Source organism: Paraburkholderia graminis (assembly GCF_003330785.1).
GTDB classification, from domain to species: Bacteria; Pseudomonadota; Gammaproteobacteria; order Burkholderiales; family Burkholderiaceae; genus Paraburkholderia; species Paraburkholderia graminis.
The window spans coordinates 1262236-1492921 of record NZ_CP024934.1 but is presented as its reverse complement, the minus strand read 5'-3'; the positions used below and the strand labels follow the sequence as shown (position 1 = coordinate 1492921).

Below are 230686 nucleotides of genomic sequence, written 5' to 3'. Positions count from 1 at the left end.
CGAGGTAGCCATTGGCCGCGTGAATCTCGACACCGTCGAAGCCCGCACGCAGCGCGTTCTGCGCTGCCTTTGCGTAGTGCCCGACTAACTCGCCGATCTCGGCGACGCTCAACTCGCGTGGCACCGAAGGCTCGACCAGCGTGCCGGTGCCGGGACCGGTCTCGATGAACGCCTTGACCTTCTGTGCCGCGATCGCCGAAGGTGCAACCGGCGCTGCGCCGTAGGGCTGCAACGCGGTATGCGAGACGCGGCCCACATGCCACAACTGCGCGAAGATCACGCCGCCTTCGGCGTGCACCGCGTCGGTCACGCGAGCCCAGCCTTCGACCTGTTCGTCGCTGTAGATGCCGGGCGTCCACGCGTAGCCCTGACCGCGCGGTTCGATCTGCGTTCCCTCGCTGACCATGAAGCCCGCGCCCGCGCGCTGGCCGTAATAGAGCGCGCTCGATGCGGCCGGTATGTCGCCGGGCTGGGCGGCTCTCTGGCGCGTCAGCGGCGGCAGCACGATACGGTTGCGCAAGATGTGCCGCCCGAGCTTGAGCGGCGTGAAGAGTGAAGGATATTCCATGTTCTTTTCGCTCCCGAATGGACCCAGGTCGCACGTTGCGACGGGCTCGATCGAGCCGGCTGCGCGCGATCATGGCGATCCTGCGCGATCAGCTAACTGGCTCTCTGGTGAAAACGCCGCGCGCTTGCCCGAAGGCAACGCGCGTCGGCAGACAGGCGGCTTTTATTGCGCGGCGAGCGCCGGGTGCTGCATCAGAACGGCGGCAGCGGAGGACGACGAAGCCGGGTTTTGTCCGGTAATGAGCAGGCCGTCGGTGACTACATACGGAGCCCAGTCGACGGTCTTCGAATAAATGCCGCCCTTGGCCTTCAGTTCGTCTTCAACGAGGAACGGCACGATCTCGGTGAGGCCCACCGCGGCTTCTTCCGAATTCGTGAAGCCCGTCACCTTCTTGCCTTCGACCAGCGGCTTGCCGTCCGCCGTGGTGACGTGGCGCAGTACGCCCGGTGCATGACACACGAGTGCAACGGGTTTGCCGGCGGCGATGAACGACTGGATCAGCGCGATCGAATGCGAGTCTTCGGCCAGGTCCCACAACGGGCCGTGGCCGCCGGGATAGAACACCGTGTCGAAGTCCGCCTGCGAGACGCTGTCGAGGCGCACGGTTGCCGCGAGTTGCGCTTTGGCCGCCGCGTCGTTTTCAAAGCGGTGTGTCTGGTCGGTCTGATTGGCCGGCTCGTTGCTTTTCGGATCGAGCGGCGGCTGGCCGCCCTGCGGCGAGGCCAGCACGATCTCGGCGCCCGCGTCCTTGAACGTGTAGTAAGGCGCCGCGAGTTCTTCCAGCCAGAAGCCGGTCTTGCGGCCGGTGTTGCCCAATTGATCGTGCGAGGTCAAAACCATCAGTACTTTCATGTCGTTCTCCAATGCGTGATAGGTGAGTTGCGAATTTGAGTTGCGAATTGCCGGCAACGCTGTCATGACGACACGGCTATGTAGTCAGTGCTTCGCCTCTGCAATCGGTTAGGGCGCAGCAAGGTCCGTTCATTTCGTCGTGACATCGTTCGCAGCGTTGAATCAACGGCCGGAATACAGAGAGCGGACGCCGTTGGTCGCCGGTGCGCCACTGGCGGAGGAACCGCTGTTTGCACCGCCGAAGCCGCTCGCGGACTTTTCCTCCGCAGCCACACGTGCGGTGGCGGCCTCGATTTGAGCCGGATAGAACGCTTGATCGCCTTGGCCAGCACGGTATCCAGCCTTCTGGAGTTGCGCCAGTTCATGGCGAACCTGCGCGCGGGTGACCTGATCGTTCGACTGAGCGAACGATGCTGCGGGGATGGCAAGGGCGGCGGCGACTGCAACAGCATTGATGAGCGATTTCATGATTTCTTCCAAAGGTTGTCGTTGAATAAAGTGGCGAAGTAACTGTGCTTGCAGCAGTGGGACAGAAGGAAAGCTGCTGCAGTGGTGTCACTTTAAGCAAACGAAACCGAGGCAAGAAGGCGTCTTGTGATCCTATGAGTGAGGGTCACAGGCAGGAGCATCGTGGAGTTGGAAGGCACACGAAGTCTGGGTCGTCGCACCCGTACACGACCAGAGCGGAACGTCGCATTCCATAAGCCTGCATTCGCCGCTGCGCATTTCGCGTCACGGGCAGCGGCGCTTCGGCGTGCAACGCACGCCCGGCGATTGCATCGTGATGCTCGTGAGCAGGTGCGGACCGAAACGACAAACAAGAATGTGTATCGCTTTCAATCGTTACAAAAAATTCCCGCAACGTCCGTTGCCGCGACCTAAAGTCCAATCCACGCATCTGACAAAAGACGGTCTTCGCAAAGCGTCCGCTCATACCGTGACGACGTTTTCCGATGCGTGAGAAAACCACTTGATCTTGCGTAGTGAAACTGTGACCGACGCGCTGGCGGTGATCAGCGCTCGCGGTCTGTGGCAGTTGAAGCGGTAGTGAGTATGGCGAGCGAATAATGGCGGAAACAAGGCGCGCCGACGATGCCATCGTTAAGACTTCCGGCGAAGGTGCAACGCCACTCCACTTCTTTCGCAACTGCCGGCGCGCTACCGTGGGCTGCTACAGGTCGCAATGGAGAAGGAGCCTTCCATGCGTTGCAACAAGCCCCGTGCATTTCTGAGCAGCGTTCCGCTCGCTCTTGTACTCGCCGCAATCATTCCGACCAGTCGGGCCGCGCCCGTCCTCGTGTCCGGCCCCAGCCTTTTTGCCACTTGCACCATCGGCGGCCCCGGCACGAACTATGTGAATGCCGAAGTCGAGCCGTGGGTCGCCACGAACCCGAAAAATCCGTCGAACCTGATCGGCGTATGGCAGCAGGACCGATGGGACAACGGCGGCGCACACGGCCTGGTTGCCCGCCCATCATTCGATGGCGGTTTGACATGGGCCACGCCGGCTGCACTGCCTTTCACCGCATGCGCGGGCGGGACTGATTACGAGCGCGCGTCCGATCCGTGGGTGTCGATCGGCCCCGATGGAACCGCGTACGCCGTGTCGATCTCCTTCAACCAATCCAACAACAGCAACGCGGTGCTCGCTTCGGTTTCGAAGGACGGCGGCCTGACCTGGGCAAACCCGCGCACCATCATCGCCAACAACGAACCGACCTTGCAATTCTTCAACGACAAGGAATCGGTGACGGCCAATCCGATCAAGGCAGGCGTCGCCTATGCCGTGTGGGACCGGCTCGAATTGCCGAACGGCAATCCGTACGCCAACACGCACACGGCCGCCTTCCGGGGACCATCGATGTTCTCGAAGACATCCGATGGCGGCCTGACATGGAGTCCGCCATCCGTGATCGTGACGGTGCCTTCCCGGCAACAGACGATCGGCAACCAGATCGTCGTCAACTCGCAGAACGGAACGCTCTATGACTTCTTCGACCTTATCTCTCCGCCGTTTTCGAAAGCGGCCGGCAAGGTGGCGTTCATCAAATCGACCGACGACGGCGCAACGTGGACGAAGCCGAAAATCATCTCGGGTTTGCAGACCGTATCGGTGTTCGATCCGAACACCGGCGAAGCGGTGCGTTCGGGAGACATCATTCCCGAGCCCGCGATCGATCCGAAGACAGGGCAACTGTATGTCGTCTGGCAGGATTCCCGCTTCAATGGCGGGCTCTACGATGAGATCGCGCTGTCTACTTCAAAAGACGGCGGCAGCACCTGGAGCGCACCAATCCGCGTTAATACGCCCACGGGACGGCCGGCATTCAATCCGAGCATCAACGTCAATTCGTCGGGGACCGTTGCAGTGACGTACTACGATTTCCGCAATCTGGCGGATGGCAACACCACGACGTTACCGACGGATATCTGGCAGACGACATCGACGGACAAGGGAGCGACGTTCGCCAATGAAACACACGTGGCGGGCGCATTCGATCTCAAGACCGCGCCCGATGCCGAGGGCTTCTTCGTCGGGGATTATCAGGGGTTGGCCGCGATCGGCTCGAGCTTCGTGCCGTTCTTCGTGCAGACGAACTCGGGGAACCTCGGCAATCGCACTGATGTGTTTGCTCAGCCTCAGCCGTAACGGTTTTGCGTGGGAGTGGTTGGCTCGCAGTGCGGACTTCGCGCTGCGAGCCAAGAAGGACAAACGCGGGTACTGCGAGCGAGACGCTTAGCTTCTCATTGCTCTTACTGCCCGTTCCAGATTGGCCCGCACAATCGCGCGATGAAACGGCGCGATCGTCGCAAGATAGATTCGCCCGAGTCTGTTGTGGCAATGCACCACCGTGGCCGCGAGCAGTTCTCGCCCGTTTGCCGCGTCGCCGCGTAGTTGGATGGTCGCGCGGAAGTCCAGATGCCGGTCATCCGCGCCGACTACCAGCTCCGACGCGCTCTTCGACAGCAGCGGCAAGTAGCCGATAACCGGCCCACGCGCCGCTGCGGCAAGACCGACGTCGAGAGACGATTTGACGCCGACCGTCGCCATCGTCAGATCGCGGACACGCGTGAGCGCACGAATCCACCACGCCTGCCGCTCGAACGCGGCGCGTGCCAACACCTCAAGATCATCGCTGGCCCCCGCGGGCAGTCGGATTGCAAAGGCGTCCAAAAGATCCGCGCCCGCGTAGAGCGGCGCGAGTACGCTGTTGCCAGGCATGGGTACGGCGCGCGCTTTGGTCAAGGTCGTACTCCGGGGTTGGTTCATGGTGTGCAGCAGTCGAGCCGCTGCCGGTTAGCAAAATAGAAGCACGATCTCGAGACAAAGAGCCGTTTAAACCCTCACCGACTCCCCTGCACCGCCGCCAACCCATCCAGCAGCGCCTTATGAAACGCATCCGGGTCCTGCATCTGCGGCGCGTGGCCCAGGTCAGCGAACTCAACCAGCGTCGCATGCGGAATCGCTTTCGCCGCGGCCTTCCCCAACTCCGGATAATGACCGATCTTCGCGCGCACTTCGGGTGAAGCCGCGTCCTTGCCAATCGCGGTCGTGTCCTTCTGCCCGATCAGCAACAGCGTCGGCATGCTCAACTGCCCGAACTCGTAGACCACCGGCTGCGTATAAATCATGTCGTATAGCAACGCCGAATTCCACGCGACGATCTGCTTGCCCGGCCCCCGGTACATGCCCGCGAGCATCTGCACCCACGGTTCGTAATCGGCGCGCCATTGGCCGGCATAGTACGTCGACTGCTCGTAGCGGCGAATGCCGTCCGCGCTGGTCTTCAGTTCGCGCCGATACCAGTCGTCCACCGACAGCGACGGCACGCCCTTCGCCTTCCAGTCCTCGAGCCCGATCGGATTGACGAGCACCAGTTGCTGCGTCTCACGCGGATACATCAGCGCATAGCGAACGGCGAGCATGCCGCCCGTCGAATGTCCGACGACGGTCGCGTCTTTCACACCGAGCGACTCGAGCAGCGCATGAGTATTGCGCGCGAGCTGCTGGAAACTGTACTGATAGTGCTCCGGTTTGCTCGACTTGCAAAAGCCGATCTGATCCGGCGCGATCACGCGATAACCCGCTTCGCTCAGACGATGCATCGTCGCCTCCCACGTCGCCCCGCAAAAGTTCTTGCCGTGCAGAAGGACGACAGTGCGGCCGTTCGCGTGCGCCGGTTTGACGTCCATGTAGGCCATGTGCAGCGCGACGCCCTGCGAAGTGAAGCCGTATTGGCCGACAGGTTCGGGATAGGTGAAGCCCTGCAACTCGGGGCCGTAGGCCGGGCCGGCATTGCCGCCGGCTGCAGTGGTTTCGGATGCGCCGCTGGTTGAAGCGGCTGTGGATACGGTCGACGACGCGCCGACCGAGCCCGTCGCCAGCGTTTCGGCAGAAGCCGCAGATGCGGCACAAACCGTGACCGGCGCGGCGCCGAATGCGGCGGCGCTCAACGTTGCAAGCAATGAAAGACGGCGAAAGCTGATGGACATTTTTCTATCGAAGAAGCCGGGAAAAGGATGCGGATGGAGGCGGCTGCCAGCGCACATTAAAAGTTCGCCGCAAGCGGCCGCCGACATGCCGCGCAATCGCGGACGATTCTACGACGCCCACCGCGACCGCGCAGCGTCACGCACACAGCCCGCTTCTCCACGAGGCGCTGTGATACGCCGCGCCGTGCGGCACATCGCGTGGCACGCATATTGCGCACGGAACCTCGCTCGCTATGTGCCGTGGCGCACGGAGCGTCGGCGCGCCTCGGCCGAAGGTTCGCAGTTGGGCGCGTCGGCGGCTCGCAGCCGAGAAACGTCGCCCGCGCGAGGCCATTCAGTGCTAGAACTACAGGACGGGCTCGCCAGCGCAGCAGCCGCAATACGCGAATCAAAAGCGAATCAAACGCGAATCAAACGCGAATCAATGTAGAAGCGATCGACCAGCCGCATCGGGGAAGTAAGCGAGGCATTCATTGCATGGCACAACGGAACGATTACATGGGACCGCAGTAAGCGCTAAAGCGCTAACTGCGGTCGACAAAGGAGACAGACATGGATACGCCGGCACGGTTGAACGATCTGCAACGCACCACTCTCGCCATCGTACTGGCCGGCGGACGCGGCACCCGGCTCGGTCCGCTCACCAACAAACGCGTCAAGCCTGCGGTGCATTTCGGCGGCAAATTCCGCATCATCGACTTCGCGCTGTCCAATTGCCTGAACTCCGGCATCCGGCGCATCGCCGTCGTCACGCAGTACAAGGCGCACTCGCTGCTGCGTCATCTGCAGCGCGGCTGGGGTTTTCTGCGCGGCGAGTTCGGCGAGTTCATCGATCTGTGGCCCGCGCAACAGCGCGTCGAAGGCGCGCACTGGTATCGCGGCACGGCCGACGCGGTGTTCCAGAACCTCGACATCATCCGCTCGATTCGTCCAAAGTATGTCGTCGTGCTGGCGGGCGATCACATCTACAAGATGGACTACACGCGTATGATCGCGGACCACGCGGAGAGCGGCGCCGATTGCACGGTCGGCTGCATCGAAGTGCCGCGCATGGACGCGGTGGCCTTCGGCGTGATGGCCGTCGACGAAAACCGCCGCGTCACCGGCTTCGTCGAAAAACCGGCCGACCCGCCGGCGATTCCCGGCCGGCCCGACACCGCCCTCGCAAGCATGGGCATCTACGTGTTCAACGCCGACTACCTGTACGCGTTGCTCGAACAAAACATCTCGAGCGTCGATACCGATCACGACTTCGGCAAGGACATTCTGCCGCGCGTCGTCACGCAAGGCACCGCGATCGCGCATCCGTTCAGCATGTCGTGCGTGTCCTCGGACCCGAACGTCGAGCCGTACTGGCGCGACGTCGGCACCATCGACGCCTATTGGGCCGCCAATCTCGACCTCGCCTCCACGATCCCGACGCTCGACCTCTATGACCGCAGTTGGCCGATCTGGACTTACCAGGAGCAACTGCCGCCCGCCAAGTTCGTGCGCGACCTGAAGGGACTGCAAGGCTCGGGCAACAATCTGATCGTGTGCGGCGGTTGCGTGATCTCGGGTTCGCAGATTTCGCGCTCGGTGTTGTCGTCGAACGTCAAGGTGAGTTCGTTCTGTAATATCAATGAGGCAGTCTTGTTGCCGCAGGTCACCGTCGGCGCGAGTTGCCGCTTGCAGAAGGTGGTCGTGGACCGCGGCTGCACGATCCCGGACGGCACGGTGATCGGCGAAGATCCGGTGCGCGACGCCGAACGTTTCTATCGTACCGACGACGGCGTCGTGCTCGTCACGCCCGAGGCGCTGCGGCAGGACGTGAACTAATGAGCGCTGGTGCGGCCGTCCGCAGCGGCCCAGCGCAGCCCGCAAGCATCGACCGTCCACATCTTTAAAGGAACGAGACCGAGCCTATGACGATTCGCGCCCTACACGTCGCCAGCGAGCTGTATCCCCTCCTGAAAACGGGCGGTCTCGCCGACGTCGCGGGCGCGCTGCCGTCCGCGCTGGTCGAGCGCGGCGCCGACGTGCGCGTGCTGCTGCCCGGCTTTCCCGCGGTCGCGGCCGGCCTGCACGATCTGCGTCCGGTCGCCCAACTGGGCCGCCGCTTCGATGCGCCGGGCGTGACGCTCGAACAGGGCACGTTGCCGTCGAACGGACTCGTCGTCTACATGATTCGGGCGGCCACGTTGTACGACCGGCCAGGCAATCCGTATCTGAACGACGAGCACGTACCCTACGGCGATAACGCACAGCGTTTCGCGCTGCTCGGCTGGGTCGCCGCGCAACTCGCGCAGCAGCTCGACCCGGCGTGGTCGCCGCAGATCGTCCACGCGCACGACTGGCACGCGGGGCTCGCCGCCGCCTATCTGAAAGCGGCCGAACGGCAGCACGGCCGGCCGCCCGCGCGCAGCGTCTTTACCGTGCACAACCTCGCGTATCAGGGCGTATTTCCCGCGCATCAGTTCGGCCAGCTCGGCCTGCCGGACGATTTCTTCAACATGCGCGGCGTCGAGTTCTATGGACAACTGTCGTTTCTGAAGGCCGGGCTCTATTACAGCGACCGCATCACGACCGTGAGCCCGACGTACGCGCGCGAAATTCAAACGCTCGCGCAAGGCGGCGGACTCGACGGCCTGCTGCGCAGCCGCGCGCATGACCTGTGCGGCATCCTGAACGGCGTCGACTATACGGTCTGGAACCCCGCGAACGACGCGCTCCTCGAGCACCGCTACACCGCGACGCGGCTCGCCGGCAAACTCGCGTGCAAGGAGGCGTTGCAAAAACGCTTCGGCCTCGCGCAGAAAAGCGATGCGCTGCTGTTCGGCGTGGTGAGCCGCCTGACCGAGCAGAAGGGTCTCGACCTGCTGCTCGAAACCGTGCCGGAGATCGTCAAGCGCGGCGGTCAGCTCGTCGTGTTCGGCACTGGCGACCCAGCGCTCGAAAACGGCCTGAAGCGCGTCGCGCAGACGCACCCGGAATCGGTCGCGGTGGAACTCGGCTTCGACGAGAAACTCGCGCACACGATCATCGCCGGCAGCGACGTGATCGCGGTGCCGTCGCGCTTCGAGCCGTGCGGTCTCACGCAGCTTTACGCGCTGGCTTACGGATCGCTGCCGCTCGTGCATCGCGTGGGCGGTCTCGCGGACACCGTGGCGGACGCATCGCTTGAAAATCTCGCCGAGGATCTCGCGACCGGCTTCGTGTTCGACGACTTCACGCCGCGCAGCCTGACCGCCGCGATCCGCCGTGCATTCGCGCTGCACGGCCGGCGCACCGAATGGAAGGCGGCGCAGCGCCGCGCGATGCGCCAGGATTTCGGCTGGGGCGCGTCGGCGGACCGCTATCTCGCGCTCTATCGCGAGCTTGCCTGATCCTGCCCGAGCCGTCGCCGGTGATGGTTCGGCGCAACAGCACGGGGACGGATCAACTGGCTTGCGGCAAACTCCTGTATTGTTTCCCTACGATGCAGACCGTGCATTGTTCTTGCAATACATGAAGCAGTCCTGCGCGCGGCGTAGCGGGTTCATGCCCGAACAGCGCCGCCGCGCATCCCTCCCGTTTTCACCGATCGCGCACGTCCGCCTGCGCGAGCCATACCATGACGAAGAACGTTCTCAGCATTCAGTCACATGTCGTTTTCGGGCACGCGGGCAATAGCGCGGCCGTGTTTCCGATGCGTCGGCTTGGCGTGAACGTGTGGCCGCTGAACACCGTGCAGTTCTCGAACCACACGCAATACGGCCACTGGACCGGCACCGCCATCAACGCCGCGCAGATGGAAGAACTCGCCGAAGGCATCGGCGCAATCGGCATGCTGCCGCGCTGCGACGCGGTGCTCTCGGGCTATCTCGGCACGCCGGAGCAGGCGCAGTCGGTGCTGGAAATCGTCAAGGCCGTGAAGGCCGCCAATCCGCGCGCCTGGTACTTCTGCGATCCGGTGATGGGCGCGGCAAGCGGCTGCAAGGTCGAGCCCGGCATCCAGCAGTTTCTCGTCGACACCATGCCGGAAGTGGCCGACGCGATGGCGCCGAATCACACGGAATTGCAGCGGCTCGTGGGCCGCGAGATCGAGACGCTCGAGGAAGCCGTCGCCGCGTGCCGCGAGATCATCGCGCGCGGACCGAAGCTCGTGCTGGTCAAGCATCTGCTCGATCGCAACAGTCCCGCGGATCGTTTCAACATGCTCGTCGTCACCGAACGCGAGGCGTGGATGGGCCAGCGCCCGCTCTATCCGTTCGCGCGGCAGCCGGTCGGCGTCGGCGATCTGACGAGTGCGGTGTTCGTCGCGCGCACGCTGCTCGGCGACACGATTCGCGGCGCGTTCGAGCACACGCTCGCCGCGGTCAACGCGGTCGTCAAGGCGACGTGGCAAGCCGGGCGCTACGAACTGGAACTGGTGCCCGCGCAAAACGAAATCGCGCAGCCGCGCGAATGGTTCGACGCGTGGGTGGCAGAGACCGCGTAGCTTGCGCATCGTGCGGCGCGGGCCGCAGCGTTGCCGGCGTTGCGCCGCCAGGAACCTTGTCAGCCGGCCGGTCGTCCTATAATGCGTGCCGCACGCGCGAGCCGATAATGGCTTTGCGGCTTTGCGGCTTCGCGCGGCGACTTTCTCAGGCATCCGGCATTCAGCAGACGAGGCATCGATGGACGGTTATATCCGCAGCGAGCGGGAAGAGTATTTTGAGCAGTTGTGCATCAGCGTCGACGCCGACGAGGTGCATGAACAGGAAGCCATCGAGTTCTTCGAGAACCAGTTCGATCAGCCCGACTTCGACCCCGCGCAGTGGCTCGACATCGCGCTTTACTACTCGCCGGCCGTGGCGCGCGGCATCATCGACATGGTGACGCCCGACGACAAGGCGCGCAGCAACATCGCCGAAGTGATCGCGGACAACCTCGACATTTCGTACGGCGAGGACGACTGCCAGCAGTTCGCCGAGACGATCGAATTCGCGCTGAACAACGGCGTGCCGGTGGACCTCGACCTCGTGCTCGACGGCTGCCAGCGCGCGATCGACGATCTCGACACGTGGGCCGACGACGAAACCAAAGCGCCGCTGCTGCGTCTGCGCGAAGAAGTGCTGCGTCAGCAAGGCGAGCGGTAAGGCTGGTTACTTAGGCGAGCGCGCGGGCATGGGCTCGCGCGTCCTGTTGCTCGCTTCTCTCGCATTCCTCTTGCACCCCGCGGCCATCGTGTTCGCGCGCATCTTCGTGCTGTGTGTTGAACACATAGCTTCGACACCTGCAACCAGTTAAGCCCACCACTTCGCCACATGTCTCCATGCATGTGTGCGCCAATCCGCACTCCCGCTTCCGCACCCATCAACGCTCGCGGCCCCCCTCGCGAGCTTATGCCGAAATCCTCATTCAAAGCGCCGCGAACTGCCAAGACGGCCGCATATTGGCTTCCTATATTCGCGCCACATGACCGGCGTGCGAATACAACCACACGTACTCCGCACGGTGCATCGCGAGCCTTCGTGCCCGCGGGAACCCGCTCGCTTTGTCAGCGCCGAGCCGCGTCATCGCTTTGCCGCTTTCATCACTCGAACTGTCGAAGTAAGGAGAGACCATGAGTCACCACACCACGCTCAAACCGCTTGCCCTGTTCGTCGGCGCCCTCTTTGCGGTCGCGCCGCTCGCCGGTTTCGCCGACGACATGCCCGTGAAAATCGGCTTCGCCGCGCCGATGACGGGCGCGAACGCCGGCTACGGCAAGGACCTCGAAAACGGCGTGCGGCTCGCCATCGAGGAAGCCAACGCGCAGAAGATCAGGATCGGCGACAAGGTTGCGCAGTTCCAGATCGTCTCGCAGGACGACCAGGCGGACCCGCGCATCGGCGTGCAGGTCGCGCAGAAACTGGTGGACTCGGGCGTCTCGGTGGTGGTCGGCCACTTCAATTCGGGCACGACGATTCCCGCCTCGCAGATCTACGAGCAGGCCGGCATTCCCGTGATCGATCCGGCGGCGACCAACCCGATCATCACCGGACGCGGCTTCGCGAACACGTTCATGGTGATTTCGACAGACGCGCAAAACGCCGGCAACGCAGGCGTCTATGCGGTCGAAGTGAGCAAGGCGAAGCGCATCGCGATCATCGACGACCGCACCGCTTTTGGTCAGGGCGAAGCCGACGAGTTCGAGAAGGCGGTGAAGGCGCATGGCGGCACGATCGTCGCGCGCGAGTACACCGACAATCACGCGGTCGACTTCAGCACGCAGATCACCAAGATCAAGGCGGCGAACGCGGACCTGGTCTTCTTCGGCGGGCTCGATACGCAGGCCGCCGGTTTCGCGCGGCGCATGAAGCAGCTCGGCGTGACGGCGCAACTGGTGGGCGGCGGCGGCGTGGAAGACCCCGAGTTCATCAAGCTCGCCGGCGACGCGGCGGAAGGCGTGATGGCCTGGGAATACGGCCGCCCGCTCGCGCAACTGCCCGGCGGCAAGGACTTCTCCGCGAAGTTCAAGAAGCGCTTCGGCGGCGAGATTCTGTCGTATGCGCCGTTCGGTTACGACGGCGCGTGGGCCGCGATCAAGGCGATGCAGCAGGCGAAATCGACGTCGCCGAACGACTACCGTCCGATGCTCAAGACGATCGACTTCGAAGGCGTGACCGGCAAGATTTCGTTCGACAACACCGGCGCGCTGAAAAGCGGCGCGTCGACGTTGTATCAGGTGAAGAACGGCGCGTGGGTTCCGGTCGTGACGAAGAGCGGGAGCTGAGCGGCCTTAGTTTCCGTTAGCGGTTCAACGCAGGCCGCGCGGCCTTGACGACGATCTGTGCGTCGAGGTCGCGCTCGATCCGCACGAGGTCGTCCTTCATCGCGGCAAACTCTTCTGCCGAACACATCTGGTGTCCGAAGGCGGCGCGAAGCTGCCGCCTGATCTGCAACACGCGCGCCGCCGGGTCGAATACATAGCGCGACGAGAACGTGACGAACTTGTCGTGGACATCGGTATCGACGGGCATGTCCGTTATCTTCGCGAAGCGCGGCAGCGTGATTTCGAGCGTCTCGTCGAACGCGCCGCCGATGCAGGTCCACGGCTGCGTGCGAGCCGGCTCCGCGAGCCATGCCTGCACCTGCGAACCCATGCCGCCGGAGAAGCTCGTCAGCGACGGCACGGCGGTCGTGCCGTCGCTCCAGATGAAGTGCTCGAGCTTGCCCTCTATCGACGTCGCGAACGGCCCGTCCGTCGCGGCGACGTCGCCCGTGCGCAATTGCGCGCTGCCATGCAGGCCGGTTTGCAACAGACGATTGCCGGCGATCTGCTGCGTGCGCTGCCGCGACGCGCGTCGAAAGATATTGCGCTCGATCTCCGCGGTGAATCCCGCATCTTCCACGCGATAGGCGTAATTCGCGGTGCCGTTTTCATCGACGTCGATCTGCACGCGCGCCGTGCGCTCGCGCGTTTGAGTGGCGGGCGTGCGCGACAGCGTTCCTTCGCCGACCAGCAAGACGGGCCGGTCCATCACGGCGGCGGGCAGATAAGCGAAGCCCACGCCGCCCGCGGTCGTGTCCGCGTACAGCGATAGTTCAGGAATCCAGATAATCGCGTGATTGATCGCGCTTGAGCCGTAGCCGGGTACGTTCGGCAGACTATAGTACGGCCCGAGATTGAGCAGCACCGCCTCGCTGCGAATGCCGACCGCGGCCAGCAGCGCGCTGTACAGCGCGACGTGGTCCTTGCAGTCGCCATAGCGATTGCGCAGGATGTCGGCCGCCTTGTGCGGAATCGCCGCTGTCTCGCCGAGAAAAAGCGCGACGTAGCGGATATTCATGCGCAACCAGTCGTACAGTATCCGCGCCTTCTCGCGCGGGTCCGCGGCGCGCGCGGTGAGCGACTGCGCTAGCCGCACGATGGCGGGATCGTCGAAGGTGGCGTCGGTTGCGGGACCGCGATAACGCGCGGCGAAGCTCGCGAAGTCCGGCACGGTCGACACCATCAGACGATCGCCCCAATTCGCATAGCCGACCGCGCCCGCTTCGAGCCGCGCATACGGTCCATGCTGGTAGCGGAATTCGTAACGCGTGCGGCCATTCTCGCTGACCGGCGGCAATGCCGTGTAGCCGCGCGCGTCGGCATACAGCGGCACATCGGCGGGAAGATCGAAGATCAGGCGTTGATCCTCGACCGGTTCGCGCGTCGGCTCGACGAGATACGCGAACGTGCCCGCCTGCAACGGCTTCGCGCGCGTCTTGCGAAACGCCAGATGGACGCGCGAGCCGGGCTCGACGCCCGGAAAAATCACCGTGCGCAACACACCGTCCTGGAAGCTCGGCGCGCCCGCCGAGCGCGGCTCCTGAATGTCGCGGATCGCTTCGGGACCGACCGTGTGCGTCGCGCCGTCCGGATCGATCGTCTCGGCGGCGAGCAACTGCACCTGTTCGATGTCCTTGTTGAACCACACGTAGCGTTGCGCGATGTCGTCGACGCCGCTCGCCGTGTTCGCGCGCAACACGCTGTCGTCGTGTTCCTCGATGGAACCGTCTTTCTGGATCACGAAGAGATGAACGTCGCGCTCGGTTGTGTAGGGCGCGCGGTCGTCGCTGGAGGGATCGGGGGTTGCGCCGCCGGCGAAAGCGGCAGACGCTGCCGCGCCTAGTGCGAGCGCGGTGGCTATCCGCAGGCACCGCAGCAGCTTCATGCAACTCAGGACGCTCACGCACCGCGTCATGACCGCTCTTTCCCGCGTAATGCCCCCGTGAGCAGGCCACCGGCCGCGCCGCTCATCCGTCGCCCTCGCCGAGTTGCGCGAGCAACGCCTGCAGGCTCTCCACATGCCGCAACAGCAAATGCCGATGCTTCTCGATCTGTTCGAGCCGCCCGGCAAGATCGGCCTGTATCGGACCGTCGGGATCGGCGGCGGCAATCACCTCTTCGACCTTGGCGCGCAACGACGGCAGTTCGACAGGCGCATGCGCGAGATGCCGCTCGAAACGCCGGACCTCCTGAAGCGCAAGCTCGCGGACCTTGCGAAAGTACGCCTGACGCCGATGCGCTTCGGCGTCCAGCGCTTCGTCCTCGATACGTTTGGCAGGCGCGCTCTGGCCGAAAATCGGCTCGGGCGGCCGCAGCACAGTCTTTTTTCGCGCGGGATGCGCGGTGCCGCGAAAGCGCGCCTGCGGCTCTTCGTTGTCGATCGCGGCGCGCGCGTTGGGCGGAATCTCTTCCTCGGTATGCGGCGCGTTCATCCAGCCATTCGGCAAGCCGGTCACCGCTTCGATGCCGCGCACGAACTCCTCGCTGAATTCGCGCTGGCCCGACAACATCAACTTCAGATAGCTCGCGGAAAACGTCATCATGCGCGCGAGCCGACTCGCCGCGCCGACCTCGCGCGTGAGCAGCACGAGATTCGCGCGCCAGACGGGAAGCAGCAATTCGTCGGAATCTTCCATTGCGGGGTCTTCCATCTTTTTGCCCGATGTCAAGACGACGCCGTGACGAGCGTCATCATTCTGAAAGGGTAGCCGTTGCCCGGCCTCGCTTGCAAGCGGCACGCCGCACATCACGCGAACTTTGTGCGGAGACCGGCTCGCCTTGCTCCACGTCAACGCGGACGGCCTTTTGCGCCATCCGCCGTGAGGATTGACACTGACGGAGCGGCGGCGTTCCTCCGCAGCAGCCGTCGATGTGGCATGCTTGCGTGCCGTGCGGCATACGTCCTGCTGCACCGCCAACTCCACAACACTGATTAAGGGTTTTGTAATGAAGAAGATCGTCCTGGCTCTTGCCGCAGCCGCTGCTGCTTTCAGCGCAATCGCTCCCGCACAGGCCGCTGGGCACCATCACGAAGTTTGCAAGAAGGTGCGCGTGCATCACCACTGGGAACGCCACTGCCGTTAAGCTTGCCTCGCATAGAGGGTAACGGCGGCGGACGCTCACGCCAAGCGTCGCGCGAATGAAAATGGCCTCGCATTTTTTGCGAGGCCATTCTTTTTGGTTGTCTATCTCGCGCGCGAGAGGTCCGCGCCCGCGATCACGCCGTCTTCACGCGCTCCAACGCGGTCGCGACGAGTTGCTCGAGCAAAGGCTCGATCTTCGCGGCAAGCGTTTCATCGTACGCGTACGGCAACTGTTCCTGCATATACGTGATTTGCGACAACTCGAGTTGCACCGCATGCACGCCTTGTGAAGGCTGACCATACTCGCGCGTGATGTAGCCGCCCTTGAAGCGCCCATTCGCGACAGCCGAATAAACGCCATGCCGTTCGACGATCGCAGCCAATTCCTCGGCGAGACCCGCCATCGCACTCGCGCCGTTCGACGTGCCGAAGTTGAAGTCCGGCAAGCGCCCTTCGAAGAAACGCGGCACGCGCGAGCGGATCGAATGCGCTTCCCATAGCAGCACTTTGCCGTGCTGCGCCTTGAGCGCGGCGAGTTCGCCTGCGAGCGCGCTGTGATACGGCATCCAGTAAGCGTCGCGACGACGGGCCACCTCAGTATCGTCCGGCAGATGACCTTCGCGGTACAACGGCTCCTTGTCGAACGTATCGACGGGCAGCAAGCCCGTGGTGTCCTGCCCCGGATACAGGTTCGCGCCGTCGGGCGGACGGTTCAGGTCGATCACGTAACGCGCGTAAGTCGGCGCGATGATCGACGCGCCCATGCGCTTCGCAAATGCGTAGAGCCGGTCGAGATGCCAGTCGCAATCGTCGGTGCGAAGCGCCGTGGGCGTCATCGTCGCGGCGATGTCCGCGGGGATCTGCGTGCCCAGATGCGGGATCGAGATCAGCATCGGCAGGTTGCCGCGATGCAGCGTGAAAACCGGTGGAGTGTTCGAAGCAGTCATGTCAGTCCTGAATCGGAAGAACGTTGCGGTGACGCGGGCACGCCGCGCGTGCGGTTGCGTGCATCGCGTCAACTCATTTGAGCAGTTCCGCGAGCGCGATGCGATAGCGCGCGTAAGCGCCCTCTTCGTCGCGATGCCGGCGATTCTCGACCAGCTTGTCGCCGCCTGCGTACACGTCGCGGATCGGCGTCTCGCCATGCTCGCAGAAAACGACGCCCGAGAGCCAGTTATTCGGCGCGTGCCCGGCAATGCTCGCGTGATCCGGGTCCAGCACGAGCCAATCCGCGCGATGGCCGGCTTGCAATGCACCCGTCGCGCGTCTCGTGGCGCGCGCGCCGCCTTCGAGCGCCGCGTCGAACAGACGATCGGCCACATAAGGCCTGTGTACCGATGCCAGCACGTTGCGTTGCCGGCGCGTCAGACGCTGCCCGTATTCGAGCAGGCGCAATTCCGCGCGCCAGTCGACGCCGATGTGACTATCCGAGCCGACGCCGATGCGCCCTTGCGCGTCGAGATACTCGTGCGCCGGAAAAATACCGTCGCCGAGATTCGCTTCCGTGGTCAGACACAGGCCCGCAACGGCACCGCTCTTCGCGAGCGCGAGCGTCTCGTTTGCATCGACATGCGTGGCGTGCACGAGGCACCATCTTCCGTCGACGTCGAAGCGATCCAGCAGCCACTGCACCGGACGCGCGCCTTCCGTTTCGATGCACGCGTCGACTTCGGCGGTCTGTTCGGCGATATGGATATGAACCGGCGCGCTGCGGTCCAGGCCGTCGAGCAAGGCACGCAGCGATTGCTCCGACACCGCGCGCAACGAATGCGGCGCCACGCCATAGCGCAACGCCGCGTTTTCAGGGCGAGCGGCGCGCAACGCGGCGAGCAGTTCGTGCAAACTTTCCGGCGTGTTGATGAAGCGCCGCTGATCGTCGCGCGGCGCGCGCGCGCCGAAACCACTGTACTGATAGAGCACCGGCAGCATCGTCATGCCGATGCCGGCCGCCGACGCCGCATCCACGACACGTTGTGCAAGTTCCGCCTGGTTCGTGTAGCGCTTGCCGTCCGGCGTGTGATGCACGTAATGAAACTCGCACACCGACGTATAGCCCGCCTTCAGCATTTCGATGTAGAGCCATTGCGCGACGCTCGCCAATCCTTCGGGCGTGATGCGCGCGGCAAAGCGATACATCAGATCGCGCCAGCTCCAGAAGTTGTCGGTGGCGCCGTTGCCGGAAGCGGCGCGATATTCGGTGAGGCCCGCCATCGCGCGCTGGAACGCATGCGAGTGAAGGTTCGGCATGCCAGGTAATATCGGACCCGCGGCTTTCTGCACGTCTGCGGGAATTTCCGCAGTGTCCGGCGTGACTGCCGTCAACGTGCCGTCAGCGTCCCATTCGAGCAGCACGTTGCGGCGCCAGCCGTCCGGCAGATACGCGTGTTCGGCGAATAGCGACTGTTTTTCTGGTGTCATCTCTCAGGTCCTGACTCAGTTCGCGTCGCGTGTAGAAGAACTCGAAGCACTAGAAGCACGCGAAGGCGCGGCATAAACCGTCTCGCCTGCACGCACGACCCGCGAGCACAGCGGACGCCCGATCCAGTAAGCAAGCTCCGCGAGCGAGTCGACCGACCACACCGCGAAGTCGGCAGCGCGCCCTGCTTCGAGCGAACCATGACGGTCCGCCTTGCCGAGCGCGCGCGCCGCATTCGATGTCACGCCCTTCAGCACTTCGGGCACGGTCATGCGGAATAGCGTCGTCGCCATGTTCATCATCAGCAGCAACGACGTGGCGGGCGATGTGCCCGGATTGCTGTCGGTCGAAATCGCAATCGGCACTTCATAACGCCGCAGCAGATCGAGCGGCGGCAGTTGCGTCTCGCGAATGAAGTAGTACGCGCCGGGCAGCAACACGGCGACGGTGCCGGCCTCTTTCATCGCGGCGACGCCGGCTTCATCGAGAAACTCGAGATGATCCGCGGACAACGCGCGATGGCGCGCGGCAAGCGCGGTGCCGCCGCCATTCGACAACTGCTCAGCGTGCATTTTCACGGGCAGCTTGTAGCGCGCCGCCGCGTTGAACACGCGCTCGCTTTGTTCGAGCGAAAAGCCGATGCGCTCGCAGAACACATCGACGGCGTCGACGAGACCTTCGTCCGCGAGCGCGGGCAGCATGGTGTTGCAGACTTCGTCGATATACGCATCGGCGCGGCCCGCGAATTCGGGCGGCAATGCGTGCGCGCCGAGGAACGTCGTGTAGACGGTGACCGGATAGCGTTCGCCCAACTGGCGCGCGACGCGCAGCATCTTGCGCTCGCTGTCGAGGTCGAGCCCGTAACCGGATTTGATTTCGATTGCGGTCAAGCCTTCGGCAAGCAAGGGCTCGAGCCGCGCGGCCGACTGATTAAACAACGCATCTTCGCTCGCAGCACGTGTCGCGCGCACTGTCGACACGATGCCGCCGCCCTGACGCGCGATCTCTTCATAGCTGACGCCCGCGAGGCGCTGCGCGAATTCATCGGCGCGTTGCCCGCCGTATACCAGATGCGTATGGCAATCGACGAGACCCGGCGTCACCCACGCGCCGTGCAACTCTTCGCGCGGCCACGCGGCGTATTGCGCAGGCAGATCGGCGGACGCGCCGAGCCACGCGATCGTGCCGTGTTCTACGGCGATCGCCGCGTCGGGCAGCGTATGGTCGGGGTCGCCCTGAGGGCACAGTTTCAGTTGATGCCAGACAGTTTGCTTCATCGGATGCTCGCTGCTGCTGGTTGCGTGGCTGGTTGCGTGTAGCGAATGCGGATTGCCAGCAACGCGCCTTCGCCTTCTATCCTGCATGAGAGATTGTTCGGGGCGTCGATGCGCAAGGTGTCGCCTGGTTCGAGCCGTTGCGCTTGTGAATCTGCTTGTGAATCTGCTTCTGCATCGCCCAATGCGACTGCAATGGCGCCGCTCGCGCAATACAGCAGCGCGACATCCGCGGATAACGTGTGTTCGGTTTGCGCCTGCTGCTGCGTCGTGTGCCACACGTCCAGCTCGCCTTGCGCGCGGTCACGGCGCACCATCAGATTGAAGTCGCGCGTCGGACCGTCGACGAGACGTGCGTCGATGTGCGCCTCGCCGGCAAAGCGCGCGGTATCGAACGGTTGCGTCAACGCATGCGTGGTCACAGCTTCGCCGCTTTGCGCTTCATCGAGCAGCATGCCCGCGCCGGACAACAGCACCAGCGTGCGATCGATTCCGGCGAAGCGCGAAAACGGCCCGGCTTGCGCAACGTCCGCCACGCTCACGCGCCATACGAACGTGTCGAGCCCGGCATCCGCGGGAAACGCTGCGACCTCGCGCGTCACGCCGCCGCCGTTCTTCCACGGCGACGCCACGAGCTCGGCGCCGCGGATCAACGTGAGCGTCGCCATGCTGCCCGCGAGCGTCATGCTCAACGGCCCAGCATCGGCAGATTGAGACCCGCCTCGCGCGCGGTTTGCTGCGCGAGTTCATAGCCCGCATCCGCGTGACGCATCACGCCCGTTGCCGGATCGTTGAACAGCACGCGGCCGAGGCGTTCCTTCGCGGCGTCCGTGCCGTCCGCGACGATCACGACGCCCGAGTGCTGGCTAAAGCCCATGCCGACACCGCCGCCGTGATGCAGCGACACCCACGACGCGCCGCCAGCCGTATTCAGCAGAGCGTTGAGCAACGGCCAGTCGCTGACCGCGTCCGAGCCGTCTTTCATCGATTCGGTTTCGCGATTCGGGCTCGCGACGGAACCGGTATCGAGGTGATCGCGGCCGATCACGATCGGCGCCTTCAGTTCGCCGTTCTTCACCATTTCGTTGAATGCCTGGCCGAGACGATAGCGATCCTTCACGCCGACCCAGCAGATACGCGCCGGCAAGCCCTGGAACGCGATGCGTTCGCGCGCCATGTCGAGCCAGTTATGCAGATGCGGATCGTCGGGAATCAGTTCCTTGACCTTCGCATCCGTCTTGTAGATGTCCTCGGGATCGCCCGACAGCGCGACCCAGCGGAACGGCCCCTTGCCTTCGCAGAACAGCGGGCGGATATACGCCGGCACGAAGCCCGGAAAATCGAACGCGTTTTCAACGCCCATTTCGAGCGCCATCTGACGAATGTTGTTGCCGTAGTCGAGCGTGGCCGCGCCGCGCTGCTGCAACGTCAACATGGCCTGCACCTGTTTCGCCATCGACTGCTTCGCCGGCACGACGATCGAATCCGGCGCGGTCTTCATGCGCTCGCGCCAGTCTTCCACGCTCCAGCCTTGCGGCAGGTAGCCGTGAATCGGATCGTGCGCGCTCGTCTGATCGGTCACGCAGTCCGGCGTGATGCCGCGCGTTACGCACTCGGCGAACACGTCGGCGGCATTGCCGAGCAGACCGATCGACACCGGCTTGCCCGCCTGCTTCGCTTCGTCGAGCATGGCAAGCGCTTCGTCGAGCGTCTTCGCTTTTTTGTCGACATAGCGCGTCTTCAGACGGAAGTCGATGCGCGTCTCGTCGCACTCCACCGCGATCATCGAGAAGCCGGCCATCGTGGCCGCGAGCGGCTGCGCGCCGCCCATGCCGCCGAGACCGCCGGTGAGAATCCAGCGGCCCTTCGGATCGCCGTTGAAATGCTGGTTCGCCACCGAGAAGAACGTTTCGTACGTGCCCTGCACGATGCCCTGGCTGCCGATGTAGATCCAGCTACCCGCCGTCATCTGCCCGTACATCATCAGGCCCTTGCGATCGAGTTCGTGGAAATGTTCCCACGTCGCCCAATGCGGCACCAGGTTCGAGTTCGCGAGCAGCACGCGCGGCGCGTCGGCATGCGTGCGGAACACGCCGACCGGCTTGCCCGATTGAATCAGCAGAGTCTCGTCTTCGTTCAGGTCCTTCAGCGATGCGAGAATCTGATCGAAGCAATCCCAGTTGCGCGCCGCGCGGCCAATGCCGCCATACACGACGAGCGCATGCGGATGCTCGGCTACTTCGGGGTCCAGATTATTCTGGATCATCCGATACGCGGCTTCCGCGATCCAGGTCTTGCAGGTCTTTTCGGCGCCGCGCGGCGCGCGGATCGTGCGAGTGGGATCGAGACGCGGGTCGATGTGTTTCGGGTTGTTCATGGTGGCCCTCGGAATGCGTAAAGATGATCAGAATGTGTCGGGGAAAATCGCTCGGAAAGCGGATCAAAAATGTCCGGTGAAACGGTAGCGGCTGCCTGGATGCCATAAATTCGCGATCGACGCGACCTGGCTTTGCGACCACGTTCGCCGATGCAGCACGAGACAGGGTTCGAGTTCGTCCATGGTCAAAAGCTCGCGCGTGTCGCCGTCCGCCGCCAATGCCTCGATCCGGTATTCGACGCGCTGCAGCGGCGCGACGCGAACGAGGTACTGATTCGGCGTGGTGTTCGTGAAGTCCTGCAATGCATACTCGGGCGCGACGGCCGGATTGACCCAGCGCTCCTCGAGCTGCACCGGTTCGTCGTTTTCGAAGTGCAGCACACGCGAGAAAAACACCGGACTGCCCGCGCTAACCTGCATTTCCTCGGCGAGCGCGGCGTCCGCAATGCTCGCGCCGATGTGCAGCACCTTCGCCTGATAGCGATGCCCGCGCGCGACGATTTCGTCGGAAATACTGCGGATCGCCACCAGCGTCGACTCGTACTTGGGGCGCGCGACGAACGTGCCCGAGCCCTGCACGCGCGTGAGAACCTGCTCCGAGGTCAACTCGCGCAACGCGCGGTTGACCGTCATGCGCGCGACGTTGAATTCGCGTGCGAGCTCGTTTTCGGACGGCACCTGGTCGCCTTCACCCCATTCGCCCGCATGAATGCGCGCGAGGATGAAGTCCTTGATGCCCTGGTAGGCCGGTGCGTTCATTGGCTGCCGCTCGCTGTCCGCTTACTGTTCGGAGACGAAGGAGAACGGGCTCAGCTTCGCGATCGTGCCGTTCTGCACGAGACGCGTCACCGCCGCGATGTCCGGCGCGAAGTAATGATCGAGCTCGTAATGCGCGACGTCGTTGCGCACCGCGTCCATCACTTTTTGCAGGCTCGGGCTGGTCTTGTGCGGCGCGCGCAGATCGACACCTTGAGCGGCGGCGAGCAATTCGATAGAGAGAATATTCGCCGTGTTTTCGGCGATGTCGCCGAGCTTGCGCGCGGCGAACGTCGCCATCGAAACGTGATCTTCCTGGTTGGCCGACGTGGGCAGCGAATCGACGGAAGCCGGATGCGCGAGCGTCTTGTTTTCCGACGCTAGCGCGGCGGCCGTCACGTGAGCGATCATGAAGCCGGAGTTCACGCCGCCGTCGCGTACGAGGAACGGCGGCAGACCCGACAGCGTGGCGTCGATCAGCAACGCGATGCGGCGCTCGGCCAACGCGCCGATTTCCGCGGCCGCGAGCGCGAGATTATCCGCGGCGAAAGCAACCGGCTCGGCGTGGAAGTTGCCGCCCGACAGCACTTCGCCGGTGTCGGGGAAAATCAGCGGATTGTCGGAGACGGCGTTCGCTTCGAGCAGCAGCACGTCGGCGGCATGACGCATCTGATCGAGACAGGCGCCCATGACTTGCGGCTGGCAGCGCAGGCTATACGGGTCCTGCACCTTGTCGCAATCGGCGTGCGATACGTTGATGCCCGAGCCTTGCAGCAGCGAGCGATACGCCGCGGCGGCGTCGATCTGTCCTTGATGGCCGCGCAGGTCGTGAATGCGCGCGTCGAACGGCTTCACCGAGCCGGCTGCTGCATCCACCGACAACGCGCCCGCCACGAGCGCGGTGCGGTACAGGTCTTCGATCGCGAACATGTTGTAGAGCGCGAGCGCCGTGGATGCCTGCGTGCCGTTCAGCAGCGCGAGACCTTCCTTCGCTTGCAGCGTGAGCGGCTTGAGGCCGACGAGCGCGAGGCCTTCGGTGGCCGGCAGGCGTTCGCCCTTCGCGAACACTTCGCCGACGCCCAGCAGCACCGCCGACATATGCGCGAGCGGCGCGAGGTCGCCCGATGCGCCGACCGAACCCTTGACCGGAATCACCGGCAGCACGTCGGCGTTGTACAGCGTGATCAGCGCTTCCATGACTTCGCGGCGAATGCCCGAATGACCGCGGCCGAGGCTCGACAGCTTCAGCGCGATCAACAGACGCACGACGGGACGCGACATCGGCTCACCCACGCCGACCGCGTGCGACAACACGAGATTGCGTTGCAGCAGTTCGAGCTGATCGTGCGGAATGTGCGTGCTCGCGAGACGCCCGAAACCCGTGTTGATGCCGTAGGCCGGCTCGCCTTTCGCGGCGATGTCCGCGACGGCTTTCGCGCAGGCGTCGATGGCGGCGTGGCTGGCGGGATCGAGCTTCAGCGGCACATGGGCACGCGCGATCTGGCGCAGTTGCGGGAGGGTCAGGTGGCCGGGCTTCAGAGTCATCATGGTTGTTGTCCTGTCTATACAATTTCAGAAAGTCTAGCGGCCGCGGCTTGTATATACAACTTGTTTTTAAGATTCGAGGCCCAGGGCTTTCCACTAAGGCAATGCTGGTAGTTGATGTAGGCGTGCAGGCCCGCCGTACCGCGGGCGAAGCGACTAAGAGCGCAGCGCGCTCAATCGCGCATAGCTTGTATATACACCTTCATAATTTACGCCGCCACATGGACAAAACACCCACGTAAAAAAGCCCGCGCGCTCGTCAGAGCCGCAGGCTTTGTTTAGGGCGGTGGCGTCGAACGCGCCGCTACAGGCGCACGCGCGCCGCGATGAAATCCAGAAAACACTGCACGCGCCCGGCAAGCGACGCGCTCTGGTAATAGACGGCGCTGACCGGCTGACGCTCGTCGAGCAGCACATGGCCGAGGATCGGCACGAGCCGTCCATCGCGGATGTCGGCGGCGGTCATGAAATCGGCGAGACAGGCGATGCCCCAGCCGGAGAGCGCGAGTTGGCGCAGCGTCTCGCCGCTCGACGCCGTTATCGACGGCTGGATTTTCAGCGGCTCGGGCTTGCCGCCGGCACGATCAGTACGACTCGTGCTTTTGCTCGTGCCTTTGCCCGCCCGCTTGCCGCGCTCGCGCAACGGCCAGCGGTTCAGATGCTCGGGCGCGGTAAATCCGATCAGCCGATGTTCGCGCAACGCGTCGACCGTTTTCGGCTCGCCGTGCTCGGCGAGATACGCGGGACTCGCGACCACACGCAGCTTGCTGCTGCCGAGCGCGCGCGCATGCAGCGTCGAATCCTGCAACGCGCCGATGCGGATCGCGATGTCCACCTTCTGCTCGAGCAAATCGACGATGCGCTCGCTACTGGTCAACTCCAGCCGGATCTCCGGGTACAGCGCGGAAAACGCCGTCATATGCGGCGCGATGCAGTGGAGCATGAAGGGCGACGCGGCATCGACACGCAGACGCCCCGACGGCCGCCGACGCTTGCGCGCGACCGATTCCTCGGCTTCTTCCATCGCGTCGAGAATCGCGCGGGCGCGCTGCAGAAAGCCTTCGCCCTCCTCTGTCAATTGCAGACGGCGCGTGGTGCGCCGCACGAGCGCGGTGTCGAGCTTCTTTTCGAGGCGCGTGAGCGCGCGGCTCACGCCGGAAACCGTCTGCCCGAGTTTCTCGGCGGCCGCCGTGATCGAGCCGCTGTCGATCACGCTGACGAACACCAGCAACTCGTCCGTGGAAGTTTTCATTATTGATTTCAAGTCAAGATTGATTTGAGACTAACACGCTTTTTGCGAGAATCAAGACGGCGGATACTGCATGCCTGTCATCGTGTTTCCACTCAGGCACTCAGGAGAACGTCTTGAAGATTTTCATTACAGGCGCAAGCGGTTTTATCGGCGGTTCGATTGCGGCGCATCTGGTGCGCGCCGGTCATCAGGTGCGCGGTCTGATCCGCAAGCCCGAACATCGCGACGAGTTGAAGCGGCTCGGCATCGAACCGGTTATCGGCACGCTCGACGACCGCGCGTTGCTGATCGCCGAAGCGCAAGCCGCCGACGCCGTCATCAATGCCGCCAGCAGCGATCACGAAGGCGCGGTGAGCGCGCTGATCGAAGGACTCGCCGGCTCCGGCAAACCGTTTCTGCATACGAGCGGCTCGAGCATCGTCGGCGATGCGTCCGGCGGCGAAGCGGCGCAGGCGCGCATCTATCACGAAGACGCGCTGCCCGAGCCGACCGCGGACAAAGCGGCACGCGTCGCGATCGACCGTCAGGTGCTCGAAGCGGCACAGCGCAATATCCGCTCGGCGGTGCTTTGCAATACGCTGATCTACGGACACGGCGCGGTGGCGGGCAGCGCGAGCGTGCAGTTGCCGCGCCTCGTGCGGCAGGCGCAAAAGAGCGGCGTGGTGCGCCATGTCGGCAGCGGCGGCAACACGTGGTCGAACGTGCATATCGACGACGTCGCGGAACTCTATCGGCTCGCGTTGGAGAAAAGCCCTGCCGGCATGTTCTATTTCGTCGAAAGCGGTGAAGCGTCGTTCCGCGAGATGAGCGCCGCGATTGCCCGCGCGATGAACCTCGGCGAGCCGCAAGACTGGCCGCTCGACGAAGCGCAAAAAGAATGGGGCTACGAAATGGCGTCGTACGGGCTCGGTTCAAACAGCCGCGTGCGCGGCGAGCGCGCGCGCGAACTGCTGGGTTGGCAGCCGAAGCGCACGTCGGTGATCGAGTGGATCGAGCGCGACATGATGGCCGGGCTCGCGGCTCAAGCGGCTTAAGCGGCTTAAGCGGTGTATTAAGCGATGTAAGTTGTGTAAGCGCCGGCGTTGCTAATCCGTAAGCTCAACTCGATAGAATCGCGCTCAGCTAAACCACGCAGTTTTGCGCGTGAAGCTGAGCCCCGCGGTTCGACATTCGAGCCGCCCATGAGCCCGGATTGGATCGATGACTTTGGCGCTGAATTTCGACTGGCTGACGAATCTGCTGGCGATTCTGTTCGTCGTCGCGTGCCTTTACGATGCACGCTACGACGAGTACGGCACGTTGACCTTGTCGGCGGCCCTGATGAGTCTCGCCGTGATGGCGATCGAACTGTTTCTCAAGCCTGCATTCGACATGGCGTTGTGAGCGCGGCGCGCGGCATTCGTTAGCACGGGCCGCACGCGCGCGCTGCATCAACTATCACATCATGCGATCAGATCAGATCGCCCAGCCGCCCAGATAAAACCCCACCAGCACGAGCGCAATCGCCACTGTTCCCACGTTCAGCTTGCGATATTCGCCGCTCACCACGCGACCGATCACGAGCGTCGCGAAGCCGAGCATGATGCCGGTCACGATGTTCGCCGTGAGCACGATAAAGACCGCGCACATGAGACCCGACATCGCGTCGACCATATCGTCCATATGCAGCTTGCTCACGTTCGAGAGCATCAGGAGTCCGACATACATGAGCGCGGGCGCCGTCGCGTACGAAGGCACGAGGCCCGCGAGCGGCGAGAAGAACATCACGCCGAGAAACAGCAGGCCGACCACCGCCGCCGCCATGCCGGTCTTCGCGCCGGCCGCCACGCCGACCGTCGATTCGATGTACGCCGCAGCCGGCGCGCCGCCGAGCAGGCCCGAGAAAATCGAACTGACCGAATCCGCCGTCAGCGCGCGGCCGCCGTTGATGATGCGGCCGTTTTCATCGAGTTGACCCGCTTGTCCGGCGACCGCGCGGATCGTGCCGGTCGCGTCGAACACCGCGGTCATCACGAGCGCGAGGACGCTCGGCAGCACCGCCATCGAGAGCGCGCCCTTGATGTCCATTGCGCCGATCAGCGACTCGTGTCCCGGCGCGCTCAGCGACGGCACCGCGAACACGCCATGAAACGACACGGCCGGATCGACGAGCAGCGCGATCGCCGAAATGGCGACGATGACGATCAGGATCGAGCCCGGCACGCGACGGCGCACCAGCCCGAAAATCGCCGCGAGTCCCGCGACCGACATCAGCGCCGGCAACGCAGTGATGTTGCCGAGCGCGACCGGCAAACCGGCGCCCGGATTCTTGACGACGAGACCGACTTCGTTGGCGGCGATCAGCAGCAGAAAAAGACCGATGCCGATGCCCGTGCCGTGCGCGATGCCCGTCGGCAGATTGCGAAGAATCCACGAACGCACGCCGGTCACGGAAATGCCCGTGAACACGACGCCCATCAGAAACACCGCGCCGAGCGCGACCGTCGGATGCAAACCTTTGCCGAGCACGAGGCCGAACGCCGTGAACGCGGTCAGCGAAATGGCGCAGCCGATCGCGATCGGCAGACGCGCCCACACGCCCATCAGCAGCGAGCCGAACGCGGTCGTGAGGCACACGGCGACGAACACCGCGCTCGTGTCGAAGCCCGCCTTGCCGAACATGCCCGGCACCACGAACACGGAATAGACCATCGCGAGAAAAGTCGTAATTCCCGCGACGATTTCCTGGCGCTGCGAACTGCCGCGCGCGGAAATCTGGAAGTAGCGGTCGAGAAAGCCCTTGGTGTCGAATGACTCGGCGCCGGCTTCGGAAAGCGGCTGGGCGTGGGGTTCCATCATGATGAGTGCCTCCTTTATCAGCATGCTGAAACGGCCGTCGAAGTGGCCGTCATCAGGTTCGTCTCGTTGCGTTGGTTTAATTGATGTGTGCGTGCGATGAAGCGCGTTGTCCGCGTTTGTCTGCGTCGGCCCGCTTTGTGTTTTTTTGTGTCTCGTTTTGTGTCTCGAAATGTAGGCCAATGCAGATATATCTCCCATCGCATGGATGGCATGCCCGGCATGTCGCGATGCTTATATCGTTTAAGCGACGGCGAAGGTCGTCGTGGATCCGCGTGTTTACACCTACCGCCTGGCTGTCTGTCTTCGCAGCTGAGATAGGACAGATGAAAGCCTTTTGAGAGCTTTGGACTCTGCAATGTCCGCAAAGCAGGAACGCGTGGGCGAACATTCAGCCTTGCATTCAGCCGCGTACCTTTGCAGCGCGCTGCGGCACGAAGCGTGCTTGCCGCGGCGCGCTCGCCACGCCCCGAAAACGGGCCCCGCCGACGTCGCGGGTTAAACTCTTGGCCGTACTGTCCAACCGCGGCCCCTCGAAAGCCGCACCGGTCCATGGAGTTTTCCCCGATGAGTGGCGGCTTTTCGCTTCCCGCATGGCGTCAAACCCTTCTCGCCGCGTTCGCGCTGCTGGCGCTGCTTGCGCTGTCCGGTTGCAGCAGCCTGCTGTGGGGCACGCAGCAGGCGCCGATCGTCGAAGCCACGGTGATGCCGGTCGAAGCCGCGAGCGCGCCGGTGGCCGCATCGGCGCCGGAGCCCGTCGAAACCGAAGCCGCCGAGCCCGAGCAGCCGAAGAAGCCGAAGAAGCCGGTCGTCAAGCCGCACAAGGTCGAGCCGCCGCCGCCCGTCGTTGCGCCGCCTCCCCCGCCGCCGCCTCCTCCGCCGCTGATCCTCGTGCGCACGATCGAGCGCAACGACGCGCATACGCTGCTCGACAGCCAGGTGCAGAAGCCGGACGGCAAGGTCGTCGGACGGGCGGTCGACATGATCGCGGACGCGAGCGGCAAGCCGCGTGAAGTCGTCGTGAATCTGCAAGGCTTCTTGGGTGTCGGCGACCGCAAGGTCAATTTCGCGTGGAACGCGTTCCGCTTCACGCCGGCCGCGAAGACCGCGCCGATCACGCTGAATCCGTCGGCGGTGCCGGTGAATCCGGCGAAGTCGAATGCGGCGATGCAGTTGCCGCTGATCGACGCGACCGTCGAGCGTTCGAACGGCGCCAAGGTGGGCCGCGTGATCGACGTGCTGATCGACGCCAGCGCGCAGCCGCAGGCGGTCGTGCTCGACGTCAACGGCATGGTCAGCACCGAGCGGCGCACGATTGCCGCGAACTGGTCGGCGCTGCGCTTCGTCACGAAAGACAAGGAGCTGCATCCGCTAATCGATTTGAGCGATGCGCAGATCAACGCGGCGCCACCCTACGCGAGCGATAAGCCGATCCGCGCGGTGTCGCCCGCGCCGCCCGCCGCTGCTGCTGCGCCTGCGTCCACAGCGACCGCGCCTGCGGCTGCTGCGGCGCCCACTTCCGCTCCTGCTTCCGCGGCAACCTCCGCGGCCGGTTCAAACGCACGGGCGGTCCGATGACAGGCCGCACTATGGTTACCGCGCGAAGTCTGCGCGCACTCGACTGGCTGAACTTCTTCGTTGCAAACGTGCAGACGGGCTTCGGTCCGTTCATCGCGTCGTATCTCGCGTCGCATAAGTGGACCCAGGGCGAGATCGGCATGGCGCTTTCCGTGGGCACGATCAGCGCGATGGTGAGCCAGGTGCCGGGCGGCGCCGCCGTCGACGCGTTGCGCAACAAGAAAGGCGCGGCCGCCTGGGCGATCTTCGCGATCATCGTGAGCGCGGTGCTGCTCGCCACGAGTCCGACGGTGCTGCCGGTGATCGCCGCCGAAGTCTTCCACGGATTCGCGAGCTGCATGCTGACGCCGGCGCTCGCCGCGATTTCGTTCGCGCTCGTCGGGCGCGCGAATCTCGGCGACCGGCTCGGACGCAACGCGCGCTGGGCGTCGATCGGCAGCGCGGTCGCGGCCGGCCTGATGGGCGTGTTCGGCGAGTACTACTCGCCGCGCGCGGTGTTCTGGCTGACCGCGGGGCTCGCCGTGCCCGCGCTGGTCGCGCTCTCGATGATCCAGCGCACCGACACAATCCAGTTGCCGAAAGCCGCGCCGACGCCGGAGCAGATTGAGCGCCGCGAAAGTCTGCGCGAGCTGCTGCGCGACAGGCGCATGCTGCTGTTCGCGGCCTGCATCGTGCTGTTTCACTTGTCCAACGCGGCGATGCTCAATCTCGCCGCCGGCGAAGTCACTGCGGGCATGGGCGACAACGTGCAGCTCGTGATCGCGGCGTGCATCATCGTGCCGCAAGCGATCGTCGCGATGATGTCGCCGTGGGTCGGCCGTTCGGCGGAACGCTGGGGACGCCGGCCAATCCTGCTGCTGGGCTTTTCCGCGTTGCCGATCCGCGCGCTGCTGTTCGCTGGAATCAGCAGCCCGTATCTGCTCGTACCGGTGCAACTGCTCGACGGTCTGAGCGCTGCGGTGTTCGGCGTGATGCTGCCTCTGATTGCCGCCGACGTCGCCGGCGGCAAGGGGCGCTACAACCTGTGCATTGGCCTCTTCGGGCTGGCGGCGGGCATCGGCGCGACGTTGAGCACGACGGCGGCCGGTTTCATCGCCGATCATTTCGGCAATGCGGTCGCGTTCTTCGGACTCGCGGCCGCGGGCGCGCTGGCCGTGCTGCTGGTGTGGGCGGCGATGCCCGAGACGCGCGATGCCGCCGCGGAGGAAGATGGCGAAGCGGTAGCGGGCGGCGGCGGCTCGGCGGTCAGATAAAGCGAAGCCGCGAACGAACGCGGCTGAACGCGGCTGAAGAAAACCACCCGGTCTGCGGCGCGCGATGCGCCGCAGACATCACGCTCAACATCAATCTATCGCCCGCCCCGCCGTTTCGCGCATGAACGGCAGCGGCACCAACGACACCAGTCCGCAGCCAATCAGATACCACGCGGGCGCAAGGTTGCTGCCGGAAAGCTGAATCAGCCACGTCGCGAAAAACTGCGCGAATCCGCCGAAAATCGACACGCCGAGACAATAGACAATCGACATCCCCGTCGCGCGGATTTCGCGTGGAAACAGCTCCGGCAGCATCACGATATTGGGCACCGCCGTGAACGCGACCAGCACGGCCAGCGCGGCGACCACGGCGAGCAGCACCGGCACTGTCGGCGACGCGTTGATCGCGATGAACGCCGGATAGACGGCTGCAATCAGCAACACGCGCGAGACCAACAGAACGGGTTTGCGTCCGACGCGGTCCGACAACGCGCCCGCGAACGGCGAGCACACCACCGTCACCGCCGCGGCGGTCCATGCCGCCCACAGCGCCGACGACATCGGCAAATGCAGAATGCGGATCGCGTAGGTGGACAGATAGAAGAGCACGATGTAATTCGCCGCGGTCCCGCCGATGGTCGTGACGACGCCCGCGGCGATCGAGCGCGAATGGTCGCGAAACAGCTTGCGCACCGGCTGCGTGGCCGCGTCAGCGTTCACGGGCGCGTTGCCGTCTTCGACGCCGGGCAGCGTCTCGTTCAGATGACGCCGGATATAGATGCCGATCGGCCCCATCGCCATGCCGATCACGAACGGCACGCGCCAGCCCCAGCTTTCGAGCGCCGCGGTCGACAGGGCGGCGGCGAGCGCAACGCCCAGCAGCGAACCGCAGACCGTGTTCATGCCCTGGCTCACGAACTGCCAGCTTCCGTAGAAGCCGCGCGTTTTATCGCTGCCGTACTCCATCAGCAGCGACGTCGAGGCGCCGACCTCACCGCCCAACGCAAAGCCCTGAACCAGACGCGCGACGATCACCAGCACCGGCGCGGCCACGCCGATCGCCGCATAGGTCGGCGCGAACGCGATGATCGCCGAGCCGAGCGTCATCAGCCACAGCGTGAGGCTCATCGCCGCCTTGCGGCCGGCGCGGTCCGCGTAAGCGCCCAGCACCACGCCGCCCACCGGACGCATGATGAAGCCCACGCCGAACGTGCCCACCGCGAGCATCAACTGCGCGAGCTGTCCTTCGACCGGAAAATACAGCTTGCCGATGATCGTCGCGAAGAAGCTGTAAATCGTGAAGTCGAAAAACTCGAGCCCGTTGCCGAGCGTGATCGCGGCAATCGCCTTCGCGCGGCTCGCGCGCTGCGTGTCGTGGGCAGGTTCGTCGCTGGACGCGTCGTGCGCGGCGGGGTGCTGTGCGGCTGAATAGTCCATCCGTGTCTCCATGATTTCTTTACGTCGATGCCGATGCGCGGCAAGCTGGCCTCAGCGCCTCAGCGCCTCAGCGCCTCAGCGCGTCAGGCGAGGAACGTCTGCGCAAGCCGAACCCAATAAGCCGCGCCTGTCGCGAGGCATGCGTCGTTGAAGTCGTAGCCCGGGTTATGGACCATGCAACCGCCCTCGCCGTCGCCATTGCCGATGATCAGATAGCTGCCCGCACAGCGCTCGAGCAGGAACGCGAAGTCCTCGCTGCCGGTGAGCGGCTGCATGCCGTCGATCAACCCTTCTTCGCCCAGCCAGTCGAGCGCGACCTGGCGCGCGAGATGCGTCATTTCCGTATCGTTGACGAGCACCGGATAGCGGCGCTGATAGTCGACCCGCGCCCGCGCGCCGTAGACGGCCGCCTGTCCGCAGGCCACCGCCGTGATCCGCTCCTGCAGATGGTCGCGGACCTCGGGCCTGAGCGCGCGCACCGACAGGCGCATCTCCGCGGTTTCGGGAATCACGTTCGGCGCGTCGCCGGCGTGAATCGCGCCGACGGTGATGATCGCCATATCGAGCGGCGCGATGTTGCGCGACACGATGGACTGCAACGCCAGCACGATCTGCGCGCAGACGACGACCGGATCGACCGCCTTGTGCGGCATCGCGCCGTGCCCGCCGCGCCCGGTCACGGTAATGATCACCGTATCCGATGAAGCCATGAATGAACCCGGCAGGAATCCGAACTTTCCGGTCGGAAAACCCGGCATGTTGTGCATCGCGAAGACGCCGTCGCAGGGAAATTTCTCAAAGAGACCGTCTTCGAGCATTTTGCGTGCGCCGGCGAGGCCCTCTTCGGCCGGCTGAAAAATCAGATTCAACGTACCGTCGAAGCACTTCTCGCGCGCCAGATGCTTCGCGGCGGCGAGCAGCATGGCCGTGTGGCCGTCGTGACCGCATGCGTGCATCTTGCCCGGCACCTTGCTCGCGTACGGCAGACCCGTCGTTTCGTGGATAGGCAGCGCGTCCATGTCGGCGCGCAGACCCAGCCGGCGCGTCCCGTTGCCGACTTTCAACTGGCCGACAACGCCGGTCTGTCCCAGTCCGCGATGCACGGTGTAGCCCCACTCCTGCAAGCGTTCGGCGACGAGATCGCCGGTCGCGAATTCCTCGTACGCAAGCTCCGGCTGCGCGTGGATGCGATGCCGCAGCGCGATCATCTCGTCTTCGAGTTCGGCAATGCCCGCTGGAATGGCCATGGTGTTCACGGTGCGTCTCCTTTATCAATGCGTGAACCCAGCATAGCGACGCGCTTTTTTGACAGGCAGGCGTAGAATCGTTGCGGCGGCAACTTCCGGTTGCCGCCTCACTCGACGTCTCTTAGATGAAACTCCATCAGCTCAGCACCTTGGCGGCAATCGCGGATACCGGAAGTATCCGGGCGGCCGCGCGTTCACTCGGACTGTCGCCGGCCGCGGTGACCAAGGCGATGCGCGAACTGGAAGCGGATCTGCACGCGCCGCTCGTCGTGCGCAGCGCGAGCGGCGTCGCCTTCACCGAGTTCGGCCGCGCGCTCGTCGTACACGCGCGCGTCGTGCTCGGGCAATTGCAGCGGGCGGAGGCGGAAATCGAAGCGATGCGCGGCGCGGCGGCCGGCAAGCTGTCGATCGGCGTCACGCCGTGGGTCGCGTTGACGTTCCTGCCGCCCGCCGTGCAGCGCTTCCGCCAACGCATGCCTGAAGTGCAACTTGAGTTCTTCGAAGGCTTGCTCGCGGTCGTGCAACCACGGCTGCGCGACGGCAGCCTCGATTTCTCGATCGGCCGTCCGCCGCCCGCGTCGCCGGTATCGGAATTTCACAACACGCCGCTGTTCTCGACGCATTCGGCGGTGGTCGCGCGGCGCGATCATCCGAAAGCCGGTTGCCGCAGCCTGCTCGAACTCGAGGACGCCGAATGGGTGCTGAACTGGGACCCGGCGAGCCGCGAGTCGATCTCCGATAACCTGTTCCGCAAGCGCGGCATGCGCGTGCCGCACACGATCCATCTCGCGCATTCGCTCGCGGTCGTGCTGGGGCTGCTCGCGCATACCGACATGCTGAGCATCTTTCCGTGGCCGCTCGTCGAAGTGACGCTCGCGAAAGAAAATCTGTGGGCGCTGCCGCTGCGCGAAACGGTCGATGAAACGATGGTCAGCATCACCGCGCGCCGCGGTGCGCCGGAAAGTCCGGCGGCGACCTGTTTCCTGGGCTGCCTGCGTGAAGTCATCGACGAGGGCGCGCGCTCGCAAGATCCCGAGCAGCGCCGTCTCTTTCACTCGATCGAGTTGCTGCTGTAACGCGGCCTGCGCAACTAATCGAGAAACTCGGCGGCGCGCTTGCGCAACACTGCGCTGAAATCGTCGAGCCAGCCAATCGACAGACGCCAGCTCTGCCAATAAAGATCGACGTCGATATGCTTGCCGGGCGCCATCTCCACAAGTTCGCCGCTCGCGAGATGCGCGGCGATCATGCGCTCGGGACACATGCCCCAGCCGAGCCCGGTCACGCAGGCACGCAAAAATCCCGCGACGTGCGGAATCCAGTGCAACGGCGGGTCCACTTCCGCCCGCGTGATACGGCGCATGAAGCGCTTTTGCAACTGGTCCTTCGGATTGAAATCGACGCACGGCGCGCGGCGCAGACTGTCGCGCGTGACGCCGTCCGCGAAATGACGCGCGAAAAGCGCGGGCGAGCAGACCGCGAGATAACGCATGCGCCCAAGACGCGTGGAACGGCAGCCTTGCACCGGCTCGGCTTGCGTGGTCACCGCGCCCTGCACGCTGCCGTCGCGGATGCGCTGCGCGGTGTGATCCTGATCGTCGATCACGAGGTCGAGCAGCATTTGACGCTCGGCGCAAAACGGCGCGACGGCATCGATGAACCAGGTGCCGACGCTGTCGTCGTTGACCGCGACGCGCAGTGTCGGCCATGCTTCGACGAGACCGCCCGGCAACGCGGGCACGCGGCCGGTCAGTTCGGCTTCGAGCAATTGCACGCGCTCGGTATGACGGCACAGCAACGCGCCGGAGGTCGTCGCGACACACGGCTGGCCGCGCTTGACGAGCACGCTGCCCACGCGCTCCTCGAGCAGCTTGACGCGCTGCGAGACCGCCGAGGGCGTGACGTTCAACGCGCTCGCCGCGCGGTCGAACGAACCGTGCCGCACCACGGCGGCGAGCGCATCGAGCAGCGCATAGTCGAGCATTAGCATTCCTTAATCGGCGTTAGTTAAATTAGCTTCTCTTATCGGATCGGAATCCGCAGACTAGCCACATTCGCTTCTCCCGTCTACTGGATCGACTATGAACTGGCTGTCTTTTTCTCATGGCGCGGCGTTATGCGCGTCGCTGATCGTGACCATCGGCGCACAGAACGCCTTCGTGCTGCGGCAAGGCATCATGCGCTCGCATGTCGGCAAGATCGTCGCGCTGTGCGCGCTGTCGGACTGCATTCTGATTAGCGCGGGCGTCGGTGGCGCGTCGGTGCTCGTCGAGCGCTATCCAGTCTTCGTGCACGTCATGCTGTATGTCGGGCTCGCCTATCTCGTGTGGTTCGGCATTAACGCGCTGCGCCGCGCGGTGCGGCCCGGGCATGCGGTCATGGACGCCGGCACCGGCGACGGCGCGCCGCCCGCGCAACGCGCACTGCCGATCGTGCTGATGACGCTCGCCTTTACGTGGCTCAATCCGCACGTGTATCTCGACACGTTCCTGCTGATCGGCACCGCGGGCGCGCGCGAACCGGACGGCGCACGCGTGGCGTTCGCGGTCGGCGCGATGGCGGTGAGCTGCGTGTGGTTCATCGGACTGGGCTGGGGCGCGCGTGCGCTCGCGCCGCTGTTTCGCCGCGCCACTGCGTGGCGCGTGCTGGACGGCGCGATCGGCAGCATGATTTTGTTGCTGGCGGTTACGCAGTTCCGTTGAATCAGGTGCGTTGAATCAGTTGCGTGAAGCCATCGCGTCGAAGCGGTCACAGCCTGGCGCAACGCGCACCAGCGCCGTTAACTCCGCGGACGCTCGACAGCCAGCAACTCTTGCACAAGCTGAGCGGACACATAATGCGGACCGTCGAACAGATAGACCCGATGGCCGCGATACGCAAACAGTTGCGGCGCGAGTTCCGCCGCGCTCGCCGGGCGGAACTCGCCGCCCGTGCCCGGACGAAACGCCTCGGCGATGATCCTCACGCGGCGCTCGCCTAGCCGCGTCGCCAGCGCGTCCGCATAAGCGCGCGCGGCGGCCGGGCCGCGCGTATAGACGCCGCAACCGTCCTGGAAAAACACGCCGACGTCGTGCGGCAGCCAGCCGTCGAGCCACGCGGCAAGCGCTTCGCCGCCGCGGTTCGAATTGTCGTAGACGCTGATCCACAAAGGCCGGGGCAACCGGTCGAGCAAAGGCCCGAGCGCCCTCGCGCCTTCCCACGTCGGATCGACTTCGACCGGAAAGTAATAGCCCGCGACGCGAACCGGCGGCCGCGCCGCGAGCAGCCTGCGCGATTGCTCGATCAACTGCGCCGCTTGCGCGCGCGCGGACGTCTCGTCAAAGCGGCCCGCAAGACCGACGATCACATTGCGCGCCCAGGGCTCGTCGGCGATGCGCGTCCAGTCGGGCAAACGGCGGGCGGCTTTCAGGCCGTCCGACGCATCCACGCCTGACAGATAAGCGGTGCCGTCCACCGCCGTCCACTGCACGAGCAACTCGCTTACGCCAAGACGCTGCCAGTCTCCACGCGGATCGAGATGGTCCGAGTCCGGCTGCCACACCACCCCTTGCGCGAGGCTGTCCGCACCGCCGGGACGGTTCGTTGCACAGCCGCCGAACACCGCCGTCAACGCACCCGCGGCGAGCAGCGTGCGACGGCGCGGCGAGCGCGGACCCGCGGCCCGCGCACTGCCCTCGCGTGAATCGGATGCGTGTTTGTCGTCAGCCTTCGACATGCAACTCCATGACACTGGAACGGAACTGTGCTGGTTCAATACGCGAACACAGCCCCAAAGAACACGCCGCGAGCGCGATCGTCGCCGGAAATTTTCAGCCGGTACTGCACCGATAGATCGACATACGAGCGCGGCGCGTCGTACTGACTGTCGCGGAACCAGTAGCGCGTCGAGATGCCGACCCCGGCGCCGAGCGGAATGCTGTGATCGACGCTCGAATCGTAGTCGGCCCCCACCACCAGATACGGGAACACGGTCCACTTCGGACTATAGCGGTCCATCCGGAACGTGCGGCCCACTTGCACGTTGGTGGTTGCATACACGGAGCCGGCGTTCAGATACGCGCCCGTTTCCGCGTAAATGCGCGTGGTCCACCACGCAGGCACGTCCACGCGACGCTCGGTGCCGAAGCCGCCCGAATATGCGAGCCGCGCGAGCCAGTCCGGATTCACGCGCGAGCCGATCGGAATGATGCGCTCGAACGCGACGATCGCGTCGATCTGCGTGAACGGTTTGGCGCGCGCGCCGACCGTCGCCTGCAACGTATCGACGCCGCTCGCGCCGCCGTTCTTCACGCCGAAGCTTTCATAGCCGCGCGCATAGACTTCGAACATCCGCTCGCCGAGACTGCCGAACGGCCGCCAGTACGCTTCGACACCGCCTTGCCAGTTGTTCGACGTACCCGGCGTCGGCGACGATGCATAGCCGGGCTGCATGCCCGCGCCGCGATAATTGAGCGACGCGTTAAAGCCCCAGTTGCGCGTGACGTCCGCGTGTGCGCTGCGTATGTCGTTCAGTTGCGCGGGCGTCGAAGTGGACGTCAGCGTGGGCGTCGGCGTCGCGACGCTTTCCGTGTCCGGCGACGGCGCCGCACTCGCGTCGACGGCCCGCTCGAAGTACCGCGCGGCCTCGCGATTTTGATGCGCGTGCATCGCCGCGTAGCCGGCATCCGCGGCCGCGCCTGGCGGCAATGCGCCGGCCTTGTCGGCCATCGTAAAGCGCTCGTACGCAACGCGCCCATTGCCCGCGCGTTGCGCGACGTAGGCAGCCGTCATGTCGGGCAGCGCGTCGAGCATGCCCGCGTTCACCATGTAACGGGCTTGGTCGTTTGCCTCGCGCGCATCGCCCTTGTCGCCCGTGGCGGCCAGCGCGTTGATCAATCGCACGCGATGCTGCGGATCGTCCGGCGCGGCTTGCACTGCGTCGCGGGCATCGCGCAGCGCGGCGGCTTTATCGTTCGCCGCCGATGCTTTCTGCGCTGCGCGCGCCGCGGCAAAGCCCGGATCGGCAGCATAGACATAGCAACTGGAGCCGTACTCATCGAGCAGACATTCGATGATCGGCCGCCGCAGCGGATCGAGCGAACTCGCGACCGGATGGCTCAACGAAGCTCGCGCCCGCGCGCGACGCAGCGCGATCGCGGCATCGGTATCGTCGCTTTTCGTCAGCAACGGCGCGAGCAGATCGAGCGCGCGTTGCGGCTCGGCGGCGGCGATCCATACATCGGCGATGATCGTGCGCGCCACGCGCCGGTCTCGCTCGCTTGCGTGGTTGGCCTTCAACGCAAGGGCGAAGTCTGTGTCGGCATCCGACGCGCGGCCTTGCGCGGCGAGTGCGTAGCCGCGCAACGTGAGCGGCATGAGCGACGCGGCATCGGCCGGAAAATCGGCAATTGCAGCGCTTGCGGCGGCCTCGACAGCCGGCAGATCGTTCGCGGCAAAGAGCGCGTCGATCAACTGCATCCGGTAGCCGAGGCGATCCGGCGCATACGACACCGCGTCGCGTGCGAGCAACGCGGCGCGTGCGTCATCGTGCTGCCGGCGCGCTTCATACGAGGCGGCCGCGGACTTCGGCGCGAGCCTGCTGCCGATAAAGCCACGACGCAAGCGCAACTCGTCGTTATCGCCGAAACGCTTCATCGCATCGAGGTCGGCGGCCCACGCATTCGCATCGTCGCCGGCCGCGCTGGACGCGTCGATCAGCAGCAAGTGCAGACGCAGCAGATCGGGACGCAGCGCGAGCGCGTCGTTGGCATACCTGACCGTGGCCGCGAAGTCCTTCGACGCATACGCCTTGTACGCATGCTGAGCGGCGTTCAGCGCCGCGCCGCTCAACGCATTCGGATCGCCCGCCTGCTGACGGCTGCCGTGTGCGACCGCGCGGGTCGACACACTCAAAGCGTCGATCTGCTTGCGCCGCGAGGTCAATGCGGGGTCGGCGCCGAGTTGCGCGATCGCGTCGCCGAGCGAGCGGCTCGCTTCGCCATAACGACGCTGCGCGGCGAGCGAATTGGCCAACAGCACGCGCAGCGAAACGAGATCGGGCCGCTGGCGAATGGCCTCGCGAGTTCGCGCGACGGCGCCCGCATAATCGCCGCGAGCGTAAGCGGCATAGGCTTCCTGCGCGACACGATAGGCGGCGCCGCTTAGCGGCAGCGCGTTCGGTGCGTTCTGCGCGCTTTGCGCGTTCGGTGCCGAAGCGGCTCCGCTCTGCGCATACGCATTCGACGCCGCGCCTGATGCACCGACAAGCACCACCGCAGCAATCGCGTGCAACACGAATGGCGTGGCGCATGCGCTGAGCCGACGCTCGCGCACATCGCGCGTTGCCGCAAAAAGTCCCCGAAAACGCAGCGAAACAGCAGCCGCGTCCACGCACAGCGCGTCTGCGCGCCGCATAAAAATCGAGTCGATCATTGTGTTGCCGCCAACGCGGCCTGCAGGCGGCGCTGTTCCTGGATGACGTTATCGAGTGCGGCAAGCGAGATCACCTCGCGCGCCACCATATAGTCGCCGATACGGCCGTGGCGGTCCGGACGATAGTGCTGCATCGCGGCTTCGAAAGCCTCGCGGCGCACGTGTCCATGTTCGATCAGCAGATCGCCGATCAGCGGCACGCTGCGCGCGGGCGGCGCGCCCGCGCCCGCGTCCACGTCTGCCAAAGCGGCCACATCGACGCCGCGCAGCAGGCGCAAACCCGCCGCAACCTCGCCCTCGCGAACGATTTCCTGAACCATCGGCCCATCGATCAGCGCGCCCAACTCGGCGAGCACATCGTCGGCGAGCGGACTCGCGCTCAGCAGCTTCGTGCGTCCCTGTGCCGCGTCGATCTGCGGCAGCACGCGATGCCGCACGATCGTCTCGAGCGGCAGACACGCGGCATCGTCGTGAAGCTGGACGGGGTTCAGTCGACCGCGCGGCAGATCCGTCTGAAACGCGATCGCCTCGGCAAGCGTCTCCTCGTCGAGCCAGCCCTTCGCCATCAGCACGCGGCCAAGCGGCGCCTCGCGCGCATGACTCTCGCCGAGCGCCTGCTCGAGCCGGTCGGGATCGATCGCCTGCCACGACAGCAGCAGCTCGCCAAGACGTTGACGGCGATTGTTAAAACCATCCGCCGACGGAAAATCGTGCATGGTCTTGTCCCATGCGAGCCGCTTGCCCGTCACGAGATGCACGATGAACATCTTCCACGCCCGCGCAACGGCCATGAAATTGATGAAGTTGCCGACCACCATGCGCGGCACCGCCAGCACGCCGTGCTCCCAGCCATACAGACGCGTGACGAAGTAGATGCGCTGCACGACGCGCAACACGAGCGCCACCGCGTTGGCCCACAGCAACGCGCGCAGCCACGGCGAGTCGGCGAACGGCGAGGCGATCAGGCCGGGCATCAGGCCGAGCAGATCGGCGCCCGCGAACAGCAGGAACTGGATCACGAGCCCATACGCGATCATGCCGACGAACGCGGTGACGATTCCCTTGCGGTCGCGAAACAGCAGATAGCGATTCGCGAGCGACCCGCTCCAGCCCGTCTGCTTCCACCCTTGCAAGCCGATGCCGAGCGTCCAGCGCGCGCGTTGCCGATAAGCGGTGCGAAACGTATCGGGGAAAAACTCGCGCACACATAAAGGCATCGTTACAGTGATGTCGCGTTCGCGGCCAAAGCCGAACCATGCCTTGCGGCGTGCCGCGAACTGCACGGGAAAGCGCGCGAAGATGGATTGCATGCCCATCTTCGCGAGACGCGCGCCGACGTCGTAGTCTTCGGTGAGACTCTCGGTGTTGAAGGGCTGGTTGTCGGTCTCGGCAATCAGCGACAGCAGCGCGCGCCGCGAAAAGCAGGTGCCCACGCCGGCCGACGGCACCGAGCCCACCAGGCTCTCGCGCACCACAAGGTCTTTGGCGTGCCACTCGGCGAATTCATCCATATAAGTGCCGGCCACGAGCTCGAACCAGTTGCGTTCGAGCGATGCGACCGGCAACTGGATCATGTCCTTGCGCGGCAACAGGTAATTGAAAAAGCGCAGCTCGACCGGATGCAGCACGTCTTCGCTATCGTGCAACACGACGCCCGCGAATTCGATGTCCGCTTCCTGCTCGTAAGCGAAGATCGCCTGAATCACCCAGTTCAGGCAATCGGCCTTGCACGTCGGCCCGTCATGCGGCACTTCCACGCGGCGCAACTGCTTGTAGCGGCGGCGCATGCGCTCGACTTCGGCGATGGTCTGCGGATCGTTCTGATACGTGCCCACGAACACGACATAGTTGCGGTAGTCCATCACGCGCACGAGATCTTCGATCATCGCCGCGACCACGTCGTACTCGTGCCACGCGGGCACCATGATCGCGAGCGGCTGCTCTTCGCGCTGGTAGAGTTGCGCGGCGGTCAGCGGCTTATAGGTGCGCTCCACCGTCACGCGGCGGTAGATCATGCGGCTCCAGTACCAGAGATCGATGAAGAGATCGTCGATGCTCGAGAGCACGATCAGGAACGCCACCAGCGCCGCGAAGTATTCCAGGCCGTGGTAGTAGTGAGCGACCGCGTAGCCCGCATACCATTTGATTAGCGCGATGCTCACGGCTTGTTCCGCGAGTTGTCGCGGCTTCTGCGGCGCGCGCCGTTGGCGATCAGCACGAGCAAGATCAGCAATCCGATCAGCGCGGCGGGCAAGCCCCAGCGCACCCAGCCTCGCATGAACCACGGACCTTCGATGTCGCTCGCGTCGACCACCTGCCCCGGATGACGCGCATCGAACTGGCGCAGCGTGCCGCTGCCGTCGACGATCGCCACGTCGCCGCGCGACAGTTGCAGCGAAGCCGGCAGCACGGCCGGCGCGTCGCCGACGCTCCGGTAGGACACGCCCTGCACGCTGCCCGAACTCACCACCTCGATCACGCCGACGCGGTTCAGACCCGACAGATCCGCGAGCATCTTGCCCGACGAATCGGTGAACGACAGGCGGTCTTTGGCCAGACGCGCGAGGCTCTTTTCATCGGCGAGCGCGACGTCCGCGGCGAGAAACGCGCCTTGCGGCTTGACCGCCTCGCCGTCGCGGGCCACGCTGAAGGTCGCACGCGTCGGCGCAATGCCGTTCGCGTTCGCAAGACGCGCGACGCGCGGCAGTGCGCCGGTGGCGTCGCCGAGATAAGCGGCCGGCACGATCACTTCGGCCTGCGATGCAAAGCGCGCCACCATGCCGGTGAAGTCGTCGCTGAGCGTGGCGTCGGCGAGGCGCAAGTGGCTGCTCGCCAGGACCGCGATCGGATGGCCCGGATCGCGTGCACGGCAACCGCCCTCAGGCGGGCGCTGAAATTCGACCCGCAACTGGTTGCGCGGCGCGAGCGCGAAACGCGGCACGTGCGCGGTGATGCGCTGCGGCTTGCCGTTGGCGTTGAGCAGTTGCGAGCCGATCAGCACGTCGTTGAAATAGACGGAAGCGGTCTGCGCGGAATTGTCGACGGTCGGCGCCGCGCTCACGTCGAGCACGACGGCGTCCGGCAGCTTGCCGTCACGCGAGGCCGCGCCGAGATCGAAGCTCGCGTCCCAGCTTGCGCGCCCCTGCACGTCGAGCGTGCGGGGCTCGCCGCCGAGCAGCGACAGCGCGATCTGCTCGCCGCGCGCATCCGGCGCGTTGTCGATCTGATGAACCACGAGGCGGCTCGCGACGTCGATGGAACGCCACGTATGCGCGAGCACCGCGACGCCGTCGTTGTCGCCCACCACGATCGCCGCCTGGCCGCCCACGTGCGCGACGCGCACTTCGCCGGCGGCAAGCGGCTTCGCGACCGGATCGATGGCGCGTGCGCGCCAGGCGTCGAACGCATCGGCCGCGGCCGGCGATGCGCCTGCCACCTGTTCGCGCAACGCGTCGAGTGAAGTCTTCAAGCTCGCACGCAGCGTGTCGTCGGCGACGATCACGTCGGGCGCGAACGCAGCGCCAGGCGCGACAGCGATCAACGCGCCGGCTTCGGCAGCATTCGCGAGCTTATGCGAGCCGCCCGCGGCGAGCGCGGCGAAAGCGGGAATCGCGCGCAACGGCGCAGGCACGTCGATGCCGGTCAGATCCACCGTATCGCCGGCAGCGGGCCACGCGCGCGTGAGGGGCGCGCGGCCTTCGCGCTGCAGCAGCGCCTCGACGCGCCAGCCCGCGTCGAACGCGGGCGCGGCCACGCTGCGCGCGCCGAGCATCACGACCGGCTTGTGCGGCAACGCGCTCCATGCGCCGCGCAGATCGACGATCGCGTCGGGATCGTAGCGATAGGTCAGGCGCGAGGTCGGCGCGACGCGCCATACATTGCCGATCGCGGTTTGATCCGTGCAGACGTTGTCGTTGATCACCGACGACCAGTCGAGACCGACGCGCACGAAGCCGCTCGGCCGCGCGGCGCCGTCCACGCCGAGCGTCGCCGAGCCGTCGCCCTGTTCTTGCGTGGGACTGCGCGACAGCACGGGCGAGCCGTCGAGCGAAACCAGCATCGTGACGCGGCCGCCGTTGCCGTGCAGATAGCCGCCGTCGATCTGCAGGCTCGCGTCCGTGAGCGGCACGCCGGCCGGCACCGGCAGATACAGTTCCTGGCGGGCGTCCGGCGCGCGCAGCACGAGCGGATCGCGCATGCCGAGTTCGGCCAGCGATATGCTGCGGCTCGCGAGACGGCCGTGGCCGAGTTGCGCGAAGCTGCCGGCGATGTCGGCGGGCTGCTGTGCATGAGCACTGCACGCGAACAGCAGCAACCCGGCGAACGCGGTGAGCCGGGGGCTCGGGACGCGGGTTTGGCGGCCATCGCGGGCCTGGATTCGCAGCTTGGTAGTGAGCATCATGTTGTCTTGACTCGGATCGGCCAGCGGCCGGCAAAGCCGGGATTGCCCGGCGTGGGTTGAATCAGCAAGGAGTGACGAGTGAGGCCGCGATCTGCCGTGGGCTGCGCGATTTGCCGGAGTTCGACGGCGCCGCGGAGCATGCCCCGTTGCGTCAGTCGTGCTATCTGCAAGATCGGCATCGCGGCGTGTCCGCGGACCGCGCCCTGAAGCCGGCGCGCGCGTATGCGTGCCCCGCTCCGGTAAAAACCGCTGCCTGCTCGCGCGCGGCTTTGGCTCTATTTCGCGAACTCTGTCTCGGCGATGCGAGGCGCCGCATTCGCCGGTGAGTTGACCAACGAACTGGCCGACGAACCGCCCAACGCTTCGGGCGAAAATTCGTCGAACGGACGTCCGGTGAGCGCGGCCACGATGCGCCGCGACGCCTGTCCGTCGCCATACGGATTCATGCGATGTGCGAAACGTTCGCGCTCGGACGGATCGTCGACCAGCGCGCTGACGGCCCGCACGATCGCCGCGCGCTCGGTGCCGACGAGGCGCACGGTGCCGGCCGCGACCGCTTCCGGACGCTCGGTCACGTCGCGCATCACCAGCACCGGCTTGCCGAGCGCCGGCGCTTCTTCCTGCACGCCGCCCGAATCGGTGAGGATCAGCGACGCCCGCTGCATCAGGCGCACAAAGCCGAGGTAGTCGAGCGGATCGATCAGATGAACGTTGCGCCGCGCGCCGAGCGATTCCTGCACGGGGCCGCGCACATTCGGATTCAGGTGAACGGGATAAACGATCTGCACGCTGCCGCCGTCGGCCAGATCGCCGAGCGCCGCGCAGATGTTCGCGAAGCCCGCGCCGAAACTCTCGCGCCGGTGGCCCGTGACGAGCAGCATGGGCCGCGCGCCGTCGATCGACGGCAGGCGCGCGTCGAGCGAAGCGCGCAACGCCGGATCGCTGTCGATGCGCGCCGCGGTCAGATTCAGCGCGTCGATGACAGTGTTGCCGGTGACGACGACGCGCCCCTGCAGCGTTTCCTCCGCGAGCCGTTCCTTCGAGCTCGGAGTCGGCGCGAACATCAGATCGCTCATCACGTCGACGATGCGGCGGTTCATTTCCTCCGGCCACGGCTGCGTCAGATCGCGCGTGCGCAGACCCGCTTCGACGTGACCGATGGGAATGCGGCGGTGAAACGCGGCGAGCGCGGCAGCGGATGCGGTGGTCGTATCGCCGTGCACGAGCACGCGATCGGGCTGGACGGTGGCGAGGATCTCGTCGAGCGACGCGATCAGACGCGACGCGAGGCCGTTCAAGGTCTGGTTGGCCGTCATGACCGCGAGATTGTGATCCGGCTCGATTGCAAAGAGCTCGAGCACCTGGTCGAGCATATGCTGATGCTGGCCGGTCACGCACACCACGGAGTCGATTCCGGCATCGGCCTCCATCTGTTTGACAAGCGGCGCCATTTTTATGGCTTCCGGCCGCGTGCCGAAAATCGACAAAACTCTAATTGACATAGCCACCCCGGCCTTTATTTGATTTTATGCGTCGCCCCGCGCCCGCCGCGAAATCGGGAAAATGCAACCCACCCGCAGCGTGCGTTTCTTTTTTTGATTCGTTTATCCCGGAGCCGATTTTCCGCGCAGGCTCCTGCGGATTTTGCCGGCCTCCGTTTTCGCCTCAAACTTTTTTAATGATGGCGGCGAAGCACTAGCGGAATCAGTCTAGCGACGCATTCTGGCTTGGCACTCAAGCGCTTGGCAAGGAGGTTCGCGGGATTTTTTTCAGTTGTTTGCAAACGAACGGCTCATTAAAGCCGTAAAAGCATTGGATGTTTAGACTTTTAGCCGTCAAATGTTAAAGCTTAATTAACGTTTTCAGATTTGCGCAGCGCCCTTTTATCCGGCAAAGCATATTTTTCGCGATGAAATTGTTTAATCCAGCGACGTTATTCATGCGCGCAAACGTTGCCGTCAAAGCAAAAGCGCATAGGTGAGTTTTTTCGGTCGGCGACGCATTACAAATTAGTCAGCGTCGCTTTACCTTGCAATTGGATTTCATGCGGCCTGGGCAGCCGGAGCGCGCGTTGTTGCACGGAAGCGACAACTCGAGGCCGCTTGCGCGAGCTTTACCCGTGGGCACACGTATTGCTCGACTTCGCTCGCCGGCAGATCGCTCGCGGCAGGTGCGCCATACCGTCTGCGAGCCGCCGTTTTACGTCAATCCAGCATTTCTATCGGTGGGAGGCCTCATGCTTCGATACGCTGCAATCTTCTTCGTCATCGCAATCATCGCCGCGGTATTCGGCTTTGGCGGCATCGCCGCCGGCGCGACGGAGATCGCCAAGGTGCTGTTCTTCATCTTCGTGGTGATTTTCCTCGTCACCTTGCTGATGGGCGTGATGCGGCGCTGATCGCCGCATCGCTATGTAAGCGGAGGAATACCCGGCCCGGCGCGCGTACCGGCAACCTGTTGCAATAGCTGCCACGGTCTATTGCAATAGTTGCCGCCCGGCCGGGTCTCCCGCAACGCAGCACATCTGTTTTTTGCTCGTCGCGGTGCTGTCCGTCAAAGACAACGTCAAACGCTCGTCATTCCGCCGATTGCACATGCGGTTCGCTTTCCCGCGTGAATGTCCGCGAGCCAAGATGCAGTTCCTCGCATAGAAAGCGCTGCAACGTCTGCACCGCCGCCGCGTGCGCGCCTCCGACGTCACGCATGAACAGGCCGAAATCCGCAACGGGCGCATCGGGCAAGCCATCGGCGTGTCCGATTATCCTCATGGACTCCGAACGAATATTGCCTTCGAGCAATACCGATACACCCAACCCCGCTTCGACCGCCGACTGCACCGCCGGCAAGCTCGTGCTCGTGCAGACGATCCGGCAGCCGATGCCCGCCCTGCGCAGCGCCGTCAAGACGTTCTGTTGCCACAGACAGGTTTCGCCGAACGCGACCAGCGGCAACGGGGCGCTGGCCTCGCGCAGATAGCCGCGCGCGCCGACCCAGAACAGCGGCTGCGTCCATGTGAAGAGCGGCGTGCCGGTCACGAGCGCGGGATCGGCGACGACGACGTCGAGGCCGCCATCCGCGAGACGCTTTGACAACGCGGCGCTGCTGTCCACGACGATTTCCAGCGCAACGCGCGGATACGCAATCGAGAAGCGCCGCAACGCGCGCGGCAAACGCCCCACGGCGATGTCCTCGAGCATGCCGAGCCGCACCGTGCCCGAGACTTGCCCGGCGCTCAACGCGCGCCGCGCATCGGCGCTCGCGCCGAGAATTGCGTGCGCATAAGGCAGCAGCAGATGACCGGCCTCGGTAAGCTGCACGCCGCGCGGCGAGCGGTCGAGCAGGCGCTGGCCGAGATCCTCTTCGAGACGGCGCAACTGCATGCTGACGGCAGCCTGCGTGCGCGCAAGGCGGCTCGCCGCCGCGCCCACCGCGCCGGTCTCGGCCACGGTCACGAAGGTGCGAAGCAGACTGCTGTCGAGGTCACGGGTCATCACGATTCTTGAAGCCTGCATAAGAAATATCAACTTATCTTAGTAGCGTGGGAGCCGATAAGATAGGTGGACCTTTCCCATCGACGCGAAGAGGACCCATGCAGGACACGACGATCAAGTGCGCAGCCGACCCGACGCCCAACATGACGAAGCCCACGCGCGCGGCAGCCGGCGCCGCGTTGCTGTGCGTGCTGTCCATGTCGAGCGTGCAATTCGGCGCCGCACTGTCCGAACCGACGATGGCCGTCTACGGTTCGCTCAGCACGACATGGCTGCGTCTCGCCTGGGCCGCGCTCGTGCTCGCGGTGCTGGTGCGCCCGCGCTTTCGCAGCTACTCGCGCGCGCACTGGTTCGCCGCGGGCGCGCTCGGCGCCGCGATGGCCGGCATGACGTTGTGCTTTTTCGCGGCGCTTCAGCGCATTCCGCTTGGACTTGCGGTAGCGATAGATTTCCTCGGCCCGCTGGCGGTCGCGACGTTCGCGGTGCGCCGCGCTCGCGCACTGCTGTGGCCGGCGCTCGCGATCGCCGGCGTCGTGCTGCTCTCGCGCGATGGCGCCGGCTGGGTCGGCGAACCGCTCGGCGTCCTGCTTGCATGCGCCGCGGCCTGCGGCTGGGGCAGCTACATCGTGTTGATGAAAAAGACCGGCAAGCTGTTTGCCGGACTCGAGGGCCTGTCGGTTTCGCTGATCGCGGCGGCGCTCGTCGCCACGCCGTTTGGTCTCGCCGAAAGCGGCATGCACGTCGCAGTTGGCCAACTCGTGGCGACGGCGGGCCTCGCGATACTCGTTCCGCTCTTGCCGTATGCGCTCGAAATGGTGGCGCTGCGTCATATGCCGGCGGGATCGTTCGGCATCCTGATGAGTGTCGAGCCGGCGATCGGCGCGGTGGCCGGCTTCATCGTATTGCATCAGCCGATGGGCGTTTTGCAGATTACCGGGATGGTGCTCGTGGTCGCCGCGAGCGTCGGGGCGGTGACGGCTGGGCGTTAGATGTAGATGGACTTAGGGCTGCGGTTGCGGGGTGGCAACCCCCGCTGCCCCTACACCATGTTCTCCGCTTCGTACAAACGCCGCCCGCCGGCATCCTTCGCGCCGACGATCGGCTCGAAGCCGATCGGCCATTCAATGCCGATATCTGGATCACTCCACAAGATGCAGCGCTCGAGTTCCGGGAACCAGTATTCGGTGGCCTTCCACAGACATTCGGCAACCTCGGAAAGCACGACGAAGCCGTGCGCAAAACCAGGCGGCACCCACACCTGCCGATGATTTTCCGCGCTCAGATAAGCGCCGCACCATTTGCCGAAGTTGGGCGACTTGAGCCGCACGTCGACGACCACGTCGAAGATCTCGCCGACCACGACCTGCATCAGCCGGCCTTGCGGACGCTGCACCTGATAGTGCAATCCGCGCAGCACGCCGTGCACCGCACGCAGATGCCGGTCCTGCACGAACTCGAAGCCGCGCGCGACGTCGTCCATGAACTCGTCCGCGCTGAAACTCTCGTAACAGAAACCGGATTCGTCGCCAAACACCTCGGGTTCGATAAGTTTCACTTCCGGTAGTGCCGTTGCCAACACCTGGTTGCCCATTGCCACTGTGCCCGTAAGAAGCTGCTCGACAAACACCCGGATGCCGCCGCGCTCGCGCGTGGCGGTTGTAAAACGCGCGTGCCTCAAAGGCGCGCTGATTGATTGTCAGAGCTCGGACGCGGCGAGCCGGCTGCGGGCGCGATATTCGGTGGGCGACAACGCCATGCGCTTGCGGAAGATCTTGGCGAGACGGTCGCCGTTGCCGGTGCCGCTGCGCCGCGCGATCTTGTCGACCGGCAGTTCGGTTTCGGTCAGGAAGTTGCATGCAATGCGCAGCCGCACCTGTAGCAGATAGTCGGACGGTGTAACGTGCATTTCATGCTTGAAGCGGCGCAGGAAATTGCGCTCGCTCATGGCGGCGACCTGCGCGGCGTCGGCGACCGAGACCGGGCGGTCGCAGTTCGCTTCCATCCAGCGCGCCGCCGCGCGAATCTTCTCGGCGACGCTCAGCGTTCCGCCCTCGGACGGCAACGGCACCCAGGTCGCGGCCATGCCGGGCATCACGCGTTCGGCGACGCTGCGCGCGAGTTCGGCGCCCAGATCGCGCTTGATGAACATCAGCGCGCTGCGGGCGCAGTCGTTGCGATCGTTCGCCGCGCTCAGGATGGCGTCCGCGGCGCCGTGGCCATAGCGGTTGATCTGCAGCGCTTCCGGGTCGCCGGGGTTCGCCGCCTCGAGCACGAGCCGCCCTTCCCCGATGGTTTCGATCGCCCGCGTGCGCGCCTGCACCGTGCGCAGCCAGCCAAGCAGCCGCTGGTCGCGGGCCGCCTGATGCGCGCCGTGTCCGCCGGCGATGAAGAGAACGTCGAAGCCGGTTCCAAAACGCGTGTCGATACGGTCGGTCCAGATGCGCGCCGCCGACGAGCTCGGCACGCTGCCGCCGTCGAGCGACAGGAACTGCACTTCATACGGCGGCTCTTCGCCGGGCCGCGTGCCGGCCAGTTCGTTGGCGGTCTGGAACATTTCGACGACCGTGCCGGGGCCCAGCAGCCAGAACCCGTCGAACAGCAGCACGCCGATGCGGCGCGCGGCAGTGCGAACGTTGACGGTCGGCGTGTGTAACCAGGTAACCCTCGCGGAATCGACGTGAATGTGGGACATGGTCTTCCTCAAAATGTCTACATGGTTGGACGAGACGCGCGTTGCTCCGACGATATCAGTGAATTGATAATCGCAATTCGACATCGGCAAACGCCGCTTCAGAGATTATCAGCGATGTTAGCCGAATGAACCGCATTAGTAAATTTGAAAACTATCGAAATGATCATCGAATAAAAGTACGACGAAAAATATTCTCATTTGATGCAAGTAATAAGTGACAATGCATTCACATGCAGCGGAAAAACATACCGTCCGCGCGAGCGGCGGGCCCGCGTAGCCGCACACGCCGTGCGTCTCCGCGCCACGCTGTGGTAACGTGTCGATTCACCGCGCATCAGCCGCTTCAGGCCGCATTCGGGCGATGACGAAAAATGTTTCAAAGCTGAACACACGGGCCGCCGACGTTGGCCCTTTTAATTGCATCGGTAATTCGCGAGTCTCGAATCAGCGCCATTTCTATTGGCAATTAGCCGCGCGGCATTCCACTCGTGGAATTAACGCGTTAATATGCGGCGCTTCGACGCATCAAAAAATGTTTCACTTTTGAAACATCAATTTTGATTCGTCGGATTAATAACGCGCAAAGTCCTTCATTTCGCTTTCTGGATTCGTCGGAGTTAATGCCCGGTCGGCGGAGCGGTTCGGGACGCAATTAGGGACACAGACAGGCGCCAACAGTCCCGCGTCTCTGCATCGAGACGCGAGACCGTTGTGTAGCAGGAAACGGCGCGCTAGCCGTTCGTGCCTTCGCCCGGTTCGCGCACAGCACCGACGCCTGCGCCGCTGCCGGCGCCTGCGTTGGCCACGCGCTCGAGCACCGGCCTCAGCGCGGCTCCGGTGTGACTTTCGCGGACCTGCACGATGCCCTCGGGGTCCGTGGCCGCGACGATCGCGCCGCCGCCCACGCCGCCTTCCGGACCCAGGTCGATGATCCAGTCCGCCTCGGCGATCACATCCAGATCGTGCTCGATGACGACCACGCTATGCCCGCCGTCCGCGAGACGATGCAGCACGCGAATCAGCTTGGCGACGTCGGCCATATGCAGGCCGACAGTCGGCTCGTCCAGCACGTACAACGTATGCGGCGGCTTCTGACCGCGCCGCGTCACGTCGTCGCGCACCTTGCTCAACTCGGTGACGAGCTTGATCCGCTGCGCCTCGCCGCCCGATAACGTCGGCGACGGCTGACCGAGCGTGAGGTAACCGAGCCCCACGTCTTTCATCAACTGCAACGGGTGCGCGATGTTCGAGATCGGCGCGAAGAACTCGACGGCTTCGTCGATTTCCATGGTCAGGACGTCGCCGATATTCTTGCCGCGCCACGTCACCGCCAGCGTTTCCGGATTGAAGCGCTGCCCGTGGCACACGTCGCACGGCACCTTGACGTCCGGCAGGAAACTCATGCCGATGGTGCGCACGCCCTGGCCTTCGCAAGCGGGGCAACGCCCTTCGCCCGTATTGAACGAGAACCGCGACGCGGTGTAGCCGCGCGCCCGCGCTTCGAGCGTGCCGGCGAACAGCTTGCGGATTGCGTCCCACACGCCGATATACGTGGCGGGACACGAGCGCGGCGTCTTGCCGATCGGCGTCTGATCGACCTCCAGCACACGGTCGATGCTCTCCCAACCCGTGATCGAATCGCAGCCCTGCCACGCATGCGTGACGTTCAGCGGCGCACGCGGCGCGCTGCGCGCGAGTACGCTCGAACGGCGCGCGGCCTGCTGATTCGCGGCCTGCTTGTCCTGCGCCGCAGCGCGCGCCCGCCGCGTAGCCGGCGACGACAACACCGAACGCCCGACCGCGTCGAGCAGGTTGGCCATCAGCACGTCGCGCGCGAGCGTGGACTTGCCCGAACCGCTGACGCCCGTCACCGCGACGAGCCGCGACAGCGGAATATGCACCGTCACGTTGCGCAGATTGTGCAGCTTGCCGCCATGCACGGTCAGCCAGTTCTCCGGCACCGCCGCCGCGCGCTTGCCCGGCGCGACGACTTTGCGGCGCGGCTGCAACGGATGCACGATAGGCGAGGCCAGGAACTGCCCGGTCAGCGATTCGGGCTGCGCCGACAGATCGGCCACACTGCCCTGCGCGACCAGCGTGCCGCCGCGCTTGCCCGCGCCGGGACCAATGTCGATGATGTGATCGGCCCGCCGGATCGTATCTTCGTCGTGCTCGACGACCACGAGCGTATTGCCCTTGTCGCCGAGCTTGCGCAGCGCGTTCAGCAGAATCTGGTTGTCGCGCGGATGCAGGCCGATGGTCGGTTCGTCCAGCACATAGCAGACGCCTTGCAGATTGCTGCCCAACTGCGCGGCAAGCCGGATGCGCTGCGCCTCGCCGCCCGACAGGCTCGGCGCCGCGCGGTCGAGGCTCAGATAACCGAGCCCGACTTCTTCGAGAAACTGCAAGCGGCTGCCGATTTCGCTGACCACGTCGCGCGCAATCTCCGCATCGCGCCCGGTCATGCGCAGACCGTCGATCCACGCACGGGTGTCCGACACGGTCCACTGCGCGACGTCGGTGATCGCGTGCGCGTCGAACGTGACCGCGCGCGCGGTGAGATTAAGCCGCGTGCCCGCGCAATCCGGACACGGTTCGTCGACGAGCCCCTCCGGTTCCTGCTCTTCCGACGGCAAGCTCTGTTCACGGCCGCGATTGTCGTCGACGACGATCGTGTCGTCATACGCGGCGCGTTGCTCGCGCGTGAGCGCGAGGCCGGTGCCGACGCAGGTCGTGCACCAGCCGTGCTTGCTGTTATACGAGAACATGCGCGGGTCGAGCTCCGGATAGCTCGTGCCGCACACCGGACATGCGCGCTTGGTGGACAGCACTTTCACGGCGCCGAGTTTCGCGGTGGGCAGCCCGCCGTTCATCGCGTGGTCCAAGCCGTCGAGCGGCGCAAGCAGATGCATCACGCCCTTGCCGATTTCGAGCGTCTGGTCGAGCGCATGACGCAATTGCGCTTCGTCGTCCGCCGACACGATCAGGTCGGCGACCGGCAACTCAATGGTGTGTTCGCGGAAGCGGTCGAGCTTCGGCCACGGGTCGACCGGCACGAATTCGCCGTCCACCCGCAGATGCGTATTGCCGCGCGCCTTGGCCCACTTCGCGAGATCGGTGTACACGCCCTTGCGGTTCACCACCAGCGGCGCGAGGAAGCCGACGTGTTGCCCCTTATGGTCGCGCAGCAACTGCGCCGCGATCGACTCGACGCTCTGCGACGTAACCGGTGTGCCGTCGTGAATGCAATGCTGCAAGCCAAGCTTCACATAGAGCAGACGCAGGAAGTGCCAAACTTCGGACGTGGTCGCGACGGTACTCTTGCGACCGCCGCGCGACAGGCGCTGCTCGATCGCGACGGTCGGCGGAATGCCGTACACGGCATCGACCTCGGGGCGCCCTGCCGGCTGCACGATGGAGCGTGCATACGCATTCAGCGATTCGAGATAACGGCGCTGGCCTTCGTGAAAAAGAATGTCGAACGCGAGCGTCGACTTGCCCGAACCGGACACGCCGGTGATCACATTGAACTTGCCGTGCGGAATGTCGACGTCCAGCGCTTTCAGGTTGTGCTCGCGCGCGTTGACGATGCGCACCACGTCTTCGCCTTCGATCGCACGCCGCGCGCGCGCCGCGCTCAGCGCCTTCTGCAACGGGATGCCCTGCGAGGCCGCGTCTGTAGGTTCCGCCGCCGCGTTCATCGCGCGGTCGTACTGCAGCAGCGCCACACCGGTATGCGATTCGGCACAGCGCTTGACGTCCTCGGGCGTGCCCGCGCACAGCACGCGGCCGCCGCCGTCGCCGCCTTCGGGACCGAGGTCGATGATCCAGTCGGCCGCGCGGATCACGTCGAGGTTATGCTCGATCACGATCAGCGAATGGCCGCTTGCGAGCAGTTTGCCGAACGCCTGCATCAGCTTGGCGATGTCGTCGAAATGCAGGCCCGTGGTCGGTTCGTCGAACATGAAAAGCCGTTTGGCGACGGCCTGCTTCGCGCTGCGCGCACTGCGCGCCTGGGCCGATTCGGCGAGAAAGCCGGCGAGCTTGAGCCGCTGCGCTTCGCCGCCCGACAACGTGGGCACCGGCTGGCCGAGCTTCACATATTCGAGGCCGACGTCGACAATGGGCTGCAGCACGCGCAACACTTCGGCGTCGTTCGCGAAGTACGCGGCGGCTTCGCTGACGGTCAACTCCAGCACGTCGGCAATGCTCAATGCGCGCGCCGGTTCGCCGCGCTCGATCTTCACCTCGAGCAGCTCCGCGCGGTAACGGCGCCCGTCACAGTCCGGACAGCGCAGGTACACGTCGCTCAAAAACTGCATTTCGATGTGCTCGAAACCCGAACCGCCGCAAGTCGGGCAACGTCCGTCGCCGGAATTGAAGCTGAACATGCCCGGCCCGTAGGCGCGTTGTTGCGCGAGCGGCGCCTTCGCAAACAGCTTGCGGATTTCGTCGAACGCGCCGACGTAGCTGGCCGGATTCGAGCGCGCGGTCTTGCCGATCGGCGACTGGTCGACGAACACCACGTCGGTAACCTGATCCGCGCCGGTCAGGTTGCGGAATGCGCCCGGCGATTCGGTGGCGAGGCCGAAGTGCCGCGCCATGGCCGGGTACAGCACGTCTTGCAACAGCGTCGACTTGCCCGAGCCCGACACGCCCGTCACGCAGACGAGCCGCTGCAACGGAATTTCCACCGTAACGTCGCGCAGATTGTGCTCGGTCGCGCCTTCCAGCACGATGCGCGGCGTGCTCGCGTCCACAGGGCGCTGCGACCAGTGCGCCGCGTCCGCGACGTGGCGGCGCCCGCCGAGATACTCGCCGGTCAGCGTGCCCGACGAACGGATCAACTCGGGCGCGCCGTCGAAAATGATCGAGCCGCCACGCTCGCCCGGTCCCGGCCCCATGTCGATCAGCCGATCCGCCGCGAGCATCACCGACGGGTCGTGTTCCACCACCACGAGCGTATTACCCGCGTCCCGCAGACGATGCATGGCCTCCACGATCCGGCTCAGATCGCGCGGATGCAGACCGATACTCGGTTCGTCCAGCACGAACAGCGTTTTGGTGAGCGACGTGCCGAGCGCCGTGGTCAGATTGATCCGCTGCACTTCGCCGCCCGACAACGTGCGGCTTTGCCGGTCAAGCGTCAGATAACCGAGCCCGACGTCGCACAGATATTTCAGGCGCGTGCGCACTTCGGCGAGCAGCAGCTTGAGCGCGTCGTCGAGCAGCGCGCTCGGCAAACTGATTTCGTCGAAGAAGCGGCGGATGCGCTCGATCGGCATCAGCATCAGGTCGTGCACGGTGAGGCCCGGCAGCGCCTCGAGCTGCGCGCGATTCCATTCGACGCCGCGCGGCATGAAGCGCTGCGCGGGCGCCAGCACCTGGTCCGCATTAGCCTTGCTGCCGAGACGCCACAGCAGCGACTCCGTTTTCAGACGCGCGCCGCCGCAGGTTTCGCACGGCGTGTAGCTGCGGTACTTCGACAGCAGCACGCGAATATGCATCTTGTACGCTTTCGATTCGAGATATTCGAAGAAGCGTTTGACGCCGTACCAATGGCTTTGCCACTTGCCGTTCCAGTCCGGCGAACCGTTGATGACCCAGTCGCGCTCCGCGTCCGTCAGTTCGCCCCACGGCGTGCCGCGGCGGATGTCGGCCTTCGCCGCGTAGCGCATCAGATCGTCCTGACACTCCTTCCACGCGGGCGTTTGCATCGGCTTGATCGCGCCGTCGCGCAGCGTCTTGCGCGCGTCCGGGATCACGAGGCCGAGGTCGACGCCGATCACGCGGCCAAAGCCGCGGCAGACGTCGCACGCGCCGTACGCCGAGTTGAACGAGAACAGCGCCGGCTGCGGATCGGCATAACGCAGGTCGCTTTCCGGGCTATGCAGCCCGGTTGAGAAGCGCCAGATTTCCGGCTCGGCCGGCTGCGCCTCTGGCGCGAGCGGCGCGTCTGAAGCCGGCGGCAACACGTAGATATTGACGCGCCCGCCGCCGCGCTTGAGCGACGCCTCGATCGCCTCGACCACCCGTTGCTTGTCGGCCTGCGCCACGCGGAAGCGGTCGGCGACCACGTCGAGCAGCTTGCGCTTGCCGGTGGGCGAATCGACCTCGCGCTGTGCCTGCACGCGCGTATAGCCGCTTGCCGACAGCCATTGCTCGACCTCCTGCTCGGAAGCCGACTCCGGCAACTCGACCGGAAACGTGACGACGAGCCGCGGATCGCTGCCGGCCGTGCGTTCGAGCAATTCCGCGTAAATGGTCTCCGGCGTGTCGTGACGCACCTGGCGCGCCGTCTTGCGGTCGAACAGCTCGGCCGCGCGCGCGTACAACAGCTTCAGGTGGTCGTTCAGCTCCGTCATGGTGCCGACGGTGGAGCGCGAACTGCGCACGGGGTTGGTCTGGTCGATCGCGATGGCGGGCGGCACGCCGTCCACCCGGTCGACCTGCGGCCGGTCCATGCGGTCGAGGAACTGCCGCGCATAAGCGCTAAACGTTTCGACGTAGCGCCGCTGCCCTTCCGCGTAAAGCGTATCGAACACGAGGCTCGACTTGCCGGAACCGGACGGCCCGGTGACGACCGTCATTTCGCCGGTTTTGACGTCGAGATCGACGTTCTTCAGGTTGTGCTGGCGCGCGCCGCGAATCTTGATAATGCCGTTGGATGACAATTTTTCGACCGTCTGAATGAGTGGACCACGTCTCACGGACGCCTCGCGACCGCGCAAGTTCGGTGCAAACGGAGCGGCGGCGTTCGCGCCGCGGCTCGCGTGCAGTTGGACACTATACTGTATATCTATACAGTTTTCCACGAGCCGCGCATGCGCGATTGCGCAGGCGCACGGGCCGCGAACTATGCCGCTTACGCGGTGGCCGCCGTCTCGAAGATGTCGCGCAGCCACTGCGCGAACACGCGCACCCGCGACGACAGTTGCCGGTTCTGCGGATACAGCACGGACACCGGCAGCGGCGGCGGCGGGAAGCCGGCGAGGATAATCTTCAGACGCCCCGCCGCGAGTTCGTCGCGCACGCGGTAGCGCGGCACCTGCACGATCCCGAGCCCGGCGAGCGCCGAGCCCGTGTAGAGTTCGACGCCCGTCACCGACACCGCGCCCGGCAGCAGCATCGGCGTATTGCGTCCTTCGATGCTGAATTCCAGCGGCACCGGCTTGCCGGTCGCGCTCGACACATAGTTGACGGCGCGGTGCGCCGCGAGCGCCGACGGGTCCGCGGGCTCGCCGTATTTTTCCAGATAGGCCGGGCTCGCTACCGTGACTTGCGGCAGTTGCGCGACGCGCCGTCCGACCATCGACGAATCCTGCAGGTTGCCCGCGCGCAGCACGCAGTCGACGCCCTCGCGCACCAGATCGACCAGCCGGTCGTCTTCGCCGATCGTCAGTTCGATGTCCGGGTAGCGCGTCAGAAACGCCGGCAAGGACGGCACGACGAAGTGGCGCGCGAGCGTGCCTTGCAGGTTCACGCGCAGCAGGCCCTTCGGCGCGAGGTTCGAGAACGAGCCTTCGGCGTCCTCCAGATCGGCGATCAGCCGCACGCAGCGGCCGTAGTACGCCTGGCCGTCCGGCGTCAGACGAACCGTGCGCGTGGTCCGCTCGAGCAGCCGCGCGCCGAGCCGCTCCTCCATCCGCTTGACGAGATTGGTGACGGTGGCGCGCGGTATCTGCAGGTCGTCGGACGCGCGCGTGAAGCTCTGGCGCTCGGCCACCCGCACGAAAACGCGCATTTCCTCGAAACGGTCCATGTTTGGCGTGCCCTTTGGTTCGTTTTGTTAAAGCAAGTGGAATGATGATGGTGAGGCCGGCCCGATTATCTCAGAACAGAAAGTGTTCATCATTCACTCACCGATCCACTACCGACAAGGAAACGCATCATGAACACGACAACAAACGCCCAGATCGCCATCGTGACCGGCGCCTCGCGCGGCATCGGCGCGGCCATCGCACGCCGTCTGTCGAACGACGGTTTCGCCGTCGTCGTCAATTACGCGGCAAGCTCGAACGAAGCCGAAGCGCTCGTCGCCGAACTGAAGGCGGCGGGCGGCCGGGCGATCGCGGTCAAGGCGGACGTGTCGAAAGCCGGCGACGTGCGCCGCATGTTCGAGACAGCCGAGCAGCAACTGGGAAAGGTCGACGTGCTGGTCAACAACGCGGGCGTGATCCAGCCGACGCCGCTTGCCGACACCAGTGACGAGTTGTACGACCGCACGTTCGACATCAACGTGCGCGGCACTTTCAACACGCTGCGCGAAGCGGCGGGCCGCATGAACGACGGCGGGCGCATCGTCAACTTTTCGAGCACGACCGTCGCGCTGAACATGCCGGGTTACGCGATCTACAGCGCGACGAAGGCAGCGGTCGAAACGTTCACGCACGTTTTCGCGAAGGAACTGCGCGGGCGCAACATCACCGTGAACGCGGTCGCGCCGGGACCGGTCGCGACGTCGCTCTTTTTCGACGGCAAGACCCAGGAGCAGATCCAGCACTTCGCGAAGATGCCGCCGCTCGAGCGCCTCGGGCAACCGGAGGATATTGCTTCGGTGGTGGCGTTCCTCGCGAGTTCGCAGGCCGGCTGGGTCAACGGCCAGGTATTGCGCGCGAACGGCGGGCTGGCTTGAGGATTGGGCATTGAGGGTTGAGGCCCGCGTTGGTTTCGGGCGCTGCGGAAGCGGCACCGGCAACCAACGCACCTAAAAAGCGCCCCGACTCGCCCGCTTAAACCGCTTTCGGATTGCGCTCGGCGAATCCTTCCTGATGCCAGTACGGATAAGCAGGCCGCACCGCGCTCGCCGCATCGAGCCGCGCGACCTGCTCGGGCGTCAGATTCCAGCCGACCGCGCCCAGGTTCTGCCGCAACTGCTCTTCATTGCGAGCGCCGATCAGCACCGTCGACACCGTCGGGCGCTGCAACAGCCAGTTCAATGCAATCTGCGGGACGGTCTTGCCGGTTTCGACGGCGATCTCGTCGATTGCGTCGAGCACGCGGAACAGGTAGTCCTCCGGCACCGGCGGGCCCATGTCGGCGGTCTTGTGCAAGCGGCTTTGCTGCGGCAGCGGCTGGCCGCGCTTGATCTTGCCCGTCAGACGCCCCCAGCCGAGCGGGCTCCACACCACCGCGCCCACGCCCTGATCGATGCCGAGCGGCATCAGCTCCCACTCGTAATCGCGGCCGACGAGCGAGTAATACGTCTGGTTCGCGACGTAGCGCGGATAGCCGTAGCGGTCGGCGGTATCGAGCGACTTCATCAGATGCCAGCCGGAAAAGTTCGACACGCCCGTGTAGCGGATCTTGCCCGCGCGCACCAGGTCGTCGAGCGTGGACAGCACTTCGGCGACCGGCGTCCGCGCGTCGAAACCGTGCAACTGAAAGAGGTCGATGTAGTCGGTTTGCAGGCGCTTGAGCGCCGCGTCGACCGCCTGAATCAGATGAAAGCGCGACGAGCCCACGTTGTTCGGGCCGTCGTCGAAACGAAAGGTCGCCTTGGTCGAGAGGATCGCCTTGTCGCGCTTGCCCTTGAGCGCTTCGCCGAGCACCGACTCGGATGCGCCGCGCGAATAGATGTCCGCGGTGTCGAACATCGTCACGCCCGCATCGAAACAGATGTCGATCAGACGGCGCGCTTCGGCGACGTCGGTCGCGCCCCACGCCTCAAAAAATTCGCCCTTGCCGCCGAACGTCCCCGTGCCGAAACTCAGCACCGGCACCTTGAAACCGGAAGCACCCAGATGTCTGTATTCCATTGATGAATCTCCGTGGCATAGCCGTCGTTTGAACGGAGGTTCAGTTTACGCCGGTCGGCGCGGACGCGTCGCCGGCGTCGCCCGCCTCCGCAAACTCAGTGCGCTGCTGCCGGCAGGTGCTTGCGTTGCGCCAGTTCCTGCGCCATCGCGTAATGCTCCTGCAGAACAGGCAACGCCTTCTTCGCCGCATCCTTCAACTGCGGATCGCGGCCCGCAGCGATTTCCGCCTGGAACGCCGACAGCGCCTTCTGCTCGCCGGCCAGCGCGACCTGCTCGATATAGGTCTTGTCGAACTCGGCGCCGCGCAGGTTGTTGATGCTCGCCAGCACTGCCGTGTCGGGGTCGTTCTTCGGCACGTCGACGCCGCGCGGGCTGGCCGCGCGCAGCGCGTCGGTGATTTTGGCGTTATCGGCCGAGACGCGCTCGGCGAACGCCTTCACGTCGCGGTCGGTCGAGCGCGATGTCGCGATGCGCGCGGCATCGCGTTGCGTGGCGACGGCCTGCGTGCCCTCGGCGATGAACGTCTGGTCGGCGGCATGCAGACGGCCCGCGTCCGGCGCGGCGGCGGGCGCGGTCTGGGCGCTGGCCGTCGTGGCGGAAGCGGCGAGCATCAGCAGGCTGGCCATGCAGGCGCTCGTGATGGTGGCGAGAGGCAAGCGGGTCATACGTTCTCCTTGGATTGGAAGCGAAACGGCAACGATGCGGCGCGTGAGGGCACGAGAGCGCGAGAGGCCGCGGCCGGCTCGTCTGCGGCCGTGAAGCGCCGCAAAGCGCCGCATTCGATCGTCGGGAAAAATTCTAGAAGCCGCGCCCGATGCCATGTGATACCACGCTGTCGCTTGTGTAACGTTAGGTAACCTTCACACGAATGCCGTCCGCTTGTGAGCGAAAACCGCGTGCACCCAGGGATTGCCAGCAAAAGCCGGCGAGCCGCTGAATTTTTCGGCAGCCGCGCCGATAACAGAAAGTAAGAAGCGCGTCGGCATCAACCAACGCAAGCGCGCGCCCACGCACCGCAATCCCGGAGAGATTCGATGGCAGTAGATAACCGCGCGCACGACGAACGCACCAACCTGACCAGTTCCAACAAATTCGAGTTGCTGCTGTACCGTCTCGGCTCGGTGCCCGGCAGCGACGCGCACGAGCTTTACGGCATCAACGTGTTCAAGGTGCGCGAAATTTCGACGATGCCGCCGGTCACGCCGATCGCCGGTTCGTCGCCGTTCGTGATGGGTGCGGTCGATATTCGCGGGCAGATCATTCCCGTGATCGACCTGCCGCGGCTGATGGGCTGCGAGCCCACGCGCGGCCTGAACATCCTGCTCGTCACCGAATTCGCGCGCTCGACGCAGGCGTTCGCGGTCGAGGAAGTCGACGACATCGTGCGCCTCGAATGGAATCAGGTGCTGTCCGCGGAAGGCGCGGCCGGCGGCAATCTCGTCACGAGCATTGCGCGGATCGACGGCAATACGGGCGACTCGCGGCTCGCGCAGGTGATCGACGTCGAGCAGGTGCTGCGCGACGTGTTCCCGTCGCAGCATCCGAGCGTGGACCCGACGTCGGTGGGCGATGCGCTGGGCATTCGCCCGGGCGCGAAGATTCTTGCCGCCGACGACTCCGGCTTTGCCCGCAAGCTGATCGAGCAGGCGTTGACCGCGATCGGCGCCGAGTTCGTGATGACCAAGACCGGCGAAGAGGCGTGGCAGACCTTGCAGCAGGTCGCGGAAGAAGCCGAGGCCAACGGCGTGCGCGTGAAGGACAGCATCGCGCTGGTGCTGACCGACCTCGAAATGCCCGAGATGGACGGCTTCATGCTGACGCGCCAGATCAAGGCGGATGAGCGGATGCGCGACGTTCCGGTGATCATCCATTCATCGCTGACGGGCGCGGCGAACGAGGCGCATGTGAAGAACGCCGGCGCGAACGGCTATGTCGCCAAGTTCCAGGCGGGCGAGCTCGCGCATGCGATACGTACTGCGCTGATGTCCGCGGCTGAGGCTGCTGCGTGACGATGTGAAGCGACCGCGCGGCCGCGCCGCGCCGAGCCAGCACTAACGACGCGCACCCGCCTTATCGAGCCGCTGCGAGCGCAACCGAAAACACGACGCGGCTCGTCGCGACGCCCATCGTGTTGAGCGTTCTGGGCGCATGAAAAGCGTCGAGCTTCGCGCGCTGTCCGGCCGTGCCGATATCGAGCAGCGCGAGCACTTCGGCGACCACCGCGTATAGCACGCTGACGTTGCCATCCTCGACTTTCACCGCGATGCCGAGCGCGCCCTGCGCGCCCTCCTTGCCTGTGTGCGCCGCCGTCTGCTTCGACGCGCGCACGCCGATCGCATAACTGCCGTCCGCACCGAGTTTCCCGACCAGCGCGCCTTCGAACGCGTTCATCAGCAGCGTGCAAAAGCGGCCCTCTCCTGCCACCAGCTCTGGATAAGCCGTCATCGCACGATAGATGCGCGCGAGCGCCGCCGTGCGCGAAGTAGGCTCAGCGTTGGACGCGCCGGAGGACACTTCATCCTCGGCAGCGGCCAGCTTGACGAAGAGTCGCGCAAGACGGTCCAGCGCAAAGGCCGGCGTGGGCAGATTGCATCCGTCGATCGCCCATTGCACGCCCTCGTCCGGCAGATCGCAGACGTTGGCGACCGTGTGCTTCACGCGCACTTGCAACGGATGATCCGGCTCTTCGTAACCGCTCAGCGCGGCGCCGATCGAACGCGCGCCGGCGAGCATGCCCGCGTGCTTGCCCGAACAGTTGCTGCACACCGCGCCCGGCTTGAAATCGCGCTTGATCCAGTCCGCGTAGACCGCATCGGAGAGCGGCGGATGACCGCCGCAGCGAAGATCCGCTTCGCTTGCCTGCGCCTTCGCGAGCATGCCGCGCGCACGTTCGATGTGACGCGGCTCGCTGCTGTGCGACGCGCACATCAGCGCGAGGTCCGCATCGTCGAAACCGAAGCGCTCCAGCGCGCCGGTTTCCAGCACCGCGAGCGCTTGCGCCGGCTTGGCGGCGGAACGCGCCAAGGTGACGCGCGACGGATCGCCGAACGAATACAGCAGGCGGCCGGCGGCATCGACAACCGCGACATGCGCGCGGTGCGTGTTTTCAACAGAATTGCCGCGATAGACGGTCGCCGCGATCGGCTCCGTGGTGTGCAGACTCATGCGCATTCTCCTCGTGATCGCGCGAATCGTTGCGCTTGCAAGCAAGCGTCATATGTCACGCGCTAAGCGCCACGATTCTACGGAACGAGTGCGCGCGCATCAATCGCCGCGAACCGCTGCCTCGCGTTTAAGCTCGGCCACTTGCGCCTCGAGTTGCTGGATGCGCTCGTCGCGTTCCTGCAGCGCGGCGGCTACATCCGCCGCTTCGAAACGCTGCGGAATATGCTTCGGACAATTGACGTCCCACGCGCGCACCGTCATCACGATCACGCGTTCGCCGCGCGCCTTGTAACCCTCGGGCATCAGCTTCGCGAGCAACGCGGGATCGTCGTCGACCACGCGCGCCTCGCCCCAGATCTTGATGCGCCGGCGATGCGCATAGTCCATCAGAAACAGATGCGCCTTCGGATTTTCCGCGAGATTGCCGGCCGTGATGTACTGCCGGTTGCCGGCGAAATCCGCGAACGCAATGGTGTGATCGTCGAGCACGCGCAGAAAACCGGCGGGACCGCCGCGATGCTGGATATACGGCTGCCCTTCCGAACTGACGGTGGCGAGAAACACGCTCGTCTGCTGCTCGATGAAACCCGCGACGTCGGGCGTGAGACGCGTCTGCCAGCCGTGTTCCTCTTCCATCCGCGCGTACGCGTCGCGCGAACCGTTGCGGCTTTGCAATGCCTTGACCGTGGGCGTGAACGCGATGTCGCTCGGATAAGCGTGCTGGTGCGAGTCAGGGTGTGTCATGAAACGGCTCCTTGGCGGGCATTCCCGCAAGTGACGCGCTCAACCTTACGCGCATGAGCCGCGGCGCGGTAGCCGGCCTGAACGAGAAGCCGCTTCTCATCGAACGAGAGTCGCGCGCCGTGCCAGGCCGCGCGCAGTGCAAAGCCGCGCGCCGCTCAGGCGCTCGGCGCCAGTTCCTCTTCGCGTTCGAGCGAACGCGTGTTCCTCAATTCGGGGAAGAGCTTCATCCACAGCAAGGCGACCGTGATCGTCGCGATGCCGCCGACCAGCACCGCCGTTCGCGCGCCCCACCAGCCGGCCGTGACACCCGATTCGAATTCACCCAATTGATTCGATGTGCCAATGAAAAGCGAATTGACGGCGCTCACGCGTCCGAGCATTTCATCCGGCGTGCGAAGCTGCACGAGCGACAGACGCACGACGACGCTGATGGTGTCCGACGCGCCGAGCGCCATCAGCGCGAGCAGCGACACGATGAACTGATGCGACATGCCGAACACGAGCGTCGCCACGCCGAACGCGATCACGCCGCCGAACATCGCCGCGCCCGGCCGGTTGCGCAGCGGTAAATGCGCGAGCCAGATGGTGCCCGCGAGCGCGCCGATCGCGGTGCCCGAGCGCAACAGGCCGAGCCCGAGCGGCCCGGTATGCAGCACGTCGCGTGCGAACACCGGCAACAGCGCGGTCGCGCCGCCGAACAGCACCGCGAACAGATCGAGCGACAACGCGCCGAGTATCACCGGTTGCTTGCGAATGAACGCGATGCCGGAGAACACCGATTCGAGCGTGACGGGCGCGCGGCTCGCCGGCTTCGCGCGCAGCGGAATGCCCCACACGGCTGTGGCCGCGGCGGCGAACGACAGCGTGCACGCGAGATAAGCGGCGCCCGGACCGATGCCGTAAAGCAGACCGCCGAGCGCCGGACCGGCGATCTGCGCGGTCTGGTTCGCCGAGGTCGCCCACGCCGTCGCCTTCGGCAATTGCCCGCGCGGCACGACGCCGGGCAGCAACGACGCGACCGCCGGCGATTCGAACGCGCGCGCCGCGCCCACGCAGGCAGCGAGCACGTAGATCACGGGTGCGCTGATCCATCCGCCGAACGTGCCCCACGCGAACAGCAATGCCGCGACGCTTTCGAGGCTTTGACAGATGGCCGCGATGCGCCGGCGATCGTAGCGGTCCGCGAAATGGCCGACGACGAGCGTCAGCAGGAACATCGGCAGGAACTGCGCGAGTCCGACGAGGCCGAGCGCGAACGCGCTGTGCGTGAGCGCGTAGATGTGCCATCCCATCGCGACCGCGAGCATCTGAAACGACAGCGACGAGAGAATGCGCGTGCACCAGAAGCGTTGAAACGCCGGTTGCTTCGGCAGGCTGACGGAGGAGGAATCGGCGGTGTCGCTGGAGTCGGCGGGAACGGGAGGCATCGAGGTCGTGAGTGTTGGCGTGGCTGGCGTGAGCGGCGGCTAGTTTAGAGCAACGCAGCCAGTCTTGCTGGCGCGGTGGGCATCCGCGAGTCCGCGCCATTATGTTTTCATTTGATAATCATTCTCATTTACATTATCCTCTCGCATCCTTAATAACAACCGACGCCGCTGAGCTGCCCGGCCGCTCTGGTGCGGGATACGCGTCGTCCAGGAATCTGTCGTTCAAACCATCCATGCGCTTCGTCAAAACCTCCGCGCCGCCAGGCCGCCCTCGCCGCCGCGGCCTCCGCATTCCCCTTTCGATGTTGATGTACATGGCGACCGCGCCCGCCGCACTCGCCGCCGCCGCTTCGCCGGATGCCGCGAGCGCCCCGCCCGCCGCCTCGACCGCCGCCCCCACCGAACTGCCGGCGGTCGCCGTGCAGGCCGCCGCGCTCGCCGACCCGACCGCCGGTTATCGTCCGCGCACGAGTGAAACCGCGAGCGGCATCGCGACGAAAATCAGCGACATTCCGCAGTCCGTCGCGGTGGTCAGCTCGAGCGTGATGCAGGACCAGCAGGCGCGCACGCTCGACGACGTGCTCGGCAACGTGAGCGGCATCACGCAAACGAACACGCTCGGCGGAACGCGCGATGCGTTCATCAAGCGCGGCTTCGGCTCGAACGACGACGGCTCGATTCTCGTCGACGGCCTGCGCTCGCCGACGCTTCACAACTATCTCGCGACGATCGACCGCGTCGAAGTGCTCAAGGGCCCGGCTTCGCTGCTTTACGGCATTCAGGAGCCAGGCGGCGTGATCAACCTGATCACGCGCAAACCGGAAGACACTTTTCACGGCTCGGTCTCTGCGAACTACACGAGCCATCGCGGCAGCGGCACGAGCTTCGACCTCACCGGCCCGATCGGCGAAGCGGGACAGGTCGCGGGCGGCACGCTCGCGTTTCGCCTGACCGGCGAGTACAACACCGCGCGCTACTGGCGCAGCTTCGGACGCCAGCGCGACGCGCTGATCGCGCCGTCGCTGTCGTGGCACGACGCGAATACGTCGATCGACGTGAGCTACCAGTACGTCGACTACACGACGCCGTTCGACCGCGGCACGGTGCTCGTCAACGGTCATCCCGACGATGCCTTGCGTTACACGCGCTATGAAGAAGCGTGGGCGCAAAACTCAGGCGAGCAGGAAACGCTGCGCGCGAAAATCGAACACCGCTTTTCCGACGAATGGCGCGTGCGCGCGACGTACGGATGGAGCCGCGACCGCTACGACCAGTACATCACGCGCGCGACGGCGTTCAACAGCAAGACCGGCATCATGAGCCGCTCGTCGGATGCGAACCTGCAGCGCAACGATTCCGACGAGATCGCGACCGTCGGCGTGCTCGGCAATCTGAAGCTCGGCGGCATGCGTCACGAGTTGTACGTCGGCGGCGAGTACGAGCGTCAACGCAGCTTCCGCGGCGACACCATACGCGGCAAGGCGGTGTCGGGCTTCGATCTGTTCGACCCCGTCTATGGACAACTGTCGCCGGGCGGCACGCCGAGCGCGACGCAGAGCGACAGCTTGTCGAAGGTGCATACCTATTCCGTCGTGACGCAGGACACGGTTCATCTGACCGACAGGCTGATCGCGGTCGGCGGCCTGCGTTGGGAGAACTGGCAGCAACTGTCGGGCGTGGGCCGTCCGTTCGTGATCGCCGATCACTCGCATGGGCAGGTGTGGTTGCCGCAATTCGGCCTCGTTTACCGGCTCACGCCGGCGCTGTCCGCGTACGCGAACTTCAGCAAATCGTTCGTGCCGAACGTCGCCACGCAAGTCAGCGAGCCGCTCGCGCCGGAGCGTGGACGCGTCTATGAAACGGGCCTCAAGTTCGACGCGCACGGCATCACGGGCACGCTCGCCGTCTATCAGATCGACAAGAACAATGTGGCGGTCACAGTCGGCGATACGACAGAGACGGTGGGAAGCGCGAGGTCGCGCGGCATCGAGCTCGATGTTGCGGGCCGGGTCACACAGCACGTGAGCGTGATCGGCAGCTATGCATACACGAACGCAACCGACCGCGACAACGGCACGCGCCTCGTGAACGCGGCGCGCCATACCGGCAGTGTCTTCGCCGTCTACGACACGATGCTGCCGTATCTGCCGGGGCAATGGCGTTTTGGCGGCGGCGCGCGGCTAGTGAGCAAGCGTCCGGGCGACACGGCCAACAGCTTCACGTTGCCAGGTTATGTCGTGGCAGACCTGTTCGCCGCTTATGACACGAAGATCGGCAAGATCCCGACGCATGTGCAACTGAATGTGAAGAACGTGTTCGACAAAACGTACTATCCGTCGAGCAACAGCAATCTGATTATCGCGGTCGGCGAAGCGCGGCTCGTGATGTTGAATACGACGTTTTCGTTCTGACGCAGCGGGGTTCGTCGAGAGTCATGAGGCGCGCGATGCGCGCCTCGGCTCAACTTGTTCGACGCATCAACGACGCAGCAACCACATCAGATAAGGGCCGCCCAGAAGCGTCGCAATGACGCCGGCCGGCAGTTGCTGCGGAAAGATCATGTTGCGGCCGAGCCAGTCCGACAACACCATCAGCAAGCCGCCGATCAGCGCCGCGACGAGCATCTGCGAACGCGCGCGCGGAAAGCCGAGCAGCCGCGCGAGATGCGGCGCCATCAGGCCGACGAACGACATCGGGCCGATCACGACCGTCGCGCCCGCCGTGAGGATCGCGGCCAGCGCGAGCAGCATGAGCCGCGCGCGTTGCGCGCCGACGCCGAGCGCATTCGCCACGTTCGCGCCGAGCGGCAGGATCTCGAGCCAACGCGCGCCCAGATACGCGACGACCACCGCGACGACCGTGCACGCGCCGACGGCGATTGCCGTCGCGGGCGCGATCAGATAGGTCGAGCCGTATTGCAGCGGACGCAGCAGGTTCGCGTACGCGCCGCCGCTCGCCGTCGCGAGCATCACCACGGCCTGCGAAAACGCGCTGAGGGCGATGCCCGCGAGCAGCACATGCTCCGGCGCGAAACCGCTGCGGCGGCCAAGGGCGACGATCGTCACGAGGCAGATCAGCGCGCCCCCCGACGAGCCCGCGAGCAGCACGGGCGTCGACGGCGCGCTCGCCATGACCGCCGCGGCCAGCATGCCGAGCATCGCGCCGCCGCTCACGCCGAGCAGATCGGGGCTTGCCATCGGATTGCCGGTGACGCGTTGCAGGATCGTCCCCGCGAGCGCCACCATCACGCCCGCGCCCAGCGATGCGGCGAGGCGCGGCACGCGCCAGAACCACACGTCGCTCCATTGCTGCGCGCCGGTCCATTGCCAGCCGTGCAGCGTCGTCGAAAACAGCAGCGACACGACGACCGCGGCGACGAGCACGCCGCCGAGCAGCAGTGCGGGCATCGTTAACGCGCGACGCGGCGGCGCGTTCTCGGCAGACGCGGGACGCGGCGCCTCGATATGCACGCGGCGCAACATCCACAGCAGCAGCGGGCCGCCGCAGAGCGCGACCGCCGCGCCCGTCGGCAGCAGTTCGCCGAGTACGCTCGGCAAACTCTGCACGGCCTGATCGGCGATCGCGAGCAACAGCGCGCCGACGAACGGCGCCCATAGCAACTGGTCGCGCACGCGGCGTGCGCCCATCAGACGCGCGAGCACCGGCCCGCCGAGTCCGATGAAGCCGATTACGCCGACTGCGCTCGCCATGAACGCGCTCAACGTGACGGCGACGCCGAGCGCGAGCGGACGCGTCCATTTCAGCGACATGCCGAGCTGGCTCGCGCTGCCGTCGTCGAGTGAAAAGAGCGTTAAGGGGCGCACCAGCAGCGCCATGGCGACACCGCACGCGAGCACGCGCGGCAGCAGCCACACGACGCTCGCCCAGCCGTTTTGCACGAGCGAGCCGCCGCCCCAGATGAACACCGACGTCAACGAACGCTCGAACACAATCGTCAGGATCACTGACAATGCGCCGCAGTACAGGTTCACGATCATGCCCGCGAGCACGATGGAGACCGCCGCGAAGCCCTTGCGCCACGTCATCGCCATGGTGGCGAACATCGCGAGCGCGGCGCCTGCCAGCGCGACCGCGAAGCGCATATCGACGGCGAGCGCGGGCGCGGCCACCGCGGCGATCGTCAACGCGAGATACGCGCCCGCCGACACGCCGAGCGTGAGCGGCTCGGCAAGCGGATTGCGCAGCACCTGCTGAAAGACCACGCCCGCCAGCGACAACGCCGCGCCGGCGATCAGCGCGATCGCGAAGCGCGGCAGCCAGCCATAGCGCACGACAAGCTGCGGCAACGTGGCATCGGCACGAGGCAACAGCGCGCCGGGCCATTGCGCGACAGGCAGCCGCGCGGACAGTGTGTGATAAACGAGCCACGCGGCCAGCATCAGCAGCAGCGCGGGCAGCCGCCACGCGCGCGGCGCGGCGGCGGTGACAGTCGCCATCGAGCGGTTCATTGGGTGACTCCTTGCAGCGCGCCGGCGAGGCTGTCGGCGAAACGCATCGACGCGACGAGGCCGCCGAGCGCCGGCAACGGGCCGATGTGCTGGACGCGGTTTTGCCGCACGAACGGCAGCGCGCCCCATAACGGACTGCGCGCGAGTTGCGCCGCGACGCCGGACGGCACGCCGATCGTGACGACTTGCGCATCGGCATGTCGTGCGAGCGCGCCGAGGTCCGCTTCGGTCATGCCTTGCGGATCGGCGAAGTCTTGCCACGCGTTATCGATTCCGAGCGCGTGGAGCACGCCGCCGAACAGGCTGTTTCTGCCGAATACGGCGATGTGACGGTCGTCGATCGGACGCAGTAGATAGACGGGACGCCGCATCGCGCGAAAGCCCGCGAGACGCGCGGACGCATCGGCGACGCGGGCTTCGGCTTGCGCGAACAGCGCATCGGCCGCGGCGTTGCGGCCGAGCGCGTCGGCGAGCTTGCGGGTCGCGGCGTGAACAGCGGGATAGACGTCGATGCCGGGGCCGAACAGTTGCACCGTCAGCGTCGGCGCGATGCGTTCGAGCAACCCGCGCAGCGGCGCATGCCACGGCGTGATGACGATAAGCTCGGGCTTTAGCGCAGCGAGCACTTCGAAGTTCGGCTGATACAGCAAGCCGGTATCGACGACCGACGGCGGCAACGCCGGCACGCCGTCGAGCTTCGCATACCACGCGGGACGCGACACGCCGACGGGCACAACGCCGAGCGACAACACGACTTCCGTCAGCGGCCAGTCGAGCACGACGACGCGAGCGGCGGGCGCCGCTGCGGAGCCTGCGGCCGAGCCTGAAATCGAAGCGGCCGCAGAAACGGCACCCGCCGCATCCGCCGCGCGCGCCGACCGTGCGCCCGCCGCCATAAGCGCGGCCGCGCCCAACCCCGCAAGCGCGAGGCGCCGCTTGCCGTTAAAGCGCACGCCTGCCGTCATGGCGACGTGTGCCGCATGCGATCCGCCGGGCCCTTCGTCATGCCGATCACCATTGGTAACGAGCCGTGCCCAGCACCGTGCGCGTCGCGCCCCAGTAGCACACCGAGGCGGTCGTGCAGTACGAGATGTACTCGCGATCGAACGCGTTGTTCAGATTGAGCGACAGGCGCCAGTTCTGAATGTCGTAGTGCGCGCCGAGGTCGACGAGCACACGCCCCGGCACCGTGAAGGTGTTGGCTGCATCGCCCGCCGAACTGCTCATATAACGCACGCCGGAGCCGACGCCGAAGTTGCGCAGCGGTCCGCGGTGGAACGTGTAATCGGCCCACAGCGAAGCGGTATTGCGCGGCGCGATGGTCGGACGCTTGCCGAAACTGGTGGGCGTCGTGGTGCTCGTCACCTGCTGGTTCAGATAGGTGTACGACGCAATCACTTTCAGATCGGCGGTGACGTTCGCGTGGGCTTCGAACTCGACGCCGCGTGAGCGGACCTGGCCGGTCTGTATCGTGTAGCCCAGATTATTCGGATCGACCACCGACACATTGTCCTGCGTGAGCGTAAACGCCGCGAGCGAGAAGAAGCCGTCAAACCATTTCGGCTGATAACGCACGCCCGCTTCGACTTGCCGGCCCTTCGTCGGCGAGAACGGAGCGCCGGAAAACGTCGCGCCCAGGACCGGTTGGAACGACCGCGAATAGCTGACATACGGCGCGATGCCGCTTTCGAATTGATACGCGAGGCCCGCGCGCCACGTGAACGCATGATCGTTCGTGTGGTAAATGCTGCCCTTTCCCGTCGTGAGCAAGGTGGTCTGCTGATTGCCGCCCGTCCAGTCCTGGCGCACGCCGAACGTGAGCACCCAGTTACGCCAGCGCGCTTCGTCCTGCGCATACACGCCGACCGTGCTCAACGAATAATCCAGGCGCGTGTTGGCCTGCTGCATCGGCAGCGACGAGAAGTTCGGGTTGTACAGATCCACCGTACCGAGGACGGAGTTGCCTTCCGTGTCGCCGAGCATCGAGCGCTGATAGTCGAGACCGAACAGCAACGTGTGCTGAACGGCGCCCGTCGCCACCTTCGCCTGCGCGTGCGTGTCGACCTGGAATTGCGTGTAGTGCTCGTTGTCGACGTTGCCCCACATCGACACCGTGCGCTGATCCGCGCCGAGCGCACTCGTCACCGAGGTCTGGTAATAATGCTGGTCGATATGCAGATAACGCAGATTCTGCGACACGCTGATCTTGTCGTTGATCGCGTGATCGAACTGATAACCGAACCAGTACTGCGTGCGATGCATGCCGTCGCGATCAGGATCGCCGAAATATTTGTCCGGCCCGAGTTGACCGTTCGGGTTACTAAACAACGTCGCGCCGGCGGGCACCGGGTTGAACAGACCGCCGTTCGGGTCGCGCTGGAAGCTGCCCTGCAGCGTGAACGTCGTGTCGCGGTTCGGCCGGATCGTGACCGACGGCGCGATTGCAAGGCGCTGGTCCTTGATGTCGCTGACCTGCGTCTCCGCAGTGCGCGCGACGCCCGTGAGCCGATACAGCACGGTGCCGTTCTTGTCGACGGGACCGCTCAGGTCGAAGCCCAACTGATAGTTGTTGTGGTTGCCGATCTGCATCATCACTTCGTGATAGGGCTGCTCCATCGGCAGCTTGCTCACGTAATTGACGAGACCGCCCGGACTGCCCTGCCCGTACAACACCGACGCCGGGCCATGCAGCACTTCCAGGCGCTCCATGAAGTACGGGTCGATGCGCGGCGTGGCGAAGCGCGGCGACTGGTACAGATGCAGGCCGTCCAGATACGAGTCGAGCGGAAAACCGCGGCCGTAAAGCTGATCGAAACGGATGTCGGTGCCGTCCTGCGAATAGACGCCCGGCGTGTAGCGCAGCGCCTGATCGACGGTCTGCGCGCCCTGGTCGTCCATCTGCTGGCGCGTGACGACGGACACGCTCTGCGGATTCGTGAGCAGCGACGAATCCGTCTTGGTGCCGGTCATCGAACGTTTGGCGACATAGCCGACGCCCGGCCCTAGCGGATCTTCAGCAGAACTGCGCACCTGAACGGCAGGCAATTCCTTCGCGGCGTCCGTGCCCGATGCAGCGGCCGGCGATTCCTGCGCGTGCGCGCCGAGGCTGGCCAGACCCAGCATCAACGCGACGTAAATCGGACGCGGGTGCGGCAAGCCGCGCTCCCGCAAAGCAACGCATTTCCCGGCTTTCTCAACCTTCATTCTTCTTGATCCCCTTTCTTCTATCCCCGAATCAAGCCAGACGCGCGGACGCCGGCCTGGTGCCCGGTGATTCTCTCAAGACGGGATAGTAATGTAAACAATAATCGTTCGCATTCAACGCGAATAAAACTGTGGGGAACGGGAGACACAGCCGTTGGCGCGATGCGGGCGAAACGCGCGCCCGTCGCGCCAGCGGCTGGCAAATGCTAGCGGTGGAAATCGGCGACGGGATCGGGCTGAGTGCGTGCCGTCGCCTCGCTTTGCGACGCCGATGGTGCGAACCACTGCTCAAGCTGCGCGGCAAGAATCGGATGGTGGACGATGCTCGAATGACTCGCATCGACGTCGAACTCGTGCAGCCGGCCCCGCGTGTGGTCCGCCCACGCCATCCTGCGACGCGGATCGGCGATGCGCAGCGCGCGCCACACATGCAGATCGCAGGCGATGCGCGGCAGTACATGCCGCGACATCAAATCGGCGTGCAACGCGTCGGCGGCGAGCGCGTCGCCGAGCAGCGACGGGCCCGCGTTGTCGAGCAGCGTAAGCGCGGCGGCCGGCGGACTGTCTTCGCCTTCGTCTTCGTTGACGGTGGTGGCAGAGCCGGCGCCCTCCTCCCGATGCGTCGCCGTATCGACGATGCCGACGAACGACACGCGCATGCCGCGCCGCTCGAAATGATCCGCGATGGCGATCGCGAGCCGGCCGCCGAACGACCAGCCGAGCAGCGCGTAGTCGCCGTGCGGCTGGAGCGCTTCGATGCTGTCGGCGTAGTGCGCAGCGAGCGCCTCGAACGTGTCGCCTTGCCACGGATCGCCGCGCACAGCCGGGGCCTGGATGGCGATCAGGCTCACGCGGCCGTTCAGCGCCTGCGCGAGCGTGCGGTATTCGCCGACCATGCCGTAGCCGGGGTGCAGACAGAACAGCGTGGCCGGCGCGCCGAGCGCGTTGAGCGGCACGGCCGGCGATGGTGCGGCCAAGGGGCGAGCGTTTGCAGCTTGCGGCCGGCGTCGCGCGAACCAGGCGGCGAGCGCATCGGCGGGAGGCACGGGCAGGCTGGCCTCGTAGACGGCGCGCGCGGTCCAGCTTGCGGCGATGGTGTCGCGCTGCGCCAGCGTTTCGACGGAATCGGGAACGGGTGGGCGCGGTTTGGGGGCTTGTGGTTGTTGTGGCTGTTGCGGTTGCTGTTGCGATGTGGCGGTGCGCAGATGTTCGACCAGCGCGACGAGCGACGACTCGAACGACGCCAGCAATTTTTCGGCGAGCGCGTCCGACACGAACTGCGGCGCGTAGCCCCAGTTGAGCGCGAGCGAATCGCCGGCAATCCAGCCGTTGATGTCGAGCGCACGGTCGGGCAGCCGCGCGCGGGGTGCGATGGCGTCGCCCGGCGTTTCGGCCGCGAAGCCGAAGCGGCTTGCATCGTCGAAAGTCTGATCGAAGCGGCCCAGATAGTTGAAGCCGATCTCCGGCGTGGGCAGCGCGCGCAGCGCCGACCGACTCGCGGCGTCCGCGCAACAGGAGAGCAGGCCCCAGCCGAGTCCGCGCAACGGGACGGCCGCGAGACGCTCGCGCACCTGCAGCAGCGCATCGGCCGCGTCGGTGCCGCGCGGCAACGCGAGCGGATACTGGCTCGTGAACCAGCCAACGGTGCGGCTCAGCTCGGCACCATCGATGACATCCTCGCGACCGTGGCCTTCCAGTTCGACGAGCACTTCATCACGCGACACCGCATCGCCGATGGCGCGCGCGAGCGCCGCAAGCAGCACTTCGTCGACGCGCATCCGGTACACGCGCGGTGCTTCACGCACGAGCGCCGCGGTGAGTTCGGGCGAGAGCTTTGTCAGCAGCGTCTTTTGCGGCTGCGGATCTCGCTCGATGGCCGGAAACAGCGGGCCGGCGCGCAATGCAGGCGCGTCGAGCGCGGTTTGCCACCATGCGAGTTCAGCGATACGCTCCGATGATTCGGCATACTGATGAAGTTCGCGGACCCATGCGCGCCAGGGCATCGACGGGACTGGTAGGTGGATGGGCTCGTTGCGTTCGGCTTGTTCATAGGCGGTTTGCAGTTCTTCGAGAAGCACGCGCCAGGAGACGCCGTCCACTGAAAGGTGATGGATCGCGATTAGCAGACGGGTTTCGTTTGGAGTCTCGAAGCAGCCGATGCGCCACAGCGGGCCGCGCTCGATGTCGAGGCTCGACTGGATGTTGTTGCAGGCCGTTGCGAGGTCGGCGAGCGAGGGGAGCTTTTCGTGGCGGACTGTGGGGGTGGCGGGCTGCGATACGTGTGTTGTCCGCGGTTCCTCTGACGACAGCGATACTTGTGAGCCTTGCGACGCTTGTGACGGTTGCGAATCGTGCGTCGCTTCTGTCAGCGTGTCCGCAGACTCTCTGCTCGCCACGGTCTGCTTCCACTCCCCGGCCTCTTTTACGAAGCGCAGACGCAGCGCGTCGTGGCGTGCCTCCAGGGCCGCGACCGCGCGCTCGAGCGCCTCAGGCACGAGCCGCCCCTTCACCTTCAGCAGCACCGCCTGGTTCCAGTGCGATTCCCCTTGCGGATAGCGCTCGAAGAACAGCCGCTGGATCGGCGTGAGGGCGAGCGCGGCGCCGTCGTCGATTTCATGCGCGCTCGGCGAATCGAGCCGTTGCGCGCGCTGCGCGAGACCGCTCACCGTCGGATGCTCGAAGATCTGCCGCGGTGTCAGCCGCCAGCCCGCCTCGCGCGCCCGCGCGATGATCTGCAGGCTCTGGATCGAGTCGCCGCCAGCTTCGAAGAAGTTGTCGGTGACGCCCAGATCGTCGCGTCCGAGCACGGCGCTCCAGATCGACAGCAGCACCGATTCGATCTCGTTCGATGGCGCCACGCACTCGCGCGCGCCCGTCCGCGGCGCGGGCAAAGCGGCGCGGTCGAGCTTGCCGTTAGGCATCCACGGCAGCCGCGCGAGTATCGTCACCGATGAAGGGACCATGTAGCTCGGGAGCTTGTGCTCGAGTTCGCGGAGAAGGCGTGCGGTGTCGAGGGTGGGTGATGTAGTTCTGGTGGTCTTTGCTATCTCTGCACCCGCTACGCCGACCTGCGCTGCATCGGTACTCGCGACGCCCGTCGCCGCCACGTCAGCCTCTACCGCGCCACCCTCGCCCGCCACATACGCCGCCAACCGCTGCGTCTGCCCTTCTCCGACGACAATCACCGCCGCCTCGCGCACACCCTCGCACTGACGCAACACCGCCTCGATCTCGGCAGGTTCGATGCGCTGCCCGCGCAGCTTCACCTGCTGATCGAGCCGTCCGAGAAACTCCACGGTGCCGTCCGCGCGCATTCGGCACAGATCGCCGCTGCGATACATGCGCGCACCCGGCGCGCCGTGCGGGTCGGGCACAAAGCGCTCGGCGGTGAGACCCGCGCGGCCCAGATAACCGCGCGCCACTGTCGGTCCGCCGATGCACAACTCCCCGAGCCCGCCCACCGGCGCTTCATCGCCGAATGCGTCGAGCACGCGCGCCGTGCGTCCCGGATACGGATGGCCGATCGGCACCGTCACCTCGTGAACATCGTCGGCCACAGTGTGGCGATACAACGCGGCGACTGTCGTCTCCGTCGGTCCGTACAGGTTATCGAGCCGGATGTCAGCGAGCGGTCCGTCGCGCCAGCGCGCGAGCGCGTCGCCAGGCAGCGCCTCGCCGCCGACCGTCACCTGGCGCAGCGCAAGCTGCGCGCGCGGCGGCGCATGGCGATGCCACTGTTGCCACAGCGCCGTCGGAATCCGCGCGAACGTCACTTGTCGTTTCACGAGTCGTTCGCTCAGGCTTTCGAGATCCCACGGCTGCACGCCGCGCATTTCGACCGTCGCGCCGCGCAGGAGTGCAGGCAGCGTTTCGTGCAACGCGACGTCGAAATTGATCGTCGATGAGTGGAGCACTGTGTCGTCGTCGCTGATGCCGTAGGTTGTGAGGAAGTCCTGCAGGTGCGTCCATAACGCGCCGTGGCTCACGCCGACACCCTTGGGTCTGCCGGTCGAGCCCGAGGTGTAGAGCACGTAGGCGAGCTGGTCGGGGTGCAGCACAACGTCAATGTGCGGCTTCGACTCTTGCTCGGTGGCTGTGCTTATCATCGTTTCTGCGTCAGAGTGTTGCGGTGTCTCAGTGCCCATCAGTGACTCGCGCGCTGCGCCCGTCCGTGGCGCCGCTGAAGCAACGTTCGACTGCGACTGTGACTGCGCCTTCGCGTGCGCTTCCGCAGCAGCCGCAGCTACCGCCATTGCCCCTACCTCCACTACTTCACACCCCGCAAGCACCTCAGCAACCCGCGCCGCACTCGCCGCATCCGCCACCACCTGCACGATCCCGGCATCGCCGGTCATCTGCGCGAGGCGCGCGGCCGGGTAATCCGGGTCGAGCGGCACGAAGGCACCGCCCGAGCGAATAATCCCGAGCAACGCCGCGATCAGCGCTGGCCCTCGCGCAACGCACAATCCCACACGCCGCTCAGCACCCACACCTCGCGCGATGAGCCGTGAAGCAATTGCCGCCGACCACGCATCAAGTTCAGCATACGTAAGCGACTCATCTTCACAGCGCAGCGCAATCGCCTGCGGCGTGCGCTTTGCCTGCGCCGCAAGCGCGATCCCAAGCGACTCGAACGCATAAGACATCAGCGGCTTCGCTTCACGCTGCAAAGGCAGCATCAACGACCCAACCCGTCGCTCCACATCATCAACCATCTGCTCAAGCACCGCTTCGTACTGCGATGCAATCCGCTCCACAGTGCCAACGTCGAACACATCAGCCGCATAGTTGAACATCAGGCGCAAGTTGCGCCCATCGTCGACGACGTTCAGCACCAGATCGAAACGCGCCGTATCCGTGCCGCCCGCCTCCGGCTCAACGACGAGACCGGGCATCGCAACCGATGCCTCGCTCGTCGCCTGCTCGAGATTGAACATGACCTGGAACAGCGGCGAGCGTCCGGGCTCGCGATCGATCCGCAACGCGTCGAGAATGCGGCCGAACGGTATCGAGTGATGCGCATGCGCCTCGAGCACGCGCTCATGCAGTCGCGACAGCAACGTCGCACACGGCATGGTGCCGTCGACATCGACGTCGATCACGAGCGTGTTGACGAAAAAACCAATCAGCCCCTCGGTCTCGCTGCGCTGCCGTCCCGCCGACGGCACGCCGATCCGCAAGCCCGGCTGACCGCCGTAGCGGTATAGCAGCGCGGCATAAGCGCCGAGCAACACGGTGAAAAGCGTCGTGCGCTGTGCACGCGCGAGTTCGCGCAGACGCTCGGCAAGAGCCGGGCCGACATCGCGCCGCACGCGTCCGCCTTCGACGCCGCGCACCGCTGCCCGCGGCCGGTCCAACGGCAATTCGAGCGCGGGACGCTCGGCTCCAAGGCGCTGTTTCCAGTACGCAAGATCGTCGGCAAACGCGCCGTCTTCCCATTCGTTCTGCCACGCCGCGACATCGCCGAAATGAATGTCGAGCGGCGGCAGTGCGCAAGTCAACGCGTCATGCTGACCATCGAGCGCCGCGCGATACAGCGCCGCCAGTTCGCGAACGAAGAGCGCCTGCGACCAGCCGTCGGACACGATGTGATGCACGACGATCGACAGCGCATGACATTGCGCATCGATCGCGATGAGGTCGACGCGCAGCAGCGGCCCTTGCTCGAGATCGAACGGTTCGCGCGCGGCGGCACGCAGCATGTCGCGCAATTGCGCGGGATCGTCGAGCGTATGTTCGCGCCACAGGTAGCACGCGTCCGCAGCGATGCGCTGGGCCGCGACGCCGCGCGTCTCGACGAAGCGTGCACGCAACGCGCCGTGGCGAGCGACGAGCGCATCGAACGCACGGCGCAATGCACGCACATCGAGATGCCCCGTCAAACGCAGCGCGCGCGACAGGTTATACGCGGGGTTCAGCGGATCGAGCTTCCAGAGGAACCACAGACGTTCCTGCGCGGGAGCGAGCGGATAAGTTGCCGCGCGCGAAAACGAAGAAGACGCATCGGCGCTCGACGCTTCTGCGTCTGCTGATTTAGTTGCGTCATCAACTTCGCGCGACAACGGCACAATCGGCAGACGCGTGGGATCGATACCCTGCTCGCGCGCCTTCTCGCGAAACCGCCGCCGACGTTCCGGCGATAGCGCCGCGTACTTGCGCGCAATCGCCAGCGCCTGGCTCGGCGCTTCGCTCCCGGTAGCGTTAGCGGTAGCAGAAGAACTCATAGAAGCAACCGTCGCAGCCGGTTCGTTGCGAATCGTAGTCAGCATAGTGGCAATCTGAATAGGTCAACGCGGCTTCGCGGCCGCGGGTGATGTTTGTCTTTGAGCAATGAGCGGCTTGAGTCGTTGAGTTCGAGCAGCGCAGTCTCGTCGTGCATGCGCTTGCTTGCGCGAGGTGATGGCGTGACGCTGACATATCGACGGCACGGCTTCGCCCACGCGCGATTCGCGTCGAACGCTGAACAAGCGATGCATTCGACGCGGACCATGCAACCGTGCGCGCGCCGACCTGGCGAACAGCGCCATTGCGCAACCGCCATTCCCTCGCGGATTTCAATCGAGTCCATCGAACAACCCATCGAGCGCCTGCAGTTCATCGTTCGACGAAGCCCTGCCAGAAGCCTCCCCCTCGACGCGATCGTCAAGCAACGCGGCCAAGAGCGCCGGCGTCGGCTGCTCGAACAGCGCGGCGAGCGCAACCTTGCGGCCGATTTGCTCCGACAGCCGCGCAACGACGCGCACCGCCGCGAGCGAGTGTCCGCCGAGCGCGAAGAAATCATCGTCCGCACCGACCCGCTCGAGCCCAAGCACGTCGCCAAAAAGCCGCGCGATAAGCATTTCCATTTCGCCCGACGGCTCGACCCACGACGACTCGGTCGCAGGCGTCGTCTCGAAGCGCGCGAGCGCGTTGCGATCCAGCTTGCCGTTCGCAGTGCGCGGCAACGCGTCGATCGCATAGAGCGCCGCCGGAATCATGTAGCCGGGCAGCCGCGCGGCAAGCATCTGCCGCCAACCGGCCGGCACCGCGCGCGCTTCACGATCAGGCTCATTAACAACTGCACCGACGACATACGCGACGAGCCGCGCCTCGGCATCGCCCGCACCCGGCACGAGCGCGACGGCCGCGTCGAGCACGCCGTCGCACTCGCGCAGCGCCGCCTCGATCTCGCCGAGTTCGAGGCGATAGCCGCGCAGCTTCACCTGCTGATCGATCCGGCCGAGACATTCAAATTCGCCGTCGGTCCGCTCGCGGCACAGGTCGCCGGTGCGATACATGCGCGCGCCCGGCGCGCCGTAGGGATCGGGCACGAAGCGCTCGGCGGTGAGACCCGCGCGGCCCAGATAACCGCGCGCAAGATTCTCGCCGCCGATGCACAGCTCGCCGACGCCGCCTTGCGGCGTCAACTGCCCGCTCGCGTCGACGATGCGCAGCGCGTTCGCATGCAACGCGCGACCGATCGTGATAGGTCCACTCCCAGACACGCGAGCGCAACTCGACCAGATCGTCGTCTCCGTGGGACCGTACAGGTTCCACAACTCGACGCCGCGTTGCGCAAGCTGCGCCGCGAGATCGGCGGGCAACGGCTCGCCGCCCGCGATGCCGGTAAGCCGCCCGCGCGACGCCCCATGCCAACCGGATTCGATGAGCAGACGCCAGCCGCTCGGCGTCGCCTGCATGAAAGTCGCGCCGCTTTCGTCGATAAGCCGCGCGAGCGCCGCGCCGTCCGCCACCGTTTGCGCGTCGGCCATTTCGACACAGGCGCCTCGCGTCAACGGCAACCAGAATTCGAGCAGCGAAATATCGAACGACGGCGTCGTGACCGACAATAGTACGTCATCCTGATGAAGTCCCGGCGCGATGCCGACGCTTGCAAGCAGCCGCGCCAGTGCGCCGTGCGAAACCGCGACGCCTTTTGGCCGGCCCGTCGAGCCCGACGTGTAAATCACGTAGGCAAGCTGCGAATCCGTGGACGGCGATATGGGCGGCCGCTCGCTTGCTGCGTCGTGGACGAAGGCATCTTCACCGCTTCCCGCTTCGAGCACGATGCGGTTGTCGAGTGCGCCGCCGAGTCGCGCGCGGCCCTCGTCGTCCGCGATGACGCGCGTAACGCCCGCATCGTCCAGCATGCCCGCGAGGCGTTCGGACGGGAACGATGGATCGAGCGGCACATAAGCCGCGCCGCTTCGCCACACGCCGAGCATGCTCGCGATCAGCGCGGGCGAGCGGCGCATGCAGACGGCCACGCGCTCCTCTCGCGCGACGCCGCTCACGCGCAAGCGTGCATCGATTGCGACGGACCAGCGGGCGAGCGTCGCGTAGTCGAAGGCCTTGCCGTTCTGGCGCACCGCGATGCGCTGCGGCACGCGCGCGGCTTCGACCGCAAAGCGCTCGTGGCAGGCGCGCAGCGCGGGCGGTGGCAATAGCAACGGCTCGGCTTGCGGCGCACCGCGCCGCGCCGCGAGTTCGCCGACGAAGCGCGGCGCGCGCTCACCTTCATCGGCGAGTTGATCGATGAGCGCGAGGTATTGCCGCTGCAACTGCTCAACCTGCGTGCGCGCAACGCGCCGGCTGTCCCACTGCCATTGCAGTTCGATGCGCGTGGCCGGGAGGATCGTCAGCGTCAGCGGATAGTGCGTGCGCTCGAATGAATCGACGGAGTCGACGCGCAGCGCGCCCGCTTGCGCCGACGCCGCGCGCGTCGCAACCGGATAGTTCTCGAACACGATCAGACTATCGAACAGCGCATCGCCGCTGCGCCCGGCCCACTGCTGCAACGACGCGAGCGGCGTATGCTCGACCTCGCGCATTTGCAGGTTGTACGACTGCAACGCGTCGAGCCACGCGGCTATCGTGGCGTCGCCGCGCACCGTCGAGAACACCGGCAGACTATTGATAAACAGTCCGAACATATCCTCGGCGTGAGGCAACGATGCGGGGCGCCCCGCCACCGTCACGCCGAACGCGACCGACTGCTTGCCGCTCAGCCGCGCGAGCAGCACGGCCCACGCGCCCTGCATCAGCGTATTGAGCGTCACGCGATGCCGCTGTGCGGCGCGGCGCACGCGCGCATCGAGCGGCGCGTCGAGTTTCAGCGCGATCTTGCGCGCAGCGCTCGCGGGTTCGCTCGAAGCCGTGTCGAGCGGCGCGGCGAGGCTCGCGGTCAAGGTGCCGGCATCGTCGGCGGCTTTCAGGCGCTCGCTCCACCAGTCGCGCGGATCGGGCTGCGCCGCGAGCCATTCGACGTAACGACGATACGACGGCGGTGTATGCGCCGGGGCGTGTGCAGCGGCGTGCGCAGCGGCGTGCGTGACGCCCAACGCGCGCTCGTAGTCGTCGAAGACTTCGGCGAGAAGCCGTGCACCGCTCCAGCCGTCCGTCAACACATGATGATGCGTGCGCACGAGATCGAAGCGGCCATCGGGACGCCGGAATACGTTCACGCGCATCAGCGGCGCGTGCGACGGGTCGATGCCCGCGGCGACGTCGGCCGAGCGCCACTCGGCAAGACGCGCATCGTAGTCCTGCACATCGCGCCAGTCGTGCACTCCGAACGGCAGCACGGCTTCGCGCTGCACGATCTGCAATGCGGCTTCACCATGCCGCCACTCGAAGCGCGTACGCAACATGTCGTGCCGCGCGATAGCGGCCTGCCAGGCCGCGCGTAGTGCGGCGGCGTCGAGGCGGCCGTCGAGCGTCAATTGCAACTGATTCACGTAGACGCCTTCGCCACGCTGCAACTCGCTGTGATAAAGCAGACCCTGCTGCAACGGCGTCGCGGGATAGATGTCGGCGATGCCGCCAAGCGCCAGGTTCAGCGCGCGTAGCTGCGTCTGATCGAGGCCCGACAGAGGGAAGTCCGATGCCGTCGCGCCTTGGGGCGCGGCGACGCAATGCGCGATCATTGCATCGACGTGCCGGCCGAAAGTATCGACGATGCGCTCGACGCTCTCGCGATCGATCCGCGCCGGGTCGAAACGCCAACGCAGCAACAGGGTTTCGCCAGTGACGATGCCGTTCAGGTCGAGCGCGTAATCGAGACGTGCGCCGGCGCCATGACTGCTGCCGGCATCCTCGGAACTAAAGGCGAAACGCGACGCTGGATCGAACGACTGATCGAAGCGCCCCAGATAGTTGAAGCTGATCGCGGGGCGCTGCCGCGTGCGGCTTGCGTCGAGCAATCCCCAATGCAAGCCCTTATTCGGCACCGCGCGCACACGTTCCTTGACGGCGATGAGCGCGTCCCCCGGCGCAGCGGGCGACGCGGGCAGCGCGACCGGGAAACGCGTCGTGAACCAGCCGACGGTGCGGCTCAGGTCCGCGCCGTCGATCACGTCTTCGCGGCCGTGGCCTTCCAGTTCGACGGCGATCTCGGCCGCGCCGCTCCATGCGCCGAGCGCCTGCGCAAGCGCGGCGAGCAGCAGTTCGTCGACCCGCGTCCGATACGCGCGCGATGCGTTGTGCAGCAGTTCGCGTGTGCGGCGTGCATCGAGTGTCCAGTCGATCGTTTCGCTTTCGGCGACGCGCGTGCCTGCGGGTGCGCGAAGTGGAAGATCGGGAGCAGCGTCGACGACGCTTAGCGCTTCGCGCCACCAGTTTGCTTCGGACTGGACGGCAGTTGATTCGGCATACTGATGAAGTTCACGGACCCATGCGCGCCAGGGCGTCGACGGGGCCGGCAGGTGAATGGGCTCGTTGCCTTCGGCTTGTTCATAGGCGGTTTGCAGTTCTTCGAGAAGCACGCGCCAGGAGACGCCGTCCACTGACAGGTGATGGATCGCGATCAGCAGACGGGTTTCGTTTGGAGTCTCGAAGTAACCGATGCGCCACAGCGGGCCGCGCTCGATGTCGAGGCTCGACTGGATGTTGTTGCAGGCGGCTGCGACGTCTGCGAGCGACGAGAGTTTTTCGTGGCGGACGATGGCGGTTTGCGAATCCTTCGTCGCTTCCGTCACCGCGATCTGCTCCCACTCCCCGGCCTCTTTTACGAACCGCAGACGCAGCGCGTCGTGGCGTGCCTCCAGGGCCGCGACCGCGCGCTCGAGCGCCTCAGGCACGAGCCGCCCCTTCACCTTCAGCAGCACCGCCTGGTTCCAGTGCGATTCCCCTTGCGGATAGCGCTCGAAGAACAGCCGCTGGATCGGCGTGAGGGCGAGCGCGGCGCCGTCGTCGATTTCATGCGCGCTCGGCGAATCGAGCCGTTGCGCGCGCTGCGCGAGACCGCTCACCGTCGGATGCTCGAAGATCTGCCGCGGTGTCAGCCGCCAGCCCGCCTCGCGCGCCCGCGCGATGATCTGCAGGCTCTGGATCGAGTCGCCGCCAGCTTCGAAGAAGTTGTCGGTGACGCCCAGATCGTCGCGTCCGAGCACGGCGCTCCAGATCGACAGCAGCACCGATTCGATCTCGTTCGATGGCGCCACGCACTCGCGCGCGCCCGTCCGCGGCGCGGGCAAAGCGGCGCGGTCGAGCTTGCCGTTAGGCATCCACGGCAGCCGCGCGAGTATCGTCACCGATGAAGGGACCATGTAGCTCGGGAGCTTGTGCTCGAGTTCGCGGAGAAGGCGTGCGGTGTCGAGGGTGGGTGATGTAGTTCTGGTGGTCTTTGCTATCTCTGCACCCGCTACGCCGACCTGCGCTGCATCGGTACTCGCGACGCCCGTCGCCGCCACGTCAGCCTCTACCGCGCCACCCTCGCCCGCCACATACGCCGCCAACCGCTGCGTCTGCCCTTCTCCGACGACAATCACCGCCGCCTCGCGCACACCCTCGCACTGACGCAACACCGCCTCGATCTCGGCAGGTTCGATGCGCTGCCCGCGCAGCTTCACCTGCTGATCGAGCCGTCCGAGAAACTCCACGGTGCCGTCCGCGTGCATTCGGCACAGATCGCCGCTGCGATACATGCGCGCACCCGGCGCGCCGTGCGGGTCGGGCACAAAGCGCTCGGCGGTGAGACCCGCGCGGCCCAGATAACCGCGCGCCACTGTCGGTCCGCCGATGCACAACTCCCCGAGCCCGCCCACCGGCGCTTCATCGCCGAATGCGTCGAGCACGCGCGCCGTGCGTCCCGGATACGGATGGCCGATCGGCACCGTCACCTCGTGAACATCGTCGGCCACAGTGTGGCGATACAACGCGGCGACTGTCGTCTCCGTCGGTCCGTACAGGTTATCGAGCCGGATGTCAGCGAGCGGTCCGTCGCGCCAGCGCGCGAGCGCGTCGCCAGGCAGCGCCTCGCCGCCGACCGTCACCTGGCGCAGCGCAAGCTGCGCGCGCGGCGGCGCATGGCGATGCCACTGTTGCCACAGCGCCGTCGGAATCCGCGCGAACGTCACTTGTCGTTTCACGAGTCGTTCGCTCAGGCTTTCGAGATCCCACGGCTGCACGCCGCGCATTTCGACCGTCGCGCCGCGCAGGAGTGCAGGCAGCGTTTCGTGCAACGCGACGTCGAAATTGATCGTCGATGAGTGGAGCACTGTGTCGTCGTCGCTGATGCCGTAGGTTGTGAGGAAGTCCTGCAGGTGCGTCCATAACGCGCCGTGGCTCACTCCCACACCCTTGGGTCTGCCGGTCGAGCCCGAGGTGTAGAGCACGTAGGCGAGCTGGTCGGGGTGCAGCGCGATGTCGGTGTGGTCTGCCGACTCCCGCTCCATCAGTGACTGCGAACCCACGTCCAGTACTTCACATTCAGCAAGCACCTCCGCCATCCGCGCCGCACTCGCCGCATCCGCGACAACCTGCACGATCCCGGCATCGCCGATCATCTGCGCGAGGCGCGCGGCCGGGTAATCGGGGTCCAGCGGCACGAACGCGCCGCCCGAGCGAATAATCCCGAGCAACGCCGCAATCAGCGCCGGTCCTCGCGCAACGCACAATCCCACACGCCGCTCAGCACCCACACCTCGCGCGACAAGCCGTGCAGCAATTGCCGCCGACCACGCATCAAGTTCCGCATACGTGAGCGACTCATCTTCGCAGCGCAGCGCAATCGCCTGCGGCGTGCGCTTTGCCTGCGCCGCAAGCGCGATCCCAAGCGACTCGAACGCATAAGACATCAGCGGCTTCGCTTCACGCTGCAAAGGCAACGTCAACGATCCAACCCGCCGCTCCACATCATCGACCATCTGCACAATCACCGCTTCGTACTGCGCTTCGATCCGCCCCACGGTCTCGCGGTCGATGCGCTCGCCGTCCCACGCCCATTCGAGCGAAAGCGTCTGCCCGCGCGGAATGATCGCCAGCGCGAGCGGGTAATGCGTCGGATCGATCGAATCGACGGACGCGACTTTCAGGCCCGCGTCGCCGTTTCGAGCGGCATCAACGGGATAGTTTTCGAACACGACGATGCTGTCGAACAGCGCATCGCCGCTGCGCCCGCTCCACTGCTGCACGCGCGCGAGCGGCGTGTGTTCGTGCTGGCGCAGCTCGGTCAGTTCGCCTTGCAGTTTGCGCAACCATGCGCCGAGTTCAGCGCTCGCGTCCACATCGACGCACACCGGCAGCGTATTGATGAACAGCCCGAGCATCCGTTCGACGCCCGGCAGATGCGCCGGCCGTCCCGCGAACGTCGTGCCGTAAGCGACACCGCGCCGATGTCCATAGCGCGCGAGCAGCACCGCCCACGCGCCCTGCATCAGCGTATTGAGCGTGATCTCGTGACGACGCGCCGTCGCCTGCAAGCGCGCGACGAGCGTTTCGTCGAGCGCGCGGCGCCGCGCATGCGCGCCGGGCTCGGCCGCGCGCGGCTCCCCGAGACTCGCAGTGAGCGTCGCAGGATCGTCGGCGCGCGCGGCCCACGCGCGCCACCATGCCTCGGTCGCGGGATCGTCGGCGGCCTCGCGAATCCATTCGACGTACTGACGATATGGTGGCGCCGCTTCGAACGCCGCGGCCGCGCCGCTTGCGCGCATCCGATAATCGCGCAGAATTTCGGCGAACAGCAGCGACACGCTCCAGCCGTCGAGCAACAGATGATGGTGCGTCCACACGAGGTCGGCGGTGTGCGCGTCGCGAACGAAGAGCGCGATACGCATCAGCGGCGCGGCGTCGGGCGCGATGCCGTCCGCGAGATCGCGCGCGCGCCACTCGGCGAGACGCGCGTCGTAGTCCGCGGCGGCTGACCAGTCGTGTGTCTCGAACGGCAATGCGATCTTGCGATGGACGATCTGCATGACGGCGCCGCCATGCTGCCACGCGAAAACCGTGCGCAAAATCGCGTGACGTTCAAGCGCGGCCTGCCACGCGGCCTGCATCGCGGCGACGTCGAGCGCGCCGGACAGCGTCGCGCGCATCTGATTCAGATACGCGCCCTGCCCCGCGTCGGCGAGCGTGTGATAGAGCAAGCCGGCTTGCAGCGGCGTCGCCGGATACACGTCCTCGATATGCTCGGGCGTGAGGCCGAGCGCGCGCCACAAATCGGACGATGACGAACCGTTCGCGCCAGGCACTGCGTCCGCAGCCGTGGTGGACGTGAACGTGGACGTCGATGTCGACCCCGACTCAGCGGCCAACGGTCGCGCCGCGCGCGCGAGCTGCTGCACGGTCGGCGCTTCGAACACCATGCGCGGCGTGACCAGCAAACCGGCATCGCGCGCCTTCGACACGATCTGCAGACTCAGAATCGAATCGCCGCCGATCACGAAGAAATTGTCGGTCACGCCAATGTCGTCGCGCCTCAGCACCGCGCGCCAGACGGTCAGCAAAGCAGCCTCGGCGGGCGTCGATGCGGCGACGGCTTGCGCGGCGTTGGCGACGTCCTCGGGCGCAGGCAACGCGCGTCGGTCGAGCTTGCCGTTGGGCGTCAGCGGAAAGCGCTCCATCTCCACATACGATGACGGCACCATGTGCGCCGGCAAGCGCGCGGCAAGCCATGTCTGCCAGCGCGCGGCATTGCCCGTGTTCGGTTCGCCGCGTGGCACCACGTAGGCGACGAGGCGCTGGTCACTGGCGTTTGCGTTCGCACCGCCGCCCGACACCAGCACCGCAGCCTCGCGCACTTCCGGATGCGCAAGCAGTGCAGACTGGATCTCTCCCAGTTCGATCCGGAAGCCGCGGATTTTCACCTGATCGTCATTGCGGCCCAGGTATTCGAGGTCGCCATCGGGCAGCCGTCGCGCGAGGTCGCCGGAGCGGTACAGACGGGCACCCGGTGCGCCGTATGGATCGGGCACGAAGCGTTGCGCGGTGAGCTCTGCACGGCCAGGATACCCACGCGCGAGACCCGCGCCGCCTACATACAACTCGCCCACCGCGCCCACCGGCACGCGGTTCATGTCCGCGTCGAGCACATGCAGCGTGAGATCGTCGAGCGGCGCGCCGATCACGCTGCGTGCATCGCGCAACGCTGGCTCATCAAGCGCGCGATGCGTGACGTGAACCGTTGTCTCGGTGATGCCATACATGTTCACGAGCGCAGGCAGCACACCCTTGCGACGTGCGCCGTCCGCCCATCGCACCAATGACGCAGGCTCGAGACGCTCGCCGCCGAAGATCACCACGCGCAGTGAATCGAGCGTGTTGTCATCGTCGGCGTGCGTCAGTTGCGTGAATGCCGAGGGCGTCTGGTTCAACACCGTCACGCGCTCTTTGCGCAGCAGCGCATGAAACGCCGCGGGTTCGCGTGCGCTCCAGTGCGGCACGATTACGAGCCGTGCGCCATGCACGAGTGCGCCGAAGATTTCCCATACTGAGAAGTCGAATGCGTACGAATGGAACAGTGTCCAGACGTCGGATGAATCGAATGCGAAGCGGGATTGTGTTGCGTCGAACAGGCGTGCGATGTTTTCGTGTGTGATGCCTACGCCTTTTGGTGTGCCCGTTGAGCCCGAGGTGTAGATCACGTAGGCGAGTTGTTGCGGACGCGGATACATTGCGACGTCGAGCGGCTCATCATTCTGCAACGCATCGCGCAACGCTAGAGCATCAAGCGTCGGCCGCGTGCCGAACAACGCCGCATGCTGCGCGAGGCTCGGCGCATCGGTCACGATGAAACGCAACTGCGAATCGTCGACGGTATGCGCGAGCCGCTCCGCCGGATACGACGGGTCAAGCGGCACATAAGCGGCACCCGCACGCAGCACGCCAAGCAGCGATGCAACCAGCGCCGCCGAGCGCTGCATTGCGACACCCACACGCACTTCAGTTCCTGCGCCGAGGCGAATCAACTCACGCGCAATCGCGCGCGACCATGCATCGAGTTGCGCATACGTCACCTCTTCATCGCCATCGACGAGTGCAACAGCATCGGGCCGCGCACGCGTCTGCGCGGCAATGCGCGTGGTCACCGGCTCGTATGCGAACACGGCGGGCATACAACGCGCCGCGTCGTCACGCAACTCAGGCAATTCGACCGACGCAAGCCGTGCCTGCGGCGCCGCGCTCCACTGCTCGAGCAATCCCGTGAAATTGCGAGCGAGCCGTTCGATAGTCGACGCGTCGAACACATCGGTCGCGTAGGTGAACGTCAGGTCGATCGCGTCGCGGGCACTCTCAGCGATGTTGAGCATCAGATCGAACTGCGCCTCGCCGTTGTCGACTTCCTGCAGCGACACGCGCAACCCATCGCCAAACGATGTCGTCAGATTGTGGCGCTGCTGCTGATTCACGAGCACCTGAAAAAGCGGCGTGTGCGTGAGATCGCGCTCGGACTGCACCGCCTTGACGACGCTCGCAAACGGCACGTCCTGGTTCGCGTATGCGTCGAAGAACCGCTCGCGCACATCGTCGATGAGTTGCGCCGCGCGCATCTCGCCGCGCGGCGCGGTGCGAATCACGACGGTGTTGACGAAAAAGCCCACGACGTTCGCCGTATCCGGCAAATCGCGGCCCGCGAGCGGCACGCCGAGGCGAATATCGGATTGGCCCGAGTATCGATAGAGCAACGCGTCGAACGCAGCGAGAAGCGTCATGAAGAGCGTCGCGCGATGCGTGCTTGCGAGCGCGCGCAGCGCATTCGCAGTGGCGGCCGGCACGCGTGCGCGATGGCGCGCGCCAGGCGCGCGGCGCGTGCCGGTGCGAACGCGGTCGTAGGGCAGCGCGAGGGTTGCGGGCGAATCGTCGTCGGTGGCGAGCGTGGCGCGCCACCATGCGAGTTGTTCCGACTCGCGCTCGGGTGTGAGTTGCGCGGCGCGTGCGGCGACGATGTCGCGATAGGCAGCCGCTAATTCGGCTGCGTCGTTCGCATCGTTAGTGGCGGGTTCGACGGAACCCGTGAGCGCTGCCGCGCAATGCTCGCGATAGAGGCGCGAGAAGTCGGCGAACAACAGGCCGATCGACCAGTCGTCGCTAACGATGTGATGCAGCACCAGATGCAGCGCGTGATGATTTTCGTCGATGCGCACGAGCGTCGCGCGGACCGGCGGCTCGGCGGTCAGGTCGAAAGGCATGCGGGCGAGCGCTGAAAGACAATCGGTCAGTGCTTTGTCGCCGGCGTTGTCTGTGTCATCGGACGCGGACTTCTCTTCTGTCGGCGGCAGGTCGAGCAGGCGGATTTCGCTGTGGCTCGCGGCATCGATATGTTGAAACGGAACGCCCTCTACTTCGGCGAAACGCATTCGCAGTGCGGGGTGTCGTTGGGTCAGCGCGCGGAACGCGGCACGCAACGCATCGACATAGAGGCGGCCGTCAAAACGCAGCGCACCGTTCACGTGGTATGCCGCGCTTTGCGGGTCGAGCTTCCATAAAAACCACAGGCTTTGCTGCGATGGCGATAGAGGAATCGGTGCGGTTAGGGTGGATTGAGTGGGTGTGTTGGTGAATAGTTGTTCTGTGGTGGCTGGCACTGCGCGCGCATCAGACGAACTGGTGTCCACAGTAGCAATAAAAGCGCCGACTACTTCCGACGCCCGCGCCAGCGCATCACCGCTGGAAATTTGCGCGCCGCGCAGCAGCGTCGCGAAGTCGTCGAGCCGCGGATGCTCGAACAACGCGCGCAATCCTGGCGCATCGCCGAAGGCCGTCCGCACCGCCGACACGACGCGCACCGCCAGCAGCGAATGCCCGCCGAGCAGGAAGAAATCGTCGAGTGCGCCGACACGCTCAACCCCGAGCACCTGTTGCCAGATCGCTGCAAGCCGCGCCTCGGTTTCGTCGCGCGGGGCGACGTAAGATGCACGGCCCTTTGCGTTGGCGACGTCCTCGGGCGCGGGCAATGCGCGTCGATCGAGCTTGCCGTTGGGCGTCAGCGGAAAGCGCTCCATCTCTACATACGATGACGGCACCATGTGCGCCGGCAAGCGCGCGGCAAGCCATGTCTGCCAGCGCGCGGCATTGCCCGTGTTCGGTTCGCCGCGTGGCACCACGTAGGCGACGAGGCGCTGGTCACTGGCGTTTGCGTTCGCACCGCCGCCCGACACCAGCACCGCAGCCTCGCGCACTTCGGGATGCGCAAGCAGTGCCGACTGAATCTCTCCGAGTTCGATCCGGAAGCCGCGGATTTTCACCTGATCGTCATTGCGGCCCAGGTATTCGAGGTCGCCATCCGGCAGCCGTCGCGCGAGGTCGCCGGAGCGATACAGACGCGCACCCGGTGCGCCGTATGGATCGGGTACGAAGCGTTGCGCCGTCAACTCGGCGCGGCCAGCATAGCCGCGCGCGAGACCCGCGCCGCCTACATACAGTTCGCCGACCGCGCCCATCGGCACGCGGTTCATATCGGCATCGAGCACATGCAGCGTGAGATCGTCGAGCGGCGCGCCGATCACGCTGCGCGCATCGCGCAGCCCTGCGTCATCAAGCGCGCGATGCGTGACGTGAACCGTTGTCTCGGTGATGCCGTACATGTTCACGAGCGTCGGCAGTACGCCCTTGCGACGTGCGCCGTCCGCCCATCGCACCAATGACGCAGGCTCGAGACGCTCGCCGCCGAAGATCACCACGCGCAGTGAATCGAGCGTGTTGTCATCGTCGGCGTGCGTCAGTTGCGTGAATGCCGAGGGCGTCTGGTTCAACACCGTCACGCGCTCTTTGCGCAGCAGCGCATGAAACGCCGCGGGTTCGCGTGCGCTCCAGTGCGGCACGATTACGAGCCGTGCGCCATGCACGAGTGCGCCGAAGATTTCCCATACTGAGAAGTCGAATGCGTACGAATGGAACAGTGTCCAGACGTCGGATGAATCGAATGCGAAGCGGGATTGTGTTGCGTCGAACAGGCGTGCGATGTTTTCGTGTGTGATGCCTACGCCTTTTGGTGTGCCCGTTGAGCCCGAGGTGTAGATCACGTAGGCGAGTTGTTGCGGACGCGGATACATTGCGACGTCGAGCGGCTCATCATTCTGCAACGCATCGCGCAACGCTAGAGCATCAAGCGTCGGCCGCGTGCCGAACAACGCCGCATGCTGCGCGAGGCTCGGCGCATCGGTCACGATGAAACGCAACTGCGAATCGTCGACGGTATGCGCGAGCCGCTCCGCCGGATACGACGGGTCAAGCGGCACATAAGCGGCACCCGCACGCAGCACGCCAAGCAGCGATGCAACCAGCGCCGCCGAGCGCTGCATTGCGACACCCACACGCACTTCAGTTCCTGCGCCGAGGCGAATCAACTCACGCGCAATCGCGCGCGACCATGCATCGAGTTGCGCATACGTCACCTCTTCATCGCCATCGACGAGTGCAACAGCATCGGGCCTCGCATGTGCCTGCGCGGCAATGCGCGCGGTCACCGGCTCGTATGCGAACGCCGTTTTAGCAACCGCGACAGAATCAGCAGCAAGATCACTCGTCAAATCACGCAGCCGCACATCGATGCGATTTCTGTCGACAAGCGCCTTCGCGAGCCCATCCAGCATCTGCTCGAAATACCCGGCGACGCGTGCAACGTCTTCCGCCGGCACACGCGCCGCATGCCGATGCCACTCGAGCCTCAGCGCATCGCCGCCGCCGACGTGACGCGGCGCGACGACCAGCATCAGCGGAAAATGGCTGCGGTTGTGTGCGTCGACGGCGCGCACGCGCGGCACGCCGCCGATCGCATCGAGCGCGTCGTCGAGCGGATAGTTTTCGAACACGATCAGGCTGTCGAACAACGCGTCGACGCTCGAGTCCGCCCACTGCTGCAAGCTCGAGAGCGGCGTGTGCTCGACTTCACGCAACTCCGCGTTATGCCGCTGCAACGCGGTGAGCCAGGCGCGCAACGGCGCATCGGATTTCACATCGACCCACAGCGGCAAGCTGTTGATGAAGAGACCGACGATCGACTGCGCATTCGGCAGATCCACCGGCCGGCCGGACACGGTCATGCCGAATGCCACTTGCGTGCGCCCCGAAAAACGCGCGAGCACGACCGCCCACGCTGCCTGCACGAGCGTGTTCAGCGTGACCTGTGCACGCTGCGCGGCGCGCTTCAGGCGCGCGTGTGAGTCGCCGTCGACTTCGCGGATCAGTGCTTGCGCCACCGAACCGTCGACACCGTTCGACGACGATGATCGGAACGCACTGCCGAGCGCATCGGCAAGACGCGCTGGGTCATCGCGCGTCGCGAGCCGTGCGCGCCAGAACGCCTCGGTGTCGGGTTGGTTGCGCAGCCAGTCGACGTAATCCGCATACGGCGCAGCAGGCGACGCATCGGCCGCACGGCCTGCGTCGAGCGCGGCGTACGCGCGCGCCACTTCGGTGACGACCTGGGCGGTGCTCCAGCCGTCGGTCAGCGCATGATGGTGAGTCCACAACAGATCGTGCGCGCCGTCGGGACGCTCGAATACATCGACGCGCATTAGCGGCGCAACGCTCGGCTCGAAACCACGCGCGACGAGCGCCGTCCGCGCGGTTTCATATGCGTCGTCGTACTGAGCATCTATCGACGTGGTATCCGACGAACCAGGCGCAACAGGAACGATGCACGCATGGACTTCGAACGGCATACGTACGTGCCGCTCGACGACTTGCAACGGCTCGCCGCCAGCAGGCCACACGAAACGCGTGCGCAAAACCGGATGACGCGCGATCACCGCGTGCCACGCCGCGCGCATCGTGTCGAGGTTCAGCGCGTCGATCGTCAGACGCAATTGCGATACGTACATGCCGGGCTCGCCGTCGAGCATCCCGTGAAATAGCAGACCCTGCTGCATTGGCGTGGCCGGATAGACGGCCTCTACTGACTCGCGGGAGGCGCCGGCTTGTGCGAACAAGAGGTCGTCGCCGGCCGCGAGTTGCGCGGTGGGCGATGGATGTATGGTGGCGCTCGCGGCTTGCGCTGCCGCGGTTGGGGTTGCGTTGGTTGCGTTGGTTGCGTTGGTTGCGTTGGTTGCGTTGGTTGCGTTGGTGCCGGCGTTGGTGCCGACGCGAGTACCCACGAAGTCATACGCAGACGCACCGCCCGATGCGCCAACGCTTCCCCCACCGCTCGCCTGCATGCCCGCCCCAGCATTCGCACTCGCATTCCCCACCACCGCCACCGCGACCCGCGCCGCGGCCTCGATCGTCGGATAGTCGAACATCTGCTTCGGCGTCAGCTTGAGCCCCGCGCTGCGCGCCTTCGCGATGATCTGCAAGCTGAGAATCGAATCGCCGCCGATCTCGAAGTAGTTGTCCGTTACGCCGATGTCCTCGCGTTTCAGCACACGTTTCCAGATCCCGGCAAGCGTGCGCTCGGTGTCGTTGCGCGGCTCGACGCACGCGGCATTCGCGGCCTCGTGTTCGCGCGGCGCGGGCAACGCGGCGCGATCGATCTTGCCGTTCGCGGTGAGCGGCAACGCGCCGAGCACTTGCAGCGACGACGGCACCATATAGTCCGGCAGTTCCGCGGCGAGACGCGCGCGGATCGCGTCAACGTCGAGCGCCTCGGCGGAACTCAGATAGGCGACGAGGCGCGGCGCGCTGCTGGCCGCGCCCTCGCTATCCGTGTGCGCGATCACGATGGCGTCGCGCACGCCATCCTCAGCGCGCAGGCGCGCGGCGACTTCTTCAGGTTCGACGCGAAAGCCGCGGATCTTCACCTGGTCATCGAGACGGCCGAGAAACGCGAATTCGCCGTCTGGCAGACGGCGGCTGCGGTCGCCCGTTCGATAAAGCCGCGCGCCCTGACCGTCGGGGTCGGGCACGAAGCGCTCAGCCGTCAGCGACGGCCTGTTCAGATAACCATACGCGACACTCGCGCCGCCGATGCACAGCTCGCCCGCCGCGCCCTTCGGCACCGCGTTGCCGTCAGCATCGACGATGCGTGCGTCCACGTGCGCGAGCGGTTGCCCAAGCGGCAACGTCGCGGCGCGGCTTTGCGCGCCGCTGCGCGTGAGCACGCCGACAGCGGTCTCGGTCGGCCCATAGTGATTGATCAACCGGCATTTGGGACGCAGCGCCTCGATGCGCTCGGCAAGACGCGTCGGCGCGGGCTCGCCGCCCATCACGAGGCAACGGCGCGGCAGCACGCGCTCGGGCAACTGCGCCTGCAACAGCGCGTCGAGATGGCTCGGTACGATCTTTAGGAGTTCGACGGAATGCGTGTGCATGTAGGCGGCGAAGGCATCGGGATCGGCGGCGATGTCGGCATCGATCAGATGCAGCGTCCAGCCGTGCCAGAGCGCGCCGAACAACGGCGTGTGGCCGAGATCGGCGGCAGGCGTCGACAGATACGCGGCGCTCGCGATGTCCCCGGGCAGCCGCTCGGAGACGCCCCGCAGATATGCAGCGAGCGCGGCATGGCTTTGCACGACGCCCTTCGGGCGGCCAGTGGAGCCCGATGTGTAGATCACGTAGGCGGGCCAGACGAGGATGCCGTCGGTGGGTTGCGGATTGGCGGCGGCATCGCCGAGATGAGCGGCGAGTGCGGCGCTGTTAGTAGCGTCGCGTAGCGTGTGTGGGTTCAGCGTCGCGATGCCGTCGGGTAGCCATGAGGGCGCGGCTGATTTTAGTGTGGCGTTAGCGCCTGAGTTCGTGGCGGCAGTTGTAAAGAGATTCGTTGAAGCGTTCGCTGCGGGCTTCGTTGCAATGTTGACTGCGGCGTTCGTTGCGGTCTCCGTTGCAACGTGGGCCACGGAGTTCGTTGCCGCCTTCGTTCCGATGTCGGCCGCGGCATTCGCTGCGCGACTAATCGCGGCGTTGCTCTTGTCGTCAAAGCCCGCCTCGCTCGCTGCGCTAACCACTGCGTCCAAAGCCCCGCCCATCACAACCACCCGCGCGCCGCAATCCTCAGCCTGCCAGCGCAGCCGCGCTTGCGGCGACGCCGGATCGAGCGGCACGTAACACGCGCGCAATCGCCACACCGCCAGTATCGCCGCGACGAGCGCCGAGCAGCGCGGTAGCGCGAGCACCACGCGGTCTCCCGGCCGCACGCCGTGATCGGAGAGCGCCGCGGCAAGCCGCCCCGACCAGGCCCACAAATCGCGCCACGACAGCGGCCCCTCGCTATCGACAAGCGCAACGGCGTCGGCCCGTTCGATGGCAAACCGCGCGACGCGGGCGGGCAGGAAATCGGTATCGAAATGGATGGCTTGCATGGTGTCCGTGAAGAATGCAGATGTATTCAGATGTCTGACGCCCGCGCGCGTAAGCGCGGGCCGAGATGAGTCGATGCGCGTCGACACGCGATAAGCAGCGCGCTCAGAGCGCGTACGCGCCCGCAACCGGCGACGCGCTGTTGGCCGCTTCTTCGTCATCAAGACGCAATTCGCCGATCGCGCAACGCGGCGTGTCCACGACCTGTTCGAGCAGCGAGACGTAGTGCCACGCGAACTGCGCGACGAACGCATCGTCGTAAAGCTCGGCCGCGTACGCGAACACGCAGCGCAGTCCGTGGTCGCCCTCGCGCAGCACGTCGAGCGCGAGTTCGAAGCGCGCGTCGCTTGCGTCCGCATCGATCAACGCGCAATGCACGCCGTCGAGGTCGAGCGCGGTGTCGAACTCGTCGTGCAGCACGAACTTGATCTGCGCGAGCGGACTGCCGCCCGCACGGCGCCCTGAGTGCAACGCGGCCACGACGCGCTCGAACGGCACGTCGGCATTCGCCTGCGCGTCGATGCTGTCGTCGCGCACTTCGCGCAGCAATGTGGCGAACGGCTTCGCGCCCTTCACCGACGCGCGTATCGCGAGCGTGTTGACGAAGAAGCCGATCAGCGGCTCCGTTTCCAGCCGGTCGCGGCCGGCGACGGGCACCGCGATCGCCACGTCCTGTGCGCCGCTGTAGCGCGAGAGCAGCGCAGCAAACGCGGCGAGCAGCACCATGAACAACGTGGCGTTTTCAGCGCGCGCAAGCGACTCGAGACGGCTCGCAAGCGCAGCCGGAATGTGTGCGCCGACGCGCGCGGCGCGAGGCTCATAAGGACGGCCGCGTTCGTGCAGGGTCGGCAGATCGAGCAAAGTGTCATAACCCGCGAGACGGCCGCGCCAGTAGTCGAGTTGCGCGTCGAGTTGCGCGCCGCCGTGGATCGCGAAACGCACGCGCTGCCACGCGGCGTAATCGGCGTATTGGATCGCTAACGCAGGCAGCGCGTTTAGTGCCTGCTCCGCGCCCTGCTGCGCCGCGCGATAACAAGCAGCGAAATCGCGCAGCAGCACATTGATCGACCAACCGTCCCCGACGATGTGATGCATGACGAAATGCAGTACATGTCGCTCATCGTCGCGGATGAACAGCGTCGCGCGAAACAACGGACCGCGCGTCAGATCGAACGGCTCGCGGGCAAGGCGGCGCAATTGCGCGTTGAAGGCGTCGTCGGTTAGGTTGCGTGCGTCGACGGTTTCCCAATGCCACGCGTTGCGAACAGCCGCCAGGTCTTCTACCGGCGCAATCAGTTGACGCGGCGCGTCGCCGCTATCGTCAAAACGCGTGCGCAACATCTCATGACGATGCACCAGCGCATCGAGCGCGCTTTGGACGGCGTCGCCGTAGAGCGGACCGCTCATCGCGAGCGCCGCCGAGATGTTGTACGCGGGACTATCCGGGTCGAGTTGCCACAATACCCATAGACGTTCCTGCGGCAACGAGAGCGGCGCCTCGCCGCGCTCGCCTTCAGCGCGGCGCGTGAGAGCGGCAACGGTTGACGCGTCGTGCGACGGGACCACCCAGCGCTTATCTAGCGCATCCGCCAGAACACAAAGCTTCGGATGGCTAAACAAGAGGCCAACCGGCACTTCGCGCCCGAACTGCGCGCGCAACCGCGACGCAACCTTCGCGGCCAGCAGCGACCGCCCGCCGAGCGCGAAGAAATCATCCGATGCGCAAGGTGTCGGCACGTCGAGCACCTCGCTCCACACGCGAGCGATGACTTGCGCGGTCGGCGTTAATGCACCGTCCTTCGTGTTTGAAGCGAGTGCACCCATCGCGGCACCTTGCGTCGGAGCAAATCTCGAATCACGTACCGCAAACGGCACCAACGCACCGCTTTGCCATGCGGCAACGCACGCGCTGCGCTGCAGTTTCCCGCTCGAAGTACGCGGCAAATCGCCGGGTTCGAGCAGCAGAATCAACGCGGCTTCGTACTGAAATACGTCACCGAGCGCGGCCGCGATCGCATCGAAAATCGTCTCCGGCGACACCTGCCGCGTTCTGCCGCGCGGCACTTCCGCCGCGACGCCGATCGCTTCGGCGCCATCCGCTGCTTCAACCGGAAACGCGGTGATGCGCCCACGGCGCAGCCACTCGACGCGATCCGCGAGCATTGTTTCGAGATCCTGCGGATACACGTTCTCGCCGCGCAGCACGATCATGTCCTTGCGCCGTCCGCAAAAAAACAACTGACCGCCGTCGACGAAACCCAGGTCGCCGGTGCGCAGCCAGCGTCCGCGGAAACCGGGCGCGTCTTCGAGAAACACGGCGGCCGTGGCCTCCGGGTTTTGCCAGTAACCGTGCGTGATGCTCGGGCCGCCGCACCATATCTCGCCGACATGCCGCTCCGGCAAGCGCTCGCCTGTGCGCGCGTCGACGATTGCAAGCTCGTGACCGAACGCCGTCACGCCGCAACCGACGACGGCCTTGCTGTCGTCATTGCTCTCGTTGTTCGAAGCGACGGCCCGCGCAATCGGCGACGGCTGCGCGAGCGCCGATGCCGAAAAGCGCGTCTCAGGCGAACCTGTGCCGACCTCAACGCCGGTCAGAAACAGCGTTGCCTCAGCGAGCCCATAACAGGCGTACATCGCGCGTGGATCGAGACCGTGCGCGCTGAAGCGCGCGGCGAAACCGTCGAGCGTCGTCTGGCGAATCGGCTCCGAGCCGCAGAACGCCACACGCAGCGACGACAGGTCGAGTCCTGCAAGCTGCGCATCTCGCACGCGGTCCGTGCAGAGTCGATACGCGAAGTCGGGACCGCCCGTGACGGTCGCGCGTTCTCGTGCGATGCCGGCGAGCCAGCGCGCCGGCCGCTCCAGAAAATGCAGCGGCGAAATCAGCGTGACCTGGAAGCCGCACAGCACCGGCATCAACACGCTGCCGATCAGTCCCATGTCGTGATAAAGCGGCAGCCACGAGAACATGCGGTCGCCGGCGCGGCAACCCATGCCGCGCGACATTGCACTCACGTTCGCACATAAGTTGGCATGACTAACGATGACGCCTTTCGGCGACGCGGTCGAACCGGACGTGTATTGCAGGAACGCGATCGCATCGGGTTCGGCGCGCTCGATGCAGAAGCCGTCGTCGCTGCTTTCGTCCGGCGACACGAGCGTCGCGCCGTTCAAGCCCGGCTCGTGATTCAACGCAGCAAGCGACGCCTGCGATGCGCGCTCGACCACCGCGAGACGCGCCATGCAGTCGCCCGACATGCGCCGCAGCCGTTCGATATGTCCGCTTTGCAGCGCTTCGGCCGGATACGCGGGAACCGCGATCATTCCCGCATACTGGCAGGCGAAGAACGACATGACGTAATCGAGCCCGCTCGGCAGCATCAGCAGCACGCGGTCGTTCGGCGCACCGTGTTGGCGAAGGACCGCGGCAAGACGCCGGGCGCGCGCGTCGAGCGCTGCGTAGGTGAGCTCGTGCGCGTCGGTGTCGCCGTCGACGAGAAAGCGCACTGCCAGTTGATCGGGGCGCTCGGCAACGTGCAGCTTCATCACCGAGACAAGGTCGTTCGCGGGCGCCGCCGCGGTCTGGAACGGCGCGTCATCGAATGCCGCCGTATTGCTTACCGCGTGTTCGTGAGCAGCGCAATTCGCCGCGTGCTTGTCCGCGCCATCGTGGCGCGGCGTATTGATAACAGACATCCTCGCCTCCCGAGATTTGCCGCGCGCCGCGCGGCCGTCGTCGCGCTGGACCGCATCGCGCGGCGCACAGCGATCGCCGCCGTCGCATGCGTTGCGACGGCGGGCGTCAATTTCGTAGTCATTGCGGGGAGCAAGGCGTCTCTTGGGAACGCCGTTATGTGATGCGGGTCATGCGGTGCCGGTTACGGTGCATCACAGCGATGCAAACGCGGCCCGGCACATGACGATCAATACGCGAAACTGATTGGCGTGCCGCCGCGCGGATGCGCAACCGTGCCCATCGGCACGCCGTAAATTGCGCCAAGCATCTCTTCTTCGATCAGCTCGTGCGCGCTGCCGCTCGCAAGCAGGCGGCCGCCCTTCAGCGCGATCAGGTCGTCGCAGAAACGCGCTGCCATGTTGACGTCGTGCAACACGACGACCACGCCGAGACCGCGCTGCTGACTCAGCGTACGCACGAGGTCGAGCACTTCCAGTTGATGCGCGATGTCGAGCGCCGAGATCGGCTCGTCGAGCAGCAGGCACTGGCTGTCCTGCGCGACCAGCATCGCGATCCACGCGCGTTGCCGCTCACCACCCGACAGACTGTCCACTGCACGGTCCGCGAAACGCGTGATGTCCGTCAGCTCCATCGCCTCATGAACCTTCTCTCCGTCGACGCCGGTAAAGCGGCCAAGCGCGCCGTGCCACGGATAGCGGCCGAGCGCGACGAGTTCGCGCACCGTCATGCCGCTCGCCGCGGGCTGCTGCTGCGGCAAATACGCCACCTGACGCGCGAACTCGCGGTTCTCCCACTCGCGCAACGGACGGCCCGCGAAACGCAGCGTGCCCGCACTCGGCGACTGTTGACGCGCGAGCAGTTTGAGCAGCGTCGATTTGCCCGAGCCGTTGTGGCCGATCAGACCACACACGCGTCCCTTCGGCAGCGTGAGCGCGAGCGGATGCAACAGCACGCGTTCGCCGATGCGAAACGACACGCCGTCGAGTTCGTACATCGGCTCGCCGTGCGCAAGCTGCGCGGACGCGGAAATAACGGACGGATTGGCATTCATGAGCGGTGAATCCTGATCAGTGATAAGCGGACGCGAGACTCGCGGCATGCGCGGCGCCCGAGCCGTCTTCGACGATCTGGCCGAAATCGAGCTTGATAAAGCGCTCGGCGAGATGGAAGTAACGGTCGTCGTGCGTGATGACGAGCACGGTCTTGCCCTTGGCCTTCAGCTCCGGCAGCAGACGCTTGTAGAAGACGTCCTTGAAAAGCGGGTCCTGGTCCGCGGCCCATTCGTCGAACACATAGAACGGCCGGTCTTCCAGATACGCGACGACGAGCGCGAGCCGCTTGCGCTGCCCTTGCGACAGATCGAGCGTCGAGAACTTGCCGTCCTTCACGCTGACCTTGTGATCCAGTTGCAGATCGGCGAGCAGTTGTTGCGCGAGCGCATCGAGCCCGTCGGTATGCATGCCGAGCAGCGTATCGAACAGAAAGAAGTCGCTGAACACGACCGAGAAATGTTGACGGTAGGCGTCGCGCCGCGCTTCGTCGACGGGCTCGCCGTTCAGCAGCACGCGGCCGCTCTCCGGCACATAAAGTCCGACCAGCATTTTCGCGAGCGTCGTCTTGCCGCTGCCGTTGCCGCCGATCAGATACACGAGTTCGCCCGGACGGAACGTGAGGTCGATCGGTCCCAGCGTGAACACCTCGTTTTCTTTTTCGCGGAAGTAGCGATGCGTGGCGCCGTCGAGCGCAATGCTTTCGAACGATGCCGCGACAGACGGCTCGAGCATCACCTCGCTCGGTAGTTCGGCATTGACCTGTTCGATGCGCTCGAGCGCGACGCGCGCCGAACTCAGGCTCGGCATCGCGGCGAGGACGGCTTCGATCGGCATGATCATGTAGACGAACACGATCGCGTAGCCCGACATCACATGCGGATCGACGCGGATGTAGCGCGCGAACACGAAGAGCGTCAGGCCGATGAACGCGAACAGAATGAAGTTGCCCCAGCTCGACGCCGCCGCGTACAACATGTAGCCGCGCGTGCGCTGCACGCGCACCGCTTCGACGTTGCTCGCAAGCGTGTCTTCGACGAACGCGTGCTTGCGGGCGCGATGCAGCTTCAGTTCCTTCGCGCCGTCAAAGAGCGCGCGGAAGTGCTTGACCAGATCGTCCTCGCGCTTGCGCGACGCGCGCAGATGAAACATCGCGCGGCTATGCGCGTAGCGAAAACCCGTCATGCCGAGCACGATCGTCACGATCGCGACGATGAGAATCGGCCACGACATATAGCCGAGATACGCGAGGCAGCCGACGATCACCGCGCTTTGCATCGCGAGCGAAGGCAGGCTCACGAAAAACACGACGATGGTATCGAGGTCCTGCGTGAGCACCGCGAGCGATTTCGCCGCGCCCTGCTTTTCCAGATGCGCAAACGCGGCGTCGCCGATGCGACGAATCGTGCGCATGCGCAGCGTCGCCTTTGCCTGCTGACCGAGCCACATGAAGAGCGACTGCGCGAGCGCGCGCATCGCGAGCACGCCGAGGCCCACCGCGAGAAACTGCAAGCCGAGCCGCGCGAGGCCATCGGGCGTCGCGACCAGCGCCTGGTTGATGAGGGCGAGCAGCGCGGCATTGCCGAGGCCGCCAAGCACGCTCGCGATCAACGCGACGGCGATCATCCAGCGCGATTTGCTGACCAGTTGCAAAAGTACGGACATGAAGCTCCTTTCGTCGCGGCGTCAATGCAAGGGGCCGCGTCAGTTATCGGCGCCCCGCGCATCGTCCCGATGCGCGAAGGCTTTTTCGTGTTCGTTACGCGTGCCGTGTGCGGGCACATGACGGCGCGCCTGCGCCGAATGTGCCGCGGCCTGCGCGCGGCGCTTCAAAAACGGACAGCGCTCCTCGATGGGCGCGTTTGCGTCGTCCAGAAAGTACTGCTTCCATTCGAGGTTGCCCGGATCGCCGTAAAAGCCGAGATCGGGATGCGCGGGAATGTCGTCCCATGTTTCCAGACGCTTGCGCACCTGATTGCGTGCCTCACGGCCAATCACCTTGTTCGTGATGGTATCGACAAATACCGAACGCGGCTGGAACAGCAGCACCATTCCAGGACCTAAATTACGGCTATGGCGCGCGCGAAACGACGGACACGCGCACACCACGAACATCTGCACACCCGCATATGAAAACTCCCACGCTTCATCCATCGGGTCCGGCTGCTGGTCTGCCGCCGGGTCCGGGTCGATGTCGTGCAACCGCTGCAGAATGCCCCAGAAAAGCGTTCGATATGCATCGTGCGAAAGCGGCTCCGGGTCCGGCTCGAAGAATACCGCGATGTTGTTTCTCCTGTACTCCGGCCGCACCGCGAGCTCCGCGAAAGTTTGCATCGTCGCGGGAAGATCGCGCAGATCGCGGCCGTTCACGAACGAATAGAACATCTCGCCACGCCGCTCCGCCATCGTGCCGAAAAAGCACGGATACGCCGGATCGAGCACCTGCTCGCGCAGCGTCGCATACGAAGCGTCCAGCCACGCGGGCGCGGACACCGCGGCGCCCGTCGCCTTGCCGGCAATGATCCGGCTCTTCCAGTCGCTGACCTCGAATCGATCGGCCTCTCCGACAGCACTGTTGCCTGCTTGCATCGTTCGCTCTCTCTTCCTGACCCACTGTTGTGCGCGCCGAGCGCGCGAGGCATCCCGGACCGCGTGGCCGGGACGTCGATACTGTCGTGGGGAAGAGGCACCTCTGTTGTCGATCTTCGCCGTGGGCGCCTGCATGGTGCTGCGGTTTTCTTCTTGTTTGTATTCGCTTACGTCGTGGCCGTCGCCGGTTCGTCGAGTTCGGCGACGAGGGCCTCGATCCACGCATCGGGAATGATCGGCTGGTGATACGTGCACTCGTTCGACACCACCGTCGAGCCATGCAGACGTCCATCGGGAATCAGCACCATGTCGCCTTTGTGCATTGCGTGCTGCATGCCGACGTTGCCCCAGAAGAGCATGTCGCCCTCCTCGATCGTGACGAGGCGATGATCGTTGTGCACGTGCGTCGTCGAACACATTTCATGCGGCTCGACGAACGTCTCGCGGTCGATGCCCGGGCACTCGGCGTCGATGCGCGCGCTGATGCGATGCGCGAACGCAACGTAGTCGCGAATCGATGCAAGCCAGCGCAACTGCTCGCCGAGATCCCAGCGACCACGCGCGGCAAGCCGCTCGCCCGCGACGATGCCTTGCACGTACTGCGCACGCGCCGCCGCGCCGAAATTGTCGACGATGCGCCGCAATGCTCGCGCGCAACGCTGTTCGAGCGCGCTTTTCAATGCTTCGGCATCCGTATGATTTCGGCCAGCCGGCTGCAAGTGCGCGCAGGCGCGTTCGAGCGCGAGACCGAAGGCGAGCCATTCGGCTTCGGCCGCGAATGCCGCGCCGATCAGTCCGAACGCGCGATCCGGCCGACGCGCGAGCGCGTACAACAGGTTGCATTTCGCGGTGCTGGTCGGCAGATAGAACTGCCAGTACGCGTGCTGCCGACGCGTTACGCCGCTCGCCGACGCGACGCGTTCGAACAGCGCGTCGTCAGGCGTTTCGCGATGAAGGCTGGGCCGCTCATCAGGCGGGAGCATGTCGAAGAAGCCGCTTGCGCCGGCGCGCGCGAGCGCGCGGCGCTTCGAAACCGCGAGCGCCCAGCGCTGAACCATGATGAAGCGCAGCCCTTCTTCGAGGTAGTCGTTGCGCATGAGCCGCGCGAAGGTGTCGTTCCAGAACGCAAGCTCGTCGTCGACAATGCGCGTGATGCGCGCGCTCGCAGCGCCGACATCTTCGCTCGTGTCGACGTCTTTCGTCAGGTACTCGAATGCGTACGCTTCGAGAAACGGCGCAATCTGCGCGCCCAGTTGGCGGGTGTCTTCGCTATAGAAATCGGTGAAGCGTTGCCAGTCGGCAGGCTCCGCGCTCAGCGGCGGACGCGCGAGATCGAGCTCGTAGATCGACATCAGCGTGCGCCCGGACGCGAGCGCCGGAAGACGGCTCACGTTGTGCTCGCGCACCGGCTTCATGAACTTGAGGAACTCGAAGTCCTCGGGACGCAACGGGCGGCGATGGAAATCGTCGTCGAGCAGCAACTCGTCGACCGTCGCGCTGCGAAACGGCTGCGCCGCCGCGAACTGCTTGATGAGCGCGACGTAGCGCTCGCTGTGGCCAACGAACGGCGAGAAATCGAAGATCGGCAGCGAAGCCTGGCTCATGGTCATTCGGTCCTTATCCGGGTTGCCTCAAACTGCGAGTGTTGGTTGCTGGGCGTTGCGCGCGAGTGAGTCACGCGAGGGCCCGGTGCAACGGTTGCGTCGTGGTGTTGGCGGGCTGCGGGTCTTGTGCGGTTTGCGGTTGATGTGTTCGTTGCGCTTCTTGCATTCGTTGCGCGAGCGACTCGGCGACCGCTGCAAGTACGGCATCGCGCGCCGTGTCGATGAAAAAATGCCCGCCGTCGAACCAGTGCACCTCGCATGGGCCGCGCGTCTGTTGTGCCCACGCATCGACGTCTGCGCTGTTGGCCGTGGCGGGATCGTCGCGGCCGACGAATACGTCGATCGGACAGTCCAGCGCCGCCGCGCCAGCCGACGTGCCGGCGCGCGCCATCGTATGCGTCGTCATACGCGCCGGATGCGTGCCGCACAAATGAAAATCGGCGCGCAGCAGCGGCAACATAAAGTCGATGAAATCCGCGTCGTCGAGCAGTTCGGCCGGCGTGCCGCCGCGCTCGCGCAGGCATGCAATCATTTCGTCATGCGAACAATCGAGCCAATGCGTTTCGTGTTTGCGGCGCGCCGGCGAGATCGTTGCCGATGCACCGAACCAGACGGGCGCCGGCTTGCCCCGCTCGCGCAGCGCATGCATGAGTTCCAGTCCGACGAGCGAACCCATGCTGTGGCCGAACAACGCGAATGGAGCGCCGCCATCGACGAGCGCGAGCAGTTCGTCCGCGAGTTGCGCGACGAGCGCTGGCCATTCGGTATGCGGCGCTACGGAGCGGCGCATGCCGTGACCCGGCAGCTCGAGTGTTCGCACTTGCACGAACGATGGCAGCCGATGCTGCCAGTCCCGATACAGCGCCACGCTGCCGCCGGCATGCGCGAGGCAGACGAGCGTCAGCGTGGTAGGCGCGTCGTGCATCTCAGGCACATTCGGCATGCGATTCGGCGAGCTCATCGGTTCAATGCTCGCGCATCACGCGTTGGTCACGCGTTCGGCCGCTGCGCTCTCGGCCATCGCCTTGCGCAAGCTCAGCGGACGCATATCCGTCCAGACTTCGTCGATCCATTGCAGGCATTCGTCCTTTTTGCCGGACTTGCCCGCTTCGCGCCAGCCGGCGGGAATGGCCTTGTAGTCAGGCCAGATCGAATACTGTTCTTCATCATTTACAACGACAACGAAATTGCTGTTTTCGTCACCCCAGCTCATCGCGGCTCCTTGCTGAACGAAGTTGTGTACGTCTGGTTGATCGGGTGAAGGCGTCGGCTGCCCTTCTGTGCCTTCAACATCAAAGCACTGCTGCTTCACTTCGATCGACGGCTTATCCGTTTCGCATTTAAATGCGAATCATTTGCATTTAAATTTACTCGTCGGCCGCTGTAAATGTCAAGGCCGGCGACGTCCTGCTTTTGGTCGCCGTTCTCGCAGCCTCACGCAAACGTGTGCGCCAGCGGAGAAGCAGCTTAAGCCAAAACGTTTCATCAGACAAGCAAATAAGAATCATTTGCATTGTCATGCGTTTGTCGCCATCATCGGCGAGATTGGAAACTCGAGGCACTCGTCATGGACAACTCGCAAAGCGGCAACCTGGACGACACCGCGTCACGGCCGCAGCACGCTTTTTTCGACACCCTGCTCTCGCGTCAGTCGCACTGGCCACTCGCCGAGCCGGGGCCCAGCGAGACGGAGCTGGGTCTCATCTTCGATGCCGCGATGCGAGCGCCGGATCATGGCTCGCTGCGTCCGTGGCGCTTTGCACTGATACGCGACGACGCGCGGGCCGAGTTTGGCGATGTGCTCGTCGATGTCGCGGCGCGTCGCGAGCCTGCGAAGCCTCGCGCGGAGTTGGAGCATCGGCGGCAGCTTGCGTACACGGCGCCGCTCATCATCGTGATCGCCGCGGCGCCTTGCGCGGACTCGCATGTGCCGGAAACGGAGCAACTGCTGTCGGTCGGCGCGGCCGCGATGAATATGCTCAACGCGATTCACGCGCTCGGCTACGGCGGTTTCTGGGCGACGGGCGCCGACGCCTACGATCCGAATCTGCGGGCCGCGCTCGACTTTGAGCCGTCCGAGCGCGTGCTGGGATTTCTTTTCGTTGGGACACCGAAATCTCGTGAGCCTTCGGCGGTGCGGGCGTCGCATTCTGCTTATGTGCGTGAGTGGTTGGGGCGTGCGTCGATTTGAGATGGCGAGGGGAAGCGGTGAGGAGCGTCGGTGAGGGCTGCGGGCCTGTTTAAAGAGGAGCAGCGGCAATGTAGTCCGTATACGTCTTCGCGCGACCGGAGGGGGCAGGCGGTGCGCTTCATCGGGACAGACGAAAACGTTGCGTGCAGCGGCAATCTTGCCGCCGCGTTTTCTACTGTGAGCGTGCGAGGGTCGTCCGAGCAGCCGGCATCGCCGGTTACGACGTGGCAGTCACAATGAGCGCATCGAACGATCGGCAGCAGAGTGCGGGTCGTAGCGTGGGAATTGGATTTGACGCAAAAAAGCCCACGAAAAATCATGGGCTTAAATGGTTTCCTGGCGGAGAGAGGGGGATTCGAACCCCCGATAGGCTATTAACCTATACACGCTTTCCAGGCGTGCGACTTAAACCGCTCATCCATCTCTCCGCGGGGAGCCGAATTATAGCAAACTTCGGGCCGTCCGCCAGACCCTTTGCGAGAATCGCGTTTGACCAGCGCATAGGCCGACGGCGCATCGCATCCTGCACCGAGCCGGCGTGAAAAAAATGATCGTCAAATACGCGCACCGCAATATCGGCGGCAGCGCCGTTCTCATCGACGAGCAAAATAAAACTACCGGGGAACCGTTCGCGAACCGCACGCTGGACCAAATAACGGCAAACATCCCAAAAACATGAGCGCCGGGCAATCTGCTAGCGTTACGTCGTCACGAGCGACGAGGCTGACGATGGGTGGAACTGAACTAAAGACAGATTCGTTTCAACGCTGGATGATGTACAGCAAGGATGCCTACGCGAGCTGGCGCATCTTTCTTTCCACCGAGCAGAAAGAGGCAGTTGAAGAAGGCAAGAAGTTCTCCCAACGCGCATATGCCGATATATGGGCAAAGGACGCCGCGCTCGTTGGGCGGGTCAGCGCTTTTCTCGGGACGAATTTCCATTGGCACCAGCGACTGGCAAACAATGGCGCTGACCTCGAGGTCATAGAGACATTGCAGTCCATGATTCGCGGCGAGAGTGTTGTTCTGATTGCCGAGCAATCGCGCACAGGCGGCGCGGGCGGCAATCCGTCACCGAAGCCCCAAGGGCTTCCCAGCTTCCGCAGCTCGTTGATGAACGATTGCGGAATGTCCTACGATGCGGCGACGGCTTACATTGACCGCTATAACGACATGGTGGACCGGATTAATGCGGGGCCAGCCCGCAATGCGAATGCGGCCCCTTCGTCACTGGCCTACGCCAGGAGCAATCTCACGGACACTGCTACGCCGCTAAGTGATGCACAGCCGTTCGAGTACGAAGCAGATACAACGACCGGCGATTCCTTCGAGATAGCGAAAACGCCGAACCTGGGTGATGCTGGTTGGTACACGAATCCCGGTTCAGGGCAAATGCGTCTATTCGGCGATGACCGAAAGCCGATAGTCGATCTGGACTTTGATCACATTCATAACGGGCTGCAGCCTCATGCCCATAACTGGGGACCTGGGGGACGCGATTCGGGCAATGATGTCGTTCCCTTAAGCCCCTGGAACCCCTAACGAGAAGCCACGATGCAACAATACCCCTCGTTTCACGATTGGTTTCTCGTCGGAGTCGCAGTCGAAGCCGACGCAAAAACCGTTGTGGTCGTCTTGCGCAGTGACGACAAATCCAATCAAGCGCAGCTGGTATTCGCGGGCGCGTCGCGCTGTCTGGCGAATGGCTTTGCCGCACAGAACATCGTCTATCAATTGAAGATTCTCGATGACTTCGATTCCGCCGAATACAAATCGGCAGTCAGTGCGCTGGAGGAGGCGCACCCGTGGGGCAGCCACTGGCCGCGAAAAAAAATTGCCTCGTTTTCGAGTTCGGTCGGCGCGGAAGTACTGGTTGAATATCTCACCCTGACGGTGACTCAAGAACCGCTTCCCGCCACGTGAACGATACCGCGCGCAGTTCCACTTCGGCCGTCCCCGCTGCCGCAACGCCCCCCTACGGATGCCGAATATAATCCACCAACGCCCTCGTATAAGCATCCGGCTTCCGATCAAATAGACTCACACCCACCGCCACCAGAAAACCCGCCGGCACGCCGAACACGCCCGAGCTGATCGGCTCGATGCCGAACCAGCGCGGTCCCGCGAAGCCCGTCATCTGCGCGAAGAACGGATACGTCGACACGATGTAGTAGATGCACACGAGCAGCCCCGCCAGCATGCCGGCCACGGCGCCGAGGCGCGTCGTGCGCTTCCAGAACACGCCGAGCACGAGCACCGGAAACAGGCTCGATGCCGCGAGCGAAAACGCCGCGCCGACCAGAAAGAGAATGTTGCCGGTATTCAACGACGCCACATACGACGCAAACAGCGCCACGCCCAACAGCAGGATCTTCGAAATTGTCACACGCCGCTGACTCGACGCGCCCGGGTCGACCATGTGGTAATACACGTCATGCGATAAAGCATTGGCGATCGTGAGCAGCAAACCATCGGCTGTCGAGAGCGCCGCGGCCAGCGCACCCGCTGCAATCAGGCCGGACATCACATACGGCAAGCCCGCGATCTCCGGCGCGGCCAGCACCACCATGTCGGGCTGCATCTGAATTTCGCTCCATCGCACGATGCCGTCGCCGTTGGTGTCCGCGAGACTGATCAGCGTCGGCTCGACCTTGCGCCATTGCGTGAGCCATTGCGGCAAATCGGCGAAGTGATGACCGACGAGATTCGTCAACATCTCATACTTGATCAGCACCGCGAGCACCGGCACGGTCACGTAGAAAAGCGCCACAAAAAACAGCGTCCATCCAACCGAGCGACGCGCCGACGCCACCGACGTCGTCGTGTTATAGCGCGTCAGAATATGCGGCAGACTTGCCGTGCCGAGCGACAGGCACAGTAGCAGTGAAAGAAAATTGCGCTCGTGCATGCGCCGGTCTTCGTCGCTTGCTGTGGGAAACGGCTCGTGCATCGGCAGCGGCGCGGCCGCGCGCATCAGCATGTCATCACGCTGCTGAGTCCACACGACCTGCGCGGCGGCGGCATCGCGTGGAAATTGCTCCAGCGCTTTTTCTCGCTCCTTGATTTCGCGCAGCGGACCATTGCGCCGCCGCAAATCGGCCACCTGCTGCGTGAGCCGCAGTTTCTCCTCGACGAACGAATGCGGCAGCATGTCGAGCCGCTGCTGCATCAATGCGGCACGGCGTCGATAGTCGTCGCGCACGGTCTGCTCGAGCGGCTCCTCGCGCACCTGCTTCTCGAGACTCTCCATGCGCTCCATCAACCGGCCGTAACTCAATTGAGGCACCCAGCCGAGTCCGTCCTTGTGCGCGATCATCGAAACAGGAATCAGGATCGCGGCGATCAGAATGATGTACTGCGCAACCTGCGTCCACGTCACCGCGCGCATGCCGCCGAGAAACGAGCACACGAGAATGCCCGCGAGTCCGCAGAAAATCCCGACAGCGAAGTCGACGCCGATGAAGCGCGTCGCAATCAGACCGACGCCCTGGATCTGCGCGACGAGATAGACGAACGAACACAGAATCGCGGACAACGCTGCGAGCCCACGCACCGCATTGCTCGAAAAACGCGTGCCGAGGAAATCGGGAATCGTATAGCGCGCGAGCTTGCGCACGTACGGCGCGAGCAGAAACGCGACGAGGCAATAGCCGCCGGTCCAGCCCATCAGGTAAGCGAGGCCGTCGTAGCCCGTCGCATAGATGGAGCCGGCGAGCCCGATGAACGACGCCGCCGACAGCCAGTCCGCCGCGGTCGCCATGCCGTTGAACGCCGACGGCACGCGCCGCCCGGCGACGTAGTATTCGACGAGATCGGACGTGCGCGACAGCAAGCCGATCACTGCATACACGGCAATCGGCACGAACAGAAACACGTAGCCGATCCACATGCCCGGACCGGTTGTGCGCTCGATGCGCCACATCACATAGATGAACAGCAGGAAGCCGAGCGTGTAGAACGCGTATGCGCGGATCAGCCGGTTCGTGAGCTTCATCGGCTTAGAGTCCGCGCGTGCCGGAATCGGCGGCGATGTGGTTCGCGGCGGCGTCCGTTGTGCGATTTACAGCCTGATTTACAACGCTATTCTCGACTTCGTTCGTATCGGTAACAGCATCCGCCGCAGCAGCAGCGTCGGCAAGGAACGCGCGCTGCAACCGGCGATCCGCGCGCTGCATCGACAGGATATAGACGACGATCAACGCCAGGTAGATCAGGATCGCGCCTTGTGCGCCGAAGTAAAACGGCAAGCTGAAGCCGGCGATCCGCACATGCGCGAGCATCGGCGCGGCGAGCGGCAACAGGAACGACACCGCGAAGCCAACGCTCATCAACGCGGCGATCAACGTGACGTTAAAGCGCCAATACTTTTGATGCGCGCGCGCCAACGCCTCCGACACCGCAGGCGGTTCGGGCGGGGGATTGTGCGTGGCATGAGAGGTGGAGTGCGGCGCGGCCATGCGCCTATGTATCAAAAAGGCACCGCGCAGGCAATCGGGATTGTCCGCGCGATGCCGGATCGCCGATCGCGGATCGCCGATCGCGGGATCGGGCGAGAGGCGCATCGATCGACACGCCTCCGCCCTTCATAGGCGCCGGAATGATCCCAGCGTGATCCCAGCGTGATCCCAGCGCGAGCAGAGCAGCCTTACAGCGACTCGCCGAGCTGATCGAGAATCGCCGGGTTCTCCAACGTGGACACGTCCTGCGTGATCGCCTCGCCCTTGGCAAGCGAGCGCAACAGACGGCGCATGATCTTGCCCGAACGCGTCTTCGGCAGATTCTCGCCGAAGCGGATGTCCTTCGGCTTCGCGATCGGACCGATTTCCTTGCCGACCCAGTTGCGCAGTTCATTGGCGAGCTTCACCGCCTCTTCGCCTTCCGGGCGCGCGCGCTTCAGCACGACGAACGCGCACACCGCCTCGCCGGTCGTTGCATCGGGACGTCCCACGACCGCCGCTTCAGCGACGATCGGATTCGACACCAGCGCCGATTCGATCTCCATCGTGCCGAGACGGTGACCGGACACGTTGAGCACGTCGTCGATGCGGCCCATGATCGTGAAGTAGCCGGTCTCCTTGTCGCGCACCGCGCCGTCGCCGGCGAGATACAGCGTGCCGCCGAGTTCCTCGGGGAAATAGCTCTTCTTGTAGCGGTCCGGATCGCCCCACACATTGCGCAGCATCGAAGGCCACGGCCGCTTCACGACGAGAATGCCGCCCTGCCCGTTCGGCACGTCCTGACCCGTTTCGTCGACGACCGCCGCCATGATGCCCGGCAACGGCAGCGTGCATGAACCCGGTACGAGCGGCGTGGCGCCTGGCAGCGGCGTGATCATGTGGCCGCCGGTTTCCGTCTGCCACCACGTATCGACAATCGGGCAACGGCCGCCGCCGACGTTCTCGTGATACCACACCCACGCCTCCGGATTGATCGGCTCGCCGACCGTGCCGATGATGCGCAGCGTCGACAGGTCGTAGCTTTTCGGATGCACTTTCTGGTCCGCTTCGGCGGCCTTGATCAGCGAGCGGATCGCGGTCGGCGCCGTATAGAAGAGCGTCACCTTGTGCTTCGCGATCATGTCCCAGAAGCGGCCGGCATTCGGATAAGTCGGCACGCCTTCGAACACGACCTGCGTGCCGCCGAGCGTCAGCGGACCATACGTGATGTAGCTATGGCCCGTGATCCAGCCGATGTCCGCGGTACACCAGAACACGTCGTTGGCCTTCCAGTCGAAGGTCCACTTCATGGTTTGCGCGGCCCACAGCAGATAGCCGCCGGTGCTGTGCTGCACGCCCTTCGGCTTGCCCGTCGAACCGGACGTGTAGAGGATGAAAAGCGGATGTTCTGCGCCGACCCACTCGGGCGCGCATTGATCGGACTCGGCTTGCATGAGTTCATGCATCCACAGATCGCGGGCTTCGTCCCATGCGATCTTGCCGCCCGTGCGCTTGTAGACGATCACGCTCTTCACCGCGTCGCAACCGCCCATTGCAAGCGCTTCGTCGGCGATATTTTTCAGCGGCAGCGCCTTGCCGCCGCGCATCTGTTCGTCCGATGTCACGAGCGCGACCGCGCCCACGTCGACGAGACGTTCGTTGAGCGACTTCGACGAGAAGCCGCCGAACACCACCGAGTGCGTCGCGCCGATACGCGCGCAAGCCTGCATCGCGACAATGCCTTCGATCGACATCGGCATATAGATGACCACGCGGTCGCCCTTCTTCACGCCGCGCTTTTTTAGCGCGTTCGCAAAGCGCGATACACGTTGCAGCAGATCCTGATAGGTGACGTTGGTGACGGTGCCGTCGTCGGCTTCGAACACGATCGCGACGCGCTCGCCGTTGCCTGCTTCCACATGACGGTCGATGCTGTTGTACGACGCGTTGAGCTGACCGTCTTCGAACCACGTGTAGAACGGCGCGTTCGATTCGTCGAGCACCTTCGTAAAGGGCTTGTTCCAGCTTAGCGTCTCGCGAGCAAGACGCCCCCAGAAGCCCTCGTAATCCCGCTCCGCCTCGGCGGTCAGCGCATGGTAAGCGTCCATGCCGGAGATCGTGGCGCCGGCCGCTGCTTGCGCGGATGGCGGGAAAACACGGCGTTCCTGAAGAACCGATTCAATCGCAGACATCGACAACCCCTTGGTGAAGATGAAAACCTGTGCCGGCGCACGTTCGTGCGCCATGTCATGTAGACGCCGCAATCGAAGCACGATTGCGGCGCGCTGTCTCCCGCCCTCGCGCGAGCGACCCGCGATGGATCGCCGCGCCGCGGCCGGCCCGCCTCTCCTTCACTCGTACGGCAATGCAGCACGAATGGAGGCGAGGCCGCGGCCGCTCTCATGTTGAACCATAAGCGGTGCAACTTACCAGCCACTTACGCGAGCCGCATCGGCGTGCCCGCAAAAACCCTTATGCGATTCGTACGACGCTTTGCACAAAAAGCGCATGCTGTTGACGCTTGTTCGCGCAACGAGGCGCTTACGGAGGGCCCACTTAACCTCGCGGTCAAGCGGCTAACACAATGCTAACTGAACTAGCCGCCCGCATTCCAGTTCGAATCGCGCGTCTCAGGATGACGCGCCGCCGCCCTGCCCGCCGCACCGCAGCAAGTCCGGCCGACGCTGTACAATAGCGCGCGCTGATACGAGCGCCGCGGCTCACATCTTGTTGTGCGCCCGCGCCGCGCCGTCCGCGCCTCGCTTTGCGTGCCGACCCGCGCGCGTGACCCGCACGCTGGCCCGGCGCATTTGGTTCACGTTCCGTCACCTGCGTTAGATCCGACTCTTGCCTATGTCCGCTTCGCGACCCGACTCCGCGCGTTCACGCCGCCCCATGCGCCCGCTGCCCGCCGTCATCTTCATGAGCCGCTGGCTGCAGGTGCCGCTCTATCTCGGCTTGATCGTCGCCCAGGGCGTGTATGTGGTGCTGTTTCTGAAGGAAGTCTGGCATCTGGTCACAGCGTCGATGACTCTCGACGAAACCAACATCATGCTCGTGGTGCTGGGTCTCATCGACGTGGTCATGATCTCGAACCTGCTTATCATGGTGATCATCGGCGGATATGAGACCTTTGTGTCGCGGCTCGGTGTCGAAGGTCATCCTGACGAACCGGAATGGCTCGATCACGTGAACGCGGGCGTGCTGAAGGTGAAGCTCTCGATGGCGCTCATCAGCATCTCGTCGATCCATCTGCTTAAGACGTTCATCAGCCCGGACCAGAACACGACGCACGCGATCATGTGGCAGGTGATCATCCACGTCGCGTTCCTGATTTCCGCGCTCGTGATGGCGTTTGTCGACCGCCTCACCACGCACACGCATCCCACTCATTTTCAGGAACCCGCGGATTTGCAGCCGCTGGGTTCCGCCGGTTCCTCTCCCCTGAAAGCGCACGACTGACCGCATAGCCTGCGAACAGAAAGAAGCGCACTGTCCCCACCGAGCTTAGCCATGACCGTCATCAAACAGGAAGATCTGATCCAGAGCATTGCTGATTCGCTTCAGTACATCAGCTACTACCATCCGCTCGACTACATCCAGGCGCTCGGCCGCGCATACGAACTCGAACAGAGCCCGGCCGCGAAAGATGCCATCGCGCAGATCCTCACCAACAGCCGCATGTGCGCCGAAGGCAAGCGCCCGATCTGCCAGGACACCGGCATCGTCACGGTGTTCGTGAAGGTGGGCATGGACGTGCGTTGGGACGGCGCGACGATGAGCGTCACGGACATGATCAACGAAGGCGTGCGCCGCGGTTATCTGAATCCCGACAACGTGCTGCGCGCGTCGATCGTGAGCCCGCCCGAAGGCGCGCGCAAGAACACGAAAGACAACACGCCGGCGGTGATTCACTACGAGATCGTGCCGGGCGACAAGGTCGACGTGCAGGTCGCGGCCAAGGGCGGCGGCTCGGAGAACAAATCGAAGTTCGCCATGCTCAATCCGTCGGATTCGATCGTCGACTGGATTCTGAAGACCGTGCCGACCATGGGCGCGGGCTGGTGTCCGCCGGGCATGCTTGGCATCGGCATCGGCGGCACGGCTGAAAAAGCCATGCTGATGGCAAAAGAATCGCTGATGGACCCGATCGACATTCAGGACGTGATCGCACGCGGCCCGCAAGACTGGATCGAGGAACTGCGCGTCGAATTGCATGAGAAGGTCAACGCGCTCGGCATCGGCGCACAAGGTCTCGGCGGTCTCGCCACCGTGCTCGACGTGAAGATCATGGCCGCGCCGACGCACGCCGCGTCCAAGCCGATCGCGATCATTCCGAACTGCGCGGCCACGCGTCACGCTCACTTCACGCTGGACGGCTCGGGCGTCGCGAAGCTCGAAGCGCCGTCGCTCGACGCATGGCCGAAGGTGCAGTGGGAACCGAATACGGAAACCAGCAAGCGCGTCGATCTGAACACGCTGACGCCAGAAGAAGTCGCCGCATGGAAGCCGGGCCAGACGCTGCTGCTGTCGGGCAAGATGCTGACGGGCCGCGACGCCGCGCATAAGCGCATCGCCGATATGCTGGCGAAGGGCGAAAAGCTGCCGGTCGACTTCACGAATCGCGTGATCTACTACGTCGGCCCGGTCGATCCGGTGCGCGACGAAGCAGTCGGTCCGGCAGGCCCGACCACGGCCACGCGCATGGACAAGTTCACCGAGACGATGCTCGCGCAAACCGGCCTCATTTCGATGATCGGCAAGGCCGAGCGCGGACCGGTTGCAATCGAGGCAATCAAGAAACACAAGGCTGCGTATCTGATGGCCGTGGGCGGCGCCGCTTATCTCGTGTCGAAGGCGATCCGCAGCGCGAAGGTGCTGGCATTCGAAGACCTCGGCATGGAAGCGATCTACGAGTTCGACGTGCAGGACATGCCGGTCACGGTCGCGGTCGATTCGAACGGCACTTCGGTGCACCAGACCGGCCCGAAGGAATGGCAGGCAAAGATCGGCAAGATTCCGGTCGCAACGGTCTGATTGGCCGCCTGACGCGTCAAGCGTACTGAGAAGCCGGGGCCGCGGTCCCGGCTTTTTTCATGGGCGGCATGCGTCACATGCAAAGCCGGGAACCGCGTCAAGATGTTCTGTTCTCTTGGCTTTTTCAGGCATGGCGTTTATTGTTGTTGAAAAATTGAAGTCCCCACCAAGGAAAGATCATGCAAGGCGACAAGAAAGTTATCGAGTATCTCAACGCTCAATTGAAGAATGAATTGACCGCGATCAACCAGTACTTCCTGCACGCGCGGATGTACAAGCATTGGGGTCTCGAGAAACTCGGCAAGCATGAATACGACGAGTCGATCGGCGAAATGAAACACGCCGACTGGCTGATCGAACGGATTTTCATGCTTGACGGTCTGCCGAATCTGCAAGACCTGCACAAGCTTCTGATCGGCGAGGAAACCAAAGAGATTCTCGAATGCGACCTGAAGCTCGAGCAGATTTCGCAGAGCACCTGCAAGGAAGCTATTGCGTATTGCGAATCAGTTCGCGATTTCATCTCGCGTGAAATCTTCGTGAAGATTCTCGACGACACGGAAGAGCACATCGACTGGCTCGAAACGCAACTCGACCTGATCGACAAGGTCGGCATTCAGAATTACCAGCAAACCGCGATGGGCTCGGTGGAGTCCTAAGCGGATCGCATCGCAAGGCCACGCACCGGCGCATGAGCTTCTGACTATTCATTCGGGATAGCATGCGCCGCGCTGGCGATATACTTGGCCGCTTCCCTTTCCCCGCTTTGCCTGACCGTCGCGCCGCGCGTCCCGATCGCCCATGCCAGCAGAATCGCCGTCTTCGAATGCATCAATCGCTCGGTCGAGCGTCGCTTCGCGCGCGCCCGTCGGCATTTTCGACTCGGGTCTCGGCGGCTTGTCGGTGTTGCGGGCGGTTCGGGCTCAATTGCCCGACGAGGCGCTGCTGTACGTCGCCGATTCGTTGTACGCGCCCTACGGCGAGCGCGACGACGACTTCATCGCGGACCGGACACTCGCCATCGGCGAGTGGCTCGCGAGGCAAGGCGCGAAGGCGCTGATCGTGGCCTGCAACACGGCGACCGCGCAATCCATCGCGCTGGTTCGCGAAAAGCTGAGCATCCCGCTTGTCGGCGTCGAGCCGGGCATCAAGCCCGCCGCGCTGCAATCGAAAACGCGCGTGGCGGGCGTGCTCGCCACCCAGGTCACGTTGCGCAGCGCCCGTTTTCAGGCGCTGCTCGAGCGCTACGCGGCCGATTGCCGCTTCATCTGTCAGCCCGGTCACGGGCTCGTGCAGGCCGTCGAGCGCTGCGACGTCGGTTCGGCGGAGTTGCGCGCGCTGCTCGCAAGCTATCTTCAGCCGATGCTCGCCGCCGGCGCCGATACCCTCGTGCTCGGCTGCACACACTATCCGTTTCTCGATGCGGCGATCCGCGACATCGTCGGCGACCGGATGGCGTTGATCGACACGAGCGTGGCGATTGCCCGCCAACTCGAGCGCGTGCTCGAACAGCACGGCGTGCGCGCAACGCCCGAAACGGCAGGCGCCCCGCCGCCGCGCTTTTATTCCACCGACAACGGCACGCATCTGCGGCAGCTTGTCGCGACGCTGCTGAACATGGACGCGCAGGTCGAGCGCGTGCTGATTCCGTCGCGCCGTACCGCTGCGCTCTCGTCGCAGCCGGCCTAGCGCCCTTTCGGCGCGGTTTCCGACGCCGTTTCTGACGCCACTTCCGACGCCACCGCGCGCGTTTTTATGCGGTTTAAGCACCCTCCGCTGCGCCGCGCGCCGCCAGCCCGCGCCGTCGCGTCATAGTCGAAACCCTTCTAAGAGTCTGGTTTTGTTACAAAAAACCACCTGAGACGCTTGCCAAACCGGCCAAACAAAATGATAATAATTCGCATTAACGTTAGCTATGACGCCCGCCATGATTGTCTGTGTCTGCAAGTCTGTTTCTGACCGAAAGATCCGTGCCTCGATCGCGGAAGGCGTCGACTCGTTCGACGAGCTGCAATTTGAGCTCGGCGTCGCCACCTGCTGCGGCAAATGCGCGGACTCGGTGCGCGACGTGATGATGCAAAGCGGCGTGTGCTCGAGCCGCTGCGGCTTCGAGCATCAGCAGGCCATGCCGGTGACGTTTTACGAACGCAAGGCGGCTTAAGGCAAGTTCACGACACGCGGCGCGAGGCGCACAAAAGCACCTGCGCCGTCTTGTTGCCGCACTGCCCCCGCCGCTTCGCGTTGAGATGCGTTTTTGATGCTCATCATTCGGCGCTTTCGAGCGCTTTTTATTTAGTCCACTGCCGTCAGCAAGCCAGTATTCCTGCCAGCCAGCGACCCGCTCACCCGTCAAAGGAGCCCGAGATGGAATTGCTGATTGGTTTCGTGACCACATTGTGTATTTCGCTGCTGATCTTCCGAACATGACGAAGTATTGTCAGGCGTGCTGCATCGACAGCGCGCCGCCACGCTAACATGCAGGCTTCGCATACCGTCTCAGCCGGCGCCGCACCGGCTTCGTCCAACCGAATGAATCCCCGCGTCCTGACCGCGACCGCCTTGGTCGCGGCGGTTCACGTCGCGTTGCTCGCCGTGATCCTGACACTGCGGCACGACCCGGTGCAGCCTGCCCTCGAGTCGCGCGTGATGACCGCGCAATTGCTGCCGCCCGCGCCGGTTGCCGCGCCGGCCGCGGTGCAGTCGGTCGCGCCGCCGCCGCCCACGCCCACGCCGCCGGTCCACAGCAAGCCGAAGGTACAGCCGAAGCCGACGCCGAAGTCCGCCCCCGCGCCGCTGCGCGAGGCGCCCGCGCCGTCGCCCGTGACGGTCGCGCCGCCTGAGCCCGCCGCGCCTGCCGCTCCCGCCGCGCCGCCGACGCCTGCCGCACCGGCCGCGCCCGCGATCGGTCGTCAGACGATGGAAATCTCCGCGCCGAAGAACGTCTCGCACCTCGACTGCAACATCGCCAAGCCCGACTACCCGGCGCTGTCGCGGCGCCGCGGCGAGACCGGCACCGCCTATGTGAAGTTCGTGGTCGGCCTGACCGGCAAGCTCGAGAACATCGAATTGAAGAAGAGCAGCGGCTTCAGCCGTCTCGACGACGCCGCGCTCGCCGCCGCGCATGCGAGCGCGTGCAAGCCCTATCTCGAGGACGGCCAGCCCATTCGGGCCGCCTACACCCAGCCTTACAACTTCAATCTCGAAGATTGAAGCAGATTTCAAAATAAAGGAATTGCAATGCAAAACTACGGATTGGCGCACGTCTGGGCGCAAGGGGATTTCGTCACGCGCGGCATCGCGCTCGCGCTGCTGGTGATGTCGGTGATGTCGTGGAGCGTAATCGTCATCAAGGGATGGAACGTGATGCGGCTGAACCGCCTCACGAAGAACGCGGAGCAGGCGTTCTGGCATTCGGACGATCTCGCCGACGGCGTGAAGAAGCTCGGCGCCGGCGCGTCGACGCCGCAAGACAATCCGTTCCTCGCGCTCGCACTGTCGGGCCAGGAAGCCGCCGATCATCACCATCAGACACAGCCGCATCTGCATGACCGGATGGACGTGTCGGACTGGGTCACGCGTTGCCTGAAGGACACCATGGACGAAAGCGTCGCGCGCATGCAAAGCGGTCTCGCGATTCTCGCGTCGATCGGCAGCACCGCGCCGTTCGTCGGCCTGTTCGGCACCGTGTGGGGCATCTATCACGCGCTGCTCGCCATCGGCGCGAGCGGCCAGTCGTCGATTGACCAGGTGGCCGGTCCGGTCGGCGAAGCGCTCATCATGACCGCGTTCGGTCTCTTCGTTGCGATTCCGGCCGTGCTCGGCTATAACGCTCTCACGCGTGCCAACAAGGCGATCGTGGCGAAGCTGAGCCGCTTCGCGCATGGCCTGCACGCATTCTTCGTGACGGGCGCGCGCCTGTCGTCGACCAAGCGCGACGGCCTGCGTCTCGCCGCTCGCGCCAATTAAAGCGCACTGAACGACGAGGCACACGATGGCAATGAGCCCCTTCGCCGGCGACGATGACGACGGCCTGATGAACGAAATCAACATGACGCCGCTCGTCGACGTCATGTTGGTTCTCCTGATCGTTTTCATGGTGACGATTCCCGTGATCCGTCACGCGGTGAAAATCGATCTGCCGCATGCAAGCAGTCAGAAAGAAGACACGAAGCCCGCGCAAGTCACCGTCGCGGTCGACGCGGACGGCAATGTTCTGTGGAACGACAAGAAGGTCGACGAAGCGCAGTTGAGCGCAAAAATTGCAGAGGCCGCGCAGGCAAATCCGCAGCCGGAACTGCATCTCGACGCGGATCGTAAAGTGCCTTACGAAAAGGTCGCGCAGGTGATGTCGGCCGCGCAGGCAGGCGGCCTGACGAAGATCGGTTTCGTTACGCAGCCCAAGGGCAAATGAGCGCTTTGAAACGCTGGCCGAGCATGCCCGGCATCGTCGGGAAATGAAGAAAAGCCCTTGAAACAGGGGCTAAATCGGCATAGGGGACGGCCATGAGGCCGTACCCCTGCCACACCACCCGGCATGCGGGTCCGCACCGGGCGGTTCGGGAAGTTGAGGTTATGAGAGTCGGGGTACGCCCAGTTGGTCGAAGTAGGCGATGGTCAGCACGCGCTTGAGCGCACCGTCGCTATTGCGCCACCAGCAACGACTGTTCGCCGCCACTTGTCGCGCCACAGCGGCCGATGCCCCCAGCGCACGCAGTTCCCGGTAGATGGTGGTGCCACGGCGCCAGTGTTTGAGATGGATCGCGCGCAACCGGTGACGCAGCCACTCATCCAGTGCCAACCACACACCGGGTGTTTGCGCCAACCTGAAGTACGCCTTCCAGCCTTGCACGTAAGGCCGTAACTGTTCCACCACTTTCTTCATGCTGCGCCCGCCAGAGCGATGGGTCAGTTCACGGATGCGGTGTTTGAACGCCAGCAGCGGTTTGGCCGCCACCTTGCGTTTGACCACCCCACCCGCAGCCACCCACAGGCTGTAGCCCAGAAACTTGCGACCAAACACACTGGCCACCGCGCTTTTGGTCTCGTTGACCTTCAGCCGCAGTCGCCCATACAGACGCCGCAGCAGTGCCATCACCCGCTCACCCGCCCGGCGGCTACGAACATAGACATTCGCGTCGTCGGCGTAGCGCGCGAAGCAATGACCCCGCCGCTCCAGTTCCTTATCCACTTCGTCGAGCAGCACGTTGGCCAGCAACGGGGACAGTGGTCCGCCTTGCGGCGTGCCCTGATCCCGTTGCTGGACCACTCCGCCATCCATGATGCCGCTGCTCAGATACGCCCGGATCAGCCGGATTACGCCGGCATCATCGATTCGCTTCTGTAGACGGTCAATCAGGATGTCGTGGTTGACCCGGTCAAAGAATTTCTCCAGATCAACGTCCACCACGATTCGCCGACCCGACTGCACGTACGACTGCGCGGCTAACACCGCGTCGTGCGCACGCCGTCCAGGCCGGAAGCCGTGGCTGTGCTCGCTGAAGGTAGGGTCCAGAACCGGCTGTAGCACCTGTAGCAGCGCCTGCTGGATCAACCGGTCCGTTACCGTCGGGATGCCAAGCTCGCGCTCGCCTCCATCCGGCTTCGGTATCGTCACCCGACGTACCGGGCTGGGCCGGTACGTCCCCTTGAGCAACTGTTCACGGATCGCGGGCCACGCCGTCACCAGATGACGCGACGTCTGGTCAACGTCCAGACCGTCCACGCCAGCGGCTCCCTTGTTGGACCGGACCCGTTTGAACGCCTGCTTCAGGTTCTCTCCTGTCAGCGCCGCTTCCAGCAGCGCCGACCCTGTGTCCCCGGATTCATGTCGCGGGCAGCAGGCTTCATCGCTAGTCGGTGTACGCCGTGCAGCTTCACCGCACGTGACCCCCACCCGCCCCGCTTGCGCGGGCATCTGACGCATTGCCTGTCGCATCGACATGACGCTGGACACTCCTTCCCGTTTAGCCCTTCGTCACCAGCTTCGGCCTCATCAACCTGTCCTGTGACTACTACGGCCTCTGCTGACTTCTCGCTCCGGCTCGACGCCGTTGCCCTTTCAGGCACGAGGCGAGATCTCCCCAGGTAAGAACGCAATCCTTCACCGCACAACCGCCGCATTTACGTTGCCTGATCCTTGACCACGAGAGCTTCGCGCTTCTTTGCACGCTCGCCCTGATCGGCACCGCCTCATATCCGGTTCTTGTTCATCGGCTCGCGGTTTCGCTCCACGCTTCCTCCCCACGCTCGGTCGCCCTCACGCAGTTGCGCTTCACTTCGTTCGCTGTGGTCAACTCACGATGGGACTTGCACCCACAAGATTGCGCCCATGCTGGGCGCACAAAGTAAAAGGCCTTCATCGTCAGATGAAGGCCTTTTTTTGTGCGCGCTCGGCGCCTTCGGGCGGCGGGATCATTTGCCTTCGGTCGAAGACTGCTGGCTCGGATCACCGCATGCGACAGCCGTGCTCGACACGGACAGCGCGGTCAGCCCTATCAGGCTCGCTATGATAGCGGCCATGAGTTTTCGCATAAGAGACTCCTTAGCGAAGGGATTTCAATATAGCGCCGTGGGCTCGCGCATTCAAGCAAACGCTGATTGAAAGTACTCATGACAGGCCACGCTTCAATGCTAAAAACGATGCCGCACCGCGCGCGATCTGCTAGGGCGACACCGCCGCCGCGGTTCGCGAAACGGGCCGCTCGGCCGGCGCCGGGCATTCGGGCAAGATGTGCTTGCCGTCATCGGGATCGAGCATCTCGACCAGATAATCGACGAAAGCGCGCACGGCCGGCACCATCCCCTGCCGCGACACGAATACGGCGTACAACTGCGGCGCCGGAAAGGTCCAGCCCGGCATGACCGGCGACAATTGCCCGGTGCGCAACGGGGCGCCGTACATCATCTCCGGCAACGCGGCGATGCCGACGCCGCACAGCACCGCTTCGCGAATCGTCGACAGATCGGCGGTCACGAGACGCGGCTCGTGTTCGTGCACGTGACGGCTGCCGTCGGGCGCGATCAGGTGGTAGACGTGGCGGCCGTCGGTCGTCGGCACGTCGAGCGTTTCGAAGCGCGCCAGATCGTTCGGCTGCAACGGCGGCGCGTTCTGCTGCAGCAAGCTCGGCGCGCCCACCAGCATCTGCTGCGTGCGCCACAGCGGACGCACGACGATATTGGCGTTTTCCGGCGGATCGGAGCGCACGCGCAACGCGACGTCGATCGAATCCTCGAACAGATCGACGACGCGGTTCGTCACGCGCATGACGACCCGCACTTCGGGATACCGATGCATAAATTCCGGCAGGATCGTCGACAGAATGGTCTGCGAGACCGTGACGGGCACGCTCACGCGCACGGTGCCGCGCGGCGACGAGCGCAATTGCTGCACGACGTTCACGGCCGCCTGCGCCTCGCTCAGCATCGCCTGGCAATGCTGGTAGAAAAGCTGGCCGGCTTCGGTGAGCGCGAGCTTACGTGTCGAGCGCTGCAGAAGCCGCACGCCAAGCGACGCTTCTAGCTCGGTCAGGCGGCGCGACAGACGCGATTTGGAGATGCCCAGCACGCGCTCGGCGGCGGAAAAGCCACCATGTTCGACGACCTGCGAGAAATACATCAGGTCGTTCAGGTTGTGTGAATCGATCTTCATCTATCGTTCCAGTAATAGAACAATCCATTGCGTGGCGGCGGCTGGCGCCCCGAAAAACGGTCCCTATAATAGCCCTATGTTTCAAAAACAACGCTATTCCCGAATTTTCGAGGTGACATTGATGAGCACGACACGCACGATCGAACGCACGTTTCCCGCCGTTCGCACGACTGAAGGTGGCGGCTTCGTCGTTCACCGCCCTTTTCCCACCCGCATGCTGATGGACTTCGATCCGTTCCTGCTGCTCGACGAAATGGGACCGATCGACTACGCGCCCGGCGAAGCCAAGGGCGCGCCGGACCATCCGCACCGCGGCTTCGAAACCGTGACGTATGTGCTCGAAGGCCAGTTCGGCCACAAGGATTCCGCAGGCCACTCGGGCACGCTGCAGGCCGGCGACGTCCAGTGGATGACCGCCGGCGCGGGCGTCGTGCATAGCGAAATGCCCGACCCGTCGTTCGTGCGCACCGGCGGACGCGTGCACGGCCTGCAACTGTGGGTGAACCTGCCGCGACGCGACAAGATGATCGCGCCGCGTTACCAGGACGTGCCGTCGGCGAAGATTCCGGTGGCGACTTCCGCGGACGGCAAGGTGCGCGTGAAGGTGATTGCGGGCGAGGCGCTCGGCGTGAAAGCCGCCGTTGAAACGCGCACGCCGATTCTCTATCAGCACTTTTCGCTGCAGCCGGGCGCGACGATTCGTCAGCCGGTGCCCGCCGACTATCGCGTGTTCGCGTATGGCCTGTCGGGCAAGGGCTTTTACGGCGAGGGCGAAGCGCGCCAGGAAATCGACGCGCGCAAGATGGTGGTGTTCGGCGACGACGGCGACGCGGTCACGCTGACCGCGGGCGCGGAACCGCTCGAGGTATTGCTGCTCGGCGGCGTGCCGTTGAAGGAGCCCGTGGTGCGTTACGGTCCGTTCGTCATGAACACGGAAGATGAAATCCGCCAGGCGGTGGTCGATTATCAGGCCGGCCGGATGGGCGCGATCACGCATTGAACGGGCCGCGCGCGGGCGGCGCCACGCCGCTCGTGTCCGATAACAGCCACTCCTGCCCAGCCTCGCGCCAAAGTACGGTGTGAGGCGGCCTCATGGCGCAAATGCCGCCGACTTCGTTCACAATAGCGATTCCTGCCGCGCGCCCGTCTCTCCGACCTTTCAGGCCATAGAACCGCCGCGCGCGGCGATTTCGGTCCCTGCATAGGAGCGCGCATGGCAGAAGCCACCGTCACCGCCCATATCGGTTCGACGAATTATCAGGTCCATTTCGACGACGGCAAGCACACGTGGCTCGCCGACGAACCCGAATCGCTCGGCGGCGGCGATCGCGGCCCCACGCCGGTCTCGCTGCTGCTGTCGAGCCTCGGCGCGTGCACGTCGGTCACGCTGAAAATGTACGCGCAACGCAAAGAGTGGCCGCTCGACGAAGTGCACGTCACGCTGAACATCGAAACCGGCGACGAAGGCTCGACCATCGACCGCAAAATCACGCTGCACGGCGAACTGTCCGACGAACAGCGGGAACGGCTCTTGCAAATTGCCAATGCGTGTCCGGTTCACAAGATCCTCACGCGCTCGATCACGATCCGTTCCGGTCTGACCGTCGCGTGACTTGCGAACGGCCCGGCAAGCGCGTAGCCGGCCGTGTTGAGTTAACGCTTGCAGCGCTTGCAACGCTTTCATAGGATGCTGTCGTCTTGAATTTCGAACACCTTATCCAGATCAACGATCCGTTGAATCCGTTTGTCGACTCGATGACCCGCGAGCAGTTGTGGGAAGGGCTCGTGCTGCGCGCCGAACAGCCGCAACTGTTCGTGATCGGACTCGACAGTTGCACGATTCTTTCGCGCGAAGGCAATACCCTCGAGCGGGAACTGCACTACGGCCAGGCGACGGTCCGCGACCGCGTCACGCTGCACGAAAGCCAAAGCGTGCGCTACGACATCCTGCCGACGGCGGATTACGTCGGCGGCTCGCTGACCATGACCATCGAACAGCCGGACGAGCTGCAGCTTTTCCTGCGCTTCGAATATGCGACCACGCTGCCCGTATCCAACGATCAGGACGCCGTGCAGACGCAGGAGATCGTGAAGTCCGCGTATCGCGAGAACGACATCGATACCGTGCGCCTGATCCGTCAGTTCGTGCAGGCGAAGCAGGAGCCGGGTTCGCTGCACTGACTCGCTGTAGCGAACGTTAGTCAACGGCTGGGGCCGCGCTGGCGAGTTGCAGCGGCGGCTGCGGCGCCTCGCACCGCCGCGACCGGGTCCAGCCCGCAACGCGCGCTGTACCACCCACCTCGCCCGACTATCGAAACTCTGATCCGATGAATTTCTGCCCCTTGTAAATAGGAATGGTTATCATTTAGAATTCATCCATCGAATCAAGCAACGGCAAAGACGAATGACCGATACCACTCGCCCTACCACGCTCAGCCTGCGCCGTTCGGCTGCCGCGCTGACCAGCCGTCCGAAATCGGCGGCGGTCACATCGACGGCTGCGGTCAGGCCCGCTGCCAGCCGGGCGAACGAATCGGCGCAAACGGGCGAGCGCGTGTTGCGCAGCGACGCTTTGCTGCAAGGACACAGTCACATCAGCATCGTGCACAACGGCGAGACGTACCAGTTGCGCGCCACGCGTCTCGGCAAGCTGATTCTGACGAAGTAACGACCAACCGGATTTCAGTACCAGGTATTGTGGGGACCACCTCCTAGAGAGGTGTTGGGCATTAGCCAGCCACGACGGCTTGCACGTGAGAACTAGACCCCTTCGTGCAGACACCAAGCCAGCCGTCGCAGCCAGCCAGGCCGCTTTTTTCGGTTCCCGCCGACGCGCGCACGAAACGCCGTGCACGGTCATGCCAATGAAAAAGCCGTGGAGATGAGGTCATCTCCACGGCTTTTGTTTTTGCGGCCTACGATTCGAGATCGAGGCGAACGGGACGGATTGCGCGAAAGACTCGTCTACTTCGACGCCCAGCCCCAAAACATCAACCACCACGCGCTATCCACCACGGCCAGTGCCGCGATGAACCACAGCATCGCGAGACCGCGCCGCACGAAGTGCTCGCTGTAACGCCGCGTGACGAGCCATGCGAGCCACGCGCTCCACACGTTCGCGATGGCCAGAATCGCGATGCGCACGTCCGATGCCCACCACAACGGCACATGCTCGGCGCGCAGCAGCGACAGCGTGGTCGCGGACAAACCCAGAAACACGCCGGCCCCGGCAAGCGGAATCAGCCCTTGCGTCAGATGATGCAGACGCACGCTGCTGAAACGCCCGAGCGTGCGCGTCGCGCCCACCATCAGGACGAGCAGCGCGGTGCCGTAGACAAGCGCCGTCGCGAGGATATAGCCGATCACCATCGTGCCGTCGAGCCACGAGAACACGTCGTTCTGTTCCGGGTAATGCGTGAACAGGAACCACGGCGCATTGGTCTGCAGCGGCCAGGTGATGTCGCGATCCACGAGCCAGGTCGCGAAGAACATCTTCAGGTCGATGAACCAGCGCGAAGCTGTCCAGTGAAATGCGCCGATCGCGATGCCGAGCAGGCCGTACAGAATCAGCGCGGTGTCCCACACGTTCGCCTGCTTGTCGCCGAGTTGCACGACTTCCGACGACGGCGCGCGCCACGTCAGCGCAATCGCGTCGCGGTGGCCACTGCAACGGCCGCACATGTGGCAGTCGGACGCGCCCTTCATGTTGCGCAACGGCACGAGCGGCGCGCAATTAATCGGAATCACGCGATGCCCGTGCTCGCCGTTCTTATACGAACGGCGCCACGCGTCTTCATCGACCTTGTAGTGGAACGGCGCGAGGCGCGCCAGAAGCGAGAAAACCCCGTTCACGGGGCAGAGGTATTTGCACCAGACGCGCTTCTCGCGCCCGTAAAGCAGGCCGATGACGATAGCCGCGAGCGTCGAGCCGCCGAGCACCAGCAGCACCGCTTTCGGATACTGGTACACGCTCACCATCTGACCATAAATGGTCGTGATGCCGAACGCGACGAACGGCCAGCCGCCCCAGCGCATCCAGTGCGGAATCGCCCTGCCGCGGCCGTGCTTGCTGGCGAACTCCGCGAGCGCGCCTTCCGGACACAGCACGCCGCACCAGACGCGTCCGAGCATCACCATCGACAGCAGCACGAACGGCCACCAGATGCCCCAGAACACGAACTGCGCGGCAAGCGTCAGGTTGTTCCACAAATGCGCGCTGTCGTCGGGCAGCGGCATCACCGCCGGCACGATGATCAGCAGCGCATACACCGCGACCACGACCCACTGGATGCCGCGGATCACGGAACCGTGCCGCTGCATCCACTGCCCCGCCGCGGCGAGCCGCCCCGGACGGGTCATCAACGTACTCATGCTGCGCGCCCTGCGGCCTGCTGCGCCGGCTTGCGGTTCGCGCGCCGCAGCAGCAGATAGACGACCGCCCAGTACACCGCATACGCGATCAGGTTCATCAGCGCCGGATGCGCGCGATAGCCGGTGAGCGTGGCGACCAGCGAGCCGAAGGTGCTCGAATCGTCGAGAATGCCCGACGTGTTCCACAACTGGTCGACGATGGTCGGCAGGACTTCCTTGTCGATCAGCTTGTCGACGCCCGTCTGAAACAGACCCGCGCCCAGGAACAGCAGCATGATTTCCGTGACGCGGAAAAAGAGCCGCCACGAGAAGACCTTGCCGCCCAACTGCAGCACGTAGAACGTGAGCAGCGCGAGCGCGAGGCCGATCAGCACCGCGAGCATCTGCGCGCCGTCCACATGACCCGACTGGCCGAAGCCGAGGCCGTACAGGAAAATCACCGTCTCGCTGCCTTCACGCGCGATGGCGAGTGCGACGAGCAGCGCCACGCCCCACCAGTTCGAGTCGCGCTGGCTTTGTTGCAGCGAGCGTTCCATGTCGCGCTTGAGCGAGCGGCCGTGCTGCTTCATCCACAGCACCATTTGCACGATCAGCACGCAGGCGACCAGCACCATCGCGGTCTGGAAGTAGTCCTGCGCGTCGCCGGACAGCACTTCGGTGAAACCGACGAGCGCCGCGCCGAGCGCCACCGCCGCGATCAGGCCGGCCACGACGCCGCCCCACAGGTACGGCAAACCGCGGCGCGCGTCGTCGTCGCCATTTTTCAGCCACGCGTACAGAATGCCGACGACCAGCAACGCCTCGACACTTTCCCGCCACACAATGAATAGAATCTGACCCATCAAGCACTCCCTTCTGCACTGCCACTGCTGTCGCTGGCGACGGCGGGCCGGGTGCCCCGCGTCCGCCTCGCCAGCACCGCTACTTCGCGACGATCACGCCCTGCGCCTGCTGGTGAAAATCGTCGAAAAACTTGTACTCGCCCGGCGAGAGCGGAGCGATCACCACGAACGAATCGGCGCCCGGCGCGAGGACTTTTTCCTTGCGCAACTGGACGCTTTCGAATTCGGCCGCACCCTTGCCCGTATTGCGCACTTCGATCTTGATGCGCTGCCCTGCCGGCACTTCGATGCGCGCCGGCGTCAGCTTGCCGTCGTTCATTTCGAGCTTGAAGGTGAGCAGATCGGCTGCCTGAGCCGCGCCCGCCAGCAGAATCGACGATGCCAGGACTGCGATCTTTCGGTTGATTCTCATTGGTGTTTCCAGAAAACGCGGCGCGAGGCATGACTCCACGCGCCGCCTGCTGCATTCACTCGCATTCACTCATTTGCCACGGATGGCTCGCATACTGCGATGCGACCCGCTGCGGCAAAGCGTGGAGATCAGTACCCGCCCTTCTTGCCGATGCCGGCGAACGTGAAGTCGTATTCAAGCGTGAACGGTTTGAACCACGGACCCACGCCGGTTTCCTTGTCGACGTGACGGCCGAACGCCATGTGGCCGGTTTGCATCGGCGCTTCGACGGTCAGCTTCAGGTGATATTTGCCCGGGCCTTGCAGCTTGACGTTGTCGCCGTAGTGCGGGCCGTCGTTGGCGACCATCGCCATCAGATCGCCCTTTTGCGTGTCCTTCGAACCGGCCTTCGTCAGTTCGTAACGCACTTGCAGATACGGCATCCAGTCGCCTTCCGCGAAACCGGTCGGATTGTTCTTGACCGCGTGGATGTCGGCTTCCAGGTGGATGTCCGAGTCCGACGCCTTGCGCATCATGCCTTCGGGCTCCATCGTGATCGGCTGCAGATACACCGCGCCGATTTCCATGCCGCCCTGAATCTGCTGCTTGCCGATCGGATACTCTGCCGCCGTTGCCGACAGCGCCGCGACGGCCGCCGCCGCTGCAACCCCAGCGCGCACAAATGAAGAAATCCGCATTGAAACTCCTTGTTTTTATCTGACTCGATTCGATCCCATTGGAACAGTGCGTCGGACAACCAACCGAAGCAGATCGCATATTTGAACGTTAATGCGAACCATTCTCAATATTGGGCGAGTTTATCATTGTTCGCTTGCCGGAACAAATACGAACGCACGCGAAGCCTTATGGCAGCAGGGTCTTAAGGGTGTCTTAAGAAACGACGTGTGGGAGATGGCAGGCGGGCCAACCCCTCTTTTCGGATGCAAAGAACAGGACGCGGCGGATTGCCGCGCCTTGTCCTTGTCCTTGCTTTGGGCCGCCGCGTGATTTATTCGACGCCCGATACGTGATCGCCGACATTCGCCCCGAACACGCGCTGCCGCAGCAACGCGAGCTGGTCGCGCGTCTGGGCCGCTTTCTCGAACTCGAGGTTCTTCGCGTGCTCCATCATCTGCTTTTCGAGGCGCTTCAGTTCCTTGGCAAGCTGCTTCTCGGACATGTCCTCGAACTTGGCGCGCGTTTGCTGCTCTTTCAGCTCGGCGCGCGCGTCGTCGACGTTGTATACGCCGTCGATAATGTCGCGAATCCGCTTCACCACGCCGCGCGGCGTGATGCCGCGCTCGAGGTTGAAGGCGATCTGTTTCGCACGCCGCCGCTCGGTTTCGTCGATCGCGCGGCGCATTGAGTCCGTCACCTTGTCCGCGTACAGGATCGCCTTGCCGTTCACGTTACGCGCCGCCCGGCCGATCGTCTGGATCAGCGAGCGTTCGGCGCGCAGGAAACCTTCCTTGTCGGCGTCGAGAATCGCAACGAGCGACACTTCCGGAATGTCCAGACCTTCGCGCAGCAGGTTGATACCGACGAGCACGTCGAACGTGCCGAGCCGCAAGTCGCGGATGATTTCGACCCGCTCGACCGTGTCGATGTCGCTGTGCAGATAGCGCACCTTGACGCCGTGGTCGGCGAGAAACTCCGTCAATTGCTCGGCCATGCGCTTGGTCAGCACGGTGACGAGCACGCGGTCGCCCGCCTTCACGCGCTCGTTGATTTCGGCGAGCACGTCGTCCACCTGGCTGCGCGCCGGGCGCACCTCGATTTCCGGGTCAACGAGTCCGGTGGGGCGCACGAGCTGCTCGGCCACTTGCCCCGCGGTCTTCTTTTCATAGTCCGCGGGCGTGGCCGACACGAACACGACCTGACGCATCTTGCGCTCGAACTCGTTGAACTTCAGCGGCCGGTTGTCGAGCGCCGACGGCAGACGGAAACCGTAGTCGACCAGATTTTCCTTGCGCGCGCGGTCGCCGTTGTACATGCCGTTCAACTGGCCGATCAGCACATGCGACTCGTCGAGCAGCATGATCGCGTCTGGCGGCAGGTAATCGACCAGCGTGGGCGGCGGCTCGCCGGGCGCCGCGCCGGAAAAGTGCCGCGAGTAATTCTCAATGCCTTTGCAGAAACCAAGCTCCTGCAACATTTCCAGATCGAAGCGCGTGCGCTGTTCGAGCCGCTGCGCTTCAACGAGCTTGCCCTGGCTATAGAAGAACTCCAGCCGCTCGCGCAACTCCGCCTTGATGGTTTCGACTGCACGCACGACGGTATCGCGCGGCGTCACATAGTGCGACGAGGGATACACCGTGAAGCGCGGAATTTTCTGACGCACACGGCCGGTAAGCGGATCGAACAGTTGCAGCGTTTCCACTTCGTCGTCGAACAATTCCACGCGCACCGCCATTTCCGCATGCTCGGCCGGGAAAATGTCGATCGTGTCGCCGCGCACGCGGAACGAGCCGCGCTGGAAGTCGGCTTCGTTGCGGTTGTACTGCATCGCAATCAGCCGCGCGATGATGTCGCGCTGGCCGAGCTTGTCGCCGGTGCGCAGCGTGAGAATCATCTGGTGGTATTCGGACGGATTACCGATACCGTAAATGGCCGACACGGTCGCGACGATCACCACGTCGCGCCGCTCCATCAGGCTCTTGGTGGCCGACAGCCGCATCTGCTCGATATGCTCGTTGATCGACGAATCTTTCTCGATGAACAGGTCGCGCTGCGGCACGTACGCTTCCGGCTGATAGTAGTCGTAGTACGAGACGAAGTACTCGACCGCGTTGCGCGGAAAGAACTCGCGGAACTCCGAGTAAAGCTGCGCGGCGAGCGTCTTGTTCGGCGCGAACACGATAGCCGGACGGCCGAGCCGCGCGATGGTATTGGCCATCGTGAAGGTCTTGCCCGAGCCGGTCACGCCGAGCAGCGTCTGGAACGAGAGACCGTCCTCGATGCCTTCGACGAGCGTCTCGATCGCCGTCGGCTGGTCGCCGGCGGGCGGATATGGCTGGTAGAGCTGAAACGGCGAGCCTTCGAAGCGGACGAATTTGGATTCGTCGAGCGTATCTTCGGCTTCGGTCAGATGTTGTTCGGACATGGGGACGGCAGCGCCTTGGGCAAAAAACTATTCTAACGGGTTGCGGAAAGTCGGATCGGGCACGGACTGCACGGATCCGCGTAGGACGGCAGCGGCGCGAGAACAGTCCGTCTTGCATTTAGCGGCGCCCTGCCTGTTTTTCAAGCAAATGAGCCCGCCAACGGGCGCTATCGTCCGAAAAACGTTCGCAGATTCGTTACAATGCGAAGTTGCGCTCGCTTGCCTCTGTCCGCGTTTTGCGTCATCCGGCGTTTGCGTTTTGCATCAGACGCAGCCGGCACGGTCGCGCATGCTCGTAGCCGCCCTCTTTTCACTACTGCTGGCCACCCACCATGTCTCTGTTCTCCGCCGTCGAACTTGCTCCCCGCGACCCGATTCTGGGCCTGAACGAAGCCTTTAACGCCGACCCGCGCCCGACCAAGGTCAACCTCGGCGTTGGCGTGTATTTCAACGAAGAAGGCAAGATTCCGCTGCTGCGCGCCGTGCGCGACGCGGAAAAGGCGCGTGTCGAAGCGGCGCTGCCGCGCGGCTATCTGCCGATCGAAGGTATCGCCGCCTACGACGCAGCCGTGCAAAAGCTGCTGCTCGGCAACGATTCGCCGCTGATCGCCGCGGGCCGCGTCGTGACGGCGCAAGCGCTGGGCGGCACGGGCGCGCTGAAGATCGGCGCGGACTTCCTGAAGCGGCTGAATCCGAACGGCAAGGTCGCGATCAGCGATCCGAGCTGGGAAAACCACCGCGCGCTCTTCGAAGCCGCGGGCTTCGAGGTGGTCTCGTATCCGTACTACGACGCGCATACGCACGGCGTGAATTTCGACGGCATGCTGAGCGCGCTCAACAGCTATGCCGCGGGCACGGTCGTCGTGCTGCATGCGTGCTGCCACAACCCGACGGGCGTCGACCTGAGCGTCGACCAGTGGAAGCAGATCGTCGAAGTCGTCAAGGCGCGCAACCTGGTGCCGTTCCTCGACATCGCCTATCAGGGTTTCGGCGACAACATCGAAGCTGACGCTGCGGCCGTGCGCCTCTTCGCCGCGTCGGAATTGAACGTGTTCGTGTCGTCGTCGTTCTCGAAGTCGTTCTCGTTGTACGGCGAGCGTATCGGCGCACTGTCCATCATCACGGGCAGCAAGGAAGAAGCCACGCGCGTGCTGTCGCAACTCAAGCGCGTGATCCGCACGAACTACTCGAACCCGCCGACGCATGGCGGCTCCGTGGTCGCGGCGGTGCTTGCGTCGCCGGAATTGCGCGCCACGTGGGAAACGGAACTCGCTGAAATGCGCGACCGCATCCGCGCGATGCGCAACGGTCTGGTCGAGCGCCTGAAAGCGAGCGGCGTGGATCGCGACTTCAGCTTCGTCAATGCGCAGCGCGGTATGTTCTCGTACTCGGGTCTGACGGCGCCGCAAGTCGACCGTCTGCGCGAAGAGTTCGGCATTTATGCGGTGGGCACGGGCCGCATCTGCGTGGCCGCGTTGAACACGCGCAACCTCGACGTGGTGGCCAACGCCGTTGCGCATGTGTTGAAGTAAAGCTTTTTGCAAAGCGCGCTTAGGTGCGCTTCTATTGAAGCTGAATATGAAACGGCGCCCCATGAAGGGCGCCGTTTCTGTTTGCGGCTCAGAACTTGCCGACTCGCCTGTCAGCGCCCGTCGCGATGAATGTCGTGCGTGACGAAACCCGCGTCGTTATCCGGCATGGCAAGCCAGTCCGGTTGCGAAAGCGAATGACGGATGTCGTCCAGCCCGCTTTGCCAATGCTCGCGCATGGTCGACAAGCCGAACTGGAAGTCCTTGTAGTGCCCTTCGTATTCCTTCTGCCGGTAGATGAGATGGATCACGTTGTAGCGCTTCGAGCACGATAGATCTTCGGCGAGTTTGCACCAGGGGTCGTCGCGCTGGTCCGGCGACACACGGTCCAGCACCTCGCGCAGCACGTGCCGGAAACGTTGCGAGCGTTGCAGCATGTCGGTCACGAGACGGGTGCGGCTCGAATACTGGATGTCTTTCATGCGCCCCTGCACGTCGGTGATGCTGTCCGGCACCGGCCCGATTGCGCTCCACAGATCGACCTGAAACGCGAGCGTGTCGCGCCGCGGCGTGGTCTGCATCACCTCGTAGAGCGGCGTGTTCGACATCAAACCGCCGTCCCAGTAATACTGGCCGTCGATTTCAACCGCCGCGAAGCCAGGCGGCAACGCACCGGACGCCATGAAGTGCTCGGCCCTCAGCGTGGTGTGCGTATTGTCGAAATACGCGAAATTGCCCGTGCCGCAATTGACCGCGCCCACGGACACACGCATTTCCCGCGAGTTGATGCGGTCGAAATCGCACAGGCTTTCCAACGTGGCTTTCAGCGGCGCCGTGTCGTAATAGCTCGCCGCCTGAGGCGGTCCCGACACCGTTGGCAAGGGCGGCGGAAAGCGCGGCACAAAGAAGCCCTTTTGCCCCTCGACGAGTGCGCCGAGCGCCTGCGTCGCTGTGAACGCTTTGCGCACGGCGTCGCTCGAGTTGAAGAACGCGTGCTCGATAAAGGCCGGCAGCGGCAAACCGAACGCCGGTTGACAGATGGTCTCCCAGAATTGCAGCAGCCGTTCCACCCGCTTTTCCGGCGGATTGCCCGCGATGATCGCAGTATTCAACGCGCCGATGGAAATGCCCGCCAGCCAGTTCGGCTCAATGCCGGCTTCGTGAAGCCCCTGAAAAACGCCGGCCTGATACGCGCCCAATGCACCGCCGCCCTGCAGCGTGAGCGCGATGGTTTCGTAGTCCGGCACTTGAATGCGCGAGCCCGGAGCCGTGGCGGACGCCGCGCCGGCGCCCGCACCTCCCTCATTGCCCGGCACGCCCAGGCGCGCCTGCTTGAGATTGCGTTGCGCCATCACGCCTCCTTATTGCATGTACCAGCCGTGGCTCACAATGAAGGACTGACCCGTCAGTGCCGCCGTGGGGAAAGTCGAGAGGAACAGCACGGTTTGCGCGACGTCTTCGACGGTGGTGAAAATACCATCGACGGTGCCGCCGAGCATCACGCGCTTGACGACTTCTTCTTCACTGATGTTCAGTTCCTTCGCCTGCTCGGGAATCTGCTTGTCGACAAGCGGCGTGCGCACGAAGCCGGGACACACGACATGCGAACGCACGTTGTGTTTCGCGCCTTCCTTGGCGAGCACGCGCGCGAGCCCGAGCAGCGCATGCTTGGCCGTCACGTAAGCGGACTTGAGCGGCGACGCCTCGTGCGAGTGCACCGAGCCCATGTAGATCACGATGCCGCCGCGATCGTCCTTGTACATGTGCTTGAGCGCTGCCTTCGTGGTCAGGAAGGCGCCGTCCACGTGAATCGCCTGCATCTTTTTCCAGTCGGAGAACGAGTAGTTCTCGATCGGATTGACGATCTGAATGCCGGCATTGGAAATAAGAATGTCGACGGAGCCCAGCTCGGCCGCCACTTTGTCGATGCCCTGGTTGACGGCGTCTTCGTTGGTGACGTCCATGGCGATGCCGATCGCCTTGCCGCCGCCCTTCCTGATTTCTTCAGCGACGGCGTTCGCGCCGTCCTGATTCAGATCGGCGATCGCGACAGCCGCGCCCGCTGCCGAAAGGGTCAACGCAATCTGCTTGCCGATGCCGCTCGCGGCGCCGGTAACCACCGCGACCTTGCCATTCAGATTTGTGTTCAGTGACGACATCCAGAACCTCCATGCAGTTGATGAGCAATGAGACCACGAGCCGCGCGCAGCGTGAAGTCAGCCGAACGGCATAGGCGCCGATTACGCGCGCATAGGCGCGCATAGGCCTTCTCCTATACCGTTCGGCCGAATGTTGCACTGCGGCCAATCCTGCTATTGTGCATGAACCGTATGGAATCGATCGGTAAAAAGCACGCCCAGGCTTATGTATTTAAACTAGGCGTTCCGCCAGGATTCCGGTCGCTTCACTATCGAGGAGAATTGCATGAATTATCGGCGTTTAGGTCGCTCGGGCCTGCAGGTCAGCGAACTGTCCATCGGCTCGTGGGTCACGTACGGCAATCAGGTCGATCATCGCGTGGCGCGCGAATCGCTCGCGGCCGCGCGCGACGCGGGCGTCAACTTCTTCGACAACGCCGAGGTCTATGCCGGCGGCAAATCCGAAGAGATCATGGGTCAGGCGCTCAAGGAACTGGCATGGCCGCGCGTGAGCTACGTGGTGTCAACCAAGTTCTTCTGGGGACTGCAGGAAGCGCCCAATCAGTACCACACGCTGAACCGCAAGTATCTGCTCAACGCAATCGATTCATCACTCGCGCGTTTGCAGCTCGACTATGTCGATCTGGTGTTCTGCCATCGCCCGGACCCAAACACGCCGGTCGAAGAAACGGTATGGGCAATGAGCGACATGATCACGCGCGGCAAGGCGTTGTACTGGGGCACGTCCGAGTGGAGCGCGGACGAAATCCGCGCTGCTTACGAGATTGCGGAGCGGCATCATCTGCATAAGCCGGTCATGGAGCAGCCGCAATACAACCTGTTTCATCGCAAGCGCGTGGAGCAGGAATACAAGCGTCTTTACGAAGATATCGGCCTTGGGCTGACCACGTGGAGTCCGCTCGCGTCCGGCCTTCTGACCGGCAAGTATCGCAACGGCGTGCCCGCGGAAAGCCGCGCGCAATTGCAAGGTTACGACTGGCTGCGCAAACAGGTCACCGATGAAGGCAAGAACAATGTGGTCGGCAAGCTCGGCGAAGTGGCCGACGAACTCGGCTGCACGGTCGGCCAGCTTGCAATTGCGTGGGTTCTGAAGAATCCGCATGTCAGCACTGTGATTACCGGCGCATCGCGCGTCGAGCAGATCGGCGAGAACATGAAGTCCGCCGAGGTCGCCGAGCGGATCACGCCGGAGATCAAGGAGCGGATCGAAGGCATTATCGGCGACGCGTACGACTGACAGCGCTGCGGGAACCGCGCCGGTTGCGCGGCCACGGCAAAAGCGTGGCCGGCGCACGGTGCATCGGCTGGTGTGAAGCGCACACTAGGCAAATCACCGTGCGGCGCGGTGCCCGGCGTCGCGTACAATACGCGACCGCGCTGCACTCCGGCGCTCGTTGCCGCGGTGCCGCCGTATTGCATCCGCATTGCATCCGCATCGCCGGTTCCAGCCTGGAACGGCACGCCTCTTTCAGCGTCTCCTCATATGCTCAGCTACCGCCACGCCTTTCATGCAGGCAATCACGCCGACGTCCTCAAACACGCGGTCGTGTTGCAGCTATTGCGCTATCTCGGCCAGAAGGACAAAGCCTACTGGTATATCGACACGCATGCCGGCGCGGGCGTCTATTCGCTGAAGGAAGGCTACGCCGTCAAGACGGGCGAGTTTCAGACAGGTATCGCAAAGCTGTGGGAACGTAACGATCTGCCGCCGCTCTTCGCCGATTATGTCGATGAAGTCGCCGCACTCAATTCCGACGGCCAACTGCGCTTCTATCCGGGTTCGCCGTACATCGCGTGGCGGCAACTGCGCGAGCAGGACCGCATGCGTCTGTTCGAGCTGCACAGCACCGAAATCGACGTGTTGCGCCACAATTTCCGCGATGCGGGCCGTCGCGCGATGCTGTACGCGGGCGACGGTTTCGACGGCATTCTCGCGCTGCTCCCGCCGGCGCCGCGCCGCGCGCTGGTGCTGCTCGATCCGTCGTATGAAGACAAGCGCGATTACACGCGCACGCTTCGTTGCGTCGAAGAGAGTCTGAAGCGCTTTCCGACCGGCACCTACGCCGTCTGGTATCCGCAGGTGAGGCGCCCGGAATCGCAGCGCTTTCCGGAGCAGCTAAAAAAGCTGCAGGACCGCAACTGGCTGCATGTGAGCCTGACTGTCAGCAATCCGCCGGAAGACGGTTTTGGTCTGTTCGGCAGCGGCATGTTCATCCTCAATCCGCCGTACACGCTGCACAAAATGCTGAAGGATCAGATGCCTTGGCTGGTGAGCGCGCTCGGCGAGGACAAGGCCGCGCAGTTTAAGGTGGAATATCGCGGCGATTGAATTCCGGCTGGGCGCGCGGCCCGCAGTTGACGGCGCGCTCGGGCCGCACCGTCAATTGCATTGCGCGCTCACTTGAGTTGCGCCCCCGCCTTGCGCGCGAAGTCGTTCGTAAACGTCGCGTTCAGATCGATCTTCTTCGGATCGAGCCGGTTATCAAACGACGCCAGCGCGCGCAACGAAGTCGCCGGGCCGTCTGGGGGCATCAGGCCATCGGGCGAATAGGCGTCGCGCACGTTGTGAAAAGCCTCCACATATAGCGCGGAATCGTTGAGCAGATAAGCCGGCGGCACCATCTTCAGCAGATCGGCATCGCTCGCGTTCTGCAACCAGTGATCCGCGCGCACGATCGCGTTCGCGAGCGCCTGCGTCGTCTTCGGATACTTCTGGATGAAACTCTCGGGTGCGTAGAGCGTGGCGGCGGGCATCGTGCCGCCGAACACCTCCTGCGTGCCCTTGACCGTGCGAGTGTCCACCAGCACCTTGATTGCACCGCTGCGCGTGAGCTTCGTCATCATCGGATCGACGTTGGAAAGCGCGTCGATCTGCCCGTTGCCGACCGCCGCCAGCACTGTCGCGCCGCTGCCCACGCCGATCGCCGCGATGTCGCTGCGCTGCACGCCGGCCTTGCGCAATGCGACGGTGAGCACGAGATCGGTCGACGATCCCGGCGCGCTCACGCCGACCTTGGCGCCTTTGAAGTCCGCGAGCGTTTTTATCTTGTCGGCTTTCGACGTCAATACCGCGACCACGATCTGCGGCGCGCGGCCCATCAATGCGAAAGCCCGGTAATGTTGGCCTTTGGCCTGCATGAAAAGCGTGTGCTCGAAGGCACCCGCGCCGATATCCGCACTGCCGCCCACCACGGCTTCGAGTGCTTTCGACCCGCCCGCGAAATCTTCGAGCGTGACGTCGAGACCTTCGTCCTTGAAATAGCCCAATTGCTGCGCCGTCAACACGGGCAAATAGTAAAGACCGGGCAACCCGCCGACGGCCATCGTCAAGGCTGGCTTTTCGGGCGTGTCTTTCGCGAACGCTACGCCGTGCAGGGCTGCGGTGGCAAAAAGCGTAGCGCACAGGCCGGCGGCACGCCGCATCCAGTGAGAAGGCATTTGTCGTCTCCTTTTTGTATTTTCGTTCGATGCGGTCGTTGGGCCGGCTACCGTCGGCGGACTTGGGCGAGAGAGACCGCCTGAAGATTGTCGTCGTCCGACTGCAGGCGCGCCATGCGCCCAAACCCGAATGGCCGCGCCCGGCGCGCTGTGACGACTGGACGTGTCGGCGTACTGCGCGACCGATAGGCTGCGGGCCGGGACAGCGCAGTTGTGTTATTGCCGATGCGGCGGCGGACCCGGCTGGATCTGCGGCTGCGGCACGGCGCCGCCGACGGGCAACTGGATATAAGGCGCGACGATGACCGGCACCGATGAGTTCGGCGCGAGTTCGGTGGGCGTTGCGATCGGGCGCGCTTCGACGATGGGCTCCCGCGAAAGCGGCGCGGTTTGCAGGACCGTGCCGCTTTGCCCGTCGCTGATCCCGCTTTGCGTGTCGAGAATCACCGGCTTGCGGCTATTACTCGACGCGGCAAATGCGCTCGACGCGGCACTGACCGTAGCCAACGAGATTGCAACGACAGCGAGCATAGGTTTAAGCGAGCGGATTGGAGACATGGGCGGACCGGTTCGAGTCGGCAAGGCCGGATTGCGCGGACGACGCCCTACCTTACCGCGACACGCGCCAGGAGGCTAGTCGATATTCGCCATCCTCGTGTTTGGGCGTCCGGTTCGCGATCACAAAGGCCCAGATGTGACAAAGCCCCGCAAAGACGGGGCTTGACACTGAACTACCACTTCTACCGCTTACTGCGACTGCGCTGGCAGTGCGACCTGCACGCTGGCGCCGTCAAATGAAACTTTACAGCGAGTAGCCGTTGGTTTCGAGCGAGCGGATACGCTGTTCGAGCTGAACGATATCCGACGACGACGCCAGATACGCTTCGCGGCGATCGCGTTCGGCAGTTTCAAACCAGGTGCTCAGCTTTTCGAGGATGTATGCAAACATGATGTTCTCCAAGGATCAAATGAATCCCCGGTGGATTGGGCATCAGGGATTTCCCGTAGACGGGTTAACCCGAATTATAGGCTGATGGTGCAACCGCGCCAGTGAAATGCTCGCATGATGTGCATTCCATTTTGGAATACCGCACACCTTTGGTGCAATAAGATCTTTGATTTCTTTGGCTTCTGAGCGCCGCGGGTTTTGTTAGCGGGCAGGTCGCCGTCCTTTTTGCACAACTCCGGTGCGCGACCTACGGGTTGCACCCGCGTCAGCACTCTCAATGCTGCGCCTTCACCGACGGTAGCCCGTGGCAATCCGCGCGCTTGTCTTCACAAAGCAAGTCCGCATCGGCGAGCCGCTCGATAATCGGACAGTCCGGGCGGTCGTCGCCATGACAATGGTTCGCGAGATGCGCCAAGGTGTCGCGCATCTCGGTGAGCTCGGCGATGCGCCGATCCAGGTCGGCCACGTGATCCAGCGCGATCGCCTTGACTTCGGCGCTCGCGCGCGTGCGGTCGTGCCACAGCGCCAGCAGCCGCCGAATGTCTTCCACGAGGAAACCGAGCCGACGCGCCTGACGAATAAAACGCAACGAATGGACCTCCTGCGGCCCGTAAACCCGATAGCCGGCGCTCGTGCGTGCTTTTGCCGCCAGCAGGCCGACGCTCTCGTAGTAACGAATCATCTTCGCCGTGACGCCCGACGCGCGGGCCGCTTCGCCAATATTCATCACCGTTTCTCCACTGATCGGCTCGATCGTACACGTTCCCATGATGGGAAGGTCAGCCACTTAAATTCGGTCCGGCAGGCATAATTCAACTGTCGCAACGTTATTTCGCGAGGCAATCCGATGAAAACCGAATTCCAGGTGGAAGGTATGAGCTGCCAGCACTGCGTGGCCGCAGTCACGAACGCTATCCGCGAGCACGACGACGGCGCGCAAGTTCAGGTGGATCTGGCAGCGGGCCGCGTGGCGGTTGAATCGACGCAATCGGTCGAGGCGTTGAAGGCCGCCATCGACGAGGCCGGGTACACAGTCAAAGGTGCGGTCAAAGGCGAGGTGAAAGGCGTATCGCCCGACGCGGCGAGTGGCGCGGCCGGCGGCGCCGCGAGCTAGGCGGACGCGCTCATGTTCAAGGTCGCCGTGATTGGAGCGTCGGGTCTGCTCGGCCGCGCTATTGTCGACGAGTTGGCGAGGCAGCCGGCCTGGCAAGTCGTCGGCACCGCGTTCAGCCGCCCTGCGCCGGACACTGTCCCGCTCGATGTCCGCGACTCGCGGGCAATCGAGCAGTTTGTCGAACGCGAAGCGCCGGATGCGCTCGTGATTGCCGCTGCCGAGCGTCGGCCGGACGTGTGCGAGCGTCAGCCGGAACTGGCCCGCGCGCTCAATGTCGACGCGCTGCGCGCGATCGCGGCCGCGGCGCAGCGGCGCGGCGCCTGGACGCTGTCGATTTCCACCGATTATGTTTTCGACGGCACTCATCCGCCCTATCGGCCGGATTCCGCGCCCGCGCCGCTCAACGCGTACGGGCGCAGCAAGCTCGAAGGCGAGCACGCGTTAACCGCGACGACCGACTTCGGCTGTGTGCTGCGCTTGCCGCTGCTGTATGGGCCGATTGTCGATTGGGCGGAGTCCGCCGTGACGAGCCTCGTGCCCGCGATTGCGGCGTCGGCTTCGGCACACGGGCAGCCGGCCAGCATGGACGCATGGGCAATTCGCTATCCGACCTTCACGCCGGACGTCGCGTTCGTGATCCGGCAGATGCTCGAGCGTCATGCCGCGGGCAACGCGATTCGCGGCATCGTCCATTGGTCGGGCGACGAACCGATGACCAAGTACGAGATCGCGGTGCGCCTTGCAGAAGCGCTGCAACTCGATGCGCACCTGACGCCGCAGCACACGCCGACCGATGCGACGCCTCGCCCGCATAACTGCCATCTTGCGTCGGAGCGGCTCGAGGAGCTTGGCATTGGCCGGCGCACACCGTTCGACACGGCGATACGCGAGGTGCTCGCCACCTTTCCGTGGCGCGGCGATACGGCTGTTTGACGAGCGAAGCGGCGAGCTATGGCGAGCGCGGGTCAAGCGCACATTCAACCGCGCATCAGTGAAAATCGCGGCTCGCGGTGGCCAGGTCGCCGAGCCACTCACTTAAGTCTTCCAGACGATGAGCGACCAGGTGCACCACCTCGCCTTTGTGTTTCTTTCTCGTCTTGCCCGCCTGACTCGCAGGCGCGGTCTGCTCGCCCTGATTGCCCGGGTTGCCCTGATTGCCGCCAGTGGCGACGCCGTCGTCGCGCTGCAAGACACCATAGACCGCGAGCAGCGAAGAGCCCAGCAGCGCCTTGCGCTGCTTTTCCACCAGCGACGGCCAGACAATCACATTGATCGAACCGGTTTCGTCTTCGATTGAAACGAAGATGGTGCCGTTCGCCGTGCCCGGCCGCTGCCGCACGGTGACGATGCCGCATGCCCGCGCGAGAGTGCCGTGCTGACACGCGGCGAGATCCGCCGCCGTGCGAAAACGCTGCTTCGCGAGACGCGCGCGCAACAGCGCAAGCGGATGACGATTGAGCGTGAGGCCGAGGCTCGCATAATCGTCGACGATCTCGCGCGCCTCGTCGGCCTGCGGCAACGCGAGCGGCGCTTCCGCGATCGGCGCATCGCGCAGCAGCTTGGGAACAATATGCTGGGCGGTCACGGCCCACCATGCTTCCCGCCGATGACCCGCGATACTCGTCAGCGCGTTCGCCGCCGCGAGCGCTTCGAGATCGCGCCGCGTCAGCGCCGCGCGTCGCGCGAGATCGTCGACGTTTGTAAACGGCGCATCGCGGCGCGCGGCCATGATGCGCTCGGCAGCCGCCTGCGCGAGTCCCTTGATCAGATGCAGACCGATACGCACGGCGGGACCGCGCGCGCCATAAGTGCCGGGCGTTTGAAACACGCGCGCGGTCAGCCGCTTCGTCGCGCGCCGTATCGTCCGGTTCACTCTCAGGCGGCGCAGCGAAAGATCGCGCAACTGCTGCGCGGACAAGACGGCCTGCTGACGATGCAAACAGGTTTCGCCCGGCGCGATCCGCTCACCTTCGCGATCGCGCTTCTCGAAGGTCGATTCCCAGTCGCTCAGCGTCACATCGGGCGGCAATACCTTGACGCCGTGGCGCTTCGCATCCTGCACGAGTTGCGACGGCGAATAAAAGCCCAACGGCTGGCTATTGAGCAATCCGGCCAGAAAAGCCGCCGGCTCATAGCGCTTTAACCACGCGCTCAGATAGACGAGCAGCGCGAAACTCGCCGCATGGCTCTCCGGGAAACCATACTCGCCGAAACCTTCGATCTGCTGGCAGATACGGTCGATAAATTCCGGCTCGTAGCCGCGCGCCGACATGCGGTCGCTCAGGTCCTTCTGATACTTCGCGAGGTTGCCGGTGCGCCGCCAGGCCGCCATTGCGCGTCGCAACTGGTCGGCCTGCTCGCCGGTGTACTTTGCGGCGACCATCGCCAGATGCATGACCTGCTCCTGGAAAATCGGCACGCCGAGTGTGCGTTCGAGCACGGGCCGCAGCTCGTCCTTCGCGTAGTCGATCGGTTCGAGGCCCTGCTTGCGGCGCAAATACGGATGCACCATGCCGCCCTGAATCGGCCCCGGCCGCACGATCGCGACTTCGATCACGAGGTCGTAATACTTGTTCGGCTTCAGGCGCGGCAGCATGCTTTGCTGCGCGCGCGATTCGATCTGGAACACGCCGACCGTATCGGCATGGCCGCACATTTCGTAGACGGCGCGGTCTTCGCGCGGAATGTCCTGCACGCGGAACTGCGGAAAGCCGCGTCTTAGCGCGACGAACTCCAGCGCGCGCCGAATGGCCGACAACATGCCCAGTGCCAGCACGTCGACTTTCAGCAGCTTGAGCGCGTCGATATCGTCCTTGTCCCATTCGATCACGCTGCGGTCTTTCATCGTCGCGTTTTCGATTGGCACGAGCCGCGAGAGCTTGTCCTTCGCAATCACAAAGCCGCCGACGTGTTGCGACAGATGCCGCGGAAACAGCCGCAATTCCTTCGTGAGGCGAATCAGATTTCTGGTGATGTGAGAGTTGGCGTCGAAACCCGCTTCCGCGAGATAGCCGGCCACTGCTTCGGAACCGTCCCACCATTGCTGCGATTTGCTGATTCGCTCGATCAACGATGCCTCGAGACCCAGCGCCTTGCCGACGTCCTTCAATGCGCTGCGCACATGGTAGGTAATCAGCGACGCGGTCAGCGCCGCGCGATGACGCCCGTACTTCGCATAGATGTACTGGATCACCTCCTCGCGGCGCTGATGCTCGAAGTCGACGTCGATATCGGGCGGCTCGTTGCGCGCGCGCGAGATGAAGCGCTCGATCAGCATGTTCATATGCACGGGGTCGATCTCCGTCACATGCAGGCAATAGCAGACGATCGAATTCGCGGCCGAACCGCGGCCCTGGCAAAGAATGTTTCTGGAGCGCGCGAAGCTCACGATGTCGTGCACCGTCAGAAAGTACTTTTCGTATTTCAGATCGGCGATCAGGCTCAGTTCCTTTTCGATCTGATCGATGCGCTTCAGGTCCAGGCCGTTCGGCCAGCGCTCCGCCGCACCCGCCATGACGAGCTTGCGCAGATAGCTCGACGGCGACTCTCCCGCAGGCACCAGTTCTTCGGGATACTCGTACTTGAGTTCGTCGAGCGAGAAGCGGCACAGCGCGGCGATATTGAGCGTTTCCTCGAGCGTATCGCGCGGATATAGTTTGCTCAGACGTACCCGCGTGCGCATATGCCGTTCGGCATTGGCTTCGAGCGCGTGGCCGCATGCCGACAGCGGCGTGTTCAGGCCAATGGCGGTCATCGTGTCCTGCAAGGGCTTGCGCGATCGCGTGTGCATCAGAACGCCGCCCGCCGCGACGAGCGGTAGGCCGCTCGCTTGCGAAATCATCCGCAAGGCGTCGATCTGGAGATCGTCGCTGCCGGTTTGCCAAAGTTCGAGCGCGATCCACGCGCGGTTGGCGGCGAACGACGCGAGCCAATGCGCGCAATGCAGTGTGTGCGACAGCGTAGCCGTGCGCTGCGGCACAAGCAGCAGCACACAGTCAGGCAGAGCCCGCAGATGCTCGAGATGCGGCAACGAATCGGTGAAATCGGACGGGCTTAGCCGGTAGCTGCCCTTCTCCGCGCGCGAGCGGCCGAGCGTGATCAGTTCGGAAAGATTGCCGTAACCGTTGCGGTTCGCTGCAAGCGCAACCAGAGTGCAGAAAGGCTCGCCGGCTGCGTCCGTCAGATTCAGTTCGCTGCCGATGATCAGTTGAGGCAGAGGTTTCAACACCTCGTTTTCCAGGGCCTCCTGTCGTATCGCTTCGTCCAAGACTTCTTTCGGGAGCGGACCGGCTTCGGGCGGCCGGGCCGCTTTCAGCTTGTCCTCGATTTCCTTGCGCAGACGGTTCTGCTCTTCCCCGATTTCCTTTAACGCCGAATGAGCGCGCACGACGCCCGCGAGCGAGCACTCGTCGGTAATGGCGAGCGCGCTATAGCCGTGCAGCATCGCGCGTTCAACGAGTTCATGCGGATGCGAGGCGCCACGCAGGAACGAGAAATTGGTCAGGCAATGCAGCTCCGCATACGCCGGCAAATTCGAGGCGGGCGGCTGCGGAGGAAGAAGCGCGGACGCGGATACCGTCATGATGCTCAACCGAATAAACCCTGCAAATACCAATCGCCGCTGATACGTTCGCGGTACACCCAGAACATATGGCCGCGATCGTCGGCGGCGACGTAGTAATCGCGCTCGACGCGATCGCCGTCCCACCAGCCCGCTTCGATCCGCTCGGTACGCGTGAGCATTTTCAGCGGCCGGCGATAGATTGGCCGCTGGTCACGCATCATCAGGCGTAGGGGTTTATCGAGCATCCAGATAGGACGAGGCTGAGAAGGTAAGGCGCTGTCGGGGAGGTTTAGTGAGGCTTGGGGTGGTTGCTGAGGTGCTTGCTGTGATGCTTGCTGAGGAGTGAAGGCAGTGGCGGTTTTTGCGTTCGTCGCTGCGGATGGGCGCGGGGTGGTCTGCTTTTTCGCTTCCGCTTCCGCGTCCGTTTCCGCCGCGCTCGAGGGTGATGCGCCTTCAGCCGCGGCGTTTCGCAACTCATCGGTTAGCCAGGTTTTATCCGCTTTGATTCTGGGCCGCGCTTTCGCCTGCGAGCGCTTCTTGCGCGCAAAATCCTGAGCCTGGTACGCCTCGACGCGCATGGCGTGTTCGGGGCGATGATCGTCCTGCACCGACATTTGCAGCACGTTCTCCGGTCCCAACCGGGCGCTCAGGCGTTCGAGCAGACGCGCGATCGACTCACCGTCCGATTCGGGCATGGGAAACAAAGTGTCGGACTGCCCGGCATATTCGGCGATCTGATCCGCGACCAGCTTCAATTCGATGACGGGCGCCGCGAGAACCGTCTGATTCAGTTTCTCGCGCAACAGCCAGATCAAATGCTCTGCATCACGCGACGGTATGGCCCACGCGACCTTCAAGCTCGATGTCTTCGGCGAATGGCGGGACGCCAATTCATGCTCGAGCAGCAACGTATAACCGCTCAGCGCCGCATGGTGCGCGCTCAGCCAACCGGCCAACTGCACGATCAGCCGACGCGCGGCGAACAGGAGCGCATCCGCGTTATCGACGCGCGACGGCAATTCGAGCTGCGCATGAAACGACGCGGGCGCGCGAAACGATTCGCGCGGATCGGGGCGCGTGCCATACGCCTGCGCCAGCAGGTCCAGAATGCCGCCGCCAAACCGCCGGACCACGCCCGCTCTGGGCAATTGACGCAAATCGGCGAGGGTCGTGCATCCGACATGCACGAACGCGTCGCGATGCGTTTGCGCAACCGGCAGCAGCGACACGGGCAAACGGTCGAACACACGCGTGAGCGAAGTCTCCTTTACCACATGCCAGCGGCGCCCCTGCCGGTTGGCGCGTGCCTGCGCCAATAACCAGGCGCCCCACGCCGTAGGCGCACACGCGATACGCGCGGTATAACCGAATTCCGCGACCGTGGACGACACCCGCGACAACAAGGCTCGCAAGCCACCGAACAACCTCAAGCCAGAGCCGACTTCCAGCAGCAAGGTATGCGTGTCGGCCAGCGAGACCTTCGGCGTGTACGTCAACAGGGCAAGCGCGATTGCTTCGAATGCCTGAGTTTCGCGGGTGGCGTCGGCGGTGAGCAGTTTGAGCCCCGGCGCCAAAGCCAGCGCGTAGGAACGCGAATGGCCGGGTTGCACACCGGCGCGCAAGGCATCGACGTCCGGCAGCAGAATATGTGCGTGGTCAGCGAGCGCATAGCAGTGCGCGTCGGCGATGTTTCCGGCATCGCACGGCGGGTTTGCGTCGCGGCTCGGCTCACACCGATTCTGCTTCGCGGACGAACCATCCGGAAGCGATGTCAGCGGCTTTACCGCTTCCAGCGACAAGAGAGGCAATGCGACGGCGATCCACAACATGTTGAGTCTCTAATCCTTGATGGCTGCTTGCTCCGTTCGCGGGTAACAAAACGCCTTGCAGCGGCAGAACGAGACGAAGCGGCTCGGCAAGCGGCGGCCCGCGGCGCTTGAAGATGTCAATCGACAGGCCAATCTCCTGCAACCACTGACGACGGTTGATCGTCTCGGCATTAGCCGGCAAAAGCGGCTCGCAGATCATGCGTAATGGCGCTGGCGACGATTGCGCAGCGGCCTCTACAGGGCGCATCAAAAATGCCAATGAAGCCGATTCTTGAGCCGCGACCTGCAAGCGCCTGACTTTATCGGCGCGTGCATTCGACAACCACACCAGAACCGCGCCGATGCCGTCCTGCTTCAATGCCTGAGTGGCGGCCCAAAGAGCCTTGTCTTCGTTCGAGCGCACCCATAGCACGCGCTCGACATCGATGTCCCACGCCTTCAATGCCGCCGCGCTCGGCTGAAAAGGAGGTGCCACAAGCATCACATGCCGCCCCGCCTGCTTCGTGAGATGACCAAGCGCGTAGGCCAGCAAGCGCATTTCGCCCGCGCCCCAATGCTCGACCAGCAGTTCCGTCACACCACCGGCGGGCCAGCCTCGTCCGGGCAATACGCGATCCAGCGCGGTGTGGCCACTCGGGACCACACGCGAATCCACCTCGGCAAGCTCGTTGCCCTGCCACATTTGACGCCGCAATTGCGACGACAGCGGAGTTGTCACAAGCTGAATCGCTGCTGCCATAGACCACTCGTTCCATTGAAAATGCTCCGCCCTGCCCGATCTCGATCGAGTAGGGACGACGAGTCATCACTGTATATTTATACAGTATTTTGATGGTGATGTTAAGGCGAGGAAGCGGTACGGAGGTCCCGGTGGAATAAGGAAAAGCGGCTTGGGAATGGATACGATTGGTCTGGGGGAATGGAGCTTTAGCGCTTGGAGGATGCCGATAGGACAGAGTGCAAGAAGGAGTTGCGCCGCGCCGCACGTGGCGTTCACCGCGCACGAACACGCCGTATCCGGTCGCGATGACGGTGAGGACCGGCGCGCTGACCTGGCAGCTCGATCCGCTGATGGACGATCAGGAACTGGACTCGCGGCAGTCCACCGGCGCGGTGTACTGGGAAGGCGCGGCGCGGGTGAGCCGCGATGGCGCGGAGCTCGGGCGGGCGTATCTGGAGCTGACCGGCTATGCGGGCGCTCTGCGCATGGGCGGGCCGTGACGGCGCCGCATTTTCCAGCGCTGTAAACGCAGAAACCCCACCTTTTCGGGGTGGGGTTTCTGACACTGCTGGGGAGCCTGACGATTACCTACTTTCACACGGGTAATCCGCACTATCATCGGCGTGGAGTCGTTTCACGGTCCTGTTCGGGATGGGAAGGGGTGGGACCGACTCGCTATGGTCATCAGGCATGACTTGTTGTTATGCTGGGTTTTGGGCCAACACAACCAATCGGGAAGAAGTAGTTTCTGGTGATGCTCACCAGGGTAAAGCTGTTGGGGCTGTGTTGTTCGAGGCACAACATCGATCACTCAACCGTGCGTCCTGTTCTCCCTGGCGGGGAGTTCCAGCGCATCCCCTTCGGGGATCGGACCAGTGTAGGCGCCAAAGCGCCAACGCTGGTCGAGACACACCTGTTATAGGATCAAGCCTTACGGGCAATTAGTATCAGTTAGCTGAACGCATTACTGCGCTTACACACCTGACCTATCAACGTCCTGGTCTTGAACGACCCTTCAAGGGGCTCGAAGCCCCGGGGATATCTCATCTTAAGGCGAGTTTCCCGCTTAGATGCTTTCAGCGGTTATCTCTTCCGAACATAGCTACCCGGCGATGCCACTGGCGTGACAACCGGTACACCAGAGGTTCGTCCACTCCGGTCCTCTCGTACTAGGAGCAGCCCCCTTCAAATATCCAGCGCCCACGGCAGATAGGGACCAAACTGTCTCACGACGTTTTAAACCCAGCTCACGTACCTCTTTAAATGGCGAACAGCCATACCCTTGGGACCGGCTACAGCCCCAGGATGAGATGAGCCGACATCGAGGTGCCAAACACCGCCGTCGATATGAACTCTTGGGCGGTATCAGCCTGTTATCCCCAGAGTACCTTTTATCCGTTGAGCGATGGCCCTTCCATACAGAACCACCGGATCACTATGACCTGCTTTCGCACCTGCTCGACTTGTCGGTCTCGCAGTTAAGCACGCTTATGCCATTGCACTATCAGCACGATTTCCGACCGTACCTAGCGTACCTTCGTACTCCTCCGTTACACTTTGGGAGGAGACCGCCCCAGTCAAACTGCCTACCATGCACTGTCCCCGATCCGGATTCACGGACCAGGGTTAGAACCTCAAACAGATCAGGGTGGTATTTCAAGGATGGCTCCACGCAAACTGGCGTTCACGCTTCACAGCCTCCCACCTATCCTACACAGACCGGTTCAAAGTCCAATGCAAAGCTACAGTAAAGGTTCATGGGGTCTTTCCGTCTAGCCGCGGGGAGATTGCATCATCACAAACACTTCAACTTCGCTGAGTCTCGGGAGGAGACAGTGTGGCCATCGTTACGCCATTCGTGCAGGTCGGAACTTACCCGACAAGGAATTTCGCTACCTTAGGACCGTTATAGTTACGGCCGCCGTTTACCGGGACTTCAATCAGGAGCTTGCACCCCATCATTTAATCTTCCGGCACCGGGCAGGCGTCACACCCTATACGTCCACTTTCGTGTTTGCAGAGTGCTGTGTTTTTATTAAACAGTCGCAGCCACCAGTTTATTGCAACCCCTTCACCCTTCTGGCGCAGGCCAGTCAGGCTACAGGGGCGTACCTTATCCCGAAGTTACGGTACCAATTTGCCGAGTTCCTTCTCCCGAGTTCTCTCAAGCGCCTTAGAATACTCATCTCGCCCACCTGTGTCGGTTTGCGGTACGGTCACTGTTGAACTGAAGCTTAGAGGCTTTTCCTGGAACCACTTCCGATTGCTTCGTCTCCGAAGAGACTGGCCTCGCACCCTTGAATTCCGCGCCCGGATTTGCCAAAGCGCCTTCTCCAATGCAAGGACCGGGACTTCCAACACCCGGACAACCTTCCGCGATCCGTCCCCCCATCGCATTCAACACTGGTGCAGGAATATTAACCTGCTTCCCATCAGCTACGCATTTCTGCCTCGCCTTAGGGGCCGACTCACCCTACGCCGATGAACGTTGCGTAGGAAACCTTGGGCTTACGGCGAGGGGGCCTTTCACCCCCTTTATCGCTACTCATGTCAGCATTCGCACTTCCGATACCTCCAGCACACTTTCCAGTGCACCTTCGCAGGCTTACGGAACGCTCTCCTACCATGCACATAAATGTGCATCCGCAGCTTCGGTATATGGCTTAGCCCCGTTACATCTTCCGCGCAGGACGACTCGATCAGTGAGCTATTACGCTTTCTTTAAAGGATGGCTGCTTCTAAGCCAACCTCCTGACTGTTTTAGCCTTCCCACTTCGTTTCCCACTTAGCCATATTTGGGGACCTTAGCTGGCGGTCTGGGTTGTTTCCCTCTTGACACCGGACGTTAGCACCCGATGTCTGTCTCCCGTGATTGCACTCTTCGGTATTCGGAGTTTGCTATGGCGTAGTAATCCGCAATGGACCCCACAACCATGACAGTGCTCTACCCCCGAAGGTGATACACGAGGCACTACCTAAATAGTTTTCGGAGAGAACCAGCTATTTCCAGGTTTGTTTAGCCTTTCACCCCTATCCACAGCTCATCCCCTAACTTTTCAACGTTAGTGGGTTCGGACCTCCAGTACGTGTTACCGCACCTTCATCCTGGCCATGGATAGATCACCTGGTTTCGGGTCTACACCCAGCGACTGAACGCCCTGTTCGGACTCGCTTTCGCTACGCCTGCCCTAATCGGTTAAGCTTGCCACTGAATGTAAGTCGCTGACCCATTATACAAAAGGTACGCCGTCACCCTCTTGCGAAGGCTCCGACTGTTTGTATGCATGCGGTTTCAGGATCTGTTTCACTCCCCTCCCGGGGTTCTTTTCGCCTTTCCCTCACGGTACTGGTTCACTATCGGTCGATCACGAGTATTTAGCCTTGGAGGATGGTCCCCCCATCTTCAGACAGGATTTCACGTGTCCCGCCCTACTTGTCGTACACCTAGTTCTTCCTCGCTGTTTTCGTCTACAGGGCTATCACCTGCTATGGCGGCACTTTCCAGAGCCTTCGACTAACAATGAAGATAAAGAGTACAGGCTGGTCCCATTTCGCTCGCCACTACTCTGGGAATCTCGGTTGATTTCTTTTCCTGCGGTTACTTAGATGTTTCAGTTCACCGCGTTCGCTTCACATGGCCTATGTATTCAGCCACGGATACCTCAAAAGAGGTGGGTTTCCCCATTCGGACATCTACGGATCAAAGCTCGTTTGCCAGCTCCCCGTAGCTTTTCGCAGGCTACCGCGTCCTTCATCGCCTGTGATCGCCAAGGCATCCACCACATGCACTTGTTCGCTTGACCCTATAACGGGTGTGTCTTCTCGGCCAGTGTTAGTGCTTTAGCACTTACTCTGGCCCGATCCCCGAAGGGGACCAGCGATCCGATCACTCGCTACAGGTTGAGTATTCGTGTTGCGCCGTATTCCAAGAGCAATCTTTCGATTACCTTTAAAATACATCGATACAATCACAACCCTGATTCACCTACTCGCACACCCATCTCTAAGTATGCTTTCGTGAATCTCTTTACTACTTCTTCCTGATTGTTAAAGAACGACAGCCGATATAAAGCTCTGCTTCATATCACTTGCTGACTGGCTCAATCGCCAATGCACAACGCTCTGCCTGTTTCACAGAACGCTACGCATTGAGGATTGGTGGAGGATGACGGGATCGAACCGACGACCCCCTGCTTGCAAAGCAGGTGCTCTCCCAGCTGAGCTAATCCCCCAAGTCACTGCACAGCAGCACCAGAGGTTTCAGTCCATCAGCTCACCAGACATGACATGGTGGGTCTGGATGGATTCGAACCATCGACCCCCGCCTTATCAAGACGGTGCTCTAACCGACTGAGCTACAGACCCCTGAGTCTGTCTGCGTTTCTTCACTACAGCCGATAAGCGTGAGCGCTCAACGTTTGACACGTTCAGCTCTGGAAAGGAGGTGATCCAGCCGCACCTTCCGATACGGCTACCTTGTTACGACTTCACCCCAGTCATGAATCCTACCGTGGTGACCGTCCTCCTTGCGGTTAGACTAGCCACTTCTGGTAAAACCCACTCCCATGGTGTGACGGGCGGTGTGTACAAGACCCGGGAACGTATTCACCGCGGCATGCTGATCCGCGATTACTAGCGATTCCAGCTTCACGCACTCGAGTTGCAGAGTGCGATCCGGACTACGATCGGTTTTCTGGGATTGGCTCCACCTCGCGGCTTGGCGACCCTCTGTTCCGACCATTGTATGACGTGTGAAGCCCTACCCATAAGGGCCATGAGGACTTGACGTCATCCCCACCTTCCTCCGGTTTGTCACCGGCAGTCTCCCTGGAGTGCTCTTGCGTAGCAACTAGGGACAAGGGTTGCGCTCGTTGCGGGACTTAACCCAACATCTCACGACACGAGCTGACGACAGCCATGCAGCACCTGTGTTACGGCTCCCTTTCGGGCACATCCACCTCTCAGCGGACTTCCGTACATGTCAAGGGTAGGTAAGGTTTTTCGCGTTGCATCGAATTAATCCACATCATCCACCGCTTGTGCGGGTCCCCGTCAATTCCTTTGAGTTTTAATCTTGCGACCGTACTCCCCAGGCGGTCAACTTCACGCGTTAGCTACGTTACCAAGCCAATGAAGGCCCGACAACCAGTTGACATCGTTTAGGGCGTGGACTACCAGGGTATCTAATCCTGTTTGCTCCCCACGCTTTCGTGCATGAGCGTCAGTATTGGCCCAGGGGGCTGCCTTCGCCATCGGTATTCCTCCACATCTCTACGCATTTCACTGCTACACGTGGAATTCTACCCCCCTCTGCCATACTCTAGCCCGCCAGTCACAAATGCAGTTCCCAGGTTAAGCCCGGGGATTTCACATCTGTCTTAGCGAACCGCCTGCGCACGCTTTACGCCCAGTAATTCCGATTAACGCTTGCACCCTACGTATTACCGCGGCTGCTGGCACGTAGTTAGCCGGTGCTTATTCTTCCGGTACCGTCATCCCGCCCGGATATTAGCCAGGCGGTTTTCTTTCCGGACAAAAGTGCTTTACAACCCGAAGGCCTTCTTCACACACGCGGCATTGCTGGATCAGGCTTGCGCCCATTGTCCAAAATTCCCCACTGCTGCCTCCCGTAGGAGTCTGGGCCGTGTCTCAGTCCCAGTGTGGCTGGTCGTCCTCTCAGACCAGCTACAGATCGTCGCCTTGGTAGGCCTTTACCCCACCAACTAGCTAATCTGCCATCGGCCGCCCCTGTAGCGCGAGGTCCCGAAGGATCCCCCGCTTTCCTCCGCAGAGCGTATGCGGTATTAATCCGGCTTTCGCCGGGCTATCCCCCACTACAGGACACGTTCCGATGTATTACTCACCCGTTCGCCACTCGCCACCAGGATTGCTCCCGTGCTGCCGTTCGACTTGCATGTGTAAGGCATGCCGCCAGCGTTCAATCTGAGCCAGGATCAAACTCTTCAGTTCAAACCTGTTACTGTTTTCGGGCTCTTTCGAACCCGGTCGCTCACTCAACGTACTGACGAAGTGTTTAACCATCTCTCGATGACCAAACCTTCCTTTCATTACTGTGTGAGACTTGATACTTTCGCTTCTCGCCCGGCTCCGGAGAAAACCCCGCAACCCGGCGCGCGTCGCGCATCAAGCGCCCACACTTATCGGCTGTTAGTTTTTAAAGATCGGTTCGCACACTTCACAGCGCCCATTTCAACCACCCTGGCACTGCTTCGTCTGCGTCGCTGCATCAGCAGCAGAGAAGCGAGATTATGAAGAACTTCCGTCGCGCCGTCAACAGGTTTTTGCTACTGCCTGAACCTGCCAACACCGCTGGAAGCCTTGCCGCTATTGGCTCTCCCGCTTCCCGTGCCCCGGCGTCCGGAGCACGAAAGAGCGAGATTCTAGCGAGCCGGCTGGCGCCTTGCAAGCGTTATCTGCATTTATTCAAGGCGCCTTTTCTATACGGCCAATTTCTTCCGCAACAGGCGGTTTGGCGTCCGGCCTCAATGCGCCCGCAGCGGATGCTCCGATGGTCCAGTCATGCAGCACCGTGTATGCAACCGCCAGCAGCGTCGGTCCGATGAAGACCCCAAGGAAGCCAAACGCGAATGCGCCGCCGAGAATGCCCAACATGACGAGAATCAACGGCATGTCGCTATTCTTGCCGATGAGAATCGGCTTGATCACATTGTCCGACATGCCCACAGCGAGCACGCCCCACACAACCAGGAAAATCGCCCAGCCGGTTGCCCCGCCGTGATAGAGCCAGATGGCCGCGGGCAGCCATACGATCACAGGCCCGCCCGGTATTACCGAGAGAAAAAACGTAGCCAGTCCCAACAATGCAGGCGCCGGCACACCAGCGATCCAACAGCCGAAGCCAGCCAAAATGCCCTGAACAAGCGCCGTGCCCAGAATTCCGTAGACCACGCCCTTGACGGTGCTGCCCGCCAGCGCCAGCAGATAGTCGGCGCGCTCACCCGTGATACGCCGCATGCCTGCGTTCAGCCACGCGCCGGCGCCCTCTCCTCCGGTGTAAAAGAAGAAGGCCAATATGATACTTAACGCGAGCAGGCCGAGACCGTGAGTCACGGCAATCCCTGCGGCAAGGATCCACTTGCCGGCCGGCGCCGCAAGCGTACGCAACTGCGCGATCAGTTCGGAATTGCTGCTTGTCAGACTTTCCCAGAAACTCTGGATGCTCGAACCGACCACGGGAATTCGCGCCACCCAGGGCGGCAAATCCGGCAAGCCTGCTTCGAACAACCTCTGGACCAGCGCGACTATGTCGTGGACGTGCGCGCCAAACGCAAACCCGGCGTAGACGAACGGTCCCAGCACCACGATCAGGATGATGAGCACGATCAACGTCGCCGCCAGCTTGCGCCTTCCGCCAACCGCCGCGGTCAGTCGCCGGTAGAGTCCCCACGAGCTGTAGCTGAGAATCGCGCCCCACAAGAGAGCGGTCGTAAAAGGCGCGAGAACCAGCAACGAGCCGCCCACCAGGATAATCAGGGCAAACACCGCCGCGAGACGTTCAATCAATTGGTCCGATTTCACCATGAATCTCCTGTTGCGCCAGACCGAGGCGGCGAGCACGGACGCGCGTCGACGCCCGTAAAAAGCGGTCAGTATATATAAGCGACTTCCGCTTCCCCGCCCTCTTATATTATTTGACGAAGTCCCAACACAACGTACGTCGCACGTACGGCGCAGGTCTGATTTTTCATGCGGAAACGTCCTAATCGATCCCGCGCTGCGTCCCGAATAATATGGCGCGGCGTAAACGACTAGAATATAAGGTTCTGTGCACCCAACTTCCGGATTTATGCGCTCGCGAATCGCCAAACGTCTCCCCCCCGATGCCGACAAACTTGTCGGTCTTTCGCTCGCGCTTTTCGCGTCGGGCAGCCGCACCGAAGACCGCTTCTGGGAAGCGAAACTCGATGCACTGCTGGCCAAGATCGTGCGCAACGCCAACCAGACCACGCTCGACGCAGCGCTCGACCACCTGCAGCAGAATCATCCCGATGCCTACGGCGCGCTTGCCGACATGGCCGAAACGCACAGCGAGTCGTTCGTCGTCGAGCATGAAGGCGTGACGTATGAAGCGCTGTTGATCGCCGCGCCGATCCTCGCGTGGACGCGCTACATGATTCCGTCGGGTCCGCTCAAAGCCGACGCAGCCGACGCCCTGCGCGCGCATCTGCAGGCGCACGTGCTCGCGGCCAACACGCGCGTCGCCATGGCTCCGTTCCTGTATAGCATCGACCAGTTGCCGCGCCATCACGTCGAAACCTGGCGCATTGCACAGCAGCTTGCACAAGCAGCCATGGCCGGCGGCAATCTCAAACTCAACTTCGGCGAATTGCCGGAAACGTCGCCGATTCTTGCCGACCCGCGCTTCCTCCTGGCGGTGGTCGCGGCCCCGGTCGGCGAGCCGACCTTTCGCTGGCAGGAAGAGGAACACGGCAGCCGGATCGAGCGCGGCCAATGTCTCGAGCAATGGGCAACGCAGGGCGGCGCCAACCTGTCGCTCGTGCTGCCGGGCTGCGAATTCGAGTGTCTGTTGCCGGATGCGTACTACTCCGCATGTCGCGACGCCGACGAACGCGTGCGTCCTCACACCGTCCGGACCGCCGTGCGTTATCTATTCGACACAATTGGCGCAGCGCCGCAAGAACTGCGCGCGGTGGTTGCCGGCTTCGGCGAGCGCCGCATCGACGAATACCGCGTCGGCTTCACGCGCCGCGGCAGCAACGAGGTGATTTACGGCGTCGTGTGGCCGCTGTACGGCCGCGAAAACGGAGAAGCAGGCATCGATGAAGAGCCGCAGGAAACTGCGCCGCCGGACGCTCCGCTCGAAGAAATCGTCGCGCTGCTCAAGGAAACCGGCGTGACTGACGTGCGTCGTCACGCAGGCCGGTTCGAGCCTGAATATTGCGATGACTGCGGCGTGCCGCTCTACGCCGACCCGCTCGGCGAAATCGTTCACGCCGAAATGCCCGAAGACGCCGAGCCCGCGCAGCCGCACTTTCACTAGGCAAGCGCGCCGCCGGCGCGTTGCAGTCCATCAAAAGCCTCGCCCTGTGCGGGGCTTTTTCATATGTCATTCCTCTTATGCCTTTTGGACAGGCCGTCAAACCGAAGGGAATTTGTCATGATAGAGACGGCGACGCATCGCAACGCCTGGCACAACGCGAGGCGACTGCATCGCGCCAATTCGCCCGACACATCTGGAGACATGCATGCGATTCTCGATACTCAACTCAGACGCGGAACGACGCGACGGCCTCAAAGCGCTGTTGCGGCAAATCAACCGGCTCGCGCGCTTTAACGAAGCACAAGACTGGCGCCAGGCCGAACGCACGCTCAAGCGTCAGTGGCCCGACCTGTTCGTCATCGACTGGCAGGACTGGATGTCGGTCAAGGACGTGCGGCATCTGCTTAGCCACTATCCGGACCTGCGCATCGCGGTGCTGACCGACAGGATTTCGCCGAAGGCGGTGAGCGAACTCATGGACGAGGGCGTGCGCGGCGTGGTGCCGCGCGAAACCGACCCGTGCCTGATCGTGCGCGCCTTTGAAATGGTGCTGCTCGGCGGGCACTATGTGCCGTCCGGCGCGCTGCCGCTCAAGCCGCCGCTGCCGGCAGACACGGCAATCCGCCCGTTCGACGAAAAAAGCCCGCCGCCGCGCCGCGTCAGGTTGTCGAACGGACTGTCGCCTCGCCAGCAGCAGATCATGCGCTGCGTCCATATGGGCAGCACCAACAAGATGATTGCGCGCACGCTCGGCATCAGCGAGGGCACCGTCAAGATCCATCTGACGAGCATATTCCAGCAACTCGGCGCACCCAATCGCGCGGCCGCGGTCGCGCTTTACAACGGCTGGCTGGCGAACCATTTACAAGTACTGCGCAATAAAGGACAGAGCCTGCTCCGTCCGGTCATGGGTCAAGCGGGCCTGGTGCCGCTGCGGCGCGCAGCACTGCAGCGCTTCGAATACCCGTTGTCGGCTAACGAAACGGCGGCGCCCTTGCCGATGGCAGCCGAGCCCGGCACGGCATACGACGACGGCGAGTCCGCCGCCGACCTTCCGCCAGAGCCCGTCACCGAAGGTTCGTCGTGAGATGACGGACCGCGCGCGAGCGTGATGCGCGATTTCTGCCAGCGCGTGCACCGGCTGGCATGGAATCCGCTCACACCTTTTGTCGTCCAACGAGTAATATGAGACTCATGGGTTTCCTCTACACACCGCTTCCATTCTGGATCGCTGTCGGTGGCTGGATCGCCACTGCGATAGTGGTCGCGCTCGCGCTGTGGAAAAATCCTTTCAAACGACTTCAGGACGGCACGTTGCAGCACGTGTGGCTGGCGATCATCGTCGCCGTGTCGGTGCTCTGGGCAAGCAACGCATGGCTCGACGACGGCACGGTCATGCATCTGCTCGGCGCAACGCTCGTCGTCACGCTGTTCGACTGGGCGCTCGCACTGCTTGCAATGGCGGTGGTCACCGGCCTCGCGGGTCTCATCTTCGACGCACCGTGGCAAGGCATCGCGCTGACTTTTCTCGTGTTCGGCGCGGTGCCGGTCGGTATTTCCACGTTGCTCCAGCGGGCCAGTATTGCGTGGCTGCCACGCAATCTCTTCATGTTTATCTTCGGCCAGGGCTTTCTGTCGCCGGCTATTGCCGTTTCGCTCACGGCGGCCGCGGCGCTCGGCGTTCACGTTGCGCTCGCCGGCGGTTCCGCGACTGTGATACCAGCGGGCTACGCGCTGAGCGTGCTTCTGCTGGCCACGGGCGAAGCCTGGTTCACGGGGATGTCCACCGCATTGATCGCGGTCTACCGCCCTGCATGGGTCACCACTTATGATGTCCGGCGATACCGGCTCGGCGGACCGCGCACTTGAGTGAGACGCAAGGTCGTAGCGCGCGGCTCGTATGTGCGGCTCGCGTGCGAGTGAGCTTGCCGCGCCGTTGCCAGCGAACGCGCGCCTCGCATAACAAAGCCCCGCAAAATAGCGGTCGAAAAATAGTTGCGGCACGATTGAACTCAACCATGCCGCCAGGCATCTTACGTGCCTCACGTCTTATTAGCGTCTAACGAACTTGATGGATTGCACCAACGCACCGCGCCGATTACTGCGGCTGGTCGGCCGGTTGGCAAGTTTCGCAGCGAGCCTCTCGCTCGCTTGCACCGCGCCCGCATTCGCCGACCAACTCGAACAGCACAACGACCTCGTCAACAGATTTGTCAATGAAATGCGCGCCGACCCGCTCGTCGCGGATTGCGCAGCGCATGGCAATTTTGTCGCGAGCACGTCGACCGCCTTTGATCACGTCGAGTTTCCTCCCAGTTCGTTCGACAGCGCACACGCGTCGATCACGCCGTGGAACGATTCGTTCGACGAGGGCAAGCAGCGTGTCAAGGTCGACAACATCGTCACCGTGGAAGGACTCGGCATCCGTCAGAACGGCGCAGGCGACGCAGCGGATCTGAAGTTCCGTTGCGGCTACGTCGGCTCGCAGATGCTCGCGTTTAGCTGGAACGACCCGGTGCCGCCTACGCGCGCACGCAGCGTGGAGCAGCCGCAGTCGCGCGCGACGTCGGGCAAGCATCGCGGAAGCAAGGGCAAGCAGGCGGCAAGTGGCAAGAGTGCGAAGAAGAGCACGGCCAAATCGTCGAAGAGCACGTCGAGTAAATCGTCGAGCAAGAAAGCGCCGGTGAAGAAGAAACACTAGGACGGAGAAAGATCTGACAGCGCGCGTCCGATGCCGGCGATACGACGCGTATGACGGTAGCTGCGAATTCAGCATGGCGACCAACGCTTCGCGAGCGTCCGCGCGAATCCAAACTCAGCACCCTACTCCCCCTGACCCGCCAATAAAAAAAAGCACACACGCAATCCGTGTGTGCCCTTCCCTTCTATTGCAATTGCGCGCAGCGAATCAGCCGAACGTCTCCAGATGCCGCAAGATCGCTTGCAGCATCGACGCCCCGAGTGACGCGCTGCGCTCGCCGTTCCAGCCCACGCGTTCGTCGGGCAAGTTGGCGTTGTCCTTAAAAGGCATCTCGAGCGTCAGCGACAGGCAGCCAAATTCATTGCCGATATATTTCGAAGCGAGCTTGAGCGCATCTTCGCGATACTTGCTCGCAGCATAGCCGTACTTGTCCTGAAAATCAGGGCTCGCCTGCTTGAAGGCTTCGATAAACGCTTTCTGTTCTTCGCGTTGCCGCTCGGTGAATCCCGGCAGCATCTCGGAGCCGGCCACGAAAACATACGGCAGCGCCTCATCGCCGTGAATGTCGAAGAACAGATCGCAGCCGGTTGCGTGAATCGCGTCACGCACCACGAGCACCTCGGGACTGCGCGCGGCGTCCGGCTCCATCCACTCGCGATTCAGATTCGCGCCCGCCGCGTTGGTGCGCAGATTGCCGCGCACGCTGCCATCCGGATTCATGTTCGGCACGATGTGGAACACCGCGTGATCGTAGAGCTTGCGCGCAACCGGATCGCCCGCCCAATCGCCCCAGCCGACGAGCCGCTTCACGAGTCCTTCGATAAACCATTCGGCCATCGTCTCGCCCGGATGCTGACGCGCGATCAGCCAGATCTTTTTCTTCGGCATCTTCAGCATATCGCCGCTTTGCGGTGTGCCGAGCGTGAGCAGGGAAACCGGCCGGCCTTCGACGGTCGTGCCCAGTTCGGTCAGCGTGGCCTGCGGCATCTGTTGAACTGCGCCCAAAAATTCGGCGTGGCGCTCCTCGCTATACGGCTCGAAGTACGCGTAGTAAATGCGGTCGAACTCCGGCGTGTGGTCGATGGTGAGCACCCGGCCGTCATACGATGTCGGCACGCGAAACCAGTTCACGCGATCGTAGCTGGCCACGGCCTGGTAGTCGCGCCAGCCTTCCGCGAACGCGCACGCCGCCGCATTTTCGAAAGTCATCACGCAGCGCTCGCCGGCCGCGCCCGAGAGCCGGAAGTAGAACCACTGCGCGAACTCCGCGTGGCTGTCCGGCCGAACGCGCAAGCGGATATTGCCCGCGGTCGCGCAGGACAGCACCTCGATCGCGCCTGCGTCGAAGTTGCTCGTAATCGATAAACTCATGATGTGGTTCCCTGCATGATTGTGCGGCGCTCCGTCGGGCGGCGCTCCGCCTAGTCAGCGACGCGGCGGCGGAATACGTAAGTGGAATCGTTCGACGCTTTAGCGTCGAATGCATAGCCTTCGGAATCGAACGTCTTCAGTTGTTCAGGCTTGTCGACGCGGTTCTCGACCGCATAGCGCGCCATCAACCCGCGCGCGCGCTTCGCATGAAAACTGATGATCTTGTAGCGGCCGCCCTTCCAGTCTTCGAACACCGGCGTAATGACCGGCGCGTCCAGCAGCTTCGGCTTGACCGACCTGAAATATTCGCCCGACGCGCAATTCACGAGAACCCGCGAACCCGCGGCGCGCTTCTTCAACTGCGCGTTCAGCGCCTGCGTGATGCGCTCGCCCCAGAACGCGTAGAGATCCTTGCCGCGCGGATTGGCGAGGCGCGTGCCCATTTCCAGACGGTACGGCTGCAGCAGATCGAGCGGACGCAGCAGGCCATACAGTCCCGAAAGCACGCGCACATGGTTCTGCGCAAAGTCCAGATCCGCCGACGACAAGGTCTTCGCATTGAAGCCCTCGTACACGTCGCCGTTGAACGCGAGCACGGCCTGCTTCGCGTTGTCCGTGCCGAAGCGCGGCGACCACTGCGCGTAGCGCTCGTGATTGAGGTGCGCCAACTGGTCGGAAATGCTCATCAGCGAGGCGATCTGTTGCGGCGACAAACGGCGTAGACCGCTGATCAATTCCGCGGCATCGTCGATGAAATCGGGGATCGTGTGCTTCTTGACGTGAGGCGGGGTGTCGTAGTCGAGCGATTTCGCCGGCGACAGAACGATTATCATAGAGGCTTGCAGGCACGCCGTGCCTGGCGGTCAAAGACGAAAGCCAGATTGTAACGAATGCCCGGTTCCCATGCCTCACGCGGCGCTTTGCGCGTCGTTCTCGATTCCAATGTCTGGATCGACATTCTCGTGTTCGACGATCCGCACACGCGGCCGATTCGCGCCGCGCTCGAAAGCGGCGCGCTCGCCGCGCTGATCGACGCCCGTTGCCTCGCCGAACTGACTTACGTGCTCGACTATCCGCAATTCGTCGAACGCAACGTGGACAAGTCCGCGGCACTGGCCGTCGTCGTGCGGCTCGCGCAGCTTGTGGAGGTCGCAGCGCAGCCGGAAGACGCGCGGCCGCTGCCGAAATGCAAGGACCGCGACGATCAGAAATTCCTCGAACTCGCGCACGCAGCGCAAGCGCACTGGCTGATTTCGAAAGACCGCGCCGTGCTGAAACTCGCGAAGCGGATCGCGCGCGATTTCGGCTTTCAGATCGCACAGCCGGCGCCGTTCGCAGCTTCGCTAAGTGAAGCGCCTGGCGGTTCGGCGAGCGCTTCCACGAACGCGGCGACCCCAGCCGTGGAAACCCCGGTATAACCCTGGCCTCGCGGCCGTCGGCACACAGCAGCCGCGCACGCGGCGCCGCGATTCCCTACAATCAGGCTTCGCCGGTTTCAAACGATGCCTTCGCCCACTCACCCGTTTCGCCGAACAGCGCCATGAATGCACCGCACGACACGCCCATGAGTCCCTCGTTTCCCTCGCGCCTGCCGAACGTCGGCACCACGATCTTTACCGTGATGAGCGCACTCGCCGCCGAGAAAGGTGCGGTGAACCTCGGCCAGGGCTTTCCCGACTTCGGCTGCGATCCGCGCATCGTGGATGCGGTCGCGAACGCGATGCGCGACGGCCACAACCAGTATCCGCCGATGGCAGGCGCCGCGCCGCTGCGCGCAGCCATCTCCGAGAAGATCGCCAACCTGTACGGACGCCGCTACGACGCCACGACGGAAATCACCGTCACCGCCGGCGCCACGCAGGCGCTGTTGACCGCGATCTTATGCACGGTCCATCCTGGCGACGAAGTCATCGTGATCGAGCCGACGTATGACAGCTATCTTCCGTCGATCGAACTGGCCGGCGGCAAGCCGGTATTCGTCACGCTCGACGCGCCGGACTACGCGATCCCCTTCGACAAGCTCGCCGCCGCCATCACGCCGAAAACGCGGCTCCTGCTGATCAACACGCCGCATAATCCGACCGGCACGGTCTGGCGCGCCGACGACATGCGCAAGCTGCAAGACATCGTGCGCGGCACCAACGTGCTGATCCTGTCCGATGAAGTGTACGAGCACATGGTCTACGACGGCGCGCCGCACGAGAGCGTCGCCCGTTATCCGGAACTGGCGCAGCGCAGCTTCGTCGTGTCGAGCTTCGGCAAGACCTATCACGTAACGGGCTGGAAAGTCGGCTACGTGGCGGCGCCCGCGGCGCTGACAGCGGAATTCCGCAAAGTGCACCAGTTCAACGTGTTCACCGTGAATACGCCGATGCAGATCGGTCTGGCCGACTACATGAAAGACCCGGCGCCCTACCTGGAGCTCCCGGCGTTCTATCAGAAGAAGCGCGATTTTTTCCGCGCCGGTCTCGCGAATTCCCGCTTCAAGCTGCTGCCTTGCACAGGCACGTACTTTCAATGCGTCGATTACTCGGCCATCAGCGATCTGCCCGAAGCCGAATTCGCGCAGTGGCTGACCGGCGAGATCGGCGTCGCGGCGATTCCGGTTTCCGCGTTCTATCACGAGGCGCACGAGTCCGGTGTGGTGCGCTTCTGTTTTGCAAAGCAGGAAAGCACGCTCGCCACGGCGCTCGAACGGCTGGCGCGGCTCTAGCATGTCGCGCGCGATGCTGCGAACGAACCCGTGTTCCTCGCCATCGCGCGTAGCGGCTAATGCGTGCGTTGTGCGGCGCGGCTCGCTTCATGCCGCGCGTTGCATTGTGCGTTACGTCGTTCCTCGCATTGCACGGCACGTTGCGTCAAGCCGGACGCGACGCCGCGATATACGCCTTGCGGTCCTCGGTCACGCGCTGCGCGGCGGGCCGTCCGTTGATCGCCTTCACGTAGCTTTTCCAGTCCACGCCGGCATCGAGCAAAAAGTCGCGGCCGTAAATAGCCTGCGTCGTCATGCCGACAAGCGGCAAGCTCACGAAGCCCGCGGCGTCCGCGATACTGAACCGTTCGCCGCGCAAGTACGGCGCGAACTTCGCGATCCGCCTGAAGCCCGCGATGTGATGCGCAAGCAGCTTCTCGACGCGGCCCTTGGTCGCGTCGCTGACGGTGCCGCCGAAAAACGCTTCCTTGTACAGATTGCGCGCCGTCAGCTCCAGATGCACGTCGACGAACGTGATCAACTCGCGCTCCTTCGCGGCCTCCCACGGATCGGCGGAGAAAATCCGCTTGTCGGGAAAGCGCGCGGCCAGGTATTCGACAATGCATTGCGACTCGCAAAGATCGCCGTCTTCCGTCTGCAGGTAAGGCACTTTGCCAAGCGGCGAATGCGCGACGACGGCCTCGTCCTGGCTCGGCTGCACGAACACTTCCTCGAACTCGATGCCGTGTTCCAGCAGAACGAACTTCACCTTGTTGTAGTAGTTGGAAAGCGCGAATCCGCAGAGCTTGATCATCGTTGTCTCCTCATTGCTTCGGTAGGTGAAGCCGCCGGTCCGAGCAGAGGCGGCGGCCGCCGCGCAACCATCGAGTAATTGCACGAGCGTGCTATTCTAAAATAACCATGGAGTCGAGCAACATCATGACCTCTCGCAACTTCAGCATCGAGACTATCGGCATTGTCGGCAGCGGCGCGATGGGCCGCGGCATTGCGCAGATCGCGGCGCTCGCGGGCCTGAGCGTGCGCCTCTACGACACCAACCCGGCCGCCATCGGCGCCGCGCGCGACTACCTCGCCGAGACGTTCGCCAAGCTGACCGCCAAGGGCAAGCTCGACGAAGCGCGCTCGCTTGCTGCGCTCACCAACGTCAAGCCCGCGCATGCGATCAGCGAACTGGTGGACTGCGATCTCGTGATCGAAGCGATCGTCGAAAAACTCGACGTCAAGCAGGCGCTCTTTCGCGAGCTAGAGACTGTGGTCAGCGGGCGTTGCGTGCTCGCGTCGAACACGTCGTCGCTGTCCATCACGGCGATTGCCGCGGGCTGTACCGACCCGTCGCGCGTGGTCGGCTATCACTTTTTCAATCCGGTCCCGCTGATGAAAGTCGTCGAAGTGATCGACGGCCTGCGCAGCGACCGCGAGGCGGGCGACGCGTTGATGGACCTCGCGCGCCGTATGGGCCACACACCGGTCCGCGCGAAAGACATGCCGGGCTTCATCGTCAATCACGCGGGCCGCGGCATGAACACCGAGGGCCTGCGCGTGGCCGGCGAAGGCGTGGCGAGCTTCGTCGACATCGACAGGATCATGCGCGAGCAAGCGGGCTTTCGTCTCGGCCCGTTCGAGCTGCTCGACCTGACCGCGCTCGACGTCTCGCATCCGGTGATGGAGTCGATCTACCATCAGTTCTATGAAGAGCCGCGCTTCACGCCCTCGCCCATCACCGGCACGCGGCTCGCGGGCGGACTGCTGGGCCGCAAGACGGGCGAAGGGTTTTATCGCTACGAAGACGGCAAACAGCAGGTGCCCGCGGAGGCGCCCGCGCCCGCGGCGCTGCCAGGCAGCGTGTGGGTCAGCAAGCGTTACCCAGAAGCCTACGATGCCGTCGTGGAACTCATCAGCAAGGCGGGCGTGAAACTCGACGAAGGCGCGACGCCCGCCGCCGACTCGCTGATCGTCGTCACGCCGTTCGGCCACGACGCAAGCACGGCCGCCGTGGACGAAACGCTCGACGCGAGCCGCGTCGTCGCGATCGACGCGCTCTTTCCGCTCGTCGGCGCGCAACGCCGCACGCTGATGACCACGCCCGCGACCACACGCGCCGCGCGCGATGCGGGCCACGCGCTCTTTGCCGCCGACGGCGTGCCCGTCACCGTGATCCGCGACTCGACCGGTTTCGTCGCGCAACGCGTGGTGGCCACGATCGTCAACATCGGCTGCGACATCGCGCAGAAACAGATCGCGACGCCGCAAGACATCGACCTCGCCGTGACGCTCGGCCTCGGCTATCCGCGCGGCCCGCTCGCACTCGGCGACGCGCTCGGCGCGGCAACCATCCTCACCATTCTGCGCAACATGTACGACGTGCTCGGCGATCCGCGCTACCGGTCATCGCCGTGGCTCGCGCGCCGCGCGCAACTCGGCATGTCGCTCACGCAATGCGACGCCGCCGACAACCCCACGGAGACACAATCATGAGCGCCGAACTGCTGACCTCGCGCCCGCCCGAAAGCGAATCGACGCTGGTCCTCACGCTGTCCAATCCCGGCGCTCGCAACGCGCTGCATCCCGACATGTACGCGGCCGGAATCGAAGCACTCGATTCGGTGGAACGCGATCCGTCGATTCGCGCCGTCGTGATCGCGGGCGCGGACAACTTTTTTTGCGCGGGCGGCAATCTGAATCGCCTGCTCGAAAATCGCGCGAAAGATCCTTCCGTGCAGGCACAAAGCATCGACCTGCTTGCCGAGTGGATTTCGGCGCTGCGGTTTTCGTCGAAACCGATCATTGCCGCCGTCGACGGCGCCGCTGCCGGCGCCGGCTTTTCGCTCGCGCTCGCGTGCGATCTGATCGTCGCTGGGGAAGACGCCAAATTCGTGATGTCGTATGCACGCGTCGGCCTCACGCCCGACGGCGGCGGCTCGTGGTTCCTCGCGCAGGCCCTGCCTCGCCAACTCGCAACGGAAGTCCTGATCGAAGGCAAGCCGATCGGCGCCGCGCGTTTGCACGAAGTGGGCGTCGTCAACAAGCTGACGAAGCCGGGCACCGCGCGCGACGCCGCCGTTGCGTGGGCCGACGAACTCGGCAAGATCTCGCCCAATTCGGTCGCGCGCATCAAGACGCTGGTGTGCGCGGCCGGCACGCAGCCGCTTTCCACGCATCTGGTTGCGGAGCGCGATAACTTCGTCGCTTCGCTGCATCATCGCGAGGGGCTCGAGGGCATTTCCGCGTTCCTCGAAAAACGCGCTCCCGTGTACAAGTGAACAAGGAATCATGGCCGCCTATCAGCTACCCAAGCGCCGCCGCATTTACCTGATGCGTCACGGCGACGTGACGTACTTCGACGACTCCGGCCGCACGATCGATCCTGAAACGGTGCCGTTGAACGCCAACGGCCGCGAACAGGCGAGCGCGGCGGGCCGCGTGTTCGCTGAGCAGCAGGTGCGCTTCGATCGCGTGATCGTCAGCGGCTTGCCGCGCACGATCGAAACCGCGCAGCGCGTGCTCGCCGAGACCGGTCAGCAGATCGAACTGGAGATCGAGCCGGCCTGGCAGGAGATTCGCGGCGGCAAGCTGCGGCAGATTCCGCTGCAAGACCTCGAAGCGGCGTTTCTCGGCGTGTTCGACGGTATCGTGCCGGAAAGCACGCGCTTTCTCGATGGCGAGACCATCGGCGAGTTGTTCGATCGCGTCGTGCCCGCGGTCGCCGCGTTGCGCGAAGACAGTTCGTGGGACACGGTGTTGCTGGTGCTGCACGGCGGCGTCAATCGCGCGATTCTGTCGCATGCGCTCACCGCGGGCGGCCGCACGTTCTTCGGGCATCTCGCGCAGGCCACCGGCTGCATCAATGCGCTCGACGTAGGCACCGCACCACGCGACTGGGTGCTGCGTGCAATCAACTATTCGCCGCCGTCGCCGCTGCATCGCGACATCCGCAATACGACGATGGAAATTCTCTACGCACAATTCATCCAATCCACGCGTAGCTGAAACCGAACCGGAGGAGACACATGGCGCAAGCGTCACACAGCGGCGAGCCGGAACAGCAAGCGGATTACTCGGCCTTCGAGGGCACGCGTCCCGTCAACGAGCGTCAGCGTTTTGACGGCGACGCGCTCACCGCGTGGCTCGCGCTACACGTCGACGGTTTTTCGGGGCCGCTCACGGTCGAACAGTTCGCCGGCGGCCAGTCGAACCCAACGTTCAAACTGGTCACGCGCTCGCGTGCTTATGTCATGCGCGCGAAGCCCGGACCTGCGGCGAAATTGCTGCCGTCCGCGCATGCCGTCGAGCGCGAATATCGCGTGATGCATGCGCTTGCCGACACGGACGTGCCCGTCGCCCGCATGCTCGCGTTATGCGAGGACGAAAGCGTGATCGGCCGGGCCTTTTACGTGATGGAGTTCGTCGAAGGCCGCGTGTTATGGGATCAGTCGCTGCCCGGCATGAGCGCCGATGAACGAGCCGCGATCTACGACGAAATGAATCGCGTGATCGCGGCGCTTCACAGTGTCGAGCCGGATAGCGTCGGCCTTTCGGACTACGGCAAGCCGGGCAACTACTTCGCGCGTCAGATCGGCCGCTGGAGCAAGCAGTATGTCGCGTCCGAAACCGAACCCATCGACGCGATGCAGCGTCTGATCGAATGGCTGCCGCAGCATATGCCAGCCGAGACGGGGCAACGGGCGTCGATCGTGCATGGCGATTACCGGCTCGATAACCTGATCTTCGACCGCAAGGAACCGAAAGTGCTTGCCGTGCTCGACTGGGAGTTGTCGACGCTCGGCGATCCGCTCGCGGACTTCGCCTATCACTGCATGGCGTGGCACGTCGATCCCGCGCAGTTTCGCGGCATCGCGGGTCTCGACTGGGCAGCGCTGGGCATTCCCGACGAGCAGCAGTACGTCGAGCGCTATTGCAAACGTACCGGCTTTGAGATTCGCGGCGACTGGAATTTTTACCTCGCCTACAACATGTTCCGTATCGCCGCGATTTTGCAGGGAATCATGAAGCGTGTCGTCGATGGCACGGCGGCGAGCGCACAAGCTCTCGACGCAGGCCGTCGCGCGAGACCGATGGCCGAGCTCGCCTGGCGTTACGCGCAGAAAGTGCGCTGATGACCGGCGCGGCTGCCGCGCTTCATCACGCGGGCATGCTCGCGCGCTTGCATGCTTGCACTTCAGGCAACGCCCACATTGAATGTCGTCCGTTATCCGCGAGGTCATAGATGAATTTCGATTACACCCCGAAGGTTCAGGCGCTGCGCGAAAAGCTGCTCGCCTTTTTCGACGAGCACATTTATCCGAACGAGCACGCGTTCTACGCGGAGATCGCGCAAAACCGGCAAGACGGCAACGCGTGGCAGCCGACGCAACTGATCGAAGAACTCAAGCAGAAAGCGCGCGACGCCGGGTTGTGGAACCTGTTCCTGCCCGACTCGGTGCGCGGCGCCGGGCTCAGCAACCTCGAATACGCTCCGCTGTGCGAAATCATGGGCCGCGTGCCCTGGGCGCCCGAGGTGTTCAATTGCAATGCGCCCGACACGGGCAACATGGAAACCATCGAGCGCTACGGCAGCGAAGAGAACAAGCGCGAATGGCTCGAACCGCTTTTGCAAGGGCACATTCGTTCGGCATTTCTGATGACGGAGCCGGAAGTCGCTTCGTCGGATGCCACGAATATCCAGACCAGCATCGTGCGCGATGGCGACTATTACGTGATCAACGGGCACAAGTGGTGGTCGTCGGGCGCGGGCGATCCGCGTTGCAAGATCTACATCGTGATGGGCAAGACCGATCCCGATGCGCCGCGCCATCAACAGCAGTCAATGATCCTCGTTCCCGCCGACGCCACCGGCATCACGGTGCGCCGTCCGCTTTCCGTTTTCGGCTACGACGACGCGCCGCACGGCCACATGGAAATCACGCTCGAGAACGTGCGCGTGCCGGCGGCCAACATGCTGCTCGGCGAAGGCCGCGGCTTCGAGATTGCGCAAGGCCGCCTCGGACCCGGACGCATCCACCATTGCATGCGTCTCATCGGCCTCGCGGAGCGCGCGCTCGAATTGATGTGCAAACGATCGCTGCAACGCGTCGCCTTCGGCAAGCCCGTGGCGATGCAAGGCGTGACGCAGGAGCGCATCGCAGAAGCGCGCTGCATGATCGAACAGGCGCGCCTGCTCACGCTCAAAACCGCGTACATGATGGACACGGTGGGCAACAAGAGCGCGCGCGGCGAAATTGCGATGATCAAGGTGGTCGCGCCTAACATGGCGTGTCAGGTGATCGACTGGGCGATCCAGGCGCACGGCGCCGGCGGCATCAGCGATGACTTCCCGCTCGCGTACGCTTATGCGTCGGCCCGAACGCTGCGTTTCGCCGACGGTCCCGACGAAGTGCATCGCAACGCGATTGCCAAGCTCGAACTCGCGCGTTATATGGAGCCGGGCGCGGCGGCTCGCGTCGAGACGCCGGTTACGCGCGTTTGATGTCTTGCGTGCGGGAAACGTTTTATGCTCCGCTGGCGGCGGCGTTTTGACCGCGACAGTCTTGGGCTGTCGCCAGCAGCATCGTGCGATCTATGCTCTAATTTTCGCGAAGCGCGGCGCCCCGGTGGCGCCGCTGTCATAAACGAAAAGGAGCGAGGATGATCGACGTCTATAGCTGGGCGACCCCGAACGGCCACAAGGTCCATATCATGCTCGAGGAGACGGGCCTCGAGTACAACGTGCACGCAATCAACATCGGCGCCGGCGATCAGTTCAGCGCCGAATTTTTGCAGATCAGTCCGAATAACAAGATTCCGGCCATTACGGATTCCGAAGGCCCACAAAGCGCGGACGGCAAACCGTTCGCGTTGTTCGAATCGGGCGCGATACTGATTTACCTCGCCGAAAAAACCGGCCGCTTTCTGCCGACCGATCCGGCTGCCCGTTATTCAGTGCTGCAATGGCTGATGTTTCAGATGGGCGGACTCGGCCCCATGCTCGGGCAGACGCACCACTTTCGCATCTACGCGCCTGAGCCGATCGAATACGCGATCAACCGCTACACGAACGAAACGCGGCGCCTGTATGGCGTGATGGATAAGCAGCTCGGCAAGACGCAATATCTCGCCGGGAACGACTATACGATTGCCGACATCGCATCGTTTCCGTGGACGCGTTCGTGGCAGAACCAGGGCGTCGAACTCGACGCGTTTCCGAACGTGAAGCGATGGCATGAAGAGATCGCCGCACGTCCGGCGGTTATGCGTGGTGTCGAAGTGCTCGCGTCCGCACGCAAACCGCTGATGGACGACAAGGCTAAAGAGGTGCTGTTCGGCGCGACGCAGTACGCGAAGCATTAGGACGTAGCTGCGGCGTGTGCCTCGTGCCGTCCGCCTTGCGCGCTTTTCTTTCGCGCAGAGGGCGCGAGGCGGCTCGCATGCCGCCCGCGCCGTGTGCTTTCGAAGCGGCCCGTCAAGCGCTCAGAAATAGTGGCGCGTGATGAACTCGGCGATACACACTGGCCGGTCAGCGCCCTGCCGCTCCACGGCCACATTCCATATCACTTGCACGCCCGCATTGTCGACATCGGCGACGGACGCAACGGCGAACTGCGCGCGCAATTGCGAGCCCACCAATACCGGCGACGTGAACCGCACGCGGTTCAATCCATAGTTCACGGCCATGCGTTGCTCGAGCCGTACCGTTTTTTGCAGCAGCGCCGGAATCAGCGAAAGCGTCATGAAACCGTGCGCAATCGCACCGCCGAATGGCGACTCACGCCGCGCGCGCTCCGGGTCGACGTGGATCCACTGCTGGTCGCCGGTGGCCTCGGCGAAACGATCGACACTCGGCTGGTCGATCGTCACCCAGTCGCTGACAAGCGCCGCTCCGCCGACGAGCGCACGCAGCGCCGCACGATCGCGGAACACGGCAGCGGGCGATGCGCTCGGCGCAGTCATGATGAAGCGCCCGGATTGCGCAAGCCGAACAGGCCTTTGGAGCGCACCGTGATCACCGTCTCGCCATGCTGATTGATGCCCGCCCATTGCGTGGACACGATGCCGCGATCCGGCTTGCTCTCCGACACGCGCTTGTCGAGCACCGAGTTCGTCATGGTGATCGTGTCGCCGACGCGAACCGGCTTCAGCCAGCGTATTTCGTCGATGCCAGGCGAGCCCATCGACGTGGAGCCCGCCAACGCATTGCGCACCAGCATGCCCATCATGACCGAACAGGTGTGCCAGCCGCTCGCCACCAATCCGCGAAATGCGGACGCTTCGGCGGCGGCTTCGTCGACATGGAACGGTTGCGGGTCGAACTTCTGCGCGAACTCGACGATTTCCTCACGCGTGAAAGTGTGCTTGCCGATTTCGGTCGTGGAGCCGACCGTCATGTCCTCGTAACTCAGACCCATCTCTTTATCTCCTGGCTGGCCGATTCGGTCGGCTAATCAAACGTCCGTGCTGATAAACGCAGGCAGCGCGGCAAACCGTGCGAGGTGATGATCGACATCGCCCAAGGTCGTTTCAATGATAGCGAGACGTTTGAACAGATGCGCGGCGGCGACCTCGTTCGTCACGCCCATTCCGCCGTGCAACTGCACCGCCTGCTGGCCGACGAAACGCGCAGCCTGCCCCACGCGTACCTTGGCCGCGGAAATGGCGTGGCGGCGTTCGTCGACGTCTTCGCACGAATAGCGCATGGCGGCAAGATAGGTGACGGAACGCGCCTGCTCGGCGTGAATCAGCATCTCGACCATGCGATGCTGCAATGCCTGAAAGCGCGCGATGGGTTGACCGAACTGCTGGCGCGTCTTCGTGTAGTCGACGGTTGCGGCGTTCAATGCGTCGAGCGCGCCGAGCGCTTCCGCGCACAACAGCAGCGTGCCGTAGTCCGCGATGTGCTCCAGGGCCGCCGCGCCCGAGTGCGGGCCGCTCAAACGCCGTGCCGGCGTACCGTTGAATTGCAGTGTGGCGGCGCGTTGTCCGTCGATGGTGCGGTAGTCGGTGATGGTCACGCCTGCGGCATCGCGCGCAACCACGAATAGCGCGATCTCGCCATTGGCACGCGCGGGCACGATCCAGTGATGCGCCTGCGCGCCGTGTATCACGACCGATTTCGTACCCGTAAGCGTGTGCTGTTCACCTTGTCCGCTCGCGGTGGTCGCGACGTCGAACAGATCGTAGCGCGCCCGCGGTTCGTGGAATGCGACCGCGAGCTTGATCTCGCCGTGGGCCACACGCTCGAGCAGCGACACGTCTTCGCTCTGGCCCGTGCCGGCAAGCCGCAATGCCTCGATGCCAACCGCCGTCGCCCAATAAGGCTCGACCACCAAAGCGCGGCCGAGCTCCTGCATGACCACGAGCATATCGACGGGTCCGCCGTTGAAACCGCCTTGCGCTTCGGGCACCGGCAATGCGGTCAGGCCCAACTCGGTGAAAGCTGCCCAGTGAGCGTCCGACACACCGGCATCCGAACGCACGATCGCCTGGCGCGCTTCGAAGCCATAGCTCTTGTCCAGATAGCGGCGCAGCGCGTCGGCGAATTGTTGCTGCTCGTCGTTGAAAGTGAAGTCCATGGGCCGCTCCTCAAAGTCCGAGAATCATCTGCGCGATGATGTTCTTTTGAATTTCATTCGAGCCGCCGTAAATCGACGTCTTGCGGAAGTTGAAGTAATACGCGGCCAGCGGCGCGGCATCGTCGTCTCCGGCAATGCTGTGCTCGCGCTCGCCCTCGAGGAACGGCACGTCGAACGGAGCGGCGAGTGGCCCGACGGCCTCGACCATGAGTTCGGTCAACGCCTGCTGCACCTCCGTGCCCTTGATCTTCAGCATCGACGCTTCCGGTCCCGGTCCGCGTCCGCCTGCTTCGTTAGCGACCACGCGTTGCACGGTGACTTCGAGAGCCATCAGTTCGATCTCGAGATTCGCGACTTTTGCAGCGAATACCGGGTCATTCAAAAGGGGCTTGCCGTTCTTTTTCTGATCGAGCGCGAGGCGCTTCAGAAAAACCAGCTCGCGTTTCGACTGGCCGACGCGCGCAATGCCGGTGCGCTCATGCCCGAGCAGATATTTTGCGTAAGTCCAACCGCGGTTTTCCTCGCCGATCAGATTCTCGACCGGCACCTTCACGTCTTCAAAGAAAACTTCGTTGACTTCGTGGTCTTCGTCGAGCGTGATGATCGGCCGGACGGTAATGCCCGGTGTTTTCATGTCGATGAGCAGGAACGAAATGCCCTCCTGCTTCTTCGCGCCGCTGTCGGTGCGTACGAGACAAAACATCATGTCCGCGTGCTGCCCCAACGTGGTCCAGGTTTTCTGCCCATTGACCACGTAATGATCGCCGACCCGTTCGGCACGCGTGCGCAGCGATGCGAGATCGGAACCGGAGCCCGGCTCTGAATAGCCCTGACACCACCAGTCAGTGCCGTCGAGAATGCGTGGCAAGTAGTAGCGTTTCTGCGCCTCGTTGCCGTACTTCATAAGAACCGGCGCGACCATCGACACACCGAATGGCAACACTGTCGGCGCGCCGACACGGGCGCACTCTTCGTCCCAGATATGGCGCTGCGTGGCATCCCAGCCGGGGCCGCCGTATTCTGTCGGCCACGCGACAACCGACCAGCCGCGCGTGCCCAGCAGCTTGTGCCAGTTGGCAAAGTCGTCGCGGTTCAAACGCTTGTGGTTGAGTACCTTCTCGCTGAGTTCGCGAGGCAGATTGGCTTCGAGCCAGGCGCGGATCTCGGCGCGGAACGCCTTCTCAGCGGGGGAATAGTCCAGATTCATGCGTAGTGTCTCCTGGCCGCCACCACCCGCCGCCAGAGAGCCACTGCGCTATTGCAGAGGTTCCTTTAAGGCAGCCGGGACCGGCAGCGGCATCACTTCGATGCCTTCTTCGACCAAAGCTCGCGCGTCTTCCGGCGTTGTGACACCGCGAATATTGCGGGCGGGCGCTTCGTTGTAGTGAATGCGCCGCGCTTCCTCGGCGAAGCGGTCGCCCACGTTCTCGGTCTTCTCCAGTACCTCGCGCAATGCGCGCATGACACGCGCCTGCAATTCACCTGCGGCCGCGGGCGCTTTCGCTTTCGCCTCTACCCCATGAGAGAGATTCAGGCGCGGAGCCGACGGCAAACGGCTCACTTCTTTCGCTCCGCAAATCGGACATTCGACCAGCTTGCGGGACTGCTGCGATTCGAAGTCATCAGCCGAAGCAAACCACCCTTCGAACCGATGGCCGTGCGGACACTGTAAATCGAGGACCTTCATATGGAATCAGGGCTTGCGTGCCAGTTTAGCGCAAAACGAAAATTTGTGAACGGTCGTTCGTAAAAACTTCACGCGCAACGCGCGACGAGTTGGGCGCTGCCGAAAGATGAGGCGCGGTGGGCGATTTTAACGCTTTGCGCAGACCCCTGCCGAAGGCTGTATGACTCCGCGCAATGCGGCGTGCGTGCGTGAGCCAACGCCCAGCGCTTCGCCCCCAACGACGTATCAGCCTCACGCGTGCGAACCCCTCCGTTCACGATTGACGCTCACGCCACCAGGCATTCCAGCCGACGATTGAAGCGCGGTTCAAGCTCCCGCGCCTCTTTGGCAAGGTTGACCTGTTTAGCCGTTTTGGCGACGTCGAAAACGTCGGCTTTGATGTCGTAGCCACCGCGCGCGTTCAGCCAGTCCAGCACGTCCGACAGATGCCAGACTGACGCGCTTCCCTCGTGCACCGGCGGCGGAAATTCGACCGCATGGCTCAACATGAGCTTGCGCATGTTCTGCCGCGATACGCCGGCAATTTCCGCGACGTCGGTCAACCCCACGAAGTCGGGCCCGGCTTCGACAAGCCGTGCCGACGGCACCGCCTTTTTGACGTCTCCGAGCGCGCTGACCAGTGCCTCGACCGCCGACGGTGCTTCGCGCGAAAAGACCAGCGCCAGTCGCCCCGGTTGCCCCACGCCGACCGTGGCGTCGTCACAGCCTGCTTCGCCCAGGCGTTCGACAATCGCGTCAAGATCACTGTCTTGCGCGGCAAGCTTATACTTCAACGTGAACGTATATTCCATTTGCTACTCCTGCTTTATTCGGCCACAACGTTGCCTACTCAATGCTTTTGCGAACGATGCGCCGTGCAATTGTCGACCACACGCCGCAAATGTCTGGCGTGGTTATCAGCATTCTTCGGCGTACTCCATACGCTTGAAATGCAGAATTCTCCGCAACGGCACTCCGCATCTTTGTAAGGGCAATACATTTTTCCCCAGGCGTGGCCCTTGCCTCCGCTCTGTATGCGCCACCCGCGCCGCTCGGCATAAGCCAGCGCAGCCTCGATCTCTTTTTTAGCGTGGACTCCACGAACCATCCTGTCCTCCAATTTAATACTCGCGAATCGGGTTGTCAAGTGACAACCCGATTTTAATCGCGGAGCTCAACCGCCTCACATGCTTCGTTATCCCGATTAATGCGGCAGTGAAGACGTTTGCCGGCCTTCCATACTAAAGTTGCCGCCGCGATCACGCGAGACTGCCGGATGGCATAGGACAAAGGCGCTCATATTCAGACACCGCACGCCGCGGTAAAGACAGAAGCCTTATCCAGCTTCAGAGTGACGAAGCCCCTGCCGGTCGACGACCGGCAGGGGCTTCCTGGATGCGGCGCAAGCGTCGCCTGCGCGTTGGGAGACTCTGAAAAAACTACTGCGGCTGCGCCATCGGCCAGATGCCGGACAGCACCTTCTCCAGCCAGAACGTGCCGATAATCGTTTTCACGTCAGTGATCTTGCCGGTCCGCACCCACTCCGAGACTTCGGGAACCGTAGCAGTAAACATCTCGAGGAACTCGCCGTCGTCGAGCTTGCGCTCGCCCGCAGTCAGCCCGCGCGCGAGGTAGATGTCGATGAACTCGGTCGAGTAGGAAATGATCGGGTGAACACGCGTCAGGTACACATACTCGCGCGCCGTGTAGCCCGTCTCCTCGCGCAATTCGCGAATGGCGCAAGCGAGCGCGCCTTCGTTCGGATCGAGCTTGCCGGCCGGATATTCGACCATGACCTTGCCCATCGGATAGCGATACTGGCTTTCCAGCAGCACACGGCCGTCGTCGAACAGCGGAATCACCATCACGGCGCCGGGGTGCTCCACATACTCACGGGTCGCATGCTTGCCGTCGGGCAGGCGCACGGTGTCGCACTTGAGCGTCAGGAACGGCCCCTGGTGGACCGTCTTACTGTCGACACAGGTCTCGGTAAGGACGGCGTCGTGGTCGGGAAGTTCAGCCATATGCGGACCTCGGGACAGCTTGGTGCGCGACGGCGAGACGCCGTCAGCGGCGTTTGACGAGATACTGGAAGGTGAAGCCGGGGAAGGCGAACACGACGAACAGCGCGAACGTGATCGCGTAGAACTGCCAACCCTGTTCGAAGCGGTTGCCGGCGCGCGCTTCGAGCAGAAAGCCCAGCGCGCCGACCACGAAGTACAGCACGATCAGTTCGGCAATCCGGACCCATGCGCTTTTCTTCGCCGCCTTCAACGGGACGGCGGCGAAGAGCCGCTGATTCAGGAACGGCAGATTGGCGCCCACCAGCGCCAACAGCACGATAAACCAGCCCGCTGCCGACATCAGAACGACAGCGTGTGCTGGATAGCCTGCAGGCAAGCTTTCAACAGCGGATCGGGCACGATGCCCAGCACCAGCACGGCCACGCCATTGAGCGCGAGCAACGCGCGCGTGCCCGTGTCCGCGACGATCGCCGACTTGTCTTGCGGCTCGTCGAAGTACATGAGCTTCACGATACGCAGGTAGTAGAACGCGCCGAACAGCGACGTGATCACCGCGAGCACCGTGAGCCAGGTCAGGCCGGCGTTCATCGTGGCCTGCAGCACCGCGAGCTTCGCGTAGAAACCGACGGCGGGCGGAATGCCGGCGAGCGAGAACATCATCACCATCATGACGAACGCGAACACCGGGCTCCGTTGGTTCAGCCCCTTGAAGTCGTCGAGCGTATCCGCTTCGAATTCGCGGCGTGCGAGCAGCATGATGACGCCGAAGGTGCCCATCGTCGTGATCAGATAGACGATGCTGTAGTACATCGCCGAGCCATACGCGCTCGCGGCACCAGTCGTCTTGTGATCGACCACGCCGGCCAGCAGACCGAGCAGCACGAAGCCCATGTTCGAGATCGCCGAGTACGCGAGCATACGCTTGACGTTGCGCTGCACGATACCCGTGATGTTGCCGACGATCAACGACAGCGCCGCGAGAATCACCAGCATTTGCTGCCATTCGACTGCGAGCGGCAGCAGACCCATCACCAGGAAGCGCAGGCCCCATGCGAATGCCGCCACCTTCGGACCGCCGCCGACCAGCAGCGTCATCGCCGTGGGCGCGCCCTGATAGACGTCCGGCACCCACATGTGGAACGGCACAGCGCCCATCTTGAACGCGACGCCGGCGACGATGAAGATAACGCCGAACAGCAGCACGCTCGGATCGTAGTGGCTCTGACCGATCGCCTTGAACACTTCGTTCAGATCGAGCGAGCCGGTCGCGCCGTACAGCATCGAGATGCCGTACAGCAGGAAGCCGGAAGCCAGCGCGCCGAGCACGTAGTACTTCATGGCCGCTTCGTTCGACGGCGCGGCTTCCCGACGCAGTGCGATCACGCCATAGAGCGACAGCGACATCAGTTCCAGACCGAGATACAGCGTCAGGAAGTTGTTGCCGGAGATCATCACGAGCTGACCGAGCAGCGAGAACATGCCGAGCAGGAAGAACTCGCCGCGATACAGCCCGCGATCTTCGAGGTAGCGGCGCGAATACACGATCGTGACCGCGTAGCCGAGCGTCACCACCGCTTTCATCAGACTCGCGAACGAGTCGACGACGTACATGCGGCTGAAGAAGTAGTGCACCGACGGGTCGAACGCATTGACCGCGAACCAGATGCCGGCGACGAGCGACGACAGGAACGCGATGAAATACGTGGTACGGCGACCGGCCTGGCCGACGAACGTGTCGTTGAGCCACGCGACGACAACGGCGAGCATCACCAGTGCGTCGGGCAACAGAGCAGTCATAGGGGCGTTTTGCATGGTCTTTAATTCCTCCTCTGCGTTACTGAGACAACGGCAGCTTCGACTGCGCAACGTGGGAGAGGAGGTTTTCCACGGATACGTGCATCACATCGGTAAAGGGCTTCGGATACAGGCCCATGAAGAGCGTCAGTGCGGCGAGCACTGCCAGCATGAAAAACTCGCGGCGGTTGATGTCGAGCAGGCCCTTCACGTGGTCGTTGGCGACCGCGCCGAAGTAGACGCGCTTGTACATCCACAGCGTGTAGGCCGCGCCGAGAATCAGCGTCACGGCGGCGCCGCCCGCGATCCAGAAGTTGTACTGGACAGCGGCCAGAATCACCATGAATTCGCCGACAAAACCCGAGGTGCCCGGCAAGCCGCAATTGGCCATCGAGAACAGCATCACGAAGGCCGCGAATTTCGGCATGACGTTGACAACGCCGCCGTAGTCCGCGATCTGACGCGAGTGCATGCGGTCGTACAGCACGCCGATGCTAAGGAACATCGCGCCCGACACGAAGCCGTGCGAGATCATCTGAACGATCGCGCCTTCCACGCCGAGCTGATTGAAGATAAAGAAGCCGAGCGTGACGAAGCCCATGTGCGCGATCGACGAATACGCGACCAGCTTCTTCATGTCGGCCTGCACCATCGCGACGAGGCCGATGTAGATCACCGCGATCAGCGACAGCGTAATGACGACCGGCGCGAGGAAGTGGCTTGCGTCCGGCGCGATCGGCAGCGAGAAGCGCAGGAAACCGTATGCGCCGAGCTTCAGCATGATCGCGGCCAGCACGACGGAGCCGCCGGTCGGCGCTTCCACGTGGGCGTCAGGCAACCACGTGTGCACCGGCCACATCGGCACCTTCACGGCGAACGCCATGAAGAACGCTATGAACAGCAACACCTGCGGCGTCATTGCGATCTGCGCATGCTGCCAGGTGGCGAGATCGAACGTGCCGGTCTGGACGTACAGATAGAGCAACGCGACCAGCATCAGGAGCGAGCCCATCAGCGTGTACAGGAAGAACTTGAACGCCGCGTACACGCGGTTCGCCCCGCCCCACACGCCGATGATGATGTACATCGGAATCAGCGTCGCTTCGAAGAACACGTAGAACAGCATGCCGTCGGCCGCGCTGAACACGCCGACCATGATGCCCGACAGGATCAGGAACGAGGCCAGATACTGGCCGACGTTCTTCGTGATGACTTCCCATCCGGCGATCACGACGATCACCGTGATCAATGCGGTCAATACGACGAACCACATCGAAATGCCGTCGACACCGAGGTGATATGTAATGTTGAATCGTTCGATCCAGTTGGCCTGTTCGACGAACTGAAGATCGGCGCTGCTCGAATCAAAACCGGTGATCAGCGGAATCGTGACGATGAAGCTGACAATCGAGCCGATCAATGCGACCCAGCGCGCGGGGCCGGGGTTACGGTCGGAGCCGATGGCCAGAACCAGCAGGCCGCAAAGGATCGGCAACCAGATGGCGAGACTGAGAATCGGATAAGCGTGCATTAGTGTCCCTCGCCTTATTTGCCGCCGAGCGTTACAAACAGGGTCAGGAGCCCCAACATGCCGATAATCATGGCGAACGCGTAGTGGTAGATGTAGCCGGATTGGAGGAAGCGGATCACGCCGGCGAACCAGCCGATAAAGCGTGCGCTACCGTTGACGATGCCGTCGATCACGACGACGTCGCCTTCCTTCCAGAGACCACGGCCAATCGCCACGGCGCCCCGCGCAAACACGACTTCGTTGATCTTGTCCATGTAGTACTTGTTATCGAGCAGCGTGTAGATCGGCCCGAACGCGCGCTTGATGGTAGCCGGCAGTTCAGGACGAACCAGATACAGGAACCACGCGACCAGCACACCGGCGAGCGCGAGCCACACCGGCAGGCCCGCGACCGAATGCAGGCCCATTGCCGCCCAGCCGTGGAACTCTTCAGCCATTTCATGCAGCGCCGGATGATTTTCGCCGATGAAGATCACCTTCTCGAACGCCACGCCGTGCTGGAAGAAGTCGCCGAACAGCATCGGGCCGACCGCGATCGCGCCGATCACGACAGACGGAATCGCCAGCAGCACCAGCGGCAACCACACGACCCAAGGCGTTTCATGCGGTTCGTGCGCGTGACCGTGGTCGTCGTGACCGTGACCGTGCGCGTCATGGCCGTTGCCATGACCGTGTGCCGCGGCTTCGGCGCCCATCGGCGAATCCGGATGCTTCGGATCGCGGAAGCGCTCCTTGCCGTGGAACACCATGAAATACATACGGAACGAATACAGCGCGGTGACGAACACGCTTGCCACCACGGCGAAATAGGCGAAGCCCGAACCCGGCAGATGCGACAGCTTCACTGCGTCGATGATCGAATCTTTCGAGTAGAAGCCCGAGAAGAACGGCGTGCCGATCAGCGCCAGCGAACCGATCAGCGACGTGATCCACGTGATCGGCATGTATTTGCGCAGGCCGCCCATGTTGCGCATGTCCTGATCGTGGTGCATGCCGATGATCACGGAACCCGCGCCGAGGAACAGCAGCGCCTTGAAGAACGCGTGCGTCATCAGGTGGAACACGCCGACCGGATAAGCCGACACGCCGAGCGCGACCGTCATGTAGCCGAGCTGCGAGAGCGTGGAGTAAGCCACCACGCGCTTGATGTCGTTCTGGACAATCCCGAGGAAGCCCATGAACAGCGCGGTAATGGCACCGATCACCGTGACGAACGAGAGCGCACTATCCGACAGTTCGAACAGCGGCGACATGCGCGTGACCATGAAGATACCGGCCGTCACCATGGTTGCCGCGTGAATCAGCGCGGAAATCGGCGTCGGGCCTTCCATCGAATCCGGCAGCCACACGTGCAGCGGAAACTGCGCCGACTTACCCATTGCGCCGATGAAGAGGCAGATACACGCCACTGTCAGCAGGCCCCAATCGGTACCCGGAAAGCTCAATGCGGCCAGTTCAGTGCGCTTGGCAAACACGTCGCCGTAGTTCATCGAACCGGCAAACGCGAACAGCAGGCCGATACCCAGCAGAAAGCCAAAGTCGCCGACGCGGTTCACGATGAACGCCTTCATGTTCGCGTAGATCGCCGACTCGCGCGTGTAGTAGAAACCGATCAGCAGGTACGACACGAGACCCACTGCTTCCCAGCCGAAGAACAGCTGCAGGAAGTTGTTGCTCATCACGAGCATCAGCATCGAAAACGTGAAGAGCGAGATGTACGAGAAGAAGCGCTGGTAGCCGTCGTCGTCGGCCATGTAGCCGATCGTGTAGATGTGCACCATCAGCGACACGAAGGTCACGACGCACATCATCATGGCCGTGAGCGAATCGACGAGGAAGCCGACTTCGAACTTGGTCTTGCCGATGGACATCCATTCGTAGACGGTGGCGTTGAAGCTCGCGCCGTCCAGCACCTGGAAGAACACCATCATCGACAGAACGAACGAGATGGCAACGCCGAGGATCGTGACCGAGTGCGCACCCGCGCGCCCTACCGCCTTCCCGAACAGCCCCGCGATCAGGCAACCGGCCAGCGGTGCCAGCGGAATCGCCAGCAGCAGGTTTTCATTGAGTATCGTGGACATAACCGCTTTTCCTGAGATTAACCTTTGAGCTGATCGAGATCTTCGACATTGATCGTGTCGAGGCTACGGAACAGGGTCACCAGAATTGCGAGGCCGATCGCTGCTTCCGCTGCCGCTACGGTCAGCACGAAGAACACGAAAATCTGGCCATGCACGTCGCCGAGATAATGCGAGAAGGCGACGAAATTGGTATTCACCGCGAGCAGCATCAGTTCGATCGCCATCAGGATGATGATGACGTTGCGACGGTTCAGGAAAATACCGACGATGCTGATCGCAAACAGAATCGCGCCGAGCACGAGGTAATGGGCAAGGGTCAACATGATTTCTATCTCCTGTCCGCTCAGCTGTTCTTCGCAGACGCCGATTCGGCTGCTGCGGCCGCCGCTGCGGCTTCTTCCGCCGCGACGGTCGCCGGGCTCTTTTCCGACGGCATCTTCACGACGCGCACGCGGTCTTGCGCACGCACCTTGACCTGGTCGCTGATCTTCTGGCGCTTGCTGTCCTTCTTGTGGCTCGTGGTCAGCGCGATAGCCGCGATGATCGCCACCAGCAGCACGAGGCCGGCCACTTCGAACGCGAAGATGTAGTCGGTGTAAATCACTTTGCCGATCAGGCGGGTGTTCGACCAGTCGCCCATGCCGCCCGCCGCGGCGGTCGTGTCGGGCACCACCGTGCTCGTCGCGCCGTAGCCGTGCCACAGGATCAGCGCGGTTTCGAGCACGATGATCGCGCCCACCACCGTGGCCATCGGCACGAAGCGTCTGAAGTCCTTGCGCAGCACGTCGAGGTTGATGTCCAGCATCATCACGACGAACAGGAACAGCACCATCACCGCGCCCACATAGACCAGCACCAGCAGGATGGCGAGGAACTCGGCCTGCAGCAGCATCCAGATAGCCGCTGCGTTGAAAAACGCCAGCACGAGAAACAGTGCGGACGACACCGGGTTGCGCGAGGTGATCACCTTCAGCCCTGAAACCACCAGGAGCAGCGCGAAGATGTAGAACAGTACGGTCGTGAATTCCATGATTACCGGTTCATCGTTAGGCCATCGTCAGGCATTTTCTTTGGCACGGGCGTCCGGCCACAGCGTGACAACCGCCGGAACAGACGCACGCGTGCGCCGTGCCGCGGCTTGCATACCGCGGCGCTCGGCCCGACAACAGGCCGTATTACTGCTGCATTGACTTGATGCGCTACTGCCGCACCTACTGCTTGTACTTGGACGCTTTAACGATACGGTGCGTCGGCAGCCTTGTTCGCGGCGATCTCCGCTTCGTAACGATCGCCCACGGCCAGCAGCATGTCCTTCGTGAAGTACAGATCACCGCGCTTTTCGCCGTGATATTCGAGAATGTGCGTCTCGACAATCGAATCGACCGGGCAGCTTTCTTCGCAGAAACCGCAGAAGATGCACTTGGTCAGGTCGATGTCGTAACGCGTGGTGCGGCGCGTGTTGTCTTCGCGCGTTTCCGACTCGATCGTGATGGCGAGCGCCGGGCACACCGCTTCGCACAGCTTGCACGCGATACAGCGCTCTTCGCCATTCTCATAACGTCGCAGCGCATGCAGTCCGCGAAAACGCGGCGAAATGGGCGTCTTCTCTTCCGGGAACTGCACGGTCACCTTGCGCTGGAACGTATAACGTCCGGTCAACGCGAGGCCCTTGATGAGTTCCGTCAAAAAGAAGGTCTTGAAAAAATTTTGGATTGCGGTCATGAGTTCATCCGCCCTTTATTTCCAGATATTCCACGGCGACATGATCCAGAAGCCGACCACCACCAGCCACACCACGCACACCGGAATGAAAATCTTCCAGCCGAGACGCATGATCTGGTCATAGCGGTAGCGCGGGAACGTGGCACGCGCCCAGATGAACACCGACAGCAGCAGGAAAACCTTGAGGACGAGCCAGAAGATGCCGGGGATAAACGACAGGAAGCCGAACGGAGCGCTCCAGCCGCCGAGAAACAGCGTCGACGCCAATGCCGAGATCACAATCATGTTGATGTACTCGGCAAGGAAGAACAGCGCGAACGCCATACCCGAGTAATCGATCATGTGACCCGCGACGATTTCCGATTCGCCTTCCACCACGTCGAACGGATGGCGGTTCGTTTCCGCGATGCCCGAGATGAAGTACACGACGAACATCGGCAACAGCGGCAGCCAGTTCCACGACAGGAAGTTCAGGCCGTGTGCGGCGAAGAAGCCGCGTTCCTGCGAACCGACGATGTCCGACAGATTCAGCGTGCCCGCCGTCATCAGCACGACGACCAGCGCGAAGCCCATCGAAATTTCGTACGACACCATTTGCGCCGCGGCGCGCATCGCGCCGAGGAACGCGTACTTCGAGTTCGACGCCCAGCCGGCCAGAATCACGCCGTACACGCCGATCGACGAAATCGCGATCGCATACAGCAGACCCGCGTTGATGTCGCCGAGCACCGCGCCCGCCTGGAACGGAATCACCGCCCAGACCGCGAAAGCCGGCACCACCACCATGATCGGCGCGATCATGTAAATCCAGCGGCTTGCCTGGGTCGGCTGAATCACTTCTTTCAGCAACAGCTTCAGCACGTCGGCGATAGGCTGCAAAAGACCTGCGGGGCCGACGCGGTTCGGGCCGAGACGCACGTGCATCCAGCCGATCAGCTTACGCTCCCACAGAATCAGGTAAGCCACGCACAGCAGGATCACGACGGCCACCACCAGGATGCGCACCAGTGCCCACACCGTGGGCCATGCCACACCGAGAAGCTGGGTGCCGCCCGAGTTGATCGTATCGAACAAGCTCATTTACGCCTTCTCCACCACCAGTTCACCGAACAGGCTGCCCAGCGCTGCACCGGCAGGCGTAGCCGCCGATACGCGGACGACCGTCTCCGCAAGATTCGCGTCGCGCACGGCCGGCAACTGCACCGATTGCTCGCCCTGGCGCACGCGCACCGCGTCGCCTTCCTTCAAACCCAGTTTGTCGAACAGCGCGGCCGGCAGGCCGACGTTGTTCGCGGCACGCGCGGCTGCGGTCAGATGCAGCGATTCCGCGCGACGAACCAGCGCGTCGGCATGGTAGATCGGCACGTCGGCGATGCGCTCGAACTTGCCTTCCGCTGCCTTCGCCGTCTTGCCGCGAGCAACCGTTACGCCCGTGCGGTTCGACAGGCGCGATTGCAGTTCGCCGTCGCCGAGCGCCGCGCTGCGCACTTCTTCCGCCGTGTCGTATTCGAAGCCGGGCGCGCCCAGCAGGCTGCCCAGCACGCGCAACACCTTCCATGCGGGGCGCGTCTCGCCAAGCGGACGCACGACGCCGTTGAACGTCTGCACCGTGCCTTCCGCGTTGACGAACGTACCGGCCGTTTCGGTGAACGGCGCGATCGGCAGCAGCACGTCCGCGTATTCGGCGCCCGTCTGGAACGGCGACATCACGACGACCATCTCAGCCTGGTTCAAGGCAGCCAGAGCCTGCGCCGGATTGGCCGTGTCGAACTCCGGTTCGAAGTTCATCAGCACATAACCCTTGCGCGGTTGTTCGAAGACTTCGCGAGCGTTCAGGCCGCCTTCGCCCGGCAATGCGTTCACCAGATGCGCGCCGACCGTGTTCGCGCCTTCCGTCAGGAAGCCGAGCGTTGCACCGGTTGCGTCTGCGATCCACTGAGCCGCTGCATGAATGACCGCGAAATCCGGATGACGCACCGCGCCGTTGCCGAGCAGCACGAGGCGACGCTCGCCCGTAGCCAGCGACCTGGCGACTTCCTTGTCGGCGTCCGACGCTTGCGCGCCAGAGAACGCTTCCGGCAGCGCCGTGCCGTTCGCTTGCGAGACCGCCGACGCGATGCCGGCGAGTGCCTCGAGCCATGCCGACGGCGCCGCAGCGATACGCCGCGCTTGCGGGATCAGCGCGTCGTCGCCGGTGGCTTGCACCAGCGTGAGCTTCGCGCCGCCCTTGGCCGCCTGACGCAGACGCGCGGCGAACAGCGGATGATCGCGGCGCAGATCGGAACCGATCACCAGCGCCGAGTCGATGTTCGACAGGTCGGCAATAGCGGTGCCGAGCCACGGCGTGCCGTTGACCGGCGCCGAGAAGTCCGACTGACGCAGACGGAAGTCGACGTTAGGCGTGCCGACCGCTTGCGCCAGTTGCTTCAGCAGGAACAGTTCTTCGACCGTGCTGTGCGCGCTGCCAAGCGCGGCCAGCGCGTTTGCGCCGTGGTCGCCCTTGATGCCCTTCAGACCTTTGACCACATAGTCGAGCGCGGTCTGCCAGTCGGTCTCGACCCACTTGCCGCCCTGCTTCAGCATGGGCTGCGTCAGACGTTCGGGGCTGTTCAGGCCTTCGTACGAGAAGCGATCCTTGTCCGAAATCCAGCATTCGTTGATTGCTTCGTTTTCGAACGGCAGAACCCGCATCACGCGGTTGTTCTTCACCTGCACGACGAGATTGGCGCCGACGGAATCGTGCGGGCTTACCGACTTGCGGCGCGACAGTTCCCACGTACGCGCGCTGTAGCGGAACGGCTTGCTGGTCAGCGCGCCGACCGGGCACAGGTCGATCATGTTGCCCGACAGTTCGGAGTCGACCGTCTTGCCGACGAACGACGTGATTTCCGAATGCTCGCCGCGGCCCAGCATGCCCAGTTCCATCACGCCGGCCACTTCCTGGCCGAAGCGCACACAGCGCGTGCAGTGGATGCAACGGGACATCTCTTCCATCGAGATCAGCGGGCCGACGTTCTTGTGGAACACGACGCGCTTTTCTTCGCTGTAACGCGACGACGACTTGCCGTAGCCCACCGCCAGATCCTGCAACTGACACTCGCCGCCCTGATCGCAAATCGGGCAATCCAGCGGGTGGTTGATCAGCAGGAATTCCATCACGGATTGCTGGCCCTTCACCGCCTTTTCGGACTTCGTGCGCACGATCATGCCGGCCGACACGGGCGTCGCGCATGCGGGCACGGCCTTCGGCATCTTTTCGACATCGACGAGACACATCCGGCAGTTGGCCGCAATCGACAGCTTCTTGTGATAGCAGAAGTGAGGAATGTACGTGTCGACCTTATGCGCAGCCTGGATCACCATGCTGCCTTCGGGCACTTCTACTTTCTTGCCGTCTATTTCAAGTTCAACCATGATGGTCAATCTTCCTTAACCTGTTACCGCTCAATCGTTCGCCCCGTTCATCGCCCGCTCGGCAATGAATCCCGTGGTTGACGTGTTCTGGTGCATACCTGTCCGGCGTGCCGCTTGTCCGGGAGCTTGCCCGAGCGCCTGTCCGTGCGCGCCTCGGGCGACTTGCGAGGTCGCTCAGCAACCTCGCTCAGGCAGCCACTGTTTCCGCTGCCGCCGCAGCGCCCGCATGACCGCCGACGAGGCAATGCTTGTGGGCGACGTGATATTCGAATTCGTCCCAGTAGTGCTTGAGCATGCCGCGAACCGGCATGGCCGCCGCATCGCCGAGCGCGCAGATCGTGCGGCCCATGATGTTTTCCGCGACCGAGTTCAGCAGATCCAGATCTTCCGGACGGCCAAGACCGTGCTCGATACGATGCACGACGCGATACAGCCAGCCCGTGCCTTCGCGGCAAGGCGTGCATTGACCGCACGACTCTTCGTAATAGAAGTACGACAGACGCAGCAGCGAACGCACCATGCAACGCGTTTCGTCCATGACGATGACCGCGCCCGAGCCGAGCATCGAGCCCGCCTTGGCGATCGAGTCATAGTCGAGGTCGGTCTGCATCATGATGTCGCCCGGAATGACCGGTGCCGACGAACCGCCAGGAATCACGGCCTTGATCTTGCGGCCGCCGCGCATGCCGCCGGCGAGGTCCATCAGCGTGGCGAACGGCGTGCCGAGTGGAACTTCGTAATTGCCCGGACGCTCGACGTCGCCCGAGATCGAGAAGATCTTCGTGCCGCCGTTGTTCGGCTTGCCGATTTCCAGGTAATTTTGCGGGCCGATGGCGAGCAGGAACGGCACCGCGGCAAACGTCTCGGTGTTGTTGATCGTGGTCGGCTTGCCGTACACGCCGAAGCTCGCCGGGAACGGCGGCTTGAAGCGCGGCTGGCCTTTCTTGCCTTCCAGCGACTCGAGCAACGCGGTTTCTTCGCCGCAGATGTAGGCGCCGTAACCGTGATGCGCATGCAGCTCGAACGAGAAGCCCGAACCCATGATGTTCTCGCCGAGGAACCCGGCGCGGCGAGCTTCGTCCAACGCTTCTTCAAAGCGTTTATAGACTTCCCAGATTTCGCCGTGGATGTAGTTGTAGCCGACCGTGATGCCCATTGCGTACGCGCCAATGGCCATGCCTTCGATCAGCGAATGCGGATTGAAGCGCAGGATGTCGCGGTCTTTGAACGTGCCCGGCTCGCCTTCGTCCGAATTACAGACGAGGTACTTCTGGCCCGGGAACTGACGCGGCATGAAGCTCCACTTCAGGCCGGTCGGGAAGCCCGCGCCGCCACGGCCGCGCAGACCCGACGCCTTGACGTCGGCGATCACCTGCTCGGGCGGAATTTTTTCTTCCAGAATGCGGCGCAGCTGGGCGTAACCGCCGCGCGCCACATAGTCTTCGAGATGCCAGTTGTCGCCGTTCAGGCCGGCGAGAATCAGCGGTTTGATGTGACGATCGTGTAAAGACGTCATTTCGAAAGTTCCTCGAGCAGCTGGTCGATCTTCTCGCGGCTCATGAAGCTGCACATGCGATGGTTGTTCACCAGCATCACCGGCGCGTCGCCGCACGAACCCATGCATTCGCCTTCTTTCAAGGTGAATTTGCCGTCGGCCGTGGTTTCGCCGAAGTCGATGCCGAGCTTCTGCTTCAGATATTCAGCGGCGCTGTCCGAGCCGCCGTCCGGGCCGAGTTGACACGGCAGGTTCGTGCAGAGCGTGATCTTGTGCTTGCCGACCGGCGACGTCTCATACATCGTGTAGAAGGTGGCGACCTCCTGCACGGCGACTGCCGGCATGCCGAGATAGTCCGCGACGAACTGCATGAGTTCGGGCGACAGCCAGCCATGCTCTTCCTGAGCAGTGGCCAACGCCGACATCACGGCGGACTGTTTCTGATCGGCGGGATACTTCGCGATCGCACGATCGATTTCTTTCAGGCCTTCAGCTGAGATCATTTTCAGACACGACTCTTTCAATTCCTACCGAACGAAAACCCGTCGCTCACTTCGTGCTGCGACAGACCCGGCGTTCCTTTGCTTGACGCGCGCTTCGGACCTGCATGAAGACGCGCGCCGATGAATACGTCCTAGCGATCTACTTCGCCGAACACGATGTCCTGCGTGCCGATGATCGTCACGGCGTCGGCGATCATGTGGCCGCGCGCCATTTCGTCGAGCGCGGACAGATGCGCATAGCCCGGCGCACGAATCTTGAGGCGATACGGCTTGTTCGCGCCGTCGGAAATCAGGTAGATGCCGAATTCGCCCTTCGGATGTTCGACGGCGGCGTACGACTCGCCTTCCGGCACGTGGAAGCCTTCGGTGAACAGCTTGAAGTGGTGAATCAGTTCTTCCATGTTCGACTTCATGCCCACGCGCGACGGCGGCGCAACCTTGTGATTGTCGATCATCACCGGGCCCGGATTCTTGCGCAGCCACTCAATGCACTGTTTCACGATGCGCGTGGATTGACGCATTTCTTCGACACGAACCAGATAGCGGTCGTAGCAGTCGCCATTCACGCCCACCGGAATGTCGAAGTCCAGCTTTTCGTACACTTCGTACGGCTGCTTCTTGCGCAGATCCCACTCGATGCCCGAGCCGCGCAGCATTGCGCCGGACATGCCCATTTGCAGCGCACGCTCCGGGCTGACCACGCCGATGCCGACCAGACGCTGCTTCCAGATCCGGTTGTCGGTGAGCAGCGTTTCGTATTCGTCGACGCACTTCGGGAAACGCGTGAAAAAGTCGTCGATAAAGTCGAGCAACGAGCCCTGACGGTTCTCGTTCATTCTCGACAATGCCTTCGCATTGCGAATCTTCGACGCCTTGTATTGCGGCATTGCGTCAGGCAGATCGCGATAAACGCCGCCGGGGCGGTAATACGCCGCATGCATGCGCGCGCCGGACACCGCTTCGTACACGTCCATCAGATCTTCGCGCTCGCGGAACGCGTACAGGAACACGGCCATTGCGCCGACGTCGAGCGCGTGCGCGCCGATCCACATCAGGTGGTTCAGCACGCGCGTGACTTCGTCGAACATCACGCGGATGTATTGGGCGCGCACCGGCACGTCGATGCCGAGCAGCTTTTCGATCGCCATCACGTAGCCGTGCTCGTTGACCATCATCGACACGTAGTCGAGACGGTCCATGTACGGCACCGACTGAATGAACGTTTTCGTTTCGGCGAGCTTTTCAGTCGCGCGATGCAGCAGGCCAATGTGCGGATCGGCGCGCTGGATGACTTCGCCGTCGAGTTCCAGCACGAGGCGCAGCACGCCGTGCGCTGCCGGGTGCTGAGGGCCGAAGTTGAGCGTGTAGTTCTTAATCTCTGCCATGGCGTTCTCTTAGTGTTTCAGACCGCCATAGCGATCTTCGCGGATCACGCGCGGCGTGATTTCCCGCGGCTCGATCGTCACAGGCTGATAGACGACGCGCTTCTCTTCCGGGTCGTAACGCATTTCGACGTAGCCGGAGACGGGGAAATCTTTACGGAACGGGTGACCAATGAAACCGTAGTCGGTCAGAATGCGGCGCAGATCCGGATGGCCTTCGAAGACGATGCCGTAAAGGTCGAACGCCTCGCGCTCGTACCAGTTCGCCGAATTCCAGATATCGACGACGGACGGCAGAATGGGCATGTCGTCATTCGGCGCGAACACGCGAAGCCGCAGACGCCAGTTATTCTGCACCGACAACAAATGCAGAACGGCCGCGAAACGCGGACCGTCGTAAGCGCCGTCGGCATAGGTTTGATAGTCGACGCCGCACAGGTCCATCATCTGCTCGAAACCGAGCGAGCGGTCGTCGCGCAGACGCGTTGCCACGTTGAGGTAGTCGCTCGCTTTCACGACGATCGTCAACTCACCGATTGCCTCGGTAGTGCTCAACAGGAGGCCGCCAAAGGCCGCCTCGAGGTTCGCTTTCAGGGTCTCGAGTTTGCTTGCCATATTGTGGGGAGAGGCGTTGCCTTATTGACGGGCGATTGTGTTGGTGCGGCGAATCTTGGCCTGCAACTGGATCACGCCGTAGACCAGCGCTTCCGCTGTCGGCGGGCAACCCGGCACGTAGACGTCGACCGGCACGATGCGATCACAACCGCGCACTACCGAATACGAGTAGTGGTAATAGCCGCCGCCGTTCGCGCACGAACCCATCGAAATCACCCAGCGCGGCTCGGCCATCTGGTCGTACACCTTGCGCAGAGCCGGCGCCATTTTGTTGCACAGCGTGCCGGCGACGATCATCACGTCCGACTGACGCGGACTCGGACGAAACACCACGCCGAAACGGTCGAGGTCATAACGGGCCGCGCCCGCATGCATCATCTCGACCGCGCAGCACGCCAGACCGAACGTCATCGGCCACAGCGAACCGGTGCGCGTCCAGTTGATCAGTTTGTCAGCCGTCGTGGTGACAAACCCTTCCTTCAAGACCCCTTCGATACTCATTTGCTTTCCACTCCAGACGGGGCGGCAAGCCTTGGCCACCCACGCAAACCGGCGATTAAACCATCATTCCCAGTCGAGGCCGCCCTTCTTCCAGATATAGGCGAAGCCCAGCAGGAATTCGAGCAGGAAAATCATCATCGCCATGAAGCCAGGCCAGCCGATGTCGCGCAGGGCGACGCCCCACGGGAACAGGAACGCGGTTTCAAGATCGAAAATGATGAAGAGAATGGCGACGAGGTAATAGCGCACGTCGAACTTCATGCGCGCATCTTCGAATGCTTCGAAGCCGCACTCGTACGGTGCGTTTTTCTCGGTATCGGGCTTGTTGGGACCGAGGATCTTGCCGATACTGACCAGTGCTACGCCTAAACCGGTGCCCACAACGAGGAACATCAAGACGGGGAAATAGGCTGCGAGGTTCAAGACTATCCTCAATCGGTTGGTTCTGAATGCCGTCAGGAGCATAGCACCCCTGACGCGAAATCACTTCTGAGACGTACACGCCGCAGACCAACGCAAACCGCGCGCCAGAAGTGAAAATGCCAGCCGAAGCGAAGCAAGCGGCTGGCATTAGATAACATTTGGTGCCGACGGCGAGACTCGAACTCGCACAGCTTTCGCCACTACCCCCTCAAGATAGCGTGTCTACCAATTTCACCACGTCGGCACTGTATGCAATCCGGGAAAACAACTTATAAAACCCGCGAATCGCTTCAAGACTTAGATTCTAACCGGTTCAAACAGTTTGTTCAACGCACAAAAGCACTTTCTACGAAAAATTTTATTTCGGTACGTCGGTGGCCGGAACCGATGCAGCCGACGCCGCGAGCGCAGCCGAACCGCCTGCCGGAGCGGACCCAGCCGGTGCCGCCGAAGCCGCCACGGGCGCGGTAACCGCGGCGCCCAGCACGCCGGCTGAAGGCTTGGCCCGATAAGCGCCGAGGTACGTGAGCGTGAGCGTGGTGACGAAAAACACCGCGGCGAGCACTGCGGTTGTACGCGACAGGAAGTTTGCCGAGCCGGTCGCGCCGAACAGGCTGCCCGATGCCCCGCTACCAAAAGCCGCGCCCATATCGGCGCCTTTGCCGTGCTGCAGCAAAACGAGGCCGATGACCCCGAGTGCCGACAACAGCTGAACGACGATAATCAAAGTTTTCAAATACAGCATTGCACTCACCTGAGTCTTTTATTTAGCCGAGACCCGCGGACTGCGGGCCCGGAATGGGTCATTCCGAGAGGCGCCCTGCTCAACCAGCGGCTGTCGTAGCAGCCGCCGCCTTGCAGATCGCCAGAAAATCCTGGTCCTTCAGCGACGCGCCGCCGATCAGGCCGCCGTCGATGTCCTGCTGACGGAATAATTCTTCCGCGTTGTCCGGCTTCACGCTGCCGCCGTACAGCAACGGCACGCCCGCAATTTCGGCGCCCTTCGCGGCGAGACGCCCGCGCAGGAACGCGTGCACCGCTTGCGCCTGGCCGGCCGTCGCGCTCTTGCCGGTGCCGATCGCCCAGACCGGCTCGTATGCGACAACGATACGCGCCGCTTCCTGCACCGACAATTTGGCCAGCACTTCGTCCAGCTGCGCGCCGACCACCTGCTCTGTCGCCCCGGCCTCGCGCTCGTCGAGCGTTTCGCCGACGCAGACGATCGGCGTCAAACCGGCTTCGAGCGCACGCTGCGTCTTCACTGCGACAAGGTCAGCGCTTTCGCGGTGATACGCGCGGCGCTCCGAGTGCCCGACGATGGCAAACGTCGCGGCAAAATCCGTCACCATTTGCGCCGAGACTTCGCCGGTGTACGCGCCTTGCGTGAACGCGGAAACGTCCTGCACGCCCCACATCACCCGGCTGCCATCGAGCAACGACTGCGCTTGCGCGAGATACGGCGTCGGCACGCACACACCTACGCGCACATCAGCCGGCAGTTCACCCGCGCCTTTCGCTACGGCCTGCAGCAGCGCCGCGTTTTCGGCGAGGCGCCCATGCATCTTCCAGTTACCGACTACCAGTTTGGCTCGTTGTGTCGACATCGTCTCGTCTTGTCTTGGCGGCGGGCCGTATTGCGCTAGTCGTTCGCGCTTACAGTCCGCCTATCGGATTCATGCGGCGCGCGCAAAACGCGCAATTTTACTTCGTGGGGGAGATCGGGTCAAACAAACCGGCGCGCACCGACTCCCGCCGACGGCCGCGCATCAGGCGTCGTCGCCCCAGGTCAGCACGATCTTGCCGACGTGCGTGCTGCTCTCCATCAGCGCGTGGGCGTCGGCGGCCTGCGCGGCCGGAAACACGCGATGCACGACAGGCTTGATCCGCCCGCCCTCGAGATGGGGCCACACCTGCTCCTTGAGCTGTGCGGCGATTTTCGCCTTGAATTCGATTGGCCGCGGACGAAGCGTCGAACCGGTCACGGTCAAACGGCGGCGCAGCACCTCGTTCAGATTCAGTTCCGCCTTGGCGCCGCCCAAAAGCGCAATCAGCACGATGCGTCCGCCGTCCGCCAGCGCGGTCAACTCGCGCGACACATAGCTGCCCGCCACCATGTCGAGGACCACGTCGACGCCGCGGTCGTTGGTCAACGACTTGATGACTTCGACGAAATCTTCCGTCTTGTAGTTGATCGCCCGCTCGGCGCCCAGCGCTTCGCACGCGCGGCACTTGTCGTCCGAGCCGGCGGTCGCGAACACACGAAAGCCCAGCGCATGCGCGATCTGGATCGCGGTCACGCCGATGCCGCTCGAGCCGCCCTGCACCAGCAAGGTTTCGTTCGGCCCGCCCTCGCCCTTGCCGAGCTGCGCGCGATCGAATACGTTGCTCCAGACCGTGAAGAAGGTTTCCGGCAGCGACGCCGCCTCGACATCCGACAAACCGCCCGGCACCGGCAAGCATTGCAATAGGGGCGCGACGGCATACTCGGCATAGCCGCCGCCCGCCAGCAGCGCGCACACGCGATCGCCGATTTTCAGACCGAACGGATTATTCTTCCCGTCGATGTCGCCGCCGACGATTTCCCCCGCCACTTCCAGCCCGGGCAAGTCCGACGCGCCCGGAGGCGGCGCATACGCGCCCTTGCGCTGAAACACGTCGGGACGGTTGATGCCGGAAGCCGCCACCTTGATCAGCACCTCGCCCGCTTTCGGCTGCGGCGTGGGCCGCTCCGCGAGCTTGAGAACTTCCGGCGCTCCGAATTCCGTGATTTCGATCGCTTTCATCTGCGTCAACTCCAAGATTGGATTGCGTTGCCTACTGCGTTCGTCCGCGCTTGCCGGGACCTCATTCGCATTGTCGCCGGATCGCGGCAATCACGTGCGACACGCGCGAAAAGCGCGATTTTTTTCGCGAGGCCGCGCGATGCAAGCAGCGTACCCCTTGCACGCTTCAGCATCCATTTGCAACGCAATCCACCCTGTCCACCATGAAAAACGGCCGGCGCGCATTCGCGCTGCCGGCCGTTGTCCCGCTACCGCTTTACTGCGGCGTCGGTTCGCCTTGCGGCGCGCTCGACGCGCCGTCGTTCAGCAACGCCTTCGCCGACAAACGCACACGACCCTTCTCGTCCGTCTGGATGACCTTGACCTTCACTTGCTGGCCGTCCTTCAGGTAGTCGTTGATGTCCTTGATGCGCTCGTTCGCGATCTCGGAGATATGCAACAGACCGTCCTTGCCCGGCAGAATGTTCACAATCGCGCCGAAATCCAGCAGCTTCAGCACCGTGCCTTCGTACACCTGGCCCACTTCGACTTCGAGCGTGATGTTCTCGATACGCTTCTTCGCTTCGGCCATGCCTTCGCTGCTGGTGCTGGCGATGGTCACGACGCCGTCGTCGGAAATATCGATCGTCGTGCCGGTTTCTTCCGTCAGCGCGCGGATCACCGAACCGCCCTTGCCGATCACGTCGCGGATCTTTTCCGGATTGATCTTGATGGTGATCATGCGCGGCGCGAACTCGGACAGTTGCGTGTTAGCACCCGACACGGCCGACGTCATCTTGCCGAGAATATGCATGCGGCCTTCCTTCGCTTGCGCGAGAGCGACCTGCATGATTTCCTTCGTGATGCCCTGGATCTTGATGTCCATCTGCAGCGCGGTCACGCCTTGTTCCGTGCCCGCCACCTTGAAGTCCATGTCGCCGAGGTGATCTTCGTCGCCGAGAATGTCGGTCAGCACGGCAAACTTGTTGCCTTCGAGAATCAGGCCCATCGCGATGCCGGCGACGTGCGCCTTCATCGGCACGCCGGCGTCCATCAGCGCGAGGCAGCCGCCGCACACTGAAGCCATTGACGACGAACCGTTCGATTCCGTGATTTCCGACACGACGCGAATCGAGTAGCCGAATTCGTCGGCGCTCGGCAGGCAGGCGGCCAGCGCGCGCTTGGCGAGACGGCCGTGACCGATTTCACGGCGCTTCGGCGAACCGACGCGGCCCGTTTCGCCGGTCGCGAACGGCGGCATGTTGTAGTGGAGCATGAAGCGCTCGCGGTACTCGCCTTCGAGTGCATCGATGTTCTGCTCGTCGCCCTTCGTGCCGAGCGTGGCCACCACCAGCGCCTGCGTTTCGCCGCGCGTGAACAGCGCCGAACCGTGGGTACGCGGCAGCACGCCGGTACGGATTTCGATCGGGCGCACGGTGCGCGTGTCGCGGCCGTCGATACGCGGTTCGCCGTTCAGGATCTGCGTACGGACGATCTTCGCTTCGATGTCGAACAGCACATTGCCGACCGTTGCCTTGTCGGCCGCCACGGTGCCGCTTGCCGCGGCTTCTTCTTCCAGCTTCGCCGAAACCGCTGCGTAGACTTCCTTCAGCTTGCTCGAACGTGCCTGCTTGTCGCGAATCTGGTAAGCCGCGAGCAGTTCGGCTTGCGCCAGTTCCGTCACGCGTGCGATCAGCGGCTCGTTCTTCGCGGCCGGCTGCCAATCCCATTCCGGCTTGCCGCCTTCACGGACCAGATCGTGGATCGCGTCGATCGCGATCTGCATTTGCTCGTGGCCGAACACCACACCGCCGAGCATCACCTCTTCGCTCAGTTGCTGCGCTTCGGATTCCACCATCAGCACCGCGCGTTCCGTACCGGCGACGATCAGGTCGAGCGCCGATTCCTTCATTTGCGGACGCGTCGGGTTCAGCACGTATTCGTTGTTGATGTAAGCCACGCGCGCTGCGCCGACCGGGCCGTTAAACGGCAGACCGGACACGGCGAGTGCCGCCGACGCGCCGATCAGCGCGGGAATGTCAGCGGGAACGTCCGGATTCAGCGACAGGACGTGAATCACGACCTGCACTTCGTTGTAGAAGCCTTCCGGGAACAGCGGACGCAGCGGACGGTCGATCAGGCGCGAGATCAGCGTTTCGCCTTCCGACGGACGGCCTTCGCGGCGGAAGAAACCGCCCGGAATCTTGCCGGCGGCGTAAGTCTTCTCGAGATAGTCGACGGTCAGCGGGAAGAAGTCCTGGCCCGGCTTGGCGGTCCTGGCGCCGACCACGGTCGCCAGGATAACGGTGTCTTCGACGTCGACGATCACCGCGCCGCTCGCCTGGCGAGCGATTTCGCCGGTTTCCAGGCGAACGTTATGTTGTCCCCACTTAAATTCTTTGACGATCTTGCTGAACATAGTCATTGCTTTTCCTCATCGTAATGCCGCGCGGACCAGAAGCGGCGCGGCAACGCCAGAACCGGCGCCGCATGGGAAGAGGTGTGTTATGCCATTCCAGAGAGCCACGCGCCGCGCCGCCTGCATGGCGAACGCGCGCGAACCGCTGGAATGACACAAAGCTCCGCCCTGAAGCCCGGCCATGTTTCTATTTCTGCTTCTTCTGCTTGCTCTACTGCTGCTTTTCTACTGCATTTATGCTGCTTATTGCTGCATTTACCGCTTCCTGCCCCGCCGCGCGAACCAGCACGCCGCCGAGGAATTCAGGCAGTGCGCGTCACACGAAGCGCACCGTGCAAAAACAAAATGCCTGCATCAGCGGAACTGACACAGGCATCTTGCTGAACGACTGGCCGATTACTTACGCAGACCCAGCTTCTCGATCAGTGCGCGGTAACGATCCGCGTCCTTACCCTTCAGGTAGTCGAGCAGCTTGCGACGGCGGCTCACCATGCGCAGCAGACCGCGGCGGCTGTGGTGATCTTTCGCGTGTGCCTTGAAGTGAACGGTCAGTTCGTTGATGCGGGTCGTGAGCAGCGCGACCTGAACTTCGGGGGAGCCGGTGTCGTTAGCTGCGCGTGCGAATTGCGCGACGACTTCGGACTTCTTGCTTGTATCAACTGCGGACATGTCGATTTCCTTGAGAACTAGACAGGCGGTCACGGAAGAAAGGCCGTGCCGTGGGTTACCCGTGCAACCAGCGCCGCAAAGCGCTCTTTTGGAGAGCTTGCCGACATCCAGCACCGCAACGGGACGCGTATTGTAGCACAGTGCGATCCCGCCGCGAATCCCGCGGCGCCGGGCTCAGTGGCGGTTCCAGACGGCCTGGCGACGACGCAGCGCAGCGGCCGATCTGGCCACTCACGGCCTTTTCATCTTGCAGACGGTCGGCGGCACCGTGCGTTCCGCCGGCAACGCGAGCACCGTGCGAAACCCGAAACCCGAGCCTTCGTTATCGAAATGCACGCCGCGCGTGCCGGCTTTATCCATCTCCATCACGTAAAGGGGCTGGATCAGTTGATGATCGTCCGCCCTCATCCACGACGCGTGAAAGCCGTTGTCGAAGCGGATGCCTTCGAGCGCCCGCGCAACCGCCGTGGGATCGGCGCTCTGCGCGCGGTTCATCGCGGCGGCGAGCGTTTCGATCATCAGCGGCATGCGCAATACCGGGTAGTCGTCCTGTGCGGCCGGGAAACGCGCGCGGAACGCTTCGTACCACGCATCAGAGGCCGCGCCGCCCGCGTTCGGATGCCAGTCGGCCACGGCGATCACGCGTCCCACGCCCGCCTCGCCGAGCGCCGCCGGCGCGCCGAGACTGTTGCCGTAGAACGTGTAGAACTTCGCATCGAAACCTTGTTCGCGCGCCGCCTTCACGAGCAGCGTCAGGTCGTTGCCCCAGTTGCCGGTGATCACCGCGTCCGCGCCGCTCGCGCGCATTTTCGCGACGTACGGCGCGAAGTCCTTGACGCGGCCAATCGGATGGAATTCGTCGCCGACCACGGCGATGTCCGGGCGCTTCGCTCGCAGCGCGGAACGCGCGAGGCTGCTGACGTCATGGCCGAAGCTGTAGTCCTGGTTCAGCAGATACACCTTCTTCACGGCCATGTCGCGCTGGATCACGTCGGCGAGCGCGTCCATGCGCATGCCCGCGTGCGCGTCGAAGCGGAAGTGCCAGAAACTGCAGTTGGCGTTGGTCAGCGCGGGGTCGTCGGCGGAATAATTGAGGAACAGTTCGCGGTTGCCCGGCTCGCGGCTGTTCTGCTTGTCGATCGCGCCGATGAGCGCCGCCGCCACCGCCGAGCTGTTGCCCTGCAGGATGTAGCCGATGTGACGATCCGCCGCCGCGCGCAGTTGCGTGAGTGCCTCTTCGGTGCCGCCCTTGCTGTCGAGCACGACGAGTTCCAACGGATGCGCGCCGTCGGCGAGCTTCACGCCGCCGCGCGCGTTGACCTGCTCGACGCCAAAGCGCAGATTGCGCTCCACGGCCGCGCCGGCGTTCGCGAACGGACCGGACATGCCCTCGATCAACGCGAGCTGGATCGGCGCGCCGGCGGGCCTGGGCGCCGTTTCGGCCGCGACGGCGCAGGTTGCCGACATCGCCGAGATCGCCGCCATTGCCACCGACATTGCCACCGATACCGCCGCCGTCTTGCTGTGCCAGTTCGCCATCGTCCGCGTCCGTCTGATTCGTCAAAGCGCGGATCATAGGGCGCGCGCGATGGAATAAGCAAGCCGTGCGAGCCGTTATCGTGCAAGCCGGCCAACCAGCGCGCGGGCGGGCACATGTTCCCGGCGCCGCGTGTCAAAATGTTCTGTATCGACAAGAAAAACCGCCACTCAAGCCATTGGAGGAAGTCATGTTCAACCGCCATCACCGCAAGGCGGCCTCGACCGGGGCGCCCGCTGACGCGCGCGGGCGCGTGCGCCGCACGGCGCTCGTGTGCCTGAGCGTGCTCGCGCTCGCCGGCTGCGCGCAGCCCTGGCAGCAATATCAGGCCGGCGCGGATGAATCGACGATCGTCGCGCGCCTCGGCCCGCCGCGCGAAAGCTACGACCTGCCGAACGGCGGCAAGCGGCTGATGTGGCCCACGCAGCCGATGGGCGAAACCACCACCGCGGCCGACATCGACGCGTCCGGCAAGATCGTCAATGTGCGCCAGGTTTTGCAGCCGAACGAGTTCTACCGCGCCGAAGTCGGCAAATGGACGAGGGGCGAGGTGCTGGTGAATTTCGGCCGCCCGGTCGAAACGTCCTACTTCCCGTTGATGAAGCGCGAGGTCTGGACCTATCGCTATCTCGAGGACAACTACTGGTACATGATGTTCAGCTTCTATTTCGACGACCAGGGTGTGCTGCGTCTCACGCAGAAAACGCCCGATCCGCTGCACGATCCAGATCGCCGGAACCTGTTCTAGCCCGCGCTGTCATTCACTACGCACGAATCTCCAAAAGCCGCTCACCCAAGCGGCTTTTTTTTATTTATTTCGCATCACGACGAATTTTATTTCACACACAGACGATTTATTTTTTGATAGAAAGGCTTTTGTAAGCATTGAACCGGTGCTGGTCGATCTGCCCAACGACGAGCGCGACCACACGGCACGGCCGTGATTCCTGCACCGGACGATGCGCCCCTTTTTGGAGCCGCTATCGATGAATCGTCCTAAACGTCTTCTCGTCGCCAACGTCGCGTGGGCACACGACACCGCCGAGCGCAACCCCGAGTTCTTCCGTGAACTGGCGCGCGGTCAGAATCCGCATGTGCTGTGGATCGGCTGCTCGGACAGCCGCGTGCCCGCCGAAACCATCACGCATTGCGAGCCGGGCGACCTGTTCGTCCATCGCAATATCGCCAACCTCTTCAATCCCGACGACGACAACTCCGCGAGCGTTCTCGAATACGCGGTGCGCGTGCTGAAGGTCGCTCACGTGATCGTCTGCGGACATTACGGCTGCGGCGGCGTGCGTGCGTCGCTCTTGCCGCCGGACCCGAGCCTGCCGCATGTGAATCGCCGCATCGCGCCGCTCTGCTCGCTCGCGAGGACCCATCACGACGAACTGGACGCGCGCGCAAGCGAACGTGAGCGCGTCGACCGCCTGGCCGAACTGAACGTGCTCGAACAGGTGCGCCAGCTTCGCGCGAATCCGATCGTGCGCGACGCGGAGCAGGCGCCGCTTGTACACGGCTGGATCTTCGCGCTCGAAGACGGACGCCTCAAGGTGCTCACGTCGGGCTACGAGGCCGACGACGCGATGACCTGCGAGACAGCCGCCCACAGCGCGGCGTAGCGCGCAGCGCGCAGCGCGCAGCGCAAGCGTGGCACGCGTCCGTGCCGCCGCCGCGCGCATGCCTATCCGGTTCAGCCTTCGCCTCTTACCAGGCCTCACCTATTTCTGCACCGACACCATGAATCTTCGAGCTTATTTTTCGACATTTCAGCGCGACATGCTTGCGGGCATCGTCGTTTTTCTGGTGGCTCTACCGCTATGCCTCGGCATTGCGAACGCGTCGGGCGTCGAGCCGTTTGCCGGGCTCGTCTCTGGCATCGTCGGCGGGCTGGTCGTCGCGGTTCTGAGCGGCTCGCGCCTGAGCGTGAGCGGACCGGCGGCGGGTCTTGTCGTGATCGTCGTCGACGGAATCGCGCAGCTCGGCAGCTTTTCCGCGTTCCTCGCGGCCGTGCTGTTGTCCGGCGCGATCCAGTTCGGCTTCGGCGTGCTCAAGGCGGGGCGCTTTGCCGCGTATGTGCCGTCGCCGGTCATCAAGGGCATGCTTGCCGCGATCGGCATTCTGCTGATCGTCAAGCAGTTCCCGCTCGCGCTTGGGCTCGTCAACGGCCAAGCGCCGGGCGCCGCGCCAGCAGGCGGCACGATCATGGCGCCGTTCGGCGCGGTGTCGCTGGTCGCGTGCGTGATCACGCTGCTGTCGCTCGCGATCCTGATGGCCTGGGAAACACGGCCGATGCGCCGCTTCGCGCTGGTGCGCATCGTGCCCGCGCCGCTTGCGGTCGTCCTGCTCGGGATCGGCGCGACGTTGCTGCTGACGATGCTCGCGCCATCGCTCGCGCCGGCCGCCGAGCATCGCGTGGCGTTGCCGTCGCTCGAATCGTTCGCGGCGTTGAGCGTCGCGCTTGAGTGGGCCGATTTCGGGCCGCATTTCGCGCAGCTCGTCAATCCGGACGTGTGGCGCGTCGCGATCACGCTCGCCATCGTCGCCAGTCTCGAAACCTTGCTGAGCCTCGAGGCGGTCGAGCAGATCGACCCCGAACGCCGTCCCGCGCCGCCGGATCGCGAGCTCAAGGCACAAGGCGTGGGCAATCTGATTGCGGGTGCGATCGGCGGGCTGCCGATCACCGCAGTGATCGTGCGCAGTTCCGCGAACGTGCATGCCGGCGCGCAAAGCCGTCTGTCGGCGATCATTCACGGCGTACTGCTGCTGGTCAGCGTGTTTGCGTTGACGAGCGTCATCAACCTGATTCCGCTCGCCTGTCTCGCGGCCATTCTTATTTTCACGGGCGTGAAGCTCGCCAAGCCGTCGCTGTTCGTCGCGGTCGCGAAGCAAGGGTTCGCGCCCTTCGCACCGTTTATCGTCACGCTGGTCGGCGTGCTCGCGACCGACCTGCTGATCGGCATCGTGCTCGGCATTCTGTGCAGCGTGCTGCTCGCGCTGTATGCGAATCTGCGCCGCCCTATCGTGCTCGCGCAACACGGCGATCATTTTCTGCTGTCGTTTCGCAAGGACGTGTCGTTTCTCGGCAAAGTGCCGCTCAAACACTACCTGCAGCAGATTCCCGACGGCGCGACGCTGATCGTCGATGCGACGCGCGCGGATTTCGTCGATCACGACGTGCGTGAACTGCTCGACAGCTTCGTCGAGGATGCGCCGCGCCGCGGCATTTCGGTGGAAGTGCGGCATCAGGTGCGCACGCAGGCACGCGCGGCGCGCGGCTGGTCGATGCGGCGCCCGGCCACGGAGTAACGTGGGGAGACCGCGGCGTGCGAGCGGCATGCGCACGCCGCATCAAAAAAGCCCCGCGCCATTGAAGGCGCGGGGCTTCATCTTTCTATCTATCGACAAGCACTCTGTGCGAACTCACTCCGACCGCTGCGGATTCAGCTTGTCCGAGTTCGAATGCAGTTTGTTGAGCGCCGAGATATACGCCTTCGCCGACGCAGCCACGATGTCCGGATCGGTGCCGACGCCATTGACGATACGCCCGCTCTTCGAAAGCCGCACCGTCACTTCGCCCTGCGCCTGCGTGCCGGTGGTGATCGCGTTCACCGAGTAAAGCAGCAACTCCGAACCGCTGCCGACTTCGGTTTCGATTGCGTTGAGCGTGGCGTCCACGGGACCGTTGCCGCGCGCCTCGCCGGTGATCTCCTTGCCGTCCACCGCGAACACGATTTTCGCGTGCGGCTGCTCGCCGGTCTCCGAATGCTGCGACAGCGACACGAACTTGTAGTGCTCTTTCTGCTGCGCCTCAGCCGATTCCTCGGTGACGATCGCAATGATGTCCTCGTCGAAAATCTCCGACTTGCGGTCGGCGAGTTCCTTGAAACGTGCGAATGCCGTGTTGAGTTCAGATTCGCTGTCGAGCGCGATACCCAGTTCCTGCAGACGCTGCTTGAACGCATTGCGGCCCGACAATTTGCCGAGCACGATCTTGTTCGCACTCCAGCCCACGTCTTCCGCGCGCATGATTTCGTAGGTGTCGCGCGCCTTCAGCACGCCGTCCTGGTGGATGCCCGACGCGTGCGCGAACGCGTTTGCGCCGACCACGGCCTTGTTCGGCTGCACGACGAAACCGGTGATTTGCGACACCAGCTTGGAAGCCGGCACGATCTGCGTCGTATCGAGGCCGAGTTCGAGCCCGAAATAATCCTTGCGCGTTTTCACGGCCATCACGATTTCCTCGAGCGACGTATTGCCCGCCCGCTCGCCGAGACCATTGATCGTGCACTCGACCTGACGCGCGCCGCCGATCTGCACGCCCGCGAGCGAATTGGCAACCGCCATGCCGAGGTCGTTATGACAATGCACCGAGAACACCGCCTTGTGCGAGTTCGGAATGCGCTCGCGCAGCGTCTTGACGAGATTGCCGTACAGCTCCGGCACGCCGTAACCGACCGTATCGGCGATATTGATGGTGGTTGCGCCTTCCGCAATCACCGCTTCGAGCACGCGGCACAGGAAGTCCATGTCCGAGCGGCTGCCGTCTTCCGGCGAAAACTCCACGTCGTCCGTGAATTTGCGTGCGAAGCGCACGGCAAGCTTCGCTTGCTCGAACACCTGGTCGGGCGTCATGCGCAGCTTCTTTTCCATGTGCAACGGCGACGTCGCGATAAACGTGTGAATGCGGAAACGCTCGGCGGGCTTGAGCGCGTCGGCCGCGCGCTGGATGTCCTTGTCGTTCGCGCGGGCGAGCGAGCAGACGGTGCTCTCCTTGATCAACCCGGCGATGGTCTGGATCGAGTCGAAGTCGCCGTTCGAACTCGCCGCGAAGCCTGCCTCGATCACATCCACTTTCATCCGCTCGAGTTGCTTGGCGATGCGGATCTTTTCTTCTTTCGTCATCGATGCGCCAGGCGATTGTTCGCCGTCACGCAGCGTAGTGTCGAATATGATCAGTTTGTCGGACATGAGGAGTCTCCTGCGGAGTCGTTCGATTGTGGGAGTCGGATATTGGAATGGATGCGGTTGCCGTTAGCGCTCCGAGGCACTCAACCGCAGACCGCGAGCCGCGACTCTAGCGGTTGGCGCGTCGATACATGGCGCACGCGCGGTTAGCTGGCTTTATTCTGCGATTCAAACTGCGGCTTGCATTACGCTCGGCGCGCACTGCACTGCCATTCGCCGAACTACTGCCTGGCCTCGCGCCGTTGCTGCGGAAGAAAGCATCGCCGGCACAGTCATCCAACGACTATAGCGGCATTCCACCCGCCGTGCAATTCACGCCAGGCGCGGCTGGCAAGCGCCTCGCCGGTGTCCGCGGACAGCATCGCAATGGTGGCTTGCCAAAGAACAAACGGCGCCCCGAAGGACGCCGTTCTCTCATGCAGCACAAGCTTCGAGCGACAAGCGCGCGAGGCAGCGCGCTACCTGTCGTGCGCGACCGAACGAGCGGGATTGCCCCGGCCACGCAGCACCTGGTAACCCCAGAACACATACCCCGACAAACCGTACAGCACGAACAGGCCGAACAGCATCAGCGGCGGATCGGACGAAACCAGCACGAACGCGACCACCACGAGCAGAATCACGCCGAACGGCACGCGATGCCGCACGTCGAGCGCCTTGCCGCTATAGAACGGCGCGTTCGACACCATGGTCACGCCCGCGTAAATGGTCAGCACGAACGCGACCCACGGCAGCCAGACGAGTTTGAGCGGCACGCGGTTGTCGGTGGCGAGCCACACGAAGCCCGCGATCAGCGCCGCCGCCGCCGGGCTCGGCATGCCCTGGAAGAACCGCTTGTCGACCACGCCGATGTTCGTGTTGAAGCGCGCGAGGCGCAACGCCGCGCCCGAGCAATAGACGAACGCCGCGAGCCAGCCCCATCGGCCGAGGTCTTTCAGAATCCACTCATACATGACGAGCGCCGGCGCGACGCCGAACGACACCATGTCGGACAGACTGTCGAACTGCTCGCCGAATGCGCTTTGCGTATGCGTCATACGGGCGACGCGGCCGTCCATGCCGTCGAGCACCATGGCCACGAAGATCGCGATGGCCGCGATTTCGAAGCGCACGTTCATGGCCTGCACGACGGCGAAGAAACCGCAGAAGAGCGCGGCCGTGGTGAACGCGTTCGGCAGCAGATAAATGCCGCGCTTTCTCAGGAATTGCTGACGCTGCGCGCGCCGGCTGTCCACCGCCGGCGACTCCGCGACGATCGGCTTGTTGCGACGGAACGGACGCGGCAGCGGTCCACTGTTGCGCGGTCGGCGCGGTTTGAATGCGGCCATTCGGACAATCTCCTTTGTGCCGCTTTACAGGTCAGCGAGAATCGTGGACGACGCCGACACCTTCTCGCCGATCGACACACGCGGACGGCTGCCCACCGGCAAATAAACGTCGACACGCGAGCCGAAGCGGATAAAGCCATACCGTTGACCGCGCGTAAGCGGCTCGCCTGCACGGACGTAGCAAAGAATACGCCGCGCGATCAAACCGGCAATCTGCACGGACGTCACCGTTTGCCCGCCGGCCATTTCGATCACGATTGCATTGCGCTCGTTTTCGAGCGAGGCCTTGTCCACCGCGGCGTTCAGATACGCGCCGGGGAAATATTCGACCTTCGAGATCGCGCCGTCCACGGGCGAGCGCTGCGAATGCACGTTGAATACGTTCATGAACACGCTGATTTTCAGCGCTTCACGATTGGCATACGGATCGTGTGCGGTTTCCACTGCGACGATGCGGCCGTCCGCGGGACACAGCACGGCATTCGCCTGAGTCGGAATCGGGCGCGCCGGGTCGCGGAAGAACTGCACGACGAAGATCAGGATCAGCCAGAAGATCCAAGCAAAGCCGAACCCCGCGAAAGCGTGAACCAGTAAGGCAACAACGGCCGCGATGGCGATAAACGGCCAGCCTTCTCGCGCGATGATCGGATGTGGGTAATTCATGGATGGCTTCGATATTTTTGTAAAACCGTAGGATAGCAAAAGCCGCCCGGGGTTCAGCACCCTCGGGCGGCTTTTTGCATGACCGGCGCATGCGGCGGTGCGCCGCGCCGGTTTCAGGCGATAAAACGGACTTCTTAGTTCTTCGACTGGTCGACCAGCTTGTTCTTCGCGATCCACGGCATCATGGCGCGCAGCTTCGAGCCGACCTGCTCGATCTGGTGCTCGGCCGTCAGACGGCGGCGCGATTGCAGCGTCGGTGCGCCGGCCTTGTTCTCGATGATGAAGCTCTTTGCGTACTCGCCCGTCTGAATGTCGGTCAGCACGGCCTTCATCGCCTTCTTCGTTTCAGCCGTCACGATGCGCGGACCCGTCACGTACTCGCCGTATTCGGCGTTGTTCGAGATCGAGTAGTTCATGTTCGCGATGCCGCCTTCGTAGATCAGGTCGACGATCAGCTTCAGTTCGTGCAGGCATTCGAAGTACGCCATTTCCGGCGCGTAGCCCGCTTCCACCAGCGTTTCGAAGCCGGCCTTGATCAGGTCGACCGTACCGCCGCACAGCACGGCTTGTTCGCCGAACAGGTCGGTTTCCGTTTCTTCGCGGAAGTTCGTTTCGATGATGCCGGCACGGCCGCCGCCGTTCGCCGCCGCATACGACAGCGCGATGTCACGTGCTGCGCCCGACTTGTCCTGCGCAACCGCGATCAGGTGGGGCACGCCGCCGCCTTGCGAGTAGGTGCCGCGAACCGTGTGGCCCGGCGCCTTCGGCGCGATCATGATGACGTCGAGGTCGGCGCGCGGAATCACCTGGCCGTAGTGCACGTTAAAGCCGTGCGCGAATGCCAGCGCTGCGCCTTGCTTGGCGTTTGCGTGCACTTCCTTTGCGTAGACTTCTGCGATCTGCTCGTCGGGCAGCAGCATCATGACGACGTCCGCGCCCTTCACGGCTTCCGCCACTTCCTTCACTTGCAGGCCGGCATTCTCAGCCTTGCTCCACGATGCGCCGCCCTTGCGCAGACCGACCGTGATGTTCACGCCGCTTTCCTTCAGATTCAGCGCGTGCGCATGGCCTTGCGAGCCATAGCCGATGATGGTGACCTGCTTGCCCTTGATGAGGGAGAGATCGGCGTCCTTGTCGTAGAAAACTTTCATGTCGGTTCCTTGGCTAAATTCGATGATTCGAGAGATTCAGATACTGCGAATGTTGTGCTGCAAGGCCGGATAGTGATGAGCGCCACCGGCCAGGATCGGACGCTGCGCGTTACACCTTCAGAATGCGCTCGCCGCGGCCGATGCCCGAACTGCCCGTGCGGACCGTTTCGAGAATTGCCGTGGAGTCGAGTCCTTCGATGAAGGCGTCGAGCTTGTCGCTCGCGCCCGTCAGTTCGATCGTGTAGGTCTTTTCGGTGACGTCGATGATGCGGCCGCGGAAAATATCCGACATCCGCTTCATCTCTTCACGTTCCTTGCCGACCGCCCTCACCTTGATCAGCATCAGCTCGCGCTCGATGTGGGCGCCCTCGGTAAGGTCGACCACTTTCACCACCTCGATCAGGCGGTTCAGATGCTTCGTGATCTGTTCGATCACGTCGTCCGAGCCAATGGAGACGATGGTCATGCGCGACAGCGAACGGTCTTCGGTCGGAGCCACCGTCAAGGTTTCGATGTTGTAGCCGCGTGCCGAGAAGAGACCGACGACGCGCGACAACGCGCCCGGTTCGTTTTCGAGCAGGACGGAAATAATGTGTCTCATGATTCGCTTCTTCCAGATGTTTTGTCGATGTCTGCGAACAGTCCGGCGCCGCTTCGTCCGACTGCGTCTTTTTTGAAGACGTTCGTGACGAAGCCGGCGCTACAAACCGTCGTTATAGATCTTCCGAACCCATGAGCATCTCGGTGATGCCCTTGCCGGCCTGGACCATCGGCCAGACGTTTTCGGTGGGATCGGTCTGGAAGTCGAGAAACACGGTGCGATCTTTCAGGCGCAGCGCTTCCTTGAGCGCCGGCTCGACGTCGGCCGTGCGTTCGATACGCATGCCCACGTGACCGTACGCTTCGGCGAGCTTCACGAAATCGGGCAGCGCATCCATGTACGAATGCGAATAGCGCTTGCTGTATTCGATCTGCTGCCACTGGCGCACCATGCCCAGATAGCGGTTATTCAGCGAGATGATCTTCACGGGCGTCGCGTACTGCTTGCAGGTGGACAGCTCCTGAATGCACATCTGAATGGAGCCTTCGCCCGTGATGCACAGCACGTCGTCGTCCGGGTGCGCCATCTTCACGCCCATCGCCGCCGGCAGGCCGAAGCCCATCGTGCCCAGGCCGCCCGAGTTGATCCAGCGGCGCGGCTTGTTGAAGCGATAGAACTGGGCCGCCCACATCTGATGCTGGCCGACGTCGGAGCAGACGAACGCGTTGCCGTCGGTCAACTCCCACGCCTTTTCCACCACGTACTGCGGCTTGATGATGTCGCTCTTGCGGTCGAACTTCAGGCAGTCTTTCGCGCGCCAGGCTTCGATGTCCTTCCACCAGTCGGCGAGCGCCGCGGTGTCCGGGCCATGCTCGGCCGTTTGCAACTGCTCGATCAGTTCCTTCAACACTTCCTTCACGTCGCCGACGATAGGAATGTCGACCTTGACGCGCTTGGAAATGGAAGAAGGATCGATGTCGATATGGATGATCTTGCGCGGACGCGACGCGAAGTGCGCCGGGTCGCCGATCACACGGTCGTCGAAGCGCGCGCCGATGGCGATCAGCACGTCGCAGTGCTGCATGGCCATGTTGGCTTCGTACGTGCCGTGCATGCCGAGCATGCCGAGGAATTTCTTGTCGCTCGCGCGGTAGCCGCCCAGACCCATCAGCGTGTTGGTGACCGGATAGCCGAGCAGATCGGCGAACTGGTTCAACTCACGCGATGCGTCCGCGAGAATGATGCCGCCGCCAGTGTAGATGTACGGGCGCTTCGCCGACAGCAGCAGCGACACGGCCTTGCGAATCTGACCGGAGTGGCCCTTCGTGACCGGGTTGTACGAGCGCAGCGACACGCTCTTGAGCGGCTCGTACTGGCAAGGCGCTTTCGACACGTCTTTCGGAATGTCGATCAGCACCGGGCCGGGACGGCCGGTACGGGCAATATAGAAAGCTTTCTTGACGGTGGCGGCGAGGTCGCGCACGTCCTTCACGAGGAAGTTGTGCTTCACGCAAGGACGCGTGATGCCGACCGTATCGCACTCCTGGAACGCATCCTGGCCGATCGCGGCAGTCGGCACCTGGCCGCTGATCACGACCATCGGGATCGAATCCATATAGGCGGTGGCGATGCCGGTCACCGCATTGGTGACGCCGGGGCCGGAGGTCACGAGGCACACACCGACCTTGCCGGTGGAACGCGCATACGCGTCGGCGGCGTGAACCGCGGCCTGTTCGTGGCGCACGAGGATGTGCTCGAACTTGTCCTGCTTGTACAGCTCGTCGTAAATGTAGAGTACCGAGCCGCCGGGATAGCCCCAAACAAATTCGACGTCTTCGTCGGCCAGTGCCTTCATGAGCACGGTGGCGCCGATAGAGTCAGCTTCGTGTTGTGGAGTGGTATCCGACGTGGAGAATTCCGCGCTGGGCATATTCATTTGATTCACCTTTCGAATTTTCGGCAAAAAATTGATCGGGTGCTCTCTGCCGGGCTTGTGGCTCGGGTTCAAGCGGCGCGTCCAGTTGACAGGTGAGCTTCTTGGGCCACACCTCAATGAGACAAGTCACTTATATTGCGAACCAGCGACGATAGCGGCAGACGTCCGCGCGGTCAAGCAAATATTGCCCCAACGCCCGCCGGGACGCCCTTTAATGACCGACGCGCCGCCTCGCGACGACAGCGGCGGTCCCACGTTTCGCCCCTGCTCGCGCAAAAATTTGTTAGCATCCGCGGGTTTTACGACATTTTTCGACCGATTACGCGCACGCTCGCTGCGCCGACCCCCAAACGGATGGCATCAGACAAGGAACTCGCCGACTTTCTGGCGGGCGTCGAAAGGCGCGCATTCAAGCAGACGGTCTACGCCGTGCGGGACGACGACGCCTCGCTGGATATCGTGCAGGACGCGATGATCAAGCTCGCCGAAAAATACGGCGACCGTCCCGCGGCCGAGCTTCCGCTGCTGTTTCAGCGTATTCTGCAGAATGCGATGCACGACTATTTCCGTCGTGCGAAAGTGCGCAATACGTGGGTGAGCCTGTTTTCGTCGTTCGGTAATGCCGACGACGACGAATTCGATCCGCTCGAAACCTTCGAGGCGCAGCAAGGCTCGGCCGGCGCCGAGAGCAACGAGCAGAAACTCGAGCGCGAACAGGTCTTGCAAATGATCGACGACGAGATCCAAAAGTTGCCGGCACGTCAACGGGAGGCGTTTCTCATGCGTTATTGGGAAGATATGGATGTCGCCGAGACTGCCGCCGCCATGGGCTGCTCCGAAGGCAGTGTGAAGACGCACTGCTCGCGGGCCACCCACACGCTGGCGCAAGCGCTCAAGGCCAAAGGAATCACGCTATGAGCTCCCTCGAAACAAAAGAACTTGAGTTCGCCCGCCAGGTGCGCCGCGCGCTCGACGAAAACGCGGCCGGCATTCCGTCCGCCGCCGTCGACCGGCTGGCCGCCGCCCGCCGTGCCGCGCTTGCCCGCAAGAAGCCCGAAACCGCCGCCGCGCCGGTGTTCGTCCCGTCGTTCGCGGGCGTGCCGTCCGGTCTGCCGGATGAACAACGCCCAGAGCGCCGCCGTTCGCCGCTGCGCCGCTTCGCGCTGGCGTGGCCGCTCGCCGCGCTGGTCGTGAGCCTCGTCGGCATTGCCTACTGGGAAGACCAGCAACGCACGGCCGAACTCGCCGATATCGATGCCGCCATGTTAAGCGACGACCTGCCGCTCAATGCCTATCTCGACCACGGCTTCAACGCGTATCTTTCGCGCGCCCACTGAGCGGGAGATCGTTCGGGTGAGCTACAAGCGCGGTCTGGCCGTTGTTTTCGGATGTGCGATAGCGGCGCTCGTGTCGTTTGCCGCCACGTATCCGCGCTTCTACCCGAGCCCCTCGCCCGCCGGCGCGCCCGTTGCGAACAGCAACGGCGCGGCGCCCGCGCCCGCACCCACGCTCGGCGTCGAATTGCCGAGCCTGCCCGGCAGTAAAAGCCCGATGGCCTGGTCGCGCCTGAGCGCGGCCGAGCATATCGCGCTCGCGCCGTTCGAGGCGCAGTGGGATTCGTTCAGCGACGAGCGCAAGCGCAAGTGGCTGAAAATCGCGTCGCGTTACTCGAAGCTGTCGCCCGAAGCACAAAAACGCCTGCACGACCGGATGACCGAATGGGTCCGCATGACGCCCGATCAGCGGCGCGTTGCGCGCGAGAACTATCAGGTCTCGAAGCAGTTGCCGCGCGAAGCGCGTCAGAACGCGTGGAAGGCGTATCAGGAACTGCCCGAGGAACAGAAGCAGCGGCTCGCCGCAAGCGAGCATAAGCGGCGTCCGAGTGTGGTGAGCGCGCCGCCGTCGGGCCGCAGCGAGATCAAAGGCCTCGACCGGCTGGTGAATGCACGTGAGCGCGCCGCGAGCGGCACGCCGTCGGCCAGCGCGGCCGCTGCGGCCGCGTCGTTGCCGAGCCCGGCGTCGCTGCCGGGCATTCCGGCGGCCGGCAGCTTCGTGCCGGCCACGCCGCTGCCGGTTTCGCCGGCGGAAGCGCCGTCCATCTTCAACGGTTCGTAAGCGGCGCTGCCCGTGTCCGAGTCGCGCGCCACTTCCGCCACCGTCAATCCCGACTCGGGCACCGCGTCCAGCGCGAGTTCGCCCGTTGCCGTGTCCGCTTTACCAGGCAAATCGCCGAGCGTTCGCCGCCGCCTCGCCGCGCTGCTTTACGAAGCGCTGCTGCTGTTCGGCGTCGTGTTTATCGCGGGGTATCTGTTCAGCACGCTCACGCAGCAGCGCAACGGGCTCACGCATCACAACGTGATGGCGACGTGGATCGGGCTCGTCGTCGGCCTGTATTTCGTGTGGTTCTGGACCCACGGCGGCCAGACGCTGCCGATGAAAACCTGGCGCCTGCGCGTCGTCACGGCGAATGGCGCGCCGCTCTCCGCGTGGCGCGCCGTCGGCCGCTATCTGCTGGCGTGGCTATGGTTTCTGCCGCCGCTCGCGCTTCATCCGCTGCTCGGGTTGCGCTTACCGCAAACTCTTGCGATCGCCGGAATCTGGTTCGTGCTGTGGGCGGCCACGGGGCGCCTCGGCGGGAGCCGCCAGTTTCTGCATGACCGGCTCGCCGGCACGCGCGTGATCGAAGTCGCGCGCTAGACATTGCACGCGCGCGTCGCGCAGTCGACCGCGCACTGAACCGCGCATCCACCACGCGAAGCAAACGCTTCGCTATCGCCTGATCTCGCATCACATCGCATCACCTCCCATCGCTCCCGCAGTAATAAGAACTTCTCGTGACTGTCACGGCACCGTCACGCGTGGTAGGCCCAATACGGGCACTGCAACTCGACGCGTGAGCCATGGACTCCAAAACGTCCGCGACTTCCCTGTTCCGCCAGACCGGCCCGAGCGTCGACCCCGTCGCGTTCCGTCCGGAATCCAGCCCTAGCCACGGCTTCGCGCTGCCCGCCGTGCCCCAGCCGATCGACACCGAGACGCCGCAACACGACGACGAGCACGCCGAGCCGCACCGCTACCGCACGATCTGGCTGTCGGACATCCACCTCGGCTCGAGCGGCTGCCAGGCGCCGTATCTGCTCGACTTCCTGCGCCATAACGAGTCGGAATACCTGTATCTGGTGGGCGACATCATCGACGGCTGGCAGTTGAAGAAAGGCTGGTACTGGCCGCAGGCGCACAACGACGTCGTGCAGAAGGTGCTGCGCAAGGCGCGCAAAGGCACGCAAGTGATCTACGTGCCCGGCAATCACGACGAAGCCGCGCGCCAGTTCTGCGACCTCGCGTTCGGCGACATCCACGTGCGCGGCGAGGCGTTTCACACGACGCTCGCCGGCAAGCGCCTGTGGATCGTCCACGGCGATCTGTTCGACGGCGTGATCCAGCACGCGAAATGGCTCGCGTATCTGGGCGACACGCTCTACACGATGATCCTGATCCTGAACCGCTGGTTCAACCGCATCCGCAGCCGGCTCGGCTTTCCATACTGGTCGCTGTCGCAATACCTGAAGCACCAGGTCAAGAACGCGGTGAACTTCATCTCGTCGTTCGAACGCGTGATGACCGACGAAGCGCGCCGCCGCGGCTGCGACGGCGTGGTCTGCGGACACATCCACAAAGCCGAGATTCGCGACATCGACGGCGTGCTGTATTGCAACGACGGCGACTGGGTCGAAAGCCTGTCGGCGCTCGTCGAAACCTATGAAGGCGAACTCAAGGTGATCTACTGGACCGCGATGCGCAGCCCGCAAGCCGGCGTGCAAAAAGCCCGGGCGACCGCCTGACGCAACGCCGCTCTCCAGTCCGCTGGGCCGAATCGACGAACCATCCGAGGAGCAAACCGATGAAGATCATGATCGTCACCGACGCATGGGAACCGCAGGTCAACGGCGTCGTGCGCACGCTCAAGAACACCACGCGCGAGCTGACCGAACTCGGCCATCGCGTCGATCTGCTGACGCCGCTCGAATTCAGGACGATTCCGTGCCCGACGTATCCCGAGATCCGCTTGTCGCTGATGCCGCGCCGCAAGCTGCGTCAGCGTATCGGCGAGTTCGAACCGGACGCGCTGCATATCGCGACCGAAGGTCCGCTCGGCATGGCCGCGCGCGCCTACGCGATCCAGCACAAGCTGCCGTTCACGACCGCTTATCACACGCGCTTTCCCGAGTATGTGCAGGCGCGCTTCGGCATTCCGCTCGCCGCGACGTACAAGTTCCTGCACTGGTTCCACAAGCCGTCGCTCGCGGTGATGGCGCCGACGCCCGTGGTCAGGAACGACCTCGAGAAATTCGGCTTCACGAACGTCGTGCTGTGGACACGCGGCGTCGATCTCGAGATTTTTCATCCGATGGACTCGAAGGTGCTCAACACCGCACGGCCGATCTTTCTGTATGTGGGGCGTGTGGCCGTCGAGAAAAACGTCGAGGCATTCTTGAAGCTCGATTTGCCGGGCTCGAAGTGGGTTGCCGGCGAAGGCCCCGCGCTCGCGGAACTGAAGTCGCGCTATCCGCAAGCGAATTATCTCGGCGTGCTGTCGCAGGCTGAACTCGCGAAAGTCTACGCGGCCGCCGATGTGTTCGTGTTCCCGAGCCGCACCGATACGTTCGGGCTCGTGCTGCTCGAGGCGCTCGCCTGCGGCACGCCGGTAGCGGCGTATCCGGTCACCGGCCCGATTGACGTGCTCGGCGACGGCGGCGCCGGCGCGATGGACGAAGACCTGCGCGAAGCGTGTCTCGAAGCGCTGAAGATCGACCGCGCGCATGCACGCGCGTGGGCCGAGCGCTTCTCGTGGGCCGCGGCCTCCGAGCAATTCGCCGCGCATCTGAAGCCGTTGCCGCGCGCGTCGTATCGCGAGGAAAGCGCAGCCGCGTGACGCGGCGCGCCGGGTTGTCCATGCGAAGCCGATCTTCTCCTGCAAGCCGCGCGTCCGTGAACGGCGCGCTGCGCGCCGCGCACGCCGGCAGCGATGCTCACGACGCTCGCGTCAACCATGACGACCGCGACGACCGCGACGACCATGATGACCACGAAGCCGCGAGCGTCGAGCCGTTCGATAGCATTAGCGAGTCCGCCGTCATGAATCATGCAGAAGCCCATCGCATGAGCGGCCACGAAGGCCACGCTCGCCACAGCCGCCTTGACGGCGACGGCGACGAAAACGCCGGCATCAACCGGCACGGCTCACACGCCGCAGCCGAAATCCAGCACGAGCCGCTCAGCCCCGACGATCCGCTCGCGCCGCTGCCGTTCAATCCGTACAAGGGCAATCGCGGCCTCACCCGCGCGTGGCACGCGATGAAAAACTCGCTCGCGGGTTTTCGCGTGGCGATCCGCGAGGAAAGCGCGTTTCGTCAGGAGCTGACGCTGGCCGCGATTCTGCTGCCGTGCGGCGTGCTGGTTCCGGTTGAGCCCGTCTCGCGCGTGTTGCTGCTCGGCTCGGTGCTGCTCGTGCTGATTGTCGAACTGCTGAATTCGAGCGTGGAAGCGGCCATCGACCGTATCTCGCTCGAGCGGCACGAGCTGTCGCGCCGCGCGAAAGACCTGGGCAGCGCCGCGGTGATGGTCGCGCTCGGCATGTGCGTGATGACGTGGGGGCTGATCGTCGGCCCGCTCGGCGTTGATTGGGTGAAAGCGTGGCTGTGAAGCTCATGGAAACCCTGAGTACCCGCTAGAGATTCGAACGCTCGGTTTATAATCGTCCGGCAGTCTTAAAAAACAGCAACCGCGTCCGGGTGGACCTACAGCAGCGGCACGCCGCCGCGCGCCCAACCCGGCGTAACCAGGGCCGGACGACATGGAAGCCAAACCTCCCCGCCGCACGCGCGAACGGATACTCGAACTGTCGTTGAAACTGTTCAACGAAATCGGCGAGCCGAACGTCACGACGACGACAATCGCCGAGGAAATGGAAATCAGTCCAGGCAACCTGTACTACCACTTCCGCAACAAAGACGACATCATCAACAGCATCTTCAGCCAGTTCGAGCAGGAGATCGAAAAGCGTCTGCGTTTTCCCGACGACCATCGCGCGACCATCGACGAAATGTGGTCCTATCTGCAGTACATGGTCGATTTCACGTGGCGCTATCGCTTCCTGTATCGCGATCTGAACGATCTGCTCGCACGCAACCGCACGCTCGAAACGCACTTCAAGCAGATCATCAGCCATAAGGTGCGCTTTGCGAGCCAGTTCTGCGATCAGCTCGTGGCCGACGGCGAAATGGTCGCCACGCCGGACGAGTTGCAGGTGATCGCCACGAACATCGGTGTGATCGCAACGTACTGGCTGTCGTATCAGTTCGTGATGAATCCGCGCAAATACAACGAGCAGGAGACGATTCGCGCGGAACTGCATCAGGTGAGCGTGCAGATCGTGTCGTTGATGGCGCCTTATCTGCGCGGCCGCTCACGGCAAATTTTCGACGATCTCGTATCGGGCAAGCTCGAGAAACGCGAGTTCTACGACTATCTGCCGCCGAAGGAAGGCGCCGCGCCTCGCAACGAATAGGACGTTTTTCATGAAGTCGGTGTGTGTGTATTGCGGCTCCGCGAATGGAGCCAAACCGTTGTATGCAGAGGCCGCGCGTGCGTTCGGCCGCGCGCTGGTCGAAGCCGATCTGGCGCTTGTGTATGGCGGCGGCAAGGTCGGGCTGATGGGCGTGATCGCCGACACGGTGATGGCCGAAGGCGGCCGCGCGATCGGCGTGATTCCCGAGCTGCTGGTCAACAAGGAAGTCGGTCATAACGGCCTGACGGAGTTGCACGTCGTGCCCGACATGCATCATCGCAAGAAGATGATGGCCGATCTCTCGGATGCGTTTGTCGCGATGCCGGGCGGCGCGGGCACGCTCGAAGAGTTCTTCGAGGTCTACACGTGGGCGCAGCTCGGCTACCACCACAAGCCGGTGGCGCTGCTCAATATCGACGGCTTTTACGATCCGTTGATGAAGCTCTTGCAGCACACGGTGGACGAAGGCTTCATGCGGCAGACGTATGTCGATATCCTGCAGATCGACTCCGATGCGGCCACGCTGATCGGCAAGCTGCAACGGTATCAGCCGCCGGTTGCGGATAAGTGGGCGGTTAAGCGGGAAGCGGTTTGAGCGGGGGCGGCTGCGCTTGCGGCTGAGAGCGCCGCGGGTTTCTCCGTGCGTTCTCGGCTTTGCTCTCGTTTTTTAGCTTCGCTTTCTGCCTCGCTTTTCGTTGGGTTTTTTCCCGCTGCGTTTTGTCCCGCTGCGTTTCCAGCGCTCACTCTACTTGGCATGTCGAGGTTGCGATGACTCAAACCGTTCTCATCACCGGCGGCAGCCGCGGCATCGGCCGCGCGACCGCGCGCTTGCTCGGCGCGCGCGGCTGGTCGGTGGGCGTGAACTACGCGCGGAATCTCGCGGCCGCCGAGGAAACCGTCGCTGAAGTCGAGCGAGCCGGCGGACGCGCGCTGCCGATTGCCGGCGACGTCGCAAACGAAGCCGACGTCATCGCCATGTTCGACGCGGTCGTGCAGAAATTCGGCCGGCTCGACGCGCTCGTCAACAACGCGGGCATCGTCGCGCCGTCCATGCCGCTTGCCGATATGGATCTCGCACGCCTCACGCGCATGTTCGACGTCAACGTGCTCGGCGCCTATCTGTGCGCGCGCGAAGCCGCGCGGTGCATGTCGACGGATCGCGGCGGCGTGGGCGGCGTGATCGTGAATGTGTCGTCGGCGGCGGCGCGTTTGGGTTCGCCCAACGAATACGTCGACTACGCAGGCTCCAAAGGCGCAGTCGATACGATGACGCTCGGCCTCGCGAAGGAACTCGGGCCGCGCGGCGTGCGTGTCAATGCAGTGCGGCCTGGGCTCATCGATACCGAAATCCACGCGAGCGGCGGCAAGCCCGAGCGTGCGGCGCAACTCGGCGCGGCGACGCCATTGGGCCGTCCGGGCCGGGCTGATGAAGTGGCTGAGACCATCGTGTGGTTGTTGAGTGACGCCGCGTCGTATGTCACTGGGGCGGTTGTGGATGTCGCTGGGGGGCGTTAGGCGGCGGGGGTTGGTCTGCTGTTGTTCGGCGTTCGTTCTTTCGCCTTCGTTCTTTCGCCTTCGTTCTTTCGCCTCGTTCTTCCGCCTTCGTTCTTTCGCCTTCGTTCTTTCGCCTTCGTTCCGCATTTCTTCCGCGTTTCGTTGCAATCTTTCCGGTTTTTTTTCGCCTTACTTCGGCGCTCTTTCTGCAATGCATTCGGCTTTTCTCCGCCTCCGTTAAGCGCTCCTTCCGCCTCCGTTAAGCGCTCCTTCCTCATCCCTTCCGCCCTCTTTCCGCTCTCCGTCCGTCGGCTCACGCGGCGCTCCTAGATAAGCCTCGCGTTGCTTCCACTGCCCGCTATATCCACCGCCACGACAGGCGCAATCGCCGCATCCGTGCGGCGTCGCACGTGTAATCGGTCGTAATAATCGGAGACTACAATCGCGGGAATCGCGCGGCCTCGTGCGACGCAAGCCAGAACATCGTGCGCGCGATGCTGCCGCGCACCGCGACCAGAGATTCGTTTCATGCAAGAAAAACCTTCCGCACCGTGGCGCAACGGGAACGCCGCGGCAGCGGTGTCCGCGCCGGCCGGCGTTGTCGATAGCGCGCCGCAAGCGCGCGTGGCCAGCGTTATCGACAGCGCACAGCAGGCACACATGGCCAGCCTCATCGACAACGCGCCGCAAGCGCACATGGCCGGTCTCATCGACAGTGCCGAGCATGCGCGCTCGGCCGACCTTGCCGCAAACAGTCCCAATACGGCCCAAGCCCTGACCGCCGAGGCCGCGGCCCCAGCCCGACCAGCCAAGCCCTCCAAACCTCACGCACCCGCCGCAGGCAACGAACCCACCATCGGCTCACCGCCGGCGGACCACTCAAACGACAGCAACAGCAACGGCAACAGCCGCGCCCCGCGCTGGCACGCGCTCAGCGCCTCACGCCCGCTAACGTACCTGATCGCCCTCGCCATCCTCTGCGCGTGGCTGCTGCCCGGCACCTTGGGACACGATCCGTGGAAGCAGGACGAAACCTACACGTTCGGCATCGTCCAGCACATGCTCGACACCGGCGATCTCGTCGTGCCGACCAACGCCGGCCAGCCGTTCGTCGAAAAACCGCCTGTCTACGACTGGGTGGCCGCGGGCCTCGCATGGATGTTCGGCCGCTACCTGCCCTTGCACGACGCGGCGCGGCTCGCGAGTGCGCTGTTCGCGGGCCTGACGGTCTACTACACCGCCCGCGTCGCGCGCCGCGCGGTGAATGCGCCGAGCTGGTTCGACGTGCGCGTGATCGGCACGCTGGCGCTGTTCGGCGGCACGCTCGTCGTCGTCAAGCACGTGCACGACATGATGACCGACGTCGCGTTGATGGCCGGCGCGGCGATCGGCTTCTGCGGATTGTTCGAACTCGTGCTCGCGCATCTTCATTACGACGGCGATCAAGACCGCCTTTCCGCCGACGCCGCACGCGAGCGCCGGCACGCGATCCTGAGCGGCGCGGCGATGTTCGGCGCGGGCGTCGGCGTATCGTTTCTCGCCAAGGGCCTGTTTGTGCCGCTGGTTTTCGGCGCGACCGTCTGCGCAGTGTTCGCGCTCTACCGCGCGTGCCGCAGCCGCAGTTTCGCCGCCGCGCTCGGCGTCGCGGCGCTCGTCTGCACGCCGTTCGCGCTGATCTGGCCGATCTGCTTCTATCTGCGCTCCGAGGCGCTCTTCAAGGTGTGGCTGTGGGATAACAACGTCGGCCGCTTTTTTGGTTTTTCGGTTGCCGAACTCGGCTCCGAAAGCGAAAGCCGGCTCTTCGTGCTGCGCACGGTCCTAAGCGTCGGCTTCCCAGTCGCGCCGCTTGCGCTGGCCGCGCTCGCCGGCGGCGCATGGCGGCGCTGGCGCGATCCGCGCGTCGCGTTGCCGGCGATCTTCGCGGGTGTCGGCTTCGCCGTGCTGCAAAGCTCGGCGACGATCCGCGAGCTGTACATCCTGCCGTTCATCGCGCCGCTCGCATTGCTGGCAATGCAAGGCGTCGAGCGCCTGCCGCCGCGTCTGCATGTAGTGTGGGACATGGCGAGCCGCGTGCTGTTCGGCAGCGTGGCGGCGCTCGCGTGGATCGTGTGGTCGATCATGAGCAGTCCCGCGAACACGCATGCTTCGCTGCACCGCCTCGGCCGATGGCTGCCGCTCGACTGGGTATTGCCGATGAAACCCGCGCTGATCGCGGCTGCGTTGTTAATGACGCTCGGCTGGCTCTGGCTGCTGCCCGCCTTCAAGTACGCGGGCAAATGGCGCGGTGTGCTGAGCTGGTGCGCGGGCGCGATCGTCGCGTGGGGACTCGTGAGCACGCTGCTGCTGCCGTGGCTCGACTACGCGAAAAGCTACCGCTCGGTGTTCGAGAACCTCGGCGCCGCGCTGAGCGCGCAATGGAACGACGGCGATTGCATGGCGAGCGTCGGGTTCGGCGAATCCGAGGCGCCGATGCTCGACTACTACACGGACATCGAGCATCAGCCGACCGCGAACCCGCGCACGACCGAGTGCACATGGCTGATCGTCGAAAGCCGCCGCAACAACGCACTTCAACCGACGGGCGACTGGCGGCTATTCTGGTCGGGCGCGCGTCCCGGCGATACCGACGAGTTGTTGCGCGTCTTTGTGCGCACGCCGACGGTGCCGGCTGCGGTTGACGGTCGGTAACCAGACGCCGGGCGGCGCTGTGCGGCACGCCGCTAACTACCGCGCGCCCGCTTCCTCGCCCGCCGCGACTGAAACGACGACCCTGGCTCGCGCAAAAACGCGATTTCCTCCGCCGTCGATTCCCGTCCAAGCAGCGCATTGCGATGCGGAAAGCGCCCAAAGCGCTCGACGATCTCCGCATGCCTAACGGCGAACGAATAATACGACTCGCCACCAGGCTCCCCGGCGAGCGCTTTAAAAAGACGCAGCGACTCCCGCTGGCTCGCCGGCGCCTCGTCGTGTCCGAACGGCAGATAGGCAAACGCGCGATGATGCGCGCTCGGCAACAGCCGATCCGCACCGCTCGCCACCATCTGCTGCGCGATCTCCAACGCTTTGTGATCGGCGGCAAACGCACGCGCCGTGTCGCGATGGCAGTTGCGCGAAAACTGATCGAGCACGATCACGAGCGCAAGCGCGCCGAGCGGCGTGGCCGTCCAACTGTCGAGGCGCGAGTCGCGCGCCGCATCGATAAGGGTTCCGAAACGTTCGCGCAGCATCGCGTCGAACGATTCGTCGGCGGAAAACCACTGCTTGCGCGCCTCGCCGAAGCCCGGCGCATCGGGCGCGCCGAACCAGCAGTCGAGCACCTCGCGCGCTCGCGGATCGAGCGCGCTGTAAGCGGCGAGATCCGCCGGCGTGCGAGGCGGCGCCGCGCGTTCAGCGTCAACCATTGCGGTTGCGCATCCAGTCGGCCGTCTCGAAGAACGAACCAAGCAGGCGCTCTCTGAGCGGCTCGGCAAGCCCGACGTCTTCCATCGCCCAGGCCATGCAGCGCAGCCACTGATCGCGTTCGCTCGATGCAATCGCGAACGGCAAATGCCGCGCGCGCAACCGCGGATGCCCGAAGCGGCTGATGTAATGATCGGGGCCGCCCAGCCATCCGCACAGAAACCAGAACAGCTTGTCGCGCGAACCGTCCATCGATTCGGGATGCAGCGCGCGAATGCCGGCGAACTCGGCTTCAAGGTCCATCAGGTCGTAAAAACGGTCGACGAGTTCGCGCACGCGCGCTTCGCCGCCGACCAGTTCGAAGGCCGTCGGCTGCGCCGCGGAGACTTCGTTGTCGATCTCACTCATAACCACTCATCAACGGAAAATAATCAGGCGTCCCGCAGCGATTGCAACGCGGGACGCGACAACACATGCCGCAAGCTCAGCCAGCCGCCGACCGACGCACACGCGATGCCGGCCGCGATTCCCGCCGGCAGCAGCCACGGGTTGAAGTCCAGATAGAACTGGAACACGCGCGTGGCCAGAATCCAGCCGATCACCTGCGCGCCGATCGCGGCCATCAGGCCGGCAAGCGCGCCGACCGCGACGAACTCCGCGATCTGCACCGCGCGCACCTGGCGATGCGACGCGCCGAGTGCCCGCAGCAGCGCGGATTCTCGCATACGCTCGTCGCGCGTGCCGGCGAGCGCGGCGTACAGCACCAGCACGCCCGCGGCGAGCGTGAACGCGAACAGGAACTGCACCGCGCCGATCACCTGCTGCAGCACGCGCTGCACCTGCGCGAGAATCGGACCGGTGTCGATGGCCGTGAGGTTCGGATAGGCGGCGATCAGACCGTCGATGGTCGCGCGTTTTTCCGGGGGCAAATGGAAACTGGTGATGAACGTAGCCGGGAAATCCTGCAACGCGGCGGGCGGCATCAGCACGAAGAAGTTGACCTTGAACGAACCCCAGTCGAGCTTGCGCACACTCGTCACGGGCGCGTCGATCTGCAAGCCGGTCACGTCGAAACGCAGCACATCGCCGGGCTTCACGTTGATGAGCTTCGCCAGGCCTTCTTCGATCGAAATCTGCGGAGCCTTCGTGTCGCCGTACCAGGTGCCGGCGGAAATGCGATTGTCGTCCGGCAACTGCGTCGTGTACGACAGATTGAATTCGCGGTCGACGAGCCGTCGCGCGTCGTCGCCCTTGAACGAATCCGGATTGACCGGCTTGCCGTTGATCGCGGTGAGCCGGCCGCGCACCATCGGCGAGAGCACCGTGCCGGGCACGCCGTGCGTGTCGAGATAGTGCGTGACCGGTTCGCGCTGATCCGGCTGAATGTCGATGATGAATTCGTTCGGCGCATCGGGCGGCGTCGATTTGCGCCAGCCGGCCACGAGGTCGTTGCGCGTCATCGCGATCAGCAGCAGGCACATCAGGCCGATGCCGAGCGCCGTGATCTGCAGCGCGCTCGCGCCGCTGCGCCGCTCCAGCGACGCCAGCGCGTAACGCCAGCCGATTCCCGCATTCACGCGCTCGCTGCGCACCGCGCGCGCCGCCGCCCACAGCGCGAGCCGCGCGATGCACGCAAACACCAGGAGCCCGCCCGCGAACCCGCCCGCGACGATGCCGCCGAGCTTCAACTCGCCCGCCGCGACGATCAGGAGCGCCGCGAACAACACGATGCCGAGCGCGTACGCGGCCCACGCGGTGCGCCCCGCCTCGCCCCACTCGCGGCGCAGCACGCGCACCGGCGGCACGCGCGTCAGCGGCAGCAGCGGCGGCAGCGCGAAACCGAGCAGCAGCACGAGACCGGCCGCAATGCCCTGGAGCGCGGGCCATGCCGTCGGGTACGGCAATTCGACGTCGATCAGACTGCCGAGCGACGTCAGCAACGCGAGATGGCCGAGAAAGCCGAGCGCCACGCCGAGCGCGCCGCCCGCCACGCCGACGCCCACGAATTCCAGCGTAAACAGCGCCCGCAGTGTGGACTGACTGACGCCGAGACAGCGCATCGCCGCGCAGCCGTCCAGATGGCGGCGCATGTACCGATGCGCGGCCATCGCAATCGCCACGGCCGCGAGCAGCGCGGTCAACAGCGACACGAGCGTGAGGAAATGACCGGCGCGATCGAGCGTCTGACGCACTTGCGGCTGGCCGTCCTGCAACGATTCGAGCGCGACGCCGCGCATCTTGCCGCCGTCCACCCTGCCGTGTGCGAACTGCGCGAAACGCGCGACCGCTGGATCCGCGCCCGCCACCAGCAGCCGGTACGTCACGCGGCTGCCGAACGTGATGAGGCCGGTGGACTGCACGTCATCGGCGCGCATCATCAGGCGCGGCGAGAAGTTGACGAACGAGAAGCCGCGGTCGAGTTCGCGCGTGATCATCGCGCCGATCGTGAAGCTGCGGTTGCCGACCTTCACGGTGTCGCCAACGCGCACCTTCAGCGCGTCGAGCAATTGCTGATCGACCCACACGGTACCCGGCGGCGGAATGGATTGCGCGGCGCGATCCGCGGCGCCCGGCCCGGGCGCGATGCGCAGCGCGCCGCGCAACGGATAACCCGGCGACACCGCCTTGATCGCGGCAAGCCGCGACACCGGCTGCGCGCCGCTCGAGTTGATCATGCTGGGGAAGATCGCCGTGGTGGCGGTATTCAGGCCGAGCGCCGCGGCCTCGCGCGCGAACTGCGGATCGACCGGATGATCGGCGCGCACGATGAAGTCGGCGGCGATCATGCGTCTCGCGTCGCGCTCCAGGCCCTGATGCAAGCGGTCGGCGAGAAAGCCGACGCTCGCGAGCGCCGCCACGGCGAGCACGAGCGCGAGCAGCAGCATCGTGAGTTCGCCGGCGCGCCAGTCGCGCGCCGTCATGCGCAGCGCCTGGCGCAGCAGATCGCCGACGCTAAAGCGGCGCGCCGCGGGGACGGCGACCCGCGCCGTGGAACGTCCGGCCGTATCGCTCAATCGTGCCTGCTCCTCGCAAGGCGCGACACCATATGCGTCGCCATGCCGCGAAAACCGCCCTGCACGCCGCGCCACAGACGCGGCAAGACCCAGCCGGCGAGCACCAGAAAGCCCACGATCAGCACCAGAAACAGCAGCGGCACGAACAGCGCGAGCAGAATGCCGCCGAACACGAAACCATCTTCAGCCGTCGACGTGACGACGTTCGACACCGGTTCCGGCGACAGATTGATGAGCGCGCGCGTGCCCGCTTTCGTCAGATGCGCGGTGCCCGCGAGCGTGCCGCCCGCGAGCGCGGCGACCGTCAGCAGCGCCGGATCGGCATGGCCCAACGCGCCGGCTGCGAGCACGGCGCCGGCCGGAATGCGGATGAAGGTGTGAATCGCGTCCCATAGCGAATCGAACGCGGGAATCTTGTCGGCGAGAAATTCGGTGACGGTGAGCACGCCCGCCACGCCGATCACCCACGGCGAGGACAGCGCGGACAACGTATCGGGAAGATGAATCAGACCGAGGCGCTCGAACACGCCGGCCAGCAGGACCGTCAGATAGAGGCGCAGGCCGCTGCCCCATGAGAGCCCCGCAGCAAGCGAAAGTGATTCAAGCATGGCCGCCTCCAGGCGCGCTGTGCGTGCCGGGCGCTTCGGGGGCAATCAGGGATGAGCCGCCGCACCGAAGTCGTCAGACCCGCGCCAAGCCGGCCGCGCCGGGCAGGCCGCGGGCAATTTCAGATTGGTTTCCATCTCATTATAGCCACGTTAATTCGCAGAACGCAGAGTGGCTTGCAAATTGGCGGACTATGCAGCAGAGGCAAAGGCCGCGCCGGTAGCGACCGGCGCGTGAGTATGCCGATGCGCGTTCTGATGCAGCGCGCTTAATGCCCGGACGAGAGCTTGAGCCCGATCAGCCCGACGACGATCAGCGCCGCGCTCGCCACGCGCGCGGCCGTGAGCGCTTCACCCATCATCACGATGCCGAAAACGAAGGCGCCGACGGCGCCGATGCCGGTCCAGACCGCGTAGGCCGTGCCGAGCGGCAACTGCCGCATCGCCATCGCAAGCAGGATAAAGCTGCCGAGCGCCGTGACGATGGTGAAGACAGAAGGCCACAGCCGGGTGAAACCGTCGGAACTCTTGAGACCGGCCGCCCACGCGACTTCGAGCAGACCGGCGATGAACAGAAGAATCCAGGACATGAAACAGCTCCATGATCAGATGGGGCCGTCCCCGTTTGTAAATGGCGTAAGGTCGTCCTTACGGTCCGTAATTATAACGACGCCTGCACCATCTTGCTGCGCGCCCGCAAGTCGCCGCCCTGCTCACAGGACGCCGACCAGCCGATAGCCGACGCCCGTCTCCGTGACGATATGCTCGGGCTGCGCCGGATCGCGCTCGAGCTTGCCGCGCAGATGCGCCATATAAATGCGCAGATAGTGATAGCTCTCCACGTGCGACGGCCCCCACACGTCGCGCAACAGTTGCCGGTGCGTCAGCACGCGGCCGGCGTGGCGCACGAGCGTCGCGAGCAGCCGGTATTCGATCGGCGTCAGATGGACCGCCGCGCCGTCGCGCGTGACCTGGCGCAACGCGAGGTCGACGCTCACCGCGCCGAAGCGCACCTGCGGCGATTCGTTCGCGCCGCCCTGATTGCGCCGCCGAAGGTGCGCGCGAATCCGCGCGAGCAGTTCCGAGACGCCGAACGGCTTGGTCAGGTAATCGTCGGCGCCGGCATCGAGCGCCGCGACTTTCTCGCTTTCCTGCGTGCGCGCCGACAGCACGATCACCGGCAGTTCGCTCCAGCCGCGCAATTCGCGGATCACGTCGAGGCCGTCGGTATCGGGCAGGCCGAGATCGACGATCACGAGGTCGGGCTTGCGCGTCGCGGCCTCCACGAGACCCTGCTTGCCGGTCTCGGCGTCATGCACGACGATGCCCTCGTCTTCGAGCGCGGTCCGCACGAAACGGCGGATCTGCTTTTCGTCTTCGATCAGAACGACGGTGATGCTCGGGTCACTCATGGGTCGGTTTGGCAAGCGGGTTCGGGTTCATGTTGTCGGCGGATCGGTCTTCGGCGGATTGGTCTTGCAGTGCGTCGGGCGCATCTGGCGCGTCGGCGGCTTCGGGCAGGTCGGGCACGTCCGGCGGCGTTTCAACCGGCAGCGTAAACCAGAAACGCGCGCCTTCGACGCGGCTGCCCGCCGCCTCGTCCGTTCCCGCCGACATGCGATTCACCGCCCCAATGCTGCCGCCATGCGCTTCGACAATCGCGCGGCAAATCGCGAGACCGAGCCCGATGCCCGGCTTCGCCGATTCCTTCTCGCCGCGCGTGAACTTCTCAAACACGCGAGTCTCCATGCCGGCGGGCAAACCCGGCCCATTATCGTCGATGGTCACGCGCACGAACGACTTGCCGTCCGCGTCGAAACGCTGCGCGCCGATCGTCAACGGCGTGCCCGTCGACGTGTATTTCGCCGCGTTCTCGAAGAGGTTCGAGAAGAGCCGCTCCATCAGCACGGCGTCGAGCTGCAGCAGCGGCAAATCCGCGGCGAGTTCGACCCGCACCGGATGCCCGCTCAGCACGCGCTTGCACGCACGCAGCGCGGCGCCCACGGTTTCCTCGAGCAGCGTCCATTGCCGGTTCAATTGCAGACTGCCCGCCTGCAGGCGCGCCATGTCGAGCAGATTGGTCACGATGCCGGTCATGCGCAGTGCTTCTTCATGGATCGCGTCCACGAGCTCGTCGTCGCGCCGCGCGTCGGCCGCGTGTTCGCGCGATTGCGCCAGCATCGACGAAAAGCCGACGATGGTCGTGAGCGGCGTACGCAAATCGTGCGAAATCGCGGACAGCAACGAGTTTCGCAAACGTTCGGATTCCATATTGACGAGCGCGTCGCGTGCGATGTCCACGTAATGCACGCGCTCGAGCGCGAGCGCGATTTGCGCGGCGAACGCGTCGAGCATGCGCTGCTGCTCCGGCGCGTTCAGCTCGCGCTCGTCGCGCAGCACGGCCGCGAGCACACCGCGCGTGCGCATCGGCGCCTTCAGCGGCAGATACAGCGCGGCTGCGGCCGGCAGGGTGTCGGTGCCGTGGCCGGCCGGCTTCTCGTGATCGTAGACCCACTGGCCGACGTCGGTATCGAGCAGTTCGCCTTCGAGCGTGATGGCCGCGTCGGGGTCTTCGATCTTCTGCTTCACGCGGTCCGCGCTGTCCGGCAACAGGATCGCGACGCGCGCGCCGAACACTTCGCTCACGTGACGGCTGCCGATGCCGACGATCTGCTCGGTGGTCAGCGCCGCCGCGAGTTCGCGCGCCATCGCATACATCGCGCCGGTGCGCTGCTCGCGGCGCCGCGCGATCCGCGCTTCGCGCCGCAAGCTCGACGTGAGATGGCTGATCACGAGCGAAGTCAGCAACATGCCGAAGAACGTCAGCAGATATTGCGTGTCCGACACCGACAACGACAGGCGCGGCGGCACGAAGAAAAAGTCGAACGCGGCGACGCTCATGAACGACA

General features: G+C 63.8%; 177 protein-coding genes, 4 tRNA genes, 3 rRNA genes and 2 pseudogenes (2 of these 186 running past the window's edge). 68 read left to right on the top strand and 118 right to left on the bottom strand.

Features of this window, described 5'->3' with window-relative positions; all coding sequences use genetic code 11:
• The 3 genes from CUJ91_RS06635 to CUJ91_RS06625 all read right to left on the bottom strand — a co-directional run.
• A protein-coding gene (locus CUJ91_RS06635) for an alkene reductase (protein ID WP_107708432.1) crosses the window boundary here: on the bottom strand, nucleotides 1–568 show its 5' end (the start). The gene continues 590 nt to the left of window position 1, outside the view; only the first 568 of its 1158 coding nucleotides appear in the window; it begins with the start codon at nucleotides 566–568; its stop codon lies beyond the left edge, outside the window.
• Nucleotides 569–730: 162 nt separating this feature from the next.
• Complete coding sequence (locus CUJ91_RS06630) at nucleotides 731–1420, bottom strand: type 1 glutamine amidotransferase domain-containing protein (RefSeq protein WP_107708526.1); 690 nt, start codon at nucleotides 1418–1420, stop codon at nucleotides 731–733.
• Nucleotides 1421–1582: 162 nt separating this feature from the next.
• Nucleotides 1583–1888, bottom strand: a complete 306-nt coding sequence (locus tag CUJ91_RS06625; RefSeq protein ID WP_107708434.1) for a DUF4148 domain-containing protein — start codon at nucleotides 1886–1888, stop codon at nucleotides 1583–1585.
• Nucleotides 1889–2063: 175 nt separating this feature from the next.
• Between CUJ91_RS06625 and CUJ91_RS06620 the strand changes: the two are divergent.
• A pseudogene (locus tag CUJ91_RS06620) lies at nucleotides 2064–2207 on the top strand (5'/3'-nucleotidase SurE); the annotation flags it as partial.
• Between the two features lie 414 nt (nucleotides 2208–2621).
• Nucleotides 2622–4070, top strand: coding sequence for a sialidase family protein (locus CUJ91_RS06615; protein WP_006051115.1), 1449 nt, complete (start codon nucleotides 2622–2624; stop codon nucleotides 4068–4070).
• 87 nt (nucleotides 4071–4157) lie between these two features.
• Here the strand turns inward: CUJ91_RS06615 and CUJ91_RS06610 are convergent, their stop codons facing one another.
• Complete coding sequence (locus CUJ91_RS06610) at nucleotides 4158–4667, bottom strand: DUF2867 domain-containing protein (RefSeq protein WP_107708437.1); 510 nt, start codon at nucleotides 4665–4667, stop codon at nucleotides 4158–4160.
• A 98-nt stretch (nucleotides 4668–4765) separates the two neighbouring features.
• Nucleotides 4766–5914 carry an alpha/beta fold hydrolase gene (locus tag CUJ91_RS06605; RefSeq protein ID WP_107708528.1) on the bottom strand — a complete coding sequence of 383 codons (1149 nt, stop codon included), beginning with the start codon at nucleotides 5912–5914 and terminating at the stop codon, nucleotides 4766–4768.
• A 552-nt stretch (nucleotides 5915–6466) separates the two neighbouring features.
• Between CUJ91_RS06605 and glgC the strand changes: the two genes are divergently transcribed.
• From glgC to CUJ91_RS06580, 5 genes are all read left to right on the top strand, one after another.
• Nucleotides 6467–7732 carry a glucose-1-phosphate adenylyltransferase gene (glgC, locus tag CUJ91_RS06600; RefSeq protein ID WP_107708438.1) on the top strand — a complete coding sequence of 422 codons (1266 nt, stop codon included), beginning with the start codon at nucleotides 6467–6469 and terminating at the stop codon, nucleotides 7730–7732.
• A gap of 86 nt (nucleotides 7733–7818) precedes the next feature.
• A complete protein-coding gene (gene glgA, locus CUJ91_RS06595; RefSeq protein WP_107708440.1) occupies nucleotides 7819–9279 on the top strand; it encodes a glycogen synthase GlgA in 1461 nt (486 codons plus the stop codon).
• Between the two features lie 227 nt (nucleotides 9280–9506).
• On the top strand, nucleotides 9507–10373 hold the full coding sequence (pdxY, locus tag CUJ91_RS06590; protein WP_006051120.1) for a pyridoxal kinase PdxY: 867 nt from the start codon (nucleotides 9507–9509) through the stop codon (nucleotides 10371–10373).
• A gap of 178 nt (nucleotides 10374–10551) precedes the next feature.
• On the top strand, nucleotides 10552–11013 hold the full coding sequence (locus CUJ91_RS06585) for a hypothetical protein (RefSeq protein WP_006051121.1): 462 nt from the start codon (nucleotides 10552–10554) through the stop codon (nucleotides 11011–11013).
• Nucleotides 11014–11480: 467 nt separating this feature from the next.
• A complete protein-coding gene (locus CUJ91_RS06580; protein ID WP_107708442.1) occupies nucleotides 11481–12632 on the top strand; it encodes a branched-chain amino acid ABC transporter substrate-binding protein in 1152 nt (383 codons plus the stop codon).
• A 16-nt stretch (nucleotides 12633–12648) separates the two neighbouring features.
• Here CUJ91_RS06580 and CUJ91_RS06575 read toward each other — a convergent pair whose 3' ends face one another.
• Nucleotides 12649–14556 carry a DUF3857 domain-containing transglutaminase family protein gene (locus CUJ91_RS06575; protein WP_374710132.1) on the bottom strand — a complete coding sequence of 636 codons (1908 nt, stop codon included), beginning with the start codon at nucleotides 14554–14556 and terminating at the stop codon, nucleotides 12649–12651.
• Between the two features lie 82 nt (nucleotides 14557–14638).
• Nucleotides 14639–15307: a hypothetical protein gene (locus CUJ91_RS06570; protein ID WP_053857875.1), complete on the bottom strand. Its 669-nt coding sequence runs from the start codon at nucleotides 15305–15307 to the stop codon at nucleotides 14639–14641.
• 310 nt (nucleotides 15308–15617) lie between these two features.
• On the opposite strand from CUJ91_RS06570, the gene CUJ91_RS34595 reads away from it, so the two are divergent.
• The gene (locus tag CUJ91_RS34595; protein WP_181325336.1) at nucleotides 15618–15755 is read left to right on the top strand and encodes a hypothetical protein; all 138 of its coding nucleotides are present in this window, start codon (nucleotides 15618–15620) and stop codon (nucleotides 15753–15755) included.
• A 133-nt stretch (nucleotides 15756–15888) separates the two neighbouring features.
• Here CUJ91_RS34595 and hutG read toward each other — a convergent pair whose 3' ends face one another.
• The 8 genes from hutG to CUJ91_RS06530 all read right to left on the bottom strand — a co-directional run bounded on the left by hutG (nucleotide 15889) and on the right by CUJ91_RS06530 (nucleotide 25374).
• A complete protein-coding gene (hutG, locus tag CUJ91_RS06565) occupies nucleotides 15889–16701 on the bottom strand; it encodes an N-formylglutamate deformylase (RefSeq protein WP_006051125.1) in 813 nt (270 codons plus the stop codon).
• A gap of 73 nt (nucleotides 16702–16774) precedes the next feature.
• Complete coding sequence (locus CUJ91_RS06560; RefSeq protein WP_107708446.1) at nucleotides 16775–18172, bottom strand: formimidoylglutamate deiminase; 1398 nt, start codon at nucleotides 18170–18172, stop codon at nucleotides 16775–16777.
• Between the two features lie 15 nt (nucleotides 18173–18187).
• Nucleotides 18188–19447 (bottom strand): imidazolonepropionase, encoded by a 1260-nt coding sequence (gene hutI / locus CUJ91_RS06555; protein WP_107708448.1) that lies wholly within the window; start codon nucleotides 19445–19447, stop codon nucleotides 18188–18190.
• On the bottom strand, nucleotides 19444–20130 hold the full coding sequence (locus CUJ91_RS06550) for a HutD/Ves family protein (RefSeq protein WP_107708450.1): 687 nt from the start codon (nucleotides 20128–20130) through the stop codon (nucleotides 19444–19446). The genes hutI and CUJ91_RS06550 overlap by 4 nt, the downstream gene beginning before the upstream one ends.
• 2 nt (nucleotides 20131–20132) lie before the next feature.
• Nucleotides 20133–21821: a urocanate hydratase gene (gene hutU, locus CUJ91_RS06545; protein WP_006051130.1), complete on the bottom strand. Its 1689-nt coding sequence runs from the start codon at nucleotides 21819–21821 to the stop codon at nucleotides 20133–20135.
• A gap of 63 nt (nucleotides 21822–21884) precedes the next feature.
• Nucleotides 21885–22580: a histidine utilization repressor gene (gene hutC / locus CUJ91_RS06540; protein WP_006051131.1), complete on the bottom strand. Its 696-nt coding sequence runs from the start codon at nucleotides 22578–22580 to the stop codon at nucleotides 21885–21887.
• Nucleotides 22581–22601: 21 nt separating this feature from the next.
• Nucleotides 22602–24125: a histidine ammonia-lyase gene (gene hutH, locus CUJ91_RS06535; protein ID WP_006051132.1), complete on the bottom strand. Its 1524-nt coding sequence runs from the start codon at nucleotides 24123–24125 to the stop codon at nucleotides 22602–22604.
• A gap of 301 nt (nucleotides 24126–24426) precedes the next feature.
• Nucleotides 24427–25374, bottom strand: coding sequence for a LysR family transcriptional regulator (locus CUJ91_RS06530; RefSeq protein ID WP_107708452.1), 948 nt, complete (start codon nucleotides 25372–25374; stop codon nucleotides 24427–24429).
• Nucleotides 25375–25487: 113 nt separating this feature from the next.
• Here CUJ91_RS06530 and CUJ91_RS06525 point away from each other — a divergent pair, with 113 nt between their 5' ends.
• Nucleotides 25488–26408 carry an NAD-dependent epimerase/dehydratase family protein gene (locus CUJ91_RS06525; protein WP_107708454.1) on the top strand — a complete coding sequence of 307 codons (921 nt, stop codon included), beginning with the start codon at nucleotides 25488–25490 and terminating at the stop codon, nucleotides 26406–26408.
• A 166-nt stretch (nucleotides 26409–26574) separates the two neighbouring features.
• Nucleotides 26575–26757 (top strand): hypothetical protein, encoded by a 183-nt coding sequence (locus tag CUJ91_RS06520; protein WP_006051135.1) that lies wholly within the window; start codon nucleotides 26575–26577, stop codon nucleotides 26755–26757.
• 72 nt (nucleotides 26758–26829) lie between these two features.
• On the opposite strand, the gene CUJ91_RS06515 is transcribed toward CUJ91_RS06520, so the two are convergent.
• Nucleotides 26830–28212, bottom strand: coding sequence for an NCS2 family permease (locus CUJ91_RS06515; RefSeq protein ID WP_006051136.1), 1383 nt, complete (start codon nucleotides 28210–28212; stop codon nucleotides 26830–26832).
• 564 nt (nucleotides 28213–28776) lie between these two features.
• Here CUJ91_RS06515 and CUJ91_RS06510 point away from each other — a divergent pair.
• Nucleotides 28777–29787: a PRC-barrel domain-containing protein gene (locus CUJ91_RS06510; protein ID WP_107708456.1), complete on the top strand. Its 1011-nt coding sequence runs from the start codon at nucleotides 28777–28779 to the stop codon at nucleotides 29785–29787.
• Complete coding sequence (locus tag CUJ91_RS06505; RefSeq protein ID WP_029969112.1) at nucleotides 29784–31040, top strand: MFS transporter; 1257 nt, start codon at nucleotides 29784–29786, stop codon at nucleotides 31038–31040. Before CUJ91_RS06510 ends, CUJ91_RS06505 begins: the two co-directional genes overlap by 4 nt.
• A gap of 90 nt (nucleotides 31041–31130) precedes the next feature.
• Here CUJ91_RS06505 and CUJ91_RS06500 read toward each other — a convergent pair whose 3' ends face one another.
• Nucleotides 31131–32477, bottom strand: a complete 1347-nt coding sequence (locus tag CUJ91_RS06500) for an MFS transporter (protein ID WP_107708458.1) — start codon at nucleotides 32475–32477, stop codon at nucleotides 31131–31133.
• An 83-nt stretch (nucleotides 32478–32560) separates the two neighbouring features.
• Nucleotides 32561–33733, bottom strand: a complete 1173-nt coding sequence (locus tag CUJ91_RS06495; RefSeq protein ID WP_107708460.1) for a M20 aminoacylase family protein — start codon at nucleotides 33731–33733, stop codon at nucleotides 32561–32563.
• A 116-nt stretch (nucleotides 33734–33849) separates the two neighbouring features.
• On the opposite strand from CUJ91_RS06495, the gene CUJ91_RS06490 reads away from it, so the two are divergent.
• The gene (locus tag CUJ91_RS06490) at nucleotides 33850–34800 is read left to right on the top strand and encodes a LysR family transcriptional regulator (protein WP_006051141.1); all 951 of its coding nucleotides are present in this window, start codon (nucleotides 33850–33852) and stop codon (nucleotides 34798–34800) included.
• A gap of 14 nt (nucleotides 34801–34814) precedes the next feature.
• Here the strand turns inward: CUJ91_RS06490 and CUJ91_RS06485 are convergent, their stop codons facing one another.
• Nucleotides 34815–35708, bottom strand: a complete 894-nt coding sequence (locus CUJ91_RS06485) for a LysR family transcriptional regulator ArgP (RefSeq protein WP_107708462.1) — start codon at nucleotides 35706–35708, stop codon at nucleotides 34815–34817.
• A gap of 97 nt (nucleotides 35709–35805) precedes the next feature.
• Here CUJ91_RS06485 and CUJ91_RS06480 point away from each other — a divergent pair, with 97 nt between their 5' ends.
• A complete protein-coding gene (locus tag CUJ91_RS06480) occupies nucleotides 35806–36426 on the top strand; it encodes a LysE/ArgO family amino acid transporter (protein WP_107708464.1) in 621 nt (206 codons plus the stop codon).
• Nucleotides 36427–36503: 77 nt separating this feature from the next.
• Here CUJ91_RS06480 and CUJ91_RS06475 read toward each other — a convergent pair whose 3' ends face one another.
• The 5 genes from CUJ91_RS06475 to wecB all read right to left on the bottom strand — a co-directional run bounded on the left by CUJ91_RS06475 (nucleotide 36504) and on the right by wecB (nucleotide 46039).
• A complete protein-coding gene (locus CUJ91_RS06475) occupies nucleotides 36504–37439 on the bottom strand; it encodes an alpha-amylase family protein (protein ID WP_107708466.1) in 936 nt (311 codons plus the stop codon).
• A gap of 35 nt (nucleotides 37440–37474) precedes the next feature.
• Nucleotides 37475–40135 (bottom strand): NfrA family protein, encoded by a 2661-nt coding sequence (locus tag CUJ91_RS06470; RefSeq protein WP_114156061.1) that lies wholly within the window; start codon nucleotides 40133–40135, stop codon nucleotides 37475–37477.
• A complete protein-coding gene (locus tag CUJ91_RS06465) occupies nucleotides 40132–42297 on the bottom strand; it encodes a glycosyl transferase family protein (protein WP_107708470.1) in 2166 nt (721 codons plus the stop codon). Before CUJ91_RS06465 ends, CUJ91_RS06470 begins: the two co-directional genes overlap by 4 nt.
• Entirely contained in the window at nucleotides 42294–44537 is a 2244-nt protein-coding gene (locus CUJ91_RS06460; RefSeq protein WP_114156060.1) for a cellulose biosynthesis cyclic di-GMP-binding regulatory protein BcsB, read from the bottom strand. Before CUJ91_RS06460 ends, CUJ91_RS06465 begins: the two co-directional genes overlap by 4 nt.
• 275 nt (nucleotides 44538–44812) lie before the next feature.
• Entirely contained in the window at nucleotides 44813–46039 is a 1227-nt protein-coding gene (gene wecB, locus CUJ91_RS06455; protein WP_114156059.1) for a non-hydrolyzing UDP-N-acetylglucosamine 2-epimerase, read from the bottom strand.
• A gap of 734 nt (nucleotides 46040–46773) precedes the next feature.
• Between wecB and CUJ91_RS06450 the strand changes: the two genes are divergently transcribed.
• On the top strand, nucleotides 46774–46935 hold the full coding sequence (locus CUJ91_RS06450) for a DUF1328 domain-containing protein (RefSeq protein ID WP_006051149.1): 162 nt from the start codon (nucleotides 46774–46776) through the stop codon (nucleotides 46933–46935).
• A 178-nt stretch (nucleotides 46936–47113) separates the two neighbouring features.
• Here CUJ91_RS06450 and CUJ91_RS06445 read toward each other — a convergent pair whose 3' ends face one another.
• Complete coding sequence (locus CUJ91_RS06445; protein ID WP_107708476.1) at nucleotides 47114–48028, bottom strand: LysR substrate-binding domain-containing protein; 915 nt, start codon at nucleotides 48026–48028, stop codon at nucleotides 47114–47116.
• A 98-nt stretch (nucleotides 48029–48126) separates the two neighbouring features.
• On the opposite strand from CUJ91_RS06445, the gene CUJ91_RS06440 reads away from it, so the two are divergent.
• Nucleotides 48127–49017: an EamA family transporter gene (locus CUJ91_RS06440; protein WP_053857858.1), complete on the top strand. Its 891-nt coding sequence runs from the start codon at nucleotides 48127–48129 to the stop codon at nucleotides 49015–49017.
• Between the two features lie 50 nt (nucleotides 49018–49067).
• On the opposite strand, the gene rfbC is transcribed toward CUJ91_RS06440, so the two are convergent.
• From rfbC to CUJ91_RS06420, 4 genes are all read right to left on the bottom strand, one after another.
• Nucleotides 49068–49619, bottom strand: coding sequence for a dTDP-4-dehydrorhamnose 3,5-epimerase (gene rfbC, locus CUJ91_RS06435; protein WP_006051152.1), 552 nt, complete (start codon nucleotides 49617–49619; stop codon nucleotides 49068–49070).
• A 105-nt stretch (nucleotides 49620–49724) separates the two neighbouring features.
• A complete protein-coding gene (locus tag CUJ91_RS06430) occupies nucleotides 49725–50720 on the bottom strand; it encodes a GlxA family transcriptional regulator (protein ID WP_006051153.1) in 996 nt (331 codons plus the stop codon).
• A gap of 731 nt (nucleotides 50721–51451) precedes the next feature.
• Complete coding sequence (gene uvrA / locus CUJ91_RS06425; RefSeq protein ID WP_244230996.1) at nucleotides 51452–57394, bottom strand: excinuclease ABC subunit UvrA; 5943 nt, start codon at nucleotides 57392–57394, stop codon at nucleotides 51452–51454.
• Nucleotides 57395–57585: 191 nt separating this feature from the next.
• Nucleotides 57586–58482, bottom strand: a complete 897-nt coding sequence (locus tag CUJ91_RS06420) for a LysR family transcriptional regulator (protein WP_053857857.1) — start codon at nucleotides 58480–58482, stop codon at nucleotides 57586–57588.
• 129 nt (nucleotides 58483–58611) lie between these two features.
• Between CUJ91_RS06420 and CUJ91_RS06415 the strand changes: the two genes are divergently transcribed.
• Nucleotides 58612–59355 carry an SDR family oxidoreductase gene (locus CUJ91_RS06415; protein WP_114156058.1) on the top strand — a complete coding sequence of 248 codons (744 nt, stop codon included), beginning with the start codon at nucleotides 58612–58614 and terminating at the stop codon, nucleotides 59353–59355.
• Nucleotides 59356–59452: 97 nt separating this feature from the next.
• Here the strand turns inward: CUJ91_RS06415 and CUJ91_RS06410 are convergent, their stop codons facing one another.
• Both CUJ91_RS06410 and CUJ91_RS06405 read right to left on the bottom strand, forming a co-directional pair.
• Nucleotides 59453–60478 (bottom strand): aldo/keto reductase, encoded by a 1026-nt coding sequence (locus CUJ91_RS06410; RefSeq protein ID WP_006051157.1) that lies wholly within the window; start codon nucleotides 60476–60478, stop codon nucleotides 59453–59455.
• A gap of 95 nt (nucleotides 60479–60573) precedes the next feature.
• Complete coding sequence (locus tag CUJ91_RS06405) at nucleotides 60574–61143, bottom strand: DUF4142 domain-containing protein (RefSeq protein ID WP_114156057.1); 570 nt, start codon at nucleotides 61141–61143, stop codon at nucleotides 60574–60576.
• A 369-nt stretch (nucleotides 61144–61512) separates the two neighbouring features.
• Between CUJ91_RS06405 and CUJ91_RS06400 the strand changes: the two genes are divergently transcribed.
• Entirely contained in the window at nucleotides 61513–62487 is a 975-nt protein-coding gene (locus CUJ91_RS06400; RefSeq protein ID WP_006051159.1) for a chemotaxis protein, read from the top strand.
• Between the two features lie 61 nt (nucleotides 62488–62548).
• On the opposite strand, the gene CUJ91_RS06395 is transcribed toward CUJ91_RS06400, so the two are convergent.
• The 3 genes from CUJ91_RS06395 to CUJ91_RS06385 all read right to left on the bottom strand — a co-directional run bounded on the left by CUJ91_RS06395 (nucleotide 62549) and on the right by CUJ91_RS06385 (nucleotide 65814).
• Nucleotides 62549–63643, bottom strand: coding sequence for an asparaginase (locus CUJ91_RS06395; protein WP_114156693.1), 1095 nt, complete (start codon nucleotides 63641–63643; stop codon nucleotides 62549–62551).
• 99 nt (nucleotides 63644–63742) lie between these two features.
• Nucleotides 63743–64387: a pyridoxamine 5'-phosphate oxidase family protein gene (locus tag CUJ91_RS06390; protein WP_006051161.1), complete on the bottom strand. Its 645-nt coding sequence runs from the start codon at nucleotides 64385–64387 to the stop codon at nucleotides 63743–63745.
• Nucleotides 64388–64542: 155 nt separating this feature from the next.
• Nucleotides 64543–65814: an MFS transporter gene (locus tag CUJ91_RS06385; protein ID WP_114156056.1), complete on the bottom strand. Its 1272-nt coding sequence runs from the start codon at nucleotides 65812–65814 to the stop codon at nucleotides 64543–64545.
• Nucleotides 65815–66122: 308 nt separating this feature from the next.
• On the opposite strand from CUJ91_RS06385, the gene CUJ91_RS06380 reads away from it, so the two are divergent.
• Nucleotides 66123–68225 carry a TonB-dependent siderophore receptor gene (locus tag CUJ91_RS06380; protein ID WP_114156692.1) on the top strand — a complete coding sequence of 701 codons (2103 nt, stop codon included), beginning with the start codon at nucleotides 66123–66125 and terminating at the stop codon, nucleotides 68223–68225.
• 66 nt (nucleotides 68226–68291) lie between these two features.
• Here the strand turns inward: CUJ91_RS06380 and fhuB are convergent, their stop codons facing one another.
• From fhuB to CUJ91_RS06320, 12 genes are all read right to left on the bottom strand, one after another.
• Nucleotides 68292–70283, bottom strand: coding sequence for a Fe(3+)-hydroxamate ABC transporter permease FhuB (fhuB, locus tag CUJ91_RS06375; protein ID WP_114156055.1), 1992 nt, complete (start codon nucleotides 70281–70283; stop codon nucleotides 68292–68294).
• Nucleotides 70280–71248, bottom strand: coding sequence for an ABC transporter substrate-binding protein (locus tag CUJ91_RS06370; RefSeq protein WP_114156054.1), 969 nt, complete (start codon nucleotides 71246–71248; stop codon nucleotides 70280–70282). The genes fhuB and CUJ91_RS06370 overlap by 4 nt, the downstream gene beginning before the upstream one ends.
• 46 nt (nucleotides 71249–71294) lie before the next feature.
• On the bottom strand, nucleotides 71295–73487 hold the full coding sequence (locus CUJ91_RS06365; RefSeq protein WP_006051166.1) for a TonB-dependent siderophore receptor: 2193 nt from the start codon (nucleotides 73485–73487) through the stop codon (nucleotides 71295–71297).
• A 206-nt stretch (nucleotides 73488–73693) separates the two neighbouring features.
• Nucleotides 73694–79756 (bottom strand): condensation domain-containing protein, encoded by a 6063-nt coding sequence (locus tag CUJ91_RS06360; RefSeq protein WP_114156053.1) that lies wholly within the window; start codon nucleotides 79754–79756, stop codon nucleotides 73694–73696.
• Between the two features lie 285 nt (nucleotides 79757–80041).
• Complete coding sequence (locus tag CUJ91_RS06355; protein ID WP_244230976.1) at nucleotides 80042–96916, bottom strand: non-ribosomal peptide synthetase; 16875 nt, start codon at nucleotides 96914–96916, stop codon at nucleotides 80042–80044.
• Nucleotides 96917–97019: 103 nt separating this feature from the next.
• Nucleotides 97020–100613, bottom strand: a complete 3594-nt coding sequence (locus CUJ91_RS06350) for a condensation domain-containing protein (RefSeq protein ID WP_114156051.1) — start codon at nucleotides 100611–100613, stop codon at nucleotides 97020–97022.
• Nucleotides 100614–100840: 227 nt separating this feature from the next.
• Complete coding sequence (locus CUJ91_RS06345; protein WP_029972050.1) at nucleotides 100841–101665, bottom strand: ATP-binding cassette domain-containing protein; 825 nt, start codon at nucleotides 101663–101665, stop codon at nucleotides 100841–100843.
• Between the two features lie 16 nt (nucleotides 101666–101681).
• Entirely contained in the window at nucleotides 101682–103328 is a 1647-nt protein-coding gene (locus CUJ91_RS06340; RefSeq protein ID WP_114156050.1) for a cyclic peptide export ABC transporter, read from the bottom strand.
• A gap of 39 nt (nucleotides 103329–103367) precedes the next feature.
• Nucleotides 103368–104252 (bottom strand): YqcI/YcgG family protein, encoded by an 885-nt coding sequence (locus tag CUJ91_RS06335; protein ID WP_114156049.1) that lies wholly within the window; start codon nucleotides 104250–104252, stop codon nucleotides 103368–103370.
• Nucleotides 104253–104419: 167 nt separating this feature from the next.
• The gene (locus tag CUJ91_RS06330; protein WP_114156048.1) at nucleotides 104420–105856 is read right to left on the bottom strand and encodes a cupin domain-containing protein; all 1437 of its coding nucleotides are present in this window, start codon (nucleotides 105854–105856) and stop codon (nucleotides 104420–104422) included.
• A 70-nt stretch (nucleotides 105857–105926) separates the two neighbouring features.
• Complete coding sequence (locus CUJ91_RS06325) at nucleotides 105927–106817, bottom strand: thioesterase II family protein (protein ID WP_114156047.1); 891 nt, start codon at nucleotides 106815–106817, stop codon at nucleotides 105927–105929.
• Between the two features lie 18 nt (nucleotides 106818–106835).
• Entirely contained in the window at nucleotides 106836–107069 is a 234-nt protein-coding gene (locus CUJ91_RS06320; RefSeq protein ID WP_114156046.1) for an MbtH family protein, read from the bottom strand.
• Nucleotides 107070–107423: 354 nt separating this feature from the next.
• Between CUJ91_RS06320 and CUJ91_RS06315 the strand changes: the two genes are divergently transcribed.
• Entirely contained in the window at nucleotides 107424–108047 is a 624-nt protein-coding gene (locus CUJ91_RS06315) for a nitroreductase family protein (RefSeq protein WP_114156045.1), read from the top strand.
• 337 nt (nucleotides 108048–108384) lie between these two features.
• On the opposite strand, the gene CUJ91_RS06310 is transcribed toward CUJ91_RS06315, so the two are convergent.
• Nucleotides 108385–108475, bottom strand: a tRNA-Ser gene (locus CUJ91_RS06310).
• Between the two features lie 110 nt (nucleotides 108476–108585).
• Here CUJ91_RS06310 and CUJ91_RS34125 point away from each other — a divergent pair.
• From CUJ91_RS34125 to CUJ91_RS06300, 3 genes are read left to right on the top strand one after another with little or no spacing between them, the layout of a single operon-like run.
• The gene (locus CUJ91_RS34125) at nucleotides 108586–108726 is read left to right on the top strand and encodes a hypothetical protein (protein WP_161966567.1); all 141 of its coding nucleotides are present in this window, start codon (nucleotides 108586–108588) and stop codon (nucleotides 108724–108726) included.
• A 50-nt stretch (nucleotides 108727–108776) separates the two neighbouring features.
• Complete coding sequence (locus tag CUJ91_RS06305) at nucleotides 108777–109589, top strand: hypothetical protein (RefSeq protein WP_114156044.1); 813 nt, start codon at nucleotides 108777–108779, stop codon at nucleotides 109587–109589.
• 12 nt (nucleotides 109590–109601) lie between these two features.
• Complete coding sequence (locus tag CUJ91_RS06300) at nucleotides 109602–109970, top strand: hypothetical protein (RefSeq protein ID WP_114156043.1); 369 nt, start codon at nucleotides 109602–109604, stop codon at nucleotides 109968–109970.
• Nucleotides 109971–110022: 52 nt separating this feature from the next.
• Here the strand turns inward: CUJ91_RS06300 and CUJ91_RS06295 are convergent, their stop codons facing one another.
• From CUJ91_RS06295 to acs, 3 genes are all read right to left on the bottom strand, one after another.
• On the bottom strand, nucleotides 110023–112041 hold the full coding sequence (locus CUJ91_RS06295) for a sodium:solute symporter family protein (protein WP_114156042.1): 2019 nt from the start codon (nucleotides 112039–112041) through the stop codon (nucleotides 110023–110025).
• Between the two features lie 4 nt (nucleotides 112042–112045).
• Nucleotides 112046–112504 carry a DUF4212 domain-containing protein gene (locus tag CUJ91_RS06290; protein WP_029972063.1) on the bottom strand — a complete coding sequence of 153 codons (459 nt, stop codon included), beginning with the start codon at nucleotides 112502–112504 and terminating at the stop codon, nucleotides 112046–112048.
• A gap of 188 nt (nucleotides 112505–112692) precedes the next feature.
• The gene (acs, locus tag CUJ91_RS06285; protein WP_029972064.1) at nucleotides 112693–114675 is read right to left on the bottom strand and encodes an acetate--CoA ligase; all 1983 of its coding nucleotides are present in this window, start codon (nucleotides 114673–114675) and stop codon (nucleotides 112693–112695) included.
• 703 nt (nucleotides 114676–115378) lie between these two features.
• Here acs and CUJ91_RS06280 point away from each other — a divergent pair.
• From CUJ91_RS06280 to CUJ91_RS06245, 8 genes are all read left to right on the top strand, one after another.
• On the top strand, nucleotides 115379–115945 hold the full coding sequence (locus tag CUJ91_RS06280) for a TIGR00645 family protein (protein WP_006051184.1): 567 nt from the start codon (nucleotides 115379–115381) through the stop codon (nucleotides 115943–115945).
• A gap of 51 nt (nucleotides 115946–115996) precedes the next feature.
• Nucleotides 115997–117520 (top strand): fumarate hydratase, encoded by a 1524-nt coding sequence (locus CUJ91_RS06275; protein WP_006051185.1) that lies wholly within the window; start codon nucleotides 115997–115999, stop codon nucleotides 117518–117520.
• A gap of 179 nt (nucleotides 117521–117699) precedes the next feature.
• Nucleotides 117700–118179 (top strand): bacterioferritin, encoded by a 480-nt coding sequence (gene bfr, locus CUJ91_RS06270; protein ID WP_006051186.1) that lies wholly within the window; start codon nucleotides 117700–117702, stop codon nucleotides 118177–118179.
• A gap of 142 nt (nucleotides 118180–118321) precedes the next feature.
• Entirely contained in the window at nucleotides 118322–119209 is an 888-nt protein-coding gene (murI, locus tag CUJ91_RS06265; RefSeq protein WP_107710873.1) for a glutamate racemase, read from the top strand.
• Between the two features lie 238 nt (nucleotides 119210–119447).
• Nucleotides 119448–119681 (top strand): (2Fe-2S)-binding protein, encoded by a 234-nt coding sequence (locus CUJ91_RS06260; protein ID WP_029972066.1) that lies wholly within the window; start codon nucleotides 119448–119450, stop codon nucleotides 119679–119681.
• 314 nt (nucleotides 119682–119995) lie between these two features.
• Nucleotides 119996–120730 carry an energy transducer TonB gene (locus CUJ91_RS06255; protein WP_044021691.1) on the top strand — a complete coding sequence of 245 codons (735 nt, stop codon included), beginning with the start codon at nucleotides 119996–119998 and terminating at the stop codon, nucleotides 120728–120730.
• Nucleotides 120731–120757: 27 nt separating this feature from the next.
• Entirely contained in the window at nucleotides 120758–121486 is a 729-nt protein-coding gene (locus tag CUJ91_RS06250) for a MotA/TolQ/ExbB proton channel family protein (protein WP_006051190.1), read from the top strand.
• A gap of 25 nt (nucleotides 121487–121511) precedes the next feature.
• Nucleotides 121512–121931, top strand: coding sequence for an ExbD/TolR family protein (locus CUJ91_RS06245; RefSeq protein ID WP_006051191.1), 420 nt, complete (start codon nucleotides 121512–121514; stop codon nucleotides 121929–121931).
• A 159-nt stretch (nucleotides 121932–122090) separates the two neighbouring features.
• Here CUJ91_RS06245 and ltrA read toward each other — a convergent pair whose 3' ends face one another.
• Nucleotides 122091–123461, bottom strand: coding sequence for a group II intron reverse transcriptase/maturase (gene ltrA / locus CUJ91_RS06240; RefSeq protein ID WP_006046962.1), 1371 nt, complete (start codon nucleotides 123459–123461; stop codon nucleotides 122091–122093).
• Nucleotides 123462–124181: 720 nt separating this feature from the next.
• Nucleotides 124182–125168, bottom strand: coding sequence for a LysR family transcriptional regulator (locus tag CUJ91_RS06230; protein ID WP_053857838.1), 987 nt, complete (start codon nucleotides 125166–125168; stop codon nucleotides 124182–124184).
• A gap of 121 nt (nucleotides 125169–125289) precedes the next feature.
• On the opposite strand from CUJ91_RS06230, the gene CUJ91_RS06225 reads away from it, so the two are divergent.
• The 4 genes from CUJ91_RS06225 (at nucleotide 125290) to hemP (ending at nucleotide 127836) form a co-directional block, all read left to right on the top strand.
• Nucleotides 125290–126168 (top strand): pirin family protein, encoded by an 879-nt coding sequence (locus tag CUJ91_RS06225; protein WP_006053294.1) that lies wholly within the window; start codon nucleotides 125290–125292, stop codon nucleotides 126166–126168.
• Nucleotides 126169–126381: 213 nt separating this feature from the next.
• The gene (locus CUJ91_RS06220) at nucleotides 126382–126780 is read left to right on the top strand and encodes an OsmC family protein (RefSeq protein WP_029972119.1); all 399 of its coding nucleotides are present in this window, start codon (nucleotides 126382–126384) and stop codon (nucleotides 126778–126780) included.
• An 86-nt stretch (nucleotides 126781–126866) separates the two neighbouring features.
• Nucleotides 126867–127349 (top strand): SRPBCC family protein, encoded by a 483-nt coding sequence (locus tag CUJ91_RS06215; RefSeq protein ID WP_006053096.1) that lies wholly within the window; start codon nucleotides 126867–126869, stop codon nucleotides 127347–127349.
• 223 nt (nucleotides 127350–127572) lie between these two features.
• Complete coding sequence (gene hemP, locus CUJ91_RS06210) at nucleotides 127573–127836, top strand: hemin uptake protein HemP (protein ID WP_114156041.1); 264 nt, start codon at nucleotides 127573–127575, stop codon at nucleotides 127834–127836.
• Between the two features lie 296 nt (nucleotides 127837–128132).
• Here hemP and CUJ91_RS06205 read toward each other — a convergent pair whose 3' ends face one another.
• From CUJ91_RS06205 to uvrB, 5 genes are all read right to left on the bottom strand, one after another.
• Nucleotides 128133–129539, bottom strand: coding sequence for a 4Fe-4S binding protein (locus tag CUJ91_RS06205; protein ID WP_114156040.1), 1407 nt, complete (start codon nucleotides 129537–129539; stop codon nucleotides 128133–128135).
• Nucleotides 129536–130381 (bottom strand): FTR1 family iron permease, encoded by an 846-nt coding sequence (locus CUJ91_RS06200; protein WP_029972116.1) that lies wholly within the window; start codon nucleotides 130379–130381, stop codon nucleotides 129536–129538. The genes CUJ91_RS06205 and CUJ91_RS06200 overlap by 4 nt, the downstream gene beginning before the upstream one ends.
• Before the next feature lie 79 nt (nucleotides 130382–130460).
• The gene (locus CUJ91_RS06195) at nucleotides 130461–130793 is read right to left on the bottom strand and encodes a cupredoxin domain-containing protein (protein WP_006053100.1); all 333 of its coding nucleotides are present in this window, start codon (nucleotides 130791–130793) and stop codon (nucleotides 130461–130463) included.
• A gap of 128 nt (nucleotides 130794–130921) precedes the next feature.
• Nucleotides 130922–131470 (bottom strand): iron transporter, encoded by a 549-nt coding sequence (locus CUJ91_RS06190; RefSeq protein WP_006053101.1) that lies wholly within the window; start codon nucleotides 131468–131470, stop codon nucleotides 130922–130924.
• Nucleotides 131471–131781: 311 nt separating this feature from the next.
• Nucleotides 131782–133875 (bottom strand): excinuclease ABC subunit UvrB, encoded by a 2094-nt coding sequence (gene uvrB, locus CUJ91_RS06185; protein WP_029972115.1) that lies wholly within the window; start codon nucleotides 133873–133875, stop codon nucleotides 131782–131784.
• Between the two features lie 332 nt (nucleotides 133876–134207).
• Here uvrB and CUJ91_RS06180 point away from each other — a divergent pair, with 332 nt between their 5' ends.
• Nucleotides 134208–135407 (top strand): amino acid aminotransferase, encoded by a 1200-nt coding sequence (locus CUJ91_RS06180; RefSeq protein WP_053857837.1) that lies wholly within the window; start codon nucleotides 134208–134210, stop codon nucleotides 135405–135407.
• Between the two features lie 110 nt (nucleotides 135408–135517).
• Here CUJ91_RS06180 and CUJ91_RS06175 read toward each other — a convergent pair whose 3' ends face one another.
• Both CUJ91_RS06175 and CUJ91_RS06170 read right to left on the bottom strand, forming a co-directional pair.
• On the bottom strand, nucleotides 135518–136756 hold the full coding sequence (locus tag CUJ91_RS06175) for a DUF3734 domain-containing protein (protein ID WP_029972113.1): 1239 nt from the start codon (nucleotides 136754–136756) through the stop codon (nucleotides 135518–135520).
• Between the two features lie 9 nt (nucleotides 136757–136765).
• Nucleotides 136766–137563: a 3-hydroxybutyrate dehydrogenase gene (locus CUJ91_RS06170; protein WP_006053105.1), complete on the bottom strand. Its 798-nt coding sequence runs from the start codon at nucleotides 137561–137563 to the stop codon at nucleotides 136766–136768.
• A gap of 265 nt (nucleotides 137564–137828) precedes the next feature.
• On the opposite strand from CUJ91_RS06170, the gene CUJ91_RS06165 reads away from it, so the two are divergent.
• The gene (locus CUJ91_RS06165; RefSeq protein WP_114156039.1) at nucleotides 137829–138800 is read left to right on the top strand and encodes a potassium channel beta subunit family protein; all 972 of its coding nucleotides are present in this window, start codon (nucleotides 137829–137831) and stop codon (nucleotides 138798–138800) included.
• Between the two features lie 246 nt (nucleotides 138801–139046).
• Nucleotides 139047–139892 (top strand): 23S rRNA (adenine(2030)-N(6))-methyltransferase RlmJ, encoded by an 846-nt coding sequence (locus CUJ91_RS06160; protein WP_006053107.1) that lies wholly within the window; start codon nucleotides 139047–139049, stop codon nucleotides 139890–139892.
• A gap of 68 nt (nucleotides 139893–139960) precedes the next feature.
• Here CUJ91_RS06160 and CUJ91_RS06155 read toward each other — a convergent pair whose 3' ends face one another.
• From CUJ91_RS06155 to cueR, 4 genes are all read right to left on the bottom strand, one after another.
• Nucleotides 139961–141001 (bottom strand): ABC transporter substrate-binding protein, encoded by a 1041-nt coding sequence (locus tag CUJ91_RS06155; protein WP_114156038.1) that lies wholly within the window; start codon nucleotides 140999–141001, stop codon nucleotides 139961–139963.
• 216 nt (nucleotides 141002–141217) lie between these two features.
• A complete protein-coding gene (locus CUJ91_RS06150) occupies nucleotides 141218–141559 on the bottom strand; it encodes a hypothetical protein (protein WP_114156037.1) in 342 nt (113 codons plus the stop codon).
• Between the two features lie 244 nt (nucleotides 141560–141803).
• Nucleotides 141804–141950 carry a DUF3563 family protein gene (locus CUJ91_RS06145; protein ID WP_006053111.1) on the bottom strand — a complete coding sequence of 49 codons (147 nt, stop codon included), beginning with the start codon at nucleotides 141948–141950 and terminating at the stop codon, nucleotides 141804–141806.
• Between the two features lie 274 nt (nucleotides 141951–142224).
• Nucleotides 142225–142677, bottom strand: coding sequence for a Cu(I)-responsive transcriptional regulator (cueR, locus tag CUJ91_RS06140; RefSeq protein WP_006053112.1), 453 nt, complete (start codon nucleotides 142675–142677; stop codon nucleotides 142225–142227).
• A gap of 120 nt (nucleotides 142678–142797) precedes the next feature.
• Between cueR and CUJ91_RS06135 the strand changes: the two genes are divergently transcribed.
• Complete coding sequence (locus CUJ91_RS06135) at nucleotides 142798–143064, top strand: heavy-metal-associated domain-containing protein (protein WP_053857835.1); 267 nt, start codon at nucleotides 142798–142800, stop codon at nucleotides 143062–143064.
• A 12-nt stretch (nucleotides 143065–143076) separates the two neighbouring features.
• Nucleotides 143077–143997, top strand: coding sequence for a dTDP-4-dehydrorhamnose reductase family protein (locus CUJ91_RS06130; RefSeq protein ID WP_114156036.1), 921 nt, complete (start codon nucleotides 143077–143079; stop codon nucleotides 143995–143997).
• 55 nt (nucleotides 143998–144052) lie between these two features.
• Here the strand turns inward: CUJ91_RS06130 and CUJ91_RS06125 are convergent, their stop codons facing one another.
• From CUJ91_RS06125 to imuA, 3 genes are read right to left on the bottom strand one after another with little or no spacing between them, the layout of a single operon-like run.
• The gene (locus tag CUJ91_RS06125) at nucleotides 144053–147646 is read right to left on the bottom strand and encodes an error-prone DNA polymerase (protein ID WP_114156035.1); all 3594 of its coding nucleotides are present in this window, start codon (nucleotides 147644–147646) and stop codon (nucleotides 144053–144055) included.
• A gap of 5 nt (nucleotides 147647–147651) precedes the next feature.
• On the bottom strand, nucleotides 147652–149457 hold the full coding sequence (locus tag CUJ91_RS06120) for a Y-family DNA polymerase (RefSeq protein WP_114156034.1): 1806 nt from the start codon (nucleotides 149455–149457) through the stop codon (nucleotides 147652–147654).
• Entirely contained in the window at nucleotides 149357–150196 is an 840-nt protein-coding gene (gene imuA / locus CUJ91_RS06115; protein ID WP_114156033.1) for a translesion DNA synthesis-associated protein ImuA, read from the bottom strand. The genes CUJ91_RS06120 and imuA overlap by 101 nt, the downstream gene beginning before the upstream one ends.
• Nucleotides 150197–150432: 236 nt before the next feature.
• Between imuA and CUJ91_RS06110 the strand changes: the two are divergent.
• Nucleotides 150433–150678 (top strand): annotated as a pseudogene (locus CUJ91_RS06110) (lipocalin family protein); the annotation flags it as partial.
• Between the two features lie 75 nt (nucleotides 150679–150753).
• On the opposite strand, the gene rrf reads toward CUJ91_RS06110, so the two are convergent.
• From rrf to CUJ91_RS06080, 6 genes are all read right to left on the bottom strand, one after another.
• Nucleotides 150754–150867, bottom strand: a 5S ribosomal RNA gene (gene rrf / locus CUJ91_RS06105).
• A 231-nt stretch (nucleotides 150868–151098) separates the two neighbouring features.
• Nucleotides 151099–153981 (bottom strand): 23S ribosomal RNA (locus tag CUJ91_RS06100).
• 353 nt (nucleotides 153982–154334) lie between these two features.
• Nucleotides 154335–154410: transfer RNA gene (locus CUJ91_RS06095), tRNA-Ala, on the bottom strand.
• A gap of 56 nt (nucleotides 154411–154466) precedes the next feature.
• A tRNA-Ile gene (locus tag CUJ91_RS06090) sits at nucleotides 154467–154543 on the bottom strand.
• 72 nt (nucleotides 154544–154615) lie between these two features.
• Nucleotides 154616–156148, bottom strand: a 16S ribosomal RNA gene (locus CUJ91_RS06085).
• The 16S, 23S and 5S rRNA genes sit together here with 2 tRNA genes alongside, the layout of an rRNA operon.
• A gap of 474 nt (nucleotides 156149–156622) precedes the next feature.
• A complete protein-coding gene (locus CUJ91_RS06080; protein ID WP_244230994.1) occupies nucleotides 156623–157738 on the bottom strand; it encodes an AI-2E family transporter in 1116 nt (371 codons plus the stop codon).
• Nucleotides 157739–158006: 268 nt separating this feature from the next.
• Between CUJ91_RS06080 and CUJ91_RS06075 the strand changes: the two genes are divergently transcribed.
• The 4 genes from CUJ91_RS06075 to CUJ91_RS06060 all read left to right on the top strand — a co-directional run bounded on the left by CUJ91_RS06075 (nucleotide 158007) and on the right by CUJ91_RS06060 (nucleotide 161922).
• On the top strand, nucleotides 158007–159221 hold the full coding sequence (locus CUJ91_RS06075; RefSeq protein ID WP_006052867.1) for a DUF2863 family protein: 1215 nt from the start codon (nucleotides 158007–158009) through the stop codon (nucleotides 159219–159221).
• A 205-nt stretch (nucleotides 159222–159426) separates the two neighbouring features.
• Nucleotides 159427–160308, top strand: a complete 882-nt coding sequence (locus CUJ91_RS06070) for a response regulator transcription factor (RefSeq protein ID WP_114156031.1) — start codon at nucleotides 159427–159429, stop codon at nucleotides 160306–160308.
• A gap of 107 nt (nucleotides 160309–160415) precedes the next feature.
• The gene (locus CUJ91_RS06065; protein ID WP_029969765.1) at nucleotides 160416–161090 is read left to right on the top strand and encodes an energy-coupling factor ABC transporter permease; all 675 of its coding nucleotides are present in this window, start codon (nucleotides 160416–160418) and stop codon (nucleotides 161088–161090) included.
• 202 nt (nucleotides 161091–161292) lie between these two features.
• Nucleotides 161293–161922: a BspC domain-containing protein gene (locus CUJ91_RS06060; RefSeq protein ID WP_029969766.1), complete on the top strand. Its 630-nt coding sequence runs from the start codon at nucleotides 161293–161295 to the stop codon at nucleotides 161920–161922.
• A gap of 207 nt (nucleotides 161923–162129) precedes the next feature.
• Here CUJ91_RS06060 and CUJ91_RS06055 read toward each other — a convergent pair whose 3' ends face one another.
• Together CUJ91_RS06055 and yaaA are read right to left on the bottom strand one after the other, a co-directional pair.
• Nucleotides 162130–163293: a M14 family metallopeptidase gene (locus CUJ91_RS06055; RefSeq protein WP_006052871.1), complete on the bottom strand. Its 1164-nt coding sequence runs from the start codon at nucleotides 163291–163293 to the stop codon at nucleotides 162130–162132.
• Nucleotides 163294–163343: 50 nt separating this feature from the next.
• The gene (gene yaaA / locus CUJ91_RS06050; RefSeq protein WP_053857826.1) at nucleotides 163344–164126 is read right to left on the bottom strand and encodes a peroxide stress protein YaaA; all 783 of its coding nucleotides are present in this window, start codon (nucleotides 164124–164126) and stop codon (nucleotides 163344–163346) included.
• Between the two features lie 57 nt (nucleotides 164127–164183).
• On the opposite strand from yaaA, the gene CUJ91_RS06045 reads away from it, so the two are divergent.
• Together CUJ91_RS06045 and CUJ91_RS06040 are read left to right on the top strand one after the other, a co-directional pair.
• On the top strand, nucleotides 164184–164711 hold the full coding sequence (locus CUJ91_RS06045) for a putative toxin-antitoxin system toxin component, PIN family (protein WP_114156030.1): 528 nt from the start codon (nucleotides 164184–164186) through the stop codon (nucleotides 164709–164711).
• Nucleotides 164712–164833: 122 nt separating this feature from the next.
• The gene (locus CUJ91_RS06040) at nucleotides 164834–166006 is read left to right on the top strand and encodes a pyridoxal phosphate-dependent aminotransferase (protein ID WP_029969769.1); all 1173 of its coding nucleotides are present in this window, start codon (nucleotides 164834–164836) and stop codon (nucleotides 166004–166006) included.
• A 145-nt stretch (nucleotides 166007–166151) separates the two neighbouring features.
• On the opposite strand, the gene CUJ91_RS06035 is transcribed toward CUJ91_RS06040, so the two are convergent.
• Nucleotides 166152–166799: a glutathione S-transferase family protein gene (locus CUJ91_RS06035; protein ID WP_029969770.1), complete on the bottom strand. Its 648-nt coding sequence runs from the start codon at nucleotides 166797–166799 to the stop codon at nucleotides 166152–166154.
• A 125-nt stretch (nucleotides 166800–166924) separates the two neighbouring features.
• Here CUJ91_RS06035 and CUJ91_RS06030 point away from each other — a divergent pair, with 125 nt between their 5' ends.
• The 6 genes from CUJ91_RS06030 to CUJ91_RS06005 all read left to right on the top strand — a co-directional run bounded on the left by CUJ91_RS06030 (nucleotide 166925) and on the right by CUJ91_RS06005 (nucleotide 173350).
• Complete coding sequence (locus CUJ91_RS06030) at nucleotides 166925–168481, top strand: 3-hydroxyacyl-CoA dehydrogenase (RefSeq protein ID WP_114156691.1); 1557 nt, start codon at nucleotides 166925–166927, stop codon at nucleotides 168479–168481.
• Nucleotides 168478–169266 carry an oxepin-CoA hydrolase, alternative type gene (locus CUJ91_RS06025; RefSeq protein WP_107710122.1) on the top strand — a complete coding sequence of 263 codons (789 nt, stop codon included), beginning with the start codon at nucleotides 168478–168480 and terminating at the stop codon, nucleotides 169264–169266. The genes CUJ91_RS06030 and CUJ91_RS06025 overlap by 4 nt, the downstream gene beginning before the upstream one ends.
• 10 nt (nucleotides 169267–169276) lie before the next feature.
• Entirely contained in the window at nucleotides 169277–169993 is a 717-nt protein-coding gene (locus CUJ91_RS06020; RefSeq protein ID WP_006052878.1) for a histidine phosphatase family protein, read from the top strand.
• 20 nt (nucleotides 169994–170013) lie between these two features.
• The gene (locus CUJ91_RS06015) at nucleotides 170014–171120 is read left to right on the top strand and encodes a phosphotransferase (protein ID WP_114156029.1); all 1107 of its coding nucleotides are present in this window, start codon (nucleotides 170014–170016) and stop codon (nucleotides 171118–171120) included.
• 110 nt (nucleotides 171121–171230) lie between these two features.
• On the top strand, nucleotides 171231–172490 hold the full coding sequence (locus tag CUJ91_RS06010) for an acyl-CoA dehydrogenase family protein (RefSeq protein WP_107710124.1): 1260 nt from the start codon (nucleotides 171231–171233) through the stop codon (nucleotides 172488–172490).
• A 158-nt stretch (nucleotides 172491–172648) separates the two neighbouring features.
• Nucleotides 172649–173350 (top strand): glutathione binding-like protein, encoded by a 702-nt coding sequence (locus CUJ91_RS06005; protein ID WP_114156028.1) that lies wholly within the window; start codon nucleotides 172649–172651, stop codon nucleotides 173348–173350.
• Nucleotides 173351–173470: 120 nt separating this feature from the next.
• Here CUJ91_RS06005 and CUJ91_RS06000 read toward each other — a convergent pair whose 3' ends face one another.
• From CUJ91_RS06000 to CUJ91_RS05850, 30 genes are all read right to left on the bottom strand, one after another.
• Complete coding sequence (locus CUJ91_RS06000) at nucleotides 173471–173950, bottom strand: MaoC family dehydratase (RefSeq protein ID WP_114156027.1); 480 nt, start codon at nucleotides 173948–173950, stop codon at nucleotides 173471–173473.
• The gene (locus CUJ91_RS05995) at nucleotides 173947–174405 is read right to left on the bottom strand and encodes a MaoC family dehydratase (RefSeq protein ID WP_006052883.1); all 459 of its coding nucleotides are present in this window, start codon (nucleotides 174403–174405) and stop codon (nucleotides 173947–173949) included. Before CUJ91_RS05995 ends, CUJ91_RS06000 begins: the two co-directional genes overlap by 4 nt.
• 36 nt (nucleotides 174406–174441) lie before the next feature.
• Entirely contained in the window at nucleotides 174442–175569 is a 1128-nt protein-coding gene (locus tag CUJ91_RS05990; protein WP_114156026.1) for an acyl-CoA dehydrogenase family protein, read from the bottom strand.
• A gap of 10 nt (nucleotides 175570–175579) precedes the next feature.
• On the bottom strand, nucleotides 175580–176776 hold the full coding sequence (locus CUJ91_RS05985) for an acyl-CoA dehydrogenase family protein (RefSeq protein ID WP_006052885.1): 1197 nt from the start codon (nucleotides 176774–176776) through the stop codon (nucleotides 175580–175582).
• 48 nt (nucleotides 176777–176824) lie between these two features.
• Nucleotides 176825–177256, bottom strand: coding sequence for a DUF1178 family protein (locus tag CUJ91_RS05980; RefSeq protein ID WP_029969785.1), 432 nt, complete (start codon nucleotides 177254–177256; stop codon nucleotides 176825–176827).
• A 266-nt stretch (nucleotides 177257–177522) separates the two neighbouring features.
• Entirely contained in the window at nucleotides 177523–178047 is a 525-nt protein-coding gene (locus CUJ91_RS05975; RefSeq protein ID WP_006052887.1) for a helix-turn-helix transcriptional regulator, read from the bottom strand.
• A gap of 38 nt (nucleotides 178048–178085) precedes the next feature.
• Nucleotides 178086–178343 carry a hypothetical protein gene (locus CUJ91_RS34725; RefSeq protein WP_006052888.1) on the bottom strand — a complete coding sequence of 86 codons (258 nt, stop codon included), beginning with the start codon at nucleotides 178341–178343 and terminating at the stop codon, nucleotides 178086–178088.
• A gap of 331 nt (nucleotides 178344–178674) precedes the next feature.
• Nucleotides 178675–179259: an NUDIX domain-containing protein gene (locus tag CUJ91_RS05965; RefSeq protein WP_029969788.1), complete on the bottom strand. Its 585-nt coding sequence runs from the start codon at nucleotides 179257–179259 to the stop codon at nucleotides 178675–178677.
• Nucleotides 179260–179302: 43 nt separating this feature from the next.
• Nucleotides 179303–179599, bottom strand: coding sequence for a DUF2818 family protein (locus CUJ91_RS05960; protein WP_006052890.1), 297 nt, complete (start codon nucleotides 179597–179599; stop codon nucleotides 179303–179305).
• On the bottom strand, nucleotides 179599–181071 hold the full coding sequence (gene nuoN / locus CUJ91_RS05955) for an NADH-quinone oxidoreductase subunit NuoN (protein WP_006052891.1): 1473 nt from the start codon (nucleotides 181069–181071) through the stop codon (nucleotides 179599–179601). The genes CUJ91_RS05960 and nuoN overlap by 1 nt, the downstream gene beginning before the upstream one ends.
• A gap of 22 nt (nucleotides 181072–181093) precedes the next feature.
• Nucleotides 181094–182584, bottom strand: coding sequence for an NADH-quinone oxidoreductase subunit M (locus tag CUJ91_RS05950; protein ID WP_029969790.1), 1491 nt, complete (start codon nucleotides 182582–182584; stop codon nucleotides 181094–181096).
• Nucleotides 182585–182598: 14 nt separating this feature from the next.
• Nucleotides 182599–184668 (bottom strand): NADH-quinone oxidoreductase subunit L, encoded by a 2070-nt coding sequence (gene nuoL / locus CUJ91_RS05945; protein WP_114156025.1) that lies wholly within the window; start codon nucleotides 184666–184668, stop codon nucleotides 182599–182601.
• Nucleotides 184669–184685: 17 nt separating this feature from the next.
• Nucleotides 184686–184991, bottom strand: coding sequence for an NADH-quinone oxidoreductase subunit NuoK (nuoK, locus tag CUJ91_RS05940; protein ID WP_006052894.1), 306 nt, complete (start codon nucleotides 184989–184991; stop codon nucleotides 184686–184688).
• 20 nt (nucleotides 184992–185011) lie between these two features.
• Entirely contained in the window at nucleotides 185012–185698 is a 687-nt protein-coding gene (locus CUJ91_RS05935; RefSeq protein WP_006052895.1) for an NADH-quinone oxidoreductase subunit J, read from the bottom strand.
• 203 nt (nucleotides 185699–185901) lie between these two features.
• Complete coding sequence (gene nuoI / locus CUJ91_RS05930) at nucleotides 185902–186390, bottom strand: NADH-quinone oxidoreductase subunit NuoI (protein ID WP_006052896.1); 489 nt, start codon at nucleotides 186388–186390, stop codon at nucleotides 185902–185904.
• Nucleotides 186391–186405: 15 nt separating this feature from the next.
• Nucleotides 186406–187470: an NADH-quinone oxidoreductase subunit NuoH gene (gene nuoH, locus CUJ91_RS05925; protein ID WP_006052897.1), complete on the bottom strand. Its 1065-nt coding sequence runs from the start codon at nucleotides 187468–187470 to the stop codon at nucleotides 186406–186408.
• Nucleotides 187471–189804 carry an NADH-quinone oxidoreductase subunit NuoG gene (nuoG, locus tag CUJ91_RS05920; RefSeq protein WP_029969796.1) on the bottom strand — a complete coding sequence of 778 codons (2334 nt, stop codon included), beginning with the start codon at nucleotides 189802–189804 and terminating at the stop codon, nucleotides 187471–187473.
• Between the two features lie 187 nt (nucleotides 189805–189991).
• Nucleotides 189992–191320 (bottom strand): NADH-quinone oxidoreductase subunit NuoF, encoded by a 1329-nt coding sequence (nuoF, locus tag CUJ91_RS05915; RefSeq protein WP_006052899.1) that lies wholly within the window; start codon nucleotides 191318–191320, stop codon nucleotides 189992–189994.
• Complete coding sequence (gene nuoE / locus CUJ91_RS05910) at nucleotides 191317–191802, bottom strand: NADH-quinone oxidoreductase subunit NuoE (protein ID WP_006052900.1); 486 nt, start codon at nucleotides 191800–191802, stop codon at nucleotides 191317–191319. The genes nuoF and nuoE overlap by 4 nt, the downstream gene beginning before the upstream one ends.
• Before the next feature lie 131 nt (nucleotides 191803–191933).
• Entirely contained in the window at nucleotides 191934–193187 is a 1254-nt protein-coding gene (locus tag CUJ91_RS05905) for an NADH-quinone oxidoreductase subunit D (protein WP_006052901.1), read from the bottom strand.
• 9 nt (nucleotides 193188–193196) lie between these two features.
• A complete protein-coding gene (locus tag CUJ91_RS05900; RefSeq protein ID WP_006052902.1) occupies nucleotides 193197–193799 on the bottom strand; it encodes an NADH-quinone oxidoreductase subunit C in 603 nt (200 codons plus the stop codon).
• A 21-nt stretch (nucleotides 193800–193820) separates the two neighbouring features.
• Entirely contained in the window at nucleotides 193821–194300 is a 480-nt protein-coding gene (locus CUJ91_RS05895; RefSeq protein WP_006052903.1) for a NuoB/complex I 20 kDa subunit family protein, read from the bottom strand.
• A gap of 63 nt (nucleotides 194301–194363) precedes the next feature.
• Nucleotides 194364–194723, bottom strand: coding sequence for an NADH-quinone oxidoreductase subunit A (locus CUJ91_RS05890; protein ID WP_029969798.1), 360 nt, complete (start codon nucleotides 194721–194723; stop codon nucleotides 194364–194366).
• A 159-nt stretch (nucleotides 194724–194882) separates the two neighbouring features.
• Nucleotides 194883–194967: transfer RNA gene (locus CUJ91_RS05885), tRNA-Leu, on the bottom strand.
• 114 nt (nucleotides 194968–195081) lie between these two features.
• On the bottom strand, nucleotides 195082–195468 hold the full coding sequence (gene secG / locus CUJ91_RS05880) for a preprotein translocase subunit SecG (protein ID WP_006052905.1): 387 nt from the start codon (nucleotides 195466–195468) through the stop codon (nucleotides 195082–195084).
• A 79-nt stretch (nucleotides 195469–195547) separates the two neighbouring features.
• A complete protein-coding gene (tpiA, locus tag CUJ91_RS05875) occupies nucleotides 195548–196327 on the bottom strand; it encodes a triose-phosphate isomerase (RefSeq protein ID WP_114156024.1) in 780 nt (259 codons plus the stop codon).
• A gap of 162 nt (nucleotides 196328–196489) precedes the next feature.
• The gene (locus tag CUJ91_RS05870; protein ID WP_053857815.1) at nucleotides 196490–197506 is read right to left on the bottom strand and encodes an NAD(P)H-quinone oxidoreductase; all 1017 of its coding nucleotides are present in this window, start codon (nucleotides 197504–197506) and stop codon (nucleotides 196490–196492) included.
• 256 nt (nucleotides 197507–197762) lie between these two features.
• Nucleotides 197763–199910: a polyribonucleotide nucleotidyltransferase gene (gene pnp / locus CUJ91_RS05865; RefSeq protein ID WP_208716159.1), complete on the bottom strand. Its 2148-nt coding sequence runs from the start codon at nucleotides 199908–199910 to the stop codon at nucleotides 197763–197765.
• Between the two features lie 390 nt (nucleotides 199911–200300).
• Nucleotides 200301–200573 (bottom strand): 30S ribosomal protein S15, encoded by a 273-nt coding sequence (gene rpsO / locus CUJ91_RS05855; RefSeq protein ID WP_006048211.1) that lies wholly within the window; start codon nucleotides 200571–200573, stop codon nucleotides 200301–200303.
• Between the two features lie 231 nt (nucleotides 200574–200804).
• Nucleotides 200805–202058, bottom strand: coding sequence for a branched-chain amino acid ABC transporter substrate-binding protein (locus tag CUJ91_RS05850; RefSeq protein ID WP_374710151.1), 1254 nt, complete (start codon nucleotides 202056–202058; stop codon nucleotides 200805–200807).
• On the opposite strand from CUJ91_RS05850, the gene CUJ91_RS34720 reads away from it, so the two are divergent.
• The 4 genes from CUJ91_RS34720 to CUJ91_RS05835 all read left to right on the top strand — a co-directional run bounded on the left by CUJ91_RS34720 (nucleotide 201958) and on the right by CUJ91_RS05835 (nucleotide 205419).
• Complete coding sequence (locus CUJ91_RS34720) at nucleotides 201958–202170, top strand: hypothetical protein (protein WP_232292251.1); 213 nt, start codon at nucleotides 201958–201960, stop codon at nucleotides 202168–202170. The genes CUJ91_RS05850 and CUJ91_RS34720 overlap by 101 nt on opposite strands.
• A gap of 130 nt (nucleotides 202171–202300) precedes the next feature.
• A complete protein-coding gene (locus tag CUJ91_RS05845) occupies nucleotides 202301–202858 on the top strand; it encodes a hypothetical protein (protein WP_114156022.1) in 558 nt (185 codons plus the stop codon).
• Between the two features lie 238 nt (nucleotides 202859–203096).
• Complete coding sequence (locus CUJ91_RS05840; protein ID WP_006048214.1) at nucleotides 203097–203732, top strand: carbonic anhydrase; 636 nt, start codon at nucleotides 203097–203099, stop codon at nucleotides 203730–203732.
• Nucleotides 203733–203850: 118 nt separating this feature from the next.
• Nucleotides 203851–205419, top strand: coding sequence for a SulP family inorganic anion transporter (locus tag CUJ91_RS05835; RefSeq protein WP_053857813.1), 1569 nt, complete (start codon nucleotides 203851–203853; stop codon nucleotides 205417–205419).
• A gap of 114 nt (nucleotides 205420–205533) precedes the next feature.
• Here the strand turns inward: CUJ91_RS05835 and CUJ91_RS05830 are convergent, their stop codons facing one another.
• From CUJ91_RS05830 to CUJ91_RS05805, 6 genes are all read right to left on the bottom strand, one after another.
• Entirely contained in the window at nucleotides 205534–207081 is a 1548-nt protein-coding gene (locus tag CUJ91_RS05830) for a 2-isopropylmalate synthase (RefSeq protein ID WP_107710140.1), read from the bottom strand.
• A gap of 455 nt (nucleotides 207082–207536) precedes the next feature.
• Nucleotides 207537–208406: a CDP-diacylglycerol--serine O-phosphatidyltransferase gene (pssA, locus tag CUJ91_RS05825; protein WP_006048217.1), complete on the bottom strand. Its 870-nt coding sequence runs from the start codon at nucleotides 208404–208406 to the stop codon at nucleotides 207537–207539.
• 24 nt (nucleotides 208407–208430) lie between these two features.
• Nucleotides 208431–209069 carry a phosphatidylserine decarboxylase gene (locus CUJ91_RS05820; protein WP_006048218.1) on the bottom strand — a complete coding sequence of 213 codons (639 nt, stop codon included), beginning with the start codon at nucleotides 209067–209069 and terminating at the stop codon, nucleotides 208431–208433.
• 134 nt (nucleotides 209070–209203) lie between these two features.
• Nucleotides 209204–210220: a ketol-acid reductoisomerase gene (gene ilvC / locus CUJ91_RS05815; RefSeq protein WP_006048219.1), complete on the bottom strand. Its 1017-nt coding sequence runs from the start codon at nucleotides 210218–210220 to the stop codon at nucleotides 209204–209206.
• Between the two features lie 109 nt (nucleotides 210221–210329).
• Complete coding sequence (gene ilvN, locus CUJ91_RS05810; protein ID WP_025602412.1) at nucleotides 210330–210821, bottom strand: acetolactate synthase small subunit; 492 nt, start codon at nucleotides 210819–210821, stop codon at nucleotides 210330–210332.
• A gap of 112 nt (nucleotides 210822–210933) precedes the next feature.
• Nucleotides 210934–212697, bottom strand: coding sequence for an acetolactate synthase 3 catalytic subunit (locus tag CUJ91_RS05805; RefSeq protein ID WP_006048221.1), 1764 nt, complete (start codon nucleotides 212695–212697; stop codon nucleotides 210934–210936).
• Nucleotides 212698–213051: 354 nt separating this feature from the next.
• Here CUJ91_RS05805 and CUJ91_RS05800 point away from each other — a divergent pair, with 354 nt between their 5' ends.
• From CUJ91_RS05800 to CUJ91_RS05750, 11 genes are all read left to right on the top strand, one after another.
• A complete protein-coding gene (locus tag CUJ91_RS05800) occupies nucleotides 213052–213615 on the top strand; it encodes an RNA polymerase sigma factor (RefSeq protein WP_006048222.1) in 564 nt (187 codons plus the stop codon).
• Nucleotides 213612–214034 carry a DUF3619 family protein gene (locus CUJ91_RS05795; RefSeq protein ID WP_006048223.1) on the top strand — a complete coding sequence of 141 codons (423 nt, stop codon included), beginning with the start codon at nucleotides 213612–213614 and terminating at the stop codon, nucleotides 214032–214034. The genes CUJ91_RS05800 and CUJ91_RS05795 overlap by 4 nt, the downstream gene beginning before the upstream one ends.
• 16 nt (nucleotides 214035–214050) lie before the next feature.
• A complete protein-coding gene (locus CUJ91_RS05790) occupies nucleotides 214051–214812 on the top strand; it encodes a DUF3106 domain-containing protein (RefSeq protein WP_006048224.1) in 762 nt (253 codons plus the stop codon).
• 90 nt (nucleotides 214813–214902) lie between these two features.
• On the top strand, nucleotides 214903–215394 hold the full coding sequence (locus CUJ91_RS05785; protein WP_114156690.1) for an RDD family protein: 492 nt from the start codon (nucleotides 214903–214905) through the stop codon (nucleotides 215392–215394).
• A gap of 203 nt (nucleotides 215395–215597) precedes the next feature.
• Nucleotides 215598–216539: a UDP-2,3-diacylglucosamine diphosphatase gene (locus tag CUJ91_RS05780; protein ID WP_006048226.1), complete on the top strand. Its 942-nt coding sequence runs from the start codon at nucleotides 215598–215600 to the stop codon at nucleotides 216537–216539.
• A gap of 59 nt (nucleotides 216540–216598) precedes the next feature.
• Nucleotides 216599–217630 carry a glycosyltransferase family 4 protein gene (locus tag CUJ91_RS05775; RefSeq protein WP_006048227.1) on the top strand — a complete coding sequence of 344 codons (1032 nt, stop codon included), beginning with the start codon at nucleotides 216599–216601 and terminating at the stop codon, nucleotides 217628–217630.
• Nucleotides 217631–217650: 20 nt separating this feature from the next.
• Complete coding sequence (locus CUJ91_RS05770; protein WP_114156021.1) at nucleotides 217651–218400, top strand: diacylglycerol kinase; 750 nt, start codon at nucleotides 217651–217653, stop codon at nucleotides 218398–218400.
• 151 nt (nucleotides 218401–218551) lie between these two features.
• Nucleotides 218552–219265: a TetR/AcrR family transcriptional regulator gene (locus CUJ91_RS05765; RefSeq protein ID WP_006048229.1), complete on the top strand. Its 714-nt coding sequence runs from the start codon at nucleotides 218552–218554 to the stop codon at nucleotides 219263–219265.
• A 10-nt stretch (nucleotides 219266–219275) separates the two neighbouring features.
• Nucleotides 219276–219860 (top strand): LOG family protein, encoded by a 585-nt coding sequence (locus CUJ91_RS05760; protein ID WP_006048230.1) that lies wholly within the window; start codon nucleotides 219276–219278, stop codon nucleotides 219858–219860.
• Between the two features lie 173 nt (nucleotides 219861–220033).
• Nucleotides 220034–220780 carry an SDR family oxidoreductase gene (locus CUJ91_RS05755; protein WP_114156020.1) on the top strand — a complete coding sequence of 249 codons (747 nt, stop codon included), beginning with the start codon at nucleotides 220034–220036 and terminating at the stop codon, nucleotides 220778–220780.
• A 507-nt stretch (nucleotides 220781–221287) separates the two neighbouring features.
• A complete protein-coding gene (locus tag CUJ91_RS05750; protein WP_114156019.1) occupies nucleotides 221288–223447 on the top strand; it encodes an ArnT family glycosyltransferase in 2160 nt (719 codons plus the stop codon).
• Between the two features lie 32 nt (nucleotides 223448–223479).
• Here the strand turns inward: CUJ91_RS05750 and CUJ91_RS05745 are convergent, their stop codons facing one another.
• The 7 genes from CUJ91_RS05745 to CUJ91_RS05715 all read right to left on the bottom strand — a co-directional run.
• Nucleotides 223480–224160 carry a DUF924 family protein gene (locus CUJ91_RS05745; RefSeq protein ID WP_114156018.1) on the bottom strand — a complete coding sequence of 227 codons (681 nt, stop codon included), beginning with the start codon at nucleotides 224158–224160 and terminating at the stop codon, nucleotides 223480–223482.
• Nucleotides 224153–224566, bottom strand: coding sequence for a group II truncated hemoglobin (locus CUJ91_RS05740; RefSeq protein ID WP_114156017.1), 414 nt, complete (start codon nucleotides 224564–224566; stop codon nucleotides 224153–224155). The genes CUJ91_RS05745 and CUJ91_RS05740 overlap by 8 nt, the downstream gene beginning before the upstream one ends.
• 23 nt (nucleotides 224567–224589) lie before the next feature.
• Nucleotides 224590–227172, bottom strand: a complete 2583-nt coding sequence (locus tag CUJ91_RS05735; RefSeq protein WP_114156016.1) for an ABC transporter permease — start codon at nucleotides 227170–227172, stop codon at nucleotides 224590–224592.
• Complete coding sequence (locus tag CUJ91_RS05730) at nucleotides 227169–227780, bottom strand: DUF4126 domain-containing protein (protein ID WP_006048236.1); 612 nt, start codon at nucleotides 227778–227780, stop codon at nucleotides 227169–227171. The genes CUJ91_RS05735 and CUJ91_RS05730 overlap by 4 nt, the downstream gene beginning before the upstream one ends.
• A 266-nt stretch (nucleotides 227781–228046) precedes the next feature.
• Entirely contained in the window at nucleotides 228047–228367 is a 321-nt protein-coding gene (gene sugE / locus CUJ91_RS05725; protein ID WP_006048237.1) for a quaternary ammonium compound efflux SMR transporter SugE, read from the bottom strand.
• A gap of 123 nt (nucleotides 228368–228490) precedes the next feature.
• Entirely contained in the window at nucleotides 228491–229189 is a 699-nt protein-coding gene (gene kdpE, locus CUJ91_RS05720) for a two-component system response regulator KdpE (RefSeq protein ID WP_053857805.1), read from the bottom strand.
• On the bottom strand, nucleotides 229182–230686 hold the 3' portion of the coding sequence (locus CUJ91_RS05715) for a sensor histidine kinase (RefSeq protein ID WP_029969825.1). It continues 1384 nt past the right edge of the window; 1505 of the gene's 2889 nt are visible here — the last part of the coding sequence; the start codon falls outside the window, past its right edge — the gene reads right to left on this strand; the stop codon is at nucleotides 229182–229184. The genes kdpE and CUJ91_RS05715 overlap by 8 nt, the downstream gene beginning before the upstream one ends.

Bases quoted from the DNA above. Each gene is read 5' to 3' on its own strand.
- CUJ91_RS06630 (WP_107708526.1), bottom strand. From the start codon at position 1,420: ATGAAAGTACTGATGGTTTTGACCTCGCACGATCAATTGGGCAACACC.
- CUJ91_RS06625 (WP_107708434.1), bottom strand. From the start codon at position 1,888: ATGAAATCGCTCATCAATGCTGTTGCAGTCGCCGCCGCCCTTGCCATC.
- CUJ91_RS06615 (WP_006051115.1), top strand. From the start codon at position 2,622: ATGCGTTGCAACAAGCCCCGTGCATTTCTGAGCAGCGTTCCGCTCGCT.
- CUJ91_RS06605 (WP_107708528.1), bottom strand. From the start codon at position 5,914: ATGTCCATCAGCTTTCGCCGTCTTTCATTGCTTGCAACGTTGAGCGCC.
- glgC (WP_107708438.1), top strand. From the start codon at position 6,467: ATGGATACGCCGGCACGGTTGAACGATCTGCAACGCACCACTCTCGCC.
- glgA (WP_107708440.1), top strand. From the start codon at position 7,819: ATGACGATTCGCGCCCTACACGTCGCCAGCGAGCTGTATCCCCTCCTG.
- pdxY (WP_006051120.1), top strand. From the start codon at position 9,507: ATGACGAAGAACGTTCTCAGCATTCAGTCACATGTCGTTTTCGGGCAC.
- CUJ91_RS06585 (WP_006051121.1), top strand. From the start codon at position 10,552: ATGGACGGTTATATCCGCAGCGAGCGGGAAGAGTATTTTGAGCAGTTG.
- CUJ91_RS06580 (WP_107708442.1), top strand. From the start codon at position 11,481: ATGAGTCACCACACCACGCTCAAACCGCTTGCCCTGTTCGTCGGCGCC.
- CUJ91_RS06575 (WP_374710132.1), bottom strand. From the start codon at position 14,556: ATGAAGCTGCTGCGGTGCCTGCGGATAGCCACCGCGCTCGCACTAGGC.
- CUJ91_RS06570 (WP_053857875.1), bottom strand. From the start codon at position 15,307: ATGGAAGATTCCGACGAATTGCTGCTTCCCGTCTGGCGCGCGAATCTC.
- CUJ91_RS34595 (WP_181325336.1), top strand. From the start codon at position 15,618: ATGAAGAAGATCGTCCTGGCTCTTGCCGCAGCCGCTGCTGCTTTCAGC.
- hutG (WP_006051125.1), bottom strand. From the start codon at position 16,701: ATGACTGCTTCGAACACTCCACCGGTTTTCACGCTGCATCGCGGCAAC.
- CUJ91_RS06560 (WP_107708446.1), bottom strand. From the start codon at position 18,172: ATGACACCAGAAAAACAGTCGCTATTCGCCGAACACGCGTATCTGCCG.
- hutI (WP_107708448.1), bottom strand. From the start codon at position 19,447: ATGAAGCAAACTGTCTGGCATCAACTGAAACTGTGCCCTCAGGGCGAC.
- CUJ91_RS06550 (WP_107708450.1), bottom strand. From the start codon at position 20,130: ATGACGCTCGCGGGCAGCATGGCGACGCTCACGTTGATCCGCGGCGCC.
- hutU (WP_006051130.1), bottom strand. From the start codon at position 21,821: ATGAACAACCCGAAACACATCGACCCGCGTCTCGATCCCACTCGCACG.
- hutC (WP_006051131.1), bottom strand. From the start codon at position 22,580: ATGAACGCACCGGCCTACCAGGGCATCAAGGACTTCATCCTCGCGCGC.
- hutH (WP_006051132.1), bottom strand. From the start codon at position 24,125: ATGATGACTCTGAAGCCCGGCCACCTGACCCTCCCGCAACTGCGCCAG.
- CUJ91_RS06530 (WP_107708452.1), bottom strand. From the start codon at position 25,374: ATGAAAACTTCCACGGACGAGTTGCTGGTGTTCGTCAGCGTGATCGAC.
- CUJ91_RS06520 (WP_006051135.1), top strand. From the start codon at position 26,575: ATGACTTTGGCGCTGAATTTCGACTGGCTGACGAATCTGCTGGCGATT.
- CUJ91_RS06515 (WP_006051136.1), bottom strand. From the start codon at position 28,212: ATGATGGAACCCCACGCCCAGCCGCTTTCCGAAGCCGGCGCCGAGTCA.
- CUJ91_RS06510 (WP_107708456.1), top strand. From the start codon at position 28,777: ATGAGTGGCGGCTTTTCGCTTCCCGCATGGCGTCAAACCCTTCTCGCC.
- CUJ91_RS06505 (WP_029969112.1), top strand. From the start codon at position 29,784: ATGACAGGCCGCACTATGGTTACCGCGCGAAGTCTGCGCGCACTCGAC.
- CUJ91_RS06500 (WP_107708458.1), bottom strand. From the start codon at position 32,477: ATGGACTATTCAGCCGCACAGCACCCCGCCGCGCACGACGCGTCCAGC.
- CUJ91_RS06490 (WP_006051141.1), top strand. From the start codon at position 33,850: ATGAAACTCCATCAGCTCAGCACCTTGGCGGCAATCGCGGATACCGGA.
- CUJ91_RS06485 (WP_107708462.1), bottom strand. From the start codon at position 35,708: ATGCTCGACTATGCGCTGCTCGATGCGCTCGCCGCCGTGGTGCGGCAC.
- CUJ91_RS06480 (WP_107708464.1), top strand. From the start codon at position 35,806: ATGAACTGGCTGTCTTTTTCTCATGGCGCGGCGTTATGCGCGTCGCTG.
- CUJ91_RS06475 (WP_107708466.1), bottom strand. From the start codon at position 37,439: ATGTCGAAGGCTGACGACAAACACGCATCCGATTCACGCGAGGGCAGT.
- CUJ91_RS06470 (WP_114156061.1), bottom strand. From the start codon at position 40,135: ATGATCGACTCGATTTTTATGCGGCGCGCAGACGCGCTGTGCGTGGAC.
- CUJ91_RS06460 (WP_114156060.1), bottom strand. From the start codon at position 44,537: ATGATGCTCACTACCAAGCTGCGAATCCAGGCCCGCGATGGCCGCCAA.
- wecB (WP_114156059.1), bottom strand. From the start codon at position 46,039: ATGTCAATTAGAGTTTTGTCGATTTTCGGCACGCGGCCGGAAGCCATA.
- CUJ91_RS06450 (WP_006051149.1), top strand. From the start codon at position 46,774: ATGCTTCGATACGCTGCAATCTTCTTCGTCATCGCAATCATCGCCGCG.
- CUJ91_RS06445 (WP_107708476.1), bottom strand. From the start codon at position 48,028: ATGACCCGTGACCTCGACAGCAGTCTGCTTCGCACCTTCGTGACCGTG.
- CUJ91_RS06440 (WP_053857858.1), top strand. From the start codon at position 48,127: ATGCAGGACACGACGATCAAGTGCGCAGCCGACCCGACGCCCAACATG.
- rfbC (WP_006051152.1), bottom strand. From the start codon at position 49,619: ATGGGCAACCAGGTGTTGGCAACGGCACTACCGGAAGTGAAACTTATC.
- CUJ91_RS06430 (WP_006051153.1), bottom strand. From the start codon at position 50,720: ATGTCCCACATTCACGTCGATTCCGCGAGGGTTACCTGGTTACACACG.
- CUJ91_RS06420 (WP_053857857.1), bottom strand. From the start codon at position 58,482: ATGGACCGTTTCGAGGAAATGCGCGTTTTCGTGCGGGTGGCCGAGCGC.
- CUJ91_RS06415 (WP_114156058.1), top strand. From the start codon at position 58,612: ATGAACACGACAACAAACGCCCAGATCGCCATCGTGACCGGCGCCTCG.
- CUJ91_RS06410 (WP_006051157.1), bottom strand. From the start codon at position 60,478: ATGGAATACAGACATCTGGGTGCTTCCGGTTTCAAGGTGCCGGTGCTG.
- CUJ91_RS06405 (WP_114156057.1), bottom strand. From the start codon at position 61,143: ATGACCCGCTTGCCTCTCGCCACCATCACGAGCGCCTGCATGGCCAGC.
- CUJ91_RS06400 (WP_006051159.1), top strand. From the start codon at position 61,513: ATGGCAGTAGATAACCGCGCGCACGACGAACGCACCAACCTGACCAGT.
- CUJ91_RS06395 (WP_114156693.1), bottom strand. From the start codon at position 63,643: ATGAGTCTGCACACCACGGAGCCGATCGCGGCGACCGTCTATCGCGGC.
- CUJ91_RS06390 (WP_006051161.1), bottom strand. From the start codon at position 64,387: ATGACACACCCTGACTCGCACCAGCACGCTTATCCGAGCGACATCGCG.
- CUJ91_RS06385 (WP_114156056.1), bottom strand. From the start codon at position 65,814: ATGCCTCCCGTTCCCGCCGACTCCAGCGACACCGCCGATTCCTCCTCC.
- CUJ91_RS06380 (WP_114156692.1), top strand. From the start codon at position 66,123: ATGTACATGGCGACCGCGCCCGCCGCACTCGCCGCCGCCGCTTCGCCG.
- fhuB (WP_114156055.1), bottom strand. From the start codon at position 70,283: ATGAACCGCTCGATGGCGACTGTCACCGCCGCCGCGCCGCGCGCGTGG.
- CUJ91_RS06370 (WP_114156054.1), bottom strand. From the start codon at position 71,248: ATGACGGCAGGCGTGCGCTTTAACGGCAAGCGGCGCCTCGCGCTTGCG.
- CUJ91_RS06365 (WP_006051166.1), bottom strand. From the start codon at position 73,487: ATGAAGGTTGAGAAAGCCGGGAAATGCGTTGCTTTGCGGGAGCGCGGC.
- CUJ91_RS06360 (WP_114156053.1), bottom strand. From the start codon at position 79,756: ATGCTGACTACGATTCGCAACGAACCGGCTGCGACGGTTGCTTCTATG.
- CUJ91_RS06355 (WP_244230976.1), bottom strand. From the start codon at position 96,916: ATGCAAGCCATCCATTTCGATACCGATTTCCTGCCCGCCCGCGTCGCG.
- CUJ91_RS06350 (WP_114156051.1), bottom strand. From the start codon at position 100,613: ATGTCTGTTATCAATACGCCGCGCCACGATGGCGCGGACAAGCACGCG.
- CUJ91_RS06345 (WP_029972050.1), bottom strand. From the start codon at position 101,665: ATGAATGCCAATCCGTCCGTTATTTCCGCGTCCGCGCAGCTTGCGCAC.
- CUJ91_RS06340 (WP_114156050.1), bottom strand. From the start codon at position 103,328: ATGTCCGTACTTTTGCAACTGGTCAGCAAATCGCGCTGGATGATCGCC.
- CUJ91_RS06335 (WP_114156049.1), bottom strand. From the start codon at position 104,252: ATGCAAGCAGGCAACAGTGCTGTCGGAGAGGCCGATCGATTCGAGGTC.
- CUJ91_RS06330 (WP_114156048.1), bottom strand. From the start codon at position 105,856: ATGAGCCAGGCTTCGCTGCCGATCTTCGATTTCTCGCCGTTCGTTGGC.
- CUJ91_RS06325 (WP_114156047.1), bottom strand. From the start codon at position 106,817: ATGAGCTCGCCGAATCGCATGCCGAATGTGCCTGAGATGCACGACGCG.
- CUJ91_RS06320 (WP_114156046.1), bottom strand. From the start codon at position 107,069: ATGAGCTGGGGTGACGAAAACAGCAATTTCGTTGTCGTTGTAAATGAT.
- CUJ91_RS06315 (WP_114156045.1), top strand. From the start codon at position 107,424: ATGGACAACTCGCAAAGCGGCAACCTGGACGACACCGCGTCACGGCCG.
- CUJ91_RS06305 (WP_114156044.1), top strand. From the start codon at position 108,777: ATGGGTGGAACTGAACTAAAGACAGATTCGTTTCAACGCTGGATGATG.
- CUJ91_RS06300 (WP_114156043.1), top strand. From the start codon at position 109,602: ATGCAACAATACCCCTCGTTTCACGATTGGTTTCTCGTCGGAGTCGCA.
- CUJ91_RS06295 (WP_114156042.1), bottom strand. From the start codon at position 112,041: ATGAAGCTCACGAACCGGCTGATCCGCGCATACGCGTTCTACACGCTC.
- CUJ91_RS06290 (WP_029972063.1), bottom strand. From the start codon at position 112,504: ATGGCCGCGCCGCACTCCACCTCTCATGCCACGCACAATCCCCCGCCC.
- acs (WP_029972064.1), bottom strand. From the start codon at position 114,675: ATGTCTGCGATTGAATCGGTTCTTCAGGAACGCCGTGTTTTCCCGCCA.
- CUJ91_RS06280 (WP_006051184.1), top strand. From the start codon at position 115,379: ATGCGCCCGCTGCCCGCCGTCATCTTCATGAGCCGCTGGCTGCAGGTG.
- CUJ91_RS06275 (WP_006051185.1), top strand. From the start codon at position 115,997: ATGACCGTCATCAAACAGGAAGATCTGATCCAGAGCATTGCTGATTCG.
- bfr (WP_006051186.1), top strand. From the start codon at position 117,700: ATGCAAGGCGACAAGAAAGTTATCGAGTATCTCAACGCTCAATTGAAG.
- murI (WP_107710873.1), top strand. From the start codon at position 118,322: ATGCCAGCAGAATCGCCGTCTTCGAATGCATCAATCGCTCGGTCGAGC.
- CUJ91_RS06260 (WP_029972066.1), top strand. From the start codon at position 119,448: ATGATTGTCTGTGTCTGCAAGTCTGTTTCTGACCGAAAGATCCGTGCC.
- CUJ91_RS06255 (WP_044021691.1), top strand. From the start codon at position 119,996: ATGCAGGCTTCGCATACCGTCTCAGCCGGCGCCGCACCGGCTTCGTCC.
- CUJ91_RS06250 (WP_006051190.1), top strand. From the start codon at position 120,758: ATGCAAAACTACGGATTGGCGCACGTCTGGGCGCAAGGGGATTTCGTC.
- CUJ91_RS06245 (WP_006051191.1), top strand. From the start codon at position 121,512: ATGGCAATGAGCCCCTTCGCCGGCGACGATGACGACGGCCTGATGAAC.
- ltrA (WP_006046962.1), bottom strand. From the start codon at position 123,461: ATGTCGATGCGACAGGCAATGCGTCAGATGCCCGCGCAAGCGGGGCGG.
- CUJ91_RS06230 (WP_053857838.1), bottom strand. From the start codon at position 125,168: ATGAAGATCGATTCACACAACCTGAACGACCTGATGTATTTCTCGCAG.
- CUJ91_RS06225 (WP_006053294.1), top strand. From the start codon at position 125,290: ATGAGCACGACACGCACGATCGAACGCACGTTTCCCGCCGTTCGCACG.
- CUJ91_RS06220 (WP_029972119.1), top strand. From the start codon at position 126,382: ATGGCAGAAGCCACCGTCACCGCCCATATCGGTTCGACGAATTATCAG.
- hemP (WP_114156041.1), top strand. From the start codon at position 127,573: ATGACCGATACCACTCGCCCTACCACGCTCAGCCTGCGCCGTTCGGCT.
- CUJ91_RS06205 (WP_114156040.1), bottom strand. From the start codon at position 129,539: ATGAGTACGTTGATGACCCGTCCGGGGCGGCTCGCCGCGGCGGGGCAG.
- CUJ91_RS06200 (WP_029972116.1), bottom strand. From the start codon at position 130,381: ATGGGTCAGATTCTATTCATTGTGTGGCGGGAAAGTGTCGAGGCGTTG.
- CUJ91_RS06195 (WP_006053100.1), bottom strand. From the start codon at position 130,793: ATGAGAATCAACCGAAAGATCGCAGTCCTGGCATCGTCGATTCTGCTG.
- CUJ91_RS06190 (WP_006053101.1), bottom strand. From the start codon at position 131,470: ATGCGGATTTCTTCATTTGTGCGCGCTGGGGTTGCAGCGGCGGCGGCC.
- uvrB (WP_029972115.1), bottom strand. From the start codon at position 133,875: ATGTCCGAACAACATCTGACCGAAGCCGAAGATACGCTCGACGAATCC.
- CUJ91_RS06180 (WP_053857837.1), top strand. From the start codon at position 134,208: ATGTCTCTGTTCTCCGCCGTCGAACTTGCTCCCCGCGACCCGATTCTG.
- CUJ91_RS06175 (WP_029972113.1), bottom strand. From the start codon at position 136,756: ATGGCGCAACGCAATCTCAAGCAGGCGCGCCTGGGCGTGCCGGGCAAT.
- CUJ91_RS06170 (WP_006053105.1), bottom strand. From the start codon at position 137,563: ATGTCGTCACTGAACACAAATCTGAATGGCAAGGTCGCGGTGGTTACC.
- CUJ91_RS06165 (WP_114156039.1), top strand. From the start codon at position 137,829: ATGAATTATCGGCGTTTAGGTCGCTCGGGCCTGCAGGTCAGCGAACTG.
- CUJ91_RS06160 (WP_006053107.1), top strand. From the start codon at position 139,047: ATGCTCAGCTACCGCCACGCCTTTCATGCAGGCAATCACGCCGACGTC.
- CUJ91_RS06155 (WP_114156038.1), bottom strand. From the start codon at position 141,001: ATGCCTTCTCACTGGATGCGGCGTGCCGCCGGCCTGTGCGCTACGCTT.
- CUJ91_RS06150 (WP_114156037.1), bottom strand. From the start codon at position 141,559: ATGTCTCCAATCCGCTCGCTTAAACCTATGCTCGCTGTCGTTGCAATC.
- CUJ91_RS06145 (WP_006053111.1), bottom strand. From the start codon at position 141,950: ATGTTTGCATACATCCTCGAAAAGCTGAGCACCTGGTTTGAAACTGCC.
- cueR (WP_006053112.1), bottom strand. From the start codon at position 142,677: ATGAATATTGGCGAAGCGGCCCGCGCGTCGGGCGTCACGGCGAAGATG.
- CUJ91_RS06135 (WP_053857835.1), top strand. From the start codon at position 142,798: ATGAAAACCGAATTCCAGGTGGAAGGTATGAGCTGCCAGCACTGCGTG.
- CUJ91_RS06130 (WP_114156036.1), top strand. From the start codon at position 143,077: ATGTTCAAGGTCGCCGTGATTGGAGCGTCGGGTCTGCTCGGCCGCGCT.
- CUJ91_RS06125 (WP_114156035.1), bottom strand. From the start codon at position 147,646: ATGACGGTATCCGCGTCCGCGCTTCTTCCTCCGCAGCCGCCCGCCTCG.
- CUJ91_RS06120 (WP_114156034.1), bottom strand. From the start codon at position 149,457: ATGTTGTGGATCGCCGTCGCATTGCCTCTCTTGTCGCTGGAAGCGGTA.
- imuA (WP_114156033.1), bottom strand. From the start codon at position 150,196: ATGGCAGCAGCGATTCAGCTTGTGACAACTCCGCTGTCGTCGCAATTG.
- CUJ91_RS06075 (WP_006052867.1), top strand. From the start codon at position 158,007: ATGCGCTCGCGAATCGCCAAACGTCTCCCCCCCGATGCCGACAAACTT.
- CUJ91_RS06070 (WP_114156031.1), top strand. From the start codon at position 159,427: ATGCGATTCTCGATACTCAACTCAGACGCGGAACGACGCGACGGCCTC.
- CUJ91_RS06065 (WP_029969765.1), top strand. From the start codon at position 160,416: ATGGGTTTCCTCTACACACCGCTTCCATTCTGGATCGCTGTCGGTGGC.
- CUJ91_RS06060 (WP_029969766.1), top strand. From the start codon at position 161,293: ATGGATTGCACCAACGCACCGCGCCGATTACTGCGGCTGGTCGGCCGG.
- CUJ91_RS06055 (WP_006052871.1), bottom strand. From the start codon at position 163,293: ATGAGTTTATCGATTACGAGCAACTTCGACGCAGGCGCGATCGAGGTG.
- yaaA (WP_053857826.1), bottom strand. From the start codon at position 164,126: ATGATAATCGTTCTGTCGCCGGCGAAATCGCTCGACTACGACACCCCG.
- CUJ91_RS06045 (WP_114156030.1), top strand. From the start codon at position 164,184: ATGCCCGGTTCCCATGCCTCACGCGGCGCTTTGCGCGTCGTTCTCGAT.
- CUJ91_RS06040 (WP_029969769.1), top strand. From the start codon at position 164,834: ATGAATGCACCGCACGACACGCCCATGAGTCCCTCGTTTCCCTCGCGC.
- CUJ91_RS06035 (WP_029969770.1), bottom strand. From the start codon at position 166,799: ATGATCAAGCTCTGCGGATTCGCGCTTTCCAACTACTACAACAAGGTG.
- CUJ91_RS06030 (WP_114156691.1), top strand. From the start codon at position 166,925: ATGACCTCTCGCAACTTCAGCATCGAGACTATCGGCATTGTCGGCAGC.
- CUJ91_RS06025 (WP_107710122.1), top strand. From the start codon at position 168,478: ATGAGCGCCGAACTGCTGACCTCGCGCCCGCCCGAAAGCGAATCGACG.
- CUJ91_RS06020 (WP_006052878.1), top strand. From the start codon at position 169,277: ATGGCCGCCTATCAGCTACCCAAGCGCCGCCGCATTTACCTGATGCGT.
- CUJ91_RS06015 (WP_114156029.1), top strand. From the start codon at position 170,014: ATGGCGCAAGCGTCACACAGCGGCGAGCCGGAACAGCAAGCGGATTAC.
- CUJ91_RS06010 (WP_107710124.1), top strand. From the start codon at position 171,231: ATGAATTTCGATTACACCCCGAAGGTTCAGGCGCTGCGCGAAAAGCTG.
- CUJ91_RS06005 (WP_114156028.1), top strand. From the start codon at position 172,649: ATGATCGACGTCTATAGCTGGGCGACCCCGAACGGCCACAAGGTCCAT.
- CUJ91_RS06000 (WP_114156027.1), bottom strand. From the start codon at position 173,950: ATGACTGCGCCGAGCGCATCGCCCGCTGCCGTGTTCCGCGATCGTGCG.
- CUJ91_RS05995 (WP_006052883.1), bottom strand. From the start codon at position 174,405: ATGGGTCTGAGTTACGAGGACATGACGGTCGGCTCCACGACCGAAATC.
- CUJ91_RS05990 (WP_114156026.1), bottom strand. From the start codon at position 175,569: ATGGACTTCACTTTCAACGACGAGCAGCAACAATTCGCCGACGCGCTG.
- CUJ91_RS05985 (WP_006052885.1), bottom strand. From the start codon at position 176,776: ATGAATCTGGACTATTCCCCCGCTGAGAAGGCGTTCCGCGCCGAGATC.
- CUJ91_RS05980 (WP_029969785.1), bottom strand. From the start codon at position 177,256: ATGAAGGTCCTCGATTTACAGTGTCCGCACGGCCATCGGTTCGAAGGG.
- CUJ91_RS05975 (WP_006052887.1), bottom strand. From the start codon at position 178,047: ATGGAATATACGTTCACGTTGAAGTATAAGCTTGCCGCGCAAGACAGT.
- CUJ91_RS34725 (WP_006052888.1), bottom strand. From the start codon at position 178,343: ATGGTTCGTGGAGTCCACGCTAAAAAAGAGATCGAGGCTGCGCTGGCT.
- CUJ91_RS05965 (WP_029969788.1), bottom strand. From the start codon at position 179,259: ATGGCTGAACTTCCCGACCACGACGCCGTCCTTACCGAGACCTGTGTC.
- CUJ91_RS05960 (WP_006052890.1), bottom strand. From the start codon at position 179,599: ATGTCGGCAGCGGGCTGGTTTATCGTGCTGTTGGCGCTGGTGGGCGCC.
- nuoN (WP_006052891.1), bottom strand. From the start codon at position 181,071: ATGCAAAACGCCCCTATGACTGCTCTGTTGCCCGACGCACTGGTGATG.
- CUJ91_RS05950 (WP_029969790.1), bottom strand. From the start codon at position 182,584: ATGCACGCTTATCCGATTCTCAGTCTCGCCATCTGGTTGCCGATCCTT.
- nuoL (WP_114156025.1), bottom strand. From the start codon at position 184,668: ATGTCCACGATACTCAATGAAAACCTGCTGCTGGCGATTCCGCTGGCA.
- nuoK (WP_006052894.1), bottom strand. From the start codon at position 184,991: ATGTTGACCCTTGCCCATTACCTCGTGCTCGGCGCGATTCTGTTTGCG.
- CUJ91_RS05935 (WP_006052895.1), bottom strand. From the start codon at position 185,698: ATGGAATTCACGACCGTACTGTTCTACATCTTCGCGCTGCTCCTGGTG.
- nuoI (WP_006052896.1), bottom strand. From the start codon at position 186,390: ATGACCGCAATCCAAAATTTTTTCAAGACCTTCTTTTTGACGGAACTC.
- nuoH (WP_006052897.1), bottom strand. From the start codon at position 187,470: ATGAGCTTGTTCGATACGATCAACTCGGGCGGCACCCAGCTTCTCGGT.
- nuoG (WP_029969796.1), bottom strand. From the start codon at position 189,804: ATGGTTGAACTTGAAATAGACGGCAAGAAAGTAGAAGTGCCCGAAGGC.
- nuoF (WP_006052899.1), bottom strand. From the start codon at position 191,320: ATGACGTCTTTACACGATCGTCACATCAAACCGCTGATTCTCGCCGGC.
- nuoE (WP_006052900.1), bottom strand. From the start codon at position 191,802: ATGATCTCAGCTGAAGGCCTGAAAGAAATCGATCGTGCGATCGCGAAG.
- CUJ91_RS05905 (WP_006052901.1), bottom strand. From the start codon at position 193,187: ATGGCAGAGATTAAGAACTACACGCTCAACTTCGGCCCTCAGCACCCG.
- CUJ91_RS05900 (WP_006052902.1), bottom strand. From the start codon at position 193,799: ATGGCAAGCAAACTCGAGACCCTGAAAGCGAACCTCGAGGCGGCCTTT.
- CUJ91_RS05895 (WP_006052903.1), bottom strand. From the start codon at position 194,300: ATGAGTATCGAAGGGGTCTTGAAGGAAGGGTTTGTCACCACGACGGCT.
- secG (WP_006052905.1), bottom strand. From the start codon at position 195,468: ATGCTGTATTTGAAAACTTTGATTATCGTCGTTCAGCTGTTGTCGGCA.
- tpiA (WP_114156024.1), bottom strand. From the start codon at position 196,327: ATGTCGACACAACGAGCCAAACTGGTAGTCGGTAACTGGAAGATGCAT.
- CUJ91_RS05870 (WP_053857815.1), bottom strand. From the start codon at position 197,506: ATGAAAGCGATCGAAATCACGGAATTCGGAGCGCCGGAAGTTCTCAAG.
- pnp (WP_208716159.1), bottom strand. From the start codon at position 199,910: ATGACTATGTTCAGCAAGATCGTCAAAGAATTTAAGTGGGGACAACAT.
- rpsO (WP_006048211.1), bottom strand. From the start codon at position 200,573: ATGTCCGCAGTTGATACAAGCAAGAAGTCCGAAGTCGTCGCGCAATTC.
- CUJ91_RS34720 (WP_232292251.1), top strand. From the start codon at position 201,958: ATGCCCTCGATCAACGCGAGCTGGATCGGCGCGCCGGCGGGCCTGGGC.
- CUJ91_RS05850 (WP_374710151.1), bottom strand. From the start codon at position 202,058: ATGGCGGCGATCTCGGCGATGTCGGCAACCTGCGCCGTCGCGGCCGAA.
- CUJ91_RS05845 (WP_114156022.1), top strand. From the start codon at position 202,301: ATGTTCAACCGCCATCACCGCAAGGCGGCCTCGACCGGGGCGCCCGCT.
- CUJ91_RS05840 (WP_006048214.1), top strand. From the start codon at position 203,097: ATGAATCGTCCTAAACGTCTTCTCGTCGCCAACGTCGCGTGGGCACAC.
- CUJ91_RS05835 (WP_053857813.1), top strand. From the start codon at position 203,851: ATGAATCTTCGAGCTTATTTTTCGACATTTCAGCGCGACATGCTTGCG.
- CUJ91_RS05830 (WP_107710140.1), bottom strand. From the start codon at position 207,081: ATGTCCGACAAACTGATCATATTCGACACTACGCTGCGTGACGGCGAA.
- pssA (WP_006048217.1), bottom strand. From the start codon at position 208,406: ATGGCCGCATTCAAACCGCGCCGACCGCGCAACAGTGGACCGCTGCCG.
- CUJ91_RS05820 (WP_006048218.1), bottom strand. From the start codon at position 209,069: ATGAATTACCCACATCCGATCATCGCGCGAGAAGGCTGGCCGTTTATC.
- ilvC (WP_006048219.1), bottom strand. From the start codon at position 210,220: ATGAAAGTTTTCTACGACAAGGACGCCGATCTCTCCCTCATCAAGGGC.
- ilvN (WP_025602412.1), bottom strand. From the start codon at position 210,821: ATGAGACACATTATTTCCGTCCTGCTCGAAAACGAACCGGGCGCGTTG.
- CUJ91_RS05805 (WP_006048221.1), bottom strand. From the start codon at position 212,697: ATGAATATGCCCAGCGCGGAATTCTCCACGTCGGATACCACTCCACAA.
- CUJ91_RS05800 (WP_006048222.1), top strand. From the start codon at position 213,052: ATGGCATCAGACAAGGAACTCGCCGACTTTCTGGCGGGCGTCGAAAGG.
- CUJ91_RS05795 (WP_006048223.1), top strand. From the start codon at position 213,612: ATGAGCTCCCTCGAAACAAAAGAACTTGAGTTCGCCCGCCAGGTGCGC.
- CUJ91_RS05780 (WP_006048226.1), top strand. From the start codon at position 215,598: ATGGACTCCAAAACGTCCGCGACTTCCCTGTTCCGCCAGACCGGCCCG.
- CUJ91_RS05775 (WP_006048227.1), top strand. From the start codon at position 216,599: ATGAAGATCATGATCGTCACCGACGCATGGGAACCGCAGGTCAACGGC.
- CUJ91_RS05770 (WP_114156021.1), top strand. From the start codon at position 217,651: ATGCGAAGCCGATCTTCTCCTGCAAGCCGCGCGTCCGTGAACGGCGCG.
- CUJ91_RS05765 (WP_006048229.1), top strand. From the start codon at position 218,552: ATGGAAGCCAAACCTCCCCGCCGCACGCGCGAACGGATACTCGAACTG.
- CUJ91_RS05760 (WP_006048230.1), top strand. From the start codon at position 219,276: ATGAAGTCGGTGTGTGTGTATTGCGGCTCCGCGAATGGAGCCAAACCG.
- CUJ91_RS05755 (WP_114156020.1), top strand. From the start codon at position 220,034: ATGACTCAAACCGTTCTCATCACCGGCGGCAGCCGCGGCATCGGCCGC.
- CUJ91_RS05750 (WP_114156019.1), top strand. From the start codon at position 221,288: ATGCAAGAAAAACCTTCCGCACCGTGGCGCAACGGGAACGCCGCGGCA.
- CUJ91_RS05745 (WP_114156018.1), bottom strand. From the start codon at position 224,160: ATGGTTGACGCTGAACGCGCGGCGCCGCCTCGCACGCCGGCGGATCTC.
- CUJ91_RS05740 (WP_114156017.1), bottom strand. From the start codon at position 224,566: ATGAGTGAGATCGACAACGAAGTCTCCGCGGCGCAGCCGACGGCCTTC.
- CUJ91_RS05730 (WP_006048236.1), bottom strand. From the start codon at position 227,780: ATGCTTGAATCACTTTCGCTTGCTGCGGGGCTCTCATGGGGCAGCGGC.
- sugE (WP_006048237.1), bottom strand. From the start codon at position 228,367: ATGTCCTGGATTCTTCTGTTCATCGCCGGTCTGCTCGAAGTCGCGTGG.
- kdpE (WP_053857805.1), bottom strand. From the start codon at position 229,189: ATGAGTGACCCGAGCATCACCGTCGTTCTGATCGAAGACGAAAAGCAG.